The following is a 229,552-nucleotide window of genomic DNA, read 5'->3' as shown; positions in this document are numbered from 1 at the left end:
AGAGCGTTTCCTGCAAATGGATGTGGCCTTGCTCGACGCGTCGCGAAATGGTCGAGCGCATGAAGTCATAGTCGACGACTTCGTTCAGCTTGTCCTGAACCGGCGTGGACAGCGCGAGCGGCACGAACAGTTCGACGTTGATCACGACGCGCTGTTCGCCGCGCTTTTCGAAGTCGTGCACGCCGATGTTGATGTGCACTTCGTAATTGCGCAGAAAAAGCCGGCGGCAATCGGCGAGCCGGGGATGCGAAAGAGCGGCAAACATGTTCGTTCCAGTCGAAAAAAGCGTGCGGAGCACGCAAAGGGGCGCCTCACAGCGCGGCGGCCGCCGCTACGACGGCTGGCCGCGCGCGCTTCAGGCGCCCGTCAAAAACATAACGTCGCGCGGCAGCGGCACGAGGTGCTGCCCGCCGTCGACCACCAGCGTCGTTCCGGTGACGCCCGCTGCATCCGCGAGATACAGCGCGGCGGCGACAATATCCTCGGCCCGCGACGCGCGGCCCAAGGGCGTAGTACGGTGAGCGGCCGCGAAACCGTCCGTCGTTTGATCGCCGGACTGCATCGTCAGACCGGGTGCGAGCCCGACCACGCGCACTTTCGGCGCCAATGCCTGCGCCAGCGCGACCGTGGCTGTCTGCAACGCCGCCTTGGTCAGCGTGTACGACAGATAGTCCGGGTTCATGTTGTACAGCTTCTGATCCAGCACGTTGATGACGACGCTGCGCAGGCTTTCATCCGTGCGCGCGGCTTCCGGCGTGGCCTCGAACAGCCTGCGCGCCAGCACCAGCGGCGCGCCGACGTTCATCGCGGTCAGTTTCAGCAGCAAGTCGTAACCGACGGTCTGCGCCGTGTCCTCTTCGAAGCGCGACGCATTGTTGACGATACACGACGGCCGGCCCAAGGCGTCGATACAAGCCGGCAAAAGCCGCTCGACCTGGGCCTCGTCGCCCAGTTCTGCCTGCAAAGCGACTGCCCGGCGGCCCAAGGCGGTGATTTCAGCGACCAGTTCGTCGGCCTCTTCCCGCGAGGCGCCGTAGTGGACGGCCACGTCCCAGCCACGCGCGGCAAAGCCGAGCGCGAGCGCCCGCCCGATACGGCGGGCGGCGCCGGTAATCAGCACGACGCGCGGCGTTTCGGGCGCGCGGGGGGCGGCGGTGTCCAGAGAGGCGGTCATTTACAATGCGGGGATGAATCCGAAAGCTCACCAACCCGATAGTTTACCTGCTCCCGGCCCGAGCGCGCTTGCGCAGTCCGAAGCGCTGGTCGCGCAGATCCGAACAGAGCTCGACGCCGCCGGCGGCTGGCTGCCGTTCGACCGCTACATGGAACGTGCGCTGTATGCGCCGGGGCTCGGCTATTACAGCGGCGGCGCCCGCAAATTCGGGCTGCGCGGCGACGACGGCAGCGACTTCGTCACCGCTCCGGAACTGTCGCCGCTGTTTGCCGCGACGCTGGCCCGCCCGGTTGCGGAAGCCTTGCAGGCGAGCGGCACGCGCGACGTGATGGAATTCGGCGCCGGCACGGGCAAACTCGCCGCCGGCTTGCTCAACGCGCTCGACGCTTTGGATGCGGAATTCGACAGCTATTCGATCGTGGATCTGTCGGGCGAGCTCCGCGAGCGCCAACGCGAGACGATCGAGGCCGCTGCGCCCGCGCTCGCGGCCAAAGTGCGCTGGCTGGATGCTTTGCCGGAGCGCTTTGAAGGCGTGGTAATCGGCAACGAGGTGCTGGACGCGATGCCGGTGCGCTTGTTCGCCTTCACCGGCGGCGCGTGGCTCGAGCGCGGCGTGGTATGGCGCGACGAGGCGTTCGCCTTCGACGATCGGCCTGTGTCCGCCGCTGCGGACCTCGCGCTGCTGTCGGAAATCGAAACCACCGGCGAAGACTACGTGACCGAAACGCACGAAGCCGCGAGCGCATTCACACGCACGATCTGCACGATGCTCGCACGCGGCGCGGCTTTCTTCATCGACTATGGCTTTCCGCGCCACGAGTACTACCATACGCAGCGTGCGCAAGGCACGTTGATGTGCCACTACCGGCACCGGGCGCACGGCGATCCTTTCCTCTATCCGGGCTTGCAGGACATCACGGCGCACGTGGAATTCACTGGCATCGCCGAAGCCGGCGTCGAGACGGGCGCGGACTTGCTGGGCTTTACGTCGCAAGCGCGGTTTCTGCTGAATGCCGGGATTACCGAGGCGTTATCTCGAATCGATCCTACGGACACGGCGAGATATCTGCCTGCGGCGAATGCGGTGCAGAAGTTGTTGTCGGAGGCGGAGATGGGCGAGCTATTCAAGGTGATCGCGTTTTCGCGCGGACTGGATGACACGCTGCAAGCGTTTTCCAGTGGCGACCGGTCGCATACGCTATGAAGTTTTGCTTCAGGAATTGGCCATGATCCGCTGGCTGTTGACTACGTTTATCGCGGTGGCGGTGTTGTCGTCTTGCTGGCCGTGGCTTAGGAAGATCGGCATTGGGCGCCTGCCGGGCGATGTGACTTTGCGGATCTTTGGGCGGGAGTACCCGTTTCCGTTTATGTCAACGTTGGTGTTGTCGATGGTGCTTTCGCTTCTGGCCAGATTGCTCTAGTTTGCCATTGACGGCAGCGGCAAAGAAGCAGGCTCGAAGCCGCCGCCCAAGACGTCAAAAAACGGACTTAGCCGATCGCCGCTTCCACAGCCCTGACCCGCTCCTGATGCACGGCATCCTTGATCCCAGCGGGCGCATCGACAAGCCGCTTAGCGACAGCACCGGCATCGACGCCACGCGCAGCGACCAGCGCCACCCTCAACCGCTCAGCCTGCGGATAATCCCGCATCTCAAACCCAAGCCGCCCGCGAGCATCCGCCTCGCACGCCTGCAAGGCTTCGGCGAAACGCGCGGGTTTGCGGATCGCATCGCTGCGTTCAAGCAGCCTCACCAGCGCCGCGGCCCCCATCTCCATCACACGATGAATATTGCCGTGCTCACGCGCAACCAGCACCGCAAGATCGCGGCAATCGTTCGGCACCCGCAGCCGCTCGCATAGCGGCTTCAGCAGATCCACGCTGCGGCCCTCGTGGCCGATATGCCGCGGCAGCACGTCTTCGGGGGTAGTCGCCTTGCCGAGATCATGGGCCAGCGCGGCGAACCGAACCGGCAACGCATAGCCCTGCTGCGCGGCATGATCGACCACCATCATCACGTGCACGCCCGTGTCCACTTCCGGGTGATAGTCGGCGCGTTGCGGCACGCCGAACAGCGCGTCGATTTCCGGCAGAATCCGCGCCAACGCGCCGCAGTCCCGCAGCACCTCGAACATGCGCGACGGCTTCTTCTCCATCAAGCCGCGCGACACTTCCTGCCACACGCGTTCGGCCACTAGCGCGTCCACTTCGCCGTCGGCCACCATCTTGCGCATGAGCGTCAATGTCTCCGGCGCGACCGTGAAATCGACAAAGCGCGCCGCAAACCGCGCGATCCGCAAAATCCGCACGGGGTCTTCGAGAAACGCATCGCTGACGTGGCGAAACAGACGCGCCTGCAAATCACCCTGGCCGTTGAACGGGTCGATCACCGGGCCGGTCAACTCGCCGTCCGGACGCACCTCGCGCGCCATGGCGTTAATGGTCAGATCGCGGCGCGCCAGGTCTTCTTCGAGCGTGACGTCCGGCGCATAGAAGAACTGGAAGCCGTGATAGCCGGCCGCCGTCTTGCGCTCCGTGCGCGCGAGCGCGTATTCCTCGTGCGTCTGCGGATGCAGGAACACCGGAAAATCTTTGCCCACCGGACGGTAGCCTTGCGCCACCATCTGCTCCGGCGTCGCGCCGACCACCACGTAATCACGGTCCTGCACCGGGACGCCCAGCAACTCGTCGCGGATCGCGCCGCCTACTGCGTAGATGTTCATGGGCAGTCGTCTTGGTACGGAACCGTGTGCGTTTCGCTCAGCGAGTCGTCGATCCACGCTTTCACCGCCGGCAGTTCCGTTACGCGCCGTACATAAGCTTGGGATACTTCCGACAGCGCCGGCTGCCACGTGTTAAAGCGCATCACGACCGGCGCGTACATCGCGTCGGCAATGCTGAACTCGCCGAATAAAAACGGGCCGCCGTAGGTGTCGAGACAGTCGCGCCAGATTGCCTCGATACGCGCGATATCAGCCAACGCGCCCGGTGTCGCGTTCTTGCCCGGGAACGACGCGCGAATGTTCATCCACATGTTCGAACGCAGTTCGCCGAAGCCCGAATGCATTTCCGCGCTCACGCTGCGCGCGCGGCTGCGCGCGGCCGCGTTGCGCGGCCAGAGCGCATGTTGAGGAAATCGCTCAGCCAGCGTTTCGGCGATCGCCAGCGAATCCCACGTGGCCGAACCGTCGTCGTTGACCAGACATGGGATCTTGCCCGGACCCGACGGCGCAAGTGCCAGCACTCTCGCATTGGTGTCCGGCTGATTCAGGTGGATCAGCACTTCTTCGAACGGAATGCCGAAGTGTTTGAATAGCAGCCACGGCCGCATCGACCATGATGAGTAATTCTTGTCACCAATAAGCAGCTTCATGCTTTGTATAAGGAATGAGAGAAAATTTAACGTCCCGCGCTGGCGCGGAACGTGTCGAAGCGCGAACGCGTGGACGTGCCGGTCAGATAAATCGGCGCGATCGTTTCGATACTGGCCGGCTCGATGCCGAGTTCAGGCGCAAGCGGTCCGCTCAACACGTTGTCGACTTTCATCGAATCGAGATTGTCGCGCGAGATCACCGGTTCGCCGGGTGCCATTTCGAAGGTCAGCGCCTGCAGCCGCGCGAACGCTTCCGGCAAGCGGATGATGCGTGCATGCTTGCCGATCACATCGCCGCAATACTTGACGAGATCTTCGAGCGAGTAAACAGTCGGGCCGCCCAGTTCATAGGTGCGGCCGCCGGCGGCATCGAGGTCGAGCACGTTGACGATCGCCTTCGCGACGTCGCCGACGTACACCGGCTGGAATTTCGCATCCGGCATGGCGAGCGGAATCACCGGAAACATCCGTTGCAGGAAGGCGAATTTGTTGAGGAATTGATCTTCCGGGCCGAACACCACGGAGGGCCGGAAAATCGTCCACGCCAGATTCGCCGCATGCACGGCCTTCTCGCCGTCGCCCTTCGAGCGCGTGTACATGCTCGGGCCGTTCGAGTCGGCGCCGAGCGCGCTGATATGAAGCAGCCGGTGCACGCCCTTGCCTTCGCACGCGGCGACGACTTTAGTCGGCAATTCCACATGCATCCGCGCGAACTCCGGGCCATACGGCGTGCCGCGTTTGCCGTGCAGCGTGGCCACGAGGTTGATCACGCAATCGGCGCCTTCGACGAAGCGCGCGAGCTGGACCGGATCGAACACGTCCGCTTCGATCACGTCGATGGGCAACAGGGTGAGATGACGGGCGTTGTAGCGCCGCCGGGTGGCGATGCGCACGTCCTTGCCCATTTCGACGAGGGCGTTGACGAGATGGCTGCCGATAAAACCGGAGCCGCCGATGATCGCAATGGCTTTATGTCGCATTTTCGACTCCCTGGTGGAAGCCGCGGCAACGGCTGGCGTGGCGCTCCGCCGCCTCGGAACGAGGTGGCGGCGGCACGGCGCTTACGGCGCGATATAACCCAGCCGCGCCTTCAGCGATTGCGGACGGCCTTCGAACAATGCCGCGTAGTAGACCGTGTTGGACAACACATTCTTAACGTAGTCGCGCGTTTCCTGGAACGGAATCGCCTCGGCGAAGATCGCGCCTTCCACCGGATGCTGCAAGGACTGCCGCCAGTTGCGCGGACGGCCCGGGCCCGCGTTATAGCCCGCGGTGGCGAGTACGGCCGACCCATCGAACTGATTGTAGATCATCGACAGATAGTTCGTGCCGAGCAGGATGTTGGTGTTGATGTCGTTCATCTGCTCGCGCGAGATCGGCCCCAGGCCGATCTTCTTCGCGACCAGTTGGGCGGTGCCCGGCATCAACTGCATCAAACCGCTCGCGCCAACTTCCGAGCGCGCGTTCATGATGAAGCGCGACTCCTGGCGAATCAGGCCATAGGCCCACTCCACGTCCAGTCCATTCGACTGCGAATCGCGCTCGACGATATCCTTGAACGGCGACAGATAACGCAGCGAGAAATCATGCTCGCTCTTCGTGCGATCCGCCGTGTTGACGGTGCGGTCATACAGCTCGATACGGCGCGCGTATTCGGCGGCCGCGATCAGTTGGCGGTCGCTCATGGTACGCAGCGGCCAGTTCCATTCGCGATTGCCTTCGAGCCGCAGATTCAGCGCGTAGAAGCGCTGCGCCAGATCGAAGCCGGGCGTGTTGCCGGCCTGTTGCACCTCGGCGTCGCTCACCGTGGTTTTCGGCGGAACCGTGATCTTCTGGCCCAGTTCTTCCGCGGCTAACTGGCCGTAGAAGTTGAAGCCCTGCGAAATCGACTCGAATTCCTGATTGGCCGTGGTCGTGTCGCCGGCCTGCTTGAGCGCACGGGCATGCCAATACACCCACGACGGCTGATTGCGCAGCGCAGCGGGCATCTGTTCGATCGACCAGCGCACCATCGTCCAGTCGCCCGCGAGCAAGGCGGTGCGGGTGCGCCATTCATACGCGGGGTTCGACAGCGGCGCATTCACCGACAGGCGATACCAGTCCACCGCGCTCGGCATCTGCTTGGCGGCGGCCTGATAGGCAATCGTGCCCCAGCCGATGGCGCGCTCGGGCGAGCTCAGCGACGGCGCCACCGAGGCAAACGTGGCCGCGGCCATGGCCGGATCGTTGCGCGCCATGCGCGTGATGGCCAGCAACGCCAGTTGATGCGACTGCGTATCCGGACCGACGCCGCGCGCCAGCAGCAGCGGCGGCGTAGTGGTGGCCTGATTGAACAGCACCGGATCGGGCGGCTCGTTGCTGAGCGCATCGACGAGCTTCGCGCCCGTGTTGGTGTAGTTCTGTTCGTAGGCGAGGCGGATCTGTTGCCATACGTCGGCCGAATTGAACTGCTGGTTGATAGCCAGCGAGTTGATCAGATCGACGCAGCCGTCACCGTACCACTTCGGATCGACGAGCAGCGCGCGCGCCGCATCCGCGACGTTTTCGCCGCGCGAGGCGCGCGATTCGAGCGCGTAGCACTTCACCTGCGTGTCGTCGTTCAGCACGAAACGGGCGTATTGCTGATCGAAGTTGCGCCAGTCGTGACGCGCGCCGAGCACCGTGAGGTAGTCGTTGCGCATGCGGTCGGCGATCGCCTGGCCGTCGTACTTTTGCAGAAACGACAGCACCGGCGCGTCCGGCGCGTCGATCCGCGCGTGGCCGCTCGAATCGAACAACTGCGGCTTGATCTGGAAGTACTCCAGATACGAAGGCGCCGGATAGCTCGGGATCATGCTGGCCAGCTGCGCTGCGCGCGCCGCGTCGTTATTGCGGGCGGCCTCGCGCAATTGGACGAAGATCTGGTCGTCGTTCGTGAGTTGCGAAAGGGGGAGGGGCTTGACGGCGGAGGCCGTGCTGCACGCGACGAGTGCCGCAGCGGCAAGCGCCAGACCGGCCGCGCGATATACTCGGTAAAGGCGTTTTGACATCGTTGTTTCTGGAGCGCGAATTGAACCCAAGCATAGCATGCAACCCTGCAGCGGAATCGAAAAAGGCGCTGCGTAAAATGCTATTGGAAGCAAGGCTACAAGCCGCTTCTGAGCCCGCGCACAATACCGCGCTCGCACGGCACCTGCTGGATGCGTTAAAGCAGTACGGTGTGAATAGCGTGGGATTCTACTGGCCGCTCGCCGGTGAATTCGACGCGCGCGCCGCCATCTCGGTCTGGCTAGCGGCAAGCGCGCAACGCGAGGCGAGTCTGCCGGTGGTCAAGGAGCGCGGCGTGCCCCTCGAATTTCATGCATGGACGCCCGCAATGCCGATGAAGATCGGCCATCATGAGATCGCCGAGCCGACATCCGGGCGCGTTGTGATTCCCCAACTGCTGTTCGTGCCGTGCGTGGGTTTCGACGCTCACGGCTACCGGCTCGGTTACGGCGGCGGCTATTACGATCGCACGCTGGCTGCGTGGCCGAGTGCGGCCAAGCCGATCACCGTCGGCATCGCCTATGAAGCGTGCCGCGCACCGGCATTGATACGCGAAGCCCACGACATTCCGCTCGACCTGATCGTCACCGAGGCGGCGCTCTACCCGCGCCCGGCGGATTGAGCGTTTGGCGCGCGCCGCGCTTTTAGCCTCGGCGCGCCGCGCCGCCGCAAAACAAACAGTCCTGCGTTATAAAGACGCTGCCGCCCGCGCAGCCGTGTCGTAAAGACCTGACGCGTTGCGCATCAACTGTGCCGCTTCGCCGATCTGCTCGTTGGTCAGGCCGCTTTCCTTCAGCGTCGAAATCAGACAGCTCTCGCGCACCTCGCGATATTTCAGACAGAGTTCGCGGCCCGAATCGGTCGCCGAGAAGAACACTTCCTTGCCGGTCTTTTCGCTTTTTACATACCCTCTAGCTACGAGCTTCTTCAACGCGTAGGTGGCGACGTGCGTGTCTTCGATGTTCAACACGAAGCAGATGTCCGCCAGCTTCTTGCGTCGCTCGCGATGGCTGACGTGATGCAGCAGCGAGACTTCGATGGCGGTCATGTCCTTTTCGCCTGCCGCCGACATGCAGCGCACCATCCATCGGTTGAATGCATTGCCCGCCATGATGAGCGCGTACTCGAGTTCGGACAGTTCCGCGCTGGTCTCGGACACGAGATGTTCCGAGGAGACGATCTTGGTGGGATGGCGCGACATGGTGACGATTCTCGACAGACAGGTTGGGAAGGTGTCGGGAGTGTACGACGCGCGTTCGATCCCAGGGAGCCTGGCACAAACGCTTATTGAGAAATTGTTGATATTTTATTGATAATGTACGCTTCAACCGTCGCCCGCCCGATGCCGTTAACCGTTCAAAGGGTGTGCTGTGCCCGAATCCATCGACTCGACCTGGGCTGTTAATCCATGAGCCAACCAAGAATTTTTCCGCTCGGCGATAGCGCGCTAGTCTGCGAAGCGCCGCCGCCGGCCACGCTGGAATGCCAGCAGCGCGTGTGGGCGGCCGCCGAGGCCGCGCGCGACTGGCCGCACGTGCTGGAGGTGGTGCCGGGCATGAACAACCTCACGCTCGTCTTCGATCCGCTCGAGGCCGACCGCGACGCGCTGGTGAGCCACCTGCAGACGGCTTGGAATGCGGTGAGCGATGCGCCCGCGCCCGGCCGTGAAGTCGAGATTCCGGTGCAGTACGGCGGCGAGTTCGGCCCCGATCTGCAAGCGGTCGCCAATCACACGGGCTTGAGCGTGCGCGAGGTCGTCGAACGTCATTCGCAGGGCGAGTATGTCGTGTTCTTTCTCGGCTTCCAGCCGGGCTTCGCCTATATGGGCGGGCTCGAAGCCGCGCTGCACACGCCGCGCCGTTCATCGCCGCGGCTGGAAGTGCCGGCGGGGTCCGTCGGCATCGGCGGCGAACAGACCGGCATTTATCCGGCCACTTCGCCCGGCGGCTGGCAGTTGATCGGCCGCACCGAGCTGCCGCTGTTCGACCCGGCGCGCCGCCCGCCCACGCTGCTGCAGCCGGGCGACCGGGTGCGCTTCACCATCGCGGGGATACACGCATGATCGATGTGATTCGCGCGGGTCTCTTGACCACGATTCAGGATCTCGGCCGTCACGGCTACCGGCATCTCGGCGTCGCGATGGGTGGCGCGCTCGATCGTCTGTCGCTCGAAGTCGGCAACCGGCTGGTCGGCAACCGGCCCGACGCGGCGGGTCTGGAAATCACCTTCGGCCCGACCGTGCTGCGCTTTCTGCGCGCCACGCGGGTCGCTATTACGGGCACCGAATTCGGCGCGACGCTCGACGGCAAGCCGGTCTACTCGTGGTGGAGCCTGCCGGTGCAGGCCGGCCAGGAACTGGTGCTCAATGCGGCCAAGCGCGGCATGCGCGGCTACGTGTGCGTGGCGGGCGGCGTCGACGTCTTACCGATGCTCGGCTCGCGCAGCACCGATCTCGCCGGTCATTTCGGCGGACTCGGCGGGCGCGCGCTACGCGACGGCGACCGCCTGCCGGTCGGCGCGCCGTCGCAGCACGGCCATCTCGGCTTTACGCCGGAGGCGCCGGAGTTCGGCGTGAAGGCGCCCGCCTGGTGCAAGTTCGTGCTGGTTCACGAGCCGCTGCGGCGCGGCCGTCATCCGTCGGGCGTGCCGTGGGCCGTGCCGATCCGCGTGCTGCGCGGACCGGAATACGAAAGCTTCACCGATGAAGCCCACGAGTCGTTCTGGTCCGATGAATGGCTCGTCACGCCGAACAGCAACCGCATGGGCTACCGCCTCGCGGGCAACGAGCTCAAGCGCACCCGGAAAACCGATCTGCTTTCGCACGCGGTGCTGCCCGGCACGATTCAGGTGCCGCCGAACGGCCAGCCGATCGTGCTGATGAGCGACGCGCAAACCACCGGTGGCTATCCGAAGATCGGCGCGGTGATTCAGGCCGATCTGTGGAAGCTCGCGCAGGTGCGCCTGAACGCCGCCGTCCGCTTCATCCCGACGACGCCTTACGAGGCGCGTCAGGCCTTATTGGAAGAACGTACGTATTTGCGGCAGATCGACGCCGCGATCGCGATGCACGAAGAACGCTGCGCGCGGCAAGCGGCCGTCGCAACACTGTAACGATGAGCGCCCCCAACCTGGCGCTTCGCGCCAGCCCCGCAAGGGGGCCCCAAGAAAACTTGGGGCGGCCCGGCGTTTTCTTGAAGAGCAGAGGAACACCATGGAAATCGATTTGAACGCCGATCTCGGCGAAGGTTGCGGGTCCGACGAGGCACTGCTCGACCTGGTCAGCTCGGCGAACATCGCGTGCGGCTGGCACGCGGGCGGCGCCAACGCCATGCGCGATTGTGTGCGCTGGGCGGTGCAGAAAGGCGTGTCGATCGGCGCGCATCCGAGCTTCAATGATCCGGAGAATTTCGGCCGCAAGGAAATGGATCTGCCGGCCAACGACATCTATGCGGGCGTGCTGTATCAACTCGGCGCGCTGTCGGCGATTGCCCAGGCCGAAGGCGGACGCATCGCGCACGTCAAGCCGCACGGCGCGCTGTACAACCAGGCCGCGCGCGACACCAAGATCGCCGACGCGATCGTCTCGGCGGTGCACGACTTCGATCCGTCGGTGGCGGTGTTCGCGCTCGCCAACAGCGGTCTCGTGACGGCCGCGCGCAACGCGGGTCTGGTCGCCGTCGAAGAAGTCTTCGCCGATCGCGGCTATCGCGCGGACGGCTCGCTGGTGCCGCGCAAAGAACCCGGCGCGTTGCTCGACGACGAAGACGAAGTGCTGACGCGCACGCTCGCAATGGTTCGCGAGCAACGCGTGCAGGCTGTGGACGGTCAATGGGTGTCGCTGAACGCGCAGACCATCTGCCTGCATGGCGACGGTCCACATGCGCTGGCGTTCGCGCGACGCATTCGCGGCGCGCTGCAGGAAGCGGGCATCGAAGTCCACGCGGCCGGCGCCGCCCGCGCCTGAAGCGCCGGCCGAACCGCGGGACGACAGCGCGATTCAAACCTGGTGCTCCTTGCAACGCCCCGCTCCACGCGGGGCGTTTGCCAGGTACACGACGCATTGCAGTACCCGCAGTCGATCAGCGGGTGCAGGTGTAGTTCGAAGCAAACGCGGCCATCAAGAGCCGCGGCAGCAAGACGGCGTCTGGACCACCCGGCGCCGGCCCACGTTAGCCGTCACAAGCGGCGAGGTTGAAACCCTGTTTGGAGATCCAGATGCAGACAACAGTTAGTCTATGGCCGCTCATTGGCGTGGCCGTCATCATCGTCGGCTTTTTATTACGGTTCAATCCGATGCTGATCGTGGCGGTCGCCGCGATTATCACCGGCCTGGCCGCGCACTTCCCGCCTGAAAAGATTCTTGCCGAGATCGGCACCGGTTTCATCAAGACCCGCAATATCCCGTTGATCATTCTCCTGCCGCTCGCCGTGATCGGTTTGCTCGAACGGCATGGCCTGCGTGAGCGCGCGCAAACATGGATCGGCGGCATCAAGGCCGCCACCGCCGGGCGTCTCCTGATCGTCTATCTGCTGGTGCGCGAACTGACCGCGGCGGTCGGTTTGACCGGACTCGGCGGCCATCCGCAGATGGTGCGTCCGCTGATCGCGCCGATGGCCGAAGGCGCGACCGAAACCCGCTTCGGCAAGATCAGCGACGCGGTGCGTTTCAAACTGCGCGCGTTCTCCGCGGCGACCGACAACGTGGGGCTCTTCTTCGGCGAGGACATCTTCGTCGCGTTCGGCGCGATCGTGCTGATGACCACCTTCCTGAAGGAAGCGGGGATCATCGTCGAGCCGATTCACGTGGCCGTGTGGGGCATTCCGACCGCCATCTGCGCGTTCATCATTCACGGTTTCCGTCTGTATCTGCTCGACCGCAAGCTCGAGCGCGAACTGCGCGGCAATGCCCCGGCGAGCAACGTCGCTGGTTCGTCGACGCACTCCGCCGCAGGAGACAAAGCATGACGCTCACGATTACCTATCTGTTCTGGCTGCTGGGCGTGGTGCTGCTGGTTGTCGGCGGCATGATCGTCACGGACAAGGATCACCCGCGCCGTTTTACCGCCGGCGGTTTCTGGATTCTTTACGCGCTGATCTTCCTGATCGGCGACAAGCTGCCGCCCGCCGTGGTCGGTGTGCTCGTGATCGTGATGGCGCTGATTGCCGGCTTCGGCGGCGTGACCGCGGGCAAGCCGAAAGTGCTGTCGCTCGAAGCGCGTAAGGCAAGCGCCGCGCGTCTGCGTAACAAGCTGTTCGTGCCCGCGCTGACGATTCCGGTCGTCACCGTGATCATCACGCTGTCGGCGAGCCATCTGGTGTTCGGCGGCATGCCGCTGATCGAGAAGGCCAACGTCACACTGATCGGCTTCGGCATCGGCTGCGTGATCGCGCTCGCGATTGCCTGCGTGATGACGCGCGACACCGTCGGCCAGTCGATGAAGGAAACGCGCCGGTTGGTCGACGCGCTGTCATGGGCCGCCGTGCTGCCGCAGATGCTCGGCATGCTCGGCCTCGTGTTCTCGGACGCGGGCGTCGGCAAGGCCGTCGCACACGTGACGACGGCCTACATCAGCCTCGACTATCGCTTCATCGCGGTGGCCGTGTACTGCATCGGCATGGCGCTCTTCACCATGGTGATGGGCAACGGCTTCGCCGCGTTCCCGGTGATGACCGGCGGTGTCGGCGTGCCGATTCTGGTGGGCGTGTTTCACGGCAACCCGGCGGTGATGGTCGCGATCGGCATGTTCTCCGGCTACTGCGGCACGCTGATGACGCCGATGGCCGCGAACTTCAACATGGTGCCGGCCGCGCTGCTGGAATTGCCGGACAAGAACGCGGTGATCAAGGTGCAGATACCGACCGCGCTGACCTTGCTCATCGTGAATATCTTGCTGTTGAATTTCCTGATGTTTCTGTAGGACTCTTACCGTTGATGTGAAGGAACGCCGACGTATCGCAGGATCTGTCTGCGATACGTCGGTGAAATGGACTCACTGCACGGCACGGATGCAACCGAATTAGGATGCGTCCGATCGTCGGGAAATGGGGGGCGACCATACGATGCTGGACGCTCTCCCATCCACACGCGCCGGTACGCGCAGCGCGCGCCGCCGACGCTCTCCCGCAGATTCCATGGAACATCAATCCCAGTCTGATCGCGCGCGCAACGAACCGCCGCACGCCGCTTACCTCGCCTCATTGGTCGACGCCGCGCTCGAAGCGCATCAGGCCAACCGGCTCGACGCCGCCGAATCCCTCTATCGCGAAGCCCTCGTGCTCGATCCCGTCCATACGGGAGCGCTGCACTACTTCGGCGTGCTGCAATACCAGCGCGGTGATCACGACGCCGCCGCCAGCCTGATGAGCCGCGCGCTCAAACTCGACCGTCACGATGCCGCCTGCTGGAGCAACCGAGGACTCGTGGCCGCCGCGCTCGGCCATCTCGACGAAGCGATGATCTGCTACGACCAGGCGCTGCAACTCCAACCTGATTTCGCCGACGCGCACAACAACTTCGGCGTCGCACTGCAAGCGCACGGTGACCTGGACGAAGCGATCGAACAGTACCGGTTGGCGCTGGCCTCGAACCCCGCGCTGCTCGACGCGCATTTGAATCTCGGCACGGCGCTCAGCAAACTCGCGCGTTTCGACGAAGCCCTGGCGTGCTATCGCGGGGTCTTGTCGCTCGATCCGACATCGGCGGAAGCGCACTTCAACGCGGGCAATGCACATAAAGCGCGTGGCGACCAGGGCGCGGCGATCGCCAGCTTCGAGCGGGCGCTGGCGCTGCGCGCTAACTATGCGGAGGCGCACGTCAATCTGGGCAGCCTGATCGGTAAGCTCGGCGACTACGCGGGCGCCGAAGCGCATTACCGGCATGCAGTCGCAATCAAGCCGATTCCGACTCACCTCGTGTGTCTGGGCGGATCGCTCGGTGCGCAAGGCCGGCTGGACGAAGAGGAAGGTTTCTATCGCCGGGCGCTCGCGCTCGATCCGCACTACGCGGACGCGCATCAGAATCTCGCGTGGCTGTTGCTCAAGCGCGGCGACTATCGGCAAGGCTGGGCTGAATTCGCGCTGCGCTGGCGCAAGAGCGACTATGACGCAATCGCGGTGCCGGGCGTGGCCGAATGGCATGGCGGGCCGCTCGAAGGACGTCGTCTGCTGCTGGTCGGCGAGCAGGGTTTCGGCGACCACTTCCAGTTCCTGCGCTTTGCAAGCGCGCTCGCCCAACGCGGCGCGACGGTCGACCTGTGCGTGCGCGAACCGCTGCTACCTTTGGTCGAACGGATCGCGGGCGTGCATCGCGCAGTCAGCGGCAAGCCCGACGGCGAATACGATTTCTGGGTACCGATGATGAGCGTGCCGTCGTGCATCGGCATGGATCTCTCCGACATTCCCGCAGACGTGCCCTACCTGTTCGCGGATAAAGCGAAGATGAAGGCATGGCGCAAACGGCTCGGCGCGGCCGACAAATCGAAGCGCAAGGTGGGCCTCGTCTGGGCCGGCAGTCCTACATTCGGCAACGACCGCTATCGTTCGATGACGCTAACCGACCTGAGCGCGCTCGGCGAGTCGGACTACGTCGCCTGGTACGCGCTGCAGAAAGGCCCGGCGCATGCGCAACTGGCCGACGCGCCGCCCGCTTTGCGTGCCCACGATTTCACCGCCGAATTGAACAGTTTCGAAGACACGGCCGCGTTGATCATGAATCTCGACCTGGTGATCGCCGTGGACACCGGCGTCGCGCATCTGGCGGGCGCATTGGGCAAGCCGGTGTGGTTGATGTTGCCCGCCAATTCGGACTGGCGCTGGCTGGAATCGCGCCGCGACTCGCCGTGGTATCCGGGGATGAGGTTGTTCCGGCAGGCGGTGCTGGGGGATTGGGCGCCGGTGGTCAAGGAAGTGACCGAAACGCTAAAGGCCGCTATGGCTGCGTGCGCCGCGAGCAGTTTGCGGCACACGTGAGCGTCGGACTGGGCGCTTCAGATACCGCTTCCGGTGATGGCCGAACGGCCGATCCGGTTTAGAACATTTGAGTCGCTGCGTAGATCTCGTGCCGGGTTGCGATGAATCTCAACCCGCCTCCACCACAAACCCGTGCTGCCGCAAAATCTGCAGCACGCCTTTGCGGCCACCCAGATGCAACGCGCCGATCGCCACGAAAACCGGCTTGTTCGGCGCGGCGATCAGCAGCATCCGCGAAACGAAGCGGCGGTTGCGGTCATAGACGATCTTGTTGTCGATCGAATCGGAGATGCGTTTGTCGCGGGCCAGCTTTTCGGATTTCGCGGCCTGCCAGGCGGCGATCGCATCCGCATCGCCCACACGCCACAGACGGTGCAAGGTCCGCACATCCGCGACGTTTTCCGCCGGCGTCTGCACCAGATCCTGCGCCAGCATCTCGCGCTGCTGCGCGAGCGACAGTCCCGTGAACGCGCGCATCTGCTGCGACAACGTCTCCAGACCGACGATCTTGCCGCGCGTGCGGAGATAGACGTTTTGCAGTTGCGCTTCCGACCCGTACTCAGTCTGCAGGCCGGCACTCAGCGAATCGTAGGTTTCGACCAGCAGCGAAGCGAGCCACGGCCGCATCTTCTTGATGGCCTCGAGCGCCGCCGGGTTGCCGTGCAGCCGGAGGGCCAGCTTGTGCCACAAAGGCTCGGGCAGCAATCCCGGCAGACAGTCGCGCCGGCAGACGCCGTACTTCGAGACGTCGTCTTGCGAAACCAGCAGTTCGTCGGGTGACAGTTCGAGCGCCAGCGTCGGCGAGGCGGCGAGTGCGCCGAGGATCGGCGCGCGGAAAGGCTGATTGGCGGGGTAGTCGGCGGGATCGCCGACATGCAGCGTGCCCAGCACGTAGATGGTGGTCGTGCCGCGTGTCGCGACATAGAACGGCATGCGCGCCGGCTGCGCGCGCACCGGGCCGCTCGCCGTGGTGCCCGGCAAGGCAGGCGGCGCAACGGGCGGCGGATTGAGGCCCGGCAAACTCGTGCGTGGCGGCGCCGGCATGTTGGGCACCGGGAGCGCCGGACGCCCCGCCTGCGCGGGTGCATTGGCGGCCGCCCCGGCGGCATGCGCGACGCCGATCGGCCCGACGCCGGGATGAAATACGGAACAAACGCCGAAGAGCGCGGCACCGGTCAGTGCACGCGCCCTCCAGCGCCGCGTGAAAGCAGCATTCAGGCCGCCATCACGCAAGCGGCGCGTAAGACGACGCGCCGCCAACCCATCAGGCATCCACGTCCCCCACCTCCTCGGCGCGGTGACACGACACCTGGCGGCCATCCACTTCACGCAGCTTCGGTTCTTCGCTGCGGCAGCGGTCGATCACGTACGGGCAGCGCTGATGAAACGTGCAACCCGACGGCGGATTCAGCGGCGAGGGCATTTCACCTTGCAGCTTGATCTTGATCGTGCGATCCGCCTCGAAGATCGACGGCGTGGCCGACATCAGCGCGCGCGTGTACGGATGACGCGGGTTCGAGAAAATCCGCTTCTTGTCGCCGAGCTCCGCCACGCCGCCGAAGTACATCACCATCACGTCGTCGGCGATATGCTCCACCACCGAGAGGTTGTGCGAGATGAACACGTAGCTGGTCTTGAACTGCTCCTGCAGATCCATGAACAGATTCAGAATCTGCGCCTGGATCGACACGTCGAGCGCCGACACGGGTTCGTCGGCGACCACGATCTGCGGGTCGAGAATCATCGCGCGCGCAATCGCCACGCGCTGGCGCTGACCACCGGAGAACATATGCGGATAACGCTTCGCATGTTCCGGACGCAGGCCGACGGTGCGCATCATCTGCGCGATCCGTTCGGCGCGCTCGGTCACGCTTAGTTGCGTATTGATCGCAAGCGGCTCGCCGAGCGTCTGCTCGACGGTCTTGCGTGGATTCAGCGAGGCAAACGGGTTCTGGAACACCATCTGCACGCGCCGACGCAGCGCCGCGATTTTCGCGTGATCGGCGCCGGCCACGTCTTCGCCGTCGATCAGCAGACGGCCCGCGGTGGGCGCTTCGATCATGGTCAATTGACGCGCGAGCGTCGATTTGCCGCAGCCGGATTCGCCGACCACCGCCAAGGTTTTGCCGCGGTCGAGCGCGAACGAGACGCCGTTGAGCGCCTTCACCGTGCCCGACGCGAACATGCCGCGCTTGACCGTGTAGTAGCGCGCCAATTGCTCCGCGACCAACACGTGATCGCCCGCATGGTCCGACTGGCGCCGCGTTTCGAGTACTGCGTTCATCGTGCGCCTCCATGGGTGTGAACGTTGGCGTCGCCGCTCAGGTTCAGGGGTTTGATGCAGCGCACGCGCGCCACTTCAGCGTGACCTTGCATCGGCGCGAGCGCGGGCCGCGCTTTCATGCAGTCGTCGACCACATACTTGCAGCGCGGCGCGAACAGACATCCTTTGGGACGGTCGTCGCGACCCGGCACCATGCCCGGCAATGCAGCGAGCCGCACGGCGCCGACATTGTGCTCGGGAATCGCCGCCAGCAACGCTTCCGTGTACGGATGATGCGGCGCGGCGAAGATGTCGGGCACGCGGTTGGTCTCGATCACTTCGCCAGCGTACATGACCGCGACGCGTTGCGCGACCTCGGACACTACGGCCAGATCGTGCGAGATCAGCACGAGCGCCATGCCGCGTTCCTTCTGCAGCTTGATCAGCAGCTCCATGATCTGCGCCTGGATCGTCACGTCGAGCGCGGTGGTCGGCTCGTCGGCGATCAGCAGCTTCGGGTTGCAGGCAATCGCCATCGCGATCATCACGCGCTGGTTCATGCCGCCCGACATCTGATGCGGAAACGAACCAATGCGGCCTTTCGGGTCGGGAATGCCGACCTGATCGAGCAGTTCCAGCGCGCGCTTGTCCAGCGCACTACCGCGCAAGCCTTCATGCAGCTTCAGCACTTCCTTGATCTGATAGCCGACGGTGTAGCTCGGATTCAGACTGGTGAGCGCGTCCTGGAACACCATCGCGATGTCTTTGCCGATGATCTTGCGGCGTTCCTTCGCTGACGCCTTCAGCAGGTTCTTGCCGTTGAAGGTAATTTCGTCGGCGGTCACGATGCCCGGTGCGTCGATCAGACCCATCAGCGCCATCATCGTCACGCTCTTGCCCGAGCCCGATTCGCCGACCACGCCGACCACTTCGCCCGGCGCGACATCGAGGTTGATCCGGTCGACAGCGGGCAATCCGTTGAAGTTCACTGCCAGATTGCGGATGGTCAATAAGGTACTCATGTCAGGCCATCCTTTTCAGTTTGGGATCGAGTGCGTCGCGCAGCCCGTCGCCGAGCAGATTGATCGCGAGCACCGAGATCAGGATGGACAGACCCGGCATGGTGACGATCCACCAGGCGCTGTCGATGTAATCGCGCGCCGAGGCCAGCATCGCGCCCCACTCCGCCGACGGCGGTTGCACGCCGAGGCCGAGAAAGCCGAGTGCCGCGGCGTCGAGAATCGCCGACGAAAAACCCAACGTGGCCTGCACGATCAGCGGTGCGGTGCAGTTCGGCAGCACTTGCGAGAACATCAGACGCAGGGTGCCGGCGCCCGCCACGCGCGAGGCCGTCACGTACTCCTTCTGCAACTCGCCTTGCGCCGATGCGCGCGTCAAACGCACATAGCCCGGCAGCGCGACGATCGCGATTGCCAGCATCGTGTTGACGAGACCCGGACCGATGATCGCCACCACCGCGACGGCGAGCAGCAGCGACGGCAACGCGAGCAGCACGTCCATGATGCGCATGATCGGCGTGTCGGCCCACTTCTCGAAGAAGGCCGCGATCAGACCGAGCACGACGCCCGGAATCAACGCGAGCACCACCGAGACGAAGCCGATCCAGAACGACAGCCGCGCGCCGTACATCAGACGCGAGAGGATGTCGCGGCCCGCTTCGTCGGTGCCGAGAATGAACTTCCAGTTGCCGCCCTCGAGCCATGCGGGCGGAATCTTGACGAAGTCGCGGTATTGCTCGATCGGACTGTGCGGCGCGATCAACGGCGCGAAGATCGCGATGAAGATCAGCACGAGCACGATGACGCCGGCGCTGACCGCGCCACGGTTACGCGAGAAATTCGCCCAGAATTCCCGGGCGGCGATAGCGCGGCCACTCGGAGGAGTGACCGACTGGGGGACTGTATTTTGAATGTCTGCCATTTCGGTTCACCTCGTATGGCGGATGCGCGGATTCAGCACGCCGTACAACAAATCGACGACGAGGTTCACGACGATCACCAGCGTGGCGATCATCAGGATACCGCCCTGCACCACCGGATAGTCGCGCCGGCCGATCGCGTCGATCAGCCACTTGCCGATACCCGGCCACGAAAACAGCGTCTCGGTCAGCACCGCGCCCGCGAGCAGCGTGCCGACCTGCAGACCGATCACCGTCACCACCGGAATCAGCGCATTGCGCAATGCATGCACGACGATCACGCGCCCCGGCGACAAGCCCTTCGCGCGCGCGGTACGGATGTAGTCCTCACGCAGCACTTCGAGCATCGACGAGCGCGTCATGCGCGCGACGACCGCCAGCGGAATCGTGCCGAGCACGATGGCCGGCAGGATCAGATGGCTCAGCGCGGACTTGAACGCGCCTTCGTCGGTGGACATCATCGCGTCGATCAGCATGAAGCCGGTCACGTGCGGAATGTCGTATTCGACCGCGATGCGGCCGGACACCGGAGTCCAGCCGAGCTTCACGGAGAACACCATGATGAGGATCAAGCCCCACCAGAAGATCGGCATCGAGTAGCCGGTCAGGGCCGTGCCCATCACGCCGTGATCGACCACCGTGCCGCGCCGCAACGCCGCGAACACGCCCGCCGGCAAGCCGACGATCAGCGCGAACAGCATCGCGCAGATCGACAGTTCGACGGTAGCGGGAAAGCGTGCGAGGAATTCGCCCATCACGCTGGTGTTGGTGATGATCGAGGTGCCGAGGTCGCCGTGCAGCGCGCGCCCGATGTAGTGGACGTACTGCATCGGCAGGGATTCGTCGAGCCCGAGCCGGTGCATCGCGGCGGCGTGCATGGCGGGATCGACGCCGCGCTCGCCCATCATCACTTCGATGGGGTCGCCCGGTATCAGGTGAATCAGCGCAAACGCGAGGATCGTGATGCCGATGAAGGTCGGAATCACCATGCCGATGCGGCGCAAAACAAAGCGGAACATGGTTCGTCCCTATGGTCTTGGTGAAGAAAAAACGCAACCGGCGACGAGGGCTCGTGACCCCGGTCGCCGGACCATTTCGACCAGTTTTCTAACCGTGCGAAAAGCGTACTGCGCGAATTTTACGACTAGCTTGACGAATTACTTGATGCTGACGCCATCGAAACGCGCGTAGCCGAGCGGTTCGATGCGCATGTCCACCACCTTCTTGCTGACAGGCTGGTACACCGTGGAGTGAGCGATCGGCGAGAACGGCAGTTGCTGCGCGAAAATCTGCTGCGCCTGCATGTAAGCCGTCGTGCGCGCGCCCTGATCAGACGTGACGCGACCCTTCTGGATCAGGTCGTCGAACGGCTTATAGCACCACTTCGAGAAGTTGTTGCCGTTCACCGCTTCGCAGCCGAGCAGCGTGCCGAGCCAGTTGTCCGGATCGCCGTTGTCGCCGGTCCAGCCAATCAGCATCGTGTCGTCCTCACCTGCGTGAGCGCGCTTGATGTACTCGCCCCACTCATACGTGACGATCTTCGCCTTCACGCCGATCTTGGCCCAGTCGGCCTGGATCATTTCCGCCATCAGGCGGGCGTTCGGGTTGTACGCGCGTTGCACCGGCATCGCCCACAGCGTGATGTCGAAGCCGTTCGGGTAGCCAGCCTTCGCCAGCAGGGCCTTGGCCTTGTCGGTATCGTAAGACGCGCTCTTCAGGTTCTTGTCGTACGACCATTGGGTCGGCGGCATCGGATTCGTGGCAGCCTGGCCCGCGCCCTGGTACACCGAGTCGATGATCGCCTTCTTGTTGATCGCCATGTCGAGCGCCTGACGCACTTCGACCTTGTCGACCGGCTTGTGCGTCACGTTGTACGCGAGGTAGCCGAGGTTGAAGCCCGGTTGCGACGGCATCGCGATGTTCGCTTCAGCCTTCAGCGGCGCGATGTCGGCGGGACGCGGATAGCTCATCACCTGGCATTCGTCGCGCTTGATCTTCTGCACGCGCACGCCGGCGTCCGGCGTGATCGAGAAGATCAGCTTGGAGATCTTCACCGTGTTCGGCTTCCAGTAATCCGGATTGCCGTCGAAGCGGATCGTCGCGTCCTTCGTGTAGCTGCGGAAGATGAACGGGCCCGTGCCGACCGGGAACTGGTTGATGTCGGCGGCCTTGCCGGCTTTCATCAACTGGTCGCCGTATTCACCCGAGAGAATCGACGCGTATTCCATTGCCAGATTCTGGATGAACGGCGCGTTGACTTCCTTCAGCGTGAACTTGACCGTGTACGGATCGACCTTTTCGACACTGGTGATCAGCTTGTCGAGGCCCATGTCCGTGAAGTACGGGAACTGGACCGGGTAAGCCTTATGAAAGGCCGAGTTCGGGTCCAGCATGCGCTGGAACGTGAACACGACGTCGTCCGCATTGAATTCGCGCGTCGGCTTGAAGAACGACGTGGTCTGGAACTTCACGCCATGACGCAGATGGAACGTGTACGTCTTGCCGTCCGCGGACACGTCCCACTTTTCGGCGAGGCCCGGTTCGACCTTGGTGCCGCCGCGTTCGAATTCGACGAGACGGTTGTAGACCGTGAACGTATTAGCCGTGAAATCGGTGCCCGTGGTGTATTGGGCAGGATCGAAACCCGCAGGGCTGCCTTCTGAGCAGTAGACCAGGGTTTTGTTCGGAATCTCAGCGCGCGCGACACTTGCGCCCACCATCGATGCCGCTGCAGCTGCGACGAGCGTCGTAACACGCGCGGCGCGCAACAGATTGTTTTGCTTCATGTTTCCTCCAGGTTCGTGGCCGGCTCCCGCCGGCGTAGCGCGATATTACTTGAGCTTGGCTCACAGCACCAAGCGGAGGAAATTCCAGGTGTATCGATCGGAGTTACCGCTTTAGCGATTACTCCGATCCCACGCAGCGTGGACGATCGGAAACCATTCGGGCATAAGGGCCGCCGCACGCCGGCGCTGGCCGGAGCATGCGGCTTTAGAGGGTCATCTCAGCAAAAAACGGCCCGCGGGCCTTATTTCAGACCCACATTCATGAATTGCGTCGGGCCGAACGGGTCGATCTTGAAGCCCGTGACGTTCTTGCTGATCGGCTGATAGACCGTGGAGTGGGCGATCGGCGTGAACGGAACCTGATCCTTGAAAATTTCCTGGGCTTCCGTATAAGCCTTGGTGCGCTCAGGCAGAGCGGTCGTGCCACGGCCCTTTCTGATCAAATCGTCATAAGGTTTGTAGCACCATTTGGAAAAGTTACTGCCGTTGACCGCGTCGCAGCCCAGCAATACGCCGAGCCAGTTATCCGGATCGCCATAATCGCCGGTCCAGCCGATCAGCATGGCTTCATGCTCGCCGGCATGGCCGCGGCGAATATATTCGCCCCATTCAAAGGTGGCGATCTTCACCTTGACGCCGATCTTCGCCCAATCGGATTGCAGCATTTCCGCCATCAGCCGCGCATTCGGGTTATAAGGCCGTTGAACCGGCATGGCCCACAGCGTCAAATCGAAGCCGTCCGGATAACCCGCCTGTTTCAGCAGCGCTTTGGCTTTTTCGGTGTCGTACGGGGCGTCCTTCAGATTCTTGTCGTAGCCCCACTGGGTCGGCGGCATGGGGTTGGTCGCCGCCTGGCCCGCGCCTTGATACACCGACTCGATAATCGCTTTCTTATTGATCGACATATCGAGCGCGCGGCGCACCAGCACGTTGTCGAGCGGCTTTTTGGTGGTGTTGTAGGCGATATAGCCGAGGTTGAAACCCACCTCGTTCGGCATGACGAGCGACGCATCGGTTTTCACCGTCGGAATATCGGCGGGACGCGGATACGACATCACCTGGCATTCGCCGCGTTTCAGTTTCTGCAGACGCACGGCCGGATCGACGGTAATCGCGAATATCAGCTTGCCGACTTTGACGACGCCCGGCTTCCAGTAGTCGGGATTACCGTCGAAGCGAATCGTGTCGTCTTTCGTATAGCTGCGGAAAATAAATGGGCCAGTGCCGACCGGATATTGATTGATATCCGGCGCTTTACCCGCTTTCAATAACTGATCGCCGTATTCCGCCGAGAGTATCGAGGCGAACGGCATCGCGATCTGTTGTAAAAACGGTGCGTCGACTTCCTTCAGCGTGAAACGCACCGTGTACGGATCGACCGCTTCGACCTTCGTGATGTTCTTGGCGAGGCCCAGATCGGTGAAATACGGGAACGGCACCGAGTACGCCTTGCGGAACGGTTGCTCCGGATCGAGCATGCGCTGATAGGTGAAGACGACGTCGTCCGCATTGAATTCGCGCGTCGGCTTGAAGAACGCCGTGGTCTGGAACTTCACGCCGTGGCGCAAATGAAACGTATAGGTCAGCCCGTCCGGCGACACGTCCCATTTCTCGGCGAGACCCGGCTCGATATCCGTGCTGCCGTGCGCGAACTCGATCAGGCGGTTGTAGACCGTGTACGACCCCGCGCTGAACTCGACGCTGGTGGTGTATTGCGCACTGTCGAAGCCCGCCGGACTGCCCTCGGAGCAGAACACGAGGGTCTTGTCAGGCAGCTTGGCCGCGTCGGCGACGGCGGGCGAAAACCCGGCGCTCAAAACCGCACAGACGCTCAACGCCGGAAGGCAGGTTTGGCGAACTGCAAACAGCAACTTGGATACCGTCATCACGTTCTCCGCACAGCAGCCACGTCAGCTGCGCTTTGATCATAGACAGCACAAAAATCGGGTTCAATGCGGGCTTACGCGCCGCAAGCTTGGGTCGGGCAGGCGTGTTTGTTGCGCCGCAGCAGCCGTTGCGACGATTGTGCCAGCGTCGGATTGGTCATTCCGGCTTCATTCACCTGACTCGCATGGCATTTGCGGCGCGAAAAAAAACCGCACGGCTGCGTCAGCCGCGCGGTTTCGTCTCGACAACGTGATAGGAGCTTAAACGCCCAACCGTTCGCAGATCGCTTTGGTCGCTGCGGCGCCGTTCAGCGTGTAGAAGTGCAGACCCGGCACTTTGGCGTCGATCAGACGCCCGCACAGGTCGGTCACCACATCCAGCCCGAACGCGCGAATCGACTCGCGGTCGTCGCCGAAGCTTTCCAGGCGGCGCGCGATCCAGCGTGGCACTTCAGCGCCGCACATCTCCGAGAAACGCATCAGTTGCGAGAAGTTCGTGATCGGCATGATGCCCGGCACGATCGGCACATCCACGCCGAGTTTTTTTGCGTCGTCGACGAAACGGAAATACGCGTCCGCGTTGAAGAAGTACTGCGTGATCGCCGAATTGGCGCCGGACTTCACCTTGCGGGCGAAGTTTTCCAGATCGTGACGCGGCGAGCGCGACTGCGGGTGGTATTCCGGGTAGCCGGCCACCTCGATCCAGAACCAGTCGCCGAACTCGGCACGAATGAAGCTCACCAGTTCCGACGCATAGCGCAGCTCGCCGACTTCGCCCATGCCGGACGGCAGATCGCCGCGCAGCGCGACGATATGGCGAATGCCATGCGCGCGGTATTCGTTGAGAATAGCGCGCAGGCTCTCTTTCGACGAGCCGATGCACGACACGTGCGGCGCCGCTTCGAGCCCTTCCTTCGCCATATCGACGACGGTATCGAGCGTGCCCTGTTGCGTCGAGCCGCCGGCGCCGAACGTGACGGACACGAACTTGGGCTTGAGCGTGGCGAGCTGGGCGCGTGTGGCGCGCAGCTTGTCGACGCCTTCCTGCGTTTTAGGCGGGAAGAATTCGAATGAAAGTTCGATCGGGTTCATGATTCAGTGGGTCAACCGAGACTGCGGTTGCCAAAAATAAGCGCGGACAGCAGCCACGAAACGATGCTGTACAGGATCGAGCCGAAGAACGCCGACCAGAAACCCGACACTTCAAAGCCCTTCAGCAGCGACGCGCACAGCCAGAAGCACAGCGCATTGACCACCAGAATGAAGAGTCCGAGCGTGAGAATCGTGACGGGCAGCGTCAGCAGAATCAGCAATGGCCGCAGGATCGTGTTGATCAACCCGAGCACCACCGCGACGATCAATGCGGTGCCGAAACTGCGGATATGAATCGACGGCACGAGGTAGGTGATGATCAGGAGCGCAAGCGCGTTGATCAGCCAGGTCAGCAGCACGGTCATGTAGAGCTCCTTTGGCAGGATGTCCGATAACGGGAAAAAGCGCGCAACGGAGAGCGGCAGGCGGGCATGGCGAACAAAGCGGCGCATGATGCGCCGCCCTGTCGTCAAACTGTCATGCTGTCAAACCGCCTGCAGCGCGCTTAATAGCGGTAGTGGTTCGGCTTGAACGGACCGTTCTTGTCGACGCCGATGTAGCCGGCCTGATCGTCCGACAGCACGGTCAGGTTCGCGCCGATACGCGCCAGATGCAGGCGTGCGACCTTCTCGTCCAGATGCTTCGGCAACACGTACACCTTGTTCTCGTACTTCTTGCCTTGCGTGAACAGTTCGATCTGCGCGAGCGTCTGGTTCGTGAACGAATTCGACATCACGAACGACGGGTGGCCCGTCGCGCAACCCAGGTTCACGAGACGGCCTTCAGCCAGCAGGATCACGCGCTTGCCGTCCGGGAAAATGATGTGGTCGACTTGCGGCTTGATGTTGTCCCACTCGTACTGACGGGTCGATGCCACGTCGATTTCCGAGTCGAAGTGACCGATGTTGCAGACGATCGCGTTGTGACGCATCGCCTTCATGTGGTCGTGGCCGATCACGTGGTAGTTGCCGGTTGCCGTCACGAAGATGTCGGCCTTGTCCGCCGCGTATTCCATCGTCACGACACGGTAGCCTTCCATCGCCGCCTGCAGCGCGCAGATCGGATCGATTTCGGTAACCCACACCGTCGCGCCCAGACCGCGCAACGATTGCGCGCAGCCCTTGCCCACGTCGCCGTAACCGGCAACCACGGCGATCTTGCCCGCGATCATCACGTCGGTCGCGCGCTTGATACCGTCGACCAGCGACTCACGGCAGCCGTACAGGTTGTCGAACTTCGACTTGGTGACCGAGTCGTTGACGTTGATGGCCGGGAACGGCAGGCGGCCTTCTTTTTCCATCTGATACAGGCGGTGCACGCCGGTCGTGGTTTCTTCCGTCACGCCCTGGATGTGTGCGAGGCGCGTGGAGTACCACGTCGGGTCGGCGTCCAGATGACGCTCGATCGACTTGTACAGCGCGACTTCTTCCTCGTTGGTCGGCTTCGAGATCACCGAACGGTCTTTTTCAGCCTTCGAGCCGAGGATCAGCAGCAACGTGGCGTCGCCGCCGTCGTCGAGGATCATGTTGGCGAATTCGCCGTTCGGCCATTCGAAAATGCGGTGCGAGAATTCCCAGTACTCGTCGAGCGATTCGCCCTTGAACGCGAACACCGGTGTGCCGGCCTTGGCGATTGCCGCGGCGGCATGATCCTGAGTCGAGAAGATATTGCACGATGCCCAGCGCACGTCCGCGCCGAGCGCGGTCAGCGTCTCGATCAGCACGCCGGTTTGAATCGTCATGTGCAGCGAACCTGCGATGCGCGCGCCCTTCAGCGGCTGCTGCGCCTTGTACTCTTCGCGCGTCTGCACGAGACCGGGCATTTCCGTCTCGGCGATGTTGAGTTCCTTGCGGCCCCAGTCGGCAAGCGACATGTCGGCAACAACGAAATCCTGGGAATTTTTGGAATCGATAACTGCGGCGTTCATCACGCCCTCCTTTCTAAGAAATTGACTAGAAATTTGACGTGAGCGCGGTTCGATGCGGTGGATGGGAAAGCGCTATGCGCATCCGAGCCCTCCGATTGAAGTCTCCGAGCCTGGCGGGCAGCCGGCGAATAGCCTGATTCGCGGTACCCGTCGCAACGCTCCTCGGCGACGAACGGCGATTGTAGCAAATCGAGATGGCTTCGGGGCGCGCGCGTTTTCTCGGGTTTCGTGTGTGCGCAAAGCCGACGCGATGGATGCCGCGTGACTTACGACGCGGCAGTCTCCGCCATCACGTTAGCCGCGCGCAATTGCGCGATGCCTGCGCGCGCGGTGTCGACGAACTGCCTGGAAACACGGAACGCTTCAGCGACATCGGCGGGATCCGGAATCTGCAGTCCGAGTGCGATGCGGAAATAGCGTTCGGCGTGAATCCCCGCGTGGTAATGCATGCGCACGCGCTTCACGTCATTCAGCCGCCGGTTACCGAATATATCGCGCAACGCCCACGACAACGCGCCGTCTTCGCCGCCTATACGGCGAAACGCATCGTCCATTGGAAAGCCGCCGAGTGCGAGGTACACGGCGCGGCGAATGGACAGGCCGCTCGGCACCGTATTGCTGAGCGTCGCCGCGTGCGCGGCGAAGTCGGGATGGGCCGTGAGGTCGCGCGGAAAATCCGCGTACTCGACGTCGAGCCGCACGGACACGTCCTTCGGGTTTTGCGCGAGGAATGCACTCGCGGCGGAGAGTGCGCCGGGAAGGTATTCGTCGTCGGCGTCGAGGAAGGCGATCAGGTCGTGCGACGCATGCATCGCGCCCCAGTTGCGCGCTCGCGCCGCGCCGCCGTTGTAAGGCATTCGTAGCAGACCCACGCGCGCGTCGACGCGGCCGATTTGGGCCACGATGTCCGCGGAGGCATCGGCCGAGCCGTCGTCCACCACGGTGATCTGTGCGGCTTCAGGCTGAATCCGGCAACTTTGCAAAGCACGCGCGAGCGTCGCCGCGCCGTTGTAGCAGGGAATGATGATCGAAATGGGCGTCATGATGAACGGGCGTGATGGCGGGTCGGCGGTGGAGATCCACAAATGTTATGCCGTTCGCGCGCCGTTCCATCTTGAAATGGGTGCGACGTCTTCTCCTCGGCGCAGAGCCTGACTTCGACCGAACACAACGACCGCGATTGTCGACCGCGACGCCGGCGCGCAACCATCCCGACCGCTCCGCACGACCTTCTGCAATATAAACATATTGACTTACAATCACTGAGATCATTCCAATTTGGAATTCTGGAGCCTGAGATCGTGGAACTACGTGCGCTGCGGTATTTCGTCGAAGTGGTGCGTCAGCAAAGTTTCACCGTCGCCGCCGAGCAGATGTTCGTCACGCAGCCGACCATCAGCAAGATGGTCAAGTCGCTGGAAGATGAAATCGGCTCCCCGCTTTTGCTGCGCGACGGGCGCCAGATGGTGCTGACCGATGCCGGCCGGATCGTCTACCAGCGCGGTCAGGACGTGCTGGCGGCGCACGCGCAGTTGCAGGCTGAACTGAACGATCTCGACACGCTCGGCCGCGGTCAACTCACCATCGGCATTCCGCCGATGGGCGGCTCGCTCTTCACGCCGGCCATCGCCGCGTTTCGCCAGCGTTATCCGAAAATCGAACTGAAGCTGTTCGAGCAGGGTTCACGCGCCATCGAGACCGCGCTGATCAACGGTGAACTGGACTTAGGCGGCGTGTTGCAACCGGTCGACCCGGAAAATATCGACGTGCTGCCCATGACGCGCCAACTGCTATGGCTGGTCGCGCGCACCGGCTCTAGCTGGGACGATCTGCACGAGGTGCCGCTCGCGCAACTCGCCAACGAGCCGTTCGTGTTTTACGGCGAAAGTCTCGCTCTCAATGATGTCGTGCTGAACGCGTGCCGTACCGCCGGCTTTGCGCCGACCATCGTCGGACGCAGTGGGCATTGGGATTTTATGGCGGCGCTGGTGCTTGCCGGTGTCGGCATCGCGCTGTTGCCGGCGCCGTATTGCCGGCGTCTCGACCCCGCGCAGTTCACTTGCCGGCCGGTGGTGGAACCGGAAATTCCGTGGGAAATGGCAATCGGCTGGCGCCGCAATGGTTATCTGTCGCACGCCGCGCGCGCGTGGCTCGAGGTCGCCCGTGAGGCGTTGCCCGGTCAGGCCGGCGACGATTTCATGCTTGGGCCGGGCATCGGCGTGACCGGCATCACGACGCCGTTTCCGACACCGCCCGCCAAATGACACGACGATGCCGCCCGACGTGAACCGGGCGGCATGTCTCGCATGCTTGGTCCTGGCCGTGCTTACTATTGCGCAACGAACTCGATGCGGCGGTTGGCGAAGCGGCCGCTCGCCGTGTCGTTGCTCGCGACCGGACGCGCTTGACCGTAGCCTTGCGCCATCAGCGATTTAGCCGGCACGCCCGTCTTGACGAGATAGGCGCGCACCGCTTCCGCACGTTGCTTCGACAATTGCAGATTCGCCTGTTCGCCGCCGACGTTGTCCGAGTAGCCCGCCACTTCCAGCCGTGCTGTCTTGCCGTTGCGCGCGCAGGCGTTCAGCACGCGCGCCGACTGGTTCAGATCTTCCACCGCCGAAGCAGGCACATGCGCGCTGGCGCTCGCGAAGTTGATCACCTGCAGGTTCAGCACCTTGACCACGTCTGCTGTGACGCACGGACTATCCGGCGTGAGCAGGCTCTTGATCGCGCCGCGGAAGTTCTCGTTGGCATCGGCGACGGCGTGCGCGAGGTCGAACGAACCGATCTGATACGACGTGCCGAGCAGCGACTTCAGTTCGTCGAGCAAGCCGAGCTTCTTGTCCGCTGCGGTGCCGCTCAGTTCGATCTGCGTGCCAATCACTTTCACTTCCGCGCCGGGCAGCGACAGCAGCGGCAACAGGCCGTCGAAATGGACCAGCCAGTCGGCCGGCTTAGTGGCCGGATCGACCGTGATGTTCGGGACGAAATTGTATTGACCGAGGCGCTTGGTCAACTCATCCATGAATTGGGTCTTTTCGGCTTCGCTGCCGACGGTGGCCGTGAGCGTCGGTTTGCCGGCGACGTCGACGGTGAAACTGAGCTGGCTGTCCTGGGTCGGCGCGGGTGCGGCGGCTGGTTGGTGCGCGTCGCTTGCGCCGCTCGCTGAACTCGCGGGCATCAATGCGCTGGCTGCCGACGCCAGCACCGCCGCATCGCTGGCGGCTAGCACGGCACCTGAAGCCTGAACCGGCGCCGATGCCGCCGGTATGGTGATCGCCGCTTCGGAACCGCCGCGCCCGTCGGCGCGGCCGACGCTCTGCTGGCTTTGGCAGCCGCGCAGAAACAGAAAGGCCAGCACCGCCGCGACGACCGCGAGCAGCCACCACAGCCACGTGTGCGAATGGCGTTCTTCGCGCACCACAGCGTCCACAGGCACGTGGACGTTCGACAACGCGTCGGCCACCGGCTTGGCCGCGGGCGTCGGATGATCGATATGCGACGAAACGGCCTTCAACTGCGCCAGAATGTTGCCGACAAACGCGCCAAGGCCGCTCAGGCCGAGCGTGGCCATCAACCGGTCGTTCAGATAAGGCGCAATGACCGGCAGTTGATGACCGAGCAGCGTGGGCAATTGCCCGGCATTGCCCTGACCTTCAAGACAATGCCGCTTCAGCAAGCCAAGCAGGGTTGCACCGACGATGCCCGTCATGGCATGCGTGGCGTGCGCCGGCACCCCGGTTTGCGAGGCGACCTCATCGCTCAGCGCGTCGACGGGGCGGTCCAGCGCCCGTTCGAGCAATTGCCGCCCGGCCATTTCCAGTTGGCTCACGCCGTTCGTGCTGCCAACCAGATGCGGCAACTGTTCGGCGATATGGCCGTTCACCTCCGGCGAGAGAATCGTAGCGAAAAGCGAACGCGCGCCGTCAAGCGTCGCGCCCTTTTGCATCAGGCCCGCGATGAGCGACGGCGCCGTGGTGGCCAGCACCTTTTGAGTCGCGTCCGGCGGCAGCCCGAAGCGCCCCGCTAGCTGCCGTACGACACCGTCCGTCATGGCGGACTGAATCAATTGAATTGCGTTGATGCTCATCGCTTCGCTTCCTGGAGTTCCCGAACGCGCCACCTGACGCGCTGCTTTTTGCGGCGCGATTATAGGTTTCGGGAAATCTCATAAACGAAACGGCACAATTTATGACGAATTGGCAGACGTTCACCCAATTTGTCTCATATTTAGCAGCATGAAATGAAACGTCGCCGAAAGCTCAGGCGGTATTCGTCGCCACGCCAGCTCTGCCGAGCGACGCCATCTTCAGGTCCGCTTGCGACTCGCGACGCGCCGCCGCGATCAGATCGGCCGCGCGTTCACCGATCATCACCGTCGGCGAATTGGTATTGCCGCCGATCAGTGTGGGCATCACCGAGGCATCGACGATCCGCAGCCCCGTGACGCCTCGCACCCGCAATTGCGGATCCACCACCGAGCGCGCGTCGCCGCCCATCCGGCACGTCGCCACCGGGTGATAGATCGTGTCGGCATGCTCGGCGATCGTGCGGCGCAACTCGGCGTCCGACTGGCCGGGATGCGTGTACAACTCGCTGCCGCCATGCAGCGCGAGCGACGGCGCATCGAGAATGCGCCGCGCCATCCGCGCGCCGTCCATCAGCAAATCGAGATCGCGCGGATCGCTGAAAAAGCGTGGGTCGATCACCGGCGCCGTGCGCGCATCGGCGTTTGCCAGCGTCACCGTACCGCGGCTATGCGGCCGCAATACGCACACGTGCAGCGAATAACCGTGGCCCCAATGCATATGACGGTTGTGATCGTCGACGATGGCCGCACAGAAATGCAGTTGCACATCCGGCCGGTCGAGCGTCGGATTGCTCTTCAGAAAGCCGCCCGCCTCGGCGACATTGCTCGACAGCATGCCGCGCCCGTGGCGCATGAACGTGACGAACTGCGGCAGCATCCGCGCGATGCCGCGAATCGAAAACCCGGTCGGTTCGATCGACGAAACCTGTTTGTTGATGGTGAAATCTATGTGGTCGGTCAGGTTCTGGCCCACCTCCGGCGCGTCGTGCAGCACGGCAATGCCGAGCGATTGCAGATGCGCCGCCGGTCCGATGCCCGAACACATCAGCAGTTGCGGCGAATTGAACGCGCCCGCGGCGAGCACCACCTCCGCGCGTGCTTCGAGCGTTTGCGTGCGGCCGCCGCGCACGATCTCCACGCCGCTCGCGCGCTTGCCGTTGAAGGCCACGCGCAGCACCGTCGCGTCGGCAATCGTGTGCAGGTTGGGACGCTCGCGGTCGTAGATATAGGCGCGCGCCACGCTACAACGGCGTCCGTCGCGCTGCGTCACCTGGTAGAAGCCGATCCCTTCCTGATCCTCGCCGTTGAAGTCGCTATTCGGTTTGTATCCGGCTTCCATTGCCGCCTGCACGAAACGGCGCGAAAACGGATTCTGATAACGCAGATCGGAGACGGTGAGCGGGCCGCTGTCGCCATGCCATGCGTCGGCGCCGCGCTGGTTGCCTTCGGCGCGGCGGAAATACGGCAGCACTTCCGCCCATGACCAGCCTTCGCAACCCAGTTTCGCCCATTCGTCGTAATCGAGCGGATGGCCGCGCGTATAGATCATCGCGTTGATCGCGCTCGATCCGCCGAAGCCGCGCCCGCGCGGCTGATACCCCTGCCGTCCGCCGAGCCCCGGCTGGGGCGTGGTCAGATAACCGTAGTTGGTCTTGAGTTTGTGCGGCACCACGGCCGCCACGCCGACCGGCATGTTGACGAACAGATTGCGGTCCGTGTGCGGGCCGGCTTCGATCAGGGCGATCGTCGCGTCCGGGCAGTTATCCGCGAGACGGCTCGCCAGCGCGCAACCGCCCGAACCTGCACCGACGATGATGTAGTCGTATTGCATCCGCTCCTCCTGATGGGCGCGCATTGCTCGCGAACCCTGTCACGTGCACACTTGTCTACGTGCGCTTTACCGGCATTGTAGGGAGCGTTCGGATAGCGCGGCGGGTTCGCGTCAGAGCGATTCCTCTAAACGGAAGCGGCGCCGCGACTCTATGATAAAAGACGCGCAGCGCCCGCCGCGCGGCCGCGCACGGCATTCAAACACGGCGCCGTACGCGCCGTCCTCTCGGCCCGCGGCACGACACGCGGCGATCAAACAGCGCACTGCCGACCGACGCCGGCGAGCATGCGTCGAACGGAGACAGCAGATGGAACGGCACAGCTTCGGCCAGACTCACGAGGTGACCAATCAGGTTCCACCGCTGGCGGACTACAACCTGTTTTCCAGCGACGCCGCGTTGTCGGCCGCCCTCGAACGCGACGGCGCCGGGTGGCATCGCGGCGCGTTGCTGCAGCACGGCGCGGCGCTCACCGCGCCGGACACGCTGGCGCTCGCCGAACTCGCCAACCGCCATTCGCCTGAATTATTCACGCACAGTCCACGTGGCGAGCGCATCGACGCGCTGGAGTTTCATCCTTCGTGGCACACGCTGCTTTCGCTCCTGCGCCGCGAAGGTCTGCACGCGCTGCCGTTTTCCGATCCGCAACGCGGCGCAATGGTTGCACGCTGCGCCGGCTACTTCCTGCATGCGCAAATCGAATCCGGTTCGCTCTGCCCGCTGACGATGACCTTCGCGAGCATCCCCGTGTTGCAACGCGAACCCGCGCTATTCGCCACGTTGCGCGACAAGCTCTACGCGCGCGAGCACGATCCGCGCGACGTGCCGCTCAAGCTGAAAACCTCCGCGATGATCGGCATGGGTATGACCGAAAAACAGGGCGGCTCGGACGTGCGCAGCAATCAGACCCGCGCCTATTCCACCGCCGGCAGCGGCCGCGGCGCCGCCTACCGGCTCGTCGGCCACAAGTGGTTTTTCTCCGCGCCGCAGTGCGACGCGCATCTCGTGCTCGGCCGCACCGACGAACACGAAGGCCTCTCGTGCTTCTACGCGCCGCGCTTCGCGCCGGACGGCCGCAAGAACAACGTGCAGATCCAGCGCCTGAAAGACAAGCTCGGCAACCGCTCGAATGCGAGCAGCGAAGTCGAATTCCTCGACGCGTTCGGCATCATGATCGGCGACGAAGGACGCGGCGTGCCGACCATCATCGAAATGGCGAATTACACGCGGCTCGATTGCGTGATCGGCAGCGCGGCCTTGATGCGGGCGGCGCTCGTGCAGGCCATCCACCACGCGCGCCATCGCAGCGCGTTCGGCCGGCATCTCGTCGATCAGCCGCTGATGCGCAACGTGCTCGCCGACCTGGCTTTGGAATCGGAAGCGGCGACGGTGCTGTTCATGCGGCTCGCGCGCGCTTTCGAAGAGTCCACCGACGCCGCCTCCACCTCGCTTGCCGAGCGCGCGTGGCGCCGCATCGTCACGCCCGCGGCGAAATACTGGGTCTGCAAGCGCGCGCTGGAATTCACCGGCGAGGCGATGGAAGTCTGGGGCGGCAACGGCTACGTCGAAACCGGTCCGATGGCGCGCTTCTATCGTGAAGCGCCCGTGAATTCGATCTGGGAAGGTTCCGGCAACGTGATGTGCCTCGACGTGCTACGCGCGATGGAGCGCGAACCGGAAGCGGCGCAGGCGTTGTTCGCCGCATGGCAAGCGGACGCGCAAGCGCATCCGGCGTTGAGCGCCGCGCTCGGCAAACTCGCCGCTACGCTCAACGGACCGGCCGAGCACCGCGAACCCTCGGCGCGGCGGATCGCGCAGCAGGTCGTGCTGATCGCTCAGGCGACCTTGCTTCTCAAACATGCGCCTGGCGAAGTCGCAGAGCCATTCATTGCCACGCGTCTTGCCGACGGCTGCGGTGAGAGCGGCCGTGTGTACGGCACGCTGCCGGCCACGTTCGATCACGCGGCGATCATCGAACGGGCTTTTCCCGCCTGACGTTCGGCACGCCGCGAAGCAGCACGAGCACATCCAATAAAAGCGCGACGCGCAACGATATCCGTCAGGGAGTGGACACATGAAGAACGATCTACCAGAGGTCGTCGCGCTCGAAGCGCTGCTGCGCGATCAGCGCCACGCATATCTGCGTACGCCGTATCCGTCGTGGGAGACACGCGCCGCGCATCTGAAAGCGCTGCGCAAAGTCATGCTCGACAATCGCGACGCGCTCGCCGACGCGATGAACCTCGACTTCGGCAATCGCGCGAAGCAGGAAGTGCTGCTCGCCGAATTCCTGCTGGTGAAAGAAGAGATCAACGGCGCGCTGAGACACGGCAAGCGCTGGATGAAACCGCAGCGCCGCAGCACCAACAAATGGCTGCTGCCGGCGCGCGCGAAAGTCGTGCCGCAGCCGCTCGGCGTGGTCGGCATCATCGTGCCGTGGAATTATCCGGTGTTGCTCGCTGTCGGACCGCTCATCAGCGCGTTGACCGCCGGCAATCGCGCGATCATCAAAATGTCCGAACTGACGCCACGCACCTCGGCGCTGTTCGAGCAGTTGATCGGACAGACCTTCGCACGCGATCACGTCGCGGTCGTGAACGGCGACGCCGCGCTCGCCGCCGCGTTCAGCGCGCAGCCCTTCGACCACTTACTGTTCACCGGTTCGACCAAGGTCGGCCACGAAGTGATGCGCGCCGCCGCCGAGCATCTGACGCCGGTCACGCTCGAACTGGGCGGCAAGTCGCCGGCCATCATCGGCGCGCACGCGCGCTTCGACAACGCGGTGGACAACCTCATCGCCGGCAAGACACTCAACGCGGGACAAACCTGCGTCGCGCCGGATTACGTACTGGTGCCGCGCGGCAAGGAGCAGGCGTTCATCGAACGGGCGCGTGCGCGGATGACGAAGATGTACCCGAACTTCGCCAACAATCCGGATTACACCTCGATCATTTCAGAGCGCCACTTTGCGCGCCTCGAACGTCTCGCCGACGAAGCTCACGCCGCCGGGGCGCAACTGCACGCGCTCACCGACAGTTCACCCGATGCAACAAGCCGCCGCTTCCCGCTGATCGCCGTCACCCACGCGCCCGACGAATGCGCGCTGATGCAGGAGGAAATCTTCGGGCCGCTGCTGCCGGTCGTGCCCTACGACACGCTCGATGACGCGATCGCATGGATCAACGCCCGGCCGCGCCCGCTCGCGCTGTATCTTTACGCCGACGACGCCGCCACGATCGACCGCGTGACGCACGAAACCATCGCCGGCGGCATGGCGATCAACGAAACGCTGATGCATCTGGCGTGCGAAAGCCTGCCGTTCGGCGGCGTCGGCGCGAGTGGAATGGGCGCGTATCACGGCTACGAAGGCTTCGTGACTTTTTCGAAGATGAAGCCGGTACTGACGCAGGCGCGTCTGAACGCCCGTGGCTGGATTTCACCACCGTACGGCAAACGGGTGAACGCGCTGCTGAAACTGATGATGCGGTTCTAACGTTCAGCGCGCCGCCGGGCCGCCTTCGATCTCGGTGGCCTCCACGTCGATGACGTCTTGCGCGTCGACACTCGCGGCTTGCGGCGGCTCGTTCTCCGCGCCGCTTTCCAGCCGATGCAGCCACGCGAGCATTTCCGCCACCGCCTGGTAAAGCTGCGGCGGAATCCGCGCGTCGAGATCCACCTGCATCAGCAGGGAAACCATTTCAGGCGCCTCGTGCACATATAGGCCGGCCTCCTTGGCGCGCTGCACGATCATCTCGGCCAGCATGCCGTAGCCTTTGGCGATCACGCGCGGCGCGGGATCGCCGCCTTGGGCGTCGTAGACGAGCGCGGCCGCGCTGCGGCGATGTTTGCGACTCATCTCACATGTCCCAATCGAAATCGTCGAGCGGCGCGGGTTCCGTGCGGCTGGTTCGCGCCGTGCGGCGCACGCCCGTGGTTCGGTTCGTTGCCGAACCGGCCGCACCGCCCGCCTCTGCCGAACTGCCCGCCGAAGCCGACCGCGCATACGCCGACGCTGCCGCCTGAGCGGCCGCCGCACCCGCTGCATTCGCGGCGCTGGCGGGCGCGCCGCCGCCGATCTCGCGAATCGTCAACCCATTCAATTGGATGCCCGCCGCCGCGAGCCGCTGACGGAAACTCTCGCCCTGCATCGCAAGGCGCGCGGCGCCGTTGGGACTCGCCTGCACGCGCGCGACGAGCCGCGTGCCGGTCAGTGTCAGTTCCGCGTCGACGGTGCCGAGCGTCGGCAACGACAGCGTCAGGCGGGTGCGCCACGGCTGGTCGTCTTCGCTCGCCGAGCCGCCGCCGCTGCGGTCCCATTCATCGCCGTCCTGTTCGATGGTCCAGTCGAGTTTGGCGCCCGGCCACGCTTCGCCGGTCCAGCGAAACTGCCCGGTCGCGAGCAGATCGAGCTGCTGACGCACCAACGGCACGGTCGCGGGATGAACCGCGGCGGCCATCGACTGCGAATTCTGCGAGGCGCCGCCGTCGACGGTTTGTGCCGCCGCGCTATGCAGGCTCGCACGCGTGGGTTGGCCGTTCAGGTCGGACAGGGAACTGGCCAGCACCTCGCCGGCCACGAAACGCGCGGCTTGCGCGTTAGGAATCGAGGGCGCCCCGCGAGCGGCGGCGCCGGCGTCCGGCGCGCCGCTGTTCGATGAACCATTCGGCGCCGCGCCCGTGCCTTGGCGGCCGGACGGATTGGCGGGGGCCGCCTCGCCGCCGTCGTTCGCCCAGTCGAGCGGCAGTTGGGCGGCAGCGGCCACGAGTTTGTTTTGCGCTTCGCCCGCGAGCGAAGCGGGCGAACGCTGGCCCGCCAGCCATTGCGCGAGATGCGCTTCGTAGAAGAGGCCACTGTCGCCGACGGTCTGTTCGAGCGCGGCCGCGAGCGCCGCGACCGGCACCTGGGCCGCCGCCACATTGGCGGTGGCCGCGGTTCCAGCGGCATTGGGATTGGTGGCGGAAGCAGCGGAACCCGTCGCAGCCGCGGACGTGTCGAACAACGGCAACGCACCGACTTCGACGTCGAGCGCGGGCGCGGCCGGCCAGATCGGCGTCTGGCCGATCACGGCGGACGTCGCCTCGCCGCCCGAGCGCACGATCGCGTTGAGCGTCAGCGCAACAGCGGACAGCGCGGTCTGGGCGGAAGGCTGCGGCGCGGGCGTCTCAATGAGCGCCGGCATGGTCGGCGCGGTTTCGACGCCCGCCGTGCCGGCCTGCGAAGCAGCCGCACTGCCTGGCGCGATGTTGAGCAGACTGTCGATCCGGCTCGCGAGCACCGAAGCGACAGCCGTGTCGATTCCGTTCATGCCGATTCCTTGGTCACATTGGCGGCGTCGCGCTCAAATAAAGTCAGTCGGCCGGATGGATAGAGGCGCCTCTCGGCGCGCGCGGCAAATCTCAGCGCGCTCCGTACAGCTCCTTGAGCACGCGCGTCGGCCGTCCGGCGAACAGCGCGGACAGATTGGCCATGCGCGGATTCGCCAGATCGCGGATCGCAGCGTCGTCGGCGAGGATCTGGCGGATCAGCGCGTATTTGCGCAGACGCTCCGATTCGTCGAGCTTCACCCCTGTTTCGGCGTCTTTCAAGCCGTCCACCAGATGGCGGTATTCGTCTTGCAAGTGGACCAGATCGATCCACAGTGCGCGCCGGGCAGCCATCAGCATGCGGCAGGAAATCGCTGCAATCGCCTCATAACGGGCGAAGTATTCTGCGTTCGATGTCATCTCATGCTTTCCGCGGCGGGCTGGGCTGCCATCCGCGCGATCTCCGGGGCAATCCCGATCCATGCCTCTTCGAGTGTGGCCAGAAGACCATCCACCTCGACCAGCATCGCCTCGCTTTGTTTTATGTTGGCTTCGAGCAACCGGCGCGACATATAGCTATATAGCGCGTTCAACCGCTCCGCAATCTCACCGCCCGCCTCGAGGTTGAGCGACTGTTGCAGCCCGCTTTCGACGATCTGAATCGCCTTGCCGATCGCCTCTCCGCGCGCCGGCACATTGCCCTGTTGCAGGTGCATGCGCGCTTGCGCGATCGCCTGCCGGGCGCCCTGATACAACATCACGATCAGACGATGCGGACTCGCGCCCATCACCCCTGTCTCGACGCCGACGCGTGCGTACGCATTGGCTCCAGAGTGTCCTGGGGAAAACATCGGCGCTCCTCCTCTCTTGCACTGCGGTTGGTCGTGGCACCCCATCCGGGCACGTTGCCGCACCCCGATCTCTGCCTGTACCTGGTTATCGGATAGGCAGCGGGAAAGCTTTAGGCCAGTGTAAGGAGGATTAAGGGGCCAGATGGCGTGGCCCTCGAGGGCCGCACGGCGCGCACGGCGCGCACGCGTTCGGGCGGGCGGAACAGCCTTGCCGCCCGAGCCGCGTTCACACCGACATCTGCATGATGTCGTTATAGGCGGACACCAGCTTGTTGCGCACCTGCAGGCCGAACTGGAAGCCCACGTTGGCCTTTTGCATATCGACCATCACGTCGTTCAGCGACACGTTCGACGAGCCGAGTTCGAACGCCTGCGATTCGCCGACCGCCTTGGTCTGATCGCCGCTGATCTTGTCCAGCGAAGCTTTCAGCGCCGAGGCAAAACCGGTGGGCGTAGCCGCGCCGGACGTGTCGGCCGCGGCATTACTGCCGCCGGCCGCTTGCGCCGCCATCGACTGAATCTGTTGCAGCGCCGACGAAAGCGCGTTCACGGGGAAAGTCATGTTTTCTCCAGGAAAGGACGACCGGCATGCCAAACCGTACCGATCTGGACGAAAGCATAGCAGCGGGCCATACGGGAAAGCCCCGAAACTAGGGGGGAAACCCGGCTCTATTCAAGCAATCGGGTTGAGCCGCGCTGCGGATAATTTCGATGGTGAAAGTCTCTGTCCGTGCGCCCGCCGACCCTCGGTGCGGCAGCGGGCAGAACGCAAAAGGCATCCCGGAGAAACCCGACGCATGGATTCGTCAGCCAACTCTTTGATCAACCCCGACGCCCGCATGGGCCTCGCCGGCGCGCAGCCAGGCGTCGGTGCGGCCGGTGCCGGCCAGGCCGGTGGAGCAGCAGACCTCGGCGGCCTGGGGAGCAACCTCGGCGGCAACTTCGGTCAGCGCCTGTCCGGTCTCGCGCAAATGCGCGGCAACCCGCGCGCTCCGCTGATTTTCGCGGTGGCGCTGCTGGTCGCCGTGGTGGCGGGGCTGTTCCTGTGGTCGCGGGCGCCGGACTACAAGGTGCTCTACAGCAACCTGTCGGACCGCGACGGCGGCGCCATCATCACCGCGCTCCAGGCAGCCAACATTCCCTATAAATTCTCCGACGCCGGCGGCGCGATCCTCGTGCCGGCCGAACAGGTGCACGAAATGCGTCTGCGCCTCGCGTCGCAGGGCTTGCCCAAGAGCGGCTCGGTCGGCTTCGAGCTGATGGACAACCAGAAGTTCGGCATCAGCCAGTTCGCCGAACAGATCAACTATCAGCGTGCACTGGAAGGCGAACTGGAGCGCACGGTCGAGTCGATTTCGTCGGTGAAGTCGGCGCGCGTGCATCTGGCGATTCCGAAGCCGTCCGTATTCGTGCGCGACAAGGAAGCGCCGTCCGCCTCCGTGCTGGTCAACCTCTACCCGGGCCGCGCGCTCGACGAAGGCCAGGTGCTGGCGATCACCCATATGGTGTCGTCGGCGGTGCCGGATATGCCGGTGAAGGGCGTGACCATCCTCGACCAGGACGGCAATCTGCTGACGCAGCCGTCCACCGGCAGCGGACTCGACGCCTCGCAACTGAAGTACCGCCAGCAGATCGAGCGCAGCACCCAGCAGCGCATCGACGCGATCCTCGCGCCGCTGTTCGGCTCGGGCAACGCGCACTCGCAGGTCAGCGCCGATATCGACTTCTCGCATAGCGAGCAGACGTCGGAAAACTACGGCCCGAACGGCACCCCGCAACAGGCGGCGATCCGCAGCCAGCAATCGAGCAGTGCCACCGAAATGTCGCAAGGCGGCGCCTCGGGCGTGCCGGGCGCGCTGTCGAACCAGCCGCCGCAACCGGCTTCGGCGCCGATCAATGCACCGAATGGCGCGAGCGGCGTGACGACCACGCCGGTCAGCGACCGCAAGGACTCGACCACCAACTACGAACTCGACAAGACGGTGCGCCATCTCGAACAGCCGATGGGCGGCATCAAGCGCCTGTCGGTGGCGGTGGTGGTGAACTACCTGCGCGTGGTCGACGGCAAGGGTCACGCCACGATGCAGCCGGTCACCGCCGACAAGCTCGCGCAGGTCAACCAGCTGGTGAAGGACGCGATGGGCTTCGACCAGGCGCGCGGCGACTCGGTCAACGTGGTCAACAGCCCGTTCACCACCGAAGTCGATCCGAACGCCGACCTGCCGTGGTGGCGCACGCCGGACATGATCGCGCTCGCCAAGCAGATCGCTACTTACCTCGGCATCGGCGCGGTCGCCCTGTTCCTCTACTTCGTGATGGTGAAGCCGGCGCTGCGCCGCGCTTTCCCGCCGCCGGAGTCGGCCGCCGCCGCGGCGCTGCCCTCGCCGGACGAGCCGATCCTGCTGGACGGCATTCCCGCCGCCGAGCGCGCGGGCGCGAACACGGTCGCCGAACTGGAAACCGACAGCGAACTGCTCGCCCTCGAAAGCTCCAAGCACAAATACGAACGGAACCTGGAATTCGCGCGCAACATCGCGCGCCAGGATCCGAAGATCGTTGCAACCGTCGTGAAAAATTGGGTGTCCGATGAGCGCTGAAGGCGTAATGAAGAGCGCGCTCCTGCTGATGTCGATCGGCGAGGAAGAAGCCGCGCAGGTGTTCAAGTTCCTCGGGCCGCGCGAAGTCCAGAAGATCGGCGTCGCGATGGCCGCACTGAAGAGCGTGACCCGCGAGCAGGTCGACGAAGTCCTGCAGGAGTTCGTGCGTGAGGCCGAGCAGCACACCGGCATGTCGCTGGATTCGAACGAATACATCCGTTCCGTGCTGACCAAGGCGCTCGGCGACGACAAGGCCGGCGCGATCATCGACCGGATTCTGCAGGGCAGCGATACGAGCGGTATCGAAGGCCTGAAGTGGATGGATTCCGCAGCGGTCGCCGAACTCATCAAGAACGAGCATCCGCAGATCATCGCGACCATCCTCGTTCACCTGGACCGCGATCAGGCGTCGGAAATCGTCGCCTGCTTCACGGAACGGCTGCGCAACGACGTGCTGCTGCGCATCGCGACGCTCGACGGCATCCAGCCGGCCGCGCTGCGCGAACTCGACGACGTGCTGACAGGCCTCCTGTCCGGCAGCGACAACCTCAAGCGCAGCCCGATGGGCGGCATCCGCACGGCGGCCGAAATTCTCAACTTCATGTCGAGCAATCATGAAGAAGGCGTCATCGAGAATGTTCGCCAATACGATGCGGAACTTGCGCAGAAGATCATTGATCAGATGTTTGTGTTCGAGAACCTGCTCGATCTGGAAGACCGCGCGATCCAGCTGTTGCTGAAGGAAGTCGAGTCCGAGGCGTTGATCATCTCGCTGAAGGGCGCGCCGCCCGCGCTGCGCCAGAAGTTCCTGTCGAACATGTCGCAGCGTGCCGCCGAACTGCTCGCCGAAGACCTCGACGCGCGCGGTCCGGTGCGCGTCTCCGAAGTCGAGACGCAGCAGCGCCGCATCCTGCAGATCGTGCGCAACCTGGCCGAAGGCGGCCAGATCGTTCTAGGCGGCAAGGCCGAAGATGCATATGTCTGATCAGAACTCCGCGGCGAAGGAAAGCCTCTCGGCCTACCAGCGCTGGGAGATGGCCTCGTTCGATCCGGTGCCCCCGGCACCGCCCGAACCCGAAGTCGACGACGGCGCTTTCGAAGCCGAACTCGAACGTCTGCGCGACGCCGCTCATGCACAGGGCATCGCGTCCGGCCACGTGGCCGGCCAGGCGCTCGGTTATCAAGCCGGTTACGACCAAGGCCATGCGCAGGGTTTCGAGCAAGGCCAGAGCGAAGCGCGCGAAGAAGCCGCGCGGCTCGCCGCGCTGGCCGAAACCTTCAAGGCCGCGCTCGACGGCGCGCAAGGCGCGATCTCCGAGACGCTCGTCGCACTCGCGCTCGACATCGCGCAGCAGGTGGTGCGCCAGCACGTGCAGCATGACCCGACCGCGCTGATCGCCGCCGCGCGCGAGGTGCTGGCCGCCGAGCCCACGCTGGTCGGCGCGCCGGCGCTGATCGTGAGCCCCGCCGATCTGCCGGTCGTCGAAGCCTATCTGATGGAAGAATTGCAAACGCGCGGCTGGACCGTGCGCACCGATCCGGCGGTGGAACGCGGCGGCTGCCGCGCGCAAGCCGGCACCGGCGAAGTGGACGCCGGCATCGACACGCGCTGGGAGCGTGTGGCTGCCGCACTCGGCAAGGTGAGCACATGGTGAAGCCGACACTCGAAGAGATCCGCGCCAGCGACCTGACGCCGCTCGAACGCGAACTGGCGCTGGCGTCGTTCGGCGCCGAGGCGCTCGCGGAAGTACCGGCTGCGGTGACACCCGCCGCGGCCGCGGTCGCGGCGATCGAAGCTGCCTTGCGCGATCCGGCGCATGCCCATCCGGCGACGGGCGCCGCCGCGAGCCGCGTTGCCGCGCCTGCGAACTCCGCTTCCGCCGCTGTTGCCCACGCCCCGTACGATCCCGCGCTCGACAGCAATCCGCACATGCAAGCCTGGCGCGGCCGCCTCGACGCACTGCGCGCGCGCAACGCAATCGCCAAGCCGATGCGCGCCTGCGGACGCCTCACACGCGCCGCTGGTCTCGTGCTCGAAGCCGTGGGCCTGCGCCTCTCCGTAGGCGCCGAAGTGATGATCGAACTGCCGCAAGGCAGTTCGCTGCCGATGGCCGAAGCCGAAGTGGTCGGCTTCTCCGGCGACAAACTGTTTCTGATGCCGACCACTGAAGTGATCGGCCTCCTGCCCGGCGCACGCGTCTTCCCGCTCGAAAGTGCGCCGATCGCCGACCCGATGGCGGGCGCGAAGCGTCTGCCGGTCGGCTGGGAATTGCTTGGCCGCGTGCTGGACGCCTCCGGCCGTCCGCTCGACGGACTCGGTCCGCTCGGCGCGCATGCCGACGCCCCGCTGTCCTCGCCGGTCATCAATCCGCTGAACCGCGAGCCGATCCACAAGGTGCTCGACGTCGGCGTGCGCGCGATCAACGCGCTCTTGACCGTCGGCCGTGGCCAGCGCATGGGATTGTTCGCCGGTTCGGGCGTCGGTAAATCGGTGCTGCTCGGTACGATGGCGCGCTACACCAGCGCCGAAGTGATCGTGATCGGCCTGATCGGCGAGCGCGGCCGCGAAGTGAAGGAATTCATCGAGCAGATTCTCGGCGAGGAAGGATTGGCGCGCTCAGTGGTGATCGCCGCGCCGGCCGACGTTTCGCCGCTTCTGCGTATGCAGGCCGCATCGTATTCGACGTCGCTCGCTGAGTATTTCCGCGACCAGGGCAAGCACGTGCTGCTGCTGATGGACTCGCTGACCCGTTACGCGATGGCCCAGCGCGAGATCGCGCTGGCCGTGGGCGAGCCGCCCGCCACCAAGGGCTATCCGCCTTCGGTGTTCGCCAAGCTGCCGGCGCTCGTCGAGCGGACCGGCAACGGCCCGGCGGGCGGCGGCTCGATCACCGCGTTCTACACGGTGCTGACCGAGGGCGACGACCAGCAGGATCCGATCGCCGACTCGGCGCGGGCGATTCTGGACGGCCACATCGTGCTGTCGCGCTCGCTGGCTGAAGCCGGCCACTATCCCGCGATCGACATCGAAGCGTCGATTAGCCGGGCAATGACCGCGCTGATCGACGATAACCATCTGGACAAGACGCGTATGTTCAAGCAGATGCTGTCGCGCTATCAGCGCAACCGCGATCTGATCAACGTCGGCGCGTATTCGAGCGGGCGCGACGCGCTGCTCGACCGCGCGATTGCGCTGTATCCGCGGATGGAAGCATTTTTGCAGCAAGGTTTTCGCGAGTGCGCGAACTTTGAACCGAGTCTCGAGATGCTGGACGCGCTGTTTGCCCAAGGAGGCTGACGATGGCGAAACACTTTCCGATCAAGACCCTCATCGGCCTCGCCCAGGACGATGTGGACGCCGCCGCGCAACGTCTGGGCCGCGCGCAGCGCGAGCGCAACGACGTGCAGTCGCAGCTCGACGCCCTCGTGCAGTACCGCGACGAATACCACGCACGCTTCACCGCGACGGCCCAGACGGGCATGCCCGCAGGGAACATGCGCAATTTCCAGGCATTCATCGACACGCTCGACTCCGCCATTGAACAGCAGCGCAACCTGCTGGTGACGGCCAACGCGCGCGTCGAGGCAGCCAAGCCCGATTGGCAGCGTCAGAAGCAGAAGCTCGGTTCGTACGAAGTGCTGCAGGCGCGCGGCGAGGCAGCCGAAGCCAAGACCACGGCGCGGCGCGATCAGCGCGACGCCGACGAACACGCCGCCCGGATTCTGAGGATGCGCGCAGAAGGCGCATGACGCGCATGAGCGCCACCTCGATTGACTGAACACCGTTTGACCGATTGACAGGATTCCCTATGTCGCTTCTTTCACAGATCGGCTCGCTGCTCGGCTCCGCCAGCAGCACGTCAACCAGCGCGGCCATCGCCGCTGCGGCGAACGCAAAACCGTTCTCGCAAACCCTGCAGCAGAGCATCGACCAGCAGAACAGCGCGGCTGCGCTGAGCGCGAGCCAGCAGCAGGCTGCGGCTGCGGCCGCGGCGTCGTCAGGATCGTCGCCGTCTTCGTCGAGCGTGCACGACGCGCCGCCGCCGGCCGATCCCGCACCGAAAAGCGCCGACGACGCGAGCAACAGCAAGGACACCAGCAAGCCGACGAGCTCGGCTTCGTCCACGGCTTCGTCGGGCGATACGCAACAGGCTTCGACCGACAAGACGAACGCCACGCCGGCGAAAACCGGCAACACGGCGAACCAGACCGACGCGGGCACCGCGGCGGCAGCCGCTGCCGCTCAGGCCCAGGCACAAGCTCAGGCCGACGCGAACAGCGCCAATACGCCGACAACCGCCGACCCCGCAGCAGCTTTGACCGATGCCCCGACCGCGCTGCCCGGCACGGCCACGGACGCTACGACCGGCCGCACGCCGGGCAAGAAATCCACCGCCACCGATCCGAAGTCATTGCAAGACGCGCTGCAAGCGGCGTTGGCTGCATTGGCGAACGGCCAGGGCATTCCCGCGCAAGCGCTGGCGAGCGGCGCAGCCGCGAGCGCCGCGACCTCGGCAAACGGCCTGGCTGGTACGAACACTGGGCCGAATGGCGCTGCGGACGGCAAGAGCCTGGCGGCTGGCCTGTTTGGCGACGGCAAGGGATCGACCGTATCGAAAGCCGCGATGACGACGGCGGCGACGACCGTGGCCGACCCATCGGCAGCCGTAAAAGCGGCGGCTGACGCAATGACGGCGACGGCAGCCGGAGGCACGCAAGCCGACGATCTTGCCTCCTTCAAGAGCGCGACGGATGCAGCGACAGCGGCGCTAGCCGCTTCGCAAGCCGCGGCGAGCGCAGCGAGCACGACGGCAGCCGGCCAGACCACTGGCAACGCCGGCGCGGCGGAAGCGGCGAACGCGCTGTCACCGCAGGTCGGCACGACCGACTGGGAAGACGCGTTGAGCCAGAAGGTGGTGTTCCTGTCGAACGCACATTCGCAGAGCGCCGAGCTCACCTTGAACCCGAAGGATCTGGGGCCGCTACAGGTTGTCTTGCAGGTTGCCGATAACCATGCACATGCGTTGTTCGTGTCGCAGCACCAGTCCGTGCGCGAAGCCGTCGAAGCAGCGCTGCCGAAGCTGCGCGAGGCGATGGAATCCAACGGCATCGGCTTGGGAAGCGCAAGCGTCAGCGACGGCTTTGCGCGCCAGAGCGGCCAACAGCAAAGCGCCGACTCCGGCCGTTCCGGCGGCCGCTCGAGCGGGAGCGGATCGTTTGGCGGCAATAGCGGCACGGACGCGATCGACACGGCGGTCAACGTACCCGTGCGCCGCACGGCAGGCCTGGTCGACACATTCGCTTGAGGTTGATGCCTTGAGCGCCGGCATTCGCCGTGCGCCAAAGCATTTGCCGAACATTGATTTTGCAGACAGTTGATCAGCGGCGCCCACCAAAGGGCGCCGATTTGCGTCGGGTGGTTAAGTGAAGTACCGCCACGGCGCGCGCAGCGTCGCCGGAAGAATGAGCGCCTTGTCACTCACGCGGAATGCGCGAGAACACTGATTCCAGATGGACCACTACTGCGACTGCGCGAGGGGCCCGCTTATGAGCTGGCGGTGTGAAGCGGCTTTCTTTGCCTACTTTCTTTGCCGCGGCAAAGAAAGTAGGTGCCGCCCCGCACAGGGGCAACGCCAATAGACCACAGCGAGCTCAAGGAAAGGCCAACACCCCACAGCGGACCAAAAGAAAAGCCCAACAAAAAAGCAAAAACCAGAGATAACCCTCAATCCCCCTTCTTTTCGACCCATCGCGCCGCAGGCAAATCAACAACAATCACCATCACCAGCACTAAAGGCAAGCAAAGCAAACCTCATGGCAACCACAACCGCACCCCAGCAAGCCGCGCCCGCCTCTCCGGGCCCGATGAAGCGCATCATCCTGATCGTCCTCATAGCGATCATTGCCGCGGGCGCAGCCGGCGCAGGCGTGTGGTTCTTCATGTCGAAGCGCGCCCCCGCCGCCGCATCGGCTGAAACCGCCAGCGCGCCAGCGCCACTCGCCGCTCCGCTGTTCTTCCCGCTCGAATCGATGACCGTGAATCTGCAATCAGACGACGGCCAGCAGCATTTCCTGCGCATCGGCCTGACACTAAAACTCACCGACGCCAAGACCCAGCAAGAGCTGACCGACCACATGCCCGAAGTGCGCAGCCACATCCTGCTCGCACTCTCGAACAAGCACCCTGACGAACTCGCGCCGCTCGAAGGCAAGCGCGCGCTCGCCACGGAACTGCGCACGCTGATCGAGCAGCCGACCGACAAGGGCGCCGCGCCGATCCATGTCCAGGACGTGCTGTTCACCGAATTCGTCGTGCAGTGACGCCGGTCGTGACGTTAATCAGCGCTGCCATCATCAACCGCCACGGGACGCACGAGGAATAAGGAATGGGCCACGAAGAGTTCATGTCCCAGGAGGAGGTCGATGCCCTCCTCAAGGGCGTAACCGGTGAAACCGACTCGGAAGCCGAGCAAAGCGACCGTGCGGGCGTACGGCCTTACAACATCGCGACGCAGGAACGCATCGTCCGCGGCCGGATGCCCGGCCTCGAAATCATCAACGACCGGTTTGCGCGCCTGTTGCGCGTCGGCATTTTCAACTTCATGCGGCGCTCAGCGGAAATCTCCGTCGGTCCGGTGAAGGTGCAGAAGTACAGCGAATTCACCCGCAACCTGCCGATCCCGACCAACCTGAACCTGGTCCACGTGAAGCCGCTGCGCGGCACGTCGCTGTTCGTGTTCGATCCGAACCTGGTGTTCTTCGTGGTCGACAACCTGTTCGGCGGCGACGGGCGTTTCCACACCCGCGTCGAAGGCCGCGATTTCACGCAGACCGAGCAGCGCATCATCAACAAGTTGCTGAACCTGGTGTTCGACAACTACACGGCGTCGTGGAAGAGCGTGCGTCCGCTGCAGTTCGAATACGTGCGCTCGGAAATGCACACGCAATTCGCCAACGTGGCGACGCCGAACGAAATCGTCATCGTCACGCAGTTCTCGATCGAGTTCGGCACGACCGGCGGCACGCTGCACATCTGCATGCCGTACTCGATGATCGAACCGATCCGCGACATCCTCTCGTCGCCGATCCAGGGCGAGGCGCTCGAAGTCGACCGCCGCTGGGTCCGCGTGCTGTCGCAGCAGGTGCAGGCAGCGGAAGTGGAACTGACCGCCGACCTGGCTCAGGTGCCGGTCACGTTCGAACAGATCCTGAACATGCGCAAGGGCGATGTTTTGCCGATCAACATCCCCGAACACATCACGGCGAAAGTCGATGGCGTGCCGGTGATGGAATGCGGCTACGGAATTTTCAATGGTCAGTATGCGTTGCGGGTCCAGAAGATGATCAGCGCAGCCGAAACGATGAAGGAAGGTGGATATGAGTGACCTGAACGCAAAAACTGAGGCCGAACTGGCCGCTGGCGAGCCGCAATTTGCCGCCGACGCAGCCGCTGCCGAAGACGACGCGGCCATGGCGGACTGGGCCAGCGCGCTGGCCGAGCAGAACGACAATACGGAAGTCAGCGCAACGACGGCGGGCGTGTTCCAGCCGCTGTCGAAAGTCGAGCCGACCTCGACGCGCAACGACATCGACATGATCCTGGACATTCCTGTTCAGATGACCGTCGAGCTCGGCCGCACCAAGATCGCGATCCGCAATCTGCTGCAACTCGCGCAGGGTTCGGTGGTGGAACTGGACGGCATGGCCGGCGAACCGATGGACGTGCTGGTCAACGGCTGTCTGATCGCGCAGGGCGAAGTGGTGGTGGTGAACGACAAGTTCGGGATCCGTCTGACCGACATCATCACGCCGTCCGAACGTATCCGGAAATTGAATCGATGAAACGCGTTGCCGGTCGCGCCGTGTTGCGCACTGTTCTGAATCGCGCTGCACAGGCTGCGAACGTCGTGGCGGCGCTATGCGCCTCGGCGTCGATCTTCGCGCTGCTCGCACCGTCGGCCGCTCATGCGGCGGACATGAACGCGGTCAACAACGCCGCGAAAATCGCCTCGGGCGTCGGCGCGGGCACGGCTGTTCCGGCGCTCGGCGTCGGCGCGGTATTGCAAACCATCGTCGGCCTGCTGGTCGTGATCGGTCTGGTGTTCGGTTGCGCATGGCTCGCTCGCCGCTTCGGCTTGCAGCCGGCAAACCGCGGCGGTCTCGTGAAGACGGTCGGCGGCGCCTCGCTCGGCGGCAAGGAACGGGTCGCGGTGGTCGAGATCGGCGATACGTGGCTCGTGCTCGGCACGGCGCCCGGCAATGTCCGTCTGCTTCACACGATGCCGGCCGGTTCGGCCGCCATCGATCCGCTCGGCGCCACGCAGCCCGGCCCGGCAAGCACGCGGGCGACGGGCACGGCACTCCCAGGCACCTTCGGCCAACGCTTTCGCGACGCTTTGAAAGGCGAAGTGGGCAAACGTTTCAACGGGCAAGGCGGCGGGGTTCGGTAATGCAGTTCAGTCTTCCTTCGGCGCGTCACGCGCAATCCGCTCGCATGTCCAGCACCTCCTCGAAAGTGATTTCAGCCGTGCGCCGCGTTGCACCTGTCGCCTTGCCGGCGCTGATGCTCGTGCTGCCGACAGTGTCGTTCGCGCAAACCGCCGGCTTGCCGGCCTTCAACACGAGCCCCGGCCCGAACGGCGGCACGACCTACTCGCTGAGCGTGCAGACGATGCTGCTGCTCACGATGCTGTCGTTCCTGCCGGCGATGGTGCTGATGATGACTAGCTTCACGCGCATCATCATCGTGCTCTCGCTGCTGCGCCAGGCGCTCGGCACGACCACGACGCCGCCTAACCAGGTGCTCGTCGGACTCGCGCTGTTCCTCACGTTGTTCGTCATGTCGCCGGTGCTCGACAAGGCCTACACTGATGGCTACAAGCCGTTCTCCGACGGCACGATTCCGATGGAGACCGCGGTGAACCGCGGCCTCGCCCCGTTCAAGACGTTCATGCTGCGCCAGACCCGCGAAAGCGATCTCGCGTTGTTCGCCCGCATCTCGCACGCCGCGCCGATGCAAGGTCCGGAAGACGTGCCGCTGTCGCTGCTGGTGCCCTCGTTCGTGACGAGCGAACTAAAAACCGGCTTCCAGATCGGCTTCACGATTTTCATCCCGTTCCTCATCATCGACATGGTGGTGGCGAGCGTGCTGATGTCGATGGGTATGATGATGGTGTCACCCGCGACCATTTCGCTGCCGTTCAAGCTGATGCTGTTCGTGCTGGTCGATGGCTGGCAATTGCTGCTCGGCTCGCTTGCACAGAGCTTCGTTTAACCGCGCTTTTTAACCGCGCCCGCGCCCTTCACGCTTCCGGTCCCATCGCCATGAATCAAGAATCCGTCATGACGCTCGCGCACCAGGCCATGTATGTCGGCCTGCTGCTCGCCGCGCCGCTGCTGCTGGTCGCGCTGGTGGTCGGTCTGGTGGTGAGCCTGTTCCAGGCCGCCACGCAGATCAACGAAAGCACGCTGTCGTTCATCCCGAAACTGCTCGCGATCGCCGTCACGATGGTGGTCGCCGGCCCGTGGATGCTCACGACCATGCTCGACTATCTGCGCCAGACGCTCACCAACATTCCGACGCTCGTCAACTGAGCGCGGCGCCGGCTCTCACCTTCCCTTCCGACCCGCGATGTTCTCCGTCACCTACGCGCAACTGAACGCCTGGCTCACCGCGTTCCTGTGGCCGTTCGTACGCATCCTCGCGCTGGTCGCCACCGCGCCGGTGCTCGGCAACCGCTCGCTGCCAATCCGCGTGAAGATCGGCCTCGCGGCGTTCGTCACGATCATCGTCGCGCCCACGCTCGGCGCGCTGCCGAAAGTCACGGTGTTTTCCGCCGAAGGCGTGTGGATCATCGTCAACCAGTTCCTGATCGGCATCGCGCTCGGCATGACCATGCAGATCGTGTTTCAGGCGATCAGCGCGGCGGGCGATTTCGTCGGTCTCGGCATGGGGCTCGGCTTCGCGACTTTCTTTGACTCGCAGGCAGCCAGTTCGAGCCAGGTGCTGTCGAGCTACATGAACACGATCGCCATGCTGGTGTTTCTGGTGATCGACGGCCATTTGCAGATGATCAGCGCGCTGCTCGCCACGTTTCAGTCGGTGCCGGTGTCGGCGAATATTCTCGGCGCGCCCGGCTGGCGCACGCTGGCGAACTTCGGCAGCACGGTGTTTTCGGCGGGCCTGCTGTTGTCGCTGCCGGTGGTCGCCGCGCTTCTTATCACCAATCTCTCGCTCGGCATACTGAACCGCGCCGCGCCGCAAATCGGCGTGTTCCAGATCGGCTTTCCACTGACCATGCTGATCGGCATGCTGCTGCTGCAGTTGATGACCCCGAACATGATTCCGTTCTTCATACGGCTCTTCGACGTCGGGCTCGATCAGATGGGGCGCGTGGCGGCGGGGTTTAGGTAGCACGCTTCGCTCGCCGCGCAGTGCAATGAAAAAAAAGAAGGGCGGAGCCGTTCACACCGGCTTCCGCCCTTCCCCGTTTCAGACTGCTCGTGCTATCAGTTCAAGTACTGGAACAGCGAGATATTCTGAATCTTCGCGAACGCCTGCTGCGCAGCTTGCAGTGCGGCCTGCGTCATCGTGTACTTGCCGATCGTCTTGACCATGTCGGTCTGCGTCAGATCCGCGAGATTGCTCGACGTCTGCAGCGTGTTGGTCTGCGTGACCGTCTGCAATGCCTGCACTTCCTGCTCACGGCCACCCACTGCCGCTTGCGCCGTCACGACGTTGTTCATCGTGTTCTCGAGCTGGGTCATGCTGGTGGTCAACGCGCTCTGGAAGCTGGCCGTCGAAGCGCCGCCCGACACCGGCGTTTGCAACGTGGTGATCAACTGGCTCAGATTGGCGAACACGTCCATGCTGCCTTGCGTGGCCGGCGTCACCGTGAAGCTGTCGCCCGCGTTCGGCGCGCCGGTGATCGACACCGACTGGCCGCCGACCGTGATCGCCGAACCGGCCGTGAACGCTTGCGGCGCGCTCGTGGTCACGGCGCCGGTCGCCGGATCGGTCTGGCTCACGGTATAGGTGGTCGCCGACGAGAAGTCGATCGAATACTTGTCCGCGTTGGTCGGATCGGTCGGGTTGTTCAGGCTCACCGTACTGATCACGCCCGTGCCGGTGTTGCCGGTTTTCGCGGCCGGCACGGAACTGGTGCCGATCGGCGCAACGCTGCCGAAGATCGCAATGCCGTTGTCGCCGGTCTGCACCACGTGCGAATCGGTGATCTGCACTCCGGGCGTGCCGGTGTCGCCGGAATAGGTCACGACGCCGGCCGAATTCGTGGTGTACGGCTGCGCGCTGCTTTGATAACCGGCGAACAGGTAGTTGCCTTGCGGGTCGGTCGAATTGGCGAGCGTCATCAACTGGCTGCGCAAGCTTTGCAGTTGCGTCGCGATCGAACCCCGGTCGCCATCGTTCAGCGAACCGTCGCCGGCACGCAGCACCAGCGTATGGATGGTTTGCAGCACCGTGTTGACGCTGCCGAGCGTGGTGTCTTCCTGCTGCAGCGAAGCCAGCGCGGTGCCCTGATTGGTCGTGTATTGCGACAGGGTCGTCGCCGTCGAGCTCAACTGCACGGCCTGCGCCGCGCCGAGCGGATTGTCCGATGGCGTGGAGAGGCTCACGCCGCTCGAAATCTCGGCATACAACTGCGACAACTGAGCTTGCTGATCGCTCATCGTCGCGACGTTCATGTTGAAGTACTGCGTGCTGGAGATGCGCATTGTCAACGCCTCACTGGAAGATGCCGAGTATCGTCTGGAACAGGGTCTGCGCGGTCTGGATGACCTTGCTGTTTGCCTGATACAGCTGCTGATACTGAAGCAGGTTGGCTGCTTCTTCGTTGATGTTCACGCCGGAAACCGACTGCTGCGCGGTGGTGATCTGCGTCACCAGCGAGCTTTGCGCGGTGCTCGACGTCTGAATCTGGTTGGTCTGGTTGCCGATATTGTTGACGTAGTTCGCATACGCGCCCGTCAGCGTGACCGTGCCGCCCGACAGCGATTTCGCGGTGGACAGATTCGACAGCGCCAGTGCGTTGCGGCCGTCGTTGTTCGCGCCGGTGTTCGGGCCGATGGTGAACTTGTCGCCGGCCGCCGGTGCGCCGCTGATCGTCACCGAGACGTTGTTCATCTGGCCGGCGGTCGTGTTATTGATCGTCAGCGAGGCGCCGGTGGCCGACGAATACGGCACCACGGTCGTCGCGCTGGTGATCGAATACGTGGTAGCGGGGGAACCGGCCACCGTCACCGTCGAACCGACCGGGAAACCGGACAGGCCCGTGCCGTCGTACGACAGCGTGGTGGTCGAGTTTGGCATCGTGTAGCCGGCCGTGACGGTGCCCTGCGTGATCGTGCCGGTGCCGGTGTTGCTCGAGGCGGCCGCGCCCAGAACTGGCGCGGCGGCGGCGATCGCCGATGCGTCGGTGGTGGCGGTCGCGAAGCTGTTCAGCGCGCCACGGGTCGGCTCGACCGTGAACGAGTCGCCAGGATTCATCGTCCCGGTGGTCGAGAAATTCAGGCCGTTGATCGGCTGGCTCAGGTTGGTCGCCGAACCCACCACGCTGCCCGTCGAATTGTCGGTCAACGTGTAGGTGGTGCCGTTGTAGGCGAGCGTGTAGTCACCGGTGGTCGGTTGCGTGGGATTCGCGAACGACACGTTCAGCGACGCATTGCCGGTGTTCTGCGTATTCGCATAGACCGTCGGGCCGCCCACTGAGAACAGCGCGCCACCCTTGGCGCCGGCGAGCGTAATGCCCAGCCCGTTTTGCGCGTTGACCTGCGCGGAGAAGCTCACGGCGATCGCGCCGAGTTGCGCCTCGCCCGGATCGAGCGTCTGGCTGCGGAACGCGAGCAGGCCGCCGAGCGTGCCGCCGTCGATCTTGCTGTCGGGCAGGTTCTGCGGCGCGGCTGCCGGGTTCGCACCCGCCTGGCCGAGATACTGGACGGACAACTCGCTGGTGTCGCCGGTCGAAGGCGCCGTACCCAGGTTGAAGCTGTTGTTGGAGGACACCAGCGGCTGGCCGTTGCTCATGAAGACGCTGTAGCTGCCGTTGCTGTTCACGACGTTCACGCCGATCAGTTGCGACAGGTTGGACACGGCGAGATCGCGCTGATCCATCAACTGGTTCGGCGGCTGGCCTTGCGTGCTGGCCTGGGCGATCTGACCGTTCAACTGCGCGATCTGCTGCGTGAAGCTGTTGATCTGCGAAACGGTGTTGGTGAGCTGCGTGTTGACGCTCTGGCGCAGCGCGTCGTATTGCTGACCCGCGGCGTTGATCTGGTTCACCAGCGTCTGCGCGCCGCTCATCGCGGTCTGGCGTGTAGCCAGGCTCGACGCGTTGTTCGAGACGTTCTGCAAGCCGGTGAAGTAGCCGGTGATCGCGCTCGCAATCCCGGCGGTCGGGCTGCCGATCAGATTGTTCAGTTGCGAGATCAGCGTGTTGTACGTCGACAGCGCGCTGCCCGAGCTCTGCGCATTGTTCAGCTCAGTGGTCAGATACTGGCTGTACTGGCGCGTCACGGTCGTGGTCGAGACGCCTTGCGGCAGATAGCCCGAGCCCGTGTACTGGCCGCCGCTTTCCGCATACACCGGCGTTTCGATGGTGTAGCCGGGCGTCGACGCGTTGCTGATGTTCTGGCCGGTCGTCGTGAGTCCCCACTGGGCTGCGTTCAGTCCACTGAGGCCGATATTGATGAGATTGGACATGCGTCATCCTGAAGGGCGACACCGTACACATGCCGCCGCGTTACTTGAACATCTTGTTTAACGGCCTCAACAAGGAAAAATTGAGGTCATTCCGATGCGTGTTCGACGTTTGTTTCAACGTTTGCGAGGCTTGCCTGCCGGGCTTGTCACCCATCGCGCAGAGACGCGCGCCGGTACGGAAAATAGGTGACAAGGAAGTGACGATGAACCGGCAAGCGAACACGGTGCGCAAGCAACCCCTCTCACGCACCGCGGATCCAACATTTCAATCAGCGCACTAGCGAACGGCGCTTCATCTCGAGCTGCGTGATCAGACGTTGCAGCGTGTTTTCCGCGCTGCCCGGCAGCGTCAGAAAGCGGAAGCCGAGTTGGAACCGCTGCGTGCCGTTCGGCAACGCGGTGGAGCGATGCGACACGAGTTGCAGATCGAGCGAGAGCCGGCCGAGCGCGCCGAGCGACAGCTCGCAATCGAGCAGGCGCGTGCCCATCGGCAATTCGGCCACGCGTTCGTCCGTGGTGCGCATGCCGACGCCGCCGAGCGACAGGTCGTGCACTTCAAAGCGGAACGAATCGCCTTCGGGCAAACGGCCGGAGCATACGTACGGATCGAGAATCGGCGCATCGACGCGGAAGTACTCGCGGCGCTGCACGTAAAACAGCACCTCGGGGAAATCGGCTTCGAATGCGGGCAGTCCTTCGAAACGGGTCTCGCGCGGCGTGCCGGTGGCGAATTCGACACGCACGCCGTCCGGCTGCGCGTGGAACTGGCAGCGCGGCGCGCTCAGCAAGCCTTTGTTCTGATCGGACAACGCGCCCCAATCGAACGTGAAGCTGCGGCCGCGCACGTCGACGTCGAGTAGACGCGTGACGAGCTGTCCGCCTGCGTATTGAACGGTGAGGAAATCGCCGCGATTGACGAGATTGCGTAACTGGACGCCGATCTCCAGCGGATTGCGACGGCCGAAATCGTTGCCGCCTTCGTCGGTCGGAGCGTGCAGCTGGCCGTGTGTGTCGGTCTGGCCGTTCGACTGGGTAGTATCCATGGGCTTGCCGGTATGCATGTTCTTGCGGGCGCGTGCCAGGGCTCCTGCCGGGGCTTTCGCGCGGTCTTCATCGAAGCCGCAGCACGCGCATCCCAACCGGACATTACAACGCTTTCCGGTATTGGGTCTAACTGATTAGCGGCAGCATCCGGCCAAAATTTAGGGGCCTGTAATGAATTATTTGCCGCAAACGTTAAAACGCGCCATGCCTCTCGCGGGTGGGCCGGCCGCCCGTGGGCGGCCGGCCTCGTCCGTCTTGCCATGCACCTGGCCCCGTCGCGTGCATGGTTTTGATTCGGTTAAGTGATCGGTTGATTCGAACTGCGGTCACTGCGGATCAGCCCATCTTCTGCATGATGGACATCAGTTTTTTTGCGTAGTGCGGATCAGTCGCGTAACCGGCGCGCTGCATGCCATTCGCGAAGCCGTTCACGTCATGCGCCGAATTGATCACCTGCGCGTAACGCGGATTGCCCTTGAGCAGGCTCGCGTAATCGGTCATGGCTTCCTGATACGAGTCGTACGCGCGGAATTTTTCGACAACGCGCTGCGGCTTGCCGTTCACATATTCGGTCGTGACCGTCGACACGGTCTTGCCGGTCCAGTCCTTGCTCGCCTTGATGCCGAACACGTTGTGGCTGGTCGAGCCGTCCGCCTTCTTGATCTCGCTCTTGCCCCAGCCCGATTCGAGCGCGGCCTGGCCGATGATGAAGCGCGCCGGAATGCCGGTCGCAGCGCTGGCGGCTTGCGCAGGTTGGGCGAGCTTGTCGACGAAAGCGTCGACCTTCGGCGAGCTGCCGTCGCCTTTCAGCGGCGGAGTGAGCGCGCTGTTGGCCGAGTAGCCCTTGCCCATCGCCAGTTGGCCGTTGGCCTGCGCATTGCCGTACGCCTTGGCGAGCGCGTTCAGCGCCGCGGTCTGGCCTTCGTCGCCGCCGCCGCTGCCGCCGCCCAATGAGTTAACCATGCCCGTCAAACCACCCGCACCGCCGCCCACCTGCATGCCTTGATTGCGCATCAGTTGCTTGAGCATTGCGTCAGCCACGCCAATGCCCTTTTGCGACATCTGTTGCGACAACTGCTGATCCATCATCGACGTGAAGGTGGCGCTGTCGTGCGAATCGAACGGACCGTCTTGCGGGGTCGCGTCGCGCATGCTCTTCAACATCATCTGCGTGAACACCGCGTCGAACTGCTGCGCGGCCATCTTCATGCCGGCTTGCGGCGATGCCTTGGCTTGCGCGCTCAGCTTCGCGAAACCCTGCACGTCGAGCGCGAAGCGCTGGGTCAGGTCGTTCGCCGAAGCGGCGGAATTGGTCGTATCCGAATTCATCCTGTGTCTTCCTTAGATGATTTCCAGGTCGGCGCGCAGAGCGCCCGCCGCTTTCATCGCCTGCAGGATCGACATCAGATCCGCGGGCGTCGCACCCAATGCGTTGAGCGCCTTCACCACTTCGGCGAGATTGGCGCCGGCGGTCACCAGCTTCAGTGCGCCGTTGTCCTGCTTCATCTGAATCTGCGACTGCTTGGCCACCACCGTCTGGCCGTTCGAGAACGCGCCCGGTTGGCTCACCACGGGCTGCGTATTGATCACGACCGAGAGGTTGCCGTGCGCCACCGCACAGTTCTGCAGTGTGACCATCTGATTCATCACGATCGAGCCGGTGCGCGCGTTCAGGATTACCTTCGCGGCCGCTTGCGCCGGCTTGACGTCGAGGTTCTGCAACTGCGCCATGAAGGCGACCTGCTGCTCCGGATCGCTCGGCGCACGCAGTTGAATCGTGCGGCCGTCGAGCGCGGTTGCCGTGCCGCCGCCGAACGCGTTGTTCACCGCGGCCACCACGCGCTGCGTGGTGTCGTAGTCCATTTCGTTCAGGTCGAGCTGCATCGTGCCCGCTTGCGACACCGAAGTCGGCACCGCGCGTTCGACAATCGCGCCGCCGGCGATGCGGCCCGCGGCCAGCGTGTTCACCTGCACCTTGCTGCCGTTGGCGCTCGCGCCGGCACCGCCGACCGCGAGATTGCCCTGGCCGAGCGCATACACCTGGCCGTCGGCGCCCTTCAGCGGCGTGAGCAGCAGCGTGCCGCCGCGCAGGCTCTTCGCATTGCCGAGCGACGACACGGTCACGTCGATCGCTTCGCCGGGACGCGCGAACGGCGGCAGCACCGCCGTCACCATCACCGCGGCGACGTTCTTCAGCTGGATGTTCGACAGCGACGACTGCGAGTTGCTCGAACCCGCCGCCTGGTTGTTGATCGAGATGCCGAGGTTCGCCAGCATGTTGGCGAGCGTCTGCGTGGTGAACGGCGTTTGCGTGGTCTGGTCGCCCGTACCGTCGAGGCCGACGACGAGGCCATAGCCGATCAACGGATTGTCGCGCACGCCCTGGATCTGCACGAGGTCCTTCAGCCGTTCGGCATGAGCAGGCGTGGCGGCCGGCAGCGCCGCGCAGGCGAGCGCGACGAAGGCCAAGGCACGGCCGAAACCGGCGAATCGCGCGAGGCGGGTGCGGATGCGCATACGGAAGAGGACGGTACGCATGATCACCACGGCGACACGTTGAGGAAGAAGCGCTGCAGGAAGCCCATGTTCTCGGATTCGTCGATATAGCCCTTCGCGGAATATTCGATCTTCGCGTCGGCCACCTGGGTCGAGTACACGGCGTTCAGGTTGGAGATCGTGTTGGGATTCACCACGCCCGAAAAGCGCACGAATTCATTGCCCTGGTTGATCAGCATCTGCTTTTCGCCGCTGACCATCAGGTTGCCGTTCGGCAGCACGCCGGTCACCGTGACGGTGATCACGCCGCTGAACGTGTTCGACGCATTCGCGCCGCCCGTCGCGGCGAACTTGTTGGCGCCGTTCGCACTCAGGTTGACCTTGCCGAACAGGCCGCTGAGAAAGCCGGAGGTCGGCACGTCGAAGTTGGTGTTGCCGCTGCGGTTGACGCCCGCGCCCGAGGACTTGGTCGCGTTGACGTTTTCCTGGATCACGATCGTCAGGATGTCGCCGACATTGCGCGGTCGCTGGTCTTCGAACAGCGGACGGCCCGCGTAACCCGGGTTGTAGATCGAGCCCGGCGACTGCGCCGACGGCGGCATCGGTGGCAGCGCAGTCATCGGTTGCTGCGTGATCGGCTGCTTCGGCACGAGGCCGCAGCCACCCAGGGCCGCGAGCAGCGTGAGCTGCACGAGCGCCTGAGCGGTGCGCGAATGAACCGGATTGCGAGTGAAGTGCGACATCATCATTACCGCCTGTTAATTCCCAGTCCCTCGAGCCTTAAACCTGCATCTGGCTCAGGGTCTGCAGCATCTGGTCGGAGGTCGTCACGGCCTTGCTGTTGATTTCGTAAGCGCGTTGCGTCTGGATCATGTTCACCAGTTCCTGCACCACGTTCACGTTCGATGCTTCCACATACCCCTGATTCAGCGTGCCGGCGCCGTTCAGGCCCGGCTGCGCGACGTTCGGCGCGCCCGACGAAGCAGTTTCCGCAAACAGGTTTTCACCCTTCGCATCCAGACCGGCCGGGTTGATGAAAGTCGCGATCTGCATCGAGCCGAGCTGCTGGCTGTTGGTCGAGCCGGCCACGGTGATCGACACCACACCGTCGCTGCCGATGGTGAGCGAGGTCGCGTTGTTCGGGATCGTGATCGCCGGGATCACCTGGTAGCCGCTCGAGGTCACGAGCTGGCCTTGCGCGTTGGTCTGGAACGAACCGTCGCGGGTATAGGCGGTCGTGCCGTCGGGCATCTGCACCTGGAAAAAGCCCTGACCGTTGATGGCGACGTCTTTCGAGTTGCCGGTCTGCTGCAGGTTGCCCTGCGTGTACAGACGTTCGGTAGCAACTTGCTGCACGCCCGTGCCGAGCTGGATGCCGGACGGCAGTTCGGTGTTCTGCGTCGAGTTCGCGCCCGGCTGGCGGACGGTCTGATACAGCAGATCCTCGAACACCGCGCGCGAGCCCTTGAAGCCGTTGGTGCTGACGTTCGCGAGGTTGTTCGAGATCACGTCCATCTGCGCCTGTTGCGCATTCATGCCGGTCGCGGCGATGTAGAGTGAGCGATTCATGGTTCTTCTCCGGTGTCGATCGGTGTTGGCGCTTTAGCGCCTGCTCCGATCTCATGCAACTTGTTTGCTGCGCCTACGCGCCTGTTAGCTAAAGCTGAGCAGCTGGTTGGCGGACTGGTCGTTCTTGTCGGCGCTTTCCAGCAGCTTCGTCTGCATCTGGAACTGGCGCGCGTTGGTGATCATCGAGACCATCGCGCTGACCGGATTCACGTTGCTGCCTTCGAGCGAGGCCGGCGCGAGCGTGACAGTCGGATCGGCGTCGGCGGCATTGCCGTCGGCGGTGCGAAAGAGGCCGTCGTCGCCGCGCGTCATGGTTTGCGGATCCGGATTCACCAGCTTCAACTGATCGACCGTCACCACCGCCGTCGGCGGATCGCCCGGCGTCAGCGCGGACACCGTGCCGTCCTTGCCGATGGTGATTTCCGCGCCCGGCGGCACCGACACCGGGCCGCCGTTGCCGAGCACCACCTGATTGGTGGCGTTCACAATTTGGCCGTTTTCGTCGACATGCAGATTGCCGGCGCGCGTGTAGGCCTCGCCGCCGTCGGCGGTTTGCACCGCCAGCCAGCCCGGCCCCTGAATCGCCACGTCGAGCGGGTTGCCCGTCTGCTGGATCGGCCCGGGCGTGTAGTCCGCACCCGGCGTCGACGACAGCACGAAGGTGCGCGTGGTGTTGTCGTTGATCGAACTGCCGTCGCCGAACGACATCGGCACGGCGCGGAAAGTCGCCAGTTGCGCGCGAAAACCGGTGGTCGATGCGTTGGCCAGGTTGTTCGCGACGATTGCCTGCTGTTCGAGCGCCTGCGTACTGCCCGACATCGCGGTGTAGATCAGCCGATCCATGATGGGTTAGTCCCGGTCGCTTACAGGTTGATCAGGGTCTGGTCGACGGTCTGCTGGGTCTTGATCGTCTGCGCGTTCGCTTGATAGTTGCGTTGCGCGGTGATCAGGTTCACCAGTTCGCTCGTCAGATCGACGTTGGAGTTTTCCACCGCGCCGCCTTGCAGCACGCCGTGGTTGGTCGAGCCCGGCGCCGAAATCTGCGCGACGCCCGAAGCCGAGGTTTGCTGGAACTCGTTGTTGCCAAGGTTCACGAGACCGTTCTGGTTCGAGAAGTTCGCCAGCACGATCTGGCCGAGAGCCGCGGTTTGCTGGTTCGAATAGTTGCCGGTCAGCGTGCCGTCGGCGCCGATCGTGAAGCTCGTCAGCGTGCCCGCGGCAAAGCCGTCGGGCTGCAGCGAGTTCACGCCGTCCTTGCCGCCGAACTGCGTCGTGCCGGCGATGTTCAGCGTCAGCTTCTGCGGCGTCGACGAACCGTCGGTAGTCGGGATCGAGAAGTTGTAGGCAAACGGCGTGGTGGTGGCGACACCCGACGCGTCCGTCGTGCCGAGCAGCGTGCCCGACGAGTTGAAGTTCGCGTGGCCGACCAGTTGCGCCGTGCCCGTCGAGGTGCCGGCGTACACGTTCCACGTACCGGCCGACGTCTTGGCGAAGTACATGTTGACCGTCTGCGAGCCGCCGAGCGTGTCGTAGACCGTCGTGCTGGTCGAGTAGTTGTACGTCGACGAGCTGTTCTGGTTGAACGCCACCGGGGTCGGCGCGATCGCGACGCTGTCGCCGGTCGCCGGCACGCCGTTGAACGTGATGGTCTGGCCGTTGCCGAGCGAGATCGCCGTGCCCGCCGTGTAGGTCGCGGCGGCGGACGTCGTGCCGAGCGTGGTGTCGGTGACCGTGTAGGTCGTCGGGCTCGTGAAGTTGACGGTGTAGCTGTCGTTGTTCGTGCCCGAAGCGGTGTTCGTGATGGTCGCGCCCGGCGTCGTCAGCGTGCTGCCTGTGACGAGCGTCGGCGTGACGGCCGGCGTGCCGAGCATCAAAGGATCCTGCGCGTTCAGGTTCAGGCCGGCGGTGATCTTGGTAGTCGCTTGCGGCGCGATGTTCGCGGTCGGCACGGTGAGCGGCACGGTCTGCGCGGTGTTGATGATGCCCGAGCTGTTCGCGGCATAGCCCATCAGCTGCAGGCCTTGCGCGTTGGTGATGAAGCCGTTCTTGTCGAGCTGGAACACGCCGTTGCGCGAGTACACCAGCGAGCCGTTATTCGACAACTGGAAGAAGCCGTTGCCGTTGATCGCGACGTCGAGCGCCTGGTTGGTGCTGGTGATCGTGCCTTGCGAGAACTGCTGCTGCACTTCGGCGAGTTTGGTGCCGATGCCGACCTGGTTGCCCACTGCGGTCGCCACGGAATTGGCGTACATGTCGGCGAATTGCGCAGCGCCGCTCTTGAAGCCAACCGTATTCGCGTTGGCAATGTTGTTGCCGATCACGTCGAGGTCGCTCGACGATGCTGACAAACCACTCAAACCTTGTTGGTAACCCATGACGGTCTCCGTATCTGGAAAGTCGTAACTGACAGAATCTGAATCAGAGGATGGCGGCGACGCTGGTCAAGCCGACCGTCGAGCCGTTCGACAGCACGAGGCCCGGCGTACCGTTGGGCTGCATGACGACGCTTTGCACCGTGGAGCCCGTGAGCGTGGTGGCCGTGGCCTGTTGACCGTTGATCGTGCCGACCGCGCTGATCGTGTAGGTGCCGTCCGGCAGTGCATTGCCGGCCGTGTCGGTGGGCGTCCAGCCCACCGGAATCGTGCCGGCCGACTGCTTGCCGAGGTCGATCGTGTTGACGATCTGACCTGCCGAGTTCTTCACGACGACCTGCAGATCGCCCACCGAGTTGGCGAGCTGCACGCCGAACGCGGCGGCCTTGCCGCTCGCGACCGCCACCGAGCTGCCCGGGGCGAGCACGGTCGAGCCGATCAGCAACGCGGCTTGCGACTGCTGGCCCGCCGACATCTGCGTGGCGAGCGAGCTGAGCGTGGTGTTCAACTGGCTGATGCCCGAGACCGTGTTGATCTGCGCCAGCTGCGAGGTCATCTGCGAGCTGTCCATCGGATTGGTCGGGTCCTGGTTCTTCAACTGCGCGACGAGCAGTTGCAGGAAGGTGTTCTGCAGATCGGTCGCCGAGGTGCCGGACGTGCTGCCCGTCGAACTCGAGGCACTGTTCGTGCCGTTCATCGTGTCGAGCAGCGTTTGCGACACAGTCGTGCCGCTGCCGCCAATGGTGGTGTTGGTGGTCAAGGAGCTCTCCTCAGGTTCCGATCGTGAGCGTTTTCAGCATCAGTGTCTTGGCGGTGTTCAGGGTCTCGACGTTGGCCTGATATGAGCGCGAGGCCGAGATCATGTTGACCATCTCCTGCACCGGATCGACGTTCGGCAACGTGACGTAGCCGTCCGAATTCGCGGCCGGATTGCCGGGGTCGTAGGCGGTCTTCATCGGCGTCGGGTCGTCGACCACGCCGGTGACCTGCACGCCGCCAACCTGCTGGCCGGAAGCCGTGCGCGCGCCGCCGAGCGGGCTGACCGCGAACACGACCTGCTTGGCCTTGTACGGCTGGCCGTCCGGGCCGGTCGTGCTGTCCGCGTTGGCGAGATTCGACGCCGTCACGTTGAGCCGCTGCGACTGCGCCGACATCGCGGAGCCTGCAACACCAAAAATGTTCATCAGGGATGGCATGTTTCCTGACTTCTCCTGCCGGTTCGAACCGGCTCAAGTGTTAATCCCGTAGCGATTGTTCTTGCGTACTGCTGAGTCTGTCGCCGTGGCTTCTTACGAGCCCGACTGGATTGCCGACAGCATCGTTTTGATCTGGCCGGATAGCACCGTCATGCCCGATTCGAAGTGCAACGTGTTGTCCGCGAACTGCACCCGCTCGGTATCGATGTCGACCGTGTTGCCGTCGAGCGCGGGTTGCGTCGGCACGCGGTATTGCAGGTTGCCGTAGTCGTCGGACGTGCCGCCGGTCGGCGTCAGCGTCGACTTGCCGGCCATGTGGCCCGGCGCGGTCGACACCATCGACATGCCGCTCGTCACACCCGCGGGCTGCGTCATCGCCAGCGTCGCGTTGTTCGACGCGGCGGTTCCAGTAGCGCCGCCGCTCTTCTTCAGCGCGCCGGCGAGCGACGAGGCGAAGTCGACGTCGCGCGCCTTGTACCCGGGGGTATCGGCGTTGGCGATATTCGACGACAGCAGCTCCTGCCGATAGGCGCGTACATCGAGCGCTTCACGGCCAAAGGCGAATTCGGCATCGAGTTTGTCCAGCATAAGAATCTCCGGAGAACGTTCCCGAGGCTTCCCGTGCATGCCTCGCGTGAGGACTGCACCAGGCGGGAAGACCTTTTTGCATGAGGTGCATCTTATGGGCCGAACGCAAGCGGCAATCGGACGAATAACCGGGAAAGGGGGCTTCTATTCAACGTTTGCGCAATGGGGGCGCTCACTAGAATGCAAGGCGTACCGATGCATTCGATGGAGAAACACGATGGACCAGCCCGCCTTCGATCCGACGCACCGCGCGAATTGCGCGGCGGCGCATCGCGTGGGTGCGGGCGCTGGCGTCGGGCGGCGTGCCGCGCGCACGGCCTCGCGTCTCCTGATTCGCCTCGTGGTGAGCCTGACGGTGTGGGTCGCCGGCGGCATCGTGCTGCTGCCGGTCAACGCGCAGGCTCAGGAAGCCGGCGGCCCGATCGTGATTCCGGGTCCGGGAGAAAAGAATCCGGCTGCGCTCGCGGATCTGGCCGAGCACATGCAAGCCGCGCCTGCAAAACGCACGGGCTCCGCCGCGACCTTGGCCGCCGCCACCGCGCAGTCGCTGACGCCGAATTCCACGACTCGCGACGCCGATTCATTCACGCGCGCCGCCAATGCGAGCGGCTCGATCGTCATTCCGGGCGCGGGCGAACCGCCGGCCGCGCCGCAAATGATTCGCACCAGCTTCAAGCCCGACGCCAGCGGTGTCGTGACGATTCCTGCGCCGGGCAGTGGCAATGCCGTGGACGGTGTCGCCAGAGTCAACGTCGTGCCGGGTTCGCGTCAGGCGGTTCCGGTCGTGGTGACGCCTGCGCCGCAGGCGAATGGCGCACGGCAAGCCGCGGGCGTTCAGCCGGTGGCCGCCAATGCGCCGCTCAACGCAGCCGCTGGGGCCTCCGCGGCGGCAGGATTCGATAGCCTCGCTTCACGCGGAGAGCCGCCGCAGTTGGGCGCGAATGGCAAGCCGGTCGCGACCCGTGCCGCTGTCGCGCCGGCTGCGACGGCCGCGCCCGCTCCGGCTGCTATCGCTCGCACACCGACGGTGCGGCAAGTCGCTCCCGCCGTCGCGCAACAGAATCTTCGCCCCGCGACGCTCGCGCCAGCTGCGCCGCTGCCCGGCCAGCAAGATCCGGAAGCGATCCGCAGCGCCGCGCTCGCGTTCCTGCAGCAGCAGTCCGCCGGTTTGCCCGGCAAGGTCGACATCACCGTGGCGCCGGCGTTTCCGCGCGGCCTCGCAGACTGCACGATGCTCGAACCGTTCATGCCGAGCGGCGCGCGCCTGTGGGGCCGCATGACCGTCGGCGTGCGCTGCGCGGGCGAGCGCCCGTGGACCATTTATCTGCAGGCGCGCATCTCGCTGCACGCCACCTACTATCTGGCCGCGCGCGCCATGGCGCCGGGCGAAGTGCTCACCGCCGCCGACCTCGTTGCGCGCGACGGCGACCTGACCGGCTTGCCCCAGGCCATTGTCACAGATCCGTCGCAAGCGGTCGGCTCGGTCACGCTCACGCGCGTCGCCGGCGGCATGCCGCTGCGCCGCGACATGCTGAAAAGCGCGTCGGCGGTATCGATTGGGCAGACTGTGCGCGTCGTGGCGGCCGGCGATGGTTTCGCGATTTCGGCGGAAGGCAGCGCGATGAACAATGCGTCGCCGGGCCAGCAGGTGAGGGTCAAGACGGCGAACGGCCAGATCATTTCCGGCATCGTGAAAGACGGCGCGACCGTGGAGATTCAGCTGTGAGCCGCTACGGCGAGCACGCCATGACGAACTCCGGCGCCACGCCCGTTCTTGCGGCCGCGAGCGCTGCGGCGGGCTGCGCCGGAAGCAGGCCAGCCAAGGGGCCGGCCGGAGATGTAAGGAAAGGTAACGCCTTGATCGATTGCGCTAAAGTTTTGATCAGCGGTAGCCGTTATAAGGATCAAATCGTTCAGGAAGCCAATCGTGAAAGTCGATTCCACAACCAATTCGAATCTGCCGACGTTGAAAGACGCCCTGTCCCGTTCGCAACAAAGCGACGCGACGACCGCGAACAGCAACGCGCAGAATGCGGGCACGGCCTCGCAGACCACCACCAGCGGTTCGGGCGACGCCAGCGTCAGCCTGTCGGGTCTGTCGCAGCATCTGCGCAGCCTCGCGGCGTCCGGCTCGGCCGATATCGACACGGCGCACGTCGAGTCGATCAAGCAAGCCATCAAGGACGGCTCGCTGAAGATCGATTCCGGCAAGATCGCCGACGGCGTGCTGAACACCGCACGCGAACTGTTGCAAAGCAAAACCTCGTCGGCCGGCAACTGATCGACGCATCGAAGTACGGTGAAGTGCCGGGCGGCGTTCGACAAACCCGGCTCGCGGAGCATTCGCGAGCCGTCGTGTTCAGCGAGTTGTTGAGATGAAAGACGCCCTGCTTGCCACCCTCATCGAAGAATATTCGGCCGTCGAGGCATTTGCCTCGATTCTGACGCTCGAGACCAAGGCGCTGACTGCCTTGTCGCCGCTGGAATTGCTGCCGCCGATCGTCGAGAAGAAAACCGAACTGATCGGCGAGCTCGCCAAGCTCGAAGCCACGCGTGACGGGCTGCTCGCCGAGCTGGGCTTTCCGGCCGGCTGGCCCGGCATGGAGCTCGCGGCCAGTACCGACCCACGCATCGCCGAGCAATGGTCGCTGCTGCAGAAAGCCGCCGAACGCGCGCGGCGCTGCAATACCAGCAACGGTGAACTGATCCGCGTGCGCATGGACTACAACCAGCGGGCACTCACGGCGCTGCAGGTGGCCGTGCCGCAGAAGGTCGGTTTTTATGGTCCAGATGGCCGGATTCCGGCGCGTCCCACCGTGTAGAGATTGTCGTTGGACCCGCATGGCCTGACGCGCGGGTCTGGCTGAAACAGCTGTATTGAAAAGGGCTCGTCTTTTGACGAGCCCTTTTTGCTTTTCAAGCATTCCGTATCGATCACGCCGCCCTCCTTCCCACACACGTTAGCCATCCGGCCAGGTGGCGCGGAATCGCCACCCGCGTTGAAATCACGGCTTCCCCCTTACTGAGTCGCTCCGTCGTCCCGGGCTTTTTCAAAGCTATCCGGACGTGCATCAACGGAGTGCTAAGCACTAGCGAGATTGTGTAATGGTGTGTATGATTCGAGGAGTGCAGTATGAAAAGTGCCGAGGTCGTGAAACTCATTCAAGCGGCGGGTTGGCAGCTGGTCCGCATATCGGGCAGCCACCATCATTTTCGTCACGCGGCAAGATCCGGTCTCGTGACCATCCCGCATCCGAAGAAAGACCTTCCGCCCGGCACATTGAACAGCATCCTGAAACAGGCGGGCCTGAAATGAAAAACCTGACTTTCCCTATCGCGATTGAACCGGGTAGCGCGGATCACGCGTTCGGCGTCATCGTGCCCGACATTCCGGGCTGTTATGCGGCAGGCGACACGCTGGAGGAAGCCTACGCGAACGCCAAGGAGGCTATCGAGGCACATCTGGACCTGCTGCTCGACGAGGGCTTGCCGATTCCCGCGCGACGAACGCTGCAAGAGCATCGGCGCAATCCCGACTATGCGGATTTCACGTGGGGACTTGTCGCCACCCGGAATATTCCCGCCTTGAAGAAGGCGGTACGTATCAATATCTCGCTGCCCGAAGCGCTGGTCCAGGAGATCGACACTTATGCCCAGGCGCGTGGCATGTCGCGCTCGGCCTTTCTGGCACTGGCCGCGGAACATGAAATGGCCGAGGCATGAGGAAAAGCGGATGCGCGACGCTCCGCTCCCTGCTCATTCATACCATCGAGTACTCGAACTTCAGGTCGCCTCGGCGTTCGCCCAGGCCATCTCGCGCAAGCGCGTGCGCAAACGGGCCACGGCCTGGCTGTGCAACTGGCACACCCGTGATTCGCTGACTTCCATCACCGCGCCAATTTCGCGCAGGTTCATGCCGCGTTCGTAGTACAGCGACATCAGCAGCTTCTCGCGATCCGGCAGGCGGTCGATCGCCTCCACCAGTGCCGAGCGCAGGCTGTCGTCGAGCAGCGCCGACAGCGGGTCCGAGTGATCGACACAGTAGCGGTCGAGGAACGGCTCGTCGTCCGCCGAACGGTCGAAGTCTTCGTAGTAGATCAGCTGGCTGCCGTGCAGATCCTGCAGCATCGACTGATACTCGTCGAGCGGCATTTGCAGGTGCTCGGCAATCTCCGTTTCGCTCGCCGAGCGGCCCAGGTTCTGCTCCACCTTGTGCACCGCCGTTTCCACTTCACGCGAGGTGCGCCGCAAGCTGCGCGGCAACCAGTCGTTGCTGCGCAACTCGTCGAGCATCGCGCCGCGAATCCGCTGGCTGGCGTAAGTCTCGAACTGCGCGCCCTGGTCTTCCTTGTAGCGGCTTGCCGCGTCCAGCAGTCCGATCATGCCGGCCTGGATCAGATCGTCGAGATCGACGCTCGCCGGCATCTTGGCGACGAGCTGCAAGCCGAGGCGACGCACGAGCGGTGCGTACTTCGTCAGAACTTCGGCTTGGGAAATCTTTCCCTGAGCGTTGTACATCGTGCTCCCCTTGTCCTTGTGCCGCCTCTAGGCGTGCTGCGCAGACGGTTGGTCGGCGTGTTGCGCCGCTGTAACTGTCGCAGGCGCCATCCACGGCGTTTGCGACGACATCGCTGGCCGCATCGGCCAGTACTGCAATTCGGCCGCGAGGTGCCGGAAGTCGCGCGCAGCCGGTGTCGATGGAAACGCATCGACGACACAACGCGACAACTCCAGGGCTCGCGCCATCCGCCCATCGGCGGCAATACAACCGGCGTCTTCCAGCGCCACCGTCAGGTAGCGCCCGGCCACGCCGGCCAGGTTTGCAAACGCGGTATGCGCGTCGTTCACGCTCTGCACGTGGTTCACCAGCACGCGGAACTGCGCGATGGCGTGCCCGTAGTGCAGGCGCTTCATGCATGCGTACGCGTCGGTGATCGCCTGCGCGGCCATGCGCGTGACGATCATTACGTCGTGCGCCTGCATCGCGAGCGCCGACAGGTGGCCTTGCGGATCGAGTTGCGCGTCGATCAGCACGACATCGGCGGAGCCTCGCAACACCACACCGAACTCCGCAGCCGTATGGCCTTCCCGGTTAGGACGCGAGGCGGCCAGCACCGAGAAGCCGAGCGCGTGCCGCGCGGCGGCGTCGTCGAGCGTCATCTCGCCACGCATCACGGCGGCGAAATTGCCTGCGCCGCGCACGCCGCCGAGCATCGCGCTCACCGACTTCTCGCCGAGGCATTCGTCGATTACCAGCACGTCTTTACCTTGCTGCGCCAACGCGGCGGCGAGGTTCACCACCGTCGTCGTCGAGCCGACACCGGCCGAGCCGCTCGTCACCGCAATCACGCGCGAGCCGCTGCGAGCCAACATCCGCCGCAATCCTTCTGCCTGATCGGAGATGAGCTTATCCAAAGCGGACCTCGTGCAACTCGGACGTGGAACGCGCGGACAAAGCGGACAGCAAAGCCGGAATGTCGTCGTCGTGTGGCACGAATGGCGAGTTGTCGCGCGGTATGCAGAAGGCGCTCTTGATCAGGAATTTCCTCGTCGCGACGTACAGGTTCTCCGGCACCTTCTGACCGGTCGACACGTAGTGCACCGGCAGCTTGTAGCGGATCACCGTATCGAGCACGCCGCCTAGATTGGTGGCTTCGTCGAGCTTGGTCAGAATGCAGCCGGCGAGCGGCTGTTGATCCGGCGCGCGCTGATAGGCCTGCACGACTTCGTTGAGCGTGTCGCCGTGGCTCGTTGCGTTGAGCAGCAACAGGCGCTGCACCGGCTGACCAGCGTGGCACAGCATTGCGATCTGGTCGGAGACGAGGCGGTCGCGCTGGCTCATGCCGATCGTGTCGATCAGCACGATGTGCTTGTTGCGCAGTTCGGAGAGCGCGAGTTGCAAGTCGGCACCGTCCTTCACTGCGTGCACCGAGACGCCGAGAATCTTGCCGAAGATGCGCAGTTGTTCGTGGCCGCCGATCCGGTAGCTGTCGGTGGTGAGCAACGCGACCTTGCTGGCGCCGAAGCGCATCACGCAGCGCGCGGCAAGCTTGGCGGTGGTCGTCGTCTTGCCGACGCCCGTCGGGCCCATTAGCGCGAACACACCGCCGCGCTCCATCAGCGCGTCTTCGTCTTCCATCACCGGCAGGTTCGAATCGAGCACCGAGCGGACCCAGTCCATGCCGCCTTCCATGTTCTCGACGTCGTCCGGCAGGTTGTCGACCATCATCTGCACGAGCTGCGCGGAGAAACCGGCGGCGAACAGATGCTTGGTGAGCGAGGCGCGCACTGGATTGCGGCGCTGGCGTTCGCCCCACAGCAAGCCGGCGAAGTGTTCTTCCATCATCCCGCGCATCGACGACAGTTCGCTCATCACGGTGTCGTTGACGACCTGCTCCATGCGCGCCTTGATCGCTTCGGCGACCGAAGCGGGCGTGCGGGCGTCATCGCTCGAGGACGGCGCGGGTGCGTTTTTCTGCGCGGCGCGGCGCGCGGCGGCTTGCGCGCCTTCGCGCGCCCAGTCGGGCGTGTCGACGGCTTGCGGCGCGGGGGTCTTGCCCGGCTCGACGGCGGCGCCGAGGCCCTTGGCCATCGCAGCGGCCGGCGTCATCGCCGCGGGGCGCGCGCTGTATGCGCCTTGCGGCTGCTGTTCGGCGGCGATGCGGCGCGCGTGGTCGATCAACCATGGATTCGATTCGGCCATGGTGCGCGGCGTTTGCGCGTTGGAGCTCGGCGCGCTCGGCGCAGCCGGTACGCCGGCCGCTTTGAGCAGATCGGCGCGGATGTCTTCGGTGAGACGCGACGCCGCGGCGCGGGCGCTCGGTTGTTCGAGGGCGATCGGTTGCGACGGCAACGCCGCTGCTGGCTTGACCGGTGCCGCTGCCTTCACCGGCGCGGCCGGCAACGCTTTGGGCGTGCCCGCCAATGCGGCCTTCGGCGCGTTCGCGGCCGGCTTCATGATGGCGGCCGGTGCGTCGCTCGCGTCTTCATCGGCGTGGCTGGAATTGGCGTGGACCGAGCTGTTGCCCGCATTCTCCGCGCCCGCTTCCGGGCTTGCGCCGAACACCGACGAGAACACATCGGGCATGCCGCTCGCATACGGATTCGCCTGCATCGCCGATGTTGCCGGCATGGCGCGCGGTGCGGCGAGCGCCGGTTGTCCAGCCATGACATTCATCGATCCAGCCTGCGTTGCGCCGGCGCCTGCGCGCGGAACCTTCGGCGTGATGGCGGCGAGGTCGCTGTCGGCCAGTGCGACGATCTCGACGCTGCCGTCGTCCATCGTGCGATTGGACAGTACGACGGCATCCGCGCCCAACGCTTCGCGCACGAGACGCAGCGCATCACGACTGGTAGCACCGACAAATTTACGAATGTTCAAGCTGGACCCCCGATGAGGTAAACGGACTAACGGACCGGCAACATACCGCTTCCCATTGAGATCATTATTGCGAAACCCGTCGAGTCACGATCGATGGATAAAGACCGTTAAACGTGGGCAATTCGGGCGATGGAAACGCGCCGCAAGTCATGCGCACGGCGGTTTTAAACATGCCTTTCCCGCGCGCGCGGCGGCGCTTTCGCGGACGCAGCATGTACTCCGCCGTCCGCTCGCGGCATGAAAAGTCAGGCGCCGAAATGAAAACCGGCGCTCGATGAGCGCCGGCAAGAGACATCGGCCGGAAGCAGGCCACGGTGAGCTGCCCGCGTCAGCCGTGCGCGCCGATCAGATTCACCACCTTGATATTGCGCGTGTCGGGCACTTCCGCATACGACAGCACCTTCAACTGCGGCAGGCTGCGGCGCAGGAAACGCGCGAGCATCGGCCGCAACGCGTGCTGCACGAGCAGCACGGGCGCGAGCCCGAGGTTCTGCTGACGCGTCATCGCCTTCTGGGTTTCGTTCAGCAGCGTGTGCGCGAGGCCTGGCTCGAGACCCGGATTGGAGCCGGTCGAGAGCGCCTGCGAGAGCACACGCTCAAGATTCGAATCGAGGCCCATCACCTGCATGTCGCCAATGCCCGGGAACCACTGCTGCGTGATCGCGCGACCCAGCGCGAGGCGCACGGCGGCGGTGAGATCGTGCGCGTCGGTGATCTTCGGCGTGTGTTCGGAGAGCGCTTCGAGGATCGTGCGCATGTCGCGGATCGGCACGCCTTCTTCCAGCAGGTTTTGCAGCACCTTTTGCAGCGTGGTGAGCGGCAGCGACTTCGGCACCAGATCGTCGACCAGCGACGGTGTGTCCTTCTGCATCCGCTCGAGCAGCGCCTGCACTTCCCGGCGGCCGAGCAGTTCCGACGCGTGCGTGACCACGAGGTGATTCAGGTGCGTCGCCACCACGGTGCTCGAATCGACCACCGTGTAGCCGTACACCTGCGCCTGTTCGCGCAGGTTCGTATCGATCCAGATGGCCGGCAAGCCGAAGGCGGGATCCTGCGTCGGCGTGCCCGGCAGCGCGGCGGAGACCTGGCCTGGATTGATCGCCAGCCACTGGCCCGGATACGCTTCACCGACACCCACTTCGACGCCCTTGAGCGCGATGCGATAGCCGTTCGGCCGCAACTCAAGGTTGTCGCGGATATGAATGACCGGCGGCAGAAAGCCGATTTCCTGCGCGAACTTCTTGCGGATGCTCTTGATCCGCTTGAGCAGTTCGCCGTCCGAGTTCTTGTCAACGAGCGGGATCAGCCGGTAGCCGACTTCAAGGCCGAGCGTGTCGATCATCGTCACGTCGTCCCAGCTCGCTTCGGTGTTTTCGACCGGCGCCATCGCGGCCGGCGCGACATCGACGAGTGCCGTGGTGTTCTTGCGATCGTCGGCGCGCTTTTTCATCGTGCGGCCAAGCTGGATCAGACCGCCGCCGAGAATCAGAAACGCGAAGTGCGGCATGCCCGGAATCAGGCCCATCAGCACGAGAATGCAGCCGGTGATCACCAGCACGCGCGGATTCGTGAACAACTGGCCGGTAAGCTGCGTGCCGATGTCCTCGTTGGTCGCCACGCGCGAGACGATCACGCCGGCCGCCGTCGAAATCACCAGCGACGGAATCTGCGCGACGAGGCCGTCACCGATCGTCAGCAGCGTGTAGTTCTTGCCCGCGGACGCGAAGTCCATGCCGTGCTGGACCATCCCGACGATCAAGCCGCCGACGATGTTGATCACCATGATCAGCAAACCGGCGATCGCATCGCCGCGCACGAACTTGCTCGCGCCGTCCATCGAGCCGTAGAACTCGGCTTCCTGCGAGACTTCGGCGCGGCGCTTCCTGGCCTGTTCTTCGTTGATGAGGCCGGCGTTCAGGTCGGCGTCGATCGCCATCTGCTTGCCGGGCATCGCATCGAGCGTGAAGCGCGCGGACACTTCCGCGATCCGCCCCGCGCCCTTGGTGATCACCATGAAGTTGATCACCATCAAAATGATGAAGACGACGATACCGACCGCGAAGTTGCCGCCCACGAGGAAGTGGCCGAACGACTCGATCACCTGGCCGGCCGCGTCGGGACCGGTGTGGCCTTCGAGCAGCACGACCCGCGTGGACGCCACGTTCAGCGAGAGGCGCAGCAAGGTCGAGAACAGCAGCACGCTCGGGAACGCGGCGAAGTCGAGCGGCTTCATCGTGTACATGCTGACGAGCAGCACCATCACGGACAGCGCGATGTTGAAGGTGAACAGCAGATCCAGCAGGAACGGCGGCAACGGCAAAATCATCATGCCGAGGATCATGCAGATCAGCACCGGCCCGGCGAGGGCGCGTAAATTGGTGCTGCTCAAGGCATCCGGCCGTCGAGCGAGGAAACCGGCGCGAGCGTTCATGCGGAGGCTCCTGAAGCGTCGTCGTTATCTGGGTTAACAGCGGGGTTGAGCGTGTCGGCGGCTTCCTGCTCGGCTTCATCGTCCGACACGCCGCCCTTGTCGAGTTCCGCGGGCACGTCGAGTTCGGTCGGTGCGAGCGGCACGTCGCCGCCTTCGGTCTTGAAGCGCCGCAACTGGTACACCCACGCGAGCACTTCGGCGACCGCGCCATACAGCGGGCCCGGAATCTCGCGGTTCAGTTCGACGTTGTGATACAGCGCCCGCGCGAGCGGCGGCGCTTCCAGCAACGGCACGTTGTTTTCGGCGGCGATTTCGCGAATCCGCGCCGCCACGAGGTTCACGCCCTTGGCGACCACCTTCGGCGCGCGCATCTCGCCGTCGGTGTATTGCAGCGCCACGGCGAAGTGCGTCGGGTTGGTCACCACCACGTCGGCCTTCGGCACGTTGGTCATCATGCGGCGACGGGCAATCGCGCGCTGCTGCTGGCGAATCCGGCCTTTGACGTGCGGATCGCCTTCGCTTTCGCGGTGTTCGCGCTTCACTTCTTCCTTCGTCATGCGCAGCTTCTTGTGGAATTGCCACAGTTGATACGGCACATCCATCGCGGCGACGACGAACATGCCCGCCACCGTCATGCCGCAGCACACGGCGATCAGATGCACGGTGTTGGCAAGCGCGAGATGCAGCGGCTGGGTGGCCAGCGCGAGAATCTCCTCGCGGCGATTCCAGACCGCGGTGCCGCCGATCACGCCCACCACCAGCGTCTTCGCGAGCGACATGCCGAGCTGGATCGGTCCGTTGATCGAAAATATCTTGCCGAGGCCGGCGATCGGATTGAGGCGGTTGAACTTCGGTTCGAGGCCTTTCGCCGACAACTGCCAGCCGCCCAGCGCCATGGGTGCGAACAAGGCGGCCGCGCCGGTGAAACCGAGAATCGGCAACAGCGCGTAGAGCCCTTCGCGGCTCGCCACGCCCGCGCCGATCATCATGCGGCGGGTTTCGAACGCGCTGGCGTGATCGAACGTGAAGGCCGCGCGCAGCATGCTCTGCAAATGTTCGCCGATGCTGCCGGACATCCCCCACACGCCGAAGAAGCCCGCCGCCAGCAGGGCAAACGTGGACAGCTCCCGCGAACGCACGATCTGCCCTTCCTCGCGCGCCTTCTGCAGGCGCCGGGGAGTGGCTGATTCGGTTTTTTCGAGGTCGCTATCCTCTGCCACAAAAGCTCTCCAGTCGGCTGAGGCACGGCGCCTCTTTCCAGTGAGAGCGATTATTCCCGCTCGACGCAAGCACCGATCGGCGGATAAGGGCGGAGAAAGGGGGGTATTTCGAGGGATGGAACAGCCGGGAAGCCGGCCGGTCGGGCTTGCTGGCCGCGCCGCGACGAGACAGTGTGGTCGACGCGAGCGTGCCGGGATGGCGCGGCGTGCTCAGTGTAAGCGCGCCGGCGCGGGCAGGTTTTCGCGGCCGATCAGTGATCGATCCGCGCAAAGCCACCGCTCGCGGCCGGACCGGACGCTCGCGCGGGTCTCGCGCGAGCGTCGGTCCCGCCTCAGCCTTCAGTGCGGCGCTTCGATCAGAACGCCACGAAAGGCGCCTGACCGCCGTTCGCGGTTTGATCGATGCCGTAGTACACGTGGCGGCCGTAGAAGAACGGCAAGCCCAGATCGAAGCTGCTGTTGCCGCCGATCTGCCCTGCCAGGTCGTTGAACGCGTAGTTGCTGCCGTTGCCGAACAGCGTCGACGCACTCAGGATGCCGATGCTGGCGCTCGCCTGCGTGTTGTTCAGCCCGACCAGCGTCAGCGTCCGCGTTTGCGCCGACGACGGGCAGTAAAAGCCCGCGAAATTGCTGCCGCACTGCGCGAGGGAGCTATCGCCGAAGAAGTAGGCGTTCGAGCCCGAATCGAGGAAGGCCTGCACCGTCGTACCGTTGAACACGCTGTTGTCCAGGTCGCCGAAAGCGTCGGTGGTAAAGAGCTGGACCCCGGTGAGCGCATTGTTCGACTGCGTGCCGACACCGAACACCAGTGTGCCGGTTGCCGACGGCGCGCCGGTATTCGACACCGGCGGCATCTGCACGATCACGCCGTTCTTGTCGACCGGGAAGAACGGGACCGGATTGGCCACCTGCTGCGCGAGCGGCACCGCCGTGCGGGCGCAAGACGCGCCGTTCGGACAGGCGAAGTAATTGCTGAAGTTGGCCGCCGTCCCGGCATCCACGCAGGTCACACCGCAATCGGTCGGCGACGTGCCAATGCCGAGAATGCCGTTCGCGCCGAGATCGCTGGCGGTGTTTTCGTCCGAGCCGTTGCCGCAACTGCTCGTGGGCACCGTGCTCGAGTCCTTGTCGCCGATGATCTGCATCGGAATCGCCGCCGTCGTTCTCTCGCCGCCGATCGCGATGGTCGCGGTGCGCACCGTGCCCCACGTGAAGCCATCCGCGAACGTCGCGCACTCGGCAAGCTGCGCGCCGCCGACGGTGCTGACCGGCAACGCACTGAGCAGCGAGCCGTTGAAAGCCGAACTGACCACGCGCAGTCCGTACGAACCCGTATCGACCTGGATATTGTTAATAGTCTGACAATTCGAGGTCGAGCCGGGCGCGCAAACCGTCACGCTGACCGTCGGGATATTGACGATGCCGGTCACGCCCCGGCCGACCGTGATGGGCACGGTGTTCGCCGCGTTCGCGGCGATTGGCTGCTGGGTCGGGCTCGGCGGCAGCGAGCCGCCGTTCAGCGCGTTCGACGAATTGTTATTGGAATCGCCACCGCCGCCGCATGCGACGAGCGCCGACACCAACGCCAAGGCCGCGACGGCCTGCATCCAGCCCTTGAGCTTCACAGCAATATGCTTGGTTCGCATGTCTCGTCCTCGCTATTACTGGATGTCTGAACCGCTGACGCCGGCGGGCAGCGCCGGAGGCAGCCACGCCTGACCGTTGAACGAGCCCATATGGCCCCCGGAGCGCACCACGAGGCCACTCTGGTCGACCGAGACAGGGCCGCGGCCGCCGCCGCGCGCCGCGCGCACCGCCTTCACGCCGGCCACGTACTGCGGGAAATAGCTGCCGAGCAGATCGTTCAGATCCGGCATTTGCGGGCCGCGCCATGCAATGCCGAAGACGGAGCCGTTCGCGGCGAGATATTCGCGGACCACGGTGCCGTTGCCGAGCGCCGTCTCACGCACGGTGTAGGACGCGGAAGTGGAAGTGGAAGACGCGGCGTTCGATGCTGAACGCATCACGCCCTGCGCCGCATTGGCGGCGCTGCTGCCGGGCTGAATGGTACGAGTTGAGACTGACGAGCCCGTGGGCGGCGTCATGGGGGCGCCGCCCAGTCCCGCATGAGCGGACTGCACGGCGATGAGCGAACATGGTAAGGCAAGCGCCGTAACGATCCCGGCGCGGCGTACACGACTCCACATGACGAGGCTCCTCCCGAGCTGCTGCTCGATTCGCACGTCGTGCAAACCGGCTGCATGTATGCAGATCATACGGCACCGCTGCGGTTGCACTGCGGAGGGTTTTTCCCCATCGTGCTACCGACCGGTGTGTGTCGTCACCGGAGCGCCGTGCCGCTGCTTGAGCTCGTAGTATGCCTGTGGTTTGTGTCGGTAGACAGCAAGCCGGCGCGGGCGCGCGGCTTGCTATGCGTACTGGTTCGATCTGGCGCGCCCTTGGCGGGCCGCCGCGACGTGCTATGACCCCGGCAGGTCAGAAGCCGAGGCTTGCCAGCAGATCGTCGACTTGCGACTGGTCCTGCACCACATCCGTTTTGCCTTCCGGATTGATCTGCGGACCGTTCAGCAGATGTTCGGGGCTGCCGGTCGGCGAGACTTCGGCCGCCAGCGCCGCCGCGTTCGCCGCGAACTGCTCGCGCCGTTCGAGCGCGATGTTCTCGACCAGCACGCCGAGCAACTGCTGCTCGATCAGGTACACGACATCCGTGATCTTTTTGATGACCTGGCCGGTCAGATCCTGGAAGTCCTGCGCCAGCATGATCTCCATCAGCTGCGAGTTGGTCGCGCTGGTCGCGTCGGGCACACCGCGCAGGAAGGTCCGCGTGTCGTTCATCAGCGCGCGCACTTCCTCGCGCTCGATCGGCGCCGCATACCACTGCTCCCAACGCGCGTCGAGTTCGCCCGCGTCTTTGCGCAGCTGCTCCTGGATCGGCTTGGCGACGTCGATTGCGGACAGGACGCGCTCGGCGGCCTGCTCCGTCATATTCGCGATGTATTTCAGACGGTCGCGGGCATCGGGCACGGCTTCGGCCGCACGCTCGACATGCTTGTCGAGCCCGAGCTCGCGCATCGAGTCGCGCAGCGTGCGCGTCAGTTGTCCAATGCGGGCGAGGATGCGGTCGGACGCGAAGTCGCCGCTCTCGTTGACCGCGTCGGCGCCTTGCGCGTTGGTCGGCAGATTCACATCAGCTCCCGGTCTTGGCCATCTTCTCGAGAATCTTGTTGAGCTTCTCGTCGAGCGTCGCGGCCGTGAACGGCTTGACGACATAACCGCTCGCGCCGGCCTGCGCCGCCGCGATGATGTTTTCCTTCTTCGATTCAGCCGTCACCATCAGCACCGGCAGGTGCGTGAGGTTGGCGTCGGCGCGAATTTCCTTGAGCATGGCCAGACCGTCGAGGTTCGGCATGTTCCAGTCGGAGATCACGAAGTCATACGTACCCCCGCGCAAACGCGCGAGACCGGCCTGACCGTCTTCCGCCTCGTCGACGTTCGAGTAGCCGAGCTCTTTGAGAAGGTTGCGAACGATCCGGCGCATCGTCGGAAAGTCGTCAACAACCAGAATCTTCATTCCCTTATCCATTTCATTCCCTTTGCTTGATCCATGGTGCGGCGCCTGTCCGCCTCAAACTAACGCCTCAAATCCTACCGGCGCGCATCATACCCGTTGAACGCGGTCGCCCATTGCCGAGAGACGCGCCATCACGCGCCGGCTCATTTCCGGCAACGCTGCGATCTCGTCCGCCGCGCCGAGCGCAATCGCTTCACGCGGCATGCCGAACACGATACAGCTCGCTTCGTCCTGCGCAAGGGTGTACGCCCCTGCTTTTTTCATGTCCAGCAGTCCGGCGGCGCCGTCGCGCCCCATCCCGGTCAGAATCACGCCGACCGCGTTCTTGCCCGCATGCTGCGCGGCCGAACGGAACAGCACGTCCACCGACGGACGATGCCGGTTCACCGGCGGCTCGTCCGACAGGTGAGCAATATAGTTCGCGCCACTACGGGCAAGCAACAGATGAGCGTGGCCGGGCGCGATATACGCATGTCCGGGCAGCACGCGTTCGCCGTGCTCTGCCTCTTTAACGGTAATCCGGCACAAACCATTGAGGCGTTGTGCAAAAGATTTTGTGAAGCCCGGCGGCATATGCTGCGCGATTAGCACCGCGGGTGCGTCCGGCGGCAACGGCACCAGCACTTCGCGGATCGCTTCCGTGCCGCCTGTCGACGCGCCGACGATGATCAGCTTCTCGGTACTGAGCAGCGGATTGTTGAAGAGCGGCGCGGCGCCGACCGGCGCCTGCGCGGCCTGCGCCGCCGCGTGCTGCGCAGGCGCGGCCTGGCGCACGCGTGCGCGAGCGGCCGCGCGAATCTTGTCGGCGAGCTTTTCCGAGTAATCGAGCATGCCGTCGCGAATGCCGACCTTCGGCTTGGTGACGAAGTCGACCGCGCCGAGTTCCAGCGCGCGCAGCGTGATTTCATTGCCGCGCTCGGTCAGCGACGAGACCATCACGACCGGCATCGGCCGCAGACGCATCAGCTTCTCGAGGAAGTCGAGGCCATCCATGCGCGGCATTTCGACGTCGAGCGTCAGCACGTCCGGATTGTGCTGCTTGATCAGTTCGCGCGCGACCAGCGGGTCGGGTGCGGTCGCCACCACCGTCATATCCGGCTGGCCATTGATGATTTCCGTCATCAGGCTGCGGATCAGCGCCGAATCGTCGACGCACAGTACTTTGATCTTTTGCACAGCGCTCACGCCTCCTCTGTAGTTCTGGCGTTGTTTGAATTAAGCGGGCGCGGGCCTGCGCCGAACAGTTCGATGCGCGGCTTCGCTGCGCCCGGACTGCCCGCTGCGGTAGCCGCTGTTCCCGCTGCTCCGCCGGCAGACGAGCCGAACAGCTCGATCTTCGAGCGGGCGGCGGCGGGCGTCGAAAACAGTTCGACCTTGGCTCTCGACGCGGCCGGCGTCGAGAACAGTTCCACCCGCTTGCGCGCGGCGGCGAGCCGCTCGGCGCGCGCTTCGGCGCTTTGCCGCATCAGCGCCTGTTCGCGCTCGGCCACGCCCGCTTCCTGCTGCAGGCGCAACTTCTTCACCATCACCTGGCCCGTGCGCGGCATGAACGCCACCTTGCGCGGATGCGAGCCCTGCAAGTCCTCGGCGACGATGCGGATCTTTTCCAGCGCCAGATAGCGGCGCACGAACTCCGAGTTGCGGTCGCCGATGTTCATCGTCGTCATGCCGGCGAGCACCGCGCCGCCGCCGAACACCTTGGCTTCGAAGCGCTCGCGCCGGCCGCCGGCCTTGATCAACTCGTTGATTAGTACTTCCATCGCGTAGGCGCCGTAGCGCATCGAATCCGATGCGGCCTGCGCGACGTCCGCGCCGTCGTCGGGCAACATGAAGTGATTCATGCCGCCGATACCGGCCGTGCGGTCCTGGATGCAGGCCGCGACGCACGAGCCCAACACGGTGACCAGCACCATGTCTTCGTGCGTGGTGTAAAACTCGTTCGGCAACAACTTCACGCCGGGGCGCTGGAAGTGGTTGTCGAAATACAGATTGGTGGCGATAGGCAGGGCGCTGCTCATACGGTCACCCCGTTCGTCGTGTGATGCGCCGCCGTTGCCGTCGCGCGCGCCGGCGTGCGCACGCCGGTCGCGTCACGCGTCAGCTCGTAGACGGTCTGGCCGCGCAGCTTGAACGCCTGCGTGACGTACGTGAAGTTCTCCGAGTGGCCGGCGAACAGCAGGCCGCCCGACTTCATCAGCGGCTCGAAGCGCGCGAGCACTTGCGCTTGCGTCGGCTTGTCGAAATAGATCATCACGTTGCGGCAGAAGATCGCGTCGAACTGCGAGCGCAACTGGTAATCGCGATCGGTGAGGTTCAGTTGCTCGAAGCGCACCAGCGCGCGCACTTCCGGGCGCACCTTGACCATGCCGGCATGCGCGCCGGTGCCCTTCAGGAAGAAGCGTTTCAGCCGCTCAGGCGAGAGATGCTTCACCTGATCGAACTGGTACGTGCCGGCTTCGGCCTTGGCCAGCACCTGGGTGTCGATGTCGGTGGCGAGCACCGAGGCCTGGCGCGCGCCGCTGTCGCCGAGCGCTTCGATCAGCGTCATCGCAATCGAGTACGGCTCTTCACCGGTCGAAGCCGCCGAGCACCATACCGAAACCGGCTGCGGACGGCGCGGCACGAATTCGGCGAGGATCGGAAAGTGATGCGCCTCGCGAAAAAACGCCGTCAGGTTGGTGGTCAGCGCATTGGTGAAGGCTTCCCACTCGGCCGGATCGTTTTCCGCTTCGAGCAGATCGAGATACTGCTTGAAGGTGTCGAGCCCGCGGGCACGCAGACGGCGCGCCAGACGACTGTACGCCATGTCGCGCTTGTGATCCGACAGCGAAATGCCCGCGCTGCGGTGAATCAGTTCGCGAATGCGAGCGAAGTCCGCCGACGTGAATTCGAAGTCCCGTGCCTGCTCACCGGATCTAACCGGCTCTGCCCCAACGGGACGTTGCTGTGCGCGCGTTGCCATCATGAAAGTTCCTGCCTGCGATACGAGCCATCCCGCTTTCCTGCCAAGGCATCGCCTCGAAATGAAGGGATTGTGTTCGCGGGGTCGCGCCCGCCCGCGAGTTTCTCTAACATGCAGTCGGCCCGCGACACGCTGATAAAGCGTGCTTCGATGATTCGCTCCTCATGGAGCGAGATGCCGAATGACCGCATGTCTTTGTGCCACGTCCTAGAATGTTTCCCAGTCCGCGTCCGAGCCCGCCGAGGCCGCGCTTGCCGCGACCGGACGTGCTGCGGATTCGGATCCCGCACGGGCCGTCTTCGGTTTCAGCGCCGGTTCGACGCGTGCGGCGCCGGCATCGTGACTGCCCGAAGCCGATGCTGTGTTTGCCGCCGGATGCGCCGTGCTAGCTGCCGGATGCGCTGCGCCGCCGTTCGCGGACGCATGCGGTGCGGCTTTGCCCGCCGGCTTGCTCTTGCCGCTCGTCACACGGGGCGCCGCCGATTGCGAGCGCGTTGCCGCCGCGCTCTTATTCACCGCGCCGCCGGCCACTTTCCAGCCGTTCACCACGGCCTGCAACTGACGCGTCTGATCTTCGAGCGAGGCCGCCGCGGCCGCCGCCTGTTCGACCAGCGCGGCGTTCTGCTGTGTGACTTCGTCCATCTGCACGACCGCGCGATTCACCTGTTCGATGCCGCCCGACTGCTCTTCGGACGCCGCGCTGATTTCGCCCATGATGTCGGTCACGCGGCGCACGGCCTGCACGATCTCGTCCATCGTCGTACCGGCGCGGCCGACCAGTGCCGAGCCGCTTTGCACCTTGTCGACGGAGTCGCCGATCAGTTCCTTGATTTCCTTCGCGGCACTCGCGCTGCGCTGCGCGAGGCTGCGCACTTCGCCCGCCACCACCGCGAAGCCGCGGCCCTGTTCGCCGGCGCGCGCGGCTTCGACCGCCGCGTTCAGCGCGAGAATATTGGTCTGGAAGGCAATGCCCTCGATTACGCCGATGATGTCGACGACCTTGTTCGAACTGCTCGCGATGTCCTGCATGGTCGTGACGACCTGGCTCACCACGTCGCCGCCGCGCGTGGCGATGTCGGAGGCATTGACGGCCAGCTGGCTCGCCTGACGCGCGTTCTCGGCGTTCTGCCGTACCGTGCCGGTCAACTGCTCCATGCTCGACGCGGTTTCCTGCAACGAGGCGGCCTGTTGTTCGGTGCGCTGCGACAGGTCGGTGTTGCCCATTGCGATTTCGCGCGCACCGGTGTCGATCGATTCCGTGCTGCTGTGAACCGCCCTCACCATCGTCGACATGCTGTCCTGCATGCGCTTGATGCCGGCGAACAGCCGCCCGATTTCATTGCGGCTGAAGACGTTGATCGATTCGGACAGATCGCCCGAGGCGATGCGCTCGAAGCACGCCGTCGCGTCGGCGAGCGGCTGCACGATCAGGCCGCGCAGCGCGAAGCGGATGCCCACCACCACCAGCAGCGCGAGCACGGTGACGGCGATGATCAGCGTCGTCATCAGCGAGATGTTCGATTGCGCGCTCGCCTGCTGATCCACGGCGTGCTGTTGCAAGCTCTTGACGACAGCGGACGCGGCGTTGTCGTAAGACACGAACCACGGGCTGATCTTCGTATCCGCGATCGCGTGATAGGCGGCCAGATCGTTCGCGCGCAGCGCGGCGAACTCCGGCTCCAGGCCGTCACGCATCAGCGCCGTGCGACGCGCCAGCAGTTCGTCCAGCTGCGCCTGCTCGACGCCGTTCTTGGGCGCGTCGAGATACGCCTGCCAGCTCTGATTGCCCTTACCGTACAACTCCTGCGCACGATCGAGCACCTTCTTCGCCTGCTCCGTGTCGCCCGACGCGCTCAACGCGTTGAAGCGATCCAGCGACACGCGCGAGCGCAGCAGGTACGACGAAGCATCGTCGAGTGCATGGATGGCGGCCAGATCGCCGCGCGCAATGCGGTCGAGCGACTGGCTCGCGCGATTCAGCGCGGTCAGCCCAAGCACGCCGACCGCCACGGTCAGCGCGACCAGAATGATCCCCACCATCGTCAACGACGTGCGAATCGACCACCTGCTCAGCATTTCGATGCTCCCTGTCCCAATCGTTTCGTGAAGGCTGCCGCGTTAGACGCCGAGCGTTTCGATCAGCGCCATTTCGCGGCTGGTCATGAGCTTCTCGATGTCCATCAGGATCAGCATGCGGCCGTCGACGGTGCCCAGACCCGTGAGGTACTCGGTCGTCAGCGTGGCGCCGAATTCCGGCGCCGGCATGATCTGGTCGGTGGCGAGCGTGAGTACGTCCGAGACGCCGTCCACCACCATCCCGACCACGCGATGCGCGACGTTCAGGATGATCACCACCGTCTGGTGGTCGTACTCGACACGGCCCAGATGGAACTTGATGCGCATGTCGACGATCGGCACGATGATGCCGCGCAGATTGATCACGCCCTTGATGAACTCAGGCGCATTGGCGATCCGCGTCACGTTGTCGTAGCCGCGGATTTCCTGCACCTTGAGAATGTCGATGCCGTACTCTTCGGCGCCGAGCGTGAAGACGAGGAACTCCTGACCGCCGGCGTCTGCCTGCTGCGCGTCGCGGCGGCCATTCGTACCGCTCGCGTTCGCGACGCTCGAATTGATGGATTGGACTTCTGCCACGTTAGCCCCCAAACGGTTGGGATGAATTGAGTTGAGTAAGTGTTACGACGAGTGTGACGGACATCATGCGAGACTCATCGCGCCATGCGCGTGGCGCGTTTCGCGGTTCAGCGCCGCCACGTCGACGATCAGCGCGACGCTGCCGTCGCCGAGAATGGTCGCGGCGGAAATGCCGTGCACCTTGCGGTAGTTCGTTTCCAGGTTCTTCACGACCACCTGTTGCTGGCCCACCAGTTCGTCGATCAGCATTGCAAAGCGGCGCCCTTCCGTTTGCATGATGGTGACGATGCCTTGCGTCGGTTCCTGCTTCGCCCCTTCGACGTTGAACACTTCGTGCAACGCCACGAGCGGCAGATATTCACCGCGCACCCGCACCACGCGCTCGCCGTTGGCCACCGTGTAGATGTCCTCGGCTCGCGGCTGCAGCGACTCCATCACGAAGTTCAGCGGCAGAATGAAGATCTCGTTGCCGACCTTGACGGACATGCCGTCGAGAATCGCCAGCGTGAGCGGCAGCACGATGCGCGTGGTGCTGCCCTTGCCGGCGTGCGAAGTGATTTCCACGTGACCACCCATCGACTGGATGTTCCGCTTCACCACGTCCATGCCGACGCCACGGCCCGACACGTCCGTGACCTGCTCCGCCGTCGAGAAGCCCGGCAGGAAGATCAGGTTCCAGACTTCTTCGTCGGTCATGGTTTCGCTGACCTGCATGCCCTGCTTGGCCGCCTTCGCGAGAATCTTGTCGCGGCGCAGGCCCGCGCCGTCGTCGCTCACTTCAATGACGATGTTGCCGCCGTGATGCGCCGCCGACAGCACCAGCTGGCCGGTCGAATCCTTGCCCGCCGCGCGCCGCGCTTCCACGGTTTCGATGCCGTGGTCGAGACTGTTGCGCACGAGGTGAGTCAACGGATCGATGATCCGTTCGATGAGGCTCTTGTCGAGTTCGGTCGCCTGACCGAAGGTGACGAGTTCCACTTCCTTGCCGAGTTTCGCCGCCAGATCGCGCACCAGACGCGGGAAGCGGCTGAACACGTAATCCATCGGCATCATGCGGATCGACATCACCGCTTCCTGCAGATCGCGCGCGTTGCGCTCGAGCTGCGCCATGCCGTTGAAAAGGCGGTCGTGCAGCGCCGGGTCGAACGTGCTGGTGGTTTCCGCGAGCATGGCTTGCGTGATCACCAGTTCGCCGACCAGGTTGATCAGCTGATCGACCTTTTCGACGCCGACGCGAATCGAGCTGCCTTCCGCGCCGCCCGCTGCCGCAGCCGGACGTGCCGCCTTGCGGTCCTGCTCGGCGGGCGCGGCTGCGCTCGCCGCGCTGGCCTGAGCCGGCGCCGGTGCGCTCGGCGCCGCCGCGGGTTGAGCCGCGGCATGCGCCGGCGCGGCCGGTGCGTCGAACAGGCCGTGCGCGGCGGTTGATGCGGGTGCAGCGGTGTCGGCCGCCGGTGCCGACGATGCTGCGTGGCCCGCGTGAGTTGCCTGTACTGCTTGCGCCGGGGACGAATCGGCAGCGTCGGGCGTTCCAGGTTCGCCTTGCTGCGCGTCGTCCGCCGGTGCGGTGCCGCGGCCGATCACGATCTGACTTTCGTCGATCACGAAACAGCACACGGCGATGATGTCGTCGGAGGTCACATCGGTCGCGAGCCACAGCGTCAGATCGCCGCCGCTCTTGACCTGCCCGACGATGTTGCCCAGGTTGCCGAGCTCTTCGGCCAGCAGTTCCTGGTCCTTCTCACCAACGCCCCGTAGCGTAATTTTCAGATGTGGGCCGGATTCTTCTCCGGCTCCCGTGGCTTGCCCGGTCTGTGTCGGTTCGCCGTCAATCCATTCGCCCGCCGCCTGCACCGCCTGTTCGACGACGTGCTCCGGCGGGGTCCCGCCTTGTACTGCCTGTGCTGCAACTGGTGCCGCGCTCGCGACAACGGCCGCCGCAGCCGGCGCCGCGCCGTCGCGGCTCTCCGCGTTAAGGCGTTCGAGCTTCGCGCAGATTGCCTTCGCGGTGGCCGCGTCCGGCTCGGCGCTCGCGCGGTAATCGGCGAGCTGGCCGGACAACACGTCCTTGGTTTCGAGGAACGTGTCGATCATGTCCTTGCGCAGCACGAGTTCGTTATTGCGCGCGCGGTCGAGCAGCGATTCGAGAATGTGGGTCGTTTCCGTCAGCGCGGTAAAACCGAACGTTGCCGCGCCGCCCTTGATCGAGTGCGCCGCGCGGAAAATTGCCGCGAGGTCTTCAGGGTCCGGGTGGGCGATATCCAGATTGAGCAGCAACTGCTCCATCTGCGCGAGCAGTTCGTCCGCTTCGTCAAAGAACGTCTGATAGAACTGAGTGATGTCGAGTGTCATGCCTGGGTCACCGCGAGAGTTCCTGTCTTGGCTTGGGCTGCCGCGCCGCCGCGTCGAGAGCTTCTATAACTGGGTCTATGGGTGTGCTTACGCGTGATCTGGCTCGGCTAGCGCCGCCACCAGTTCGGTCAGCATGTCCGGGTCGAGCGGCTTTTCGATCCAGCCGGTCGCGCCCGCAGCCCGCGCCGCTTCCTTGAACGGCTCGCCCGATTCCGTCGTGAGGACGAGGATGGGCGTGGCCTGGTAAGCCGGGTTGTTGCGCAGCGCGGCGATCAGATCAAGGCCGGTCTTGCCTGGCATGTACTGGTCGGTCAGCACGAGATCGAACGACATGGCGAGCGCGTTTTCGAGCCCTTCGTCGCCATCCGCCGCGAGCGTCACCTCGTAGCCTGCCGTCGTCAGCGTGGCGGCGAGAATCTGCCGCATCGATGCCGAATCGTCGATTGCCAGGATGTGCCTGATCATGAAAACCTCGCTGCACGTACGCTATGGATCGCCCTTCCGTCCGCGCCGGCAGGGCGCATGAACGGGCGAGGCGATCGCTGTCTGTTACTGGGCCGCCGGCGCTGCCGCCGGCAACTTCGGTGCAACCGTTACCGGCTGCGCAAGCTTTTGCAGCAACGGCTTGGAGCCGGCTGCGTCGTCCGACAAGGTGGTCGTGGTGGAGTCGTCATGGTTCAGCGCCTCCTCCGACTTCTTGTTCAGCACGATGATGCTGATGCGGCGGTTCTCCGGATCCATCGGGTCCGCCTTGTTCAGGTTTTGCGTCGACGCGAGGCCGAGCACGCGCATGACCTTCGCTTCGTCCATGCCGCCGGCGATCAGCTCGCGGCGCGACGCGTTGGCGCGGTCCGCGGACAGTTCCCAGTTGCTGTAGCCCTTCTCGCCGCCGGCGTACTGCGCGGCGTCGGTGTGGCCCTGCACGATGATGCGGTTCGGCACGTCGTTCAGCGTGTGGCCGATTTCGCGCAGAATGTCGCGCATATATGGCTCGACCTGGTCTTTCGCAGTCGCGAACATCGGCCGCTTCTGCGAGTCGACGATTTCGATGCGCAAGCCGGTCAGCGTGGAGTCGATGCGGATCTGCTGCTTGAACTGGCGCAGCACCGGATTCGCTTCGATCGCGGCCATCAGCTTGACCTGCAGATCGTGCAGGCGGACCTGCTCGCGACGTTCCAGCTCGCCCTGCAACTGCTTCATCGAATCTTCGTTGTTGTGCGAGACGCTGCGCTCGGAGCGGTTGTTCGAACCGTCGGTGGAGCGCGTCACGCCTTGCGCGTCGGTCGAGATATCGCGGCCGCCGCCCTTCAGAATGCTCGAGTCCTCGGCGCTGCGGTCGCCGCCCCACAACGTGATCTTCAACGGCTGATTGAAGTAATCGGCAATGCCCTTCAACTGCACCGTGGAGGCCGAGCTCAGCAGCCACATCAGCAGGAAGAATGCCATCATCGCGGTCATGAAGTCCGCATACGCGAGCTTCCAGGCGCCGCCGTGGTGACCTTTCTTGGCCGGCGCGGAGCGCTTGACGACAATGGCGCGGTCTTTGTCCTTGCTCATCGGTTCGGTTCCCGGCGCCCTTTACTTGGCCTTGACGCGGCGCACGTGCTCTTCCAGCTCGGCGAACGACGGGCGTTCGGTCGAGAAGAGCACCTTGCGGCCGAACTCGACGGCAATCGCCGGCGCGTAACCGTTCAGGCTGGCCAGAATCGTCACCTTGATGCACTGGAACATCTTGGTCGACTCGGTCACGCGCTGTTCGGCGACGCTCGCGAGCGGCCCGATCAGCCCGTACGAAAGCAGAATCCCGAGAAAGGTGCCGACCAGCGCCTGGGCGATCATCTCGCCGAGCACGGCGGGCGGCTTGTCGGCCGAGGCCATGGTGTGCACCACGCCCATCACCGCGGCCACGATCCCGAACGCCGGCATTGCGTCGCCGACCTTGGTCAGCGCGTGAGCGGGCGCTTCGCCTTCCTGGTGATGCGTCTCGATCTCCTCGTCCATCAGGCTTTCAATCTCGAACGCGTTCATGTTGCCGCCCACCATCAGACGCAGGTAGTCGGTCAGGAATTCGATGATGTGATGGTCGGCGAGAATCTTCGGGTACTGGGTGAAGATCGGACTCTTCGACGGATCGTCGATGTCCGCTTCCAGCGTCAGCGTGCCTTCCTTGCGCGCCTTGGCCAGCAGGACGTAGAGGAGCGCCATCAGCTCCATATAAACGTCCTTGTTGTACTTCGCGCCCTTGAACAGGGTTGGAATGACGCGCAGCGTGGCCTTGATCGTCTTCATTCCGTTACCCAGAATGAATGCGCCGACGCCGGCGCCGACGATCATCAGCACTTCAACGGGCTGCAGCAGCGCGCCGAGATGGCCGCCTTCCAGCGCGTAACCGCCGAAAACGGACAAAAGCGTCACGAGTGTTCCCACGAAAATCAGCACTGCCGAGCCCTCACAAAGAAGCGACGGTGACCGTCGTTAATCTGGTTTACGGCAACGAAGCGGAAAACTTTGGCGGAAAAGCGGCTCGTCGCTCCGGTGTAAACCAGAGGCGGATGCGGCCGGTCCGGCTGGACCGGGCGTCGCGCAGGCGGGCTGGAAGGCCCGCCGCATGGGAGATGGAAGGCGCACCGCGCACCGGCGGCCGCCTTCCGGGTCAAGCTTCGAGGGCGGCGAGGCTCTCGCGGGCCCGGGCGTCGGCAAATTTCTTTGTCTTACCGGCGCGCGAGGGCGGCTGGCACAGGCCGCAGACGAATGCGTGCTGCGGATCGTGCGCATGCGCGACAAAATGTCCGCCGCAACGGCAGCACGCGGTCATTTGCAGCATCCCGGAGTCGAAAAAGCGCACCAGCGTCCAGGCGCGCGTGAGACTGAGCACGGGCTCGTCGTCGTGCAACTGGACGTGTTCCAGGTACAGCCGGTAGCTCTTCACGATCGACTGGATCGTCAGGCAGCCGCCATGACCGGCCATGAACCGGTAGATGTTGTAGAACAGCGATGAGTGAAAGTTCGGCTGCCAGGTCATGAACCAGTCGGTCGAAAAGGGCAACATCCCCTTGGGCGGCGAGACCCCTTTCAGTTCTTTATATAGCTTGATGAGCCGGTCGCGCGACAGGCTGGTTTCCGCTTCCAGCAATTGCAAACGCGCGCCAAGCTCGATCAGTTCGATCGCCAGGGTAATTTCCCTGACTTCGAGCACAACACTTTTATAGGCCATCCGTTTGCGTTTTCCCCGTCCTGATCGCTTTGTTTGGAATGCAACGTGCCATCAGCCGAGTTGCTCGACTGGCTGGCTTGCCATCAGGATCGCGGAATGCGCCTGAGCCACGGCGCTGGATTTGCCTTTGTCCGCCAGAGCGGACAGCACGGCATGGTCGTCGAAACGGAAACGGCACAACACCTGATTGGACGCCGCCAGCTTGACGGTCTGCGCCAACGACAGATTGGCGAGCACATCGGCTAACTGGTCCGAAATCCCCATGCGAAACATGCCCATCGGCTTGTCTTCGCGCAGCAGTCGCTGGGCGAGCAGGAGATAAGACAGGTTAACTTCTCTGATCTCATTGAGCATATCGCTTGTCGCGCTCATGATTCCCCCGGGGTGTATCTGGCTGGTCAGGCCGTTACGGAAACGTTTGCTCGAACGCGCGCACTGAAACCGCACGAATCGGCTCGTTTCTGGTCTTGCGAGCATTGTGGCGAAAGGGGGAGCGGACGAAAATCGGACAGACACCCAGCCTTATTGACGGATTAATCCGTCATTCGTGTAGGAATTTTTCCTACAAAGGCGGGTCGGAGCGGGCTTGATGGAACCCCATAGGCGCAATTTAGAAACTTTCCGTGCGCATCGATGAGGTTGCTGGCAATGATGTGAACTAAATGGTGAGTCTGATTGACTCACGGTCCGCACCGTGCAGCGGTGAGGAAGAATTATAAGACGTTTTCACTTCTCTGCAACACGCCGCGTGTAGGGGCCGATCTCCACCGCCCGGGCCCGCGACTTGCTGATGGCTTTGCAGCGTCCGAATATACGACCGGCGATTTCTCCCGATTATCGGGATGGCCGTTCCGACGACCTGTAACGGGCCATGTTTCGCGCTGTAACAACATTAAGCGTTTGAAAAATAACTCGAATTAGCGCGGCCGATCCCGATAATGAAGCTAAGGGATTACCCGATGCAGGTTCGGAGCACCCCCGGGCGGCGGCTTACCGCGCCCAACCGTCCGTCAGGCATTCGCTCCTCGCTCTACTCGAGCGCCGCTGTGCGATGCCGTTCTGATTAGGAGAAAACGCATGCGAATCGCACAAATTGCGCCGTTGTATGAAGCTGTCCCGCCGAAACTTTATGGTGGCACCGAACGCGTCGTGTCGTATCTGACCGAGGCACTGGTCGACCTCGGCCATGACGTCACGCTGTTTGCGAGCGGCGACTCGGTCACTTCGGCCAACCTCGACGCCTGCTGGCCTCGTGCGCTGCGTCTCGATCCGACGATCCGCGACGCGCTGGCTCCGCACGTCCTGATGATGGAAAAGGTGCGCAAGGTCGCGCATGAGTTCGACGTGCTGCACTTTCACCTCGACTACATGCCGTTCCCGCTCTTCACAACGATGGACACGCCGTTCGTGACGACGCTGCACGGCCGCCTCGACTTGCCGGAACTGCAACCGGTGTTCGATGCGTTCTCCAACGTGCCGGTGGTCTCGATTTCCGATTCGCAGCGCGCGCCGCTACCGCAAGCGAACTGGCTCAACACGGTTTACCACGGTTTGCCGGAGCAGCTGCTCACGCCGCAAACGCACAAGAAGCCGGAATACCTGGCGTTCCTCGGCCGTATTTGTCCCGAGAAGCGCGTCGATACAGCTATCAAGATCGCTGCACAAAGCGGTTTGCCGCTGAAGATCGCCGCCAAGGTGGACAAGGTCGACCAGGAATACTTCAAGCGCGAAATCGAGCCGCTGCTGTCGCAGGCGCATGTGGAATTCGTCGGCGAGATCAATGAAGCGCAGAAGCCCGAGTTTCTTTCCGGCGCCAAGGCGCTGCTGTTCCCGATCGACTGGTCGGAGCCGTTCGGCCTCGTGATGATCGAGTCGATGGCATGCGGTACGCCGGTGATCGCGTTCAACCGCGGTTCGGTGCCGGAAGTGATCGACCACGGCGTGACAGGTTACATCGTTGAGGACGTGCAGGGCGCGGTCGCGGCACTGCAACGCCTGGACGAACTGTCGCGCACCGAAATCCGGGCCCAGTTCGAACGCCGCTTCAGCTCGAAGACGATGGCTCAGAATTACGTGGATGGCTATTCGGCACTGATCGAAGCCACGCGCCGCCCGGTGTTGCGTCAAGTCGCAGTGGGCTAAACGCCGAGCTAAGCGGCTGGGCACTTTCTCTCAGCCGCTTGAGTAACGAAATCCGCCGCGTACGACGTTTCAGATTTGTAGGTCAATAGTGAGTCGATTCGTCGTGTGAATCGTTTGCGCGAGCGGTAATTTCAAGTTATCCCGCTTCTTTGTCCAGAAAAGCCGCCCCTCGAGGGCGGCTTTTTTAATACGGGCATGGATGCGCTTCCATCGCCGATTAGCGCTCAGCGAATAAAGACCGAGTACCAATAAACCTTCAGTTGGCTTTCGTCTCGACCGGCGATCGGCTCAAGCAGCGCCAATCAGAAAGCGCTCGCGATTCTTACCGACGATCCATTTGGGCGGTTTGCCGCGCCCGCTCCACGTATTGCCCGACTTCGGATCCTGGTATTTCGCCGGCAGCGGCGCCTTCTTGGGCGGGCGGCCGCGCTTGGCGGCGACGGCAAAACCGAGGTCCTGAGCCGTCAGACCGTATTCAGCGATCTTTTGGCGGATGTCGGCGACCACATTGTCGATTTCAGTACGGCGCGCTTCTTCTGCTTGTGCCTGCAATTTGGCGATCTGCGCCTTGAGGTCTGCATATTGAGACATTCCGGTTCTCCCCTTTTCTAGAACTCATTGGCTCGCAGACTAACTGCAATTATAAAAATTCGCAATGGACAAGAATACCGATTTAGCAAGATATCCTCTGATAATTATTAAGACCGGTGAATTGTAAAACGGTATCTTTATCTCGCAATAAAAAGGTAAAGGCGACACCACATTGACAATTCTTGACACCTGATTTGGCGACCTTTCCCTAAAATTGCGCGTTCAAGGCATGCAGACGGACATAGCCGCGCGTGCTAGCGGAAGCCTCCATCTTTTTAGGATTACCAACCATGCAGTTGTCAAAGCGCCTCGCTGCCGAGTTGTTCGGCACCTTCTGGCTCGTGCTCGGGGGCTGCGGCAGCGCTGTCCTCGCCGCTAACTTCGCCGGCCCGGTTCATGGTCTGGGCATTGGCTTCGTGGGTGTGTCGCTCGCGTTCGGCCTGACTGTGCTGACCATGGCTTTCGCGATCGGTCACATTTCCGGCTGCCATCTGAATCCGGCGGTGAGCGTCGGCCTGACCATCGCCGGCCGCTTTCCGGCGCGCGATCTGCTGCCGTACATCGTGGCGCAAATAATCGGCGCGGTGCTGGGTGCGCTGGTGCTGTCGCTCATCGCATCGGGCAAACCCGGGTTCGATCTCGTCGCCAGCGGCTTCGCCAGCAACGGCTATGGCGAGCGCTCGCCCGGCCACTACTCGCTCGCCGCGGCATTCATTTGCGAAGTGGTGATGACCGGCTTCTTCCTCTTCGTCATTCTCGGCGCGACCGACAAGCGCGCGCCCGCCGGCTTCGCACCGATCGCCATTGGCCTGTGCCTCACGCTGATTCACCTGATCTCGATCCCGGTGACCAACACGTCGGTGAACCCGGCGCGTTCCACCGGGCCGGCGCTCTTCGTCGGCGGTGCGGCGATGGATCAGTTGTGGCTGTTCTGGGTTGCGCCGATCCTCGGCGCAGTGATCGCGGGCGTGTTGTACCCGGTCATCGCTGAAAGCCGCAGCGGCAGTTCGCAGAAGCTGGCGCTCGACTGATCCGCACGCGCGGTCATTTGGGCAAACAAAGCGGGCGCTACGGCGCCCGCTTTGTTTTGAGGCGGAAGCGTAAGCACCTCGATATCGCGCCGATGGCTTATTCGTGCCCGCTGCTAGAATCGTGCGACTTCCCAAGCTCGCACAGGTGCCACACATGAAGCGTTTCCGCGGATTTCTGCATGGCGTCGCACTCTCCATCAGCGGCTTGTGCGCGGGTGGGCTGGCGCTACCCACCGCGCATGCGGCCGACGGCCAGACGGAAACGCTCGTGTTCGTGCGACACGGTGAGAAGCCTACCCAGGGCTACGGACAACTCAACTGTCAGGGGCTCAACCGCGCGCTGGCCTTGCCGGCGGTGATCGCGGCCAAGTTCGGCAAACCGGATGCGATCTACGCACCCGATCCCGGCCAGCAAAAAGACGACGGCGGCAAGCCCTACTACTACATCCGGCCGCTTGCGACGATCGAGCCGACCGCCATCCAGTTCCAGATGCCGGTGCAAACGCCCTATGGTTTCGCTCAGATCAACCAGCTCGGCACCGCGCTCGTCAATCCGGCCAATCGCAACAAGCTAATTGTCGTGGCGTGGGAACACAAGCTGATCGTGAAGCTATTGCGCCAGATGCTGAGCACGCATGGCGGCAATGCCGCCGATGTTCCGAACTGGAAGAGCGACGACTTCGACAGTATCTATGTTGTTCGCCTCGACTGGCAAAGCGGCACCGCGCACGCCAGCTTCAAACATGATCGTCAGGGGCTGGATGGACGCGCGACCGACTGCCCTTGCGCGGCACTGCCGGGCGCGTCGGCGGCGACTGGATCCCCGGCTTCCTCGAGTGCGGCAAATTAAACGGGTAATACAGATGTAAGCCTCAATTACGCAGCCGGTCCTCAGATTTGGGTAAAGCGTGGCGCCGGGCGCGCTTCGCCACGGCGCAAAGGGCCGCGAATCCTTATGCACCAGTGCTTTGACCGAACGGCGTGCGGCGCGCGACGTACTCACGTACGCCTGCTCACAGCTTTCAAAGCCTGCGACGATGCTTGCAGTCCGTAACATCTGGTCGCAGTACCCATCGACGGGAATGCGTAGATTGATCCTGTGCGACAAACATACGTCGCCTCACAGGAGAACAAACATGAAACGCATCGTCACTCACTTGCTGGTTGCTGCAGGACTCGCGGCGGGCGCATGCGGTGTCGCGCAAGCGCATACGGATCTGAACATCGGCCTGTCGCTCGGCGCACCGGTTTATACGCGTCCGGCCCCGGTCTACGTGGCGCCGCAGCCGGTCTACTACCGCAACGGCGGCTGGGACCACCGCTACGATCGCGGTGATTATTATCGCGGCGACCATCGATATGATCGCAACTGGAACCACAATGACCGCGGCTGGGGCCACGATAACCGGGGCGACCATGGCGACCGCCGTGGCGGATGGCACGGGTAATTTTCCTGGTGCGACTGACGGCGGCAAATGAGGCGGCTTGCCGGCCTTGATAGACCTCGGCCGCGCAACGCCATCACCAGCAGCCTGAGCCACCAGACGTGCCGCTCAAAGAAACGGCCCGCGTCCATGAAAATCGACGCGGGCCGTTTCCATTTCCACTCAGGACATCAGTTCGTCGTCGAGCGAGAAGAGCTTGCGCAAATGGTGTGCGACGCCCGCTTCAAAGTTGTTGCCAATGCGCGGCACGTTTGGCAGGCGCGTCATGAGGTCGGGATTGGCGTTGTTCATCATGAACGGATGGCCGGCCGTCTCCAGCAGATCGATGTCGTTCATGTTGTCGCCGAAAGCGACGCATTGCGAGGCATCGGCGCCGAGGCGCTCGAGCACGATCTGCAACGCGCGGCCCTTCGATACGTTTGCCGTCATCACTTCCAGACAGTCCGGCAGCGAATAGGTCACGTACAGTGCGTCGCCGAATTCGCGTGCGAGATTCGTCGAGACCTGCGCGAGATCAGCAGGCTCGCCGATATAGAGGGCCTTCGCGATGTCGACGCCGTCGTGTTTCGGCAAATCGGTCACTTCGTAGGTGAAGCCCGAGTCCTGGTGAAACTTCAGCAGATCCGGCGCGTCGCGGTCGATCAGCCACGCCTGATCGGCGAACAGGTTGACGATCACGCGACCATGCGCGCCAGCGATTTCCGGTTGCACCAGTTTTTGCACAATGGCCGGAGGCAGGTCGTCCGCGTGGATCACCGTGTTGTCCGGCGCGTGGATGCGCGCGCCATTCGACGTAATCAGATACGGACTGATGCCCAGCACGTCGCGAATACCGGCGACATCGCAATAATGGCGACCCGTTGCAATCACGAACCGCAGCCCGTCACTTTCAAGTTTGCGCACGGTGGCGACCGTGAACGGGTCCACCTGGTGATCCGCGTTGAGCAGCGTGCCGTCGAGATCCGTGGCGATGACTTTGTACATAGTTTGAGCAGGCGGGCAGCGTCGAAGCTGCGTATTTTACCGTTGCCGGCCGCATTCGCCGGAACGCGCCGGCTGTATCCATGATTTTCAGCCGCAATCGCGCGACTCGCACACGCCGCGACGCGCCGTTTTCAGCCGCCGACGCGGAGCGCTTCACGCTGCGCCAATTGCAATCCGCCGTGCGCGGAGTCTGCCAGCGGCTCGCGTAAGCGCTCCTGATAGATCAGCGGCACGTACTCGCGCAACGGCGCGCCAAGCCCGCCGCACAACGCGACCGGCAGGCTCGCCGACGGGTCCAGTGCGGCGATCATCTTGCCCACTTCGACGCCGGCCTCGCCGAGCAAGCGCGCCGCGAACGGATGCGTGCGGTGGGCGATGACGATCGGCGCGAGCCTCGCATAAGCTGTCTGATTCGCTTCGCAGAGCCAGACGACGAGACTGTCGCGGTCGTGCGCGCCGGTGTGGGCGACCAGCGCCTGGGCCAGATCGTCGTGAGTGCCACGACCGTCGAGCGCCTGCTGTGCGTGCACGATGGCCCGCAATCCGAGCCACGCGCCGCTCGCTTCGTCGCCCGATGGAAAGCCGTAGCCACTCACCTGGCGGCATTCGCCCTCGCCATCCAGCACGGCCGCGACGCTGCCGGTGCCGAGCGCGACAATCACACCATGCGCGCCGCCGTGCGCGCCCAGCAAAGTGGTGTAGGCGTCGCTTTGCACGGCGAGTCCCGCTAGCGCGGGCGCTTGCGCGCGAAACGCGGCCAACCAGTCGCGATTGTTGACGCCCGCCAATCCGCAGCCGAGCACGCAGCGCGACCAGTCCAGCGTCATGCCCGCACTTGCAAATGCTTCGCCGCAGCCGGCCGCGATGGCCTGCCATGCACGTTCGACGCCAAGTCCCAAACCCGACGGCCCGCTTGCCGCCTGCGCCAGTTCGCGGCCTTGCGCGTCGCCGAGCACGACCCGCGTGCCGCTGCCGCCGCCGTCAATGCCGATCAGAAAGAAGTCTTTGTTCATGGAATCGAGTGAGTTCCGTGGATGAATAACGCATAGCGTGGCAGGTCGGTTTCAATCCGGCAATTAGCCGAATGGCCAGCTTGCAGTGCGCACGGCTTCGGCTATGCTGGCGGGCGACATCACAACGCAGGAGCGCGACAGTGACACAGCGATGCAACTGGGTATCGAGCGAAGCGCTCGCACAGTATCACGACACCGAATGGGGCGTACCCTCGCGCGACGACCAGCATCTGTTCGAGATGCTCGTGCTGGAAGGCGCTCAGGCCGGCTTGTCGTGGTCGACGATTCTCAACAAACGGGCCGGCTATCGCCGCGCTTTAGCGGACTTCGACATCGCCAAGGTTGCGCGCTTTACGCCGAAGCACGTCGAGGCGCTGGTGAAGGACGAAAGTATCGTACGCCATCGCGGCAAGATCGAAGCGGCCATTACCAACGCCCGCGCCGTTCAGCAGATTCAGGCCGAGCACGGATCACTGGCCAACTTCGTCTGGTCGTTCGTCGATCAGACTCCGATCCAGAACGACTGGGCGTCGTACAAGCAGGCACCTGCATCGACCGACATTTCGGATGCACTGAGCAAGGGGCTAAAGCGCTATGGCTGCAAGTTCGTCGGCTCGACGATCTGTTATGCGTTCATGCAGGCGGTTGGCATGGTGAACGACCACGAGGCGAGTTGCATGTGCCGCGCGCGATGCGCGGCGCTTGGCAAGAAAGGACGTAATCGCAAAGCGGGCTGAGGCGACCCGGGTTCACCAGCGCTTAGTGCCGCTGTTCTAACAAAGGACGGCGGCTCAGGGAAAGTCCCGAGCGCCGCAGCGGGTGTCCGGTCATTACCTCGCTACGCAAGGCCTGGAGGACGAGAACACGACGCCGGATTCCTCGCCATGCACCCATTCGGTAAAGCCCGGCTGCGCTTATGGGGCATCTCGGTCGTTATACGGTTATGAGTTGCGGCTGCGGCAGTCGACGGGCCCTGCGGCATGGGGAGCATTGCGAAAAACAAGCCAAATTCGGGAATTGACGGCTTTTCGCCTTGCTAGTCCGGGCTTCGCCGAATGGAGCACGCCCGATACTGCTAGTCGTGCGCTCAAACAACGAATAACCGCTGCGTAACGCGTGGGAGACCAACCATGAAAACTCTTAACTTTGTGACGCATCAGGAGATTTTCGATCAGGCCGTGGGGCACTTGCTGGGCCAGAAGCACGCCGCGCTGCTACCGCGCGGCGGCGGGGCTTATCGCGGCTATTGCGGCGGCTGCCCGGTCGGCAGCTTCATCAAGCCGCGCGACTACATGACCGCGATGGAAGGTATTCCGGTGCGCTTCATCGGCAAAACGCCCGCTGAGATGCCCGCATATATGGACGTCGGCGTGTCGGCGCTGAAGAAGGCGCTGCTGCGTTCCCGCATCAACGTGTACGACCCGGCGACCGTCGATCTGCTCAGTTGCCTGCAAAACGTGCACGACGTATTCGGCACTTGGGAATGGCTCGAGCGTTTGGGCTCGATCGCCCGCCAGTTCGGCCTGTCCGCTGATCGGCTGAAGAGCGCGGCGTAAGCCGGAGACAGCTGCGGTGCCGCTCTACGGCGTCGCAGCGCCCACCGTCAATCCTCCGCGCAGCAAACCCCAAGTCGCGCAGCCCGCATTGACCTGAGCGATCCACCTGACGCCCAAAAAGCAAAACGGCGATGTGGCTTCTTTCGAAGCTCACACCGCCGTTCGGCCGTGCGGAAAAAGCGTGCTTAGTGCAGCTTTTTCGGCAGCATCTGGCTGCGCAGGCGCTTGTGCAGGCGCTTCACAGCAGCAGCCTTCTTGCGCTTACGTGCCGTGGTCGGCTTTTCGTACGATTGGCGTTCACGCAGTTCAGCGATCAGGCCATTCTTTTCGATTGCGCGACGAAAGCGGCGAATCGCCACTTCGAACGGCTCGTTTTCTTTCAGAAGAATCGTCGTCATTTAATTCCTAACTCAATCACTTGATAGGGGTAAATTGCGTGGCGGCATACCGCTCACGCGCCGGCCCTCCGGTCGTCTCAGTTCATGGCCAGTAACAGGCAAACGCGGGCAGAACCCGGCCAAACCACGAATGAAACGAGAGGCAATGCGGCCACGGAGGCCGGAAAAGAGAGGTGGGGAGTTCACCGCGGAACGCGGACAGACATAATGCAAAAGCCGCGTCTGCTGCCGTTTCGCCAACCTTTCATCAACGAAAAACATTGACGAAACAGGCAAAGATCTCAATTCACTCCCGATGATATCAGGAAACTCTCCATCCTACCAGGGGTTTAGGGATTGCGCCAGGTCACCTTTCGCGCGCTCAGGCGCTCGCTTCGTCGAGTTCGCGGACATCGGCGCCCGTCAGCATCAGATGAACCGCCGCCGCGAGGCTCTTGAGCTGTTCGACCGACGTCGCACTGGCAATAGGGGCCGTAACACTGGGCCGCGCGATCAGCCATGCCAGCGCGACGGTGGCCGGCGTGCTGCCATGCGCGTCGGCAACCCGGTCTAGCGCGTCGAGAATCCGCAAACCGCGTTCATTCAGATATTTTTCGACCCGGCTGCCGCGTGCCTTATTGGCCAGATCGGCCTGCGAGCGGTACTTGCCGGACAGAAAGCCGCTCGCCAGGCTGTAGTACACCACCACGCCGAGCTGATTGGCGAGCGCCACTGGTTCGATGTCGCGCTCATATTCCGCGCGGTCATACAGGTTGTACTCCGGTTGCAGCAACTGATATTCGGGCAGGCCATGCTGGCGCGACACGGCAAGCGCCTCCTCGACCCGCGCGCCGCTGTAGTTCGATGCACCGATCACGCGTACCTTGCCCGCCTCGATCAGCTTCTGATACGCGCCGAGTGTTTCGGCGAGCGGCGTTTCGGTGTCGTCGTCGTGAGAAAAGTAGACGTCGATGTAATCGGTTTGCAAGCGCCGCAGCGAATCCTCGACCGCTGCCTGAATGTTGGGCGCCGACAGTCCCTTGCGCAGCGGATGCTTCGAAACCTTGGTGGCGAGCACGATCTTGTCGCGCTTGCCGCTCCGACGGAACCACTTGCCGATGATGGTTTCCGATTCGCCACCCTGGTTGCCGGGCACCCACGCGGAATAGACATCGGCGGTATCGATAAAGTCGAGACCGGCATCGACAAACGCATCCAGAATCGAAAACGAGGTGGCTTCATCGGCGGTCCAGCCGAAAACATTGCCGCCGAACATAAGCGGCGCGACCTGTAATTCCGAACGCCCAATCCTGCGCTTTTGCATGATTTCTCCAGGGTTTGTCACAAGAGAAAAAGAGAATACGCCGTCTTTTCAATACCTGCAGTGCGTCCGCCGATCAAGGCTGCAAGCGGCTTTCAGCGGCATTGCAATAAACCAGCATGGAAAACGTTTGGCTTGCCATTGCACAAAGTTCCTCAAGTTTTTTTAAGGGACGCCGTCAACCTTCACTGAGGCGGCCAGCAATGAACGAGTGCTTCCGCCGATGCCAACGTGGCGTATTGGGCTCAAGGCTTATTTAGGAGATTTTCCATGCTCGGAATCAATAGCAACATCAACTCGCTGGTTGCACAGCAAAACCTTAATGGCTCGCAAAGCGCCCTTTCGCAAGCCATCACCCGCCTGTCGTCGGGCAAGCGCATCAACAGCGCGGCTGACGATGCAGCAGGCCTGGCAATCTCGACGCGTATGCAAACGCAGATCAACGGCCTGAACCAGGGCGTGTCGAATGCGAATGACGGCGTGTCGATGATTCAAACCGCATCGAGCGCACTGTCCTCGCTGACCTCCAGCCTGCAACGTATCCGTCAGCTGGCCGTGCAAGCATCGACCGGTTCGCTGTCGTCGAGCGACCAAGCCGCTCTGCAGAAGGAAGTTTCGGCGCAGATCGCTGAAGTGAACCGTATCGCGTCGCAAACGACGTACAACGGCACGAACATTCTGGACGGCTCGGCAGGCGCAGTGACGTTCCAGGTCGGCGCGAACGTCGGTCAGACGATCAGCCTGGATCTGAGCCAATCGATGTCGGCAGCGAAGATCGGTGGCGGTCTGGTGCAAACGGGTCAAACGGTCGGTTCGTTCACGGTCAGCCTGGCTTCGACCGGCACGTACACCAGCACGGGCGCGACGATCACGTCGGTCAACGTGCTGTCGGACGGCAAGGGCGGCTACACCTTCACCGACCAGAACAACCAGGCAATTTCGTCGGGCGCAGTCACCAACATCTTCTCGGCTGGTACGGGCGCTGGTTCGGGCACGGCCATCACCAACCTGACGCTGAACGGCACGCTCGCCACGGCGATGGGTGCGACGGCTTCGGGCGTTGCAGCGGCAGCGATCGCTCAGATCAACGCGATCAACAACCCGCCGACGGTTTCGGGCCTCGACATCAGCACGGTCACGGGCGCGAACGAAGCGATGGTCTCGATCGACAACGCACTGCAGACCGTGAATACGCTGCAAGCTGCACTGGGCGCCGCGCAAAACCGCTTCACCGCAATCTCGACGTCGCAGCAAGCTGAATCGACCGACCTGTCGTCGGCACAATCGCAAATCACGGACGCCAACTTCGCACAAGAAACGGCGAACCTGAGCAAGGCGCAAGTCCTGCAACAAGCTGGTATCTCGGTGTTGGCGCAAGCTAACTCGAACCCGCAGCAAGTTCTGAAGCTCCTGCAGTAAGAGCTGACGCGGTAACGGCGATGCGCCGCGCGCAAGCGGGGCGCATCGCCGGGTTTCAAACGGCGGGAGGCATGCCTCCCGCCGTGCATTTCCGTCCCTTAGTGATGTAGCATCGCGCACCACCCAATACAGATTTCCAGACGCCCGGAGCCTCTGCATGTCCTCGATCTCAACCTCGTCTTCTACAGCAAGCGCCAACGCCGCGCTGCAGTCGGCTGCTCAATCGATCATCAGCGGCTCGACGGGCAATTCGTCGATGGACGTGTCGACGCTCGTCACGGCACTCGTGAACGCAAAGGTCGCCGGGCAAGCCTCGGCTCTGGCGGCACAACAAACCAGCGACAGCACCACGCTGTCGGCGTATGGCGCACTGAGTTCCGCGCTCAGCGCATTGCAGTCGGGCATCACGAATCTCGCCAACGGCAACACGCTGGCGACCTTCGCGGCGACCGCAAGCGGCACCGGGCTGACCGCGACAGCCGGCGTCGGCGCCGTGGCCGGCAGCTATTCGATCGCCGTGACCCAGATCGCCAGCTCGCAAGCTCTGTCGTCGGCAGCCTTCGGCTCTACGACGCAACTGGGCACCGGCACGCTGTCGATCTCGATGAACGGCAAGTCGATGGATATCAACGTCGACAGCACCAACAACACGCTGTCGGGCATCGCGTCGGCGATCAATGCGAGCAGCAGCAACCCCGGCGTCACGGCAACGATCGTGACCGGCACGGACGGCGCTCACCTTGTGCTGCGCGCGGCGAACACCGGGGCGGCCAACGTCATCAACGTCTCGACCAGCAACATCACCAGCGACACCGGCCTGTCGAGCCTCGGCGTGACGTCGACCGCCAGCACCACGGGCGGCCAGTCGACCATCACGTCGGCCAATTCGGGCAGCGCCTGGACGCAGAGCGGCTTCGCACAGGACGCGGAGTACACGATCGGCGGAATCGCGGGCAGCAGTTCCAGCAACGCGGTGACCGGCGCTATTTCGGGCGTGACGATCAACCTGACGGCGGCGGCCGTGGGCACGCCCGCGGGCACCCCGCAGATGTTGACCATTGCGCAGGACACCACCGCGCAGAACACCGCGATCAACAATTTCGTGAGCCTGTACAACACCGTCGTGACGACGATGTCCACGCTCACGTCGTTCAGCTCCGGCTCGACGTCGCAAGGGCCGCTGTTGGGCGACTCCACGCTGCAGACGATCAAGAACACGCTGGCCAACATAATCGGAGGCTCGGTCGGCTCGGGCAGCACCGGCACCACGCTGGCGGCGATCGGCATCACGCTGAAGGACGATCCGGCCGACGGCACGATGGTGGTCGACAACAACGCGCTGAACACTGCGCTGACGAGCAGCCCGGCCACGGTCGCGTCGCTCTTCAACTCGACCAACGGCATTGCCGAGCAGTTGAACGCCAGCATCACCACGTTCACGCAAACCGGCGGCATCATCGACACGCGCAACACCGCGCTGAACGCCGACCTGAAGAGCATCACCACGCAACAAACCGCACTCGCCGACTACACGACACAACTGACGAACCAGTATCAGGCGCAGTTCACCGCCCTGAACACGTTGATGGCGACCATGAACAACAATTCGCAATACCTGACCGCGCTGTTCGGCGGCACCAACAGCGCGGGCGCGCTGGCCACGAACAAGAGCTAAGCCATGGACGCGCACAACATGAACCAGACGGAATTGGTCGAGCGCGTGCTCTCCATCACGCGCGAAATCGAGCAGGCGGCCTCGTTGGCGGATTGGCCGGAAGCCGCCCGCCTGACCGAAACGCGCTCGCCGCTGCTGATGTCGCTCAGCGCGGATCAGGAACCGGGCGCGCTGGACATGATCCGCCAGATCCAGGCGATCGACGCGGCGCTGCTTGCGGACGCGGCAGTCACCCAGAACGAGCTGCATATCGAGTTCGAAGCGGCCATCGGGCGCACCAAGGCCGCCGGCGAATACCAGCGGATGGCCCGCCTGTAAAAATCACCCGGAGCGGAGCCGCGCAAGGCGACATCCGCTCCCCAAAAGCCGGTTCAGCCGGTCGACCGAATAATAAGAACTACGTGCCGAAGTGAGGCGCGCTCGTTCCCTCAGCCCGCCTCGTGCGGGCTTTTTTCTTGCCTTCCGGCTTTCCGCCACCCTCCTCCATACGCTAAACAGGCGGCCTTTTTACCGTCATCTCCGCGCATCGGAAACGCCCTCCCGGTCGCACAATTTCCGTCATAGACCATTCTGTGCTGAGACCATGACTCTCCTGTACGAGCAGCCGACGGCTGAACCCTTGACGCCCGAACAACAGCTCGAGCAAGACATTGCGCTCGTTTTGCAAACGGCGTTGGAGCACCATCACAAGGGCGAATTCGACGACGCCGAAGCGCTGTACCAGGCGATCCTCGAAGCGAAGCCGCAGCACGCGGAAGCGCTTTACGACCTTGGCGTGCTATTCGTTCAAACCGGCCGTCCCAAGGACGCGTTGCCCCATTTCGAGGTGGCGCTGGGTCAACAACCGCACAACGGCCAGTTTTGGGTGGCGTACATCAACGCATTGATCGACGCAGGCGAAACGGCCGCTGCGTGGCTCGCGCTGGAAATGGGTCAGAAGCAGGGGCTGAAGGGCCCGGCGGTAGACGGCCTGATCGTGCGAATGGCGAATCCCGGCAAGGTCGTCCCGACGCAACCCGTGGCAGTCCAGAACCCGCAGCGAGAAACCAGCGCGGCCGCCGAAACAGATGCAGAGGCTGCGAAGCCAGCCGCAGACGCCGGCAAGTCTACGATCGCATCTGGGCGGCGCGTGAGCCAACAGGAAACGACGCGATTCACGTCGCTGTACAACAAAGGCCAGATCGCCGACGCCGTCAAACTGGCACGAACGCTCACCGAGCGCTTCCCCGCCGACGGTAACGCGTGGCGCTGGTTCGGGATAGCACTGCATCGCCTGGGCCGGTACGACGACGCGCTCATTCCCTTGCGCAAAGCTGCCGAATTGCTGCCGGAGGAACTGGAAAGCCGCACCGTCCTCGCGGATACGCTGCGCCTGAAAGGCCTGCACAAGGATGCCGAAGAAGTCTGCCGCGCGATCATCGCGATCAATCCGGGGTACGCCGAAGCGCAACGGATCTATGGCATGTCGCTGGTTCACCAGGGACGCGTGGCCGAGGGCTTGGCCGCGGCACGGCGCGCGATCGAACTGGCGCCGGACACGTCCGGCATGCACAACACGCTGGGCGTGCTGCTGCTCGATCTGGGCATGGTGAGCGAAGCAGAGGAAAGCTTTCGCGTTGCGCTGGAGAAAGACCCGAAAGACGCAATCGCAGCGGACAACTATCTGTTTTCGCTCACTCACAATCCTGAAGTCGAGCAGGACACGCTGTTCGCCGAACACGTCAAATTCGCCCAACAGCACGAAGCGCCGGTACGCGCCCAATGGCCGCGTCATGTGAACAAGCGCACGCCGAACCGCAAGCTGAAAATCGGCCTCGTTTCCGGCGACCTGTTCCGTCACGCGGTCGCCTCCTATCTGCTGCCGATCATGGAGCGCCTCGCGACCGATCCCGGTGTCTCGCTGCATGTGTACAACAACCACATCGCGGTAGATGACTACACCCATCTGCTGCGCAAATGCGCCCATGAGTGGCATCAGGTCACCGGCATGCCGGACGCGCAGTTGGCGAACCGGATCCGCGACGACAGAATCGACATTCTGTTCGATCTGTCCGGCCATACGGGTCGCAATCGCCTTCTCACGTTCGTGCGCAAGCCCGCGCCGATCCAGGTCAGTTGGCTCGGTTACCCTGCCACGACCGGGCTAAGTGCGATGGACTATTACCTCGTGGACCGGTTCGGCGTGCCGTTCGGCCCTGCGGAGCAAATGTTCTCCGAAAAGATCGTGCATTTGCCGGCGAACGCGCCCTTCCTGCCGGAAGAAAGCGCGCCGCCGGTCAACATCCTGCCAGCCATGCACAACGGCTATGTGACGTTCGGGAGCTTCAACCGCCTCAACAAATTGCGTCCCGACGTGATCGCTCTCTGGGCGGAATTGCTGCACGCACAACCGTCGTCGCGAATGTTGCTGGGCGCGATTGCAACCGACGAGGATGAACAGCTTCTGATCGACTGGTTTGCCGACGCAGGCATCTCGCGCGAGCGCCTGATGTTCCGCCGCCGTTCGAGTATTCCGGTCTACCTGCAACAGCATTTTCACGTCGACATCTGCCTCGATACGTTCCCGTACACGGGCTCGACCACCGTGCTGAACTCATTGTGGATGGGCGTGCCGACCTTGACGATTGCAGGCAACACGTTGCCCAGCCGCGCCGGCACCACCTGGATGTCGCACGTCGGGCTCGAACAGTTCCTCGCTACAGACAAGGCGGATTTCGTCGCCAAGGGCGTTGCACTGTCCTCCGATATCTCCGCACTCGCCGCGCTGCGCACGGGCTTGCGTGAACGCTGCATGGCGTCGGCGGCATTCCGGCCTGAAGTGGTCGCTGCAGGTTTGTCCCGCGCGTTGCGAATCATGTGGCAACGCTGGTGCGACGATCAGCCGCCCGTCGCATTCGAAGTCACGGCGCAAGAAGCCATTGCCGCCACGGACGACACCACCGCGTCGCCCAAATCAGGGGAAAACAAATGAACGCTGCCTTACCGCTTGGGGCCATCGCGCCGCAGATCGACGAGCGCATTTACGTTACCCAGCCGCATCTCCCGCCGCTCGAAGAATTCATTCCCTATCTTCAACAGATCTGGGACAGCAAGATCCTGACCAATGCCGGTCCGTTTCACCAACAGTTCGAAGCGGCGCTGTGCAAGTACCTCGGCGTCAAGCATCTTGCGCTGTTCACCAACGGCACGCTGGCGCTGCTCACCGCGCTGCAGGCGTTGCGCGTGACCGGCGAGGTCATCACGACGCCCTATTCGTTCGTTGCCACCGCGCACTCACTGGTCTGGAACGGCATCAAGCCGGTATTCGCCGACGTCGATCCGCACACGCTGAATCTCGACCCCGCCAAGATCGAGGCAGCGATCACGCCGCAGACCACCGCGATCATGCCGGTGCATTGCTACGGCAAGCCGTGCGACGTCGAGGCGATCCAGAAGATCGCCGACAACTACAATCTGAAGGTGATCTACGACGCGGCCCATGCTTTCGGCGTGCAGACCGAAACCGGCAGCGTGCTCGAGCACGGCGACCTCGCCGTTCTGAGCTTCCACGCGACCAAGGTCTTCAACACGTTCGAAGGCGGCGCGATCATCTGTCAGGACGCCAAGACAAAGCAGCGTATCGACCATCTGAAGAACTTCGGTTTCGTCGATGAAGTGACCGTGGTTGCGTCCGGCATCAACGGCAAGATGAGCGAGATCAACGCGGCATTCGGGTTGCTTCAACTGCAGCACATCGATGAAGCACTGGCACGGCGCGCGCGGATCGACGCGATCTACCGCGAACGGCTGCGCGACGTGCGCGGTATTAGCTGCGTGCCGAAAGCGGGCGAGAAAGTGGCGAACCATTCGTACTTTCCGATTCTCGTCGGCCCGGACTACCCGATCAGCCGCGATGCGCTGTATCAGAAGTTCCGCGACGAGAACATTTACGCGCGCCGATATTTCTATCCGCTGATCTCGGACTTCCCGATCTATCGCGGCCTGCCTTCCGCGCGCCCCGAAAATCTGCCGGTTGCGCACGCCGCTTCGCAACAGATACTGTGCTTGCCGATTTTCCCGGCACTGACGGACGGCATGCTCGATCGCATCGTCGGGATCATCGCGGGTAGCTGAACGTCATGAAGCTCGCGATCATGCAGCCCTACCTGTTTCCGTACATCGGATATTTCCAACTGGCGGCGGCAGTCGACAAGTTCGTCTTTTACGACGATGTGAACTTCATCAAGAATGGCTGGATCAACCGCAACCGGATGTTGCTGGGCGACCAGGTGCGTTACCTCACCGTGCCGCTCAGCGGTGCGAGTCCTTCGTTGAAGATTAACGAGGTACTGGTCGAACCGCGCGAGCGCTGGTTACGCAAACTGCTCGAATCGATTCGGCATGCGTATGCCAAAGCGCCTCACTACCCGCAGGTCAGCGCACTGATCGGACGGATTCTGGCCGAGCCTCTCGCACCTGTTTCGCTGCTCGCGTCGCACACCGTCATGGAAATTTGCAGGTACCTCGAGATCGATACCGAGTTCGTCCCATCGTCGACGAAGTACGGCAATGCGCAACTCAAGGGCACCGAGCGGGTTATGGACATCTGCGCGAGAGAACAGGCGAGCACCTACGTGAATCTGCCGGGTGGCCGCGAACTTTACGATAGTGCGGCATTCTCGGCGCGCGGCATCGAGCTCGCCTTCATCGAACCGAATCTGTGTCCTTACGCGCAGTTCGACGACGCATTTCACCCCGCCTTATCGATTCTCGACGTCCTGATGTTCAATAGCAAAAACAGCGTCAGAGATATGCTGTCCGTCGAGGTGGCAGCATGATCGCGTGCGGGCCGCGCGCAATCGGCGGATATTTCGAACTCGAACTGCCGCGGACCGAAGCGACGCTCCACGACGATGCGCTGCGTTTTCAGTCGTCACGAGCGGCGTTTCTCGCACTGCTTCGGGCGATGCGGCCGACTGTCGTCTGGATGCCCTGGTACATTTGCGACGCAATGATCGAGCCGCTGCGCATGACCGGCACGCCGGTCAAACGCTATCGGCTCGACGCCGAATTGCGCGCGCAGTCTGTCGATGTCGCGCACGGTGAGTGGTTCGTCTACGTCAACTATTTCGGCTTGTGCGCTCAACAGGTCGACGACGTGCTCAGCCGGTTCCCGCGTGAACGCGTCGTAATTGACAATGCGCAGGCGTTGTTCGCGCAACCCGCCGATTGCCTCGCCACGCTGTACTCGCCGCGCAAATTCCTTGGCGTGCCGGATGGCGGGTACCTCGTCACACAGCAGCCGATCGCGATGCCGGAAGCGACCGACGATGCCTCGTTGCTGCGCTGCGGGCATCTGCTGACGCGGCTCGCGAAAGACGCCGAAGCAGGTTATGCCGACTACGCTGCGGCCGAAGAAAGCCTGAAACACCAAGAGCCGTTGCGCATGTCGGCACTGACTCAAAGGCTGCTCGCGGGCGTCGACTATGAAAGCGTCCGCGCACGGCGAGCCGAAAATTTCGCCTTTCTGCATGAGAAATTGCAGCGCTACAACCGCTTCACGTTTCGCTATGACGAACACGCGGTGCCGCTCTGCTACCCGTTTTTCGGCGTGCCCACCGGCGTGCGCGAAGCGCTTCGGGCGCAACGCATCTATACGCCCACCTACTGGCCGGACGTTGCGACCGCTGAAGGCGCGCCGGACTTCGAACGCAGCCTTCCTGACTCGACCTTGTGCCTGCCATGCGATCAGCGGCTGACGCACAACGATCTGGCGCCGATGGTGCAACACTTACTGGACCGACTCGCATGAACGACAACACGATATTCCTGCGCGAGATCGAACGCGGCGACCTGTCGACCATCAACACATGGCGCGCCGACAAGGCGCTGGTCAGCCACTTGGGCGGCGCCTTCCGGTATGTGGGCACCGAGATCGACAGTAAATGGTTCGATAGCTATCTCGGCTCCCGGGCGAATAACGTGCGTCTCGCCGTGTGCCTCGCGTCTACCCAGGCAGTGGTCGGCGTGACGTATCTGCTAGGCATCGACTGGGTGAACCGCTGTGCGGAGTTCTCGATTCAGATCGGCGCCGAGACGGCACGCGGCCGGGGCATCGGCGAGGCCGCCACGCGCCAGACACTCGAACACGCATTCGGCGACCTCAACCTCAACCGTATCTCGTTGACCGTGCTCGCGTCCAATGCACGCGCCATCGCGCTCTACGAGAAAGTGGGCTTTCGCGCCGAAGGTCTTTTACGCCAGGCGGCCTTCAAAGGCGGCCGTTATCTCGACGTCATGCCGATGGCCATCCTGGCTGCCGATCGACACTGAGCCTTTTACTTTTGCCGTTGCCTCGCTCCACTCATGAACACGATTGACGATCAACACCACACCGCGCTCGCCACGGCGGGCTGGACGGTGCTTCCCGGCCTGATTCGCCGCGAATTGCTCGATTCGCTGGTGAAGGCGCTCGATCCTTCGCTCGCGTTGCGCGACCAGATCAGGCGACGCAACGGTGTGCAGGAAAACAGCGCAGGCACCTTGCATCACCTTCTGATGGATGACCCGTGCTACGTCGAATTGCTGGCGGAGCTCTCAACGCTGGAGCGGGTTTTCAAAGGATACTTTCAAGGCAACTTCGTTCTGAATTCGTACGGCGGCGTGATCAACGAGCGCGACTCGCGCTCTTACGTACAAAACGTGCACCGCGATATCCGCTTCGGCTCCGACTCACGGCGCTTCATGGTGAACGCGCTGGTGATGCTCGACGATTTCACGCTGGCCAACGGCGCAACGCATATTCTTTCGCACTCGCAAAACCTCCAGCAGCAGCCCACCGACGAGCATTTTTACGCGCAGGCGTCACGAGCTACCGGGGAACGCGGTTCGGTTCTGCTGTTCGATTCGCGCATGTGGCACGCCACCGGCCGCAACACCACCGATGCGCCGCGCCGTGCACTGACACTGACGTTCACCAGCCCCTTCTTCAAGCCGCAACTCGACTACGCGCGGCTGTTCGGATACAGCAATCTCGACCGCTGCAACGCCTGGATGCGCCAGGTGCTCGGCTTCAACGCCCGGGTGCCTGAGTCGCTCGATGAGTTTTACGTGCCGGTGGAGCAGCGGTTCTATCAACGCGGACAGGATTGACGACCATGAGCAGAGACTACGACGCAGAAGCGAAAGATCATCCCGAACATCGCTACGCTTATGACTTCGATTATCTGATGCATGAATACATGCTTCGAACATTTGCACCGTTCCACGTCAGCGGCAACGCGCTCGAACTGGGATGCTTCGAAGGTAACTTCACGCGACTCCTGACACAGCGCTTCGATTCACTGGAAGTGGTCGAGGCATCGGCGGACTGCATCGCCGTTGCGTCAGCCAAGACGAAAGGCGCCGTCAAATTCCATCACTCGACGTTCGAGACTTTCGAACCCGCGCGACGCTACGACAACATCTTCCTGATCCACACGCTTGAACACCTCGATCATCCGGTCGAAGTCCTGAGCCGGATCCGTGGCTGGTTATCGGAAGGTGGCCGCCTGTTCGTGGCTGCTCCGAATGCGCGCGCCGGATCGCGGCAAATCGCGGTCAATATGGGGCTGATCGACCATCACGCGGCCGTGACGACGGCTGAAGCCGCACACGGTCATCGCGTGACTTATTCGATCGATACGCTGCGAGCCGATCTGCGTGCGGCAAAGCTCCGCCCGGTCACCGAAGGCGGCGTCTTCTTCAAGGGCCTTGCCAACTTCCAGATCGATGCCGCATTGAAGGCCGGTATCATATCCAGAGCGTATCTGGATGGCTGTTTCGAGTTGGGGCGCGTTTATCCTGACTTGTGCTCCAGCGTGTACGCGATATGCGAGCGCGGCACGCGCGGTTGATCGGCTTCGGTCCGGATGTGAAGGATATCCCAGCCGCACGGAACCAGCGGCCGGACAGCAGCAGGTAATAACGGTTGTCGCGCGGCTCGACAAAGAGCGCATGGCTCCAGGACGCAAGCGGCACGCTGCATCTGAATGCCGCGGGCTACTGGTACGACGCGGCATCGCTCGACGGCGTGGCGTATCAACTCAGCACCGCCGCGTGGCGGGTCAACGCGGCGAAAAACGCACAAACGAATCTGCAGTCCGACCCGATGCGGCCCGCCGACGGCAAGAAATCCGCACAGGCACCGGACGTCATGATCGCTGCGCAGCCGGCCGAACTCGTGGTGACGGACGGTAAGCCGGCACTGCAACCGGTGAAGGGCGTGAATCTGCTCTCTGTCACCAACGCCGACCGTCCGGCACCGCGCCTGTCACGCATCACATGCCGCGGCGTCACTGAAACGTCGCATTGACCGACAGTTGCACCGCATTACCCTTCGGCCGGTTGCTCACGTTGAACTCGTTGACCCAACGCAGCGACGCCGACACGGGTGTTTTCTGCACCTTGCCCGACCACGTGATCATCGGCCCAATGCCCACGGAATGACCCTGACTGCCGCCGACGACGTCCGCAATCCCGCCGCTGTCATGGCCGATCTGCTGGATATAGCCGCCCACCACGCCGACGCCCCAGCCGCTGCTGAAGCGCTTGAGCGCCAGCAGATCGAGCACGCTGACCGGCGCGTTGTGATAGTGGGTGTCGTTATTGGGCGTGTAGAACTCAAGGCCGTAATTCAACGACAGTTCGATGTTCTCCTGCGGCAGCAATTTCGTATAGGCGATCGTCGGCGTGAAGGTCCACGTGTTCTGTCCGGCGTTGGCGAGCCGGTTCGGGTTGTACGCACCGGTCGGCGCATAGATCTGCACGCTCAACGCGACGTGGTCGGTCTTGGTCAGGTGATAGCCGGCGACCACCGGCGCGAAGAAGATATCGGCGAACTGCGTGCCGTGGTCGTTCGGCAAGCGGCCGTGAAACGACGAGATGTCGGTGTACTGAAGCGGCACGCCAAACGAGGACGCGAAATTCCAGCCGCCTACCGTAATGCCCCACGTCTTGACCGCGTTGAGAATGGTGTAGACGGCCGTCACGTCGACGCCGGCCGTCACCTGTCCGGCGATCGGAATCGACTTGCTCGCGCCGAGCGAGCCTTCGTAATAGATCGTGGCGGCCGACACGATCCAGTCGCTGGTCGGCGGGACGACGCCGCCGTAGGGCATCACCTGCTGGCCCGTGATCGGACGGCCGATGCCGCCTTCCGTCGCCGACGCCGTTTGGGAGAGACTCACGCCGACGGTGGTCAGAAACGCGCCCTTGCACAATCCGGCAACGAGCCGCCTGGCTGCGAAGAAACAGTTAGGTTGACTCATAATCGTCCTCATCGAATGGAAGTTCGGCATTCTCACTCCTACGGAACCGCATCCGGGCCGGCTGCGTCCGCAAGCCGCACTGCGCGCAAGCGCGCAGGCGTCAGGCTTCGCGCACGATTGGCGGCGGCGTCCAGTTGCCATCCAGCAGCGCTTGCTGCGGCCGGTAGGCGCGCAAGTACAGGGAGAACACCTCGTTGGCCGGCGCCGGCAGCCAATTGGCGAACTTGTCGTCGCTGGGTTTCGCGTGTTGTACTTGGAGCGTGAGCAAGCCGTCTGCGTCGAACTTCAGGTCTTTGTTCTTCGTACCGAGTGTGTAGCGGTTTTGCGGGTTGGGGGAAAGAAAATGATGCGAGTCATATAGCGTCAGCGACCAGAAACCTTTGACAGGCGGCAACCGGTCTCTATGGAAGGTCACGGTGTAGCGCCCGCTGCCATCAAGACATCGGCCCGATGCATCGGTATCCGAATAAAAACACTTTATCTCGTTGGCCTTGTTGACAAAGACGTGCGACGTCGCTATTGCCGTTCGCGAGTAGTAGTCCGTACCAAAGGCTGCACCGTTGCTGAAGGTATTCCAGTTTCCCGCAAGCCGCTTGCCGAACAGATTGAAATTGGAGAGCGGTGCGATCAGATCCGCTTCGGCTCTCGCCGTTTCGTCGATGATGGCACTTCTGAGTGCCGGGTCATGGCAAGCGGCTGCGATCAGCGCACGAGCCTGCGCGTAGAGCGCCTCTTCGCCGTGTTACGGCGGCGCTTCGTCGAGCACGGCGGGCTGTGTGTCCCAGAAACGGCTCGGATCGCCCCGTTCGATCTCTTCCGCGCTCGCGTGCGTTGCGCTGCGGGCCGCGCCGAAACCGGACAGTGCCGACCAGTCCGTTTCCTTGAACTGGCCATCGTAGTCCGCGAGTGGATACACGCCGATTTTGCTGATCAGCGACTGCACCAGTGCGCGATCTTCCGGCGTGTCGTCCATGAACACGCGCGGAATCAGCATGCCTATCGCGGTGGGCGAGCGGAACATCTGACGGATGCCCTTCGGCGCCGGGCCATGCCAGTCCGGGCCCGCCAACAGATAGAAGCCCGGCCGCGAGCCATACATCTTGCCGAGGCTCGTGAAACTATCGGTGCGCAGATCGACGGCCTGATAGACCCAGAAGCGTCTGCCGAAATCCGGTACCTGGACGATCGCCGGCGTAGTGCGCAAATCGAGCATCGCGCAACCGTCAATCAGATCGCGATTTGGGCAGCCGACGTAGCGCGTTTGCGGCTGAGCATAATCGCGCAGCATCGCGAGACGGTTGGGCGGAGCGACCGGCGCGACGCCTCCATTCAGCCCCGGCCGCGGCACCTGCTGCATCGCCAGCAATCGGCGGTAGACATTCACCAGCGGCCACGCCCAGAAATAGGTTTGGCGCGCCACCAACCGCGCGTATTCCTCCGACATCATGTCGCCCGCCACCGGACCGGGCACGGACGCCGCGCCGGCCGTCGCGGCAGACCACGGACGCTGCTGCATCTTCGCAAGGATCGGCGCGGCAACCGACGCCAGCACGGCCGCCGTCACCCATGTCGCCGCCTTCCTATGCATGTCGATGTCCGGGTCGTCCATGCGCGCCTCAGAGCTTCTGCAGTGTCGGAAACGTCCAACTGCCGTCGAGCACGGTCTGGTCCGGCCCGTAGATTCGCATGACGAGGTCATACGCACCGACAGGCGCGGGCAGCCAGTTCGACATTTCGTTCGCGCCCGGCGCCTTGTTCTGCACGTAGATATCCAGCGAACCGTCCGCACCGTATTTCAGCCCCTGAGTACGATCACCGACCGAGTAACGGTGAATCGGATTCGCCACCAGATGGCGCGCCGGCAAATCGTAAAGCGTCATCGACCAGAAGAACTTCGCCGGCGGCAGATCTTTTTTGTCGAAGTGCAGGACGTAGGGCTGTGAACCGATCAATTGCTGATGCTCGGCATTCACGCGCGTCCCGACGTACACCGCTTCCTCCTTCGTGTTGCCGTAGATGCCCATCGCCGCGGCGACGGCGCGCGTCGTGTAATCGTCTTTCAGATCGGCGCGGCTACCGAACAGGTCGAAGGAACTGGTGGTGCGCTTTTCCGCGTCGGCCAATGCGGCTTTGCCGTCGGCGACGCCCGCTTCGAGCGCCGCGCGTGTGTCGGCTGGCAACGCGGCCGGATCGAACGGTGCGCCAGGTGCAATGCCGATCTTCGCGAAGCGTGCCATCAGCTCGCGCTCCGACGGCGCGGGCGGCTGCGTGAACTGCAACAGGAAGTTCAGGTAGGCAATGAAGTCGACCGAGGTCGCCTTCGCTTCGTCCCATTTCGGAAAGTTCAGTTTCGGGGCGGACGGTGGTGCGGCCGTGTGTTCGAAAGCGGACAACGGCGTGAGCTTGTACTGCTTCTGGATCGCCTGCACGTTCTTGACGTCGCTCGCGCCGTTGAGCGCCGTGCGGCCGAGCGTCAGAATCAGGTCGGTCTCCGAGCGGAACACCTTGTCGATGCCCTTGGGCGTATCGCCGTGCCAGTTGGATCCGGCGAACAGATAGTGGCCCGCGCCGTTACCCGTGGTGCGCGAACCGACGTACGCGAAGTTATAGGTAAACAGGTCGATCCACTGGAACACGTAGTAGCGCTCGTTCGGCACCGCCGGCACCGTCAGCACCCACGGTTCGCGGCGCAGATCGAGCCACGCCCACGAGTACGGCGTGTCGTTGTTCGGCGTGACGATTTCCTTGTTCTCGGGACCGTACGGCCGCGAGTAGTTGCGGAACTTGCCAAAGCCGCCCACGTACGACTTCGAAGTGGGATCGACTGCCTGCTGATAGAGCGTCTTGTAGTTGAACAGCATCGGATAGGCGTACAGGAACGCATCGCGGGCGATGCCGCGCGCTTCGTCCGGAGAAGCGGTCACCGCGGCGGCCGGGGCGCTCGTTTGCGCCGTCGCCGGCATCTGCGGCAGCACGGCCAACGCCAATCCGGCGACGCATGCCTGCATTCCCACGCGTTTTAAAAACGTCATCGCTAGGCTCCCCTCGAGTTCTCGTTTATTTGCCAAACGTCATGTTCAGGCCAGCAAAAATCGTGAACTGCGGCACGCCCGCACCGGAATGCGCGATCGAGTATTGCGGTTCGATGAACGCATTGTAGATCGTCGAACCGCCCTTCCATGCCTTGCCCGCGCCGAGGCCGACGGGGATGTAGTAGCTGCCGTGCTGCAGATCGAACGTCCATATGCCGGTCGAACGGATGTACCAGCCGCCGGGCAGATTGAATATGCCAAAGGGCTGCGCGGTCAGCGATTGCGTGGTGGGCCGGCTGCTTTGTCCGGCGAACGAGTGCTGCCACTGCACGAGCCCGCCGATCAGCCGCGCCCGGGTGGCGCTCACGGCAACAGCGGCAAGACCTGCCTGCCACTTGCCGGTGCCGAGGCTCGGATCGGTCGCGGTCGGCATGGTGACGAGCGGGCCCACGCCGAGCTGCACGTCGCCTTCCGAGAGCAGAAAGATGTCGAACAGATTGAGGTCGCCGAGGCCGGTGTTGTAGCCGCCGCTCGGATCGGGCCGCGTACTGAGCGGCACCGTGCCGCGGAAGATTTGCGGCACGCCGGTCAGGCTATTCGGGCCGACCAGCACGGTAGGGCGCAGCAGCAGGTCGTTGGTGTGCGCACTAGCGCCGAATACGCTCGGCGTGTAGTAATTCTGGATGTTGAATGAGGCGGCGAGATTGAGCGGGTTATTGCTTTTATTGGCGTCGTCGGCGGATGCCTGAGCGAAGACCGGCGACGACACGAACGCGGCAGCGCATAATGCCCCCGCCCCAAACACGCAGCTTTAACCCACTATCGAGCCTCGTTTTATGGCCATTTCTTATAGGCGAGCACCTGCCTTTGCCTGACGCGAAATCATTTCAAAGGGATGGCGTTCGGGTGACTGATTTAAATCGAATTCATCTCGCGCGCGTGTTCGCGCGTCCGGGCAGCCATGTGCAGCCGGACGCGATGTCACGCAAATAACCCGCGTTATGTCGCTTGAACAATCTGGAAAGACGGCGCAGCTGGATACACGGCTTGCATGAGCGCTCCTTGAAACGAGAGACGCCGCATCAAACGAAGCATGCGAAAAGAAGAAGATTCACCACGCTGGCATCGTTAGGAATACTAGCAACGATTCTGGAAATTACAGAGATAAATTTGTAACGCGGCCGAAAGCCAGATCAATCGGGTCCGACTTCCCCGCTTGTTCAATTGGCATTTTTTATGACGGAACAGGCTCAACCGTCATGTCGAAAAAATCCCACAAGGGCTGCAATAACCGCTTTGGCCCATTAGACTTGCGCTCGCTTGAATTCGACCCACCGCTTTCGATGAGGCTTTCATGATTCGCACGTTGCACCGGTACTGCATTGCCTTCACCGTTGTCCTTCTTTCCGCTTGCTCCGTGACGCCGCGCCAGGACGCCATGTCGCAGACCGGTGAATCGACGGCCGCCGGGTTGGCGTCATGGAACGACACGAAGACCAAACGCTCTATCGTCGACTTCGTCACGCTGGTGACGACGCCCGAGTCCAAGGACTTCATCCCGCGCGCCGACCGGATCGCCGTGTTCGATAACGACGGCACGCTGTGGCCGGAGCAACCGGCCTCGGTGCAACTGGTGTTCGCGCTGCAACGTGTGAAGACGGTGGCCGCGCGGCATCCGGAATGGAAGCGTCAGGAACCGTTCCGCTCAATCCTCAAAGGCAATCTCAAGAATGTGGCGGCAAGCGGCGACGCCGGCTCGATGCGGGTGTTGGCGGCGGCCCACGCCGGCCTGACGGGCGACCAGTTCGCCGCGCTCGTGCACGAATGGTTCGATGCCGCGAACGACCCGCGCTTCAACCGGCCTTACGCCGATCTCGCGTATCAGCCCATGCTCGAGTTGCTCGCCTATTTGCGCGCGAGCGGCTTCAAGACCTATCTGGTGACGGGCGGCGACGTCGAGTTCGTCCGCGACGTGGCTCAGCGCATGTACGGCATTCCGCCCGAGCAGGTGATCGGCAGCACCGTGAAGTATCGCTACGGCCAGAGCAACGGCGCGGTCTCGCTGACGCGCCTCGCGCAAGTCGACACGCTGGTCGACGGCTCGGCCAAACCGCTTGCCATCGATCGCGTGATCGGCCGACGTCCGGTGATCGCGTTCGGTAACGCGGACGGCGACGCGCCGATGCTCGAATGGACCTCGGTAGGCGACGGCCCGCGCCTCGCCGCGCTCGTGCATCACACAGACGCGCAACGCGAATACGCGTACGACCGCGCGGCGAAGAGCGGCAAGCTCGACAAAGGTCTGGACGAGGCCGGCGCGAAAGGCTGGCTCGTCGTCGATATGAAAGATGATTGGAAGACCGTGTTCAAGCCTGAAGGCGCGATGACGGCAGCGGCGCCGGCGACGCCCCCGGCGAACTGAGCCTGAACCGCTGAAGGCCATTCGTCAGCGGCCTTCAGCGGTTGTTAGAGTTGTCGCGCTATGACTGGCTTTAGCGCCTTGTCTAGCGACTCAGCGTAATCGCCAGATACGTGGCATAGAGCGCGCCGCAAACCAGCAACGCCCACACCGGCACGCCGCGCTCGCGCACGTTGAGCCGCAGCCACGCCGCCGCCGCGAGCGTGATCACGATGCCGGTCACCACTTCGATGCGCGGCACCCACGGCGTCAGCAGAATACCGATCGCTGGCAGCAAGGTGCCTTGGAACACCATCGCGCCGGTGATGTTGCCGAACGCCAGCGTGTCCTTGCCGCGGCGAATCCACAGAATGCTGTTGACCTTCTCGGGCAGCTCGGTGGCGATAGGAATGATCAGCAGCGAGAGCAGCAGCGGCGACACCCCAAGCGCCTGCGACACGCCGCGCACACCATGGATGAAGCCTTCCGCGCCCCACACCAGCAGCGCGACGGCCAGCGCCAGTTGCACCACGATGGTCGCGAGGTTGGTCGGCACGCCAAGGCGCGAGATCAGCATCTTGCCCGGCGCTTCGGTGCCGTGGCCGGCATCGACCAGATCATTCGATGCGCGGAAGGTCATCACCACATAAGTGACGTACACGCCGACCAGCGCCACGCTGAAGAACGCGCGCACCATCATCTGCTCATGCGGCACGTACATCGCTGCGGCGGCCAGCACGAACGCGCACAGGAAATAGTTGAGGTCGCGCGTGAAGCCCGTACGCTCTGGCGCGACCCAGCCGCGCGCGCCGCGTGAACCGAGAATCGCAAGCGTCATGAGGAAGGTGGAGAGGGTGGAGAGCATCAGCGGCGCGCCGAGAATCGCGCCGACGCCGATCTCCTGATTGACCGCGCTATCCGTCGTGCCGCCCGCGATCGCGAGCAGCGGCACTAGCGTCTCGGGCAGCGCTGTGCCGACAGCGGCGAATAGCGAACCCGTTACGCCTTCGGAAATCTTGAGGCGTTCGCCCAGATGCTCGAGCGCATTGGTGAAGAGCTCGGCCGCCACCAGAATGACGACCAGCATGATGCCAAGTTCGAACAGGAGACCAGTCATGCGCGGCGCTCCGCATACACGCAGAGGCGGTGCGGCGGACGGGCAGAAGGGGAGACTGGCAGGGTACGACGTTGTTTCACAGGGCAACTCCGCGGTCGGACGTAGATGACAAACCAATGACGCACCGCCGCCCGTCCGACCAGAACGAGGCAGTGCGTCAATGGTCTCGCCAAACCGACCCGGTCGAACGCGCCATGACCCGCAGGCCAAGTATGTTGACGCGCTCTCCTTCAAAGGATGAAGGAAGTCGGGACACGACAAGGCCGCAAAAAAACAAAAGGGCTTAGCGCATTCTGCGTAAGCCCTTGAACGAGATCGACTCTCTATGGTGCGCCCGGCTGGGATCGAACCAGCAACCCCTGCCTTCGGAGGGCAGTACTCTATCCATTGAGCTACGGGCGCTTCAACACGAAAGCGCGGCAACCAGAACGGATGCGACGCCAAAGCGAGACCGAAAGGATACCCGGTTTCGGCCACACCGTCCACCGGACGGCCCCAATGACGGCATTCGGCGGCTTTCCGACAACCCTCGCGATGCGGGTAAACGCCTGCTGAACACCCCGCCGCGCCCCTCGCCGCCGTCGAAATGTTCCGTCTATAATCGTCCGTGGCTGATTAAAGAACAAGAAGTTGCCGTCACGCTGTACCGCTCACATACCCACGGAGACGAGACAAGCATGAGCGAAGCACCACACGGAGCCCCGATCAAAACCCCCGGACAGCTCGTCGCCGCGATCATTGCCAGTTTTGCGGTACCGATCGTCATCATCGTTCTGCTAGTGATCTACGTCGACAATTCGACGCGCACCGGCGCCGGCACCGACTCTCTCTCCGAAGCCGAGGTCACCGCCCGCATCAAGCCGTTCGCCCAGGTCGACATTCGCGACGCCAACGCGCCGCGCGTCTACAAGAGCGGCGAGGAAGTCTACAAGGCCGTGTGCTCCGCGTGTCACGCGTCGGGTGCGGCAGGCGCGCCGAAATTTACCAATGCTGCCGACTGGGCGCCGCGCATCGCGCAAGGCTTCGATACGCTGCTGCACACTGCCCTCACCGGTAAAGGCGCGATGCCGCCGCGCGGCGGCACCAGCCCGGACGACTACAGCGATTTTGAGATCGCCCGCGCGGTCGCCTATATGGCCAACAACTCCGGCGGAAGCTTCCCTGAACCGGCTCAGCCGGCAGCAGGCGCCGCTGCGGCCTCCGGTGCAGCAGCGGCAGCGCCGGCCGGCGCTTCCGACGCGGGCGCGGCTCAGGCCGCCGCAGCGATGGCCGCCATGGCCAGCGTGCCGCAAGCGGCCGCGCCGGCAGCGGGCGGCACGCAAAGCGCGGACGCGTCGCAAGCCGGCAAGGCGTTGTATCAGCAGGTTTGCCAGGCCTGTCACGCGGCTGGCGTGCTGAACGCACCGAAGTTCGGCGACAAGGACGCCTGGGCACCGCGTCTGAAAGAGCCAATGGACACGGTCTATAACTACGCGCTGCACGGCAAGGGCGCGATGCCTCCGAAGGGCGGCTCGACTGCCTCCGACGCGGACGTGAAGGCCGCCGTCGACTACATGGTCAGCGCGGTGAAGTAAGACGCACCGCTCGCGGCGTTTGCCACGCGACAAAAAATCCCTGCACCGTGGCGACGCGGCGCAGGGATTTTTTTATATCTCGGCCAACAAACAGGCCTACGAGATTCGCGTTATGCGCCAGGTTGGGCGCTGTCCGCGAGCGGCTGCGCACTCGACGTTTCGAAGCGCCCACTCAAGGCTTCTGCAACAGCGCCTTCAAACTCGCGAGCCGGTCTTTCGGCGACATCGGCGCTTCTTCGGGCGTCGGCGGCGGGGCATCGTCGAGCAGCATTTCGGGGATGAAGCGCGACGGCTCGCACACCACCGTTTCACGCGCGCGCTTGCGCTTCTTGCACCAGTTCAGATGCAGGCTGCGTTGTGCACGCGTGATCGCCACGTACATCAGCCGGCGTTCTTCTTCGATGCGCGCGTCGTCGATCGGCTCGTCGTCCGGACCGCCGCGATGCGGCATGATGCCTTCCTCGACGCCCACCAGAAACACGTGCGGATACTCCAGGCCCTTCGACGCATGCACCGTCGAAAGCCGCACCGCGTCGGGATCTTCCTCGCGGCCTTCGAGCATCGACATCAGCGCCACGGTCTGGATCAGGCCGAGCAGACTCTTGCCGGAGTCGCCGAGACCGTCGGCGGTGTCGTAGCCGGTGGCTTCGTCGTTCGCCGCGCCCGCGGGCTCAGCCTTGGTGCCTTTGCGCTTGAGCCACTCCATGAACTCCAGCACGTTTTGCCACTTGGCCTGCGCCTGGCGTTCGTCGAACGCATCGTACAGATAAGCCTCGTAGTGGATCGCATCCATCAGTTCGTCGAGCAGCGTGCCGGCGGCATCCTTCTCGGCACGATCGGTGAGGCGCTGCATGAAGTCGCAGAACACGCGCATGGGTTCGATCTGCCGTGGCGACAGACGCGCCTCGATGCCGCCCATGTACACGGCCTCGAATAGCGACACCTTGGCCTGGCCCGCGAACGAGCCGAGCGCCTCGAGCGTCGTATTGCCGACGCCGCGCCGCGGCGTGGTGATCGCGCGGATGAACGCGGGGTCGTCGTTCGCGTTGGCGATCAAGCGCAGATAAGCGCAGATGTCCTTGATCTCGGCTTTGTCGAAGAACGATTGGCCGCCGGACAGCACATACGGAATCCGTTCACGCCGCAACACCTGCTCGAAAATGCGCGCCTGGAAGTTGCCGCGATACAGGATCGCGTAGTCGCGGAAATTCGCGCGCCGCTCGAACTTGTGTGCCGACAGGCGAAACACCACGGACTCGGCCTCGTGCTCTTCGTCGTTGCACGGCGTGACGGTGATCGTGTCGCCCATGCCGTGTTCGGACCACAGCTTCTTTTCGAACAGCTTCGGATTGTTCGCGATCACGTTGTTCGCGGCGGTCAGAATGCGCACCGTCGAGCGATAGTTCTGCTCCAGCTTGATCAGATGCAGCTTCGGAAAATCCTTGCTGAGCTGGCCGAGATTCTCGAGCGTCGCGCCGCGCCAGCCGTAGATCGCCTGATCGTCGTCGCCAACCGCTGTGAACGCCGCGCGCTTGCCGGCCAGCAGTTTCACCAGTTCGTACTGGCAGGCATTGGTGTCCTGATACTCGTCGATCAGCAGATAGCGCAATTTGTTCTGCCAGCGGTCGCGCACCTGCTCGTTCTTTTCGAAGAGTTCGGCGGGCAGACGGATCAGGTCGTCGAAATCGACCGCCTGATACGCATGCAGCGTCGCCACGTAATTGCGGTAGACGATCGCGGCCTGATGTTCGTCCTCGTTCGCGGCGATCGCGATCGCCTGCTCGGGCATGATCATGCCGTTCTTCCACAGCGAGATGATCGACTGGATCTTGCGGATAAAGCCCTTGTCCGTCGAACCGACCTGCTCCTGGATCATGCCGAAGCAGTCGTCCGAATCCATGATCGAGAACTGCGGCTTCAGGCCTACGTGCTCCGCTTCCTGTCGCAAAATCTGCACGCCGAGCGAGTGGAAAGTGCAGACCGTCAACTGATTGACGGGCACTTTGCGGCCTTCCTTGCCGGGCGTGGTCAGCGTCTTGCCTTCGAGCAGCTTGCCCACGCGCTCGCGCATTTCCAATGCGGCCTTGTTCGTGAACGTGACAGCGGCGATGTGACGTGGCTCGAAGCCCTTGGCCTCGATCAGGTGCGCGATCTTCTGCGTGATCACGCGCGTCTTGCCGCTGCCTGCGCCGGCGAGCACGAGACACGGACCGTCAAGATAACGGACCGCTTCATTTTGAGCGGGGTTCAGGCCTGCGGACATCGTCTGTGGATGGGTGATGCGGTTGAAAGCAGCGGTTGAGGGCGTAGCGGCGCGGCGACTGCCGGCCGAAGGCCCGGGGGCATGCTGCGCGGCCCCGGCGGCTGGAACGGGTGCCCTGCGCGGTGCGAGGGTGTTCCGGCCCGCTGCGGTTCGCGCGAGAGGAGCGATGTTAACACGGATGCATGCAACGGATGCCCGCCTCATAAAAGCAATATCCGATCAACATGCGCCGAGCCGACGACGCTGACGGTCCACCTTCAGGACATGCCACAATTGCGGTGTTGCGCGCCGTCGCCGCGGTGGCAAAGCGGCGCGCCGATTTTGCAGGAAGACAAGCATGTCCGCATCGCTGAAGATTGGATTGATGGGTTACGGTTTCGCCGGCGCGACCTTCCATGCGCCGGTGATCGAGCACTGCGGCCGCGCGAGCGTCGCGGCCATTGCCACGAGCCAACCCGAGCGCGCGCTCGCCGACTATCCGCATACAAAGGTGGTGGCCGACCTCGACGCGCTGCTGGCGCTCGAAGAAATCGACTGCATCGTGATCGCCACGCCGAACGATACGCACTTCGACCTGGCGCGCCGCACGCTGGAAGCGGGCAAGCACGTGGTGGTCGACAAACCGGTCACGCTGAACGCCGCCGACGCCCACACGCTGGCCAACATCGCGCTCGCCCGGAGCAAACTCTTCATACCGTTTCACAACCGTCGCTGGGACGGCGATTTTCTGACCGTGCGCGACCTGCTCGCGAGCGGCGAACTGGGACGGATCACGCAATACGAATCGCATTTCGACCGTTTCCGGCCTGAGGTGCGGCAGCGTTGGCGCGAAGAAGCGTCGCGCGGCGGCGGCTTGCTGCTGGACCTCGGGCCGCATCTGATCGACCAGACGCTGGCCCTGTTCGGCGCGCCGCAAACCGTGTCGGCCACCGTGCGCACCCATCGCGACGACGCCGGCGCACCCGACTACGTGCATATCCAGCTCGGCTACGGTGAGTTCGAAGTGGTGCTGCACGCCAGCGCGTTGACGGCACTGGTCGCGCCGCGCTTCACCATCCACGGCACGCGCGGCAGCTATATGAAATACGGCCTCGATACGCAGGAAGATCAGTTGAAGGCGGGTCTGCGGCCGGGCGACGAGGGTTTCGGCGCCGGCAATGCGGCCGGTGTGCTGCGCGTGCAGGAAGGCGATCAGGAGGTCGAGCGCGAGTTGCCGACGCGCAATGGCGACTACACCGGGTTCTACATCGCGGTGGCCGACGCCATCCAGCACGGCGTGAAATTCCCGGTCAGCGCGCAGGACGCCGTCGACGTAATGACGGTTATCGAGCTTGCGGCCCGCAGTTCGGAAGAAGGCGTCCGGCTGCCGTTTGAGCGGATTCGCTGACGGTTTGGCCTGCACGTCGAAATGGCTTGTGTACCTAAAACAGCACTCGCCGCCCACGCCGCGCGGGCCAAACCCTGACAAGCCCGAAAGGAACATAACGTTACAAATAAGGCCGCGCTGCCGGTCAGCGCGGCCCGGCAGTCATCCGTTGCTACCGGGTAGCACCACACAACGACAATGACTTCCGGAGAGTTCATGCCCCGTACTATCCGCGCGCTCGCCGCGTGCGCCTTGCTCAGTTCCCTCGCCGCCTGTGTGGTGGCGCCTCAACCCCAGCCGGCGCCTCGTCCCAACCCGCAACAGATCGCGGATCAGCGCCTGCGCCAGGTCGACGGCCGCATCGACAATCTCAGCCGCCGGATCGACAACCGCGTGAATCAGGGCTATTACCCGCCGCCCCAAGGCGGCGCGCTGCATCATCGCCTCGACGTGATCCGTCAGGAAGCGCACGACATGGCCGCGCAACATGGCGGCGGCCTCTCCAGCGACGAACAGCGCGTGCTGAATCAGGAACTGGACAACGCGGCGCACGCCATCGGCGAATAGTCGCGCCACGCGTCAGGTCAGGCACCAAAAGCGGCACGAGCGCGGCATCACGTCCCGCGCTTTTTTTGACAGGCGCGAGAGCGGTGCGTCAACCGCCGCGCCGCTCGCGGGCCTTTATTTGACAAGCCCCCGGCCCTCGCGTACATTCGCCGCACGCGTCGGGAGAGCGCGCTGGCCGCTGAAAATCGCAGGCCGCGCCGCCGAAGGGGCACACCCGCAAACTCTCAGGCAAAAGGACCGACCGCGTCGAAAAACCCGCGTCCAGGCAACATCGAGGCACTCGTTTTTCGCACTCTGGAGAGCGGCAGTAGCCGTCTGCATCGTTTAATCGAGCAGATTCTGGCAAGCTGCCCACCGAAGGGGCGCGCGTTTCACCGCGGCACGTCAATGTGATCACGGTGGCGCAATCTCTCAGGTATCGAGGACAGAGGGGTCATGCAGGACCACGCTCGCAGCCAGAAGGCCGCGAGGCGTAGCGCCGCATGGCCTTTTTTGTTTCGCGAGATGCCCGAGGCCCCATGACCGAACTCAAACACACCCCGCTTCACGCCACCCACCGTGCGCTCAATGCCCGCATGGTCGATTTCGGCGGCTGGGACATGCCTGTCAATTACGGCTCGCAAATCGACGAACACCGCGCCGTGCGCACCGACGCTGGCATGTTCGACGTCTCGCACATGTGCGTCGTCGATTTCACCGGCGAGCGCGTGCGCGCCTTCTTCGAATACGCGCTGGCGAACAATGTCGCCAAACTGCAAACGCTCGGCCGCGCACTGTACTCCTGCCTGCTGAACCCGGACGGCGGCGTGATCGACGATCTGATTGTCTATTACTTCGGCGAAGATCACTTCCGCGTGGTCGTGAACGCTGGCACCGCTGATAAAGACATCGCCTGGTTCGGCCAGCTCAACGCCGAAGGCGGCTTCGGCCTGACCATCACGCCGCGTCGCGACTTTGCGATCGTCGCCGTGCAAGGCCCGAACGCACGCGAAAAAGTCTGGCAAACCGTGCCGGCCGCGCGCGCCGCCACGGAAGCCTTGAAGCCCTTCAACGCCACTCGCATCGAAAACACGCCGTTCGGCGAATTGACCGTCGCCCGCACCGGCTACACCGGCGAAGACGGCTTCGAAATCATCGTGCCGGCGGATCACGTCGAAGCGCTGTGGAACGCATTGCAAGCCCAAGACGTGCGCCCGGCCGGTCTCGGCGCGCGCGACACGCTGCGCCTCGAAGCCGGCATGAACCTGTACGGCCAGGATATGGACGACAACGTCTCGCCGCTCGACGCCGGCCTCGCCTGGACCGTCGACCTCACCTCGCCGCGCGACTTCGTCGGCAAAGGCAAGCTGGAAGCGGACGGTTCGCAGGCCGCGTTCGTCGGCCTGATTCTGCTGAAGGACAACGGCAAGGCGGCAGGCGTGCTGCGTGCTCATCAGAAAGTCGTCACGCCGCAGGGCGAAGGCGAAATCACCAGCGGCACGTTTTCCCCGACCATGCAGGAATCGATCGCCTTCGCGCGCGTGCCGAAGGGCGTGCAGCCAGGCGACACCGTGCACGTTCAGATTCGTGACAAAAACGTTCCTGCAAGCGTGGTAAAACTGCCGTTCGTGCGCAATGGCAAAGTGCTTGCGGTTTAAGCAACCGGCGCGTTCGTCCACTTTTTTCAAGTCACTACCGAATCACACCGCATAGGAGCATCCGATGAGCATCCCGGCCGATCTGAAATACACCGAATCGCACGAATGGGTCCGCACCGAAGCGGACGGCACGCTGACGGTCGGCATCACCGACCACGCGCAGGAAGCGCTCGGCGACATCGTCTTCTTCGAAGTCCAGGAACTGGGCAAGACCGTCACGGCAGGCGACACCGTCGCCGTCATCGAATCGGTGAAAGCCGCTTCCGATATCTACGCGCCGGTTTCGGGCGAAATCATCGAAGCGAACACCGCCGTGGCCGACACGCCTGATTCGGTCAACAGCACGCCGTACGAAAGCTGGCTCTTCAAGATCAAGCCGGCTGCGGACGCCACGCAGGACCGTCTGATCGACGCCGACGCGTACACCAAGTCAATCGGCGCCTGATTCACCTTTACGTTTAACCCGACAGGTGCGGTGTCCTTTTCGAACGGACAGCCGCACCGCCAGGAACACCCATGAAGCTCGAACACCCGGATCGTCTGATGAACCGCACTCCTCTCTCGCTCGCCGCGCTCGAAGTGCATGACGCCTTCGCCGAACGGCACATCGGCCCGGACGCGGCCGACCAGCACGCGATGCTCGAAGCCCTCGGCTTCGCGTCGCGCGCCGCGCTGATCGACGCCGTCATTCCGAAGACGATCCGCCGCACCGAAACGCTGCCGCTCGGCCCCTTCGCGCAACCGAAGAGCGAAGCGGAAGCGCTCGCCGCGCTGCGCGAACTCGCGGACAAGAACCAGGTGTTCCGCTCGTACATCGGGCAGGGCTATTACAACGCGCACACGCCGACGGTGATTCTGCGCAACGTGCTGGAAAATCCGGCGTGGTACACCGCGTACACGCCGTATCAGCCAGAAATTTCGCAGGGCCGTCTGGAAGCGCTGCTGAACTTCCAGCAGATGATCGTCGACCTGACGGGTCTGGCGATCTCGAATGCGTCGCTGCTCGACGAAGCCACGGCCGCGGCTGAAGCAATGACGCTGCTGCAACGCATCGGCAAGCCGAAGTCGAACGTGTTCTACGTGGCCGACGACGTGCTGCCGCAAACCATCGAAGTGGTGAAGACGCGCGCCACGCCGGTCGGCATCGAAGTGAAAGTGGGCCCGGCTGCGGAAGCGGCGAACGCGAATGCGTTCGGTGTGCTGCTGCAATACCCCGGCGTGAACGGCGACGTGCGCGACTACCGCGCGCTCACCGAAGCAATCCATGCAGCGGGCGGCCACGTGGTGGTCGCCGCCGACCTGCTCGCGCTGACCGTCCTCACGCCGCCGGGCGAATGGGGCGCGGACGTGGCCGTCGGTAACACGCAGCGCTTTGGCGTGCCGGTCGGCTTCGGCGGCCCGCATGCGGCATACCTCGCCGTGCGCGACGAATTCAAGCGTCAGATGCCGGGCCGTCTCGTCGGCGTGACCGTCGACGCGCAAGGCAACCCCGCATTGCGTCTCGCGCTGCAAACGCGTGAGCAACATATCCGCCGCGAAAAGGCCACCTCGAACGTGTGTACCGCGCAAGCGCTGCTCGCGATCATGGCCAGCATGTACGCCGTCTATCACGGCCCGCACGGTCTGAAGACGATCGCGCTGCGCGTGAACCGCATCGCCGCGTTGCTGGCGGAAGGCGCGAAGCAGCTCGGCTACACGCTCACCAACGAAACGTTCTTCGACACGCTCACGTTCGAATCCGGCGCGCGTACGCAAGCGCTGCACGACGCCGCGCAAGCGAAGCGCATCAATCTGCGCCGCGTGAGCGACACGCAAGTCGGCCTGTCGATTGACGAAACCACCACGCGCCGCGATCTGGCCGATCTGCTCGAAGTGTTCGCGCAAGCCGCGGGCGCGAAAGACGTGCCGCAAGTCGACACGCTCGACGAAAAGCTTGCCGCGTCGAACACGGCGTCGGTCCCCGCCGCGCTCGAACGCACCAGCGCGTACCTCACGCACCATGTGTTCAACCGTCACCATTCGGAAACGGAAATGCTGCGCTATGTGCGCAGCCTGTCGGACAAGGATCTTGCGCTCGACCGCTCGATGATTCCGCTCGGCTCGTGCACGATGAAGCTGAACGCGACCTCGGAAATGCTGCCGGTCACGTGGCCTGAATTCGGCCAGATCCATCCGTTCGCGCCGGCTGAGCAAACCGTCGGCTACCGCGAAATGATCGATCAGCTCGAAGAGATGCTGGTCGCGGCCACCGGTTACGCTGCCGTGTCGCTGCAGCCGAACGCCGGCTCGCAAGGCGAATACGCCGGCCTGTTGATCATTCACGCGTATCACGCGTCGCGCGGCGAAGCGCATCGCAATGTCTGCCTGATTCCTGCTTCGGCGCACGGCACGAACCCGGCGTCGGCGCAGATGGCCGGCATGCAGGTGGTCGTGGTGGCGTGCGACGCGCAAGGCAACGTCGATATCGAAGACCTGCAGAAGAAGGCCGATCAGCACGCCGACAAACTCGCGGCGATCATGATCACGTATCCGTCCACGCATGGCGTGTTCGAGCAGAACGTGCGTGAAATCTGCGAGATCGTGCACGCGCACGGCGGCCAGGTGTATGTGGACGGCGCGAACATGAACGCGATGGTCGGCCTGACCGCGCCGGGTCAGTTCGGCGGCGACGTCTCGCACCTGAACCTGCACAAGACCTTCTGTATTCCGCACGGCGGCGGCGGCCCGGGCGTCGGGCCGGTCGCGGTCGGCGCGCATCTCGCGCAGTTCTTGCCGAACCAGATTTCGTCGGGCTATGAACGCGCGCCGAACGGCATTGGCGCGGTGTCGGGCGCACCGTACGGTTCGGCGTCGATCCTGCCGATCTCGTGGATGTATATCGCGATGATGGGCGCGAAGAATCTCACCGCCGCGACCGAAACCGCGATCCTCAACGCGAACTACGTCGCGAAGAAACTCGCGCCGCATTATCCGGTGCTGTATTCGGGCCCGGGCGGACTGGTCGCGCACGAATGCATTCTCGATCTGCGTCCGATCAAGGAAACCAGCGGCATCACCGTGGACGACGTCGCCAAGCGTCTCGCCGACTACGGCTTCCACGCGCCGACAATGAGCTTCCCGGTGCCGGGCACGCTGATGGTCGAGCCGACCGAATCGGAATCGAAGGAAGAACTCGACCGTTTCATCGAAGCGATGATCGCGATCCGCGAGGAAATCCGCGCCGTCGAAGAAGGCCGCTCGGACCGCGAAGACAATCCGCTGAAGCACGCGCCGCACACGGCAGCGGTGGTCATCGCGAATGACTGGAAGCACGCGTATGCGCGCGAAACCGCGGCGTATCCGCTGCCCACGCTGATCGCGAAAAAGTACTGGCCACCGGTCGGCCGCGCGGACAACGTGTACGGCGACCGCAACCTGTTCTGCTCCTGCGTGCCGATCGCCGACTACGAGTAAGCTGGACAGTTATCGCGCATCGCCCGTTGCCTCGAAAAGAGGCGGCAGGGCGGTGCGTGGTTCTGCCCTCGGTTCTCTGTCGCTCCTGGCCGCAAACGGCTAACATCACACACCGAATCAGCCTAACGAGGAGTTTCGCATGGCGCGAAAGGTGCGATTGATGCAAAGCCGGACCGAAGCAACGCGAGCGCCGACATGGCGGCAAGCCTGCACGCTGCTGTTGGCTGGCGCAGCCGTGCTGCTGCCGCTGCGGCAAGCACAGGCCGCGATGAATTTTTGTGCGGCGCCCGCCCTGCAAACCAGCGAACGCACGAACGCCGATCCCGGCGTGAAAGCGCTGGTGAGCAATGTGCAGGCGCATCTGAACGATCAGCCGCATGCGCTGGCGAAACTGCACACCGAAGGCACGCTGCCGCACGAGGGCATTTACGACCAGAGCGTCGAAGCGGAGAAAGATCTCGATCTGTTGCGCGACGCCGCGCTCGCCTGGCGCGCCACCAGCGACGACCGCTATCTCAAGCTCGTCGACCGCTTGTTGTTTGCCTGGGTCACGACCTATCAACCGAGTTTCAATCCGATCGACGAAACCCGTTTTGAAGGACTGATTCTCGCGTACGACATGACGGCAAGTGCGTTGCCGGTGAAAACGCGCAATGCGTCGATGGCGTTCCTGACGAAACTCGCGAACGGCTACATCGGCCAAATCGACGCGCAACCTCGGCCGCTCAAAGGGACGTTCAAGAACAACTGGCAGAGTCATCGGATCAAACTGATTGCGATGGCCGCGTTCACGCTCGATAACCGCAAGATGATCAACGCGGCGCAGCGTCTGTTTGTCGAGCATATCGGCGACAACATCGAGCCAGATGGTTCGACAATCGATTTCAGCGAACGCGACGCGCTGCATTATGTCACCTACGATCTGCAGCCACTCGTGACGGCCGCGCTCGCCGCGCGCCGCCATAACCGTAACTGGCTGCCGGAAAAGGGCGCGGACGGCGCCTCGCTGCAAGCCGCGCTCAACTGGCTGGAGCCGTATGCGGCCGGCAGCAAGACGCATGAAGAATTCGTGCATTCGAGCGTTCCGTTCGATGCAAGACGTCGCGAGGCCGGCTTGCCCGGCTATTCGGGTCAGTGGGACCCGAAGAACGCGACGGAACTGTTTCACCTGGCGGCGCGCCTCGACGGGCGCTATACGCCGATCGCGCTGCAGCTAGCACCGACGCCGCCCGCGTGGCTCGCCGTGTGTTTGCCGCTGTCGGCGCGGTAAACCAACTCATCATCAGCAGGGAGCAGTAAATGGCAGTCAGCGTGTTCGACCTCTTCAAAATCGGCATTGGTCCGTCCAGTTCGCATACGGTCGGGCCGATGCGCGCGGCGCTGATGTTCGCACACGGGCTCGAACGCGATGGGCTGCTCGCTGCGACCGCATCGGTGAAAGTGGATCTGTACGGCTCGCTCGGCGCGACGGGCAAGGGGCACGGCACCGATCGCGGCGTCATGCTCGGCCTGATGGGCGATGCGCCCGACACTGTGGACCCGGACACGATCGTTGAACGGCTCGAAGCCGTGCGCCTGTCCCGCAAGCTGGCGCTGCTCGGCACGCACGAGGTGCCGTTCGTGCAGAAGGATCACATTTCGTTTTATCGTCAGGCGCTGCCCGAGCATCCGAATGGTCTGAAGTTGCGCGCGTTCGACGCGCAGGGCGAAACGTTGCGGGAATCGACCTATCTGTCGGTGGGTGGCGGCTTCGTGGTCACGGCTGGCGCGCCGAACACGAAGGTGCTGAGCGCCGTCGATCAACTGCCGCATTCGTTTCGCAGCGGCAACGAGTTGCTCGCGCTGTGCGAATCCACCGGCAAGAGCATCGCTCAACTGATGTGGGACAACGAGCGCGTCTGGCATACGGAAGAAGAGACGCGCGCGGGCTTGCTGAAGATCTGGGACGTGATGCAATCGTGTGTATCGCGGGGTTGCGGCATCAACAATCCGGACGCCGACGGTAACTTGCCCGGTCCGTTCCAGGTGAAGCGTCGCGCGCCGCAGTTGTATCGCGCGCTGTCGGGCAATCCTGAACTGGCGTTGCGCGATCCGCTGTCGATGATCGACTGGATCAATCTCTATGCGATCGCCGTCAACGAAGAAAACGCCGCCGGCGGACGCGTGGTGACAGCGCCGACCAACGGGGCGGCCGGCATCATCCCGGCCGTGCTGCATTACTACACGCGTTTCATGCCGGGCTCGAATCAGCAAGGCGTGATCGACTTCCTGATGACCGCCGCGGCGATCGGTATTCTGTACAAGCTGAACGCGTCGATTTCCGGCGCCGAAGTGGGTTGCCAGGGCGAAGTGGGCGTCGCGTGTTCGATGGCGGCGGGCGCGCTTGCTGCCGTCATGGGCGGCACGCCACGCCAGGTCGAGAACGCCGCGGAAATCGGTATGGAGCACAACCTTGGGCTGACGTGCGATCCGGTCGGCGGCATGGTGCAGATTCCGTGCATCGAACGCAATGCGATGGCATCGGTGAAGGCGGTCAATGCGGCGCGCATGGCTTTGCGCGGCGATGGCAGCCATTACGTGTCGCTCGATTCGGTGATCAAGACCATGCGCGAAACCGGCGCGGATATGAAGACCAAGTACAAGGAAACGTCGCGCGGCGGGTTGGCGGTGAATATCGTCGAGTGTTGAGTTGCGCGCTTTCCGGGCTTTACGATGAATGACGACGCGGGCTATAAGGCTCGCGTTTTTATTCGCGCGGCACGTGATGCGCGAGCACCAAGGTTGCGCTGCGCCGTGACAGCGCAGCCGCGCTCGGCGTAAGCTGTCGAAGCGCCGCATCGGCTAGCGTCCTGCCGACGGCGGCATCCTCACATCGCACTCATGCACTGCCTGGAGGCTTCACCGCAATGTCGCAGCCGAATGCTCCTGTTTCCGGTTCCGCCGCCGCTCAAACCACTGGCGCGCGTCTCGTCGTCGATGCTTTGCTCACGCACGGTGTCGAGCGTGTTTTCTGTGTGCCTGGCGAGAGTTTTCTTGCCGTGCTGGATTCGCTGCACGACGAGACCGAACGCATCCAGACCATTGTTTGCCGTCACGAAGCGGCCGCGGCGAATATGGCGGAGGCGGTCGGCAAATTGACCGGCCGGCCAGGCGTCGCACTCGTCACACGCGGACCGGGCGCCACGCATGCGTCGATCGGCGTGCACACCGCGTTTCAGGATTCCACGCCGATGATTCTGCTGATCGGCCAATGCGCGCGCGAGCATCTCGACCGCGAGGCATTCCAGGAGATCGACTATCGGCGCATGTTCGGCCAGATGGCGAAGTGGGTCGCACAAATCGACGATCCGAAGCGCATTCCCGAATATCTGAGCCATGCGTTTCACACGGCGACTTCCGGGCGTCCAGGGCCCGTGGTGTTGTCGTTGCCGGAAGACGTCTTGAGCGATGCATGCGAAGCCGTGGCCGGCGCGCCGGCGTATCAGCGCGTCGCGGCGTCACCGTCGGCGGCGCAGATCGAGAAGTTGCGCGTATTGCTCGAAGGCGCGCAACGGCCGATGGTGATTGCGGGCGGCAGCGGCTGGACGCCTGCTGCGTGCGCGGACTTTCGACGCTTCGTCGAAAACTGGCAACTGCCGGTTGGACTCGCGTTCCGCTTTCAGGACACACTCGACAACGAGCATCCGAACTATGCCGGCGACGTCGGCTTGGGTATCAATCCGGCGCTGGCGCAACGTATCCGCGACGCCGACGTGCTGCTCGCAATCGGACCGCGTTTGGGCGAAGCGACGACCAACGGCTACACACTGCTCGACATTCCGAAGACCAAACAAACGCTCGTGCATGTGCATCAAGGTGCGGAGGAATTGGGCCGCGTGTATGCGGCGGATCTGCCGATCGTTTCCGGCATGCCGGAGTTGGCAGCGCTGCTTGCGGAGTTGAAGCCTTCGTCCGATAAACTCGCCTGGTCTGGTGCTGCGAACGAGGCGCATCGAGCGTATCTCGAATGGCGCAAACCGCGTCGGATTCCCGGCGACGTGCAGATGGGCGAAGTGATCCAGCAGTTGCGCGCGCATCTACCGGACGACGCGATTCTCACCAACGGTGCGGGCAATTACGCGACGTGGCTGCATCGGCACTTTTCGTATCGCCACTACCGTTCGCAGCTTGCGCCGACGAGTGGTGCAATGGGCTACGGCGTGCCGGCGGCGATCGCGGCGAAGTCGATGTATCCGCAACGCGCTGTCGTTGCGCTGGCCGGCGACGGCTGCTTCATGATGGCCGCGCAAGAACTCGCGACGGCGATGCAATATGACCTGCATGTGCTGTTCATTGTGGTGAATAACGGTCACTTCGGCACGATCCGCATGCATCAGGAGCGGCATTATCCGAACCGCGTGCATGGCACCGGGCTCACTAATCCGGATTTCGCGGCGTTCGCGCGTTCGTTTGGCGCGCATGGTGAGACGGTGGAGCGGACTGAGGATTTTCTGCCTGCGCTAAAGCGTTCGATGGAGGCGAACTGCGCGGCGGTGATCGAGATTCGTATGCCGCAGGAAGCGAGCACGCCGGGTGCGACGTTGGAGCAGATTCGGGAGCAGGGGAGGAAGATGCGAGGGGAGTAGTTGCGTTGTCGTGCCATTCGGCGCGCGACGTCGCCAAGCACCAAACAAAAAGCCCTGCGTTCGAAAACCGCAGGGCCTTTTTTTGCATCGGCTGCCGCGTCAAACCATCACGCGGCAGCCGAGTGCTCTAGCAGGTAGAGCAGCTTACTTCCCACCCACGCTTTGCAGCGTCGTCCACTTGCCGTCGACAACCTTGTACAGCGTGATGCCGCCGTTCTTCAGGTCGCCCTTGCTGTCGTACGCGAGGTTCGACGCCGTCACTGCCGGCATCGAGGTCTTCGCGAGCACCGGCAGGTACTTGGCCGGATCGGTCGAGTTCGCCTTCTTCATTGCGTCGAACATGGCCATTGCGCCGTCATAAGCGTACGGCGAGTACGTTTGCACGTCTTCGTTGAAACGCTTCTTGTACTTCGCGACGTAGTCCTTGCCGCCCGGCATTTCTTCCAGCGGCAGGCCGGCGAGCGATGCCACCGTGCCGTTCGCCGCGTCACCCGCGATCTGGATGAACGTCGGCGTGTGGACCATTTCGCCGCCCATCAGCGGCGCCTTGATGCCCAGTGCCTTCATCTGCTTGACCATCGGTGCCGCTTGCGAATCCGCGCCGCCGTAGTAGATCAGATCCGGTTGCACCGACTTCAGCTTGGTCAGGATCGACTTGAAGTCGACGGCCTTGTCGTTGGTGTATTCACGATCGACGATCTGGCCGCCCGCTGCCTTCGCTGCCTTTTCGAACTGATCCGCCAGACCTTGGCCGTAGGCCGTACGGTCGTCGACGATCACGATCTTCTTCATGCCCAAAGTCTTCACGGCGAACGTGCCGGCGACCGACCCTTGCTGCGTGTCGGACGTCATCATGCGGAACGTGGTCTTGAAGCCTTGTTGCGTGTATTCCGGCGCCGTCGCCATTGCGATTTCGGGGATGCCCGCGTTCGCGTAAATGCGCGAAGCCGGGATCGTGGTGCCCGAGTTGAAGTGGCCGAGCATGCCCTTGATGCCGTCATCCACCAGCTTCTGTGCAACCGTCGTGCCGGTGCGCGGGTCAGCCTGGTCGTCGGCCGAATCCAGCACGAAGCGGACTTGCTTGCCGCCGATCACCGGCTTGGTCGCGTTCATGTCTTCCACTGCCAGCGTGATGCCGTTCTGGAAGTCCTTGCCGTAGTGCGCCTGCGCGCCCGTCATCGGGCCGGCGAAGCCGACCTTCACATCTTCCGTCGATTGAGCATTGGCCGTCCCCGCCAGCGACATCGCTGCAACCAGTGCAGCGCCTGCCAGCTGTTTCATCTTGTGTTGCATAGCTTCTCCTTGGTACCAGGTGTGGATGGAGCGGTTTCGGGGTCGCCGTACCGCTTCCTTCTTTTTTGAAAAGATCGTTAAGGTTCGCTCAACCGATCGTCATCAAATTCGCATTACCGCCGGCTGCTGCCGTATTCACGCTGACCGAGCGTTCCGTCAACAGACGCTCGAGCGCGTAATCCTCATCGCCGCTTTCCAACGCGCGTGCCGCGACGCCCTGCACCGAAACGATCGGGCCCGGACGCTTCGCGACTTCCTTCACCAGCGCCAGCAGTTCGTCGCTATCGCCTTCGAACAGCACGGCGTCGAACGGCGTGTCGGCGCTCTTCTTCACGCTCGCATGTGACTTGAGCGTGGCGGGCAACTGCGCCACCAATTGTTCACCAGCAGCGCCTTCGAACAACGCGCGATTTCCCGTAGCCAGCGCCGCGGCGAACTGCACGCGCGCACCGCTCGCCGTCGATGCAACACACAGCACCGTGCCGCGCGCGCCGAGCGTGTACGTGTTGCGCTCGCCAGTCGGTCCCGACAGTACCGCGGTGGCGCCCGCCGGCACATGCGACAGATAGCCGTCGCAGCGTGCGGCCAGCACCGGCTGTTGTTCCGCGATCAGCCAGTCGCGATACGCCGTCAACGCAGCGGACGGATTGTCGCTGTTTTCTGCCGCGTGCGGTACATCCGCGACCAATGCCTGTGCGAGCGACTTCGGCAAACCGGCCGGACGCGTCGCCAGTAAACGCTGCAGATACAGCGCGCCGCCCGCTTTCGGGCCCGTGCCCGACAAACCTTCACCGCCGAATGGCTGCACACCCACCACAGCACCGATCACATTGCGGTTCACATAAATGTTGCCGACGTGCGCGCGGCTGATCACGTGAGCAATGGTTTCATCGATCCGCGTATGGATGCCGAGCGTCAGGCCGTAGCCGGTCGTGCGGATCTGTTCCAGCAGCTTGTCGAGCTGGCTGCGGCGATAACGCACCACGTGCAGCACCGGGCCGAACACTTCGCGCTTCAATTCGTCGATGCTGTCGAGTTCGATCAGCGTCGGCGGAACGAAGGTGCCTTGTGCGCAACCGTCAGGCATCGGCAGTTGCTCGACCTTGCGGCCTTTCTCGCGCATCGCCGCGACGTGCGAGTCGATGCCGCGTTTCGCGTCGAGGTCGATCACCGGACCGACGTCGATCGACAGACGATCCGGATTGCCCACGGCGAGTTCGCGCATCGCCCCGGTCAGCATCTCCAGCGTGCGGTCCGCAACATCGTCCTGCAGACAAAGAACGCGCAGCGCGGAACACCGTTGACCGGCGGAGTCGAAAGACGATTGCAGCACGTCCGCGACCACCTGTTCAGCCAGCGCCGACGAGTCGACGATCATCGCGTTCTGGCCGCCCGTTTCGGCGATCAGCGGAATCGGCTTGCCGTCCGGATCGAGGCGGCTCGACAGCGTTTTGTTGATGAGGCGCGCCACTTCCGTCGAACCGGTGAACATCACCGCGCGGGTGCGCGGATCGGCCACCAACGCAGCGCCCACCGTTTCACCATTGCCCGGCAGCAGTTGCACCGCGCCGGCCGGCACGCCGGCTTCGCGCAGAATGCGCACGGCTTGCGCGGCGATCAGCGGCGTTTGTTCAGCCGGCTTCGCGAGCACGGTGTTGCCGGCAGCAAGCGCCGCGGCCACCTGGCCCATGAAAATCGCCAGCGGGAAATTCCACGGGCTGATACAGACCACCGGACCGAGCGGACGATGCGTGTCGTTGGAGAACTCGTCGCGAATCTGCGTGGAGTAATAGCGCAGGAAGTCGATTGCTTCGCGGATTTCCGCGACCGCGTTGGCCAGCGACTTGCCGGCTTCACGCACCACCAGACCCATTAGCGTATGCATCTGCGCTTCGAGCAGATCGGCGGCACGCGCGAGGCAATCGGCGCGCGCTTCGACCGGCGTGGCTTGCCAGATCGGTGCAGCGGCGACGGCATGCGCCAGCGCGGCGCTCACATGCTCCGGCGTCGCTTCCACGACCGTGCCGACGAGGTCGCGATGATCCGCCGGATTGCGCACGTCGCGCGCGACGCCGACGGCGATCTCGTTGTCCTCGAGCATCGGCGCGGCACGCCACGGATGATGCGCGCTCGCCAGCAACGCCGACGACAGCGACGCCAGCCGATGCTCGTTCGACAGATCGAGGCCCATCGAATTGAGACGCTCGGCGCCGTACAGGTTGCGCGGCAGCGGAATCTTCGCGTGCGGCGCGCCGAGCGGCACGATCTTCGAGGCTTCGTCGACCGGGTCGGCGATCAGGTCCTTGATCGCGACGCTTTCGTCGGCAATGCGATTCACGAACGACGTGTTCGCGCCGTTTTCCAGCAAGCGGCGCACGAGGTACGCGAGCAGCGTTTCATGCGTGCCGACCGGCGCATACACGCGGCACGGACGGTTCAGCTTGTCGCGGCCGGTGACTTCCTCGTACAGCGGCTCGCCCATGCCGTGCAGGCACTGGAACTCGTACTGGCCGGGATAGTAGTTATTGCCCGCGAGGTGATAGATCGCGGAGAGCGTGTGCGCGTTGTGCGTGGCGAACTGCGGATAGACCGCGTCGGGCGCGCTCAGCAGTTTTTTCGCGCACGCCAGGTACGACACGTCCGTGTAGATCTTGCGCGTGTAGACCGGATAGCCTTCGAGGCCGTCCACTTGCGCGCGCTTGATTTCGGTATCCCAGTACGCGCCCTTCACGAGGCGCACCATGATGCGGTGACGGCTACGGCGCGCCAGATCGATGATGTAGTCGATCACGAACGGGCAGCGCTTCTGATACGCCTGCACCACGAAGCCGATGCCGTTCCAGCCGGCCAGTTCCGGATCGAAGCACAACGCTTCGAGCAGGTCGAGCGAGATTTCGAGGCGGTCGGCTTCTTCGGCGTCGATGTTCAGGCCGATGTCGTAGCGGCGCGCGAGGATCGCGAGCGAGCGCACGCGCGGCAGCAGTTCGCTCATCGTGCGTTCCTGCTGCGAACGCGAGTAGCGTGCGTGCAGCGCGGAGAGCTTGATCGAGATGCCCGGGCCTTCGTAGATGCCACGGCCGCCGGCAGCCTTGCCGATCGCGTGGATCGCCTGTTCGTACGACGCGTAGTAACGCTGCGCGTCAGCTTCGGTGGTGGCCGCTTCGCCCAGCATGTCGTATGAGTAGCGGAAGCCGCGCGCTTCGTACTTGCGGCTATTGGCCAGGGCTTCGGAGATATTCTCACCTGTGACGAACTGCTCGCCCATCAGTCGCATCGCCATATCGACGCCCTTGCGGATCAGCGGCTCGCCGCCCTTGCCGATCAAACGCGTGAGCGCCGACGAGAGACTCGTTTCGCTATTGGTCGTCACCAGCTTGCCGGTGATCATCAAGCCCCAGGTCGCGGCGTTGACGAACAGCGACGGCGCCTGGCCGACGTGCGATTTCCAGTCGCCCTTGCTGATCTTGTCGCGGATCAGCGCGTCGCGCGTGGCGCGGTCGGGAATGCGCAGCAGCGCTTCGGCGAGGCACATCAGCGCCACGCCTTCCTGGCTCGACAGCGAGAACTCGTGGATCAGCCCTTCGACGCCACCGCCCTTGCTCTTCGTACGCAGCGTCTCGACGAGCTTGCCGGCCATGGTCTGCACATCGCCCGCGAGGTTTGCCGGCAAGCGAGCCTGCCCGACCAGGAACGGCAAGCATTCCGGCTCCGGACGACGGTAAGCGGCCGTGATCGCCGCGCGCAGCACCGACTGCGGTTGCACGTTTTGCGCGAACTCGAGGAACGGGTGCGACGCGCCGTCTTCTTCCTGCTCGACCGTGGCGCCGTCGGCGAGATCCGCCGAGCCCGTCACGCCCGACAGCTCGGGCGGCAACTGACCGTGCTCGATCTTTTCGAGGTACGCGAAGATGGCCTGCTTGATGAGCCAGTGCGGAGTGCGTTCGAGACGAGTGGCGGCATCTTTCAGCCGGGAACGCAGGAGGTCGTCGACCTTGACGCCAAGGGTGGTGCTAGCCATGTTTCCTTCTTCGGATACCAGACGAATGTGCTGGAAAAAGACTAAAAGTTGGGCGAATCGTACGCCTCCCAATAAAAAGGTGCAACCATGTTAAACGCATGGTTGCACCCTGATGGGAGCCTTGTGCGGCGGGGGTTTGCGCCAGATGGCGCTGAGCGCGGGTACGGCGGTTGCGCTTAGTACTTTCCCTGGCGTGATTCTTTTTGCATTTACCCTTATCAGAACAGGTCGGCGCGCCGTTATACGGAACATAGCGGCACGCGGCCTCCGGGCCGCACAAAAAAACGGTACGGGGTTTTAGAGGACAGGCGAAATGGAAAAGTGGCTGGTGATATTGGGCATCTGGGCGATGTGCGCGACTTGCGCGGTGCTGTTCATCCGCGGCGCGACGCGTGGGCCGGGAAGGCGCGATGCCGAGGGACACACGCCCGCGGCATCGCGCGCATCGGCGAGCGACGCGCGGACCGCATTAAACGAGTGAATGGTCGCGTCCGGCGTTCCGTGCCGGACAGAGCGACGCCGATCTCCGGCTGGCACAGCGGCATGACGCATGCACCGCCCGGCTCGACGCCGCGGCGTGGCTTAGGTGCGTGTCAATGTTGATGAAGCGGTTCGAACTGCGCGCAGCTGTCGCCGGGCGAGACGAGTTGATCGTGCAGCCGGCAAAGCCGGCTGTCCGCCACGCTCGCGCCGAACGCGGAACCGAACACTGCGAGACCCGGAATGCCCTGCTCCAACGAATCCCGATTCTCAGCGCGATGCCGGCAGCCCGCGCAGCACGGCGCGCGCGTTTCTTCGCGCGCCTGCGCAGTACTGTCGATGCGGGCCGCGTTGCGCATCACGAGCCCTGCCCCAAGCTATTCCAGTACGGCGCGAACACGTGCGCGGACAGCGCGTAGCCGATGGCGATATTGACCACCACGCCCACCGTAAAGGCGAGGAACGGCTTCAGGCCGGTGGCGGTGAGCGAGCGTAAGCGCGTGGTCAGCCCGATGCTCAGGAAGCAGAAAGTGAACGCCCACGTGCGCAACGCCGTAATCGGCGCGACGAATTCGGGCGTCACCACCTTGCGGTAATCTGCCAGTGAATAGTGGCTGGCAATCCACGTCACCAGCGCCGACGCGATCACGAAGCCGATCACGAACTTCGGAAAGCGCGCCCAGATCTCGCCGGCATTGGCCTTGGCTTTGACGCCGCTGTCTTGGGACTCCCAGCGCGTCGTCGCGACGATCGCCAGCACGAACGCCCAGATCCCGATCCAGATATCGCGGCCGACTACTTTCATCAGCGTGAACGCCTGCAATGACGCCTCCGGCGCGCCCGCAATCGCGCCGCCCGCATGCTTCGCGAAATCGCCATACGCTTGCGCGGCCGCGATGCCGGCGGCGTCGGCGAATTCGGACGTGCCTATCCAGGCGCCGGCGACCGCGGTCGACAGTCCGAGCGAGCGGGACGCGAACGGCAACACGAAGATCATCACGATCGCCCACAGCACCACCAGCGTAATCGCCACCGAAGCCTGTTCGCGCTTGGCCCGCACCGCGCCGGCAATCGCGATCGCCGCCGAGACGCCGCACACCGCGCCGCCGACGCCGAGCACGGCGGCAAAACGCCGGTCGAGGCCGAATGCCTTCGCGGCAAAGAAAATCACGAAGAAGGTGACAAGCGAGACGATGGTCGCCTGCCCGACCGCCACCGGTCCCGCCCACACCAGCAATGTGAACGGCAACGTCGCGCCGAGCAGCACGATACCGACCTTGATATAAAACTCGACGCGCAAGCCGGCAGAAAACCATTCGGGCAGCGTGAACACGTTCGAGATCAGCAGGCCCAGCGCCAGCGCGACGAGCGGCGGCTCGAGGTTGTACTTCGACGCGTTGACCCACGCGCCGAGCGTGAAAATCAGCGCCGACGCGATGAACAGAATCAGGAACGACGCCAGGAACGCGCCGACCCGCTGCTTCAGCGCTGCCAGGCTCACGCCGAATAGCAGGGCGAACGCGATAAACAGTGCGGCATAGTTGGGCAAACGCTTGCCGATATCCTGCGCGGCCTGCACCACGCTCGACCACTTGGCCGGCGCCACCGCCAGCCACTTGATGCTGCTGCCCGACGCGAACAGCGCCCAGGCGACCACGATCACCAGCAGGCCGACCCACACTGCCCACCAGTCTTCTGTCGAAAAAAGTCCGCCACCGTGCGTGCTGTGCCGATTCGTCGGCGCCGCGCCGGGTTGCAGCGTCGGATTGGTATCGCTCATCGCCATGCCCCGAGGAAGTTGAGATGCATCGGCGCGGGAATGTTGGAGTTTTGCCTGAAGGTGCGCCGATCCGGCGAAATATAGGCGAGCGGCGTTGCAAAACGAAACGACCATTCGCTCTAAGAATATGACCGAAAGGAGTAACGGCGACGTCGGCCGGGCGACGCGCCTTAGATGTCGAGCGGATCGACTTCGAGATTCCACCGCAGCACGCCTTTCAGACCGCGCAGCAGCGGCTGCCAGGCACGCAAGGTCGCCTGCAAAGCGGCCCGCGACGCGCTCTCGATCAGCAACTGCGCACGATGCACGTGCATCACCTTGACGATGGTGAGCGGCACGGCATCGTAGACGGTCACGCGTTCGGCGGCCGGAATACCGGTGAGTTCGGCCGCCGCCTGCTGCAGGAAGGCGAGCGCGGCTTCGAGCGTGCGGCCTTCGGCGCGCAGCAAAGCCTGATAGACGAATGGCGGCAAGTGCGCGTCACGCCGCTCGGCCAGCGTGGAGTTGGCAAAGCCGACGTAGTCATGGCGGCCTAGCGCGTGGTAGAGCGCGTGACGCGGATAGCGGGTCTGCACCAGCACTTCGCCGGGCAGACCCGCGCGGCCTGCCCGGCCGCTCACCTGCATCAGTTGAGCGAAGAGTCGCTCGCTCGCGCGGAAGTCGTGGGAAAACAGCGCCGTGTCGGCGTTCAGCACGCCGACCAGCGACACGCGCTGGAAGTCGTGACCCTTCGCGATCATCTGCGTGCCGACGAGGATGTCGACCTCGCCCGCATGGACGTCGGAAAACAGCGCTTGGGCGCTGCCTTTGCGGCGCGTGCTGTCGGCGTCGATTCGCAATATTCGGGCGCCGGGCACCGCGCTCGCCAGTGTTTCTTCGACGCGCTGCGTGCCTCGGCCCATCGGCGCGATGTCGACGTTGCCGCACTCCGGGCACGAGCGCGGAATGCGCGCTTCCCAGCCGCAATGGTGGCAGCGCAGTGCGCGCTCGGGCTTGTGGAGCACGACATAGGCGCTGCATCGCGGACAACCGGCGACCCAGCCGCAGGCATCGCAGGCAAGCTGCGGAGCGTAACCGCGGCGGTTCAGGAACACGAGGCTTTGCTCGCCGCGTTCGAGTCGCGCCTTCAGCGCGGCGATCAGCGGCCCCGACAAGCCTTCCACCGATGCCCGTCCACGCCGTCGCTCCTCTTCCAGATCGATCAGTTTCACGGTGGGCAGCACGGCCTCGGCGACGGCACGGCGCGACAACGTGAGCCGCTTGTAACGCCCCTGGTCAGCCTGCCACCAGCTTTCCAGCGACGGCGTGGCCGAGCCGAGCACGACCGGCAAGTCGAGTTGCTTGGCGCGATAGATCGCCAGATCGCGCGCCGAATAACGCAAGCCTTCCTGCTGCTTGTAGGCCGGATCGTGCTCCTCGTCGACGACGATGATCGCGAGCTCGGGCAGCGACGCCAGCACCGCCAGTCGCGTGCCGAGCACGATGCGCGCGCGGCCGGTGTGCGCGGCGAACCAGTTGCGGGCGCGCTCGCCTTCCGCGAGACCGCTATGCAGCGTGACGATCGACGTGCCTTCGAGCGCGGCGAAGCGTGCGCGGAAGGCCGCCTCGAACTGCGGCGTCAGATTGATTTCGGGTACGAGGACGAGCGCCTGGGCGTCGGGCTTCGCGGCCAGTATCTCGGCGAGCGCGCGCAGATAGACCTCGGTCTTGCCGCTGCCCGTCACGCCGTGCAGCAGGAACGGCGCAAAGCCTTCGGCGTCGCGGATTGCTTCGACGGCGGCCGCCTGCTCATCGGTGAGCGTGGGCAGCGTGGGCGCGGGCGCGTCAGGCGAAGCGGCGGCGGCAACGACGGCGGCGGCTTCAATGATGTCCAGCGCAACCCAGCCTTCCGCTCGCCACGCGTCGAGCGTTGCGATCGCTTTCGGGTGCAGTGCGCGGGCGTCGGCGGCAAGGAGGAATTCTGCCTCCGCCAAGGCCTGCGCCAGCTTGCGCAATGCGCTTGCCCGAGCCGGCAGGGCATCGGGCAACGCCGTGCGGCCTTCAGGCGTCAGGCTGTAGCGCTCTTCCGGCGCGAACAGGCGCGACCAGCGGGACGCATCGCGCAGCGCCTGCGGCAACGCGGGCAACGCGACTTCCCCCAGACCACGCTGGTAATAGTCGGCAGCGAAGGCAGCCAGCTTCAGCCATTCCGACGATATCGGCGGACAAGCGGTGCATACACTAGTCACCGAGCGAAGACGGTCGGACGGTACGTCGCTGTGAGCGGTCACTTCGCAGACGAGCCCGACGACATGGCGCTTGCCGAACGGCACGCTCACCAGGATGCCCGGCGCGACGGGTTCGGGCGTGTCGCACCGGTAGTCGAACAGGGTCGGCAGCGGATGATCCAGCGCAACGCGGACGAATACGTCACTCACGCGCGAGTAGAGATCAGAAGAATGGGCGCGACACGACGCCGCATCTTGGTGCCCATTACGCAGACGGTGAACCCGTCGAAGTTAAAGTAAAACTTCAATTTCGGCGCTAAGTTTTGGATTCCGCTGAACAATTGCAATCGGTCCGCGTGCCTGTGGATAACTTTGTTGAGAACTTTGCCCGGACAGCCCGGGAACCGCGCCGCAGCGGCCTTCTGTGGGATTCCGCACATTCTGTACTGATGCCGTGAAACCCTTGCCAGACAAGGCTTAGATCAAATGCGCCTGCAATGTGCAAGGGCCAGGACACGACTAAAGCTTCTACCGCGCCGCAGCGTGATGAATGTGCATAAGTCAAGTCTTGACTTTCTCAGGACCGCCATCTGACGGCCTGCTAGCTGCAAATATTCCCTTAGGCCGAGAGCCCAGTTCGCTGCGTTGCAACAAAAATTGGTAACGATTACGGCTTCATACCGGTGCATGAGCGCCACTGCGAATCGCCCGGCTGTGACGATGCACCTCGTCCACGAGTTCGGCGACGTTCTCCGGCGGCGTGAACTGCGAAATGCCGTGGCCGAGATTGAACACGTGGCCCGGGTGATTCCCGAAACTGTCCAGCACCGCACGCGCTTCCATGCGGATCGCAGCCGGCGGCGCGAACAGCACCGAGGGATCGATGTTGCCTTGTAGCGCCACCTTCCCGCCCACGCGCTCGCGCGCCTTGCTCAGGTTGACCGTCCAGTCGAGGCCGACCGCATCCACGCCGATCTCGGCGATCTCGTCGAGCCACGGGCCGCCGCCCTTCGTGAAGGTGATCACCGGCACTTTTTCGCCGTCGTGATCGCGCTTCAGCTGGCTCACCACCTGCTGGATGTAGTGCAGTGAAAAGCGTTGATAGACGCCGTCCGCCAGCGCCCCGCCCCACGTGTCGAAAATCATCACGGCTTGCGCGCCTGCTTCGATTTGCGCGTTCAAGTAAGCCGCGACCGAGCGCGCGTTGACGTCGAGAATGCGATGCATCAGATCCGGCCGCGCATAGAGCATCGACTTGACCGTGCGGAAATCCGCCGAACCGCCGCCTTCGACCATATAGCACGCGAGCGTCCACGGGCTGCCGGAAAAACCGATCAGCGGCACGCGTTGACGGCCTTGGGCGTCGGTGAGCGCGGTGCGAATTTCGCGCACGGCGTCGGTCACGTAGCGCAGCGTCGCGTCGATGTCCGGCACCGCGAGGCGCGCGACGTCATCTTCCGTGCGTACCGGGCGAACAAACTTTGGGCCCTCGCCGGTCACGAACTCGAGGCCGAGCCCCATGGCGTCGGGCACGGTCAGGATGTCGGAGAACAGGATCGCGGCGTCGAGCGGATAACGCTCGAGCGGCTGCAAGGTGACTTCCGTCGCGAACGCCGGGCTCTTTGCCAGACCGAGGAAACTGCCCGCTCGACCACGCGTGGCGTTGTATTCCGGCAAGTAGCGGCCAGCTTGCCGCATCAGCCAGATCGGCGTGTACTCGGTCGGCTGGCGCAGCAGCGCGCGCAGGAAAGTGTCGTTCAGGAGTTTATGGGCCACGTTGCGTACGACTGAGGGCAAAGGGGCATTTTACCGGACCCGGCTCACCGCATCGTGCTTGATCCGGCCAATAACTGTTGTGCGCGTCGCTCGCGGCCGGTTTTCCGCAGGCTGGCAGTGGCGTCGCGACCTGGCTGAACGGCCAATGTTCAAGCGCGAATTGCCGGGCTATTATCCGACGGACTCACCAAACAATTACATACAACCACGGAGACTCGATGAACAAGGCAGCATTCGCACTGCTCGGCGCGCTGGCCGGGCTTTTGATGCACGCAGGCGTGGCCGGGGCACAGACCAGCGCCACCGCCGCCGCGCCCTCGCGGCTCGACGACATCCTCGCGCGCGGCACGCTGCGCGCCTGCACGACTGGCGACTACAAACCGTACTCGTTCTATAAGACAGACGGCCAGTTCGAAGGCATCGATATCGACATGACAGAGTCGCTCGCTAAATCGCTCGGCGTCAAGACGGAGTACGTCAAGACATCGTGGTCGAACCTGATGAACGACTTTGTGGCCAAATGCGACGTCGGCGTGGGCGGCGTGTCGCCGACCCTCGAACGGCAAAAGCGCGCATTTTTTACGGAGGCCTACATGGTCGACGGTAAGACGCCGATCGTTCGGTGTGACGACGGCAACAAATATCAGACCGTGGCGCAAATCGACCAGCCGGCGACGCGCGTGATCGTCAATCCGGGCGGCACCAACGAGCGCTTCGCGAAACAGTACTTTCCGCATGCGAACCTGACCGTGTATCCGGACAACGTGACGATCTTCAAGCAGATCCTCGCCGGCAAGGCGGACGTGATGGTGACGGATGCGTCGGAGACCCTGTTGCAGCAGAAGCTGAATCCGGGACTTTGCTCGGTGCATCCGGACAAGCCGTTCCAGTATGGAGAAAAGGCCTGGCTGCTGCCGCGTGGCGATGTGGCGTTCCAGCAGTACGTCGACCAGTGGTTGCACCTTGCGCGCGCCACAGGCGAATACCAAGCTATTTCAGACAGATGGCTGAAGTAGCGTCATGCGTTTTTCGGCCGCCTTACTTTTCGGTTTCCACTGTAAGGCGGTGTCGGTCGAGATACGCCAAAAGGACCTCCCTCGCGCGCCAATCATGTAACGGTGCAGGGCGCTGTTAAGTAAAAACCGAACAATACTGTCAAATCGATTAATCAGCGAACCGGCCCTTGTGCCCCAATTGCGTATAGGAGGGATGTTGCAACGCAGCCAGGCGGCATTATTTAGATTCCGGAAATCGGTCCGGGCGGGCAAGCACCTGTAACACGGGCGATTCCTGTTCCAAAAGATGAACGTGCAACCATTTCATGCGGAATCGACTTAACGGATTACGCCGCATTATGCATCGCGAATAGCATCAATCATGCGTATGAAATTGCGAGCGAGTCATCGGTAAAAATTGCGTTTTAAACGTTTCCTTTTGGCAATTTATCCTGCAGCGCCTTATCTGGCGGGCGTTACAACCTGAAACACTTTGTTACCGCGCTCGTAGGTTAATTCGCCCACAATGCCCTCAACGGTTTCAACACGGATGTGGCTGGGTGCGTGGTGTGAGCGGATACGATGCACTTGCCGGTCGGCGTATGCCGAAGCCCTGTGAAGGGGCATCCCTGCTGGGGCCGTGTCGACGCAGGGTCGTCGTCTCAGTCGGTTCCTTCTTTGGTCTCCTCGCGCTAACCCCGTAGCGTGTGGTTTTTAGCGGGCTCCAGGCCCGCTTTTTTTTCGTCTGGCCAAACGTTTGCGCAGCGCGGTAAGGCGCTGTTTTGGGCATATTCGCGGTACTTGAGCGACCTTGCGCAGCAAACGGTTCGCCCTTCCGGTTTTATCTTCTGTACCTCATTGGCTGATCCGCTTCGTGCAATGATGTGCCGCGCGCGGACCAGCCATTGAGCGTTACGCCGTCTTGTCTTCCCGCAGCTTCAATTCGCTCATCATCTGCTCGCGCATGATGAACTTCTGCACCTTGCCGGTCACCGTCATCGGCAGTTCGTCGACGAAGCGGATGTACTTCGGCACCTTGTAGTGCGCAATCTGCCCCTGGCAAAACTGCTGGATCTCTTCAGCCGTCGCTTGCTCGCCCGAGCGCAATACGACCCACGCACAGACCTCCTCGCCGTACTTCGCGTCGGGCACGCCGAACACCTGCACGCTCTGGATCTTCGGGTGGCGGAACAAAAACTCTTCGATCTCGCGCGGATAGATGTTTTCGCCGCCGCGAATCAGCATGTCCTTCAGTCGGCCGACGATGTTGCAGTAGCCTTCGGCATCGAGCGTCGCCAGATCGCCGGTATGCATCCAGCCGTCGACAATGCTTTCGCGTGTCTTCGCCTCGTCACCCCAATAGCCCTGCATCACCGAATAGCCGCGCGTGCACAGTTCGCCGGTTTCGCCCACCGGCACGATCTCGCCGAGCGGGTCGACGATTTTCACTTCGAGATGCGGCTGGATGCGGCCGACCGTCGTCGTGCGCTTGTCGAGCGGATCGGTCGTCGAGCTCTGGAAAGAGACCGGGCTGGTTTCCGTCATGCCGTAGGCGATGGTGATTTCGCCCAGATGCATTCGAGAGACGACCTTCTTCATGGTCTCGATCGGGCAAGGCGAGCCCGCCATGATGCCGGTGCGCAAGCGCGAGAAGTCGTAGGTGGCGAAGTTCGGATGGTCGAGTTCGGCGATGAACATGGTCGGCACGCCGTGCAACGCGGTGCACTGCTCTTCCGCGACTGCGGCCAGAGTTGCAGCCGGCTCGAAGCCCTCGCCCGGAAATACCATATTCGCGCCGACCGACACGCACGCCAGCACCGCCAGCACCATGCCGAAACAGTGATACAGCGGGACGGGGATGCACAAGCCGTCCTGTTCGGTCAGCCGCATCGCCATCGCGATGTAGCGCGCGTTGTTCACCACGTTGCTGTGGGTCAGCGTCGCGCCCTTCGGATTGCCTGTGGTGCCGCTGGTGAACTGGATATTGATCGGCTCATGGCACGAGAGCGTGGCGCCAATGGCGTCGAGCTTCGCCACGTCGAGCGACACGCGCCCCTGCTCGATCACGTCGGAAAAGCTCAACATACCCGGCGTTTCCGTGTCGCACATGCGAATCACGTAGCGCAATTCCGGCAATCTTGCCGCATGTAGTTCACCAGGTGCTTGCGTGGCCAGCTCGGGCGCGAGTTCCTGCAGCATCTCCAGGTACATCGACGTCTTGAAACGCTCGGCAGCGATGATCGCCTTGCAGCCGACCTTGTTCAGCGCGTACTCGAGCTCCGCAAGCCGATACGCCGGATTGATGTTGACCAGCACGGCGCCGATGCGCGCGGTCGCAAACTGAGTCAGCAACCATTCCACGCGATTGGGCGACCAGATGCCGACGCGGTCCCCCTTCTCGACACCGAGCGTGAGCAGCCCGGCCGCCAAAATGTCGACTTCCTCGGCGAACTCCTTCCATGTCCAGCGAATGCGCTGCTCGCGAAACACCACCGCCGGACGGTCCGGAAAGCGTGCGGCCGTATCGCGCAGAAACTGGCCGACTGTTGCTTCGCTCAGCGGGATATCGGTCGACCCACGGACATACGACAGTCCGTCTTTGGGTTCGATGAGTGCACCTTCGCCTGACACGTGCATTGCCATGGTGTTGTCTCCGTGAGCTGAGCAGAAGCTCGCCTATTGAAATGAATTTGAAATCGATTGTGCCACCGGCGCGTGTCTGTCCGGCATCAAGTCTTACCCGCAGCGCATTTCCAGACTGCCAAGGCGTGGCGCCAATCGATTCGAAAACTTCGATTTTGCTGACCTTTCCGTAAACGTCAAGTCGTGGTCAAAAAAAAGCAGCCGCGAAGGCTGCTTTCTCTCTGATACGTATTGCCTAGTTCTGACCGCGCAGCTTGCGCAGACGCTGAATCGCAGCGAGCTGAGCCGTCGCGTACGCCAGTTCCGCTTGCGCGGTTGCGTATTCGAGGTTCGAACCCGTGTTCTGCAGCGCTTCTTCCGCACGCTTGCGTGCATCTTCAGCCTTGGCTTCGTCGAGGTCCTTGCCGCGGATAGCCGTGTCGGCGAGAACCGTCACAGCGCCCGGCTGGATTTCGAGGATGCCACCGGCGACGAAGACAAACTCTTCTTCACCGTTTTCAGCTTCGATGCGCACCGCACCCGGACGAATCCGCGTGATGAGCGGCGTGTGGCCCGGCAAAATGCCGAGTTCACCTGCTTCGCCCGGCAGCGCGACGAACTTCGCCTGGCCCGAGAAGATTTGCTCTTCCGCGCTGACGACGTCTACTTTAATGGTTGCCATATCGACTCCTGGTGAGCGTAATTCGAGGGCACCGACATGGGCCGGCGCCCGCTTCTATACACCCGACCTTTACTGGATCTTCTTGGCCTTTTCGAAGGCTTCGTCGATCGTGCCGACCATGTAGAACGCTTGCTCCGGCAGGTGGTCGCACTCGCCGTCGACGATCATCTTGAAGCCACGGATCGTTTCCTTAAGCGGCACGTACTTGCCCGGCGAGCCCGTGAACACTTCAGCGACGTGGAACGGCTGCGACAGGAAACGTTGGATCTTACGAGCGCGCGCCACGGCGAGCTTGTCTTCCGGCGCCAGTTCGTCCATGCCCAGAATCGCGATAATGTCGCGCAGTTCCTTGTAGCGCTGCAGCGTTTGCTGCACACCGCGCGTGATCGAGTAGTGCTCTTCACCGATCACGTGCGGGTCGATCTGACGCGAGGTCGAATCGAGCGGGTCGACTGCCGGGTAGATCCCCAGCGAAGCGATGTCACGCGACAACACGACCGTTGCGTCCAAGTGGCCGAAAGTCGTAGCCGGCGACGGGTCGGTCAAGTCATCCGCAGGGACGTACACGGCCTGAACCGACGTGATCGAGCCGGTCTTGGTCGACGTAATACGCTCTTGCAGCTTACCCATTTCTTCAGCCAGCGTCGGCTGATAGCCCACTGCCGACGGCATACGGCCGAGCAGTGCCGACACTTCCGTGCCTGCCAGCGTGAAACGGTAGATGTTGTCGACGAAGAACAGCACGTCGAGACCTTCGTCACGGAAGTGCTCAGCCATCGTCAGACCGGTCAGCGCGACGCGCAGACGGTTGCCCGGCGGCTCGTTCATCTGGCCGTACACCAGCGCGACCTTGTCCAGAACGTTCGAGTCCTTCATTTCGTGATAGAAGTCGTTCCCTTCACGGGTACGCTCGCCAACACCGGCGAACACGGAGTAACCACCGTGTTCCTTAGCGATGTTGTTGATCAGTTCCATCATGTTCACGGTCTTGCCCACGCCGGCGCCACCGAACAGGCCAACCTTACCGCCCTTGGCGAACGGGCAGATCAGATCGATAACCTTGATGCCGGTTTCGAGCAGTTCCGTCGACGGCGACAGCTCCTCAAACGCCGGAGCCTTCTGGTGAATACCGCGAACCACGTCCGAGTTGATCGGGCCAGCTTCGTCGATCGGGCGACCCAGCACGTCCATGATCCGGCCGAGGGTCGGCTTGCCGACCGGCACGCTGATCGGGTTGCCGGTGTTCTTCACCGTCGTACCGCGGCGCAGACCGTCCGATGCACCCAGACAGATGGTACGGACGACGCCGTCACCCAGCTGCTGCTGGACTTCGAGGGTCAGTTCCGAACCTTCGAGAATGAGCGCGTCGTAAATCTTCGGCATGTGGTCACGCGGGAATTCCACGTCGATCACCGCGCCGATGCACTGTACGATCTTGCCTTCTACCAAAGCAGTAGTACTCATCGCTTTTCCTTTAGATACTCAATTCTTCACTTGCGCAAAGGCGCAGTTTCGGTGGGTGCGCCACGAAGGCGCACACGAAGCGGCGTGCCTGACCGTCAAGGTCAGACTGCCGCCGCGCCACCGACGATTTCCGACAGTTCTTTCGTGATCGCGGCCTGACGGCTCTTGTTGTACACGAGCTGCAGTTCGCTGATGACCGTCTTCGCGTTGTCCGAAGCGGCCTTCATCGCGACCATCCGTGCCGACTGCTCCGATGCCATGTTTTCCGCGACGGCCTGATAGACCAGCGCTTCGACATAACGCACCAGCAGTTCGTCCACTACTGCCTGCGCATCCGGCTCGTAGATGTAGTCCCACTGCGTGCTCGGCGTCGTGCCGTCTTCTTCCTTGCGCTCGAATTGATCTGCCGACAGCGGCAGCAGTTGCTCGATCACCGGCTCCTGCTTCATCGTATTGACGAAGCGCGTGTACGCCAGGTACACCGCCGAAACCTTGCCTTCCGAGTACAGGTCGAGCTGCACCTTCACCGCGCCAATCAGCTTTTCCAGATGCGGGGTGTCGCCCAACTGCACGACATTCGACACCACATGGGCGCGCAGACGATTCAGGAAACCCAGCCCCCTGGTGCCGATCGCAGTTGCTTCGATCGTCTTGCCCTGATCTTCCAAGTCCTTGAACTTCTGCAGCGACGCACGCAGCACGTTGGTGTTCATGCCGCCGCACAGACCTTTGTCGGTCGTGACGAGGATGATGCCGGCCGCCTTCGCGCCTTCGTTCGACACCATGAACGGGTGACGATACTCCGGGTTCGCACGGCTCATGTGCGCAGCGATATCGCGGACCTTGTCGGCATACGGGCGAGCAGCGCGCATGCGCTCCTGGGCGCGGCGCATCTTCGATGCGGCCACCATCTCCATCGCTTTCGTGATCTTGCGCGTGTTTTGCACGCTCTTGATCTTGCCGCGAATTTCCTTCATTCCAGCCATTGCTTGCTCCTTGTCGGCCCGAGTGAGCGCTTTAGCGGTTACTCGGGTCCCATGCAAAGCGATCGAAGTAGCGCGGGTTCAGTTTCCTGCGACCCGCGCCGCTTCAAGGTCCGTTTATGCCTTGCGGATCACTCGCGGATCAATAAGCGCCGGACTTCTTGAAGTCTTTGAGAGCCGCATGCAGCAGGGCTTCGTCGTCCTTCGAGAGTTCCTTGGTATCTTCGATGCGCTTGACCAGGTCAGCGTGGCTCGACTTGAGGTGTTCGCGCAAACCCTTTTCGAACGGCAGCACTTGCGAAATTTCCAGATCGTCGAGGTAGCCGTTGTTCGCAGCGAACAGCGCAACCGCCAGTTCCCACACTTGCAGCGGCTGATATTGCGGCTGCTTCAGCAATTCCGTCACGCGGCGGCCGCGCTCCAGCTGCTTGCGGGTGGCTTCGTCGAGGTCCGAGGCGAACTGCGCAAACGCAGCCAATTCACGGTACTGCGCGAGGTCGGTACGGATACCGCCCGACAGCTTCTTCACGACCTTCGTCTGAGCCGCACCACCGACGCGCGACACCGACACGCCGGCGTTAATTGCCGGGCGGATACCTGCGTTGAAGAGGTCGGTTTCCAGGAAGATCTGGCCGTCGGTAATCGAGATCACGTTCGTCGGAACGAATGCGGTCACGTCGCCTGCTTGCGTTTCAATGACCGGCAGTGCTGTCAGCGAACCGCTCTTGCCCTTCACTTCGCCGTTCGTGAACTTCTCGACGTACGCTTCCGAGACGCGAGCGGCACGTTCCAGCAAACGCGAGTGCAGATAGAACACGTCACCCGGGTAAGCTTCGCGGCCCGGCGGGCGGCGCAGCAGCAACGAGATCTGGCGGTATGCCCAAGCTTGCTTGGTCAAATCGTCATACACAATCAGTGCGTCTTGACCGCGGTCGCGGAAGTATTCGCCCATCGTGCAGCCGGCGTACGGAGCGAGGTATTGCATCGCAGCCGATTCCGAAGCCGACGCGGCCACGACGATCGTGTACTCCAGCGCGCCGGTTTCTTCCAGCTTGCGCACCACGTTCATGATCGACGAAGCCTTCTGGCCGATCGCGACGTAGATACAGAAGAGGTTCTTGCCCTTCTGGTTGATGATCGCGTCGACTGCGACAGCGGTCTTGCCGCACTGGCGGTCGCCAATGATCAGCTCACGCTGGCCACGGCCAATTGGCACCATCGCGTCGATCGACTTCAGACCGGTTTGGACCGGTTCCGAAACCGACTTACGCCAGATCACGCCCGGAGCAATCTTTTCGATTGCGTCGGCTTTCTTCGCATTGATCGGGCCCTTGCCGTCAATCGGGTTGCCCAGTGTGTCGACCACACGGCCGAGCAGTTCCGGGCCCACCGGCACTTCCAGAATGCGGCCGGTCGTCTTGACCACGTCGCCTTCCGAAATGTGTTCGTACTCACCCAGAATCACGGCGCCGACCGAGTCGCGCTCGAGGTTCAGTGCGAGACCGAAGGTGTTGCCCGGGAATTCGAGCATTTCGCCCTGCATCACTTCCGACAGGCCGTGAATACGCACGATACCGTCGGTCACGGAGATCACGGTGCCCTGGTTGCGAACGTCTGCGCTCGCTTCAAGGCCCTGGATCCGGCTCTTGATCAGCTCGCTGATCTCAGAGGGATTGAGTTGCATTATTCGCTCCTGATAGTCAATTCTGTTGCGTGCCAGCCGCTTCAGCGCTTTAGGCGCTTCAGGCCGTCAGAGCCGTCTGCATGCTGGCAAGCCGCGCGCGGACCGAGGTATCGAGCACTTCGTCGCCAACCGTCACGCGCACGCCGCCGATCAACGACGAGTCGATCTCGACCGTCGGCTTCAGCTTGCGTTTGAACTTGCGTTCGAGACTTGCGACGAGGTCGTTCAACTGCGCGCCTTCGAGCGGGAATGCGCTGACGATCAGCACATCTGCCGCCCCTTCGCGGGCGTTCTTCAACTCTTCGAACTGCACAGCGATTTCCGGCAGCAATTGCAGACGATGGTTGTCCACCAGCATTTGCACCAGATTCTTCGCTTGCGCATTGTCCTTGAGCGGCGACTTGACCGCGGCCAGCAGCAGTTCGCTGACCTGGGCGCGGCTTACTTTCGGGCTCGAGGCGATCGACAGCACTTCGGGCAGACGCGCAACCTGTGCCAGCTCCTGCACGAGCGTGGACCAGGCGGCGATGTCACCAGCTTCGGCCACGCCAAACAGCGCTTCTGCGTACGGACGGGCGATGGTTGCAAGTTCGGCCATGATCAGAGCTCGGCTTTCAGTTGAGTCAGCAGGTCAGCGTGAGCTGCCTGGTTGACTTCGCGCTTCAGGATCTGTTCAGCGCCCTTCACAGCAAGTGCAGCGACTTCGCCGCGCAGCGTTTCGCGCGCTTTCACGACTTGCTGTTCCGCGTCGGCCTTCGCTTGCGCGATGATGCGAGCGGCTTCAGCCTGTGCTTGAGCCTTGATTTCGTCAGCGACTGCCACAGCGCGCTTTTCTGCGTCAGCAATACGTTGCTGACCGTCGTTGCGTGCCTGAGCGAGTTCCTGGTCGACGCGCTTGTGAGCGGCTTCGAGTTCTGCCTTGCCCTTCTCAGCAGCCGACAAACCGTCAGCGATCTTCTTCGAGCGCTCGTCGAGGGCGTTGATCAGCGGCGGCCACACGAACTTCATCGTGAACCACGCGAGGATCAGGAACACGACCATTTGCGCAAACAGGGTTGCGTTGAGATTCACGGTGTTTCCTTAAACGTTGCTAGTTCGGAAAGTGAAACGGCAAGGCGCTCATCGATTCTGTATTCGATCAGCGCCCAAGTGCCCGTTCCGCCCTGCGCCTTTACCAGTTATAGCTCAGGCGCAAACTTCCGAGGAACCTCAGCCTGCCAGCTTCGACAGCAGCGGGTTCGCGAACGCAAACAGCATTGCCACACCAACGCCAATCAGGAACGCCGCATCGATCAGACCAGCCAGCAGGAACATCTTGGTTTGCAGCGGGTTCATCAGTTCAGGCTGACGTGCACATGCTTCGATGTACTTGCCGCCCATCAGGCCGATACCGATACAGGCGCCGATTGCACCCAGGCCGATGATGATGCCGATACCGATGGCGGTCAGACCCTGGATGTTGGCGATGAAAGCTTGCATGATCACTCCTTTGTGAAAAGTCTTTTAGAACTGGTTGGAACTGGGATTTAATAAAACAAAACTAAAAACAATTCGTCGTTCGACACGCCGTGATTAGTGGCTGTCGTGTGCCTGTCCGATGTACACCAGCGTCAGCATCATGAAAATGAACGCTTGCAGCAGAACGATCAGGATGTGGAAGATTGCCCAAACCGTGCCTGCGATGACATGGCCGATAAAGCCGAGCACTGACGCGTCCGCGCCGAAACCCCACATGCTGCCGAGCAGGGCAATCAGCAGGAACAACAGCTCGCCCGCGTACATGTTGCCGAACAGCCGCATGCCGAGCGAAACCGTCTTTGCGACGAACTCGATGATGTTCAATGCAAGGTTCGGGATCCACAGCAGCGGATGCGCGCCGAACGGAGCCGACAGCAGCTCATGCACGAAGCCGCCGGCGCCCTTGATCTTGAAGTTGTAGTAAATCATCAGCGCGAACACGCCGAGCGCGATGCCGAGCGTGCCGTTCAGGTCGGCGGTCGGCACGATGCGGTGATGGGGGATCACTCCCGAGAGGCCCAGCCAGCCGATCACGCGGCCCGGCAGGTCGACGGGGATAAAGTCGAGCGAGTTCATCAATGCGACCCAGACGAACACGGTCAACGCGAGCGGCGCGATGAACGTGCGGGTGCCGTGGATCATCGATTTCGACTGATCTTCGACCATCTCGACCAGCATTTCGATCGCGCACTGGAAACGACCCGGCACACCGGACGTCGCCTTGCGGGCTGCCAGATGCAGGATGGCGATCGTGGCCAGACCGCAGACGATCGACCAGAAAAGGGTGTCCAGATTCCAGACGTGAATGTCGAAAATCGACGTCTGGTGCGCGGTGGAAAAGTTCTGCAAGTGGTGCGCGATGTACTCGGACGGATCCAGAGCGCGCGTGCCTTCGCTAGCTGCCATATCGTTAATGCCACCCAAATTGTCGAAAATCGTCTTAGGCCGAGCCCGCGGCAATTCTGTGTTGCGGGAACGCGCCGGGTGCGGATCGTGTCATATCCGCACTCCTTACGCCAGCGCTGCGCGCCAGCCTGAATTTTTTGCTGCTACTTTTGTTGCTGCTACCTTAGCGCCAGGCTAAGGCGATCCAGTACGTCTTGAGCGCGATGAGGTAAGTCACGAGCAGCGGAACCCAGCGTACGTCGTGATACCAGAAGGCGATGGCTACAAACATCGCGATCGTTGTCCCCATCTTGAGCGCTTCGCCGATCATCCAGCTCATCACTGTTTCAGCGCCGCTCAGCGTTCTAAGTCGTGCCGCGAACAACGCGCCTGGCACCCAGCAGATCGCCCCCCCCAGGAACGCGGACAGCGCAGCAGCGCCCGGCGGCTTGTAAAACAGCCACCACACCAGCGTAGCACCCAGGGACAAAACCATTTGCGCTGCCACGACCTTGAAAGGCGTAACGCGCGATGGACGACTCACGTTGGGACCAAATAGCTTTTCAGCTTCAGCCCGCGTGAGCGGAACGATATTGTTATCTTGCTGCTCGACATCCCACGCTTCGTCAGGTGTCGCTTGCTGACCGGTGGACGCAACGGAAGCTTTGCGTTCATCGCGGTGTTCGTCGTGCCCATTCTTCGGCGCTTGATTCGACGTTTTGACCGCCATCGCAGTGTTCCGAAAGTCTTGTTCCAGCCCGCGAGCTTACGCTGCGCTTACGGGGTTCCCGTGCAATTAAATCCGGGCGATTGTAAGCGATAGTTGCAGGCAATTCAAGACTTTAGGCCGTTCAATAACCAGCGTGAAAAGCCTCTCCACCATGCGGGAACGACCGCTTTGCGGGGTGAAAGACGTCAAATGTAAGGCTGTCGGGGGGTGCCAAAACATGCGGTTTGAATCGCGTGAGTTTGCACGCGTCGAGAGGCCGTTTAAACGTCGTAGCAGACGTCTCGAAAATGCAACAAACGTCGATTTTTGCCTATGCAAGTGGACATGGCGGACGGCGCCGGGTAGGTGCGAAGTGGTGCGCTCTTATTCGTGAACTAACTGGTGCGTGACGATCCCCGAGACAGGCTTTCGCGAAGTATCTCGCTCGCTCGCGTCCAATGAGTGCGCTAGTGAGTTGGCGGGCAGCTTTCAGCTTTTGCGTCGGGCACGCCCTCCTCCGTGAAATTCATCCGCGCGGAGATTGCAGCATAACAACTACGCGCGCGACCGCCGTAATCCTCGCGGCCGACGAGTCCCGTCGGACGTTTCGATATATGAGCAATCCTGATTATCTGGCGCCGCTTTTATTTAGGAATCCATCGAACGTTGATATGGATCACCGATCGGTCGCAAAGTCCGATCAGTGCTCTATGCGTTTGTTTTGCAAGCCCGCCGCCCCAAAGCACTCATGGCGTACCCAACAGCTTGCGATCGGCATTCAGGCCCATCGCAAGCCTATCAGGCGCCCCTCCCATTCGACTCGCCGATCAGGCAGTGGCGTTGCCACGCAGCCGGACCAGAATGCCTTCCAGCGCGTCCAGATCACCGAAGTCCACCAGCACCTGGCCGCGCCCGCGTCGACCGAGCTTGATCTTGACCGTCGCCGCCAGCAAGTCCGACAACTCTTCTTCGAGCCGCCGCGTATCGCGGCCACCATCGGGATTTGCACGCGCCTTCACCGCTGGCACAGTCTTTGTGGTCGCCGTCACCAGCTTTTCGGTTTCGCGCACCGACATGCGCTTGTTGACGACCTGGTTGGCCAGCGTGATCTGGGTCGCAGCGTCGACGGCCAGTAGCGCACGAGCATGCCCCATGTCCAGATCACCAGCCAGCAGCATCGTCTGTACGGGCGACGCGAGGTTGAGCAAGCGCAGCAGATTCGATACCGCACTACGCGAGCGCCCGACCGACTCCGCAGCCTGTTCGTGCGTGAAATTAAACTCGTCGAGCAAGCGCTGGATGCCTTGCGCCTCTTCCAGCGGATTCAGGTCTTCACGCTGAATGTTCTCGATCAGCGCCATCGCGGCGGCGGCCTGATCCGGCACGTTCCTCACCAGCACCGGCACTTCGTCGAGGCCCGCGAGACGCGCCGCGCGAAACCGCCGCTCGCCGGCGATGATCTCGTACTTGTCCGCCGACACAGGACGCACGAGGATCGGCTGCATCACGCCCTGCGCGCGGATGCTGGCCGCCAGTTCCTGCAATGCGCCCTCGTCCATACGCGTACGCGGCTGATACTTGCCCGCTTGCATCTTGCTGAGCGGCAGCACGTTGGGCGCACCTTCGATCGTCACCGCCTCGGTAATGTCAGCGGTGCCACCCAGCAATGCTTCCAGGCCGCGACCCAATCCCTTTTTTCTCGCTACTGCATTCATCGTGCTTCCTCGATCCGCTTAGGATGCCTGGGGCGCGTCATTCAATGCGCGCACCCGCTCAATCATTTCCGCGCCGAACTGCACATACGCCTGCGCACCGCGCGATGCCCTATCGAACACCACGCCCGGCAATCCATAGCTGGGTGCCTCGGCAAGACGCACGTTGCGCGGAATCACCACGTCGAACACTTTGTCGCCGAAATGTTCTTTCAGCTGATCTGAAACTTGCTGTTGCAACGTGATGCGCGGATCGAACATCACGCGCAGCAGACCGATCACCTTCAGGTCGCGGTTCAGGTTCGCGTGCACCTGTTTGATCGTGTTGACCAGATCGGACAAGCCTTCGAGTGCAAAGTACTCGCATTGCATCGGAATCACGACGCCGTGCGCGGCGCACAGGCCGTTAAGCGTCAGCAGCGACAAAGCCGGCGGGCAGTCGATCAACACGAACTCGTATTCGTTTTCGACCGCCGCGAGCGCGGCCTTCAATTGACGCTCACGGTTCTGCACGCTGACCAACTCGACCTCGGCCCCCGCGAGTTCGCGGTTCGCGGGCAGCACGTCGTAACCGACTGCTTCCGGCCGCACTCGCGCATCGGCCACCGCGACGCCGTCGACCAGCACTTCGTAGACGGTGTTGGCGCACGCTGCTTTATCGATGCCACTGCCCATCGTGGCGTTGCCCTGCGGGTCCAGGTCGATGAGTAGGACTCGCTGTCCCTGCGCTGCCAAGCTCGCGGCCAGATTGACTGTGGTCGTCGTCTTACCGACGCCGCCTTTCTGGTTCGCAACGCAGAAGATTTTTGCCATCGTTGGTGTGTCCCTTTTGCAGCTTGGATGAAGTAAAAATCGTGGGTGATACTGATGCGACGTTGCGGCTGGCCGGCGCCAGCCTCCAGCCCGCTAGGCGCCCGCGTCTATCAAAACCTTGATCAGGTGCCGCTCGGCGTCGAGCGAAGGCACGTTCAGCCGAATAATCTGTTCCACGTGGGCGCCCGCCGGCAAGCGTTCGATCTCGCCGTCCGGGCGCACCCCTTTCATGGCCCAGATCGCGCCCTGCTCCGCAACCAGATGACGGGCCAGTGTAACGAAATCCGCGAGCTCTGCGAATGCGCGCGAGACAATTACGTCGAACTTTGCCGGTACTTCGGCGCCCGGCCGCAAAGTCTCGACCCGGCCGGTCACTACCAAGAGGTTCGCGAGGCCGAGTTCGGCCTTGGCCTGTGCCTGAAAAGCTGTCTTTTTATGAACGATGTCGTTCACGGTGACGGTCCATTCCGGCAAAACGATCGCCAGCACGATGCCTGGCAGGCCACCGCCAGAGCCGACATCGAGTACAGAAGACGGGCGGAGCGGAGCCAGATGCGGCACGATCGAAAGCGAATCCAGAATGTGCTGAATCAGCATCTGCCTCGGATCGCGGATCGCCGTGAGGTTGTAGACGGCATTCCACTTCGACAACAACGCGACGTAGTCGAGCAGCTTGCCCAGTTGCGCGCTGCTCAAGTCAAGGCCGAGTTCGCGAACACCGTCCTCTAGCAACGGCGCCAGCGCGTCCCTACCACCTCCCTTCTGGCTCACGGTCATTGCGTCACCGGCGTACTGTCGCTGCCGGGCTCGGTGGGTTTCGTCGGACGACGACCCAAGCCGCGCTTCAGATGGACCATGAGCAAGGAGATCGCTGCCGGCGTAATGCCCGAAATGCGCGACGCCTGGCCAATGGTTTCGGGGCGGAATTGCGTCAGCTTCTGGCGCGCTTCGAACGACAGCCCTCGGACTTCCGCGTAGTCCAGTCCCTCGGGCAGACGCGTGCTTTCGTGCGCCTCGTTTCGTTCGATTTCGCCTGCCTGGCGGTCGATATAGCCCTGATATTTGATGCCGATCTCAATCTGTTCCTTGATCTGGGCGAGCAGCACGTCGTCTTCTGCCAAGGTTTCAGGCGCGGCACATGCGCCGGCGCGCAATCCGCAAACCCCGTCGTACGACACGCCCGGGCGACGCAGCAGATCCGCCAGGCTGTACTCGTGGTCAATCGGCTTGCCGAGCAACGCCGTCGCTTCGTCAGCCGGTAATGTCTTAGGATTGACCCAGGTCGTGCGAAGACGCTCTGTTTCACGTGAAACAGCGTCGCGCTTGCGGCTGAAAGCGTTCCAACGGACGTCGTCAACCACGCCCAACTCACGGCCAATCTCGGTGAGACGCATATCCGCGTTGTCTTCACGCAGGCTCAGACGGTATTCAGCACGGCTCGTGAACATGCGATACGGCTCGGACACGCCACGCGTCACCAGATCGTCGACCAGCACACCGAGGTAGGCCTGATCGCGGCGCGGGCACCATGCTTCCTTGCCTTGCACAAACAGACCCGCATTGATCCCCGCCAGTAGACCCTGTGCGGCCGCCTCTTCATAGCCGGTCGTGCCGTTGATCTGACCCGCGAAGAACAACCCATTGATCACCTTGGTTTCCAGCGACGCCCTCAGCCCACGCGGATCGAAGTAGTCGTACTCGATTGCATAGCCGGGCCGCAGGATATGCGCGTGCTCCAAGCCGCGCATCGAGCGTACAAGCTCCAGTTGTACATCGAACGGCAAACTCGTGGAAATTCCGTTGGGGTAGAACTCGTTGGTCGTCAGCCCTTCCGGCTCGAGAAAGATCTGATGCGATTCCTTCGACGCGAATCGGTGAATCTTGTCCTCGATCGACGGGCAATAGCGCGGCCCCACTCCTTCGATCACGCCGGTGTACATCGGCGAACGGTCGAGACCGCCGCGGATGATGTCGTGCGTACGCTCGTTGGTATGCGTTACCCAGCACGGCACTTGTCGTGGATGTTGCTCGACGCGACCGAGAAACGAGAACACCGGTACTGGATCCAGATCGCCCGGCTGCTCTTCGAGTTGCGAGAAATCGATCGTGCGACCGTCGATACGAGGCGGCGTCCCGGTCTTCAGGCGACCTTGCGGCAGCTTCAATTCCTTGAGGCGAGCAGACAGCGACACCGCCGCCGGATCGCCGGCGCGGCCACCGGTGTAGTTGTTCAAACCCACGTGAATCTTGCCGTCGAGGAATGTCCCAGCCGTCAAAATCACCGCACGTGCGCGGAAACGGATGCCCACCTGCGTGACAGCGCCGACGACGCGATCGCCCTCCACCATCAGATCGTCGACTGCCTGCTGAAACAGCCACAGGTTCGGCTGGTTCTCGAGCCGATGCCGGATAGCCTGCTTGTACAGCAGACGGTCAGCCTGAGCGCGCGTCGCGCGAACGGCCGGGCCCTTCGACGAATTCAGGATGCGGAACTGAATGCCGCCCTCGTCCGTCGCGGCCGCCATTGCACCGCCGAGCGCGTCGACTTCCTTCACAAGATGACCCTTGCCAATACCGCCAATCGACGGATTGCAGCTCATCTGGCCGAGGGTTTCGATGTTGTGGGTCAGCAGGAGCGTCGTATTGCCCATGCGCGCCGAAGCTAAAGCAGCTTCGGTACCGGCATGACCGCCGCCGACGACGATTACGTCAAATTCTGTGGGAAAGAGCATCGCGGATCTCACGCCAGATCGTCGCGTGAGCCTTTCAAAGGAAAATGTATGAGCGAATTATAACGGGTTCGGTTTAGGCCCGAATTTCGTCCGAATGGCCAACCAATAAAAAAGCGGTGTGTTTCACGTGAAACACACCGCTTTGATCAACGGGAAACAGCAACCAACCTAAGCGCTAAGCCACTTTTTTGGCCAGCCCAAGGTACGTTTCGATCACGCGCGGATTCTGCGCCAAATCCGCCGCCGGTCCTTCCAGCGCCAACTCGCCGGTCTCCAACACGTAGCCGTAGTCAGAGATTTGCAACGCGGCACGCGCGTTCTGCTCGATCAGTAATGTGGCAACGCCGGTCTGCCGCAAAGCGCTAATAATGTGGAAAATTTCTTTCACGATCAACGGCGCAAGACCGAGACTCGGCTCGTCCAGCATCAGTAGGTCCGGCTTGCCCATCAGTGCCCGGCCCACTGCCAGCATCTGCCGTTCGCCACCGGATAAGGTACCGGCAGCCTGCTTGCGTCGTTCCTTCAGCCGCGGAAACAACGTAAAGACTGGCTCGAGCTGGTCGAGGAAGTTGCGCTCCCCTGCCCGCTTGCGCCGATAGGCACCGAGGACCAGGTTGTCTTCCACCGTCATCGACGCAAACAGCTCGCGCTTTTCCGGCACCAGGCACATCCCGCGCGCGACGCGCTTTTCGACTGGCACCGCGCTGACATCTTCGCCCTGATACAGAACGGCGCCCTTCGCGTGGCCCGTGGTCGGCAACGCGCCCATGATTGCGTTCAGCAGCGTGGACTTGCCCGCGCCGTTCGGGCCGATCACCGAGACGATCTGCCCGGGCCGCACCTTGATCGCCGCGCCGTGCAGCGCCTCGACCTTGCCATAGCGGACCGACAAACCGTCCACGTCGAGAATCGGACCAGCAGCATTCATCGTGTTCTCCATCACTCCACCCCGCCGAGATACGCTTCCAGCACAGCCGGGTCTTGTTGTACCTCTTGCGGCAAACCTTCCGCGATTCGGGTGCCGAACTCCATGACCACGAGCCGATCGGTGAGATTCATCACGAAATCCATATCGTGCTCCACCAGCAACACGCTCATACCCTCTGCTTTGAGGCGGCGCAGCAGGTCGGCCAATTGCAGCTTTTCCTGATATCGCAGACCAGCGGCCGGTTCATCCAGCAGCAGCAGCGTCGGGTCACAGCACAACGCGCGAGCGATTTCGAGAATCCGCTGCTGCCCCAACGCAAGGCTGCCGGCTTCGTCGTACATGTGCTGTTCCAGGCCGACGCGACGAATCTGCCGAGCCGCCTCCGCCATCAGCCGCGCTTCTTCGGCGCTGTTCAGGCGCACGACGCTTCGCCACACGCCGGCCTGCCCGCGCAGATGCGCGCCGATCGCAACGTTCTCGAGCACCGTCATTCCCGGCAGCAACTTGACGTGCTGAAAAGTGCGGCCGATTCCGCGCTTAACGATTTCACGTGAATTCAGCGAATCGATACGCTCGCCGCGGAACGTGATCTCACCGCTGGTCGCCTGCAACACGCCCGTCACCAGATTGAAGGTGGTCGACTTGCCAGCGCCGTTCGGGCCGATCAGGCCGATGATTTGCCCTGCTTTCACCTCGAAGCTGACATCGTTCACCGCAACCAGACCGCCGAATTGTTTGCGCGCCTTGTTCACCGTCAGCAGGTCCTCACCGGCCGCTGGTTTGCTGCGCTGCGGCAACGGTTCAGCGTGATCCGCCAGATGAGCGCGCGGACCCTTCGGGAAAAACCGCGCGACGAACGGCCATACGCCTTGGCGCGCGTACTGCAGCAACAGCACCATCAAGATGCCGAACACGATCACTTCGAAGTTGCCGTTCTCGCCGAGCAGCTTGGGCAGCAACGTCTGCAGATAATCCTGCAGCACCGTCAGGATCGCCGCGCCGAGCAACGCGCCCCAGACGTGGGAGACGCCGCCAACCACGGCCATGAACAGAAACTCGATGCCGTGGTTCAGACCGAACGGCGTCGGGTTCACCGCGCGCTGCAGATGCGCGTAAAGGAAGCCCGACACCGACGCCAGCACTGCCGCGTACACGAAGATCACCACGCGCATCCAGCCGGTGTTCACGCCCATCGCTTCGGCCATCATCCCGCCGCCGCGCAACGCGCGGATCGCCCGCCCCGGCCGACTATTAAGCAGGTTCTGAACTGAAATTACCGCGCCGAGCACGACCAGCCAGATCAGGTAGTAGATGTGACGGCCCGACTCCAGGTTGATGCCGAACACATTCAGCACCGGAATCCCGTTGATGCCGTCGTATTTGCCGAGCATCTCAAGATTGCCGAACAGGTAGAACAGCGCGAGTCCCCACGCAATCGTCCCGAGCGGTAGAAAGTGCCCACACAGGCGCATCGTCACCAGCCCGAGCATCAGCGCGATCAACGCCGTCACCACCACACCCGCGATCAGCGCGAGCCACGGCGAGACGCCGTACCGTGTCGTCAGATACGCGGTCGCATAGGCGCCGATCCCGACAAATGCGGCCTGCCCAAAGCTCGTCATTCCCCCGATACCGGTCAGCAGCACGAGGCCGATCGCCACGATCGAATACAGGCCGATGTAGTTGAGCAGCGTCACCCAGTACTCAGGCACGTGAATCGGTTGCGGCAACACCGGCAGTGCGAACAGCACCACGAGGAACAACCAGAAGAACTTGTTTTGCATAATCCGTTTCATCGCGTCACTCCTCTTCCTCTTCGGCGTGCGGGCTGGCAAGACTTCGCCAGAGCAACACTGGGATGATCAGCGTGAACACGATCACTTCCTTATAGGCGCTCGCCCAGAACGACGAATACGATTCCAGCAGGCCGACCAGGATCGAGCCCGCGGCCGCCAGCGGATAGCTGACGAGGCCGCCGATAATCGCCCCCACGAAGCCCTTCAAACCGATCAGGAAGCCCGAGTCGTAGTAGATGGTGGTCAAGGGCGCGACGAGGATGCCGCACAGCGCGCCGAGGCCCGCCGCCAGCGTGAATGCGAGGCGCCCTGCTTGCGTCGTGCCGATGCCGACGAGCCGTGCGCCGAGCCGGTTCACCGACGTCGCGCGCAAGGCCTTGCCCGAGATCGAGCGGTCGAAGTACAGATACAGCGCGCCGATCAGCACAACCGCGGTGCCAACCACCCACAAGCTCTGCCCGGAAATCGTCAGCGTGCCGATGTTGAAGGTCGCATCGGAAAACGCAGTGGTGCGCGAACCTTCCGCACCGAACATCACGAGACCCAGGCCGACCATGGCGAAGTGCACCGCCACCGCCACGATCAACAGCAGCAACGTGGTCGCCTCCGCGATCGGCTCATACGCGAGCCGGTAGACGAACGGTCCCATCGGAATCACGATCAGCAGCGTCAACGCGATCTGCGCGATCATCGGCAGCTGATGCATGAAAACGCCTTGCGTGAGCGCGTAGACCGCGATTGGAAACAGCAGATATTTGCCGACCAGCATGACCAGCGTGCGAGCCGCATGCCGGCGCCGTTCGGGATGCCGAACCAGCCCCGCTATCTCGACGACGAAGCAGGCCGCGCCCATCGCCATCAGCAACCAGCAGGTGGCCGGAAATTTTTGTGTCTGTAGTGCGGCGAGCGTCAACGCGCCGTACGAAACAAACTCCCCCTGCGGGATGAAGATCACCCGCGTCACGGAGAACACCAGCACCAGCGCGAGCGCGAGCAGCGCGTAGATCGCGCCGGTGGTGATGCCGTCCTGCGCGAGGATCGCCGCAATTGATAGATCCATACTTCCTCGTCCTGAAGCGTCGAAATCGAAACTGGGAAACAGTCGTGGCGGCAGAACTCGCAGCCGTCCACCGACCCGCAATGCCTGAAAAGGCGACCGCCGCGCCGGAACACGGCGCGGCGGTCGATGCCATTGTCATCGAACAGAATGGCAATGCGGCGTCACATGCCGCACGTTGCGCGAGAGGCGCGTACCGCTCTTGTCGTTAGTCGTTCTGCAGCTTCCACTTGCCGTCGACGATCTGCACGATCACGCGTGCGCGCTTGTCGAGGCCGTTGTGATCGGTCGTCGTCGTGTTCATGATGCCGTGCGAGACCGGCAGCTCCTTGATGTTCTCAAGTGCGCCGCGCAGTGCCACGCGAAACGCTTCGGTGCCCGGCTGAGCACTCTTCAGCGCGACCGGAATCGCCGCTTGCAGCATCTGGCCGGCGTCCCATGCATGACCGCCGAAGGTCGCCACCGAGCCCGCGCCATACGCCTTCTCGTACGCCGACTTATAGGCCAGCGACGACTTCTTCACCGGGTTCGAGTCAGGCAACTGATCCGCCACGAGGATCGGACCAGCAGGCAGGAATTCGCCTTCGCAATCCTTGCCGCACACGCGCAGGAAGTCGTTGTTGGCGACGCCGTGCGTCTGGTAGACCTTGCCCTTGTAGCCGCGCTCCTTGAGCGTCTTGGCCGGCAGCGCCGACGGCGTACCCGCGCCCGCGATCAGCACCGCGTCGGGATTCGCGCCCATCGTCTTCAGCACCTGGCCCGTCACCGATGCGTCGGTACGGTTGAAGCGCTCGTTGGAGACGATCTTCAGATTGTGTGCCGCGGCCGCTGCGGTGAAGACGTTGTTCCAGCCGTCGCCGTAGGCGTCAGCGAAGCCGATGAAGCCCACCGTCTTCACGCCGTGATGCTCCATATAGTCGGCGATCGCGTCGGCCATCAGGCTGTCGTTTTGCGGCGGTTTGAAGGCCCATGCGCGCTTCGCATCCATCGGCGAAATGATCGCCGCCGATGCCGCCAGCGAGATCACCGGCGTCTTGCCTTCAGCAGCCGCGTCGAGCATCGCGAGCGAATTCGGCGTGACGGTCGAACCGATGATCGCGTCGACGTGGTCTTCGTCGATCAGCTTGCGCGTGTTCTGCACGGCTTTGCCGGTATCGGATCCGTCGTCGAGAATGATGTATTGCACGGTCTTGCCGCCGATCTCTTTCGGCAGCAGCGCAATCGTGTTCTTTTCAGGAATCCCGAGCGATGCAGCCGGCCCTGTCGTGGAAAGCGTCACGCCGATTTTCACCTGGGCGAACGCCGCGCCCGCGCCGCACATCAACGCCATGGCGATGCCGGTGCGTACCCATTGCTTTGTCTTTGTCATTGCAAGTCTCCAAACGCTTTGAAGCGCGTATCTGTAATCCGACTCACGGGCCGGGTGTCTGAATCTAGTTATAGGGTTCAGGTGTGCCAAGCATGGTTTTCCCTGCTCAGCGCGAATACCTTTGCCGCTTTGGTGCCACTCCCTGCTGCGTACCACGACTGCAAACTGCTGCGAAATCCTGTGAACAAAACACTAACATGTTAGTATTATTGCGTTCTGCATGAACGACGGTCAATAGACCGCAACCCAAATGCGGGTTTGTCCTGAAGCCGCGGAACCACACTTTTTCACGCGATGCGGACAATAAAAAAGACGCGTCAACTGCACGCGTCTTTTGTTTAATGGAGGTCCATATCGCTTAGCCTTCGCTCAGTCGCCGGACAACTTCCACTTGCCGCCGACAATCTCCACCATCACGCGCGCCCGCTGGTCGAGACCAGCGTGGTCGTTCGCGCTCATGTTGAAGATGCCGTGCGACGCGGGCATGTCTTTGGTGCTTTCCAGCGCTGCACGCAGTGCTTCGCGGAACGCAGGCGTGCCCGGCTGACCCCTCTTCAGCGCCAGCGGAATCGCGCGTTGCAGCAGCAGGCCCGCGTCCCACGCGTGGCCACCGAAGGTCGACACCGAGCCGGCGCCGTAAGCACTTTCGTACGCGCGCTTATAGGCGAGCGAACTCTTCTTCACCGGATTCGAATCGGGCAGTTGCTCAGCGACGAGCAACGGACCCGCCGGCAGATACGTGCCTTCGCAATCCTTGCCGCACACGCGCAGGAAGTCGTTATTGGCGACGCCGTGCGTCTGATAATACTTGCCCTTGTAGCCGCGCTCCTTGAGCGTTTTCTGCGGCAGCGCGGCCGGTGTGCCGGCGCCCGCGATCAAAACCGCATCCGGATTCTGCGACATGATCTTCAGCACTTGGCCAGTCACCGATGCGTCGTTGCGCGCGAAACGTTCGTTCGCGACGACCTTGATCTTCGCGAGATCCGCAGCCTTGCCGAACTCTTTGAACCAGCTCTCGCCATAAGCGTCGGAGAAGCCGATGAACGCGACCGTCTTCACGCCGTGATTCGACATGTGCTGCGCGATCGCGGTGGCCATGAGAATGTCGTTCTGCGGCGTCTTGAAGACCCACGCGCGCTTCGCATCCATCGGTTCGACGATGCTCGCCGCGGCGGCCATGGAGATCATGGGCGTGGAGGTTTCGGCGGCGACGTCGATCATGGCCAGCGAATTCGGCACGACGGTCGAGCCGATCAGCGCATCCACGTGATCTTCGCTCGTGAGCTTGCGCGTGTTCTTGACGGCCTGGGTGGAATCCGTGGCGTCGTCGAGCACGATGTAATCGATCTTCTGGCCTGCCACCTCTTTAGGCAGCAGCGCGATCGTGTTTTTTTCCGGAATGCCGAGCGACGCGGCCGGGCCCGTTGCCGACACGGTCACGCCGATTTTTACGTCCGCGAATGCATGGCCGCTCCATGCCGCACTTACTCCGGTGGCGACCAATGCCGCACTGATCCAACGCAATGCCGACTTCATTCCGCTCCTCTATCTACCCCGTCATTCATTCGAATTTAAATCCGTGGATTCAAATCCCGACCAGGCGGTCGGTGAATAGCGAGTTTAGCGGACGAAAGCCACGTGCCGCAAGCGTTTTGCAGGATTGAGGCGCGTGAAATAGAGACATGTTCGGTGAATAAAAAAGGGTCACCGAATTAGCGGGGGATTTGAATGGCGAATAAGCAGAAACACAAATAAAAAGCGCTGTTGGATATCAATCCAACAGCGCTTTCGTCTGGGCACTGAGTGCCTCATTGTCTCCTCGTTCTCCACCTGCAAATTTCGTGGTGCATCAGAACTGCATGAAGATTAAACGAGCACCCTGCGTACTACAACTAGCAATTACCCTAGTGGTGCACTGCGGCACTGAATTGGGGCACGTTTGCGCGAGCCTTGCCGGGTATGCATTTCGACTCGATTATCGATCCAAACTCGCCGCATCAAGACGGCCGGATTATATCGGATGCCGAAGCAATTGCGTGTTTCACTGTGCATCACGCCCGCAGCGGCCGTACGCGCGCGATGATTTCGCCGACGATGCCGCGACGGAACGCCAGCACGCACGCAATGAAAATCACGCCGGTCACAATGGTCACCGATTCGCCCAGCGAGCGGAACCACTCGACGCCCGTGGTCGTCGCCAACGCTCCGCCGATATCGCCGAGCCGGTCTTCGAGCGCCACAATCAGCGCCGCGCCAAGCAACGGCCCGAACAAGGTGCCCATGCCGCCGACGAGCGTCATCAGGATCACGAGGCCGGACATGGTCCAGTACGCGTCGCTCAACGTCTCGAAGCCCTGCACCAATACTTTGAGCGAACCCGCGAGACCCGCAATCCCCGCCGACAGAATGAACGCGAGCAGCTTGAAGCGATCCGTATCGTAGCCGAGCGACACCGCACGCGGCTCGTTTTCCTTGATGGCCACCAGCACCTGCCCGAACGGCGAATGCACGATCCGCACGATCAGCAGGAAGGCGAGCACCATCACGGCGAGCACGACAAAGTACAACGCCACGTCGGACGACAGATCCAGCAGGCCGAACAGCTTGCCGCGCTGCACGCCTTGCAGGCCATCCTCGCCATGCGTGAACGGCGCCTGCAGGAACACGAAGTAGACCATCTGCGCGAGCGCCAGCGTGACCATCGCGAAGTAGATGCCTTGGCGGCGAATCGCGAAGATACCCACGATCAGGCCGAGCAAGGTCGCCGCCGCGGTGCCGACGAGCACACCGAGCTCCGGCGAGAAGCCGAGCGTCTGGATCGCATAGCCCGTGACATAGCCGGCCGAAGCGAGAAACATCGCGTGGCCGAACGACAGCAAGCCGGTGTAGCCGATCAGCAGATTGAACGCCGCCGCGAACAGTGCAAAACACAGCACCTTCATCACGAAGAGCGGATAGATGCCGAGCACGGGCACCGCGAGAAGCACGATCAGCAGCAGACCGTAGAGCACTTTTCTCTGCATCATTTTTCCTTGCCGAAGAGACCCGCCGGGCGCACCAGCAACACCAGCGCCATGATCACGAAGACGACGGTCGCCGACGCTTCCGGGTAGTACACGCGCGTCAGCCCTTCGATCACGCCGAGCAGCAAGCCGGTGAGAATCGAGCCCATGATCGAACCCATGCCGCCGATCACGACCACCGCGAACACGGTGATGATCATCGGCTGCCCCATCAGCGGCGAGACCTGAATCACCGGTGCGGCGAGCACGCCGGCAAACGCCGCGAGCGCGACGCCGAAGCCGTAGGTGAGCGTGATCATCAGCGGCACATTGATGCCGAACGCTTCGACCAGTTTCGGGTTTTCAGTGCCGGCCCGCAGATAGGCGCCAAGCCGCGTCTTCTCGATCACGAACCATGTCGCGAAGCACACCGCCAGCGAGGCCACCACGACCCACGCGCGATAGTTCGGCAGGAACATGAAGCCGAGATTGGTTGCGCCGGAAAGCGCCGACGGCACGTCGTACGGCTGCCCGGAGGAACCGTAGATGGAGCGGAACACGCCCTCCACCACCAGCGTGAGCCCGAAGGTCAGCAAGAGCCCATATAGATGGTCGAGCTTGTAGAGCCAGCGCAGCATCGAGCGCTCGATCGCGATGCCGAACAGTCCGACGATCAGCGGTGCCAGCACCAGCATGACCCAGTAAGGCAGGCCGAAATACGAAAAGCCCATCCACGCGAGCATCGCGCCCAGCATGAACAACGCGCCGTGCGCGAAATTGATCACGTTGAGCAAGCCGAAGATCACCGCCAGCCCGAGGCTCAGAATCGCGTAGAACGAGCCGTTCACGAGCCCCAGCAGCAGCTGGCTCAGCATCGCCGGTAGCGGAACGCCAAAGATTTCCATTGAAGCCTTAACCCATCGCCAAGGTGAGATCGGTCACGCACGATCCGGCCGGCGCGCAATCAGCGGCAAAGACGCCGATCGCGCGCGGCATGTGAAACGGTTCACCGTCAGCCTGTGTACCATCGTGACGTTACGCATCGCCCGACAGGAGCAGCAGGCAGACGGCCATCTGGTTACGAACCAGCGTTTATTTCCACAACGCGCAGCGCGTTTCCGCCTTGGTTGTGAAGGCCTGCTCGCCGGGGATCGTCGCTGTGATCTTGTAGTAGTCCCACGGCTCTTTGGATTCAGCCGGCGTCTTGACCTGCATCAGGTACATGTCGTGGATCATGCTGCCGTCCTGACGGATGTAGCCCTTCGCATAGAAATCGTCGATCTTGGTCTTCTTCAGTTGCGCCATCACCTTGTCGGAGTCGGTCGAACCCACCGCCTTCACTGCGTTCAGATAGGTCATGGTCGCCGAGTAGTCAGCAGCCTGCAGGCTCGACGGCATCTTCTTCATCTTTTCGAAGTAGCGCTGCGCCCACTTGCGCGTCGTGGCGTCCTTGTTCCAGTACCAGCTGTCCGTCAGCACGAGGCCTTGCGTGGTTTCCAGACCCAGGCTGTGCACATCGTCGATGAACATCAGCAGCGCGGCGAGTTTCATCGTCTTGGTAATGCCGAATTCCTTGGCCGCCTTGATCGAGTTGATCGTGTCGCCGCCCGCGTTGGCGAGGCCGAGAATCTGCGCCTTCGACGCCTGCGCCTGCAACAGGAACGACGAGAAATCCGAAGCCGACAGCGGATGGCGCACCGCACCCAGCACCTGGCCGCCGCTCGCTTTCACCACGTCCGATGTGTTCTTTTCCAGCGCCTTGCCGAATGCGTAATCGGCGGTCAGGAAGTACCAGGTCTTGCCGCCCTGCTTCGTCACCGCCGAGCCCGTGCCCTTGGCCAGCGCCGTGGTGTCGTACGCATAGTGGATCGTGTACGGCGTGCATTGCTCATTGGTCAGCGTGTCCGCGCCCGCGCCGATGCTGATGTAGACCTTCTTCTTTTCTCCGGCCACGGTGTTCATCGACAGACCGGTCGCCGAGTTCGTGCCGCCGATCAGCAGATCGACGCCGTCGCGGTCGAACCATTCACGTGCGCGCGACGCTGCGATGTCCGCCTTGTTCTGGTGGTCCGCATACACCACCGTGATCGGCTTGCCGTTCACCTTGCCGCCGAAATCCGCCACCGCCATACGGATCGCTTCGAGTCCACCCTGCCCGTCGATATCCGCATACAGACCGGACATATCGGTAATGAAACCGATCTTGACCGCGTCGTCAGCCGCTTGCGCGCTGCCCATCGTCAAAGCGGCGCCGGCGGCGACCGCGAAACAAAGTGTGGCAAGCCGCGCGAGTGGGTTCTTTTTCATTCCTGTCTCCTGGTTTCTTCGCTTGTGGTTATCAGAGGCAATCGGGCGTTTTTTATACGCCCAGTAGATCGTGCAGGACCGGCATCTTGCTTTCGAGTTCACTCGCCCCGAAGTGCTCGACAATCGCGCCGTGCTCCATCACGTAGAAGCGATCTGCAAGCGGCGCGGCAAAACGGAAGTTCTGTTCGACCATCACAACGGTATAGCCCCGCGCCTTGAGTGTCATGATCATGCGCGCCAGCGCCTGCACGATAACAGGCGCGAGCCCTTCCGAGATCTCGTCGAGCAGCAGCAAGCTCGCGCCGGTGCGCAGAATGCGCGCCACCGCCAGCATCTGCTGTTCGCCGCCCGACAGCCGCGTGCCCTGGCTCATGCGGCGCTCTTGCAGATTCGGAAACATCGAATAGATTTCTTCGAGCGACATCATGTGTGCCTTGTCGCCGACCGGCGGCGGCAACAGCAGGTTTTCCTCGCACGAGAGGCTCGAAAAGATACCCCGTTCTTCCGGGCAGTAACCCACGGCGCAATGCGCGATGCGATGCGTGGGCAGATTGATGGTTTCGCGTCCGCCGATGCGGATCGAACCGGTGCGCCGTCCGGTCAGGCCCATGATGGCGCGCAGCGTGGTGGTCCGGCCCGCACCGTTGCGACCCAGCAGCGTGACGACTTCGCCGCGGTTCACCGTCAGATCGACGCCGTGCAGAATATGGGACTCCCCGTACCACGCCTGCAAACCCTTGATGTCCAGCGCGGGAGCAGCGTTCTCCGTCCCGCTTACGTCGAGGCTTTCACGCTCGGCAATCGTATTCATGCGTGGGCTCCGGCGAGCGCCGCGTCGGCGCTGCCCATATAGGCTTGCATCACGAGCGGATTCTTCGACACTTCCGCGTAGCTGCCTTCGGCGAGCACTTCGCCACGTTGCAGCACGGTAATCGTGTCGGAGATGCCGGCGATCACATTCATGTTGTGCTCGACCATCAGGATGGTGCGGCCGCTCGATACTTTTTTGATCAACGCCGTCACGCGGTCGACGTCTTCATGGCCCATGCCTTGCGTGGGTTCGTCGAGCAGCATGAGCTCGGGTTCCATGGAAAGCGTGGTGGCAATTTCCAGCGCGCGCTTGCGGCCGTAGGAAAGTTCGACCGTCAACACATCGGCGAAATCGGTCAGTCCGACCTGGGTGAGAAGATCCATTGCGCGGTCATCGAGTTGGCGCAGCGTACGCTCACTCTTCCAGAAATGAAATGCCGTACCGAGCTGGCGCTGCAAACCGATGCGCACATTCTGCAATGCTGTCAGATGCGGAAACACAGCAGAAATCTGGAACGAGCGGATAATGCCGCGCCGCGCGATTTGCGCCGGGCGTTCGCTCGTGATGTCAATGCCGTTAAAAACGATCTGACCCGCGGTGGGTTCCAGAAATTTGGTGAGCAGATTGAAGCAGGTGGTCTTGCCTGCCCCATTCGGGCCGATCAGCGCATGGATCGAGCCACGGCGCACGCGCAGGTTCACACCGTTCACGGCGATGAAGCCTTTGAACTCACGAGTGAGGCCGCGCGTTTCGAGAATCGTATCGCCGAGAATCATGTTCCCTTCCATACGGAGTAAGGCGAAGCATTACGATCTTACGCGCGAACCGCTGCGCGACTTTTTATGACGGCGGCACCCCGTGCCGCTCGTTGGCGTGCTGCACCAATCCGGACGGTGATCCATGGGGCGGCACGCAGCATGGCTGCCATTGTCGCGCCAATGATGCAGCGCATTCATTGGGATTTGCACTTAGTGGATGATGCCCGCCCGAGCGGGACCCATACGTGCGAGATGCCCGCCGCGCATGACGGACGGGCATCTCATGCGGCTCGTGCGCTAGCTGTCACACGGCGGACATGGAAGGCGTCGAACTCGTTTGTGCCGCGAAACTGCCGGCCACGCGCGCACGGCGATCTTCGCGGATCATCTCGCTGGCGCGTTCGGCGATCATCAGCGTGGGCGAATTGGTGTTGCCCGAGGTGATGTTTGGCATGACAGAAGCATCAACCACGCGCAGTCCGTCAACACCGATAACCCGTAGCCGGTTGTCGACCACGGCTCCGGGGTCGTCTGTCGTGCCCATGCGACAGGTACCGACCGGATGGAAGATGGTCGTACCGACCGCGCCGGCGGCCTGCTGCAACTCTTCCTCGGTCTGGTACTGAACGCCCGGCAAAATTTCCTGCGGTCGATAGCGAGCCAGCGCGGGCGCTCCAGCAATGCGGCGCGTGAGACGCAGCGCATTGGCGGCAACGTGCCGGTCGTAATCGGTGGAGAGATAGTTCGGTGCGATCAACGGCGGCGCCGAAGGGTCGGCGGATTCGATGTGAATGCTGCCGCGCGAAGTGGGCCGCAACTGACACACCGACGCCGTGAACGCATTGAACCGATGCAGCGGTTCGCCAAAGCGGTCGAGAGAAAGCGGCTGGACGTGATATTCGAGGTCGGGCCGGGTAAGCGAGCGATCCTCCCGATCGGATTTGGCAAACGCGCCAAGTTGGGACGGCGACATCGACATGGGCCCGCTTTGAAAAAACGCGTACTGCATGCCGATCAGCAGCTTGCCCCACCAATGCGCGGACGCAGTGTTGAGCGTGCGTACGCCGTCGACTTTGTAGGCCATGCGCAATTGCAAATGGTCCTGCAGATTTTCACCCACACCACGCAGATCGTTGACGACCTCGATGCCGAGATTCTGCAGACGCGCGCCATTGCCGATGCCGGACAGTTCGAGCAATTGCGGTGAGTTGACCGCACCTGAACTGAGGATCACTTCGCAGCGGGCCTTGGCCAGATAGTCCGTGTCGTTGCCGCGATATTCGACGCCTGTGCAACGGCGTCCTTCGAAGACGACGCGCTGCGTGTGCGCACCGGTGATTACGGTGAGATTCGGCCGCTTGAGTGCGGGACGCAAAAACGCCTTCGATGCATTCCAGCGAATGCCGCGCTTCTGATTGACGTCGAAGTAGCCGACACCGGTGTTGTCACCGCGATTGAAGTCGTCGGTAGCGGGAATGCCGGTCTCTTGCGCGGCGCGCGAAAACTCTTCGAGAATTTTCCATTTCAACCGCTGTTTCTCGACGCGCCACGGTCCGCCCGCGCCATGCGATTCGGTTGCGCCAGCATGGTGGTCTTCGCTGCGTTTGAAGACAGGCAACACCGAGTTCCAGGACCAGGACGGGTCGTTGGTGACACGCGCCCATTCATCGTAGTCTTCGCGCTGACCACGCATGTAGATCATGCCGTTGATGGAGGAACTGCCGCCTAAAACGCGTCCGCGCGGATACGAGAGCGAGCGGCCATTGAGGCCCGCTTCCGCCTGCGTTTTATAAAGCCAGTCCGTGCGCGGATTGCCGATGCAATAGAGATAACCGACCGGCACGTGAATCCAGTGGTAATCGTCCTTACCGCCGGCTTCGAGCAGCAATACCTGCACGTCCGGATCCTGGGTCAGGCGATTGGCCAGCACACAACCCGCCGTCCCCGCGCCCACGATGATGTAGTCGAACTCGCCTTCGAGGCGCCGGGCCGCGGGCGTCGTATCGGTATGGCTCATTGTCCAGTCTCCTAAGCTTTTTTGTCGGCGAGTCGCATGATTGTCATGCGACTGCGGCGTCGGGCTCTATTTGTCTTTTACGCCTTTCTTCTGCCCGTTTAGCACTCGTTTCTGCCACGGCGTTCGGCAAGCCACCACAAGCCTTGCCGAAAGCAAATGCCTCACACTACTTCGCTACCGGCATCGTAAACTCAGCGCCCTTGGCAATACTGTCGGGCCAGCGCTGCATGATGCTCTTGTAGCGCGTGTAGAACCGCACGCCTTCTTCACCGTACGCGTGATGATCGCCGAAGAGCGACTTCTTCCAGCCGCCAAACGAGTGCCATGCCATCGGCACCGGAATCGGCACGTTAATCCCTACCATGCCGATCTGAATCTGACGCGAAAACGCGCGTGCGACGCCGCCATCGGACGTAAACAACGACACGCCGTTAGCAAACTCGTTGGCGTTGATCAGTTCCACCGCGGAAGCAAAATCCGGCACGCGCACCACACACAGTACGGGTCCGAAAATCTCTTCGCGATAAATCTTCATATCGGTCGAAACATTGTCGAACAGAGTGCCGCCGAGAAAGAAGCCCTTCTCATGACCGCTGACCTGATGGCCTCGTCCGTCGACAACCAGCTTCGCGCCCGACGCGACACCCGAGTCGATATAGCCGACCACTTTCTCGCGATGCACCGCCGTCACCAACGGACCCATCTCGGCATCCGATTCCATGCCGTTGAGAATCTTCAAACTCTTCACGCGCGGTGTGAGCCGTTCGATCAACTCATCGGCGATATGACCCACTGCGACGGCCACCGAAATCGCCATGCAGCGCTCGCCCGCCGAACCGTACGCCGCGCCGATCAAGGCATCGACGGCCTGGTCGAGGTCCGCGTCCGGCATCACCACCAGATGATTCTTCGCTCCGCCCAAAGCCTGCACACGCTTGCCGTGCTTCGTGCCTTCCGTGTAGATGTATTCGGCAATCGGCGTCGAACCGACAAACGACAACGCGCTGACTTCCGGATGCACGAGTAGCGCATCGACAGCAACCTTGTCGCCGTGCACGACGTTGAACACGCCGTCCGGCAAGCCGGCTTCCTTCAACAATTCCGCGAGGCGGTTCGAACAGGACGGATCGCGCTCCGACGGCTTCAGCACGAACGTGTTGCCGCACGCAATCGCGACGGGGAACATCCAGCACGGCACCATCATCGGGAAATTGAACGGCGTAATGCCGGCAACCACGCCGAGCGGCTGACGCAGATTCCAGTTGTCGATCCCGCCGCCGATCTGATCGGTGAAGTCGCTCTTCAACAGATTCGGAATGCCGCACGCGAACTCGACGATCTCGATGCCACGCATCACCTCGCCCTTGGCATCCGAAAACACCTTGCCGTGTTCACGCGTGATCAGTTCCGCGAGTTCGTCGTGGTGACGGTCGAGCAGTTCCTTGAACTTGAACAGGACACGCGCCCGCTTGATCGGCGCGGTTTCACTCCACGCGGGAAAGGCGGCACGGGCGGCGGCGACGGCGGCATCGACTTCGACGACGCTCGCGAGCGGCACGCGCGCGCTCACGCTGCCTTGCGCGGGATTGAAGACGTCGCCGAAGCGGCCGCTCGTGCCATCGAGCGTCTTGCCGTTGATGAAATGGGTCAGCGCGCGGGCGCTGGTCGCGCTGCGCTGGGTTTCGTCCTGATATGTCTCGCTCATGGTGTCCTCTTTCCTGTGAAGTCTTCCGCCCCGGCGCCCGCGGCGTGATAAAGGCATGCTGAAGCTGAAGCGTACGGCGCTTCGGGTCGACAAATCCAATGAGTAATGCTCAACTGCGCTATAAGGCGAGCTAATATCAGGATATGGATCTGACTCTACTTCGGGCGTTCGTCACCGTGGCACGCGAGGGCAATCTCACGCGTGCCGCGGTGCATCTTCACCTGACCCAACCCGCCGTCAGCCTGCAAATCAAGCATTTGCAAGAGACGCTCGGCGTGACGCTGTTCACGCGAACCTCGCACGGGCTCTCGCTCACGCGCGACGGCCAGGCGCTGCTGCCCCACGCCGAACGGGCGCTCGCCGCGGCGAACGACGTGCAGCGGGCGGCGCAATCGCTGCGTCACGAAGTGCGCGGAAGGCTACGGATCGGCACGATCCTCGATCCGGCGTTTCTGCGCCTGGGCGGCTTTCTCAAGCAGCTCGTGGAGACCTGGCCGCACATCGAGACGGCCTTGCGCCACGGCATGTCAGGCTGGGTATTGGACCAGGTTCGCGCGGGTGAACTGGATGTCGGCTACTACATCGGCCTGCCGTCCGAAGACGAACCGCGCGACGGCCCCGCTTTTCATGCGGTCACGTTGACTCATTTCCAGTACCGTGTGCTCGCGCCGGCCGGCTGGAAAGACCGCGTGAAAGGCGCGCGCGACTGGCGTTCGCTCGCGGCGCTGCCGTGGATCTGGACGCCGCCGGCGTCGGCGCATAACCGGTTGTTGTCGCGCTGTTTCGACGAGGCTGGCGTGAAGCCGGTCAAGGTGGCGGAAGTGGACCAGGAGCCGTCGATGCTCGACCTGGTCAAATCGGGCGTCGGTCTCACGCTCGCGCGCGACGCCACCGCCATCGCCGAAGCGCATGCGCACGCGTTGACCATCGTCGAAGGTGTCACCGTGCCGACTCAGCTCACCTTTATCACGCTCGCGCGACGCAAGGAGGAACCGGCGATTGCCGCGGCGTTGAAGCTGATCGAGCAGCAATGGACGACTTGAGGCGCAGGTGAACCGAGTTTGCGTGTAGGACACAAGGACGCCAGGGGCGAGCGATATGAGCCCCTCTCATGACACGCTCATCAAATCGTGCGGCCCTCCTGACGATCTCCTTGCGCGTGCACCGTCGCCAGCGCCGATCGTGGAACACGATCGCCTGCCCGGCATCTGAAACCACACCGTCACGCAGTTTTTGTTAGATTGAGGGTTCGCGCTCACGCGCCGGCTCCGCATCCTTTTCCGTTCCACTTGACTTTGTCCTTCCCGGCAGCTTCGCCCCGGCAACACCGGAAGCCGCCGACCACTCCATCCTTCGACAGGAGCCTGACATGGCACGCAACATTGAAATCAAAGCCCGCGCCCAGCATTTCGAGCAACTCCGCGAACGCGCGGCGCAGCTCGCGCCGGACGCGCCGCTGATCTTCCGCCAGCAGGACTTTTTCTACGACGTGCCGCGCGGCCGCCTGAAGCTGCGCCAGTTCGACGACGGCACGCCGGCCGAGCTGATCTTCTATCAGCGCGACGACCGTGACGGTCCGAAGGCGTCGTATTACACGCGTAGCCCGGTGACCAACCCGGAAGCCATGCACGCGCTGCTCGCCACCGCGCTGACGACGCGCGGCATCGTTACCAAGGAACGGCATGTGTATCTGACCGGGCGGACGCGGATCCATCTGGACCGTGTCGACGGTCTGGGCGACTTCGTGGAACTCGAAGTGCTGCTCGCTCAGGACGACGACGAAGAAGGCGGCCACGCCGAAGCGCATGCGATGTTCGCCACGCTCGGCGTGCCGGAATCGGATCTGGTGGCGGTGGCTTATGTCGATCTGCTGAGCCCGGACAGCGAGCCGAAGCAAGCGGCATAAGACTGAGGCAATACGGGGCGCAGTGCGAAGTCAGCTCGTCAGGCGCCGTACCCGCCGCATCAAGCGGCGGCTGTCCCCGGCGACAGATGGCCCAGCGGCAACGGACCATTGCGTTTGAAGGTGGTGAGCACGATATTCGAGCGCACGCTATCGACGCCCGGCACGCGCATCAGCTTCTTCATCACGAACGTCGACAGATAGTTGAGATCAGGCGCGACGATGCGCAACAGATAGTCGGCGTCGCCCACCACGGCATGACACTCCAGCACTTCAGGCAGCACGTCGATTTGCTGCTGGAATTGCTCGATGATCGAATCGCCGTGGTGCTTCAACTTCAAACTGGTGAACGCGGTGACGCCGAGCCCGAGCTTCTCCGGCCGCAGCACGACGCGATAGCCGTCCACCACGCCCACCTGCTCCAGACGCTGCAAACGCCGTCCGATCTGCGACGGTGACAGCGGCACTTGCTCGGCCAGTTGCTGATGCGTCGCCCGGCCGAAGCGCTGAAGCACGTCCAGCAGCGCTAGATCGAAGTGATCCAAGTCGAACATGTCGAATACCCGCATTAAATGATCTGTCGATGCACGATTATTGCACATTCGCATTGTAAACCGCCATCATTGCGCCCTTTCCGCACTCACGCCGCTCTACACTTGCATCACCTATTTATATCAGCCGTCACCGTAGAGCGCAGCATCATGTCCATCGCCAATACCGCCAAACTGAAAGAGCAATTCGACGCCGGCCTCGAAACCCGCGCCGATTTCACCATCGATCAACCGACCGAACGCTACGGCGCGGTCGATCACGCGGTATGGCAACAGCTTTACGCGCGCCAGACGGCGCTGCTCAAAGGGCGTGTGTGCGACGAGTTTCTGGCGGGCGTCGAAACCATCGGCATGCCGGCCGACCGCGTGCCTTCGTTCGAGGAGATCAACGCGAAGCTCACGCCCGCCACCGGCTGGCAGATTGTCGCCGTGCCAGGCCTCGTGCCGGACCAGGTATTCTTCGAGCATCTAGCGAATCGCCGCTTTCCCGTGACGTGGTGGATGCGCCGCCCGGATCAGCTCGATTATCTGCAGGAACCGGACTGTTTTCACGATCTGTTCGGTCACGTGCCGCTGCTGATCAACCCGGTATTCGCGGACTACATGCATGCATATGGCCGCGCCGCGCTCGCCTCCCATGACGCCGGCGCCCTGCCGCTGCTCGCGCGCCTCTATTGGTACACAGTGGAGTTCGGACTGATCCGCGACGCGCCGAGTCCGAACGGCGTGAAGATCTATGGCGCGGGCATCGTGTCGAGCAAGGGCGAAACGCTCTACAGCCAGCAAAGCGCCGCGCCGAACCGCCTCGGCTTCGACCTCGAACGCCTAATGCGCACGCGCTACCGCATCGACACGTTCCAGAAGACCTACTTCGTGATCGACGACTTCGCGCAGCTCTTCAACGTCGCGCAAACCGATTTCGCGCCGCTGCTGGCCAGGCTAGCAGCCGAACCGGCGTTCGCGGCCGGCGACGTCCTCGAGCACGATCGCGTGATCACGCGCGGCTCGCAGGAAGGCTGGCTGGCCGACGGCGATATCTGAAAAGCAAGGCTGACGGGGCCGCCTGCGGGCGGACGGCATCCGTGAAAAAATAGCGGATGCGCACGTCCACCGGCGTGCCTGTTCAGATCAAATGAGGTGGCACCATGATTCACAAACTGACATCCGAAGAACGCGCCACGCAGATCGCCGGCTTGCATGGCTGGCAAGCCACAGCGGGCCGCGATGCGATTCAGCGCCAGTTCAAATTCGCCGACTTCAACGAAGCATTCGGCTTCATGACGCGCGTGGCGATCAAGGCGCAGGAAATGGATCACCACCCGGAATGGTTCAACGTGTACAACAAGGTCGAGATCACGCTGTCCACGCATGAAGCCGGCGGCTTGACAGAGCGCGACATCAAATTGGCTAAGTTTATCGATAGTATTACCGCGTAATACAAACGTACTAGTACGATCAGCGGGTTTAAACGCCGTAATTTGAGTATTTCTGCGTAAATGAAAGGGCTTTGCAGGTAATCCCTTGTCCAAACCTTCAGTTCTACAGGCTATTCTTAAGGTACACGTAAGAATCCCACGCAAGCCTCGCAACCGTGTCCAAACGATCCGGTGATAGCGTGTGCTGACGCTGTACAATCATCAGCGCATACGGCTTGGAGAGCGCGCTTGCCTCCTTGCACAGAACGAGTTCGTCGCCGCTCGAAGGTGAGCGGGCGCGCCAGAAGTTGATTGCGGCTTCCAGTTCGTGAATGCTTATCTCGGACATGACTTCGTGATCGCTCTCAAGAAAACGCCGGGCCGTCCCAGGTTTTCTTGCCCCTGCGAGGGACTGGCGCGATGCGACAGGTCTGGGGGCGCCAGGTAGGCGCTTCAAGGCCGCTCGATGCCTGCTTCGTGGCCGCTTCGTGCCAGTTCGGTACGGCCACGCCGCACGCTGCCTGTGCAGCAGGCGCCCCGGCGAACCGCTTGCCCAAACGCCTAACCCATTGTACTTGAGCGAAATCCATGCGACTCCTTCTGATCGAAGATGACCGCCCCATCGCACGCGGCATCCAAAGCAGTCTCGAACAAGCCGGCTTCACCGTCGACATGGTCCACGACGGCATTTTCGCCGAACAGGCCCTCACGCAAAATCGCCATGAGTTGGTGATCCTCGATCTGGGTCTGCCCGGCATCGACGGCATGACGCTGCTCTCGCGCTTCCGTCAGAGCAATCGTCACACGCCGGTGATCATCCTCACCGCGCGCGACGAGCTCAACGACCGCGTGCAAGGCCTGAATTCCGGCGCCGACGACTACATGCTGAAGCCGTTCGAACCCACCGAACTCGAAGCGCGCATCCGCGCGGTCATGCGTCGCAGCGGTCCGCACGGCGATATGCCGCGTCCGGAAGTGTCGCTCGGCGGTGTGCGCCTGTCGGGCGTCGATCGCCGCATTTTCAACGACGACAAGCCGCTCGAACTCTCGCCGCGTGAATTCGCGGTGCTCGAAATGCTGCTGTTGCGTCATGGCCGCGTGGTCAGCAAGGCACAGCTGCAAGACCATCTGACGCATTTCGGCGGCGATCTCGGCGACACCGCGATCGAGGTCTACGTGCACCGGGTGCGTAAAAAGCTCGAAAACTGCCGTGTCGAGATCGTCACGGTGCGCGGCTTCGGTTATCTGTTGCAGGAAATCCGTCAGGCCGCATAATCGTCGTGAAGGCCGCACGTTGCATTGCGGCCTGACGGCGCCGGGCCGGCGCCGCGCACTCGGTGCGCATTTCGCCGGCATCCGGCGAAATTTCACGGTGCTTGCGCCGTTGCTACTTTCCCGCGCGTTCGATCATGCCCCAGCCGGCCGCCAATAGTCTGCGCCGCACGCTGCTGCGGCGCCTCGCTGCTCCCCTTTCGCTGCTCGCGCTTATGAGCGGCCTGATCGCTTACTGGCTGGCGTGGCAGTACACGCAGCACGTGGTCGACCGTTCGCTCGCCGATCTCGCCACCGCGATCTCCAAACAGATCCAGATTGCCGGCCCGAATGCGCGCATCACGGTGCCGCCGCTCGCGCAGGCCATGTTTTCGGACCCGGTCGAGCACCTCGTCTACCGGATCAGCACCGGCGAAACGGAAATCGCCGGCGATCACAATCTCCCGCTGCAAGGCACGAGCGTGCGGCGCATGCACTACGCGTACGTATTCGAAACGCAGCATCAAGGCGTGACGGTTCGGGTGGCGCAGGTCCGGGTCGATCAGCCGACGGGCAATCCGATCGTCGTCGAAGTCGGTCAGCCGGTGCATCACCGGTTTCGCATCGCCGCCGAGTTTCTGGTCGCGATCATGATGCCGCTGCTGCTGCTGCTGCTGGCGGGCTGGGTGATCGTGTGGCGCGTGGTCAATCAGCAGCTCAATCCGCTCACCGATCTCGCGGACTCGCTGAACCGGCAAACGCACACGTCGCTGGAACCGGTCGACGAAACCTATGTGCCGGTCGAAATCCGGCCGCTGACCGGCGCGCTGAACGCGCTGCTCGGTCGCCTGAAAACGGCACTCGACGGCCAGCGCAAATTCATCGCCGACGCCGCGCATCAACTGCGCACGCCGCTCACCGCCGTCAAGCTGCATGCCGAGCAGGCGGCCATCGCGCGCGACCCGCAGCAAACGCTAGCCGCTGTGCGTGAACTGCGCGCCGCAGCTGACCGCGCAGTGCGGCTGTCGAATCAACTGCTCTCGCTCGCGCGGGCCGAGCCGGGCGAACAGGCGGCTCGCTTCGTCAACGTGGACATGGCCGCGCTCGCGTTCGATACGGGCGCCGAATGGGTGCCGCGTGCGCTGACGTTCCACGTCGACCTGGGCTTCCAGCGTCTGGACGACCCCAGCAACGGCCATCCGTTGATGGCGCGCGGCAATCCCGTGCTGCTGCACGAAGTGATCGCCAATCTGCTGGATAACGCACTCAAGTACGTGCCGCCGTCGCGTTTCGATGGCGGCCGCATCACGGTGACGGTGTCGCAAACGGTAATCGACGAACTGCGCATGGCGGAGATCATCGTCGAAGACAACGGGCCGGGCGTGCCGCGCAACCAGCAAGCCGATCTCTTCAAACGGTTCTTCCGCGGGGACGGTCAGAGCGACGCCGGCGTGGATGGCGGCGCCGGTCTCGGCCTCGCGATCGTCCACGACATCATGGTGCTGCATCACGGCAGCGTGCATTACGAGGACGCACCGGAAGGCGGCGCACGTTTCATCGTGCGCATTCCGCTCGTGCCGATCAGCGTGCAGAGCATCGTGGAACCCGAACCACGGCGGCCGGCAAAAAAATCGGCGCACTCGGCGCCGGTGGATAGCTAACGGTTCAGATGCTCGACGGGCTGCCTGGCGATCACACAGATGATCGACTCAGGCAGTCCGGATGTCATTTCTTCTTCGCTTTCTTCGCCGACGTTTTGGCCTTCTTGGCCGACTTCTCGGACTTGCCGTCGCCCTTCTCCTTCTCGGGCGGCGCCAGCATCGTGCCGCGGCACTTACGCGCGCCGCAACGGCATTCATATTCCTTCTTGAGCTTCTTGGTCTGACGCGCGTCGATCACGAGGCCGTAGTCGTAAAAGACTTCCTCGCCTTCAGCGATATCGCGCAACGCATGCACGTACACGTGACCGTCGATTTCTTCGGCTTCGCAGTTCGGCGCGCAGGAATGATTGATCCAGCGCGCGCTATTGCCGTTCACTTTACCGTCAATGACCTTGCCGCTATCGAGTGCGAAATAGAACGTGTGATTCGGTTCGGCCGGATTGTGCGGATGACGGCGCAACGCTTCTTTCCAAGAGATCCGCTCGCCCTTGTATTCGATTAGGCGCTCGCCGGCCGCAATCGGTTCGAGGGCAAACACGCCTTTGCCGTGCACACCCGAACGGCGCACGGCGATCCTGCGTGAACTCATTGAATGAATCCTTGTGAAGAACTGGGGGTGAAGTTCGGCAGCCGTCAGAAATGCCCGCGTCTGACGCGCTGCTTTTTTCTGACGCGGATAGCAAACGCGGCGCCTTGCGAGCGCCGCGTCGGACTTGCGACGCTCGCGCGCCACAACCGGCATCCTACACGCTGAAGACGGCTTCGTTCAACCGTCAAAAAGACGCGCACGTATGACGGGTCGCCAACTTCACCGTTGTCCGAACGAAATGTCGCCGAACAGTGCCTTTTGCTCGCGTGGTTGCGAACGCCAGTACTGCGGTGGCGCTTCGACCGTCGCGCCGAGTTGTGCCGCGGCGTGCCACGGCCAACGCGGGTTGTACAGTAACGCGCGCGCCAGGGCGATCAGATCGGCGTCGCCGTCTTCGATCAGTTGTTCGGCATGCAACGGGTCGGTGATCAAGCCTACGCCGATGGTCGTGAGGTCGGTGGCTTCCTTGACCGCCTTGGCAAAGGGAATCTGATAACCCGGTTCAAGCGGAATCCTCTGCAACGGCGAGACGCCGCCGGACGATACGTCGATCCAGTCGCAGCCGCGCTTTTTCAGTTCCTGCGCGAACGCGATCGTGTCCTCGAGCGTCCAGCCGCCTTCGACCCAGTCGGTTGCGGAGACGCGCACGCCGACCGGCTTGTCGGCGGGAAATGCAGCGCGCACGATATCGAAGATTTCAAGCGGAAAGCGCATGCGGTTTTCAAGCGAACCGCCGTAGTCGTCGTCGCGCTGATTGGCGATCGGCGAGAGGAACTGATGCAGCAGATAGCCGTGCGCCGCGTGGACTTCCAGTGCGTCGACGCCGAGCCGCGCGGCACGGCGCGCCGAGGCGGCGAAGGCTTCGCGGATGCGGTTCAGCCCAGGCGTGTCGAGCGCCAGCGGCGGCTCTTCGCCGGCCTTGTGCGGCAACGCGGACGGCGCGTGCGGCAGCCATCCACCTTGCGATACCGGAATCAGCTGGCCGCCTTCCCACGGCGCGTGGCTCGACGCCTTGCGCCCGGCGTGCGACAACTGCATCGTGACCTTGATGTGCGAATGCTTGCGGATCGCGGCCAGCACCGGCACGAGCGCGGCTTCGGTGACGTCGTCCCACAAACCGAGATCGCCGGGTGTGATGCGGCCGTCCGGCTCGACCGAGGTCGCCTCGATACAGAGCATGCCGGCACCGGATAACGCCATGCTGCCGAGATGGATCATGTGCCACGCCGTTGCCTCGCCACGGTCGGCGGAATACTGGCACATCGGGGACACGACGATACGATTGGGAAGCGTCACGCTACGCAGCGTGAGCGGAGAAAAAAGCGCGCTCATGGATTACGCCCAGTAGAAACCCGAGAGCGATCGAGCATAGCACCGCAAGTGATTTAGTGCTGGCCCGCGGACTTTCAGGATTTCAGGGTTTCGCCTCGACCTGGTCGAGCCACTCGCCAAACATGCGGCACGCGGCGGCTTCGAGCGCGGGACCGAACTTCGCGGTCTCGGCCCGCAACTGGCGCGCGTCGATGCCGTGGCCGACCAGCTCACCGGCGTTGCCAATCAGCCATGGCTCGAAGCGATCGGTACGAATCTCCGGATGACACTGCAGACCCAGAACATGATTGCCCCAGGCGAACGCCTGGTTTTCGCAGGCCGGCGTCGACGCAAGACGCGTTGCATTGTCGGGAAGATCGAAGGTGTCGCCGTGCCAATGCAGCATGGAGGTCTGCGCGCCATCCAGATGACGCACCGGTGACGCGCGGCCGGCGTCGGTCAGCGTCAGCGGTGTCCAGCCGAGTTCGGTATGGCCTGCGGGATAGACGCGAGCGCCAAGGGCACGCGCGATCAATTGAGCGCCGAGGCAGATGCCGAGCGTCGGCAAACCGGCCGCGATGCGTTTCTCGATCATGGACAGCAGCGGCACGAGCGTCGGGTAAAGCGCGTCGTCGGTTGCGCTGATCGGGCCGCCGAGCACCACCATCAGCGATGCGGCGACCGGGTTCGGCGCCTCGATGCGGGCAAAGCCGACATCGAGATAACGGACCGGGCGCCCGCGCTCGCCGAGCACCAGCTCGAGACTGCCCAGATCCTCGAAGTGCACGTGGCGAATGGCCAGAACTTCGCGATTCATCGGCCTGCCCCACCTTCAGGTTGACTAAAGACTTGCCGCCACGCGGCACCAGTCGGCTGACAGGCGGCATAGGCCGCCTGCCGAAGCCGGCTTGGCAGTGTAGCGGATTGTCCCGGAAGAAGCCGCCTTATTGGGCGAAGATCTTCCAGGTCTTCTTCTGGGTGGCGACGTCGGCCGTCTCGTACACCGAGCAATCGAGGCGCAGATCCGTATCCGACATATTCAGATCGAGCAACGCGCAATGATGCGGCGTCTTCTTCGGGTTCTTGCTCGGCTCGAAGTGCGTGCAGCTCAGGCACATGCGGTGCGGCGGAATCGTGCCCTGCGCTTCCAGCTGATGCACGGTCTTGAGCAGCGTGCGATAGAACACCGCCTGCTCGTCGTCACGCAGCGTGCCGACCGCCTTGGCCAGGAAGTCCGGCCATTGCGCGGCGCGCTTCGCCGCCGTACGGCCACGCGCCGTCAGGCGGACCGCGAGGGCGCGGCCGTCGTCGAGGGCACGGCGCTTTTCGACCAGCCCTTTGGTTTCGAGCGTGCTGACTGCATCACTGGTCGTCGCGGCGGTGAGCGCCGTTTCACGGGCAATTTCGCCGAGACGCATCGGGCCTTTGCGCTGCATCAGCAAGACCAGAATTTCGCCTTGAGTTGGTGTCAGGCCAGCGCCCTCCGCCCATTCCCAAGCCTGGCTCCGCATTGCCGTGCTCAATCGCAATAGGCTGTGGGTCACCCGCCCGGTCGCCTGTTCTCCGTATACGCCTTCGCTCATAATCTTCGATTGGTTTATTTACAGCTTTCGTACGATGCCGGCGAACTGCTTGCCGACTGCGCCCGTAGCCTGTGTGGGGTAGCCTCGCCCAACTGCGACAAGACGGTTTTCTACTATCTCAAAAATTTACCGCCTTGCAAGGCAAAGCAGCGAAAACGACATTCTATGCGAGAGCGGCGAATCGTACAGCTAACTTATCCAACACAAGCTGTGGATAACCATGGGAAAACTTAGGGATAGCTTGTGCGCTGATTCTTGATAAGCACCCAGGCCCGCTCTACCCGTCCCAAAGTTGTCCTCGTATACCGGCGCCGTTGCGCCCTCGATCAGCTCAGTTATGGTTTACGCAGCGCATTGACTTTGCAGGGAATTATTCAGTTGTCCACAGGCAGATGCAATGCTTGTTAACTACTACTACGTTTGTATACGTTAACTCTATAAAAACCAAAGGCACGCCGAGCTGGAAAATTAATTTACTGAAAAAAACCCGCTCGAGGCGGGTTTCCTTACGATTTGACGTAAGCAATCCTGTCTTTGCCTACGCCCGCCACTGCAAACACTGTTGCCGGACAGCTTCATGCAGAGACTTTTCCCGTTCGACCACACCGCGTAACCAGGTTGCATCATTGACCTGACCGCGAGCGATCGCGCCGATTTCAGCAAGCGCATTACCCGAACCTAACGCTTCGGCGTGCGGAGCGATCAAATCCAGCGTTTCGAGGATGTCTTCGGAAATCGTCTTGCGCTCACCCGTCTGCGGATTGATGCAGGTGCCGGCAAGACCAAAGCGGCACGCTTCGAAACGATTGAACGTATAGACGAGGTAATCGTCTTCCTGCGGCGTGATCGGTTTGTCGAGCAGCAGATGCCGGGCAAGCGTCTGGATATAGCAGGCAATCGCCGCCGCGCGATCGACCGACAACGGCGTATCCATCACACGAACTTCGATCGTGCCGAAACCCGGCTTCGGCCGGATGTCCCAGTAGAAATCTTTCATGCTGTTGACGACGCCGGTGTGGACCATCTTCGAGAAATACTCCTCGAAGCTATCCCACGTCAGCACGAACGGCGCGCGGCCCGACAGCGGGAACGCGAACACGGAATTCAGTCGTGCCGAATGAAAACCGGTATCGACACCCTGCACGAACGGCGACGATGCGGACAACGCGATGAAATGCGGAATGAAGCGTGACAACGAATGCAGCAGATAGAGCGCGCTGTTCGGATCCGGGCAGCCGATGTGCACGTGCTGGCCGAACACGGTGAATTGCTTGGCAAGATAGCCGTACAACTCGGAGATGTACTGAAAACGTGGCGTATCGACGATCTGCCGCTCGCTCCATTGCTGGAACGCATGCGTGCCGCCGCCGCACAAGCCGACGTTCAGACGGTCGGCCGCGGACACCAGCGTGTCGCGAATCTTGCGCAAGTCGGTGACGGCCTGCTCATGCGTCGTGCAGATGCCCGTCGACAACTCGATCATGCTTTCGGTGATTTCCGGCGTGATGTTGCCGGGGATCTTTTCGTCCTTGATGAGGCGCATCAGATCCGAGCCAGCTTTGGTCAGATCATAGTCGTGCGTATTGACGATCTGCATCTCGAGTTCGACACCGAATGTAAACGGTTTCGAATCGATGAACGGTTCGAGTGACATGGCGTCCCCTGAGTCAGGTCGGCCAGGTGTGAGTCACATACCCGGCCGTTTTTGAATCGAATATAAGTTGGATAAAGCGTGTCAAACATCGCGCCTTGAGTAGCGCAGCGCGCTCATTGACTTGCGCTTACACTTCACGCCGTTCAGCCACCAGCGCCAGGCTGCGATAGACGAGCCACGGCCCGAGAATTTGCAGCACGAAAATGGAACACATCACGATAGCCCGCAGTTGCGGATCGAAGTTCGGATACAGGTTGTAGGTGTCGTCGACGAGCAGATACGCGAGCGCCGACATCGGCGATAACGACAGACCGAGCGCCATCCCCTGCTTCCAGTTCAAGCCGCTCGGCTTGGCGAACGCCAGCACGCCGACCAGCTTAGCCACCAGGCGCGCAACAATCAGACCCAGTGCCGCGACGCCGCCAAGCGCGATGTCTTTCCATTCAAACGAAGTCAGCGTCAGCACGAACAAAATCACCGTCAGCAACCAGCCGGCCGTGCCGAAATGCTCCGGCCACAACTGCGGACGCGCCTCATGATTCTTCACAATGATGCCGGCGGCCAGCAACGCAAGAATGGTCGACAGCTTGAACAGATGCGCGACCGCAATGGCCAGCAGCACAAGACCGAACAGCGCGACGAACGAGTGCTCGTCCTGCATGTTCAAACGTCGATAGAAGAACGTGCAGGTGCGCGCGAGCAGATACGCGAGCACGAGCGAGCCGACCAGCAGATAAAGCGGTTGCAGGATGGTCGCAAATACGTTGCCGTAAATTTCCTGATGCAGCCAGCTCGACACGAGCTTTTCGATCACCACAGCATACATGCTGTTCAGCGCGGTCAAGGTCAACAAACGCTGGGTGACCTGGCCTTCCGCACGCAATTCTGTTTTCAACTGAATCACCATGGCCGGCGATGTCGCCATGGCGATCGCGGCGAGCACCGTTGCCACCATCAGCGGCACGTTCAGGAACAGCAAAACCGGCAATACGAGCGCGAATGTCAGCGTGGCCTCGGCGACGCTCGACAGAATCAGCCAGGGATTGCGACGGATCCAGCGCAAGTCGAGCCGGCTCCCGAGTTCGAACAACAGCAAACCGAGCGCGACATCGAGCAGCGGCCGCGCGGCGCTCGCGGAATCCGCATCGATCACGCCCGAACCGGCCGCGCCAGCAATCAGACCAATGACCGCATACCCGGAAATGCGCGGTAAACGCCACGCGCGATAGCAAAGCTCACCGCACAGACCGGCGGCGAGCAATGCGAGACCAGCCCAAAAAATGGCGTCGGGTGAAAGCGGCCAGGCTGGAAAAAATGAAAACGCCGAATTCATCGTGATGGGTTCTCCTTTGCAGCAACGGCAGACGACACGAACCGGCGCAAACACCGGCGAGCGAGTGGGCACATGACGCGCTCACTGTCGCGATCGCTTCGCGTGGCCAGCGTTGCGAGTTTTCAACGATCGGATGATCTGAATGCGCGGCAACAGCAAGGAAGCTGGCGCATTCGGGGTGCGGCCGTAGCAACCGGCACGGTGAAAGAACGCCGTCGACTTTGAATCAGATTCTGATTGAGCGGCACCGTTCCGTTTGCTGCGTGTGCCGCTGTAGAGACAAGGCACGACGCGGAAAAGAACGGCGATTGTGCCATAGCTTTTTCAGCCTCGACCGAAAAGGCGCGAACATGCTGGCAAAACGGTAAAAACGTACGGTATCTCGCCGACATGAGGAAAAACCGACCGTTTTGGCTGCGAATCCGGCCGTGCTACCGGCTAGTTTGAACGCGGCAGATGTGCTTTTCGGGACATCGTCGTGGAAGTTTTGCACGAGTTTAGGAGCGCTCGAGATCCGCCGACGGGCTCTCGTCCAGCCACGGTCTTTCTGTTTACAGGTTTACCGTATGTATACGTAGTAATAGTTAACAAGGTGCCTCGGTTTCTGTGGATAACTCCTGTTTACCGAAATGAATCATCAGTTTGCCGACGGCATAACAGGATGCACAGCATGTGCGGGAGCGGCGCGTATACAAGGGTAACTTTTTGCGCTTTTCGGCGGCGGCAAAGTTACCCCGTTTACGTCCACAACGGTTCCACACCAGTTGCACCGGTAAACGGCGTGGTTATCCACAACTCTCAGTGGATAACTTATCCGGCGAGCATGCTGGTTGGAGTCCGGAGTTAACCCACCGTCCCCTGACGCAGTGCGCGCAACAGGAAGCGCGCCGGGTCGATGTCTTCAGCCAGATCCCGTTCGAGCGGCCACGGTTCGCCTTCCAGTTGCGAGGCGATCAGTTCCGCGCCGAGCGCCGCCCATACGAGGCCGCGCGAACCATACGCGAAAGCGCCGTACAGGCCGTCCGTGCGCGGCAGGTCGAGCGGCCATGCGCCACGCAGGCGCTGGGCATCGTGCGTTGCCTGCGCTTCGTCGGCGAGTTGGCCGATCATCGGCATGCGATCGCTGGTGACGCAGCGGAACGCGACACGCCCCGTCAGCGCCGCCGACTGAGCCCGAGCGACGACGCCAGCAAATGCCGGCAGCATCTGCGCGACGCGCTCCAGGTTCTCCAGATGGCCGGCCGCGCGCAGCAATGTGTCGGGGTCGTCGAGCTCGTAGGTGGCGCCGGTTAACGTGACGCCGTCTGCGAGCGGCACCGCGTAGCCTCCGCCGATCACCGGCATCTGAAGCGGTGGCTGCACCGTGCCGGCCGGCAGCAAAGTAAGTTGGCCGCGAATGCTGCGAGTCGGCGCATGCCGCAAACCGGCGATGCGCGCGGCATCGTGAGCGCTGGCGACGATCACCACCGGAGCTTGAGCGATGGCCTCGCCCGAGTTGTCGAACACGGTCCATTGACCGTCGGACCGTTCGATCCGTGCGACGTCCACGCCGAAGCGGCGCTCGAGTAGATGACCCGCCGCGGCGCACTGCGCAGCGCACAGCGACGCCGGGTCGATCCAGCCGCCGTGCGGAAAGAACCATCCGCCGTGCGCGAGCGGCATGCCGACGAGCCGCTGAGCTTCGTCCGGCGAGACGGGCGTCACGTAGTCGGACGGATAGCCGAATGTGGAGATCGCTTCGCTGATCGAGCGGGCTTCATCGTCGTCCGCGGCGATCTGCAGCAAGCCTTGGCCGCCGCGCAACGGCGTGCGACCGAGCCGCTCGAGCGCGGCCCAACGCCTGAGCGTATACAGAAAGCCGGCACGCGTGACGCGCGACGCGACGCTGTCGTCGCGCGAAATCATGGGATGGAACACGCCCGCCGGATTGCCGGATGCGTCCTGCGCCACCGAAGCGTGCCGCTCCAGCGACGTGACGCGCCAGCCGCGCGCGGCAAGCCGTTCAATCACCGCGCAGCCCGCAAGCCCCGCGCCGATCACTACCGCATGTCGTTCATCGACCGCGAGCGGCGCGGGCGGTTCATGACGCCGCACGCGCCAGCGCGGCGCGAAGTGGCCGACCAGCATCGCCCGCTTCCAACCGAAGCCGTCCACCTTGCGGTATTCGAAGCCGCATTGCGTCAGCGCGCGTTTGATGTCGCCGGCGCTGCTGTAGGTGGCGAACGTGGCACCCTCGCCTGCCAGCCGCGCGAGCGCCTTGAAGATCGCCGGCGTCCACAGTTCGGGATTCTTGGCCGGCGCGAAGCCGTCGAGGTAAAACGCATCGGCGCGCAGCCTCAAGGCCGGCAAGCTCTCCTGCGCGTCGCCGAACACCAGCGTGAGCACGACGCGACCTTCATCGAATTCAAGCCGATGCATGCCGGGAACGAGCATCGGCCAGGCGTTCGCGAGGGCTTCCGCGAGGCCGGCAATCTCCGGATCGGAAATCGTCGCCGCGACCACCTTGCGTAAATCGGCGACGGTAAAGGGATGCTTCTCAGTCGACACGAAATGCAGCCGCTCGCAACGCGACGAATCTGCGCGCCATGCGGCCCAGGTCATCAGAAAATTGATGCCCATGCCGAAGCCGGTTTCCAGCACCGTGAACACGCGGCGGCCCTGCCACCGGTCGGGCAGCGAATTGCCGCGCAGGAAAACGTAATGAGCCTGTTCGAGACCGCCTACGGCGCTGTGATAGATGTCGTCGTAACGCGGCGAAAAAGGCGTGCCGTTGCCGCGAAAAGCGAGGACGGCGGGGATCAGCGGATCGGTCATGCGCGACGGAAAATGACGCTCGGAAAAATGCCCCCAGAACCCGTCGCTTCGCGCCGGAGCCCCCGAGGGGTGAGGAAACTTGGAGCAGCCCGGCGTCGTCTCACACGCGGGTCGAACGTTACCGCCCGCGCGCGCAGCTCGCCGGTGGGCGAAAAAGACGCGCCGAACGTTGGCAAAAACCAACGTCAGGCCCCGTCCATACTGGGTTTCAGCCCTCGGTTGGGGGTCGTGGAGCGCAAAATTTGCGGTTTCCTTGCGATATCGACCCCGGAACCGCGTAATTCTTCGAAACCCTTATCCTGATTGGGTTTGCGCTGCGCTATCATAGCAAGCGCCGCGAAGGGAGCGGCAGCACGGCCGCCGGACAGTCATCTGTGCGGCGCCATTGGTCCGGAGGGGATCCGGAGCCGGCGCTGCTCGACGGCGCGGCCCGCGCACGTATAATCGGCGCGTTCGCGCTGTTCGTGTCAACCTAAACTCAGAAAGGAACCTTAATGAACAAACAGGAACTGATCGACGCCGTCGCAGGACAGACGGGCGCCAGCAAGGCTCAAACCGGTGAAACGCTGGACACGTTGCTTGAAGTGATCAAGAAGTCTGTGTCGAAGGGTGATGCGGTCCAGTTGATCGGCTTCGGCAGCTTCGGTTCGGGCAAGCGCGCAGCGCGTACGGGTCGTAACCCCAAGACCGGCGAAACTATCAAGATTCCGGCCGCCAAGACCGTCAAGTTCACGGCTGGTAAGGCGTTCAAAGACGCAGTCAACAAGCGCTAAGCAGACTACTGCCAGGCAGTTGACACCCGCCAACGGCGGGTTTTTTTTCGCCTGGGCATTGTGCAGAGGATGGCCGCAACGGGCGTCGCGGCTCGATTTCGCCGAGCGGCGAAGGCCGCTCACTCGTGACGATGCACGATTTCACCGTGGCCATGACCATCGTGATCGTGGTCGTCTTCGTCGAAGTCCCAGGCCGGGAATGGATCGGCGAACTGCTCCCATGCTTGCGGTCCCTGCGCGTATTCCTCGTCGGTCAGCAGACACGCGTCGAACTTCGCTTTCCAGACAGTGGGATCGATGCCGACGCCGATCATCACCAGCTCCTGGCGACGGTCGCCGATGCTCAGATCGTCCGGATCGCCGTACCAGTCCGCGGCAATTTCGGCGGCCAGCTCGTCGTCACCGTCGGGCCACTCGCTGCGATCCTGAGCCGCCCACCACATGCCCGCCGGACCGTGCCGGCAAGCACCGCCCGCTTGCGAGAGCGAACCGGCGATATCGTTACGCGTGGCAAGCCAGAAGAAACCTTTGCTGCGCAGCACGCCCTTCCACTCCTGATGCAGAAGCGCCCACAGGCGTTCCGGGTGAAACGGCCGGCGCGCCCGGTAAATGAAGTTGCCGATGCCGAACTCATCCGCTTCGCCCTGATGAGCATGGTCGTGCTCGTGGTCATGCTCATGATTGAGCGATGCCAGCCAGCCTGGCGCGCTTGCCGCCTCGTCGAAATCGAAGCGGCCGGTGTTCAGCACTTGCGCGAGCGGCACCTCGCCGAAACGGGCGACCACCTGCAGCGCGCGCGGATTGATCCGGGCGAGAATGCGTTGCAGGCGCGTGAGTTCGTCCGCGCTCACCAGATCGGCCTTGTTCACCACCAGCACATCGCAGAATTCGATCTGCTCGATCAGCAGTTCGACGAGCGTGCGATCGTCTTCCTCGGTCGCGGCGATGCCACGCTCGGCAAGCGCGTCGGCCGAACCGTAGTCGCGCAGGAAGTTGAACGCATCGACCACGGTCACCATCGTGTCGAGCCGGGCGACGTCGGAGAGCGACGCACCTTCATCGTCGACGAAGCTGAAGGTCTCGGCGATCGGCATCGGCTCGGCCACGCCGGTCGATTCGATCAGGATCGCGTCGAAACGCTGCTCTCCGGCCAGACGCTTGATCTCGACCCGCAGATCGTCGCGCAGCGTGCAGCAGATGCAACCGTTCGACAACTCGACGAGTTGTTCCTCGACGTGAGAAAGCGCGGCGGCATCGCGCACGAGGGTCGCGTCGATATTGACGGCGGCCAGATCGTTGACGATCACGGCCACGCGCAAGCCGGCGCGATTCGCGAGGATGTGATTCAGGAGCGTGGTCTTGCCGGCGCCCAGAAAACCGGAGAGCACGGTGACGGGCAATAGCGGCTGGTTCATTGCAGTACGGGAAAACTAGAGGTTTGGAAGGCGTGCCGGGCTGAGGGCGTATAATGCACACCGCAACCGGGCCGAGCCTCGAAGGCTGCACGAAGCCGCATTGTGCATCAAAACGGACGGAGGCCGCGTGACAGGCGGGATCAGCGTGCAGCCGGCATCAGATTCCACTTGCGCAGGATCGCGGCGATCTGCTGCGAGTACTTGTCCCGCAACGCCGGCGTCTCGGAGTGATAGGCGCCGATTGCCTGCCAGGTGTTGCCGTACTTGTTCATCTGGCGGCGCAGATGCCATGCCGCTATGTAGACGTTCTTGCACGGTTCCATCAACGTGCCCTGCGAGATGCCGTACTGTGCGAGCGTGGGCAGATGGATCGAATTGATCTGCATCACCCCGTAGTCGGTCGAGCCGTTCGCATTTTTATGCGTTGCGTCGGGGCGATTATGCGACTCCTGCCACGCGATGGCGCGCAGAATCAAGGGGTTGACCTTCTGATACTTCGCTGCTTCATCAAAGCAATCGGCGCGTGCGGACCCTGCTGCTACCAGCACGGCAAGTCCTACGGCGACGGTGACGAAGCTTCGTTTCATCAGTCAAGACCACTAAGCAAAGGGCAAGAGTAAGGTTCGGTAAGGCATCGCATCGGCCATACTTCAGCCACTGACAGCCGCCGAGCCGCGCTGGCCGGGCGTTGGTCTGACATCAGGGTAAACCCGCGTCAGTAACTCGCAACCAGGGACTCGAACGGCTCGTATGATACCGGCAGGCGGACCCCCGTCAAGTTGGCTAACCGACATAAGAGAGCAGAAAACGAAGCGTTTTCGAGCTCATTCGTACGACTTTCCATTAGCTTTCAATTGTTTGACAACAGATGGCGGTCTCTAGAGAAATCGCACGAGGCGGTTCGTTTTGTGACAAATCCGACATGAAAAACTGTTACTGTTCATTTTTTTCGGACATCGGACGGCGGGCAACGAGGACGATGATCGTCAGCGAGGCCGGCCGGCAGATCGACAGGGCGGCGGCCTGCTCCCATGTCCGCACTGCATGACCGTCGGCGGCTACGGCTGTTGGCATCGATACCCTATTCCATGAGAAGAAATCGTATGGCTTTGCGTCGCGTTGCAACGGCGCTGCTGGTGGCTGGCTTGATCACCGCGCAGACAGCACAGGCACAGGTGACACTCAACTTCGTCAACGCGGACATCGATCAGGTGGCCAAGGCGATTGGCGCGGCAACCGGCAAAACAATCATCGTCGATCCGCGCGTGAAAGGTCAGTTGAATCTCGTGTCGGAAAACGCGGTGCCTGAAGATCAGGCGCTGAAAACCTTGCAGTCCGCGTTGCGGATGCAGGGCTTCGCGCTCGTGCAGGACCACGGCGTACTGAAAGTCGTGCCCGAGGCCGACGCGAAGCTGCAAGGCGTGCCGACCTATGTCGGCAATACGCCTACGGCGCGCGGCGACCAGGTGGTCACGCAAGTGTTCGTGCTGAAGAACGAATCGGCCAACAATCTGTTGCCCGTGCTGCGTCCGCTCATCTCGCCGAACAATACCGTGGCGGCCTACCCAGCCAACAACACGATTGTAGTCACCGATTACGCCGACAACGTGCGGCGTATTGCCCAGATCATCCAGGGCGTGGATTCGGCGGCGGGCCAATCGGTATCGGTGGTGCAGCTGAAGAACGCCAACGCGATCGACATCGCCACGCAACTGAACAAGATGCTCGACCCCGGCTCGATCGGCAGCACCGACGCGACGCTGAAGGTGTCGGTCACCGCCGACCCGCGCACCAACTCGCTGCTGATCCGCGCGTCGAACGGCGCGCGTCTCGCGGCGGCGAAGCAGCTGGCGAAGGAACTCGATACGCCGACCACCATGCCCGGCAACATTCACGTCGTGCCGCTGCGTAATGCGGACGCGACGAAGCTCGCCAAGACCTTGCGCGGCATGTTCGGCAAAGGCGGCGGCGACAACTCGTCGGGCAACGCGAACGACGCGAATTCGTTCAACCAGAATAGCGGCGGCGGCCTGGGCGGCAACAATTCGACGGGCTCGTCGGGTACGCCACCGCTGCCGTCGGGCGGACTCGGCAACAGCTCGCTGTCTTCGCCGATGGGCGGCGGCAGCGGAGGCGGGTACGGTGCGGGCGGCAGCAACAATGCCGGCGGCCTGCTCGGCAGCGACAAGGACAAGAGCGACGACAATCAGCAAGGCGGGATGATCCAGGCGGACTCCGCGACGAACTCGCTGATCATCACGGCGGCCGAGCCGGTGTACCGCAATCTGCGCGCGGTGATCGACCAGCTCGACGCACGGCGCGCGCAGGTTTATCTCGAGGCGTTGATCGTCGAGTTGAACTCGAACACGGCCGGCAATCTCGGCATTCAGTGGCAGGTTGCGAACAACTCGATATTCGCCGGCACCAATCTGGCGTCCGGCACCGGGAACAGCATCGTCAATCTGACCGCGGGCGCCGTGGCGGCCGGGGCCACCGGCGGTATTGCTACCGCGCTCGCCACCCAAAATCTCCAGCAGGGTCTCAACGTCGGCTGGATTCACAACATTTTTGGGGTGCAGGGCCTTGGCGCACTGTTGCAGGCACTCTCGACGACCGCCGATGCGAACGTGCTGTCAACGCCTAACCTCATCACGCTCGACAACGAGGAAGCGAAGATCGTCGTCGGTACCAACGTGCCGATCCAGACGGGTTCGTATTCGAACCTCACGAGCGCCACCGCGACGTCGGCGTTCAATACTTTCGACCGCGTCGACGTCGGCCTGACGCTGCACGTCAAGCCGCAGATCACCGACGGCGGCATTCTCAAGCTGCAGCTCTACACCGAAGACTCGGCGATCGTGACCGGCACGACCAACGCGACGACCAACCCGGCCGGCCCGGAATTCACCAAGCGGTCGATCCAGTCGACGGTGCTCGCCGATAACGGCGAGATCATCGTGCTGGGTGGCCTGATGCAGGACAACTACCAGGTCACCAACAACAAGGTGCCGCTGCTCGGCGATATTCCGTGGATCGGCCAGTTGTTCCGCTCGGAACAGAAGACTCGCAACAAGACCAACCTGATGGTGTTCCTGCGCCCCGTGATCATCAACGATCGCAGTACCGCTCAGGCCGTGACGTCCAATCGCTACGACTACATCCAGGGCGTGCAGGGCGCGTACAAGCAGGACAACAACGTGATGAAGGACAATGACGATCCGGTGGTTCCGCCGATGCCGATCGGTCCGAGCCAGGGCGGTTCGCCCGCGATGAATCTGTTCGATCTCGACAAGATGCGCCGTCAGCAGCTGGCGCCGCCGGCCAACGCTGGGCCGGCCACCGTCGGCCCGGCGCCGGCCACGAATGGCACTGTGCAGACCAATCCGGTCACTGTGGCGCCTTCCACGCAGAGCAGTCCGGTCACTGGGGCGCCTTCCACCGCGTCGCCTGGAGTGCGGCCGTGAGCACGCCGTCCACGCCGCCGTCAGCGTCTGCGTCGCCCGCAGCGGTGCGAGCCGGTGCCGCGACACAAGCCGCGGCGATGTCGCCCGCGGGTGTGACGGAGCATGCCGTGCGCGAGGCGCCTTCGGCCATCGCCGCGCGGCTCGTGCCCTACGGTTTTGCCCGTGCCGGCCAGATTCTGGTCGCGCATCAGCATGCGGACAGCCTCGAAGTCTGGATCAGCGAACGTACGAGCGACGCCGCGCTTTCCGAAGTGGCACGCAACTTCGGCGCAGTGTCGATCGTACGTCTGCCCGCCGACGAGCTCACGCAGGCGATCAACCAGGCGTATGCGCGCCAGGACGGCAGCGCTGCGCAGGTGGTCGGCGAAGTGGAAGGCGAAGTCGATCTCTCGCGCCTCATGCAGGACATTCCCGAGGTCGAGGATCTGCTGGAGTCGGAAGACGACGCGCCGATCATCCGCATGATCAACGCGTTGCTCACGCAAGCGGCGCGCGAGCAGGCATCGGATATTCACATCGAGCCGTTCGAGACTTCTTCTGTGGTGCGCTTTCGCGTCGATGGCACGTTGCGCGACGTGGTGCGGCCGAAGAAAGCGCTGCACGGCGCGCTGATCTCGCGGATCAAGATCATGGCGCAGCTCGACATCGCCGAGAAGCGTTTGCCGCAGGACGGCCGTATCACGCTGCGCGTGGGCGGCCGCCCGGTCGACGTGCGCGTCTCGACGCTGCCGACCGGTCACGGCGAACGCGCGGTGCTGCGTCTGCTGGAAAAAGATGCGTCGCGCCTGAACCTCGAAGCGCTCGGCATGGGACCGGATACGCTCGGCAAGTTCGACAAGCTGATCGGCCGGCCGCACGGGATCGTGCTGGTGACCGGGCCGACCGGCTCCGGTAAAACGACCACGCTGTATGCGGCGATGTCGCGGCTCGAAACCGCGACCACCAACATCATGACGGTCGAAGATCCGATCGAATACGACCTGTCCGGCATCGGCCAGACGCAGGTCAACGAACGGATCGGCATGACCTTCGCGCGGGCGCTGCGCTCGATTCTGCGGCAGGACCCGGACGTCATCATGATCGGTGAAATCCGTGACCTGGAGACCGCGCAGATCGCGGTGCAGGCATCGCTGACGGGCCACCTCGTGCTGGCTACGCTGCACACCAACGACGCGGCATCCGCCGTGACCCGTTTGACCGACATGGGCGTGGAGCCGTATCTGCTGGCGTCGTCCCTGCTCGGCGTGCTGGCGCAGCGGCTCGTGCGGCGACTGTGCCCGGTGTGCCGCGAAGAGCGTGTCGAAGAAGACGGCAGCGTGCGCTGGCATCCGGTCGGTTGCGACCGGTGCGGCCACTCCGGTTATGCGGGACGCCGCGGCGTCTATGAACTGCTGCTGATCGACGACAACATCCGTACGCTGGTTCACCGCAACGCAGCCGATGCGGAAATTCTCGCGGCCGGTCGTGCGCAAGGCATGCGCACGCTGCGTGAGGATGCGGACCGCTGGCTCGCTTCCGGGCTGACATCGCTCGAAGAAGTGATCCGCGTGACGGGCGGAGCATAAGCGCATGCCGGCATTTCGTTTCGAAGCGATCGACGCGGCGGGCAAGGCGCAAAAAGGCGTACTCGACGCGGACAGCGCGCGCGGCGCACGGACCAATCTGCGTTCGCAGGGACTGACGCCGCTCGTCGTCGAACCGGCGGCCACGCGCACGCGCGGCGAGCGCAATCAACGGCTGTCGCTGGGGCGGCGTTTGTCGCAACGCGAGCAGGCGATCCTGACGCGCCAGCTCGCCAGCCTGCTGATTGCCGGCCTGCCGCTCGACGAAGCGCTCGCCGTGCTGACCGAGCAATCCGAGCGCGACTACATTCGCGAACTGATGGCGTCGATTCGCGCGGAAGTGCTCGGCGGCCATTCGCTGGCCAATGCGCTGACGCAGCATCCGAAAGACTTCCCCGAGATTTACCGCGCGCTGGTCGCGGCCGGTGAACATACCGGCAAGCTCGGTCTGGTGCTGTCGCGGCTTGCCGACTATATCGAGCAACGCAACGCGCTGAAGCAGAAGATCGTGCTCGCGTTCACCTACCCCGCCATCGTCACGCTGATCGCTTTCGGTATCGTCACGTTTCTGCTGAGCTACGTGGTGCCGCAAGTGGTGAACGTGTTCGCCAGCACCAAGCAGCAACTGCCCTTCCTCACCATCATGATGATGGCGCTCTCGGGCTTCGTGCGGCACTGGTGGTGGGCAATGTTGATCGGCGTGGTCGTGCTGGTGTATCTGGTGCGCTCGATTCTCAAGCAGCCCGGCCCGCGCCTCGCCTTCGACCGTTGGCTGCTTACTGCCCCGCTGCTCGGCAAACTCGTGCGCGGCTATAACACCGTGCGCTTTGCCAGCACGCTCGGCATTCTCACCGCGGCGGGCGTGCCGATTCTGCGCGCGCTGCAAGCCGCCGCCGAAACGCTCAGCAACAACGCGATGCGCGAGAACATCGACGATGCGATCGTGCGTGTGCGCGAAGGCACATCGCTGTCACGCGCGCTCGGCAACACGAAAACGTTCCCGCCCGTGCTGGTTCACCTGATCCGTTCGGGCGAAGCGACCGGCGACGTGACCACGATGCTCGACCGCGCGGCCGACGGCGAAGCGCGCGAGCTGGAACGTCGCACGATGTTCCTGACGAGTCTGCTCGAGCCGTTGCTGATTCTGGCGATGGGGGGCGTGGTGCTGGTGATCGTGCTGGCGGTGATGCTGCCGATCATCGAGTTGAACAACCTGGTGCAGTAAGGCTGGGAAAGAGACGGAATTGCGCGATGACCGGTGCGGTCACCGCGCAATCAGTTGAAATGAAGCGGTTGTGCGCCTGGCTTTAGCGCACGTAGATCGTCGGACCTGCTGGGTTGGCCGGCAGGAACACTTCGGAATGCGCGCCGTTGCGGTCGATGATGATCGAGCGGGCGCGGACTTCGGAGAGTTTGGTGCCTTGCATCAGCGCGCTGCCGAGCGACACGGCATGCGGCGGTTCGCCGCCCACGCTGACGATGGCCGCGGCGCCTTCCCGCAACGCGAGGATGCCGAACAGTCGCACGTCCTGGTTGGCGTTGCGCGTGAGCTGGCCGCCGAACAGCGTGGCAGCCTGCTCGGTCGAGATCTGCGCGTGCGCGGCGGCTGCGGGCAACGGGGCACCGGACATCGTGCTGAGCGTGATGACCCAGTAGGTCAACGTCGCGCAGAACACGGCGAACAGCGCGAGCGACAGAAGGCGGATTTGGATGGCGTTCATGCGCATCATTGTACGGACTATTGTGAAAATTGCGTGGGGTTGAAAAGCGCCCCGAACCTGGCGCATCGCGCCGGGCCCCCCGAGGGGTGAGCAAACTTGAGGCGGCCCGGCGTTTTCTCAGGGCCGTTCAACTGCATGACATTAAAATGACCGGCCGGGCGTGTTCAATGGCACCCTGATTGCCAAAACGCGAATCCCGCCCAGTCAAAATTTCACCTGAAAAGAGGTAGCAAGCTATGCAACTGTCGACCACTCGCCGTCATGACATCGCGGGTCCGCGCAGCCGTCGTCAACGTGGTTTCACGCTGATCGAAATCATGGTCGTGATCGCGATTCTGGGCATTCTGGCCGCGTTGATCGTGCCGAAGATCATGAGCCGTCCCGACGAGGCGCGCCGTGTCGCCGCCAAGCAGGACATCGGCACGGTGATGCAGGCGCTGAAGCTCTACCGTCTCGACAATGGCCGTTATCCGACGCAGGAGCAAGGCCTGCGCTCGCTGATCGAAAAGCCGAGCACGGACCCCGTGCCGACCAACTGGAAGGACGGTGGCTACCTCGAGCGTCTGCCGAACGATCCGTGGGGTAACGGTTACCAGTATCTGAATCCGGGTGTGCACGGCGAGATCGACGTGTTCAGCTACGGCGCGGACGGCAAGGCGGGCGGCGAAGGCAATGATGCCGACGTCGGCTCGTGGCAGTAGGCGCAAGGAGTCGGTGATTTTCATGCGCGCGGCGGGATTGAACCTCGCGCGTTCCTGTCGATGCATCGTCGTTTGATTTTGAGTTGATCGTTCGTGGCCGGCACTATGCGATTGTCCCCTTGCAAGTCCCGTGTGGACACGCCCTGTACGGCTTCATTGCCGCGCGTGGCGTGTGCCGGCGCGCGCCGTCGTGGCGTGCGCCGCTCGGGTGACGCGGGCACGCGCGGCGGCAAACGCGCGGCGGGTTTTACGCTGCTGGAAATGCTGGTGGTGCTGGTGATTGCGGGCTTGCTGGTGTCCTTGACCGCGTTGACGATGACACGCAATCCGCGCACCGATCTGAACGAGGAAGCGCAGCGTCTTGCGCTGCTGTTCGAATCGGCCGGCGACGAAGCGCAGGTGCGCGCGCGGCCGATCGCATGGCAACCGCTCGATGGCGGCTTTCGTTTCGACCTGCGCACCGAAGATGGCTGGCGTCCGCTGCGTGACGATCTGCTTGGGCCGCGTCGCTGGGAAGGCGGCGTGACCGGCGTGGCCATTAGCTATCCCGGTTCGGATGCGCAGCCCAGCCGTATCGTATTCGGCACCGAGGCGATCGACGTGCCCGTGCAGATCACGCTGTTTTCGGCAGCCGGGAGCGCGACGATCGTCGGCACCGGCAATGGCCGCTACGAGGTGCACTGAGATGCGTCGTTGCAGGAGCATGACCGCTCGCCAGATGAGCCACGGCGCGCAGCGCGGTTTCACGATGATCGAAGTACTGGTGGCGCTGGCGATCATCGCGGTGGCGTTGGCCGCTTCGTTGCGTGCGGTGGGCAGTCTCGCGAGCGGCGAGGCCGATCTGCACCGCCGTTTGCTGGCGTCCTGGAGCGCGGACAATACGTTGGCGCAATTGCATCTGGCGCATGCCTGGCCGAACGTGGGTTCCACGAGTTTCGATTGTTCGCAGGGCAACTTGCAGTTGGTCTGTACGGAGCATGTGACGGCGACGCCGAATCCGGTGTTTCGTCGAGTGGAAGTGATGGTGACGATGCCGGGCGGGTCCGGCAATCTGGCTCAGATGGTGACGGTGGTCGCGAATGAAAACAACCGTTCGCTCTGAGCGCCGCCGCCCATTGGGCGCGAGGGGCGCGCGTGGTTTCACGCTGATCGAATTGCTGGTGGCGATTGCGATCCTGGCGGTGATTGCCGTGCTGTCGTGGCGCGGGCTCGACCAGATCATTCGCGGCCGGCAGACCATCACGAACGCGATGGAGGACGAGCGCGTCTTTGCGCAGTTGTTCGATCAGATGAGGATCGATGCTCGGCAGGCGGCGTCGGATGATGAGGCTGGGCAGGCGGCTGTGTCAGTGTCGGGCAGCGTGTTGCAGATCGTGCGGCAGATGAATTTGCCGGGAGCGGCGCCGCGGTTGCAGGTGGTGCGGTATCGGGTGTCCGATGGGCGTGTGATTCGATATGCGTCGCCGCCGTTGGGGAATATGGGCGAGTTGCGACGGGCGCTGCGCGGCAGCGAAGGCGAGGGATGGAGTGGCGTGCCGTTGATGGGCGGTGTGGGTTCTATTTCTGCTCAGGTCTACGTGCCGAAGGTGGGGTGGACGACGCAGATGGGTGATGTGCAGAGCGCCATTACGGAGGCGGACAATAATCTTAAGGTGCCCCAGCTTGGGAGTGCGCCGCTGCCGCGGTCTGTGACGGGGCTTCAGGTGAGTGTCGGGGCTAAGTCTTTGGCGCGGCCTGTTACTCGCGTTTTTCTCGTCGGAGAGTGAAATGAAGTTCTCTTTTTTGTCTTTCCGACGAGTTGGGGTGTGTTCCTTTGGCGTTGGCCTTTGCTTGAATTCATGGTGGTCTATTGGCGTTGCCCCTGTGCGGGGCGGCACTTACTTTGTTTGCCGCCGCAAAGAAAGTAAGCAAAGAAAGCGGCTTCAAACCGCTAACGTACAAGCGGTCTCCTCGCACAGCCACGGTAGTGGCACGATCAACGAACGATCCCCCGCACAACACACGCCAGTGACCAGGCAGTCATCCGTTCCGGCGGCGCTGCGCGCGCCGAGCGGCAAGCAACAAAACCCCCCGTCCTTGCCGACGTCCGACTGCAGCTCACCATATCTTCGGTCCGCATCCGTTTCCGTTTCCGCATCGGCGCCTCGCCGAGGCGAAGCCGATGGCTCCCACCACGCCCAAACGAAGCCACCGGTCTTAAGCCATACCCTTCCGGCGAGCACGGAGTGCGAGGCGGGGGGTATGACGGCTTTGTCACTGGGGTTGAATGTGCGAGGTGACGGATTCCAGATGGTCCACTACCGTGGCTGTGCGGGGGACCCGCTTAGCATTAGCGGTGTGAAGCGGCTTTCTTTGCCTACTTTCCTTGCCGCGGCAAAGAAAGTAGGTGCCGCCCCGCACAGGGGCAACGCCAATAGACCACGACGAATTCAAGGAAAGGCCAACAAAAAGAGCCAAAACACCCAAAACGGCGTAGCAATCATCAGCGCCCTGCTGGTAGTAGCGCTATCAGCGATTCTGGTCTCGGGCATGCTCTGGCGCCAGCAAGTCCAAATCCGAAGGATAGAAAACCAGCGCCTGCTCTCCCAGGCCCAATGGGTATCACGCGGCGCCTTGGACTGGACGCGCCTGATTCTCCGCTCAGAAGGCGACACCTCCGCGGGCATCACCTACTTAGGTGGTTTATGGGGCGTCCCCATCGCCAAAACCCGCCTCTCGGATTTCCTAGGCCAGATCGGCGAAGTAAGAGCGCAACAAGGCGCAGAAACGTATCTATCGGGTTCAATCGAAGACGCCCAGGCAAAATTCAACCTGAGAAATCTGGTCGAGAGCCCGGCCCCAGGCGTCATGCAACTAGACATGGACCAAATCGGCGCCTACCAGCGCCTACTGGTATCGCTCGGCGCTAACAGCCAACTGGCAAAAACCACAGCACTCCAGGTCCGCGCGAGCCTCGCGCAATCGGCAACCCGTTTTCAGACGGTCACGTCCACGAACGGCACAACCGCGACCCCGCCGCCGATCCAGGGCGGCGCAACCGGCGGCAGCTTCACCGACAAACCCGGCATCGAAGACAGCGACGACAGCTCCGCGAACGCGCCGATCCAGATGACCAGCGTCGACTCGCTGCTCGATATCCCCGGCTACACGCCGGAGATGGTCGCGCGCTTGCGCCCCTTCGTCACCGTGCTGCCGACGGTATCGGCAGTCAACGTGAACACGGCTTCGGCCGAAGTGATCGCGGCGGTCATCCCGGGCATGAGCGTGTCGACGGCGCAAGCGTTCGTCGCGCGCCGGCAGACGGTATTTTTCCGTAACGTTGGCGACATCCAGCTAGCGTTGCAAGGCGCCGGCGTGCAGTCGACCTCGATCGATCCGAGCGAACTCGACGTCAACTCGAATTACTTCCTGATCCACGGCCGCGTGCAGCACGAACGCGCCGAGGTGGACCGCACGACCCTCGTCTATCGCGACGCATTGACTCACACTACGCGTATCGTGCGAGTAGAAGACCAACTATGAATAACGTCTTTCCCAGAGAGAGTGGCCTTTGAGCACGCTGATCGTTCTACTGCCGCCGCGTGATCCGGCGGTGCCATCGCAGGAATGGCAACTGCCGGAGCTGCCGTTTGTGCTGCTCGACAAATCGGGCCGCGCCCAGCGCGCCGGCCGGTCGGCGCTCGCGCTGCTGCCGCGCGCCTCCACCACGGTGCTGATGGTCGCCGCGCGCGACCTGCTGATGATGCCCGCCACACTGCCGCCGTTGCGCGGCCCGAGGCTGCGTCAGGCATTGCCCAATATCGTCGAGGATCAACTGATCCAGGACCCGCAGACCTGTCACATCGCCGTCGATCCGAAACCGCTCGCGGGCGGGCGGCAGCTGCTGGCGATCATCGACCGCGGCTGGTTCCGGTTTATCTGCGAATCGTTCTCCAATGCCGGCCACCGCAGCTTGCGCGCGGTGCCGGTCACGCGCTGCCTGCCACAGGCGGCCGCGCTCGATGCCGATGTGCTTGCCGAAGTCGCGGAAACGGTGAACGCCGGTGAGCCGGCCCTGGCGGGCGCCGCCGGTGTGGCGACGCCGCTGGCGGATGTCGCGCCGGCGGTGGCGCCCGGCGCTGCGGTCGCCGTGCCGATGGTGGCCGCCGTGCTCGGCGCGGTGGTGCAGACCGCGCCCGCCATGCTGCTCGAAGGCGTCGTGGACAGCGCGGGCGACAGAAGCGTGCCGCGCGTCGAACTGGCCATCGCACGCGGCGTGCAAGGTGAAGGCTTGGCAGTGCCGGCCAACGCCGTGAACACGACGCTCAGCGCGCTCGCCGGGGCGGCGAAGGTCTCGCTGCATATGCTCACCGAAGTGCCCGGCAACGAGCCGAGTCTCGCCCCGAATAGTCCGGCGCGGTTGGCTGCGCACATCCACGGCGCCAGTCCGCTGCCGTTCGAGCAACTCGCGCGGCGTGCGCTCGAGTGCCGCTTCGACCTGTGCCAGTTCGAGTTCGCTTCGCAGCCGTGGCGGCTCGACCGCGCGACGCTGCGGCGTCTGCGTCTGCCGGTTTTGCTCGCGGTCGGCGCGCTGCTGATTGCGATCATCGGCGCGAACGTGCAGTGGCTGATGCTCGCGCGCCAACGCGATGCGATCAACATGCAGATGACCGAACTGCTGCTCAATACGTTCCCCAAAACGACGGTCGTGCTCGATGCGCCCGATCAGATGGCGCGCCAGTTGCAGCAGTTGCGTGTCGCCGCAGGCGAACTGTCGCCGGACGATTTCCTGCCGCTCGCCGACGGCCTCGCGCGCTCGCTGGCGCCGGTGCCGGTCAACGGCATCGCCGCGCTCGACTATCACGACCGGCGGCTCGACGTGAACTTCAAGCCGGAGGTCAAGCTCGATCCCGATTTCGCGAAGCGCCTCGCCCGCAACGGCCTGAGCGGCGCGATCGATAGCAATACCGGCAAATGGACCATCAGGAACGGACAATGAAAGCTGAAATCGCTCAAACATGGGCCGGATTCTGGGAGCAGCGCACCGAGCGCGAAAAAGCCATCCTGACGTGGGGCGGCGGTATTCTCGCCGTGGTGATCGCGTGGTCGGTGCTGTGGGCGCCGGCGCAGGAAGGCCGCTCGCATCTGCGTGAAACGCTGCCCGCCATGCAGCGGCAGTTGGCGCAGATGACCGCGCAAGCGAACGAAGCGCGCCAATTGTCGGCGGCGGCTCAAGGCGTCGCGCCGACCGGCGCCGCGCTGAAGGACGCCCTCACCGCTTCACTCAGCGATCACGGCCTCGCGGCGACGCAGGTTCAGGTGATCGGCAACGCGGTCCAGATCCAGTTGAAGAACGCGTCGTTCCCGGCGTGGACGAACTGGGTCGACGACGTGCGCAAGCAGTTCAAGGTGCAAGTCTCGGAGGCGCACGCCACGGCGCTCAAGGAAGACGGCCAGGTGGACCTGACGGCGTCGTTGCAGCCGTCCACCGCGAAATGAAAATAACCGCGACCGTGCCGTCACAGGATCTCGCATGAATTACTGGATGCGGCGCTCGCGCGTCGCCCTGCCCTGGCTGGTGATCGCGGTGCTGTCCGCCGCGATCGTGATGCTGGCGATGCTGCCGGCCGCCTGGATCACGCCGCAGTTCGCCAAACAGACGAGTGGCCACGTCAATCTGGTCAATCCGGCCGGCTCGCTGTGGCACGGTTCGGCCACGCTGATGCTGGCCGCCGGCTCGGACATGAGCGCGGCAACGCTGCTGCCTGGCCGGATCGAATGGCACACGGCGTTCTGGCCGCTGTTTACCGGCCGCGTGCGCATGATCATGCGGCACAGCGAAGCGATGCCGGAGCCGATCACCGTCGATGCCACGCCGCGCACGGCGACCGTCACGCCGGGCGCGATTGCCGTGCCGGCTTCGCTGCTGAGCGGCCTTGGCGCGCCTTTTAACACGCTCGATCTGCAAGGCAACGTGCAACTGTCCTGGTCGGACTGGCGCAGCTTCAATCGCGAAGCGTTCGGGCAATTGACCGTCACGCTGACCGACGTCAGTTCGCGGGTGTCGATGGTCAAGCCGCTCGGCTCATATCGCGTGCTGTTTCAGGCGCAGGGCGAGTCGTCCACGCTCGATCTGACCACCACCAAGGGCCCGTTGATGCTGACCGGCAATGGTACGGTGTCGGCTGGGTCAACGTCGTTTCAGGGGACGGCCAGCGCCGCGCCTGAGGCGCGCGATAACCTCGCGGGATTGCTGAACCTGTTGGGGCGGCCGAGCGGGCCGGACACGGTGACGTTGACATTCGTGCACTGAGGCGCGCAATAACCTCGCGAGGCTGCTGAACCTGTTGGGTGGCCGAGCGTCGACGCCATAAAAAAAGAGGCATGGCCGTGGGATGCGGCATGCCTCTTTTGCTTTGCCTCGACGGCCAGCGCTTCTACTCGGTGTGCATCCGCGACGGCGATGTCGTTCCGTTTTGCGCGACAGGGGCCGCCGATGACGCCGGCAGCGGCGCCGCCACATCGCCTGTTTCGCGATTCATCTGCGACACGTCCCAGCCGCCGCCCAGCGCCTTCACCAGACCCACCGACGACACCATCCGCTGTCCGGCGATGATCTCCAGCTTCTGCTGGGCCGTGAAAGCGGTGGTCTGAGCCGTCAGCACGTTGACGTAGCCGACCGTGCCCGCCTTGTACTCGTTCGTGACGATGGCGAGCGCCTGAAGCGCCGAATCCACGGCTTGCTGCTGGACGACGATTTCCTGTGCAAGGATGCGCTGCGACGCGAGGTTGTCCTCGACGTCTTGGAACGCGGCCAGTACCGTTTGACGGTAGGTCGCGACATTGCCGTCGTAGGCAGCGCGCGCGGCGTCGGTCTGGGCCTGGCGCAGACCGGCGTCGAACAGCGTCGCGGCGAGTTGCGGGCCGAGCGTCCAGAAGCGCGACGGCGCGGTCAGCAATTGCGAGAACACCGAGTTTTCAAAGCCACCGGAAGCCGACAGCGTCAGCGACGGGAAGAATGCGGCGATGGCGACGCCGATCTGTTCGTTGGCCGCTGCTGCCTTGCGCTCCGCCGAAGCGATGTCCGGACGCCGTTCGAGCAATGCGGACGGCATCTGCGCCGGCACGGCGGGCGGCGTGGCGGTGAGCGGTATCGGCGGAATCGAGAAGGTCGAGGCCGGTTCGCCGACCAGAACGGCGATCGCGTGCTCGTCCTGAGCGCGCTGCACGCCGTTGTCGATCGCGGCAGCCTGCGCCGATTGCAATTGCGTTTGCGCCTGAATCACGTCGGAGCGTGCGGCAACGCCGGCTGCGTACTGGTTCTGCGTGAGTTGCAGCGAGCGCTGGTAGGCCGCGACGGTGTCGTCGAGCAGCTTCTGGGTCGAATCGAGCGAGCGCAGCGCGAAGTAGGTCTGGGCGAGTGTGGCCTGAGCCGACAGGCGTGCGTTGGCGAGGTCCGCCGCAGCGCTTTGCTGGCCGGCCTTCTGCGCGTTGACCGAGCGGCTGACCGAACCCCACAGATCCGGCTCCCAGCTTGCGTCGAGCTGCACGTTGAAACTGTTGCCGACGCCGGATCGGCTCGTCGCGGTGGTCGAGTTGCCGCCGGACGATGTCCCGTTGCCGGAGCGCGTTGCACCCGCCGACGCACCGATGGTCGGGAAATACGCCGCCCGCGCCTCGCCGACCAGCGCGCGCGCTTGCCGGTAGGCGGCGGCGAATTGAGCGACGGTCTGGTTCGCGGTGTTCAGCCGCTCTTCGAGCGCGTTGAGTTGCAGATCTTCGTAAATGGTCCACCAGTCGCCGCGATCCTGCTGATCGGCCGGTTGAGCGACTTTCCAGCCGGGCGCGGCTTCCTTGTACGACGCCGGAATTTCGGCGGCGGGCCGGTTGTAGTCGGGGCCGACTGCGCAGGCCGCCAGCAGACTGGCGAGGGCTGCGGCTACAGCAATAGTCAGGGCGCGAGGCGCAAGTGTCCGCGCGCGCGAGATTCGATCAGACTGCATGCAATGAATTCCTTCTGGACGCCGCGGCGCGGCCGATGGCGACACCGCCGGCCGGGCGAGATCTTGGTCTGCCGGAATGTTAGCGTATGAGCCCGCTGGGCGCGGGAAACTGAAAGGGTAATGCGAGGAAGGAGGCAGGTGTGTTACTGAGGGTGTCGCGAAGGTTACGCGCTGTTACCGGCCAGGCCGTTACACCCGTGATTCCGTCGACTTGGCCTGGCGGGCCAGCTTACCGGCGGCGGCCCGGCACGGCGCATCGCCACGCGCCTGGCAGGCGCCGGCGGGGCCTACGTGCTTTTCCGCGCCGGCAGGAACAACAGCCGCGTTCACCGTAGGCACCGACGCGGCGACCAATTCCACTTTCGCGGTCTTGACGCCCTTTTGTCCCCGCCGATGCTCGAACCATGCCAGCACCGCCACGCCGACCGATCCGCCAGGCAATACGAACAGCACGGCGAACAGCGCGAGTTTCCACCAGCGGTGCGGCCCTTGAAAGGTGCTGAGTGCAGAATCGGTCAGGGAGCGGCTCAGGCCGCCAAGCGTGTTTTTGAGGTACAGCATCGGGGAAATCCTTTTCGCACGGCGCGCTCGCGGCGTGCAGACAATCGGTCAGAACATGGTCTCGGGTGGCGCGGGTCGCGCGTAACTCGTTGCCTATAATAATATTGACTATGCAATTAAATTTCAAGATACTTCCTCCCGCGCGCTTCGGACGTGTTGTTTTTCTGCCGTTCGCACTACGCGAAATCATGTTTGACTTGTCTGCTTAGGCAGCTAAAATCCGTTCTGCCTGAGACGTTTCCGGATACACGATGACTGACGGCCCCTACAAGGCGGACGAGATTCACCTTGAATCGAGTCTTGGCTACTACCTGACGAAAGCTCGAAATGTGCTGGTCGAGCGGACGGACCGTGCGGTCAAACCATTGGGACTGACCACGCAGCAGATCGGCGTGATCCTGATGTTGTCGTCGCGGCGCGCGAGCACGCCGTTCGAGTTGTCGCGCGCCATGTCGTATGACAGCGGATCGATGACACGACTGCTCGATCGCCTTGAAAAGAAAGGCTTTATCGTGCGCTCGCGCAGCGAGACGGATCGCCGGATGGTGAAACTCGAGTTGACGCCGCAAGGTCACGACGCCGCGCGGCAACTACCTGGTCTGGGCGCGACGGTGCTGAACGAGCAGTTGCGCGGGTTTTCGGCCGCCGACCATGCCACGTTGATCGACCTGCTCGGCCGTTTCATCGCGAACGGCATCGACGCGGGAGCAAGCGCGGGATGCGGATTGGGGCCGCAACAGGAATCGCTGGATGAATCACCCGAAGCGTCGCCGCGGGAACACGGCGAGGACTAACCAAGACGCTCTTTTCAAGAGCGGCACTGCTTGAAGATATCTGTCTGGGCAGAGAGTGATCCGGCATGTAAACACGCCATTTGGACCGGGCGATAAAGCTGTCGCGACAAGCTTTCCAGGTTGAGGAGAAGAAATATGGACGCCACGGCTTCCGCCGCTGCCCTACCCGCCGCCGAACCCGCACCGCTCAAAGGCGGAGCCTTGGCCCTGCTCACGGTCGGGCTCGCACTCGGCACGTTCATGGAGGTGCTCGACACGTCGATTGCGAACGTCGCGGTGCCGACCATTTCCGGCAGCCTCGGCGTGGCGACCAGCCAGGGCACCTGGGTGATCTCGTCGTATTCAGTCGCCTCGGCGATCGCGGTGCCGCTGACAGGCTGGCTCGCGCGGCGGGTCGGCGAAGTGAAGCTGTTTACGCTGTCCGTGCTGCTCTTCACGATCGCCTCGGCGCTGTGCGGCTTCGCCCACAACTTCGAGTCGTTGATCGCGTTCCGGCTGGTGCAGGGGCTCGTTTCCGGGCCGATGGTCCCGCTCTCGCAGACCATTCTGATGCGCTCGTATCCGCCGGAAAAACGCGGACTCGCGCTGGGCCTCTGGGCGATGACGGTGATTTGCGCGCCGATCTTCGGGCCCGTGATGGGCGGCTACATCACCGACAACTACACGTGGCCGTGGATCTTCTACATCAACGTGCCGATTGGACTGTTCTCGGCGGTGTGCGCGTTCCTGCTGCTGCGCGGCCGTGAGACGAAGACCACGAAACAGCGCATCGATGCGGTCGGCCTCACGCTGCTCGTGATCGGCGTGTCGTGCCTGCAGATGGTGCTCGACCTCGGCAAGGATCGCGACTGGTTCAATTCGACGTTTATCGTCACGCTGGCGGTGGTCGCGGTGGTGTCGCTCGCCTTCATGCTGGTGTGGGAGATGACCGAGAAAGAGCCGGTGGTCGATCTCTCGCTGTTCAAGGATCGCAATTTCGCGCTCGGCGTAGTGATCGTCTCGTTCGGCTTCATGGCCTTCTTCGGCTCGGTGGTGATCTTCCCGCTGTGGCTGCAAACCGTGATGGGTTACACCGCCGGGCTGGCTGGTCTGGCGACCGCGCCGGTCGGTCTGCTCGCGCTGTTCTTGTCGCCGTTGATCGGCAAAAACATGCACCGGCTGAACCTGCGCGTGGTGGCGAGTTTTGCGTTCATCGTGTTCGCGTTCGTCTCGTTCTGGAACTCCACCTTCACGCTCGACGTGCCGTTCAATCACGTGATCTGGCCACGGCTCGTGCAAGGTATCGGCGTCGCCTGCTTCTTCGTGCCGATGACCACCATTACGCTCTCCAGCGTGCCGGATGAGCGGCTGGCGAGTGCATCCGGCCTGTCCAATTTTTTCCGGACCTTGTCAGGCGCGATCGGCACAGCGGTCAGTACGACGTACTGGGAGAACGACACGATCTACCATCACGCGATGCTGACCGACTCGGTCAACGTTTACGCCGCGAACACGAATGCTTATACCAATGCGCTGGCCGGTATCGGCCTCTCCAGCGACGGCATCACCGCGCAGTTGAATCAGGTGGTGACCGCGCAGGCTTACATGATGGCCACCAACGATTTCTTCCGCATTTCCTGCGCGGCGTTTCTCGTGCTCGCGGTGCTGGTCTGGATCACCAAGCCACGCAAGGGCGTTGGCCCTTCAATGGGGCATTGAAGTTCGACGGTGCCTTTCAGCGGACGCGCGCCGACACGGTATTTTCCCTCGACTCTTCGCGCGCGTCTTCAGCCGTTATTGCGTGACGGCTTCGCCATTCGTCGCCGGGATCGATTGACCCTGCATGGCATCTGGATGCGGGGTCGTGGGCGCGGCTTGCGGGGGTTTCGCGCCGCTTTGCGGCGTGCCGGGCGCAGTGCCTCGCACGTATTGTTTGAAGTCGGCGCCGGCTTCCCATGGGTTCGGCTTGCAGCCCATCGAGCCGTCGCAATGCGCGGCAAAACCGATCGTTGCCGTGCCGTCCGGATTCGCGGCGCGCGTGATCTGATACGCCAACGCGCGCTTGCCGCCATCCGGGCCGACTGTCTGGATCAACGTGTCGGTCGAGGCATCGATCTTATACGTCGAATGGCCCGCCACCCACGCTTGCGCCCGTTGCCACCAGACATCGCATTGCGACTTGTTCGAACACGTCAACGGCGTGGTCGCGATCTGCATGACGTCCGGATCGACCTGCCCTTGCGTCGAACATCCAGCCGCCGCTACGCACAGCATGGCCAACAGATTTTTTTTCATCACGTTGAATCCTCCCTCTGTGGTGCGCGTCATGTAAGTTTGGACCGTGGCGTCGGTACGGTGTTTCATCTGGATCAGAGAATCGTCAGAACGCGCGCAGAATTTGCCGATGACGTTCGCGAGTCGGTCGCACATTGCGTAGACGTTACCGGCGCGAAATAAAAAAGCGGCCATGCTGGCCGCTCTTTCATCACTTCACCTGCACGCGTTATTCAGACGCTAAACCGGTTCAGCGTGTACGCTCGATAGGCCGCAACGAACGCGTCGAACGAACCGACTTCTTCCTGTTCGAGTTTGGCCTGCTCGGCGAGCGATTGCGTGGCGAGATCAGTGAATGCCTTGGTCTGCTCCGCATCCAGCGGACGCGTGCGGAAATACGCGGCGTGCGCTTCGCTTTGCTCGAGGCCGAAGGCGAGGAAGCTCTGCTGCTTCTCGCGCATGGTCTGCAGCACGCGCGCCGACGGCGTCAGCGATGCATCCGCCAGCTTCGTGCGTTGAACCGCGACGGCGCGTGCATGCGCGTCGCCGCCATGCAATGCGTCGAGCGTAGCCGCAGCCGCGTCGATCTTGACGAGCAGTTCGTTCGCCCATTCCGTCATCGCAACCGGACGGCCGTCGCGTGTCAGTTCGAGGCCCGGCTTGCGTCCTTCCATCGTGACGCGGCCGAAATTCTGGTTGGCTTCGGCGTAAGCGTCAGGCGGCAACGGCGCGCTGTCGTCGAGCGCGCAGACCAGCAGGTAGGCGTCGAGAAAGCGCGACGTCTCGAGCGAAATACCAGTCGGCTCGAACGGATCGATGTCCATGCAACGCACTTCCACGTATTGCACGCCGCGCGCGGCCAGCGCGTGCAGCGGACGCTCGCCCGGATACGTGACGCGCTTCGGACGGATCGTCGAATAGAACTCGTTTTCGATCTGCAGCACGTTCGTGTTGATCTGCACCCACTCGCCGTCGCGCTGCGTGCCGATTGCCTCGTACGCGGGATACGGCTGGCTCACGGCCTTCGCAAGCGCGTCGAGGTAGCCCGGCAGCGTGTCGTAGTCGGCGTGCAGCGCGGCTTGCGCGGTGGTGTTCGAATAGCCGAGGTCGCTCATGCGCAGACTGGTCGCGTACGGACGATAGAGCGTGTCGGCGTCGAACGTGTCGAGCGTGTGTTTGCGATCGCGGAGGAAACGACGATCCAGCGCCGGCGATGCGCCGAACAGATACATCAGCAGCCAGTTCGTGCGGCGGAAATTGCGGATCAGCGCGAGATAGCGATCGGACTGGAAGTCGACGGCATTCGCGGTGGATTGCTGGTCCGCATGAAGCAACCGCCACACTTCTTCGTTCAGCGAATAGTTGTAGTGGATGCCCGCGATGCACTGCATCGTACGGCCGTACCGAAGCGCGAGGCCGATGCGGTACACGTACTTCAGCTTGCCGATGTTCGAGCTGCCGTAGTTCGCGATCGGAATGCCGTCGTCCGTGTCGGGCAGCAGGCCCGGCATGGAGTTGTTCCACAGGATCTCGTCGCCGAGTTCCGCGTAGACAAAACGGTGGAGCGTGTCGAGCTTCTCGAGCGTGAGCGCGACGTCTTGCTCAGCCGGCGTGATCAGTTCGAGCAACGCTTCGGAATAATCCGTGGTGAGCGACGGATGCGTGAGCGCCGAACCGAGTGCGCGCGGATGCGGCGTCAACGCGAGCTTGCCCTCGTGCGTCACGCGCAGGCTTTCCTTTTCGATGCCGCGCAGGCCGCGTATCAGCGCGTCGCGCTGCGGGCCTGAAGTCAGCACGGACAGGCGGTGCGAGAACGCGTCGGTCGTGCGGGAAGGTGTCGTGTTTGGCATTGATGCGAGTCGGGCGTTGTCGGCCGCCATGTGCCGCAGCACTGCGGTTGACAACGTTCGGCGGAATTTTCAGTAGCGGGCACTTTAACATCTCGCCAGAACGGCTGCTTGAGGCCGCTTCGGCGGCTCATCGGAGCACTCCGGGCCGCCTCTTTCCTGGGCCAATCCGCCTGCCTTTTGCGCCAATTCGTCGGCCGCGCGCCACATCACTCTGCCCGTCACGCGGCTCGCGCGCGAAACGCTTTTCTTCCCAGGAGGCGCCTGCCTTCAGCCGCCACGCGCGGCGCCGACGCGGTCCGCTACTTCATTCCACAGATGCATCGCGGCGTACGCCCGCCACGGCCGCCATGTGTCGGTGCGGGTGCGTTGCTGCGTGGGCCGCACGAGCGACGGATCGCGCGCGCAGATCGACTGCATCAGCACGAGATCCCATGCGGGCCACGCGTCGGCGTCGCGCCACGCGCGCATGGCGACATACTCGACGGTCCACGGACCGATGCCGGGCAGCGCGAGCAGCGCGGCGCGCAGGCTGTCGGCGTCGGCCGTGTTGCTGTCGAGCGGCACGTCGCCGGTAGCGACCGCGCGCGCGAAGCCCTGCAACGCCGCTACACGTTTACCCGGCATGCCGATTTGCGCGAGATCCACGGCGGCCAATGCGGCGGGCGTCGGAAAGCGCCACGCGGTGTTCTCATGCGGATGCCCCTCGATGCGCTCCCCGGCGCGCTGCACGAGTCTGCCGATGATAGTGGTCGCCGCCTTCACGCTGACCTGCTGCCCGACGATCGCGCGGACCACCAACTCGAAGCCCGACCACGCGCCCGGCACACGCAAGCCAGGCACGGCTTCGACCAGCGGCGCGAGCCACGGGTCCGTGGCGAGTTCGGCGCCGATCTTCTTAGGATCGGCCTGCAGGTCGAACATCTTGGCAATCGGCACGGCGAGCGCATCCACGTGAATGCTCACGGGCCCTTCGATGCTCGCGACAAGGCAGCGCTTGCGCGGATGCAGCCGCACGCTCAGCGTGCCGCTGTCGCCGGCCCAATCGATCGCGCGACGGTACGCGCCGTCTTCCACCGCTTCGACGCCGGGCGTCGCGCGTCCGCCGAAGAAACGCAGCAGGCGCGGCCAGTCGAAGGGTGGTTTGAACGGCAATTCAAGGGTAGCAACTTCGTCAAGCGTACTCACGCGGCGTGGTCCAGTTTGGTGGTGGTTTCGGTGTCGTTGCCGACGTCTGTATGGCTGCGCCGGTTGCGTTCGCGTTCGCCTTCGCCGCGCGAAAAGTCGCCGGCGTGCTGCGCCTCGTTGTCCAATAGCGCGGCTTTGCGCGGCAAACCCCAACGATAGCCTGCCAGCGCTCCGCCCTTGGCCACCACTCGATGACAAGGAATCGCCAACGCGACCGGGTTGGTCGCGCACGCGCTGGCCACTGCGCGTACGGCGCGCGGCGAGCCGACTGTTTCGGCGATCTCCGAATAGCTGCGCGTCTCGCCGTACGGGATGCGCCGTAACGCGTCCCACACACGCTGCCGGAATGCCGTCGCGGCGATATCCAGCGGTAGATCGAAGTCCTGACGGGTGCCGCGCAGATAGGCGTCGATCTGCGCGATGAACGGCGCCAGGTGTTCGGTATCCTCCAACAGGTCGGCGTTGGCGAATTCGCCGTGCAGGTCGTCGGCGAGTATGGCTTTGTCATCGCCGAAACCGATCTTGCAGATGCCCTTCTCCGTCGCCGCGACCAGCACGTAGCCGAGCGGCGTCGGCGCGCTGGCATAGCGCACGGTGAGTCCGGCGCCCTTGCGGCGATACGCAGACGGCGCCATACCGAGTTCAGCCGAGGCGCTGTCGTACATGCGCGACGGCGAGCCGAAGCCGGCGTCGAGCGTAGCGCGGGTGACGTCCGAGCCGCTCTGGAGCGCGTCGCGCAACGCGGCGCCCCGTTGCGCGGCCTGATATTGGCGCGGCGACACACCGACCACCCGCTTGAACAGACGTTGCAGATGGAACGGGCTGACGTGCACGGCGTCACTTAATTGCGCGAGCGTGAGTCGCTCTTGCGGGTCGGCGTCCAGCGCGGCACACGCACGATTGACAATTTCCAGCTCGCGCGGCAGGCCGCCGGGCTGGCAGCGCTTGCAATCGCGAAAGCCCGCGGCGCGCGCGGCAGCGGCATCGGTGAAAAAAGCGACGTTCTCACGGCGCGGCAGGCGCGAGGCGCACGACGGGCGGCAGAACACGCCGGTCGTTTTGACGCCGTAGAAGAACGCGCCGTCGGCTTGCAATTCGCGATGCGTGACGGCTTCCCAGCGCGCATCGTCGGAAGTCCAGTTGGTGGCGCCGGAGGCGGTATCGGTAGGTTTGCGGTTCATGATGGTCCCGAAGAGACGGTGTCGATGCTCACCAATGTAGGCCGCATGCCGACACACTACGCCCCGGTTCTTGCTCTGTCATTGCGCTTCTTCGTAGGCTCGAAGCCCCGCCAGGCATCCGTTTTGAGGAAAACTGCGACAATTTGGCACGATATCGGGTTTTCCCTTAAAAAGTTATTGCGTCGCACCAGGTGCATGTGTATATTAGTACTTGTCTCCTCCATGTCTCCTCCTGATATGGATTCAGCCCGCTCCACATAGAGCGGGCTTTTTTTCGTCCATACGTGTCTGATCCGTCCCTCAAGACCTGTTTCACGACGCCGCACTCGCAGCGCCGCCCTTTCTTCTACACTGGCATTTCACCCGTTCTGCGAGCGAGCCAAGGGGCGTTCCACATGAAAATCCATATTCGCGAGATCGATCACGTTGTCATTCGGGCGACCAACGTCGAGGCCATGGCGCGTTTCTACTGCGACGTGCTCGGCTGCAGCGTCGAGAAAGAGCAGCGCGATCTGGGCCTGACACAGTTGCGCGCGGGGCGCTCGTTGATCGACCTGTTGCAGGTCGGCGGCCGGCTCGACCATGCCGAAAACGGTGTGCCGGGCACGGGGCGGAATATGGATCACGTGTGTTTGCGCATCGATCCGTTCGACGCTGAAGCGCTCAAGGCGCATCTGGCCGAACACGGCGCGCGGCTGGGTGAACTCGGTCTGCGCTACGGCGCGGACGGCTACGGACAGTCGCTGTATCTGTTCGACCCGGAAGGCAACATGGTCGAACTCAAGGGGCCACCGGAAGCGGCGCGCGTGACGTCGCTCTAAGCATTTGAAGCGGCAGGCGGCAGGCGTCAGGCGTTGGCGGGCGCCTTCAACACCGTCCATTCGATTTTCACCGCATCGGCTTCGGCGCTACCGAGCCATGCTTCGCCGTCCTGCACGGTGCATTGCAGCCGCATGGTCCGTTCGGCCAGCGAGCCGAGGGCGGTGGCGACGTCTTCGCCGAGCGTCCACACCGTCACGTTGCGCATGCGTTCCACCTTGTTGCGCACGCCCTGCCACCAGATATCCGACGTGCGGCCGCCGTAGGCGATCACGATCACCTCGTTCGAGCGACCGCTCGCCTTGGCGATGCGCCGTTCATCCGGCTGGCCGACTTCGATCCACGTTTCGATCGCGCCGGTCAGATCCTTTTGCCAGAGGTCCGGTTCGTCCACGTCCGACAAACCTTTGCAGAATTCAAGGCGTTCCTGCGCGAACAGCGCGAACGCGGCGACGCGGACCATCATCCGTTCGTCGGTTTCCGAGGGATGGCGGGCGATCGTCAGCGAATGGTCGGCGTAGTAGTGCCGGTCCATGTTGGCGATCTGCAGTTCCGCCTTGTAAATCGTCGATTTGAGAGCCATGCCGTTGCTAAACCAGGCGCTCGCTCCACCGGAGCGAACTGAAAAAGAATCGTCGACGGCGCGTTGCCGTTTTCCGTGTTTGTTGTACATCTTCTGTTCCTCCCGCGCCGCCAGCCGGCTGTCATGACCACGGGAGAAGCATTTATCGCGCCACTGTCGGTTCGAAAGCGGTGCCGTAGACCTCGCCAGCGGCTTCCCGCAAGGCTTCGAGCACGACCGAGGCCGCCGGCGAAAGCAGGTGCGACTGGCGCGTGATGATACCGAATGTATCCATCCTGCACGGTAAATCGATCGGTAATCGCTTCAGAACGCCATACTGTTGGTATTGACGCGCCACTTCGTCGGGTAAAACCGCCAACATGTCGCTTTGGAGCAGCAAGCTCGAAATCGCCAGAAAATTGTTGGTATTGACCACGTTTTGCGGCGGATTCAGCCCGATTTGCGAAAACATCAGATCGAAGCGATGGCGCAAAACGCTGCCCGGCGGATGCAAAACCCAGCTGGCGTTGACGATTGCACGCAATGTCAAACCCGTCTCATTTTCGAGATGATGGCCGGGACGCGCCACCACGCACAGCGGTTCGTCGGCGAGCGGTTCGTAGCGGACTTCGGTCTTGAACTGGTTTTGCCGCTCCAACACGCGGCCGATCATGATGTCCAACTCGCCTTCCGCCAGCCGCGGCAGCATCACGTCGGAGGTTTCGACCTCTGCCCAGATTTGCAGTTGCGGATAGCGTTCTTTCACGCTGGCGATCGCGCGCGGCACCATGGTCGCCGCGGCCGCCGCGATCACGCCGATCCGCACCTGCCCCGCCAGGCCGGCGCGCAACGCCGAAATCTCGTCGTGTGCATGACTCAGATTCGACAGCACCATGCGCGCATGACGGATCATGACCTCGCCATACAACGTGGCGTGCATGCCGTGCGGCGTGCGGTCGAACAGGCTCACTTCCAGCATTTCCTCGAGCTCTTTGAGCAGACGCGACGCGGCGGGCTGGGTCATGCCGAGCACGTCAGCGGCCCGCCGGACGTTGCCCTCCTCTTCCATCGCTGCGAGCAGCAGCAACTGCCGCGTCTTGAGCCGCGCCCGCACGAACCAGTTCGAGTAGCTACGCGTCATGGCTTGTCTCCCACCTGTTTTCTGTCGAACAGAGTGGGCGCTTTAGCGCCTTACTCTGGTCCCACGCAAAGATGCTTGCTGATAAGGCGGCTCGAAGCCACGAACCGCGCACTCTGCCAAGGCAAGGCCTCATCATGCCATATCGAAATTGATATCGGGATAGCCTAAAAAGGGATTGGAAAGTTATTGGGGCGGCTCATACCATTCGTGGACTTTCTGAGCTTCCCCACGTGGCGCCCTTCCGTCGATGAACCGCGATCCGCTCGTCCCACTCGTTGCAAGTCCGTTCCGCCACTACATCAATGGCGGATGGGAGACGGGCGCGACCACGGGCGTCTCGCTCAATCCGTCGGATCTGGACGACCCGGTCGGCGAATATGTGCGAGCCGACGTGCGGCAGACGGACATGGCCATCGAAGCGGCGCACGCGGCCTTCCGCGAGTGGTCGCTGGGTTCGGCGCAGCGTCGCGCGGATGCACTCGACGCCATCGGCAGCGAGATACTCGCGCGCCGCGACGAACTCGGCCGGCTGCTGGCGCGTGAAGTCGGCAACACGCTGGCCGAGGCCTTGGTCGAGGCGACGCGTGCCGGACAGATCTTCAAGTTGTTCGCGGCCGAAGCCTTGCAGGCTTTCGCCGAACCCGTCGCGTCGGCGCGTGCCGGCGTCGAGATCGACGTGACGCGCGAACCGCTCGGCGTGGTCGGCATCATCGCGCCGTGGAGCGCGCCGCTGGCGATTGCCGCGGCGAAGATCGGCGCCGCGCTCGCTCACGGCAACTGCGTCGTGTTCAAGCCGGCAGAATCGGTGCCGGCTTGCGCGGCGGCGCTGGGCTCGATCATCAGCCGCGCCGGTTTGCCCGCGGGCGTGTTCAATCTCGTGATGGGCAGCGGCCGGCAAGTCGGCGCGCGGATCGTCGCGCATCCGTTGACGGCGGCGATCAGCTTCACCGGCTCGGCGGAAACCGGCACACGCGTGCTGCAAGCCGCTGCCGCCCGCCAGGCGCGAGTGCAACTAGAGATGGGCGGCAAGAATCCGTTCGTGGTTTTGGCCGACGCCGATCTCGACGGCGCCGTCGAGGCCGCCTTGATCGGCGCCTATGGCTCGACGGGTCAACGCAGCACCGCGGCGGCGCGTCTGATCGTCGAACGCGCGGTGTTCGAGCCGTTCGTCGACGCATTGCAGGCGAAGCTCGCCAAACTTTCGATCGATCACGCCTTGAAGCACGGCACGGACATGGGTCCCGTGGCCAACGCCGCGCAGTTGGAGCGCAATCTCGACTACGTGCGCATCGGTCAACAGGAAGGCGCGCAATTGCTGCACGGCGGCCGGCAATTGGAGCGCGCGACGCGCGGCTACTTTTTCGAACCGGCGCTCTTCATCGGCGAATCCGAACATCGTGTCGCGCGGGAGGAAATTTTCGGCCCGCTCGCCGTCGTGCTGCGCGCGGACGACTACGACCACGCGCTGCATCTCGCGAACGACACCGCATACGGTCTGTGCGCCGGCATCTGCACGCGCTCGCTCAATCGCGCGCGGCATTTTCGCCGTCATGTGCACAGCGGTCTCGTCACGATCAATCTGCCGACCACTGCCGTCGAGCATCACGCGCCCGGCGGCGGCCGTAAGGCGTCGGCTTACGGCGCCACGGATGCCGCCTTCTGGACCGCCGTGAAAACGGCGTACGTGGCGGGCTGATGGTGATGAGACCGCTTCACTTCACCGCGCACCTTAACGCTCATCCGCGTCCCGGCTGACGCCGCCGTGCATCACCCGCTGCAACTAAACGAAATCAATGCAGCCTTTCAACTTCAGGAGACAGATATGACCAGCAAGCTTCGCCGTTTGACGCTATCCGCGATGGCGGCCGCCGCCCTCGCCGCGCCCTTTGCCGCGCAACTTTCCGCGCACGCGGATCAGCCGCTCAAAGTCGGCTTCCTCGTGAAGATGCCGGAACAGGCATGGTTCATCAACGAACAGAAAGCCGCGAGCGCGCTCGGCCAGAAGGACGGCTTTGCGGTGGTGAACATCGGTACGCCGGACGGTGAAAAAGTGCTGGCCGCGATCGACAACCTCGGCGCACAAGGTGCCAAAGGCTTCGTGATCTGCGCGCCGGACGTGCGTCTCGGACCGGCGATCCAGGCGCGGGCGAAGCGCTACAACATGAAGTTCGTCACCGTTGACGATCAACTGGTCGACTCCACCGGCAAGCCGCTGCCGAACGTGCCGCATCTGGGCATGTCCGCGTTCAAGATCGGCAATCAGGTCGGCACCGCGATCGCTGAAGAGATGAAACGCCGCGGCTGGAAGCCGGAAGAAGTCGGCGCGCTGCGCATTACGAACTACGAATTGCCGACCGCGAAACTGCGCACCGATGGCGCGACGCAATCGCTGATTGCCGGTGGCTTCAAGAAGGAAAACATTTTCGACGCCCCGCAAAAGACGACGGATGACGAAGGAGGCTTCAACGCGTCGTCGCCGGTGCTCGCGCAGCATCCGAACATCAAGAAGTGGGTGATCTTCGCGCTCAACGAGGAAAGCGTGCTGGGCGGCGTGCGCGCGACCGAGCAATTGCATATTCCGGCCGCGGACGTGATCGGTGTCGGCATCAACGGCGCGGGCGAAGCGTTCGCCGAATTCCAGAAGAAAGAACCGACGGGCTTCTACGGCACGATCGCCGTGAGCTCGACGATGCACGGCAAGGAAAGCACGGAGAACCTCGTCGAGTGGATCAAGGACGGCAAGCAGCCGCCCGCCGATACGCAGACCACCGGCAAGCTGATGGTGCGCGGCAACTGGCAGGACGTGCGTAAAGAACTCGGTATTTAAGCGCGATTCGAGTCTGCACGTTGCGGGCCGTCTCTCGCTCACGCGGGAGGGGCCCGCACAGGTTGTTCACCAGCTTGAGGTTTTTCGATGACGTCTTCACACACCGTGTCCCACACCGCTGAAGCGGCGCCCTCGCCTGCGCTCGCGTCCACCGAGCCGTATCTGCGGCTCGACGGCATCACCGTGCGCTTTCCCGGCGTGCTCGCGCTCGATCAGGTCTCGCTCGAAGTGCGGCGCGGTGAAGTGCACGGCTTGATGGGCGAAAACGGCGCCGGCAAATCGACGCTGCTCAAGGTGTTGTCCGGCGTGAATCAACCCGCGGCGGGCACCTTGTCGCTCGATGGCGTCGAACAGCAGTTCACCACGACGAAGGCCGCGATCGCCGCGGGCGTGGCGATCATCTATCAGGAATTGCATCTGGTGCCGGAACTGACGGTCGCGGAAAACCTGATGCTCGGCGCTCTGCCGAATCGTTTCGGCATACTGGACGAAAAAGCGCTGGTAGCGCGCGCCGTGCGCGAGCTGGAACGGCTCGGCGAAAAGATCGATCCATCGCAGCAAGTGAAGAATCTTTCGATCGGCCAGCGGCAAATGATCGAAATCGGCAAGGCGCTGATGCGCGACGCGCGCGTGATCGCGTTTGACGAACCGACCAGCTCACTGTCGTCGCGTGAGACGGCGCAACTGTTCCGGATCATTCGCGCGTTGAAGGCCGAGGGTCGCGCGATCATCTACGTCACGCATCGAATGGATGAAGTCTACGAGCTGTGCGATCGCGTGACCGTGTTTCGCGACGGCCGCCGCATCGATACGTTCGAAGCAGGTGAAGGACTCGATCGCGATCGCTTGATCAGTTGCATGGTGGGCCGTTCGATCGCCGACGTGTACGGCTATCGCTCGCGCGATCTCGGCGACGTGCAACTCGACGTCAAGGAATTGATGGGGCGCGGCCTGCGCGAACCGGCTTCATTCGCGGCGCGTAAAGGCGAGATCGTCGGCTTCTTTGGACTCGTCGGTGCGGGTCGCTCCGAGTTGATGAAGCTCATCTACGGCGCGGTAAAACCGGTTGCCGGCGAGATCACGCTCAAAGGCGAGCGCGTGCACTTTGCCACACCGCGCGACGCCGTGCGCGCGGGCGTGGCACTGTGTCCCGAAGATCGCAAGCAGGAAGGCATCGTCTCGATCGCCTCCGTATCGGACAACCTCAACATCAGTTGCCGCCGCCATTTCAGCCGCTTCAACGTGCTCAACGGCCGCAAGGAAGCGCAGACCGCCAAAGAGTTCATCGGCAAGCTCGCGATCAAGACGCGCAACGGCGAAACGCCGATCGGCACACTCTCCGGCGGCAATCAGCAGAAGGTGATTCTGTCGCGCTGGCTTGCCGAAGACATCGACGTGTTCCTGATGGACGAACCCACGCGCGGCATCGACGTCGGCGCGCGCAGCGAGATTTATGGGTTGCTGTACGGGCTCGCCGAAGCGGGCCGCACGGTGATCGTCGTGTCGAGCGATCTGGCCGAAGTGATCGGCGTTGCGGATCGCGTGATCGTGATGAAGGAAGGCCGCATCGTCGGCGATCTGCCCAAGGCGCAGGCCACGCCGGATGCGCTGATCAAGCTCGCCCTGCCCCGCTGACGCCGCCGCACATCCTCGACACCACGAAGGCAATTGAATCGAATCGCGCCATTGAAACGGAATACAAACCATGCATACACCCTCAACCGATTCCTCGACCCCAGCCGTCGCCTCAGCGGGCCTGAGCGCGCGTGCCGCGCGTACCTGGGACCTGATCAACAAGTCCGGCATCGTGATGGTGTTCGTGATTCTGTTCGCGGTTTTGTCGTTCACCGTGCCGGATTTTTTAAGCTCGCGAAACATCCAGGGCTTGCTGCTCTCCGTCACGCTGATCGGTTCGATCTCGGTGACGATGATGTTCGTTCTCGCGCTCGGCGAAGTGGATTTGTCGGTGGCGTCGATCGTCGCGTTCGCGGGTGTGGTGGCGTCCACGCTGATCACTGCGACGCATAGCGTGATGCTCGGCGTCGCGGCCGGCGTGCTCGCGGGTGGCGCGGTCGGACTCGTCAACGGCGTGCTGGTCGCGCGCTACAAGATCAACTCGCTGATCGTCACGCTTGCCATGATGGAAGTCGTGCGCGGCCTCGCCTACATCACCTCGAACGGCGATGCCGTGATGATCTCCGAAGAGCGTTTCTTCGACCTCGGCGGCGGCGCGTTCCTCGGCATTTCGTATCCGATCTGGAGCAACATCGTCGGCTTCGTGCTGTTCGGATTTTTGCTGAAGAAAACGGTGTTCGGCAAGAACGTGCTGGCCGTCGGCGGCAATAGCGAGGCGGCGTTGCTGGCCGGCTTGCCGGTGACGCGCATCAAGATCACAGTGTTCGTATTGCAGGGCCTCGTCACTGGGTTTGCCGGCGTGATGCTTGCGTCGCGTATGAGCCTGGGTGATCCGAAGACCTCTGTCGGCCTCGAACTCGGTGTGATCTCGGCGTGCGTGCTCGGCGGCGTCTCGCTCACGGGCGGCGTCGCGACGATTTCGGGCGTGCTGGTCGGCGTGCTGATCATGGGCTCGGTGCAGGACGCCATGAGCCTGCTGAACGTGCCGACCTTCTACCAATACCTCATTCGCGGCGGGATCCTGCTGCTGGCGGTGCTGTTCGATCAGTTCCGCCGCAGCAAACGCGTGCACTGACGCGCGCCCCCCGCCCCATGTTTGCCAACAGGAGATTTCATGGCTGATTCGAATCAGACTAAAAAGCCGCTGCGCAGCCAGGCGTGGTTCGGCCTCAAGGACCGCGACGGTTTTCTGCAT

The 229,552-nt window shown here is 63.1% G+C and carries 206 protein-coding genes, 1 tRNA gene and 4 riboswitches (1 of these 211 cut by a window edge); of the genes, 84 read left to right on the top strand and 123 right to left on the bottom strand.

Going from position 1 to position 229,552, the window contains the following annotated elements:
- Positions 1–265: the 5' portion of a dihydroneopterin aldolase gene (locus tag P0D73_RS12990; RefSeq protein ID WP_012434647.1), read on the bottom strand. It extends 131 nt beyond the left edge of the window; the window shows 265 of its 396 coding nt (coding positions 1–265); its start codon is at positions 263–265; its stop codon lies off the left edge, out of view.
- 90 nt (positions 266–355) lie between these two features.
- Positions 356–1,174: an SDR family oxidoreductase gene (locus tag P0D73_RS12985; protein ID WP_408176467.1), complete on the bottom strand. Its 819-nt coding sequence runs from the start codon at positions 1,172–1,174 to the stop codon at positions 356–358.
- A gap of 13 nt (positions 1,175–1,187) precedes the next feature.
- On the opposite strand from P0D73_RS12985, the gene P0D73_RS12980 reads away from it, so the two are divergent.
- Together P0D73_RS12980 and P0D73_RS12975 are read left to right on the top strand one after the other, a co-directional pair.
- Entirely contained in the window at positions 1,188–2,378 is a 1,191-nt protein-coding gene (locus P0D73_RS12980; RefSeq protein ID WP_408431570.1) for a class I SAM-dependent methyltransferase, read from the top strand.
- Between the two features lie 22 nt (positions 2,379–2,400).
- A complete protein-coding gene (locus tag P0D73_RS12975; protein ID WP_132376648.1) occupies positions 2,401–2,595 on the top strand; it encodes a DUF2905 domain-containing protein in 195 nt (64 codons plus the stop codon).
- Between the two features lie 67 nt (positions 2,596–2,662).
- Here P0D73_RS12975 and P0D73_RS12970 read toward each other — a convergent pair whose 3' ends face one another.
- From P0D73_RS12970 to P0D73_RS12955, 4 genes are all read right to left on the bottom strand, one after another.
- Positions 2,663–3,895, bottom strand: a complete 1,233-nt coding sequence (locus tag P0D73_RS12970; protein WP_408312395.1) for a multifunctional CCA addition/repair protein — start codon at positions 3,893–3,895, stop codon at positions 2,663–2,665.
- The gene (locus tag P0D73_RS12965; RefSeq protein ID WP_408176463.1) at positions 3,892–4,545 is read right to left on the bottom strand and encodes a glutathione S-transferase family protein; all 654 of its coding nucleotides are present in this window, start codon (positions 4,543–4,545) and stop codon (positions 3,892–3,894) included. Before P0D73_RS12965 ends, P0D73_RS12970 begins: the two co-directional genes overlap by 4 nt.
- A gap of 26 nt (positions 4,546–4,571) precedes the next feature.
- Entirely contained in the window at positions 4,572–5,525 is a 954-nt protein-coding gene (locus P0D73_RS12960) for a complex I NDUFA9 subunit family protein (RefSeq protein ID WP_408176462.1), read from the bottom strand.
- Between the two features lie 81 nt (positions 5,526–5,606).
- On the bottom strand, positions 5,607–7,574 hold the full coding sequence (locus P0D73_RS12955) for a lytic transglycosylase domain-containing protein (protein ID WP_408176461.1): 1,968 nt from the start codon (positions 7,572–7,574) through the stop codon (positions 5,607–5,609).
- A gap of 77 nt (positions 7,575–7,651) precedes the next feature.
- On the opposite strand from P0D73_RS12955, the gene P0D73_RS12950 reads away from it, so the two are divergent.
- On the top strand, positions 7,652–8,194 hold the full coding sequence (locus P0D73_RS12950; protein WP_243658237.1) for a 5-formyltetrahydrofolate cyclo-ligase: 543 nt from the start codon (positions 7,652–7,654) through the stop codon (positions 8,192–8,194).
- Positions 8,195–8,260: 66 nt separating this feature from the next.
- Here P0D73_RS12950 and P0D73_RS12945 read toward each other — a convergent pair whose 3' ends face one another.
- On the bottom strand, positions 8,261–8,773 hold the full coding sequence (locus P0D73_RS12945; RefSeq protein ID WP_132376643.1) for a winged helix DNA-binding protein: 513 nt from the start codon (positions 8,771–8,773) through the stop codon (positions 8,261–8,263).
- A 207-nt stretch (positions 8,774–8,980) separates the two neighbouring features.
- Here P0D73_RS12945 and pxpB point away from each other — a divergent pair, with 207 nt between their 5' ends.
- The 6 genes from pxpB (at position 8,981) to P0D73_RS12915 (ending at position 15,540) form a co-directional block, all read left to right on the top strand.
- A complete protein-coding gene (pxpB, locus tag P0D73_RS12940; protein ID WP_408312398.1) occupies positions 8,981–9,634 on the top strand; it encodes a 5-oxoprolinase subunit PxpB in 654 nt (217 codons plus the stop codon).
- A complete protein-coding gene (locus P0D73_RS12935; RefSeq protein WP_408176458.1) occupies positions 9,631–10,683 on the top strand; it encodes a 5-oxoprolinase subunit C family protein in 1,053 nt (350 codons plus the stop codon). The genes pxpB and P0D73_RS12935 overlap by 4 nt, the downstream gene beginning before the upstream one ends.
- Positions 10,684–10,783: 100 nt before the next feature.
- The gene (gene pxpA, locus P0D73_RS12930; protein ID WP_132376640.1) at positions 10,784–11,536 is read left to right on the top strand and encodes a 5-oxoprolinase subunit PxpA; all 753 of its coding nucleotides are present in this window, start codon (positions 10,784–10,786) and stop codon (positions 11,534–11,536) included.
- Positions 11,537–11,787: 251 nt separating this feature from the next.
- Entirely contained in the window at positions 11,788–12,537 is a 750-nt protein-coding gene (locus tag P0D73_RS12925; RefSeq protein ID WP_408431567.1) for a DUF969 domain-containing protein, read from the top strand.
- Positions 12,534–13,490, top strand: a complete 957-nt coding sequence (locus P0D73_RS12920) for a DUF979 domain-containing protein (RefSeq protein ID WP_408234765.1) — start codon at positions 12,534–12,536, stop codon at positions 13,488–13,490. Before P0D73_RS12925 ends, P0D73_RS12920 begins: the two co-directional genes overlap by 4 nt.
- 214 nt (positions 13,491–13,704) lie before the next feature.
- Positions 13,705–15,540, top strand: a complete 1,836-nt coding sequence (locus P0D73_RS12915) for a tetratricopeptide repeat protein (protein ID WP_408312405.1) — start codon at positions 13,705–13,707, stop codon at positions 15,538–15,540.
- A gap of 108 nt (positions 15,541–15,648) precedes the next feature.
- On the opposite strand, the gene P0D73_RS12910 is transcribed toward P0D73_RS12915, so the two are convergent.
- From P0D73_RS12910 to P0D73_RS12860, 11 genes are all read right to left on the bottom strand, one after another.
- Complete coding sequence (locus tag P0D73_RS12910) at positions 15,649–16,812, bottom strand: TraB/GumN family protein (RefSeq protein ID WP_408312408.1); 1,164 nt, start codon at positions 16,810–16,812, stop codon at positions 15,649–15,651.
- A complete protein-coding gene (locus P0D73_RS12905) occupies positions 16,805–17,824 on the bottom strand; it encodes a peptide ABC transporter ATP-binding protein (protein ID WP_132376635.1) in 1,020 nt (339 codons plus the stop codon). The genes P0D73_RS12910 and P0D73_RS12905 overlap by 8 nt, the downstream gene beginning before the upstream one ends.
- Positions 17,821–18,825, bottom strand: coding sequence for an ABC transporter ATP-binding protein (locus tag P0D73_RS12900; protein WP_132376634.1), 1,005 nt, complete (start codon positions 18,823–18,825; stop codon positions 17,821–17,823). The genes P0D73_RS12905 and P0D73_RS12900 overlap by 4 nt, the downstream gene beginning before the upstream one ends.
- A gap of 1 nt (position 18,826) precedes the next feature.
- Positions 18,827–19,744: an ABC transporter permease subunit gene (locus P0D73_RS12895; protein WP_106284839.1), complete on the bottom strand. Its 918-nt coding sequence runs from the start codon at positions 19,742–19,744 to the stop codon at positions 18,827–18,829.
- 6 nt (positions 19,745–19,750) lie between these two features.
- Positions 19,751–20,761 carry an ABC transporter permease subunit gene (locus P0D73_RS12890; RefSeq protein ID WP_091798153.1) on the bottom strand — a complete coding sequence of 337 codons (1,011 nt, stop codon included), beginning with the start codon at positions 20,759–20,761 and terminating at the stop codon, positions 19,751–19,753.
- A gap of 138 nt (positions 20,762–20,899) precedes the next feature.
- Entirely contained in the window at positions 20,900–22,528 is a 1,629-nt protein-coding gene (locus P0D73_RS12885; protein ID WP_116118485.1) for an ABC transporter substrate-binding protein, read from the bottom strand.
- 242 nt (positions 22,529–22,770) lie between these two features.
- A complete protein-coding gene (locus P0D73_RS12880; RefSeq protein WP_408431565.1) occupies positions 22,771–24,414 on the bottom strand; it encodes an ABC transporter substrate-binding protein in 1,644 nt (547 codons plus the stop codon).
- Between the two features lie 261 nt (positions 24,415–24,675).
- Complete coding sequence (gene metF, locus P0D73_RS12875) at positions 24,676–25,506, bottom strand: methylenetetrahydrofolate reductase [NAD(P)H] (protein ID WP_132376631.1); 831 nt, start codon at positions 25,504–25,506, stop codon at positions 24,676–24,678.
- Positions 25,507–25,517: 11 nt separating this feature from the next.
- Positions 25,518–25,871, bottom strand: a complete 354-nt coding sequence (locus P0D73_RS12870) for a phage holin family protein (RefSeq protein WP_132376630.1) — start codon at positions 25,869–25,871, stop codon at positions 25,518–25,520.
- A gap of 140 nt (positions 25,872–26,011) precedes the next feature.
- Positions 26,012–27,433 (bottom strand): adenosylhomocysteinase, encoded by a 1,422-nt coding sequence (ahcY, locus tag P0D73_RS12865; RefSeq protein ID WP_132376629.1) that lies wholly within the window; start codon positions 27,431–27,433, stop codon positions 26,012–26,014.
- 33 nt (positions 27,434–27,466) lie between these two features.
- Positions 27,467–27,603, bottom strand: a riboswitch (S-adenosyl-L-homocysteine riboswitch).
- A 96-nt stretch (positions 27,604–27,699) separates the two neighbouring features.
- On the bottom strand, positions 27,700–28,476 hold the full coding sequence (locus P0D73_RS12860) for a glycosyltransferase family 2 protein (protein WP_408431563.1): 777 nt from the start codon (positions 28,474–28,476) through the stop codon (positions 27,700–27,702).
- Positions 28,477–28,734: 258 nt separating this feature from the next.
- On the opposite strand from P0D73_RS12860, the gene P0D73_RS12855 reads away from it, so the two are divergent.
- Positions 28,735–29,697, top strand: coding sequence for a LysR family transcriptional regulator (locus P0D73_RS12855; protein WP_408312422.1), 963 nt, complete (start codon positions 28,735–28,737; stop codon positions 29,695–29,697).
- A gap of 65 nt (positions 29,698–29,762) precedes the next feature.
- Here the strand turns inward: P0D73_RS12855 and P0D73_RS12850 are convergent, their stop codons facing one another.
- Together P0D73_RS12850 and P0D73_RS12845 are read right to left on the bottom strand one after the other, a co-directional pair.
- Positions 29,763–31,523 carry an OmpA family protein gene (locus P0D73_RS12850; protein ID WP_408312425.1) on the bottom strand — a complete coding sequence of 587 codons (1,761 nt, stop codon included), beginning with the start codon at positions 31,521–31,523 and terminating at the stop codon, positions 29,763–29,765.
- 172 nt (positions 31,524–31,695) lie between these two features.
- Positions 31,696–33,354, bottom strand: coding sequence for a GMC family oxidoreductase (locus P0D73_RS12845; RefSeq protein WP_408431561.1), 1,659 nt, complete (start codon positions 33,352–33,354; stop codon positions 31,696–31,698).
- A 307-nt stretch (positions 33,355–33,661) separates the two neighbouring features.
- On the opposite strand from P0D73_RS12845, the gene P0D73_RS12840 reads away from it, so the two are divergent.
- Together P0D73_RS12840 and P0D73_RS12835 are read left to right on the top strand one after the other, a co-directional pair.
- Positions 33,662–35,347, top strand: a complete 1,686-nt coding sequence (locus tag P0D73_RS12840) for an isovaleryl-CoA dehydrogenase (protein ID WP_408431559.1) — start codon at positions 33,662–33,664, stop codon at positions 35,345–35,347.
- A gap of 79 nt (positions 35,348–35,426) precedes the next feature.
- The gene (locus P0D73_RS12835) at positions 35,427–36,845 is read left to right on the top strand and encodes a coniferyl aldehyde dehydrogenase (protein ID WP_408431557.1); all 1,419 of its coding nucleotides are present in this window, start codon (positions 35,427–35,429) and stop codon (positions 36,843–36,845) included.
- A gap of 3 nt (positions 36,846–36,848) precedes the next feature.
- On the opposite strand, the gene P0D73_RS12830 is transcribed toward P0D73_RS12835, so the two are convergent.
- The 5 genes from P0D73_RS12830 to fliE form a co-directional block, all read right to left on the bottom strand.
- Positions 36,849–37,208 carry an EscU/YscU/HrcU family type III secretion system export apparatus switch protein gene (locus P0D73_RS12830; protein WP_132376623.1) on the bottom strand — a complete coding sequence of 120 codons (360 nt, stop codon included), beginning with the start codon at positions 37,206–37,208 and terminating at the stop codon, positions 36,849–36,851.
- A gap of 1 nt (position 37,209) precedes the next feature.
- Positions 37,210–38,658, bottom strand: coding sequence for a flagellar hook-length control protein FliK (fliK, locus tag P0D73_RS12825; RefSeq protein WP_408431555.1), 1,449 nt, complete (start codon positions 38,656–38,658; stop codon positions 37,210–37,212).
- Between the two features lie 91 nt (positions 38,659–38,749).
- Complete coding sequence (locus P0D73_RS12820; protein ID WP_408176441.1) at positions 38,750–39,076, bottom strand: flagellar protein FliT; 327 nt, start codon at positions 39,074–39,076, stop codon at positions 38,750–38,752.
- On the bottom strand, positions 39,073–39,507 hold the full coding sequence (gene fliS, locus P0D73_RS12815; protein ID WP_007179925.1) for a flagellar export chaperone FliS: 435 nt from the start codon (positions 39,505–39,507) through the stop codon (positions 39,073–39,075). The genes P0D73_RS12820 and fliS overlap by 4 nt, the downstream gene beginning before the upstream one ends.
- Before the next feature lie 226 nt (positions 39,508–39,733).
- Positions 39,734–40,069, bottom strand: coding sequence for a flagellar hook-basal body complex protein FliE (gene fliE, locus P0D73_RS12810; protein ID WP_132376619.1), 336 nt, complete (start codon positions 40,067–40,069; stop codon positions 39,734–39,736).
- Positions 40,070–40,304: 235 nt separating this feature from the next.
- On the opposite strand from fliE, the gene fliF reads away from it, so the two are divergent.
- The 13 genes from fliF to fliR all read left to right on the top strand — a co-directional run bounded on the left by fliF (position 40,305) and on the right by fliR (position 52,518).
- A complete protein-coding gene (fliF, locus tag P0D73_RS12805) occupies positions 40,305–42,104 on the top strand; it encodes a flagellar basal-body MS-ring/collar protein FliF (protein ID WP_132376618.1) in 1,800 nt (599 codons plus the stop codon).
- Complete coding sequence (fliG, locus tag P0D73_RS12800; RefSeq protein ID WP_007179928.1) at positions 42,094–43,089, top strand: flagellar motor switch protein FliG; 996 nt, start codon at positions 42,094–42,096, stop codon at positions 43,087–43,089. The genes fliF and fliG overlap by 11 nt, the downstream gene beginning before the upstream one ends.
- Complete coding sequence (gene fliH / locus P0D73_RS12795) at positions 43,076–43,759, top strand: flagellar assembly protein FliH (protein ID WP_207915670.1); 684 nt, start codon at positions 43,076–43,078, stop codon at positions 43,757–43,759. Before fliG ends, fliH begins: the two co-directional genes overlap by 14 nt.
- The gene (gene fliI / locus P0D73_RS12790; protein WP_408431553.1) at positions 43,753–45,402 is read left to right on the top strand and encodes a flagellar protein export ATPase FliI; all 1,650 of its coding nucleotides are present in this window, start codon (positions 43,753–43,755) and stop codon (positions 45,400–45,402) included. The genes fliH and fliI overlap by 7 nt, the downstream gene beginning before the upstream one ends.
- Positions 45,403–45,404: 2 nt before the next feature.
- The gene (gene fliJ, locus P0D73_RS12785; RefSeq protein ID WP_132376615.1) at positions 45,405–45,854 is read left to right on the top strand and encodes a flagellar export protein FliJ; all 450 of its coding nucleotides are present in this window, start codon (positions 45,405–45,407) and stop codon (positions 45,852–45,854) included.
- Between the two features lie 59 nt (positions 45,855–45,913).
- A complete protein-coding gene (locus tag P0D73_RS12780) occupies positions 45,914–47,410 on the top strand; it encodes a flagellar hook-length control protein FliK (protein WP_408431551.1) in 1,497 nt (498 codons plus the stop codon).
- Positions 47,411–47,918: 508 nt separating this feature from the next.
- The gene (gene fliL, locus P0D73_RS12775) at positions 47,919–48,425 is read left to right on the top strand and encodes a flagellar basal body-associated protein FliL (RefSeq protein WP_132376613.1); all 507 of its coding nucleotides are present in this window, start codon (positions 47,919–47,921) and stop codon (positions 48,423–48,425) included.
- A gap of 65 nt (positions 48,426–48,490) precedes the next feature.
- Positions 48,491–49,489, top strand: coding sequence for a flagellar motor switch protein FliM (gene fliM / locus P0D73_RS12770; RefSeq protein WP_132376612.1), 999 nt, complete (start codon positions 48,491–48,493; stop codon positions 49,487–49,489).
- Complete coding sequence (fliN, locus tag P0D73_RS12765; protein ID WP_132376611.1) at positions 49,482–49,946, top strand: flagellar motor switch protein FliN; 465 nt, start codon at positions 49,482–49,484, stop codon at positions 49,944–49,946. The genes fliM and fliN overlap by 8 nt, the downstream gene beginning before the upstream one ends.
- Positions 49,943–50,554, top strand: coding sequence for a flagellar biosynthetic protein FliO (gene fliO, locus P0D73_RS12760; RefSeq protein WP_408285615.1), 612 nt, complete (start codon positions 49,943–49,945; stop codon positions 50,552–50,554). The genes fliN and fliO overlap by 4 nt, the downstream gene beginning before the upstream one ends.
- Positions 50,554–51,378 carry a flagellar type III secretion system pore protein FliP gene (fliP, locus tag P0D73_RS12755; RefSeq protein WP_408431548.1) on the top strand — a complete coding sequence of 275 codons (825 nt, stop codon included), beginning with the start codon at positions 50,554–50,556 and terminating at the stop codon, positions 51,376–51,378. Before fliO ends, fliP begins: the two co-directional genes overlap by 1 nt.
- Positions 51,379–51,428: 50 nt before the next feature.
- Positions 51,429–51,698, top strand: coding sequence for a flagellar biosynthesis protein FliQ (gene fliQ, locus P0D73_RS12750; protein WP_106284814.1), 270 nt, complete (start codon positions 51,429–51,431; stop codon positions 51,696–51,698).
- A 37-nt stretch (positions 51,699–51,735) separates the two neighbouring features.
- The gene (gene fliR, locus P0D73_RS12745) at positions 51,736–52,518 is read left to right on the top strand and encodes a flagellar biosynthetic protein FliR (RefSeq protein WP_408431546.1); all 783 of its coding nucleotides are present in this window, start codon (positions 51,736–51,738) and stop codon (positions 52,516–52,518) included.
- 95 nt (positions 52,519–52,613) lie between these two features.
- Here the strand turns inward: fliR and flgL are convergent, their stop codons facing one another.
- From flgL to flgB, 12 genes are all read right to left on the bottom strand, one after another.
- Positions 52,614–53,837 (bottom strand): flagellar hook-associated protein FlgL, encoded by a 1,224-nt coding sequence (gene flgL / locus P0D73_RS12740; RefSeq protein ID WP_408176432.1) that lies wholly within the window; start codon positions 53,835–53,837, stop codon positions 52,614–52,616.
- A 10-nt stretch (positions 53,838–53,847) separates the two neighbouring features.
- Positions 53,848–55,821 (bottom strand): flagellar hook-associated protein FlgK, encoded by a 1,974-nt coding sequence (gene flgK, locus P0D73_RS12735; RefSeq protein WP_408431543.1) that lies wholly within the window; start codon positions 55,819–55,821, stop codon positions 53,848–53,850.
- Positions 55,822–56,090: 269 nt separating this feature from the next.
- Complete coding sequence (locus P0D73_RS12730) at positions 56,091–56,864, bottom strand: flagellar brake protein (RefSeq protein ID WP_408431541.1); 774 nt, start codon at positions 56,862–56,864, stop codon at positions 56,091–56,093.
- A gap of 337 nt (positions 56,865–57,201) precedes the next feature.
- Positions 57,202–58,194, bottom strand: coding sequence for a flagellar assembly peptidoglycan hydrolase FlgJ (gene flgJ, locus P0D73_RS12725; protein WP_408431539.1), 993 nt, complete (start codon positions 58,192–58,194; stop codon positions 57,202–57,204).
- A 12-nt stretch (positions 58,195–58,206) separates the two neighbouring features.
- Entirely contained in the window at positions 58,207–59,403 is a 1,197-nt protein-coding gene (locus P0D73_RS12720) for a flagellar basal body P-ring protein FlgI (protein ID WP_408431537.1), read from the bottom strand.
- A 2-nt stretch (positions 59,404–59,405) separates the two neighbouring features.
- Complete coding sequence (gene flgH / locus P0D73_RS12715; RefSeq protein ID WP_132376603.1) at positions 59,406–60,104, bottom strand: flagellar basal body L-ring protein FlgH; 699 nt, start codon at positions 60,102–60,104, stop codon at positions 59,406–59,408.
- Between the two features lie 37 nt (positions 60,105–60,141).
- Positions 60,142–60,930 (bottom strand): flagellar basal-body rod protein FlgG, encoded by a 789-nt coding sequence (gene flgG / locus P0D73_RS12710; RefSeq protein WP_012434703.1) that lies wholly within the window; start codon positions 60,928–60,930, stop codon positions 60,142–60,144.
- 84 nt (positions 60,931–61,014) lie between these two features.
- The gene (flgF, locus tag P0D73_RS12705; protein ID WP_408252571.1) at positions 61,015–61,773 is read right to left on the bottom strand and encodes a flagellar basal-body rod protein FlgF; all 759 of its coding nucleotides are present in this window, start codon (positions 61,771–61,773) and stop codon (positions 61,015–61,017) included.
- A gap of 20 nt (positions 61,774–61,793) precedes the next feature.
- Positions 61,794–63,305 carry a flagellar hook protein FlgE gene (locus P0D73_RS12700; protein WP_132376601.1) on the bottom strand — a complete coding sequence of 504 codons (1,512 nt, stop codon included), beginning with the start codon at positions 63,303–63,305 and terminating at the stop codon, positions 61,794–61,796.
- Positions 63,306–63,348: 43 nt separating this feature from the next.
- Entirely contained in the window at positions 63,349–64,062 is a 714-nt protein-coding gene (locus P0D73_RS12695) for a flagellar hook assembly protein FlgD (protein ID WP_132376600.1), read from the bottom strand.
- A gap of 10 nt (positions 64,063–64,072) precedes the next feature.
- Positions 64,073–64,498, bottom strand: a complete 426-nt coding sequence (flgC, locus tag P0D73_RS12690; protein WP_012434707.1) for a flagellar basal body rod protein FlgC — start codon at positions 64,496–64,498, stop codon at positions 64,073–64,075.
- A gap of 93 nt (positions 64,499–64,591) precedes the next feature.
- The gene (gene flgB / locus P0D73_RS12685; RefSeq protein WP_408207192.1) at positions 64,592–65,086 is read right to left on the bottom strand and encodes a flagellar basal body rod protein FlgB; all 495 of its coding nucleotides are present in this window, start codon (positions 65,084–65,086) and stop codon (positions 64,592–64,594) included.
- A 217-nt stretch (positions 65,087–65,303) separates the two neighbouring features.
- Between flgB and flgA the strand changes: the two genes are divergently transcribed.
- From flgA to P0D73_RS12660, 5 genes are all read left to right on the top strand, one after another.
- Positions 65,304–66,812, top strand: coding sequence for a flagellar basal body P-ring formation chaperone FlgA (gene flgA / locus P0D73_RS12680; protein WP_408431534.1), 1,509 nt, complete (start codon positions 65,304–65,306; stop codon positions 66,810–66,812).
- 201 nt (positions 66,813–67,013) lie between these two features.
- Positions 67,014–67,367, top strand: coding sequence for a flagellar biosynthesis anti-sigma factor FlgM (gene flgM / locus P0D73_RS12675; RefSeq protein WP_132376597.1), 354 nt, complete (start codon positions 67,014–67,016; stop codon positions 67,365–67,367).
- Positions 67,368–67,461: 94 nt separating this feature from the next.
- Positions 67,462–67,908: a flagella synthesis protein FlgN gene (locus P0D73_RS12670; RefSeq protein ID WP_408176423.1), complete on the top strand. Its 447-nt coding sequence runs from the start codon at positions 67,462–67,464 to the stop codon at positions 67,906–67,908.
- A gap of 311 nt (positions 67,909–68,219) precedes the next feature.
- Positions 68,220–68,402 carry a type II toxin-antitoxin system HicA family toxin gene (locus tag P0D73_RS12665; RefSeq protein ID WP_132376595.1) on the top strand — a complete coding sequence of 61 codons (183 nt, stop codon included), beginning with the start codon at positions 68,220–68,222 and terminating at the stop codon, positions 68,400–68,402.
- A complete protein-coding gene (locus tag P0D73_RS12660) occupies positions 68,399–68,809 on the top strand; it encodes a type II toxin-antitoxin system HicB family antitoxin (protein WP_132376594.1) in 411 nt (136 codons plus the stop codon). Before P0D73_RS12665 ends, P0D73_RS12660 begins: the two co-directional genes overlap by 4 nt.
- 60 nt (positions 68,810–68,869) lie before the next feature.
- Here the strand turns inward: P0D73_RS12660 and P0D73_RS12655 are convergent, their stop codons facing one another.
- From P0D73_RS12655 to flhD, 20 genes are all read right to left on the bottom strand, one after another.
- Positions 68,870–69,604, bottom strand: coding sequence for an RNA polymerase sigma factor FliA (locus tag P0D73_RS12655; protein WP_132376593.1), 735 nt, complete (start codon positions 69,602–69,604; stop codon positions 68,870–68,872).
- 27 nt (positions 69,605–69,631) lie between these two features.
- Complete coding sequence (locus P0D73_RS12650; protein ID WP_132376592.1) at positions 69,632–70,501, bottom strand: nucleotide-binding protein; 870 nt, start codon at positions 70,499–70,501, stop codon at positions 69,632–69,634.
- Positions 70,494–72,467 carry a flagellar biosynthesis GTPase FlhF gene (gene flhF, locus P0D73_RS12645; RefSeq protein ID WP_408285596.1) on the bottom strand — a complete coding sequence of 658 codons (1,974 nt, stop codon included), beginning with the start codon at positions 72,465–72,467 and terminating at the stop codon, positions 70,494–70,496. Before flhF ends, P0D73_RS12650 begins: the two co-directional genes overlap by 8 nt.
- A 328-nt stretch (positions 72,468–72,795) precedes the next feature.
- Positions 72,796–74,898, bottom strand: a complete 2,103-nt coding sequence (gene flhA / locus P0D73_RS12640) for a flagellar biosynthesis protein FlhA (RefSeq protein WP_132376590.1) — start codon at positions 74,896–74,898, stop codon at positions 72,796–72,798.
- A complete protein-coding gene (gene flhB, locus P0D73_RS12635; protein ID WP_132376589.1) occupies positions 74,895–76,118 on the bottom strand; it encodes a flagellar biosynthesis protein FlhB in 1,224 nt (407 codons plus the stop codon). The genes flhA and flhB overlap by 4 nt, the downstream gene beginning before the upstream one ends.
- A 356-nt stretch (positions 76,119–76,474) precedes the next feature.
- On the bottom strand, positions 76,475–77,764 hold the full coding sequence (locus P0D73_RS12630) for a DUF3443 domain-containing protein (protein ID WP_408285594.1): 1,290 nt from the start codon (positions 77,762–77,764) through the stop codon (positions 76,475–76,477).
- 15 nt (positions 77,765–77,779) lie between these two features.
- Positions 77,780–78,325, bottom strand: coding sequence for a DUF2844 domain-containing protein (locus P0D73_RS12625; protein WP_408176416.1), 546 nt, complete (start codon positions 78,323–78,325; stop codon positions 77,780–77,782).
- 289 nt (positions 78,326–78,614) lie between these two features.
- Positions 78,615–79,325, bottom strand: coding sequence for a protein phosphatase CheZ (gene cheZ, locus P0D73_RS12620; RefSeq protein WP_408176414.1), 711 nt, complete (start codon positions 79,323–79,325; stop codon positions 78,615–78,617).
- Between the two features lies 1 nt (position 79,326).
- A complete protein-coding gene (cheY, locus tag P0D73_RS12615; RefSeq protein WP_095417937.1) occupies positions 79,327–79,722 on the bottom strand; it encodes a chemotaxis response regulator CheY in 396 nt (131 codons plus the stop codon).
- Between the two features lie 75 nt (positions 79,723–79,797).
- Positions 79,798–80,886, bottom strand: a complete 1,089-nt coding sequence (locus P0D73_RS12610; protein ID WP_165923885.1) for a protein-glutamate methylesterase/protein-glutamine glutaminase — start codon at positions 80,884–80,886, stop codon at positions 79,798–79,800.
- A gap of 5 nt (positions 80,887–80,891) precedes the next feature.
- Positions 80,892–81,728, bottom strand: a complete 837-nt coding sequence (gene cheD / locus P0D73_RS12605; RefSeq protein WP_408431532.1) for a chemoreceptor glutamine deamidase CheD — start codon at positions 81,726–81,728, stop codon at positions 80,892–80,894.
- Positions 81,725–82,675: a CheR family methyltransferase gene (locus tag P0D73_RS12600; protein WP_132376584.1), complete on the bottom strand. Its 951-nt coding sequence runs from the start codon at positions 82,673–82,675 to the stop codon at positions 81,725–81,727. The genes cheD and P0D73_RS12600 overlap by 4 nt, the downstream gene beginning before the upstream one ends.
- Positions 82,676–82,879: 204 nt before the next feature.
- Entirely contained in the window at positions 82,880–84,748 is a 1,869-nt protein-coding gene (locus P0D73_RS12595; protein WP_408431530.1) for a methyl-accepting chemotaxis protein, read from the bottom strand.
- Positions 84,749–84,790: 42 nt separating this feature from the next.
- Entirely contained in the window at positions 84,791–85,327 is a 537-nt protein-coding gene (locus tag P0D73_RS12590; RefSeq protein ID WP_074762485.1) for a chemotaxis protein CheW, read from the bottom strand.
- Between the two features lie 63 nt (positions 85,328–85,390).
- Positions 85,391–87,676: a chemotaxis protein CheA gene (gene cheA, locus P0D73_RS12585; RefSeq protein ID WP_408285584.1), complete on the bottom strand. Its 2,286-nt coding sequence runs from the start codon at positions 87,674–87,676 to the stop codon at positions 85,391–85,393.
- A gap of 87 nt (positions 87,677–87,763) precedes the next feature.
- Positions 87,764–88,141, bottom strand: coding sequence for a response regulator (locus P0D73_RS12580; RefSeq protein WP_132376581.1), 378 nt, complete (start codon positions 88,139–88,141; stop codon positions 87,764–87,766).
- A gap of 84 nt (positions 88,142–88,225) precedes the next feature.
- Positions 88,226–89,233, bottom strand: a complete 1,008-nt coding sequence (gene motB, locus P0D73_RS12575) for a flagellar motor protein MotB (protein ID WP_132376580.1) — start codon at positions 89,231–89,233, stop codon at positions 88,226–88,228.
- A 21-nt stretch (positions 89,234–89,254) separates the two neighbouring features.
- On the bottom strand, positions 89,255–90,115 hold the full coding sequence (gene motA / locus P0D73_RS12570) for a flagellar motor stator protein MotA (protein WP_013340867.1): 861 nt from the start codon (positions 90,113–90,115) through the stop codon (positions 89,255–89,257).
- Between the two features lie 214 nt (positions 90,116–90,329).
- On the bottom strand, positions 90,330–90,890 hold the full coding sequence (gene flhC / locus P0D73_RS12565) for a flagellar transcriptional regulator FlhC (RefSeq protein ID WP_011490228.1): 561 nt from the start codon (positions 90,888–90,890) through the stop codon (positions 90,330–90,332).
- A gap of 51 nt (positions 90,891–90,941) precedes the next feature.
- Positions 90,942–91,262, bottom strand: coding sequence for a flagellar transcriptional regulator FlhD (flhD, locus tag P0D73_RS12560; protein ID WP_013589958.1), 321 nt, complete (start codon positions 91,260–91,262; stop codon positions 90,942–90,944).
- A 705-nt stretch (positions 91,263–91,967) separates the two neighbouring features.
- On the opposite strand from flhD, the gene P0D73_RS12555 reads away from it, so the two are divergent.
- A complete protein-coding gene (locus tag P0D73_RS12555; protein WP_132376578.1) occupies positions 91,968–93,032 on the top strand; it encodes a glycosyltransferase family 4 protein in 1,065 nt (354 codons plus the stop codon).
- A gap of 288 nt (positions 93,033–93,320) precedes the next feature.
- On the opposite strand, the gene P0D73_RS12550 is transcribed toward P0D73_RS12555, so the two are convergent.
- Entirely contained in the window at positions 93,321–93,623 is a 303-nt protein-coding gene (locus P0D73_RS12550; RefSeq protein ID WP_007179981.1) for an H-NS histone family protein, read from the bottom strand.
- A 290-nt stretch (positions 93,624–93,913) separates the two neighbouring features.
- On the opposite strand from P0D73_RS12550, the gene aqpZ reads away from it, so the two are divergent.
- The 3 genes from aqpZ to P0D73_RS12535 all read left to right on the top strand — a co-directional run bounded on the left by aqpZ (position 93,914) and on the right by P0D73_RS12535 (position 96,102).
- The gene (gene aqpZ, locus P0D73_RS12545; RefSeq protein WP_408176406.1) at positions 93,914–94,654 is read left to right on the top strand and encodes an aquaporin Z; all 741 of its coding nucleotides are present in this window, start codon (positions 93,914–93,916) and stop codon (positions 94,652–94,654) included.
- 154 nt (positions 94,655–94,808) lie between these two features.
- Positions 94,809–95,504, top strand: a complete 696-nt coding sequence (locus tag P0D73_RS12540) for a histidine phosphatase family protein (protein WP_408431527.1) — start codon at positions 94,809–94,811, stop codon at positions 95,502–95,504.
- 286 nt (positions 95,505–95,790) lie between these two features.
- Positions 95,791–96,102: a PXPV repeat protein gene (locus P0D73_RS12535; RefSeq protein WP_132376575.1), complete on the top strand. Its 312-nt coding sequence runs from the start codon at positions 95,791–95,793 to the stop codon at positions 96,100–96,102.
- Positions 96,103–96,261: 159 nt separating this feature from the next.
- Here P0D73_RS12535 and P0D73_RS12530 read toward each other — a convergent pair whose 3' ends face one another.
- Together P0D73_RS12530 and P0D73_RS12525 are read right to left on the bottom strand one after the other, a co-directional pair.
- Positions 96,262–97,083, bottom strand: coding sequence for a Cof-type HAD-IIB family hydrolase (locus P0D73_RS12530; RefSeq protein ID WP_408176404.1), 822 nt, complete (start codon positions 97,081–97,083; stop codon positions 96,262–96,264).
- A gap of 131 nt (positions 97,084–97,214) precedes the next feature.
- Positions 97,215–98,096, bottom strand: coding sequence for a glucosamine kinase nucleotide-binding domain-containing protein (locus P0D73_RS12525; RefSeq protein ID WP_408312466.1), 882 nt, complete (start codon positions 98,094–98,096; stop codon positions 97,215–97,217).
- 140 nt (positions 98,097–98,236) lie between these two features.
- Here P0D73_RS12525 and P0D73_RS12520 point away from each other — a divergent pair, with 140 nt between their 5' ends.
- Together P0D73_RS12520 and P0D73_RS12515 are read left to right on the top strand one after the other, a co-directional pair.
- Positions 98,237–98,833, top strand: a complete 597-nt coding sequence (locus P0D73_RS12520) for a DNA-3-methyladenine glycosylase I (RefSeq protein ID WP_408176401.1) — start codon at positions 98,237–98,239, stop codon at positions 98,831–98,833.
- Positions 98,834–99,226: 393 nt separating this feature from the next.
- Positions 99,227–99,652 (top strand): hypothetical protein, encoded by a 426-nt coding sequence (locus P0D73_RS12515; RefSeq protein WP_408176400.1) that lies wholly within the window; start codon positions 99,227–99,229, stop codon positions 99,650–99,652.
- 185 nt (positions 99,653–99,837) lie between these two features.
- Here P0D73_RS12515 and rpsU read toward each other — a convergent pair whose 3' ends face one another.
- Both rpsU and P0D73_RS12505 read right to left on the bottom strand, forming a co-directional pair.
- Complete coding sequence (gene rpsU / locus P0D73_RS12510; RefSeq protein ID WP_006050883.1) at positions 99,838–100,050, bottom strand: 30S ribosomal protein S21; 213 nt, start codon at positions 100,048–100,050, stop codon at positions 99,838–99,840.
- A gap of 361 nt (positions 100,051–100,411) precedes the next feature.
- Positions 100,412–101,353, bottom strand: coding sequence for an aldo/keto reductase (locus P0D73_RS12505; RefSeq protein WP_408176398.1), 942 nt, complete (start codon positions 101,351–101,353; stop codon positions 100,412–100,414).
- A 267-nt stretch (positions 101,354–101,620) separates the two neighbouring features.
- On the opposite strand from P0D73_RS12505, the gene P0D73_RS12500 reads away from it, so the two are divergent.
- The 11 genes from P0D73_RS12500 to P0D73_RS12450 all read left to right on the top strand — a co-directional run bounded on the left by P0D73_RS12500 (position 101,621) and on the right by P0D73_RS12450 (position 112,776).
- Positions 101,621–102,769 carry a flagellin gene (locus P0D73_RS12500; protein WP_408312468.1) on the top strand — a complete coding sequence of 383 codons (1,149 nt, stop codon included), beginning with the start codon at positions 101,621–101,623 and terminating at the stop codon, positions 102,767–102,769.
- A gap of 157 nt (positions 102,770–102,926) precedes the next feature.
- Entirely contained in the window at positions 102,927–104,444 is a 1,518-nt protein-coding gene (gene fliD, locus P0D73_RS12495; protein WP_132376568.1) for a flagellar filament capping protein FliD, read from the top strand.
- 3 nt (positions 104,445–104,447) lie between these two features.
- Positions 104,448–104,762 carry a flagellar protein FliT gene (fliT, locus tag P0D73_RS12490; protein ID WP_408176394.1) on the top strand — a complete coding sequence of 105 codons (315 nt, stop codon included), beginning with the start codon at positions 104,448–104,450 and terminating at the stop codon, positions 104,760–104,762.
- A 265-nt stretch (positions 104,763–105,027) separates the two neighbouring features.
- On the top strand, positions 105,028–107,415 hold the full coding sequence (locus P0D73_RS12485; RefSeq protein ID WP_408176393.1) for a tetratricopeptide repeat protein: 2,388 nt from the start codon (positions 105,028–105,030) through the stop codon (positions 107,413–107,415).
- Positions 107,412–108,557 carry a dTDP-4-amino-4,6-dideoxy-D-glucose aminotransferase VioA gene (vioA, locus tag P0D73_RS12480; protein ID WP_132376565.1) on the top strand — a complete coding sequence of 382 codons (1,146 nt, stop codon included), beginning with the start codon at positions 107,412–107,414 and terminating at the stop codon, positions 108,555–108,557. Before P0D73_RS12485 ends, vioA begins: the two co-directional genes overlap by 4 nt.
- 5 nt (positions 108,558–108,562) lie before the next feature.
- Positions 108,563–109,261, top strand: a complete 699-nt coding sequence (locus P0D73_RS12475) for a WbqC family protein (protein WP_408176392.1) — start codon at positions 108,563–108,565, stop codon at positions 109,259–109,261.
- Positions 109,258–110,235: a hypothetical protein gene (locus P0D73_RS12470; protein ID WP_408176391.1), complete on the top strand. Its 978-nt coding sequence runs from the start codon at positions 109,258–109,260 to the stop codon at positions 110,233–110,235. Before P0D73_RS12475 ends, P0D73_RS12470 begins: the two co-directional genes overlap by 4 nt.
- Positions 110,232–110,756 (top strand): GNAT family N-acetyltransferase, encoded by a 525-nt coding sequence (locus P0D73_RS12465; protein ID WP_408176389.1) that lies wholly within the window; start codon positions 110,232–110,234, stop codon positions 110,754–110,756. The genes P0D73_RS12470 and P0D73_RS12465 overlap by 4 nt, the downstream gene beginning before the upstream one ends.
- A 33-nt stretch (positions 110,757–110,789) precedes the next feature.
- The gene (locus tag P0D73_RS12460) at positions 110,790–111,575 is read left to right on the top strand and encodes a phytanoyl-CoA dioxygenase family protein (protein WP_408176388.1); all 786 of its coding nucleotides are present in this window, start codon (positions 110,790–110,792) and stop codon (positions 111,573–111,575) included.
- 5 nt (positions 111,576–111,580) lie between these two features.
- A complete protein-coding gene (locus P0D73_RS12455) occupies positions 111,581–112,318 on the top strand; it encodes a class I SAM-dependent methyltransferase (RefSeq protein WP_408431524.1) in 738 nt (245 codons plus the stop codon).
- A 74-nt stretch (positions 112,319–112,392) separates the two neighbouring features.
- Positions 112,393–112,776, top strand: a complete 384-nt coding sequence (locus P0D73_RS12450; protein WP_408431522.1) for a hypothetical protein — start codon at positions 112,393–112,395, stop codon at positions 112,774–112,776.
- On the opposite strand, the gene P0D73_RS12445 is transcribed toward P0D73_RS12450, so the two are convergent.
- The 5 genes from P0D73_RS12445 to P0D73_RS12425 form a co-directional block, all read right to left on the bottom strand.
- On the bottom strand, positions 112,757–113,731 hold the full coding sequence (locus P0D73_RS12445) for a SphA family protein (protein WP_408176384.1): 975 nt from the start codon (positions 113,729–113,731) through the stop codon (positions 112,757–112,759). The two genes, P0D73_RS12450 and P0D73_RS12445, sit on opposite strands and share 20 nt — an antisense overlap.
- A 100-nt stretch (positions 113,732–113,831) precedes the next feature.
- The gene (locus P0D73_RS12440; protein WP_408431603.1) at positions 113,832–114,212 is read right to left on the bottom strand and encodes a DUF1214 domain-containing protein; all 381 of its coding nucleotides are present in this window, start codon (positions 114,210–114,212) and stop codon (positions 113,832–113,834) included.
- Between the two features lie 261 nt (positions 114,213–114,473).
- Positions 114,474–115,340: a DUF1254 domain-containing protein gene (locus tag P0D73_RS12435; protein WP_408431520.1), complete on the bottom strand. Its 867-nt coding sequence runs from the start codon at positions 115,338–115,340 to the stop codon at positions 114,474–114,476.
- Positions 115,341–115,347: 7 nt separating this feature from the next.
- Positions 115,348–116,763 (bottom strand): DUF1254 domain-containing protein, encoded by a 1,416-nt coding sequence (locus tag P0D73_RS12430; protein WP_408431518.1) that lies wholly within the window; start codon positions 116,761–116,763, stop codon positions 115,348–115,350.
- 25 nt (positions 116,764–116,788) lie between these two features.
- Complete coding sequence (locus P0D73_RS12425; RefSeq protein WP_408176382.1) at positions 116,789–117,532, bottom strand: hypothetical protein; 744 nt, start codon at positions 117,530–117,532, stop codon at positions 116,789–116,791.
- A 585-nt stretch (positions 117,533–118,117) separates the two neighbouring features.
- Here P0D73_RS12425 and P0D73_RS12420 point away from each other — a divergent pair.
- Positions 118,118–119,185, top strand: a complete 1,068-nt coding sequence (locus tag P0D73_RS12420) for an HAD family hydrolase (protein WP_408431516.1) — start codon at positions 118,118–118,120, stop codon at positions 119,183–119,185.
- Between the two features lie 82 nt (positions 119,186–119,267).
- Here P0D73_RS12420 and P0D73_RS12415 read toward each other — a convergent pair whose 3' ends face one another.
- Both P0D73_RS12415 and P0D73_RS12410 read right to left on the bottom strand, forming a co-directional pair.
- Positions 119,268–120,278 (bottom strand): sodium:calcium antiporter, encoded by a 1,011-nt coding sequence (locus P0D73_RS12415; protein WP_408431514.1) that lies wholly within the window; start codon positions 120,276–120,278, stop codon positions 119,268–119,270.
- A 93-nt stretch (positions 120,279–120,371) separates the two neighbouring features.
- Positions 120,372–120,530, bottom strand: a riboswitch (yybP-ykoY riboswitch).
- Between the two features lie 74 nt (positions 120,531–120,604).
- Positions 120,605–120,680, bottom strand: a tRNA-Arg gene (locus P0D73_RS12410).
- A gap of 275 nt (positions 120,681–120,955) precedes the next feature.
- On the opposite strand from P0D73_RS12410, the gene P0D73_RS12405 reads away from it, so the two are divergent.
- The gene (locus P0D73_RS12405; protein ID WP_132376553.1) at positions 120,956–121,852 is read left to right on the top strand and encodes a c-type cytochrome; all 897 of its coding nucleotides are present in this window, start codon (positions 120,956–120,958) and stop codon (positions 121,850–121,852) included.
- Positions 121,853–122,024: 172 nt separating this feature from the next.
- Here P0D73_RS12405 and P0D73_RS12400 read toward each other — a convergent pair whose 3' ends face one another.
- Complete coding sequence (locus P0D73_RS12400; RefSeq protein ID WP_408312484.1) at positions 122,025–124,115, bottom strand: UvrD-helicase domain-containing protein; 2,091 nt, start codon at positions 124,113–124,115, stop codon at positions 122,025–122,027.
- Between the two features lie 337 nt (positions 124,116–124,452).
- Here P0D73_RS12400 and P0D73_RS12395 point away from each other — a divergent pair, with 337 nt between their 5' ends.
- The 8 genes from P0D73_RS12395 to P0D73_RS12360 all read left to right on the top strand — a co-directional run bounded on the left by P0D73_RS12395 (position 124,453) and on the right by P0D73_RS12360 (position 135,763).
- Complete coding sequence (locus tag P0D73_RS12395; RefSeq protein WP_132376551.1) at positions 124,453–125,502, top strand: oxidoreductase; 1,050 nt, start codon at positions 124,453–124,455, stop codon at positions 125,500–125,502.
- 195 nt (positions 125,503–125,697) lie between these two features.
- Positions 125,698–126,048 (top strand): hypothetical protein, encoded by a 351-nt coding sequence (locus tag P0D73_RS12390; RefSeq protein WP_132376550.1) that lies wholly within the window; start codon positions 125,698–125,700, stop codon positions 126,046–126,048.
- A gap of 149 nt (positions 126,049–126,197) precedes the next feature.
- A riboswitch (glycine riboswitch) is annotated at positions 126,198–126,298 on the top strand.
- 34 nt (positions 126,299–126,332) lie between these two features.
- Positions 126,333–126,486, top strand: a riboswitch (glycine riboswitch).
- A gap of 80 nt (positions 126,487–126,566) precedes the next feature.
- Positions 126,567–127,685 (top strand): glycine cleavage system aminomethyltransferase GcvT, encoded by a 1,119-nt coding sequence (gene gcvT / locus P0D73_RS12385; RefSeq protein ID WP_408284674.1) that lies wholly within the window; start codon positions 126,567–126,569, stop codon positions 127,683–127,685.
- Positions 127,686–127,749: 64 nt separating this feature from the next.
- Positions 127,750–128,130, top strand: a complete 381-nt coding sequence (gcvH, locus tag P0D73_RS12380) for a glycine cleavage system protein GcvH (RefSeq protein ID WP_012434788.1) — start codon at positions 127,750–127,752, stop codon at positions 128,128–128,130.
- A 71-nt stretch (positions 128,131–128,201) separates the two neighbouring features.
- A complete protein-coding gene (gene gcvP / locus P0D73_RS12375) occupies positions 128,202–131,138 on the top strand; it encodes an aminomethyl-transferring glycine dehydrogenase (protein WP_408431512.1) in 2,937 nt (978 codons plus the stop codon).
- A gap of 139 nt (positions 131,139–131,277) precedes the next feature.
- The gene (locus P0D73_RS12370) at positions 131,278–132,408 is read left to right on the top strand and encodes an alginate lyase family protein (protein ID WP_408284670.1); all 1,131 of its coding nucleotides are present in this window, start codon (positions 131,278–131,280) and stop codon (positions 132,406–132,408) included.
- A 29-nt stretch (positions 132,409–132,437) separates the two neighbouring features.
- Positions 132,438–133,826: an L-serine ammonia-lyase gene (locus tag P0D73_RS12365; protein ID WP_408284669.1), complete on the top strand. Its 1,389-nt coding sequence runs from the start codon at positions 132,438–132,440 to the stop codon at positions 133,824–133,826.
- Positions 133,827–134,044: 218 nt separating this feature from the next.
- Entirely contained in the window at positions 134,045–135,763 is a 1,719-nt protein-coding gene (locus tag P0D73_RS12360; protein WP_408431510.1) for a thiamine pyrophosphate-binding protein, read from the top strand.
- Positions 135,764–135,907: 144 nt separating this feature from the next.
- Here the strand turns inward: P0D73_RS12360 and P0D73_RS12355 are convergent, their stop codons facing one another.
- Together P0D73_RS12355 and putA are read right to left on the bottom strand one after the other, a co-directional pair.
- Entirely contained in the window at positions 135,908–137,056 is a 1,149-nt protein-coding gene (locus P0D73_RS12355; RefSeq protein WP_132376545.1) for a branched-chain amino acid ABC transporter substrate-binding protein, read from the bottom strand.
- Between the two features lie 88 nt (positions 137,057–137,144).
- Positions 137,145–141,074, bottom strand: a complete 3,930-nt coding sequence (gene putA / locus P0D73_RS12350; RefSeq protein ID WP_408431508.1) for a trifunctional transcriptional regulator/proline dehydrogenase/L-glutamate gamma-semialdehyde dehydrogenase — start codon at positions 141,072–141,074, stop codon at positions 137,145–137,147.
- Positions 141,075–141,387: 313 nt separating this feature from the next.
- Here putA and P0D73_RS12345 point away from each other — a divergent pair, with 313 nt between their 5' ends.
- A complete protein-coding gene (locus tag P0D73_RS12345) occupies positions 141,388–141,555 on the top strand; it encodes a hypothetical protein (RefSeq protein ID WP_165923883.1) in 168 nt (55 codons plus the stop codon).
- Between the two features lie 112 nt (positions 141,556–141,667).
- On the opposite strand, the gene P0D73_RS12340 is transcribed toward P0D73_RS12345, so the two are convergent.
- The 4 genes from P0D73_RS12340 to hemE form a co-directional block, all read right to left on the bottom strand.
- Positions 141,668–141,913, bottom strand: coding sequence for a hypothetical protein (locus P0D73_RS12340; protein WP_408431601.1), 246 nt, complete (start codon positions 141,911–141,913; stop codon positions 141,668–141,670).
- The gene (locus tag P0D73_RS12335; protein WP_408431506.1) at positions 141,913–143,334 is read right to left on the bottom strand and encodes a YeiH family protein; all 1,422 of its coding nucleotides are present in this window, start codon (positions 143,332–143,334) and stop codon (positions 141,913–141,915) included. The genes P0D73_RS12340 and P0D73_RS12335 overlap by 1 nt, the downstream gene beginning before the upstream one ends.
- A gap of 170 nt (positions 143,335–143,504) precedes the next feature.
- Positions 143,505–145,751 (bottom strand): primosomal protein N', encoded by a 2,247-nt coding sequence (locus P0D73_RS12330; RefSeq protein ID WP_408431504.1) that lies wholly within the window; start codon positions 145,749–145,751, stop codon positions 143,505–143,507.
- A gap of 465 nt (positions 145,752–146,216) precedes the next feature.
- Positions 146,217–147,317 carry a uroporphyrinogen decarboxylase gene (hemE, locus tag P0D73_RS12325; RefSeq protein WP_408431502.1) on the bottom strand — a complete coding sequence of 367 codons (1,101 nt, stop codon included), beginning with the start codon at positions 147,315–147,317 and terminating at the stop codon, positions 146,217–146,219.
- A 218-nt stretch (positions 147,318–147,535) separates the two neighbouring features.
- On the opposite strand from hemE, the gene P0D73_RS12320 reads away from it, so the two are divergent.
- Positions 147,536–148,333, top strand: a complete 798-nt coding sequence (locus P0D73_RS12320; RefSeq protein WP_408431500.1) for a transporter substrate-binding domain-containing protein — start codon at positions 147,536–147,538, stop codon at positions 148,331–148,333.
- Between the two features lie 891 nt (positions 148,334–149,224).
- On the opposite strand, the gene P0D73_RS12315 is transcribed toward P0D73_RS12320, so the two are convergent.
- From P0D73_RS12315 to P0D73_RS12190, 26 genes are all read right to left on the bottom strand, one after another.
- On the bottom strand, positions 149,225–150,955 hold the full coding sequence (locus tag P0D73_RS12315) for an AMP-binding protein (protein ID WP_408176366.1): 1,731 nt from the start codon (positions 150,953–150,955) through the stop codon (positions 149,225–149,227).
- Positions 150,956–151,190: 235 nt separating this feature from the next.
- A complete protein-coding gene (locus P0D73_RS12310; RefSeq protein ID WP_012434800.1) occupies positions 151,191–151,616 on the bottom strand; it encodes a F0F1 ATP synthase subunit epsilon in 426 nt (141 codons plus the stop codon).
- A gap of 69 nt (positions 151,617–151,685) precedes the next feature.
- Complete coding sequence (gene atpD, locus P0D73_RS12305; RefSeq protein WP_408176364.1) at positions 151,686–153,080, bottom strand: F0F1 ATP synthase subunit beta; 1,395 nt, start codon at positions 153,078–153,080, stop codon at positions 151,686–151,688.
- A 101-nt stretch (positions 153,081–153,181) separates the two neighbouring features.
- On the bottom strand, positions 153,182–154,066 hold the full coding sequence (gene atpG, locus P0D73_RS12300; RefSeq protein WP_408176363.1) for a F0F1 ATP synthase subunit gamma: 885 nt from the start codon (positions 154,064–154,066) through the stop codon (positions 153,182–153,184).
- A gap of 139 nt (positions 154,067–154,205) precedes the next feature.
- Positions 154,206–155,747, bottom strand: a complete 1,542-nt coding sequence (gene atpA / locus P0D73_RS12295; protein WP_132376536.1) for a F0F1 ATP synthase subunit alpha — start codon at positions 155,745–155,747, stop codon at positions 154,206–154,208.
- Between the two features lie 58 nt (positions 155,748–155,805).
- Complete coding sequence (locus tag P0D73_RS12290) at positions 155,806–156,345, bottom strand: F0F1 ATP synthase subunit delta (RefSeq protein WP_006050846.1); 540 nt, start codon at positions 156,343–156,345, stop codon at positions 155,806–155,808.
- A 2-nt stretch (positions 156,346–156,347) separates the two neighbouring features.
- Positions 156,348–156,818 carry a F0F1 ATP synthase subunit B gene (locus tag P0D73_RS12285; protein ID WP_408176362.1) on the bottom strand — a complete coding sequence of 157 codons (471 nt, stop codon included), beginning with the start codon at positions 156,816–156,818 and terminating at the stop codon, positions 156,348–156,350.
- A 138-nt stretch (positions 156,819–156,956) separates the two neighbouring features.
- Positions 156,957–157,226 (bottom strand): F0F1 ATP synthase subunit C, encoded by a 270-nt coding sequence (atpE, locus tag P0D73_RS12280; RefSeq protein ID WP_007180033.1) that lies wholly within the window; start codon positions 157,224–157,226, stop codon positions 156,957–156,959.
- Between the two features lie 93 nt (positions 157,227–157,319).
- Positions 157,320–158,171, bottom strand: coding sequence for a F0F1 ATP synthase subunit A (gene atpB / locus P0D73_RS12275; RefSeq protein WP_132376534.1), 852 nt, complete (start codon positions 158,169–158,171; stop codon positions 157,320–157,322).
- Between the two features lie 163 nt (positions 158,172–158,334).
- Positions 158,335–158,880 carry an ATP synthase subunit I gene (locus P0D73_RS12270; RefSeq protein ID WP_408284653.1) on the bottom strand — a complete coding sequence of 182 codons (546 nt, stop codon included), beginning with the start codon at positions 158,878–158,880 and terminating at the stop codon, positions 158,335–158,337.
- Between the two features lie 806 nt (positions 158,881–159,686).
- A complete protein-coding gene (locus P0D73_RS12265) occupies positions 159,687–160,574 on the bottom strand; it encodes a ParB/RepB/Spo0J family partition protein (protein WP_408176359.1) in 888 nt (295 codons plus the stop codon).
- Positions 160,575–160,592: 18 nt separating this feature from the next.
- Positions 160,593–161,384: a ParA family protein gene (locus P0D73_RS12260; RefSeq protein ID WP_132376531.1), complete on the bottom strand. Its 792-nt coding sequence runs from the start codon at positions 161,382–161,384 to the stop codon at positions 160,593–160,595.
- Between the two features lie 93 nt (positions 161,385–161,477).
- Positions 161,478–162,161, bottom strand: a complete 684-nt coding sequence (rsmG, locus tag P0D73_RS12255; protein ID WP_408284649.1) for a 16S rRNA (guanine(527)-N(7))-methyltransferase RsmG — start codon at positions 162,159–162,161, stop codon at positions 161,478–161,480.
- Positions 162,158–164,116 carry a tRNA uridine-5-carboxymethylaminomethyl(34) synthesis enzyme MnmG gene (gene mnmG, locus P0D73_RS12250; RefSeq protein WP_408284646.1) on the bottom strand — a complete coding sequence of 653 codons (1,959 nt, stop codon included), beginning with the start codon at positions 164,114–164,116 and terminating at the stop codon, positions 162,158–162,160. Before mnmG ends, rsmG begins: the two co-directional genes overlap by 4 nt.
- A gap of 175 nt (positions 164,117–164,291) precedes the next feature.
- Positions 164,292–165,044: an ABC transporter ATP-binding protein gene (locus P0D73_RS12245; RefSeq protein ID WP_206001998.1), complete on the bottom strand. Its 753-nt coding sequence runs from the start codon at positions 165,042–165,044 to the stop codon at positions 164,292–164,294.
- Positions 165,045–165,055: 11 nt separating this feature from the next.
- Complete coding sequence (locus P0D73_RS12240) at positions 165,056–166,840, bottom strand: branched-chain amino acid ABC transporter ATP-binding protein/permease (RefSeq protein ID WP_408431497.1); 1,785 nt, start codon at positions 166,838–166,840, stop codon at positions 165,056–165,058.
- A 4-nt stretch (positions 166,841–166,844) separates the two neighbouring features.
- On the bottom strand, positions 166,845–167,900 hold the full coding sequence (locus P0D73_RS12235) for a branched-chain amino acid ABC transporter permease (protein ID WP_408176354.1): 1,056 nt from the start codon (positions 167,898–167,900) through the stop codon (positions 166,845–166,847).
- Between the two features lie 205 nt (positions 167,901–168,105).
- The gene (locus P0D73_RS12230) at positions 168,106–169,266 is read right to left on the bottom strand and encodes an ABC transporter substrate-binding protein (protein ID WP_132376525.1); all 1,161 of its coding nucleotides are present in this window, start codon (positions 169,264–169,266) and stop codon (positions 168,106–168,108) included.
- A 369-nt stretch (positions 169,267–169,635) separates the two neighbouring features.
- On the bottom strand, positions 169,636–170,802 hold the full coding sequence (locus P0D73_RS12225; RefSeq protein ID WP_408431495.1) for an ABC transporter substrate-binding protein: 1,167 nt from the start codon (positions 170,800–170,802) through the stop codon (positions 169,636–169,638).
- A gap of 515 nt (positions 170,803–171,317) precedes the next feature.
- On the bottom strand, positions 171,318–172,289 hold the full coding sequence (locus P0D73_RS12220) for a branched-chain amino acid ABC transporter permease (RefSeq protein WP_408312693.1): 972 nt from the start codon (positions 172,287–172,289) through the stop codon (positions 171,318–171,320).
- Positions 172,289–173,173, bottom strand: coding sequence for a branched-chain amino acid ABC transporter permease (locus P0D73_RS12215; protein WP_132376522.1), 885 nt, complete (start codon positions 173,171–173,173; stop codon positions 172,289–172,291). The genes P0D73_RS12220 and P0D73_RS12215 overlap by 1 nt, the downstream gene beginning before the upstream one ends.
- Before the next feature lie 187 nt (positions 173,174–173,360).
- On the bottom strand, positions 173,361–174,575 hold the full coding sequence (locus P0D73_RS12210) for an ABC transporter substrate-binding protein (protein ID WP_132376521.1): 1,215 nt from the start codon (positions 174,573–174,575) through the stop codon (positions 173,361–173,363).
- 52 nt (positions 174,576–174,627) lie between these two features.
- The gene (locus P0D73_RS12205) at positions 174,628–175,386 is read right to left on the bottom strand and encodes an ABC transporter ATP-binding protein (RefSeq protein WP_132376520.1); all 759 of its coding nucleotides are present in this window, start codon (positions 175,384–175,386) and stop codon (positions 174,628–174,630) included.
- Positions 175,383–176,162, bottom strand: coding sequence for an ABC transporter ATP-binding protein (locus P0D73_RS12200; protein ID WP_132376519.1), 780 nt, complete (start codon positions 176,160–176,162; stop codon positions 175,383–175,385). The genes P0D73_RS12205 and P0D73_RS12200 overlap by 4 nt, the downstream gene beginning before the upstream one ends.
- A gap of 286 nt (positions 176,163–176,448) precedes the next feature.
- Positions 176,449–178,161, bottom strand: a complete 1,713-nt coding sequence (locus tag P0D73_RS12195; protein WP_408431493.1) for a GMC family oxidoreductase — start codon at positions 178,159–178,161, stop codon at positions 176,449–176,451.
- A 166-nt stretch (positions 178,162–178,327) separates the two neighbouring features.
- Entirely contained in the window at positions 178,328–179,866 is a 1,539-nt protein-coding gene (locus P0D73_RS12190) for a CoA-acylating methylmalonate-semialdehyde dehydrogenase (protein WP_408431491.1), read from the bottom strand.
- A 143-nt stretch (positions 179,867–180,009) separates the two neighbouring features.
- On the opposite strand from P0D73_RS12190, the gene P0D73_RS12185 reads away from it, so the two are divergent.
- Both P0D73_RS12185 and P0D73_RS12180 read left to right on the top strand, forming a co-directional pair.
- A complete protein-coding gene (locus tag P0D73_RS12185; protein ID WP_408312515.1) occupies positions 180,010–180,909 on the top strand; it encodes a LysR family transcriptional regulator in 900 nt (299 codons plus the stop codon).
- A 326-nt stretch (positions 180,910–181,235) separates the two neighbouring features.
- A complete protein-coding gene (locus P0D73_RS12180; RefSeq protein WP_095417868.1) occupies positions 181,236–181,772 on the top strand; it encodes a class IV adenylate cyclase in 537 nt (178 codons plus the stop codon).
- Positions 181,773–181,831: 59 nt separating this feature from the next.
- Here P0D73_RS12180 and P0D73_RS12175 read toward each other — a convergent pair whose 3' ends face one another.
- Positions 181,832–182,323 (bottom strand): Lrp/AsnC family transcriptional regulator, encoded by a 492-nt coding sequence (locus P0D73_RS12175; protein WP_132376515.1) that lies wholly within the window; start codon positions 182,321–182,323, stop codon positions 181,832–181,834.
- Positions 182,324–182,470: 147 nt separating this feature from the next.
- On the opposite strand from P0D73_RS12175, the gene phhA reads away from it, so the two are divergent.
- Together phhA and P0D73_RS12165 are read left to right on the top strand one after the other, a co-directional pair.
- Positions 182,471–183,361, top strand: a complete 891-nt coding sequence (gene phhA / locus P0D73_RS12170) for a phenylalanine 4-monooxygenase (RefSeq protein ID WP_408431489.1) — start codon at positions 182,471–182,473, stop codon at positions 183,359–183,361.
- 104 nt (positions 183,362–183,465) lie between these two features.
- On the top strand, positions 183,466–183,756 hold the full coding sequence (locus tag P0D73_RS12165) for a 4a-hydroxytetrahydrobiopterin dehydratase (RefSeq protein ID WP_132376513.1): 291 nt from the start codon (positions 183,466–183,468) through the stop codon (positions 183,754–183,756).
- 103 nt (positions 183,757–183,859) lie between these two features.
- On the opposite strand, the gene P0D73_RS12160 is transcribed toward P0D73_RS12165, so the two are convergent.
- Positions 183,860–184,084: a DUF3717 domain-containing protein gene (locus tag P0D73_RS12160; RefSeq protein ID WP_408431486.1), complete on the bottom strand. Its 225-nt coding sequence runs from the start codon at positions 184,082–184,084 to the stop codon at positions 183,860–183,862.
- A gap of 239 nt (positions 184,085–184,323) precedes the next feature.
- On the opposite strand from P0D73_RS12160, the gene P0D73_RS12155 reads away from it, so the two are divergent.
- Together P0D73_RS12155 and P0D73_RS12150 are read left to right on the top strand one after the other, a co-directional pair.
- A complete protein-coding gene (locus tag P0D73_RS12155) occupies positions 184,324–185,010 on the top strand; it encodes a response regulator (protein WP_013590077.1) in 687 nt (228 codons plus the stop codon).
- Positions 185,011–185,144: 134 nt separating this feature from the next.
- Positions 185,145–186,647 carry an ATP-binding protein gene (locus tag P0D73_RS12150; protein WP_408176344.1) on the top strand — a complete coding sequence of 501 codons (1,503 nt, stop codon included), beginning with the start codon at positions 185,145–185,147 and terminating at the stop codon, positions 186,645–186,647.
- A 64-nt stretch (positions 186,648–186,711) separates the two neighbouring features.
- On the opposite strand, the gene P0D73_RS12145 is transcribed toward P0D73_RS12150, so the two are convergent.
- The 7 genes from P0D73_RS12145 to mnmC all read right to left on the bottom strand — a co-directional run bounded on the left by P0D73_RS12145 (position 186,712) and on the right by mnmC (position 195,931).
- The gene (locus P0D73_RS12145; RefSeq protein ID WP_408176343.1) at positions 186,712–187,236 is read right to left on the bottom strand and encodes an SET domain-containing protein; all 525 of its coding nucleotides are present in this window, start codon (positions 187,234–187,236) and stop codon (positions 186,712–186,714) included.
- Between the two features lie 219 nt (positions 187,237–187,455).
- Positions 187,456–188,568, bottom strand: coding sequence for an NADH:flavin oxidoreductase/NADH oxidase (locus P0D73_RS12140; protein ID WP_408176342.1), 1,113 nt, complete (start codon positions 188,566–188,568; stop codon positions 187,456–187,458).
- Between the two features lie 82 nt (positions 188,569–188,650).
- The gene (locus P0D73_RS12135; protein WP_132376508.1) at positions 188,651–189,364 is read right to left on the bottom strand and encodes a glutamine amidotransferase; all 714 of its coding nucleotides are present in this window, start codon (positions 189,362–189,364) and stop codon (positions 188,651–188,653) included.
- 127 nt (positions 189,365–189,491) lie between these two features.
- Positions 189,492–190,130 carry a MarR family winged helix-turn-helix transcriptional regulator gene (locus P0D73_RS12130; RefSeq protein ID WP_132376507.1) on the bottom strand — a complete coding sequence of 213 codons (639 nt, stop codon included), beginning with the start codon at positions 190,128–190,130 and terminating at the stop codon, positions 189,492–189,494.
- A 538-nt stretch (positions 190,131–190,668) separates the two neighbouring features.
- The gene (locus P0D73_RS12125) at positions 190,669–191,784 is read right to left on the bottom strand and encodes a YbdK family carboxylate-amine ligase (protein WP_132376506.1); all 1,116 of its coding nucleotides are present in this window, start codon (positions 191,782–191,784) and stop codon (positions 190,669–190,671) included.
- Positions 191,785–191,911: 127 nt separating this feature from the next.
- On the bottom strand, positions 191,912–193,117 hold the full coding sequence (locus P0D73_RS12120) for a cation:proton antiporter (RefSeq protein WP_132376505.1): 1,206 nt from the start codon (positions 193,115–193,117) through the stop codon (positions 191,912–191,914).
- A gap of 843 nt (positions 193,118–193,960) precedes the next feature.
- Complete coding sequence (mnmC, locus tag P0D73_RS12115; RefSeq protein ID WP_408431484.1) at positions 193,961–195,931, bottom strand: bifunctional tRNA (5-methylaminomethyl-2-thiouridine)(34)-methyltransferase MnmC2/FAD-dependent 5-carboxymethylaminomethyl-2-thiouridine(34) oxidoreductase MnmC1; 1,971 nt, start codon at positions 195,929–195,931, stop codon at positions 193,961–193,963.
- 494 nt (positions 195,932–196,425) lie between these two features.
- On the opposite strand from mnmC, the gene P0D73_RS12110 reads away from it, so the two are divergent.
- The gene (locus P0D73_RS12110) at positions 196,426–196,704 is read left to right on the top strand and encodes an HU family DNA-binding protein (RefSeq protein WP_006050811.1); all 279 of its coding nucleotides are present in this window, start codon (positions 196,426–196,428) and stop codon (positions 196,702–196,704) included.
- 119 nt (positions 196,705–196,823) lie between these two features.
- Here P0D73_RS12110 and P0D73_RS12105 read toward each other — a convergent pair whose 3' ends face one another.
- The 3 genes from P0D73_RS12105 to P0D73_RS12095 all read right to left on the bottom strand — a co-directional run bounded on the left by P0D73_RS12105 (position 196,824) and on the right by P0D73_RS12095 (position 199,193).
- Positions 196,824–198,119, bottom strand: coding sequence for a GTP-binding protein (locus P0D73_RS12105; RefSeq protein ID WP_408284625.1), 1,296 nt, complete (start codon positions 198,117–198,119; stop codon positions 196,824–196,826).
- Positions 198,120–198,259: 140 nt separating this feature from the next.
- Positions 198,260–198,706, bottom strand: a complete 447-nt coding sequence (locus tag P0D73_RS12100) for a lytic transglycosylase domain-containing protein (RefSeq protein WP_132376502.1) — start codon at positions 198,704–198,706, stop codon at positions 198,260–198,262.
- A 346-nt stretch (positions 198,707–199,052) separates the two neighbouring features.
- Positions 199,053–199,193 (bottom strand): hypothetical protein, encoded by a 141-nt coding sequence (locus P0D73_RS12095; protein WP_408431482.1) that lies wholly within the window; start codon positions 199,191–199,193, stop codon positions 199,053–199,055.
- A 29-nt stretch (positions 199,194–199,222) separates the two neighbouring features.
- On the opposite strand from P0D73_RS12095, the gene gspD reads away from it, so the two are divergent.
- Genes gspD through gspF form a run of 3 tightly spaced genes read left to right on the top strand, consistent with a single transcriptional unit; the run spans position 199,223 to position 204,370 of the window.
- On the top strand, positions 199,223–201,583 hold the full coding sequence (gene gspD / locus P0D73_RS12090) for a type II secretion system secretin GspD (RefSeq protein ID WP_408431480.1): 2,361 nt from the start codon (positions 199,223–199,225) through the stop codon (positions 201,581–201,583).
- The gene (gene gspE / locus P0D73_RS12085; protein ID WP_132376500.1) at positions 201,580–203,148 is read left to right on the top strand and encodes a type II secretion system ATPase GspE; all 1,569 of its coding nucleotides are present in this window, start codon (positions 201,580–201,582) and stop codon (positions 203,146–203,148) included. Before gspD ends, gspE begins: the two co-directional genes overlap by 4 nt.
- Positions 203,149–203,152: 4 nt before the next feature.
- On the top strand, positions 203,153–204,370 hold the full coding sequence (gene gspF / locus P0D73_RS12080; protein WP_408284618.1) for a type II secretion system inner membrane protein GspF: 1,218 nt from the start codon (positions 203,153–203,155) through the stop codon (positions 204,368–204,370).
- A gap of 82 nt (positions 204,371–204,452) precedes the next feature.
- On the opposite strand, the gene P0D73_RS12075 is transcribed toward gspF, so the two are convergent.
- Positions 204,453–204,866 (bottom strand): general secretion pathway protein GspC, encoded by a 414-nt coding sequence (locus P0D73_RS12075; RefSeq protein ID WP_132376498.1) that lies wholly within the window; start codon positions 204,864–204,866, stop codon positions 204,453–204,455.
- Between the two features lie 236 nt (positions 204,867–205,102).
- On the opposite strand from P0D73_RS12075, the gene gspG reads away from it, so the two are divergent.
- The 8 genes from gspG (at position 205,103) to P0D73_RS12035 (ending at position 211,859) form a co-directional block, all read left to right on the top strand.
- Entirely contained in the window at positions 205,103–205,567 is a 465-nt protein-coding gene (gspG, locus tag P0D73_RS12070; protein ID WP_132376497.1) for a type II secretion system major pseudopilin GspG, read from the top strand.
- Between the two features lie 105 nt (positions 205,568–205,672).
- Positions 205,673–206,251 carry a GspH/FimT family pseudopilin gene (locus tag P0D73_RS12065; protein WP_408284615.1) on the top strand — a complete coding sequence of 193 codons (579 nt, stop codon included), beginning with the start codon at positions 205,673–205,675 and terminating at the stop codon, positions 206,249–206,251.
- Between the two features lies 1 nt (position 206,252).
- On the top strand, positions 206,253–206,669 hold the full coding sequence (gene gspI, locus P0D73_RS12060) for a type II secretion system minor pseudopilin GspI (protein WP_408431478.1): 417 nt from the start codon (positions 206,253–206,255) through the stop codon (positions 206,667–206,669).
- Entirely contained in the window at positions 206,647–207,333 is a 687-nt protein-coding gene (locus tag P0D73_RS12055) for a PulJ/GspJ family protein (RefSeq protein WP_408176334.1), read from the top strand. The genes gspI and P0D73_RS12055 overlap by 23 nt, the downstream gene beginning before the upstream one ends.
- Before the next feature lie 475 nt (positions 207,334–207,808).
- Positions 207,809–209,089, top strand: coding sequence for a type II secretion system minor pseudopilin GspK (gene gspK / locus P0D73_RS12050; protein ID WP_408176333.1), 1,281 nt, complete (start codon positions 207,809–207,811; stop codon positions 209,087–209,089).
- Between the two features lie 28 nt (positions 209,090–209,117).
- Positions 209,118–210,545 (top strand): type II secretion system protein GspL, encoded by a 1,428-nt coding sequence (gspL, locus tag P0D73_RS12045; protein WP_408431476.1) that lies wholly within the window; start codon positions 209,118–209,120, stop codon positions 210,543–210,545.
- Positions 210,542–211,045 (top strand): type II secretion system protein M, encoded by a 504-nt coding sequence (locus P0D73_RS12040; protein ID WP_132376492.1) that lies wholly within the window; start codon positions 210,542–210,544, stop codon positions 211,043–211,045. Before gspL ends, P0D73_RS12040 begins: the two co-directional genes overlap by 4 nt.
- Positions 211,046–211,079: 34 nt before the next feature.
- Positions 211,080–211,859: a type II secretion system protein N gene (locus P0D73_RS12035; protein ID WP_132376491.1), complete on the top strand. Its 780-nt coding sequence runs from the start codon at positions 211,080–211,082 to the stop codon at positions 211,857–211,859.
- A 124-nt stretch (positions 211,860–211,983) separates the two neighbouring features.
- Here P0D73_RS12035 and P0D73_RS12030 read toward each other — a convergent pair whose 3' ends face one another.
- Both P0D73_RS12030 and P0D73_RS12025 read right to left on the bottom strand, forming a co-directional pair.
- Positions 211,984–213,549, bottom strand: coding sequence for an efflux transporter outer membrane subunit (locus P0D73_RS12030; RefSeq protein WP_408284608.1), 1,566 nt, complete (start codon positions 213,547–213,549; stop codon positions 211,984–211,986).
- Between the two features lie 189 nt (positions 213,550–213,738).
- Complete coding sequence (locus P0D73_RS12025; RefSeq protein ID WP_408284606.1) at positions 213,739–214,110, bottom strand: hypothetical protein; 372 nt, start codon at positions 214,108–214,110, stop codon at positions 213,739–213,741.
- Between the two features lie 251 nt (positions 214,111–214,361).
- On the opposite strand from P0D73_RS12025, the gene P0D73_RS12020 reads away from it, so the two are divergent.
- Together P0D73_RS12020 and P0D73_RS12015 are read left to right on the top strand one after the other, a co-directional pair.
- Positions 214,362–214,904, top strand: a complete 543-nt coding sequence (locus P0D73_RS12020) for a MarR family winged helix-turn-helix transcriptional regulator (RefSeq protein WP_408176327.1) — start codon at positions 214,362–214,364, stop codon at positions 214,902–214,904.
- A gap of 135 nt (positions 214,905–215,039) precedes the next feature.
- Positions 215,040–216,602, top strand: a complete 1,563-nt coding sequence (locus P0D73_RS12015; RefSeq protein WP_408431474.1) for a DHA2 family efflux MFS transporter permease subunit — start codon at positions 215,040–215,042, stop codon at positions 216,600–216,602.
- Positions 216,603–216,677: 75 nt separating this feature from the next.
- Here P0D73_RS12015 and P0D73_RS12010 read toward each other — a convergent pair whose 3' ends face one another.
- The 4 genes from P0D73_RS12010 to ada form a co-directional block, all read right to left on the bottom strand.
- Positions 216,678–217,178 (bottom strand): hypothetical protein, encoded by a 501-nt coding sequence (locus P0D73_RS12010; RefSeq protein ID WP_408284603.1) that lies wholly within the window; start codon positions 217,176–217,178, stop codon positions 216,678–216,680.
- Between the two features lie 212 nt (positions 217,179–217,390).
- Positions 217,391–219,007, bottom strand: a complete 1,617-nt coding sequence (gshA, locus tag P0D73_RS12005; protein ID WP_408284601.1) for a glutamate--cysteine ligase — start codon at positions 219,005–219,007, stop codon at positions 217,391–217,393.
- Positions 219,008–219,274: 267 nt separating this feature from the next.
- Positions 219,275–220,192 (bottom strand): DNA-3-methyladenine glycosylase family protein, encoded by a 918-nt coding sequence (locus tag P0D73_RS12000; protein WP_408312545.1) that lies wholly within the window; start codon positions 220,190–220,192, stop codon positions 219,275–219,277.
- A complete protein-coding gene (gene ada / locus P0D73_RS11995; protein ID WP_408176320.1) occupies positions 220,189–221,373 on the bottom strand; it encodes a bifunctional DNA-binding transcriptional regulator/O6-methylguanine-DNA methyltransferase Ada in 1,185 nt (394 codons plus the stop codon). The genes P0D73_RS12000 and ada overlap by 4 nt, the downstream gene beginning before the upstream one ends.
- Before the next feature lie 395 nt (positions 221,374–221,768).
- Between ada and P0D73_RS11990 the strand changes: the two genes are divergently transcribed.
- Positions 221,769–222,194 carry a VOC family protein gene (locus P0D73_RS11990; protein ID WP_408312550.1) on the top strand — a complete coding sequence of 142 codons (426 nt, stop codon included), beginning with the start codon at positions 221,769–221,771 and terminating at the stop codon, positions 222,192–222,194.
- 26 nt (positions 222,195–222,220) lie between these two features.
- On the opposite strand, the gene P0D73_RS11985 is transcribed toward P0D73_RS11990, so the two are convergent.
- Positions 222,221–222,775: a YaeQ family protein gene (locus P0D73_RS11985; protein WP_132376481.1), complete on the bottom strand. Its 555-nt coding sequence runs from the start codon at positions 222,773–222,775 to the stop codon at positions 222,221–222,223.
- Between the two features lie 142 nt (positions 222,776–222,917).
- Positions 222,918–223,895, bottom strand: coding sequence for a LysR family transcriptional regulator (locus P0D73_RS11980; protein ID WP_408312553.1), 978 nt, complete (start codon positions 223,893–223,895; stop codon positions 222,918–222,920).
- A 247-nt stretch (positions 223,896–224,142) separates the two neighbouring features.
- On the opposite strand from P0D73_RS11980, the gene P0D73_RS11975 reads away from it, so the two are divergent.
- The 4 genes from P0D73_RS11975 (at position 224,143) to araH (ending at position 229,432) form a co-directional block, all read left to right on the top strand.
- Entirely contained in the window at positions 224,143–225,591 is a 1,449-nt protein-coding gene (locus P0D73_RS11975; protein ID WP_408431472.1) for an aldehyde dehydrogenase family protein, read from the top strand.
- A 126-nt stretch (positions 225,592–225,717) separates the two neighbouring features.
- A complete protein-coding gene (locus P0D73_RS11970) occupies positions 225,718–226,722 on the top strand; it encodes an arabinose ABC transporter substrate-binding protein (protein ID WP_132376479.1) in 1,005 nt (334 codons plus the stop codon).
- A gap of 87 nt (positions 226,723–226,809) precedes the next feature.
- Positions 226,810–228,357: an L-arabinose ABC transporter ATP-binding protein AraG gene (gene araG, locus P0D73_RS11965; protein WP_408176313.1), complete on the top strand. Its 1,548-nt coding sequence runs from the start codon at positions 226,810–226,812 to the stop codon at positions 228,355–228,357.
- A 70-nt stretch (positions 228,358–228,427) separates the two neighbouring features.
- Entirely contained in the window at positions 228,428–229,432 is a 1,005-nt protein-coding gene (gene araH, locus P0D73_RS11960) for an L-arabinose ABC transporter permease AraH (protein ID WP_132376477.1), read from the top strand.
- Positions 229,433–229,552 lie beyond the last annotated feature (120 nt).

The sequence above is a fragment of the Paraburkholderia sp. RL18-101-BIB-B genome (assembly GCF_046026985.1).
GTDB lineage: Bacteria > Pseudomonadota > Gammaproteobacteria > Burkholderiales > Burkholderiaceae > Paraburkholderia.
Note: the sequence above shows the minus strand (reverse complement) of the source record. Positions and strands in the feature narration are given on the sequence as shown.

Bases quoted from the DNA above. Each gene is read 5' to 3' on its own strand.
- P0D73_RS12985 (WP_408176467.1), bottom strand. From the start codon at position 1,174: ATGACCGCCTCTCTGGACACCGCCGCCCCCCGCGCGCCCGAAACGCCG.
- P0D73_RS12980 (WP_408431570.1), top strand. From the start codon at position 1,188: ATGAATCCGAAAGCTCACCAACCCGATAGTTTACCTGCTCCCGGCCCG.
- P0D73_RS12975 (WP_132376648.1), top strand. From the start codon at position 2,401: ATGATCCGCTGGCTGTTGACTACGTTTATCGCGGTGGCGGTGTTGTCG.
- P0D73_RS12970 (WP_408312395.1), bottom strand. From the start codon at position 3,895: ATGAACATCTACGCAGTAGGCGGCGCGATCCGCGACGAGTTGCTGGGC.
- P0D73_RS12965 (WP_408176463.1), bottom strand. From the start codon at position 4,545: ATGAAGCTGCTTATTGGTGACAAGAATTACTCATCATGGTCGATGCGG.
- P0D73_RS12960 (WP_408176462.1), bottom strand. From the start codon at position 5,525: ATGCGACATAAAGCCATTGCGATCATCGGCGGCTCCGGTTTTATCGGC.
- P0D73_RS12955 (WP_408176461.1), bottom strand. From the start codon at position 7,574: ATGTCAAAACGCCTTTACCGAGTATATCGCGCGGCCGGTCTGGCGCTT.
- P0D73_RS12950 (WP_243658237.1), top strand. From the start codon at position 7,652: ATGCTATTGGAAGCAAGGCTACAAGCCGCTTCTGAGCCCGCGCACAAT.
- P0D73_RS12945 (WP_132376643.1), bottom strand. From the start codon at position 8,773: ATGTCGCGCCATCCCACCAAGATCGTCTCCTCGGAACATCTCGTGTCC.
- pxpB (WP_408312398.1), top strand. From the start codon at position 8,981: ATGAGCCAACCAAGAATTTTTCCGCTCGGCGATAGCGCGCTAGTCTGC.
- P0D73_RS12935 (WP_408176458.1), top strand. From the start codon at position 9,631: ATGATCGATGTGATTCGCGCGGGTCTCTTGACCACGATTCAGGATCTC.
- pxpA (WP_132376640.1), top strand. From the start codon at position 10,784: ATGGAAATCGATTTGAACGCCGATCTCGGCGAAGGTTGCGGGTCCGAC.
- P0D73_RS12925 (WP_408431567.1), top strand. From the start codon at position 11,788: ATGCAGACAACAGTTAGTCTATGGCCGCTCATTGGCGTGGCCGTCATC.
- P0D73_RS12920 (WP_408234765.1), top strand. From the start codon at position 12,534: ATGACGCTCACGATTACCTATCTGTTCTGGCTGCTGGGCGTGGTGCTG.
- P0D73_RS12915 (WP_408312405.1), top strand. From the start codon at position 13,705: ATGGAACATCAATCCCAGTCTGATCGCGCGCGCAACGAACCGCCGCAC.
- P0D73_RS12910 (WP_408312408.1), bottom strand. From the start codon at position 16,812: ATGCCTGATGGGTTGGCGGCGCGTCGTCTTACGCGCCGCTTGCGTGAT.
- P0D73_RS12905 (WP_132376635.1), bottom strand. From the start codon at position 17,824: ATGAACGCAGTACTCGAAACGCGGCGCCAGTCGGACCATGCGGGCGAT.
- P0D73_RS12900 (WP_132376634.1), bottom strand. From the start codon at position 18,825: ATGAGTACCTTATTGACCATCCGCAATCTGGCAGTGAACTTCAACGGA.
- P0D73_RS12895 (WP_106284839.1), bottom strand. From the start codon at position 19,744: ATGGCAGACATTCAAAATACAGTCCCCCAGTCGGTCACTCCTCCGAGT.
- P0D73_RS12890 (WP_091798153.1), bottom strand. From the start codon at position 20,761: ATGTTCCGCTTTGTTTTGCGCCGCATCGGCATGGTGATTCCGACCTTC.
- P0D73_RS12885 (WP_116118485.1), bottom strand. From the start codon at position 22,528: ATGAAGCAAAACAATCTGTTGCGCGCCGCGCGTGTTACGACGCTCGTC.
- P0D73_RS12880 (WP_408431565.1), bottom strand. From the start codon at position 24,414: ATGACGGTATCCAAGTTGCTGTTTGCAGTTCGCCAAACCTGCCTTCCG.
- metF (WP_132376631.1), bottom strand. From the start codon at position 25,506: ATGAACCCGATCGAACTTTCATTCGAATTCTTCCCGCCTAAAACGCAG.
- P0D73_RS12870 (WP_132376630.1), bottom strand. From the start codon at position 25,871: ATGACCGTGCTGCTGACCTGGCTGATCAACGCGCTTGCGCTCCTGATC.
- ahcY (WP_132376629.1), bottom strand. From the start codon at position 27,433: ATGAACGCCGCAGTTATCGATTCCAAAAATTCCCAGGATTTCGTTGTT.
- P0D73_RS12860 (WP_408431563.1), bottom strand. From the start codon at position 28,476: ATGACGCCCATTTCGATCATCATTCCCTGCTACAACGGCGCGGCGACG.
- P0D73_RS12850 (WP_408312425.1), bottom strand. From the start codon at position 31,523: ATGAGCATCAACGCAATTCAATTGATTCAGTCCGCCATGACGGACGGT.
- P0D73_RS12845 (WP_408431561.1), bottom strand. From the start codon at position 33,354: ATGCAATACGACTACATCATCGTCGGTGCAGGTTCGGGCGGTTGCGCG.
- P0D73_RS12840 (WP_408431559.1), top strand. From the start codon at position 33,662: ATGGAACGGCACAGCTTCGGCCAGACTCACGAGGTGACCAATCAGGTT.
- P0D73_RS12835 (WP_408431557.1), top strand. From the start codon at position 35,427: ATGAAGAACGATCTACCAGAGGTCGTCGCGCTCGAAGCGCTGCTGCGC.
- P0D73_RS12830 (WP_132376623.1), bottom strand. From the start codon at position 37,208: ATGAGTCGCAAACATCGCCGCAGCGCGGCCGCGCTCGTCTACGACGCC.
- fliK (WP_408431555.1), bottom strand. From the start codon at position 38,658: ATGAACGGAATCGACACGGCTGTCGCTTCGGTGCTCGCGAGCCGGATC.
- P0D73_RS12820 (WP_408176441.1), bottom strand. From the start codon at position 39,076: ATGACATCGAACGCAGAATACTTCGCCCGTTATGAGGCGATTGCAGCG.
- fliS (WP_007179925.1), bottom strand. From the start codon at position 39,507: ATGTTTTCCCCAGGACACTCTGGAGCCAATGCGTACGCACGCGTCGGC.
- fliE (WP_132376619.1), bottom strand. From the start codon at position 40,069: ATGACTTTCCCCGTGAACGCGCTTTCGTCGGCGCTGCAACAGATTCAG.
- fliF (WP_132376618.1), top strand. From the start codon at position 40,305: ATGGATTCGTCAGCCAACTCTTTGATCAACCCCGACGCCCGCATGGGC.
- fliG (WP_007179928.1), top strand. From the start codon at position 42,094: ATGAGCGCTGAAGGCGTAATGAAGAGCGCGCTCCTGCTGATGTCGATC.
- fliH (WP_207915670.1), top strand. From the start codon at position 43,076: ATGCATATGTCTGATCAGAACTCCGCGGCGAAGGAAAGCCTCTCGGCC.
- fliI (WP_408431553.1), top strand. From the start codon at position 43,753: ATGGTGAAGCCGACACTCGAAGAGATCCGCGCCAGCGACCTGACGCCG.
- fliJ (WP_132376615.1), top strand. From the start codon at position 45,405: ATGGCGAAACACTTTCCGATCAAGACCCTCATCGGCCTCGCCCAGGAC.
- P0D73_RS12780 (WP_408431551.1), top strand. From the start codon at position 45,914: ATGTCGCTTCTTTCACAGATCGGCTCGCTGCTCGGCTCCGCCAGCAGC.
- fliL (WP_132376613.1), top strand. From the start codon at position 47,919: ATGGCAACCACAACCGCACCCCAGCAAGCCGCGCCCGCCTCTCCGGGC.
- fliM (WP_132376612.1), top strand. From the start codon at position 48,491: ATGGGCCACGAAGAGTTCATGTCCCAGGAGGAGGTCGATGCCCTCCTC.
- fliN (WP_132376611.1), top strand. From the start codon at position 49,482: ATGAGTGACCTGAACGCAAAAACTGAGGCCGAACTGGCCGCTGGCGAG.
- fliO (WP_408285615.1), top strand. From the start codon at position 49,943: ATGAAACGCGTTGCCGGTCGCGCCGTGTTGCGCACTGTTCTGAATCGC.
- fliP (WP_408431548.1), top strand. From the start codon at position 50,554: ATGCAGTTCAGTCTTCCTTCGGCGCGTCACGCGCAATCCGCTCGCATG.
- fliQ (WP_106284814.1), top strand. From the start codon at position 51,429: ATGAATCAAGAATCCGTCATGACGCTCGCGCACCAGGCCATGTATGTC.
- fliR (WP_408431546.1), top strand. From the start codon at position 51,736: ATGTTCTCCGTCACCTACGCGCAACTGAACGCCTGGCTCACCGCGTTC.
- flgL (WP_408176432.1), bottom strand. From the start codon at position 53,837: ATGCGCATCTCCAGCACGCAGTACTTCAACATGAACGTCGCGACGATG.
- flgK (WP_408431543.1), bottom strand. From the start codon at position 55,821: ATGTCCAATCTCATCAATATCGGCCTCAGTGGACTGAACGCAGCCCAG.
- P0D73_RS12730 (WP_408431541.1), bottom strand. From the start codon at position 56,864: ATGGATACTACCCAGTCGAACGGCCAGACCGACACACACGGCCAGCTG.
- flgJ (WP_408431539.1), bottom strand. From the start codon at position 58,194: ATGAATTCGGATACGACCAATTCCGCCGCTTCGGCGAACGACCTGACC.
- P0D73_RS12720 (WP_408431537.1), bottom strand. From the start codon at position 59,403: ATGCGTACCGTCCTCTTCCGTATGCGCATCCGCACCCGCCTCGCGCGA.
- flgH (WP_132376603.1), bottom strand. From the start codon at position 60,104: ATGTCGCACTTCACTCGCAATCCGGTTCATTCGCGCACCGCTCAGGCG.
- flgG (WP_012434703.1), bottom strand. From the start codon at position 60,930: ATGAATCGCTCACTCTACATCGCCGCGACCGGCATGAATGCGCAACAG.
- flgF (WP_408252571.1), bottom strand. From the start codon at position 61,773: ATGGATCGGCTGATCTACACCGCGATGTCGGGCAGTACGCAGGCGCTC.
- P0D73_RS12700 (WP_132376601.1), bottom strand. From the start codon at position 63,305: ATGGGTTACCAACAAGGTTTGAGTGGTTTGTCAGCATCGTCGAGCGAC.
- flgC (WP_012434707.1), bottom strand. From the start codon at position 64,498: ATGCCATCCCTGATGAACATTTTTGGTGTTGCAGGCTCCGCGATGTCG.
- flgB (WP_408207192.1), bottom strand. From the start codon at position 65,086: ATGCTGGACAAACTCGATGCCGAATTCGCCTTTGGCCGTGAAGCGCTC.
- flgA (WP_408431534.1), top strand. From the start codon at position 65,304: ATGGACCAGCCCGCCTTCGATCCGACGCACCGCGCGAATTGCGCGGCG.
- P0D73_RS12670 (WP_408176423.1), top strand. From the start codon at position 67,462: ATGAAAGACGCCCTGCTTGCCACCCTCATCGAAGAATATTCGGCCGTC.
- P0D73_RS12665 (WP_132376595.1), top strand. From the start codon at position 68,220: ATGAAAAGTGCCGAGGTCGTGAAACTCATTCAAGCGGCGGGTTGGCAG.
- P0D73_RS12660 (WP_132376594.1), top strand. From the start codon at position 68,399: ATGAAAAACCTGACTTTCCCTATCGCGATTGAACCGGGTAGCGCGGAT.
- P0D73_RS12655 (WP_132376593.1), bottom strand. From the start codon at position 69,604: ATGTACAACGCTCAGGGAAAGATTTCCCAAGCCGAAGTTCTGACGAAG.
- flhA (WP_132376590.1), bottom strand. From the start codon at position 74,898: ATGAACGCTCGCGCCGGTTTCCTCGCTCGACGGCCGGATGCCTTGAGC.
- P0D73_RS12630 (WP_408285594.1), bottom strand. From the start codon at position 77,764: ATGCGAACCAAGCATATTGCTGTGAAGCTCAAGGGCTGGATGCAGGCC.
- P0D73_RS12625 (WP_408176416.1), bottom strand. From the start codon at position 78,325: ATGTGGAGTCGTGTACGCCGCGCCGGGATCGTTACGGCGCTTGCCTTA.
- cheY (WP_095417937.1), bottom strand. From the start codon at position 79,722: ATGGATAAGGGAATGAAGATTCTGGTTGTTGACGACTTTCCGACGATG.
- cheD (WP_408431532.1), bottom strand. From the start codon at position 81,728: ATGAGCAGCGCCCTGCCTATCGCCACCAATCTGTATTTCGACAACCAC.
- P0D73_RS12600 (WP_132376584.1), bottom strand. From the start codon at position 82,675: ATGATGGCAACGCGCGCACAGCAACGTCCCGTTGGGGCAGAGCCGGTT.
- P0D73_RS12595 (WP_408431530.1), bottom strand. From the start codon at position 84,748: ATGCTGAGCAGGTGGTCGATTCGCACGTCGTTGACGATGGTGGGGATC.
- cheA (WP_408285584.1), bottom strand. From the start codon at position 87,676: ATGACACTCGACATCACTCAGTTCTATCAGACGTTCTTTGACGAAGCG.
- P0D73_RS12580 (WP_132376581.1), bottom strand. From the start codon at position 88,141: ATGATCAGGCACATCCTGGCAATCGACGATTCGGCATCGATGCGGCAG.
- motB (WP_132376580.1), bottom strand. From the start codon at position 89,233: ATGAGCAAGGACAAAGACCGCGCCATTGTCGTCAAGCGCTCCGCGCCG.
- flhC (WP_011490228.1), bottom strand. From the start codon at position 90,890: ATGGCCTATAAAAGTGTTGTGCTCGAAGTCAGGGAAATTACCCTGGCG.
- flhD (WP_013589958.1), bottom strand. From the start codon at position 91,262: ATGAGCGCGACAAGCGATATGCTCAATGAGATCAGAGAAGTTAACCTG.
- P0D73_RS12555 (WP_132376578.1), top strand. From the start codon at position 91,968: ATGCGAATCGCACAAATTGCGCCGTTGTATGAAGCTGTCCCGCCGAAA.
- P0D73_RS12550 (WP_007179981.1), bottom strand. From the start codon at position 93,623: ATGTCTCAATATGCAGACCTCAAGGCGCAGATCGCCAAATTGCAGGCA.
- aqpZ (WP_408176406.1), top strand. From the start codon at position 93,914: ATGCAGTTGTCAAAGCGCCTCGCTGCCGAGTTGTTCGGCACCTTCTGG.
- P0D73_RS12540 (WP_408431527.1), top strand. From the start codon at position 94,809: ATGAAGCGTTTCCGCGGATTTCTGCATGGCGTCGCACTCTCCATCAGC.
- P0D73_RS12535 (WP_132376575.1), top strand. From the start codon at position 95,791: ATGAAACGCATCGTCACTCACTTGCTGGTTGCTGCAGGACTCGCGGCG.
- P0D73_RS12530 (WP_408176404.1), bottom strand. From the start codon at position 97,083: ATGTACAAAGTCATCGCCACGGATCTCGACGGCACGCTGCTCAACGCG.
- P0D73_RS12525 (WP_408312466.1), bottom strand. From the start codon at position 98,096: ATGAACAAAGACTTCTTTCTGATCGGCATTGACGGCGGCGGCAGCGGC.
- P0D73_RS12515 (WP_408176400.1), top strand. From the start codon at position 99,227: ATGAAAACTCTTAACTTTGTGACGCATCAGGAGATTTTCGATCAGGCC.
- rpsU (WP_006050883.1), bottom strand. From the start codon at position 100,050: ATGACGACGATTCTTCTGAAAGAAAACGAGCCGTTCGAAGTGGCGATT.
- P0D73_RS12505 (WP_408176398.1), bottom strand. From the start codon at position 101,353: ATGCAAAAGCGCAGGATTGGGCGTTCGGAATTACAGGTCGCGCCGCTT.
- P0D73_RS12500 (WP_408312468.1), top strand. From the start codon at position 101,621: ATGCTCGGAATCAATAGCAACATCAACTCGCTGGTTGCACAGCAAAAC.
- fliD (WP_132376568.1), top strand. From the start codon at position 102,927: ATGTCCTCGATCTCAACCTCGTCTTCTACAGCAAGCGCCAACGCCGCG.
- fliT (WP_408176394.1), top strand. From the start codon at position 104,448: ATGGACGCGCACAACATGAACCAGACGGAATTGGTCGAGCGCGTGCTC.
- P0D73_RS12485 (WP_408176393.1), top strand. From the start codon at position 105,028: ATGACTCTCCTGTACGAGCAGCCGACGGCTGAACCCTTGACGCCCGAA.
- vioA (WP_132376565.1), top strand. From the start codon at position 107,412: ATGAACGCTGCCTTACCGCTTGGGGCCATCGCGCCGCAGATCGACGAG.
- P0D73_RS12475 (WP_408176392.1), top strand. From the start codon at position 108,563: ATGAAGCTCGCGATCATGCAGCCCTACCTGTTTCCGTACATCGGATAT.
- P0D73_RS12470 (WP_408176391.1), top strand. From the start codon at position 109,258: ATGATCGCGTGCGGGCCGCGCGCAATCGGCGGATATTTCGAACTCGAA.
- P0D73_RS12465 (WP_408176389.1), top strand. From the start codon at position 110,232: ATGAACGACAACACGATATTCCTGCGCGAGATCGAACGCGGCGACCTG.
- P0D73_RS12460 (WP_408176388.1), top strand. From the start codon at position 110,790: ATGAACACGATTGACGATCAACACCACACCGCGCTCGCCACGGCGGGC.
- P0D73_RS12455 (WP_408431524.1), top strand. From the start codon at position 111,581: ATGAGCAGAGACTACGACGCAGAAGCGAAAGATCATCCCGAACATCGC.
- P0D73_RS12445 (WP_408176384.1), bottom strand. From the start codon at position 113,731: ATGAGTCAACCTAACTGTTTCTTCGCAGCCAGGCGGCTCGTTGCCGGA.
- P0D73_RS12435 (WP_408431520.1), bottom strand. From the start codon at position 115,340: ATGGACGACCCGGACATCGACATGCATAGGAAGGCGGCGACATGGGTG.
- P0D73_RS12430 (WP_408431518.1), bottom strand. From the start codon at position 116,763: ATGACGTTTTTAAAACGCGTGGGAATGCAGGCATGCGTCGCCGGATTG.
- P0D73_RS12420 (WP_408431516.1), top strand. From the start codon at position 118,118: ATGATTCGCACGTTGCACCGGTACTGCATTGCCTTCACCGTTGTCCTT.
- P0D73_RS12415 (WP_408431514.1), bottom strand. From the start codon at position 120,278: ATGACTGGTCTCCTGTTCGAACTTGGCATCATGCTGGTCGTCATTCTG.
- P0D73_RS12405 (WP_132376553.1), top strand. From the start codon at position 120,956: ATGAGCGAAGCACCACACGGAGCCCCGATCAAAACCCCCGGACAGCTC.
- P0D73_RS12400 (WP_408312484.1), bottom strand. From the start codon at position 124,115: ATGTCCGCAGGCCTGAACCCCGCTCAAAATGAAGCGGTCCGTTATCTT.
- P0D73_RS12395 (WP_132376551.1), top strand. From the start codon at position 124,453: ATGTCCGCATCGCTGAAGATTGGATTGATGGGTTACGGTTTCGCCGGC.
- P0D73_RS12390 (WP_132376550.1), top strand. From the start codon at position 125,698: ATGCCCCGTACTATCCGCGCGCTCGCCGCGTGCGCCTTGCTCAGTTCC.
- gcvT (WP_408284674.1), top strand. From the start codon at position 126,567: ATGACCGAACTCAAACACACCCCGCTTCACGCCACCCACCGTGCGCTC.
- gcvH (WP_012434788.1), top strand. From the start codon at position 127,750: ATGAGCATCCCGGCCGATCTGAAATACACCGAATCGCACGAATGGGTC.
- gcvP (WP_408431512.1), top strand. From the start codon at position 128,202: ATGAAGCTCGAACACCCGGATCGTCTGATGAACCGCACTCCTCTCTCG.
- P0D73_RS12370 (WP_408284670.1), top strand. From the start codon at position 131,278: ATGGCGCGAAAGGTGCGATTGATGCAAAGCCGGACCGAAGCAACGCGA.
- P0D73_RS12365 (WP_408284669.1), top strand. From the start codon at position 132,438: ATGGCAGTCAGCGTGTTCGACCTCTTCAAAATCGGCATTGGTCCGTCC.
- P0D73_RS12360 (WP_408431510.1), top strand. From the start codon at position 134,045: ATGTCGCAGCCGAATGCTCCTGTTTCCGGTTCCGCCGCCGCTCAAACC.
- P0D73_RS12355 (WP_132376545.1), bottom strand. From the start codon at position 137,056: ATGCAACACAAGATGAAACAGCTGGCAGGCGCTGCACTGGTTGCAGCG.
- putA (WP_408431508.1), bottom strand. From the start codon at position 141,074: ATGGCTAGCACCACCCTTGGCGTCAAGGTCGACGACCTCCTGCGTTCC.
- P0D73_RS12345 (WP_165923883.1), top strand. From the start codon at position 141,388: ATGGAAAAGTGGCTGGTGATATTGGGCATCTGGGCGATGTGCGCGACT.
- P0D73_RS12340 (WP_408431601.1), bottom strand. From the start codon at position 141,913: ATGCGCAACGCGGCCCGCATCGACAGTACTGCGCAGGCGCGCGAAGAA.
- P0D73_RS12335 (WP_408431506.1), bottom strand. From the start codon at position 143,334: ATGAGCGATACCAATCCGACGCTGCAACCCGGCGCGGCGCCGACGAAT.
- P0D73_RS12320 (WP_408431500.1), top strand. From the start codon at position 147,536: ATGAACAAGGCAGCATTCGCACTGCTCGGCGCGCTGGCCGGGCTTTTG.
- P0D73_RS12315 (WP_408176366.1), bottom strand. From the start codon at position 150,955: ATGGCAATGCACGTGTCAGGCGAAGGTGCACTCATCGAACCCAAAGAC.
- P0D73_RS12310 (WP_012434800.1), bottom strand. From the start codon at position 151,616: ATGGCAACCATTAAAGTAGACGTCGTCAGCGCGGAAGAGCAAATCTTC.
- atpD (WP_408176364.1), bottom strand. From the start codon at position 153,080: ATGAGTACTACTGCTTTGGTAGAAGGCAAGATCGTACAGTGCATCGGC.
- atpG (WP_408176363.1), bottom strand. From the start codon at position 154,066: ATGGCTGGAATGAAGGAAATTCGCGGCAAGATCAAGAGCGTGCAAAAC.
- atpA (WP_132376536.1), bottom strand. From the start codon at position 155,747: ATGCAACTCAATCCCTCTGAGATCAGCGAGCTGATCAAGAGCCGGATC.
- P0D73_RS12290 (WP_006050846.1), bottom strand. From the start codon at position 156,345: ATGGCCGAACTTGCAACCATCGCCCGTCCGTACGCAGAAGCGCTGTTT.
- atpE (WP_007180033.1), bottom strand. From the start codon at position 157,226: ATGCAAGCTTTCATCGCCAACATCCAGGGTCTGACCGCCATCGGTATC.
- atpB (WP_132376534.1), bottom strand. From the start codon at position 158,171: ATGGCAGCTAGCGAAGGCACGCGCGCTCTGGATCCGTCCGAGTACATC.
- P0D73_RS12270 (WP_408284653.1), bottom strand. From the start codon at position 158,880: ATGGCGGTCAAAACGTCGAATCAAGCGCCGAAGAATGGGCACGACGAA.
- P0D73_RS12265 (WP_408176359.1), bottom strand. From the start codon at position 160,574: ATGAATGCAGTAGCGAGAAAAAAGGGATTGGGTCGCGGCCTGGAAGCA.
- P0D73_RS12260 (WP_132376531.1), bottom strand. From the start codon at position 161,384: ATGGCAAAAATCTTCTGCGTTGCGAACCAGAAAGGCGGCGTCGGTAAG.
- rsmG (WP_408284649.1), bottom strand. From the start codon at position 162,161: ATGACCGTGAGCCAGAAGGGAGGTGGTAGGGACGCGCTGGCGCCGTTG.
- mnmG (WP_408284646.1), bottom strand. From the start codon at position 164,116: ATGCTCTTTCCCACAGAATTTGACGTAATCGTCGTCGGCGGCGGTCAT.
- P0D73_RS12245 (WP_206001998.1), bottom strand. From the start codon at position 165,044: ATGAATGCTGCTGGTCCGATTCTCGACGTGGACGGTTTGTCGGTCCGC.
- P0D73_RS12240 (WP_408431497.1), bottom strand. From the start codon at position 166,840: ATGAAACGGATTATGCAAAACAAGTTCTTCTGGTTGTTCCTCGTGGTG.
- P0D73_RS12235 (WP_408176354.1), bottom strand. From the start codon at position 167,900: ATGGATCTATCAATTGCGGCGATCCTCGCGCAGGACGGCATCACCACC.
- P0D73_RS12230 (WP_132376525.1), bottom strand. From the start codon at position 169,266: ATGACAAAGACAAAGCAATGGGTACGCACCGGCATCGCCATGGCGTTG.
- P0D73_RS12225 (WP_408431495.1), bottom strand. From the start codon at position 170,802: ATGAAGTCGGCATTGCGTTGGATCAGTGCGGCATTGGTCGCCACCGGA.
- P0D73_RS12220 (WP_408312693.1), bottom strand. From the start codon at position 172,289: ATGCAGAGAAAAGTGCTCTACGGTCTGCTGCTGATCGTGCTTCTCGCG.
- P0D73_RS12215 (WP_132376522.1), bottom strand. From the start codon at position 173,173: ATGGAAATCTTTGGCGTTCCGCTACCGGCGATGCTGAGCCAGCTGCTG.
- P0D73_RS12210 (WP_132376521.1), bottom strand. From the start codon at position 174,575: ATGAAAAAGAACCCACTCGCGCGGCTTGCCACACTTTGTTTCGCGGTC.
- P0D73_RS12205 (WP_132376520.1), bottom strand. From the start codon at position 175,386: ATGAATACGATTGCCGAGCGTGAAAGCCTCGACGTAAGCGGGACGGAG.
- P0D73_RS12200 (WP_132376519.1), bottom strand. From the start codon at position 176,162: ATGATTCTCGGCGATACGATTCTCGAAACGCGCGGCCTCACTCGTGAG.
- P0D73_RS12195 (WP_408431493.1), bottom strand. From the start codon at position 178,161: ATGAGCCATACCGATACGACGCCCGCGGCCCGGCGCCTCGAAGGCGAG.
- P0D73_RS12190 (WP_408431491.1), bottom strand. From the start codon at position 179,866: ATGAGCGAGACATATCAGGACGAAACCCAGCGCAGCGCGACCAGCGCC.
- P0D73_RS12185 (WP_408312515.1), top strand. From the start codon at position 180,010: ATGGATCTGACTCTACTTCGGGCGTTCGTCACCGTGGCACGCGAGGGC.
- P0D73_RS12180 (WP_095417868.1), top strand. From the start codon at position 181,236: ATGGCACGCAACATTGAAATCAAAGCCCGCGCCCAGCATTTCGAGCAA.
- P0D73_RS12175 (WP_132376515.1), bottom strand. From the start codon at position 182,323: ATGTTCGACTTGGATCACTTCGATCTAGCGCTGCTGGACGTGCTTCAG.
- phhA (WP_408431489.1), top strand. From the start codon at position 182,471: ATGTCCATCGCCAATACCGCCAAACTGAAAGAGCAATTCGACGCCGGC.
- P0D73_RS12165 (WP_132376513.1), top strand. From the start codon at position 183,466: ATGATTCACAAACTGACATCCGAAGAACGCGCCACGCAGATCGCCGGC.
- P0D73_RS12160 (WP_408431486.1), bottom strand. From the start codon at position 184,084: ATGTCCGAGATAAGCATTCACGAACTGGAAGCCGCAATCAACTTCTGG.
- P0D73_RS12155 (WP_013590077.1), top strand. From the start codon at position 184,324: ATGCGACTCCTTCTGATCGAAGATGACCGCCCCATCGCACGCGGCATC.
- P0D73_RS12150 (WP_408176344.1), top strand. From the start codon at position 185,145: ATGCCCCAGCCGGCCGCCAATAGTCTGCGCCGCACGCTGCTGCGGCGC.
- P0D73_RS12145 (WP_408176343.1), bottom strand. From the start codon at position 187,236: ATGAGTTCACGCAGGATCGCCGTGCGCCGTTCGGGTGTGCACGGCAAA.
- P0D73_RS12140 (WP_408176342.1), bottom strand. From the start codon at position 188,568: ATGAGCGCGCTTTTTTCTCCGCTCACGCTGCGTAGCGTGACGCTTCCC.
- P0D73_RS12135 (WP_132376508.1), bottom strand. From the start codon at position 189,364: ATGAATCGCGAAGTTCTGGCCATTCGCCACGTGCACTTCGAGGATCTG.
- P0D73_RS12130 (WP_132376507.1), bottom strand. From the start codon at position 190,130: ATGAGCGAAGGCGTATACGGAGAACAGGCGACCGGGCGGGTGACCCAC.
- P0D73_RS12125 (WP_132376506.1), bottom strand. From the start codon at position 191,784: ATGTCACTCGAACCGTTCATCGATTCGAAACCGTTTACATTCGGTGTC.
- P0D73_RS12120 (WP_132376505.1), bottom strand. From the start codon at position 193,117: ATGAATTCGGCGTTTTCATTTTTTCCAGCCTGGCCGCTTTCACCCGAC.
- mnmC (WP_408431484.1), bottom strand. From the start codon at position 195,931: ATGACCGATCCGCTGATCCCCGCCGTCCTCGCTTTTCGCGGCAACGGC.
- P0D73_RS12110 (WP_006050811.1), top strand. From the start codon at position 196,426: ATGAACAAACAGGAACTGATCGACGCCGTCGCAGGACAGACGGGCGCC.
- P0D73_RS12105 (WP_408284625.1), bottom strand. From the start codon at position 198,119: ATGAACCAGCCGCTATTGCCCGTCACCGTGCTCTCCGGTTTTCTGGGC.
- P0D73_RS12100 (WP_132376502.1), bottom strand. From the start codon at position 198,706: ATGAAACGAAGCTTCGTCACCGTCGCCGTAGGACTTGCCGTGCTGGTA.
- P0D73_RS12095 (WP_408431482.1), bottom strand. From the start codon at position 199,193: ATGCCAACAGCCGTAGCCGCCGACGGTCATGCAGTGCGGACATGGGAG.
- gspD (WP_408431480.1), top strand. From the start codon at position 199,223: ATGGCTTTGCGTCGCGTTGCAACGGCGCTGCTGGTGGCTGGCTTGATC.
- gspF (WP_408284618.1), top strand. From the start codon at position 203,153: ATGCCGGCATTTCGTTTCGAAGCGATCGACGCGGCGGGCAAGGCGCAA.
- P0D73_RS12075 (WP_132376498.1), bottom strand. From the start codon at position 204,866: ATGAACGCCATCCAAATCCGCCTTCTGTCGCTCGCGCTGTTCGCCGTG.
- gspG (WP_132376497.1), top strand. From the start codon at position 205,103: ATGCAACTGTCGACCACTCGCCGTCATGACATCGCGGGTCCGCGCAGC.
- P0D73_RS12065 (WP_408284615.1), top strand. From the start codon at position 205,673: ATGCGATTGTCCCCTTGCAAGTCCCGTGTGGACACGCCCTGTACGGCT.
- gspI (WP_408431478.1), top strand. From the start codon at position 206,253: ATGCGTCGTTGCAGGAGCATGACCGCTCGCCAGATGAGCCACGGCGCG.
- P0D73_RS12055 (WP_408176334.1), top strand. From the start codon at position 206,647: ATGAAAACAACCGTTCGCTCTGAGCGCCGCCGCCCATTGGGCGCGAGG.
- gspK (WP_408176333.1), top strand. From the start codon at position 207,809: ATGACGGCTTTGTCACTGGGGTTGAATGTGCGAGGTGACGGATTCCAG.
- P0D73_RS12040 (WP_132376492.1), top strand. From the start codon at position 210,542: ATGAAAGCTGAAATCGCTCAAACATGGGCCGGATTCTGGGAGCAGCGC.
- P0D73_RS12035 (WP_132376491.1), top strand. From the start codon at position 211,080: ATGAATTACTGGATGCGGCGCTCGCGCGTCGCCCTGCCCTGGCTGGTG.
- P0D73_RS12030 (WP_408284608.1), bottom strand. From the start codon at position 213,549: ATGCAGTCTGATCGAATCTCGCGCGCGCGGACACTTGCGCCTCGCGCC.
- P0D73_RS12025 (WP_408284606.1), bottom strand. From the start codon at position 214,110: ATGCTGTACCTCAAAAACACGCTTGGCGGCCTGAGCCGCTCCCTGACC.
- P0D73_RS12020 (WP_408176327.1), top strand. From the start codon at position 214,362: ATGACTGACGGCCCCTACAAGGCGGACGAGATTCACCTTGAATCGAGT.
- P0D73_RS12015 (WP_408431474.1), top strand. From the start codon at position 215,040: ATGGACGCCACGGCTTCCGCCGCTGCCCTACCCGCCGCCGAACCCGCA.
- P0D73_RS12010 (WP_408284603.1), bottom strand. From the start codon at position 217,178: ATGAAAAAAAATCTGTTGGCCATGCTGTGCGTAGCGGCGGCTGGATGT.
- gshA (WP_408284601.1), bottom strand. From the start codon at position 219,007: ATGCCAAACACGACACCTTCCCGCACGACCGACGCGTTCTCGCACCGC.
- ada (WP_408176320.1), bottom strand. From the start codon at position 221,373: ATGAACCGCAAACCTACCGATACCGCCTCCGGCGCCACCAACTGGACT.
- P0D73_RS11990 (WP_408312550.1), top strand. From the start codon at position 221,769: ATGAAAATCCATATTCGCGAGATCGATCACGTTGTCATTCGGGCGACC.
- P0D73_RS11985 (WP_132376481.1), bottom strand. From the start codon at position 222,775: ATGGCTCTCAAATCGACGATTTACAAGGCGGAACTGCAGATCGCCAAC.
- P0D73_RS11980 (WP_408312553.1), bottom strand. From the start codon at position 223,895: ATGACGCGTAGCTACTCGAACTGGTTCGTGCGGGCGCGGCTCAAGACG.
- P0D73_RS11975 (WP_408431472.1), top strand. From the start codon at position 224,143: ATGAACCGCGATCCGCTCGTCCCACTCGTTGCAAGTCCGTTCCGCCAC.
- P0D73_RS11970 (WP_132376479.1), top strand. From the start codon at position 225,718: ATGACCAGCAAGCTTCGCCGTTTGACGCTATCCGCGATGGCGGCCGCC.
- araG (WP_408176313.1), top strand. From the start codon at position 226,810: ATGACGTCTTCACACACCGTGTCCCACACCGCTGAAGCGGCGCCCTCG.
- araH (WP_132376477.1), top strand. From the start codon at position 228,428: ATGCATACACCCTCAACCGATTCCTCGACCCCAGCCGTCGCCTCAGCG.